Here is a 230,686-nt window from a genome sequence, read left to right as displayed (position 1 = left end):
CGGGCTTGTGGGCGTGGTCCTCGCCCCTCTCGGGCAGGGGTTGTTCTGGTCGACCGTTCTCGGTCTCGGCATGGGAGCGGGGCAGGGACTGCCCGGCGTGCTCTACGCCAAGCGGACCGCCGATCATGCCCAGATGACCCAGCTCTCCGGCATGGTGCAGACGGTCGGCTATCTGGTCGCGGGCGTTGGTCCGATTATTGCCACGGTGCTGTATCGCTGGAGCGGTGGATGGACGTGGCCGCTGGCTGTCTTCGTCATGCTGCTGGTGTTCAATGCCTTTGCCAGCTTGCATTGTGGTCGCGACCATGTGATCGCGATGCCTGAACGAGCGTGACGGTTGCTCCCCCTGCGCCCTGAGGACTGCAAGGGCGCGCAGGGGCCGGAGCGTGATCTGATCGGGGAAGGGCGCCGGCGGACCTGCCGCCGGCGCCTGCGGAAGGGACGGACATGACCACCACGACGACGAAGAGATCCCGGACCAAGCCGGCCGAGGTGCGCCGCGACGAACTGATGGATGCGGCACAGGCACTGTTCATGGAAAAGGGATTCGCGGCGACCAGCGTCGCCGAGATCGTCGAGGGGGCCGGAGTCGCGAAAGGGACCTTCTACACATATTTTCAGAGCAAGGACGAGGTGCTCGCCGCCTTGCGGGAGCGCTTCATCGAAGGGTTCCGCGACAGGGTCGCCGGGGCGGTCGATGCCTGTCACGGGTCCTGGATGGACAAGCTGGACGCCTGCGCGGAGGCCTGCGTCAACGCCTATCTCGACGAGGTCGTCCTGCACGATCTCGTCTTCCACCAGTACCAGCCCGGCAATCGTGCGCTGAAGTCGGAAAATCCCGTCGTCACCTGTCTTGTCGGAATGCTGCGGGAAGGGGAGGGCGCCGGGGCGTGGCGCCTGGTGACGCCACGCCTGACGGCCGTGATGCTGTTCGGCGCCTTTCACGGTGCCGTCGACGAGGCCCTCTCCAGGGACGAGGCCGCCGACAGGGTCTCCCTGGTCGGCGCGGTCGTGCGGTTCTGGCGCAATGCGCTGACGGTTGCCGCCTGAGCGGGTTTCGTTGCGCGCCCCCGTCTCATCCGCCTGCGGAGGCCTTGCCGACCACATTGTGTTCCGGTCCGAAGGGGAAGCCCGTGATGTTTTCCGCGCCGTCCCCGGTCACGATCAGGATGTCGTGCTCGCGGTAACCGCCGGCGCCTGGAAGTCCCTCCGGGATCATGATCATCGGCTCCATGGACACCACCATGCCCGGTTCCAGCACCGTGTCGACGTCCTCGCGCAGTTCCACCGACGCCTCGCGGCCGTAGTAGTGGCTGAGCACGCCGAAGGAGTGCCCGTAGCCGAAGGAGCGGTAGCGCAGCAGGTCGTGGGCGCGGTAGATCTCGTTGAGTTCGGCGGCGATGTCGCGGCAGCGCGCGCCCGGCCGGATCAGCTCCAGCCCGCGCCGGTGGACCTCGCAGTTGATCTCCCAGGGCTTCAGGTTCGCGTCCGGCACGTGATCGCAAAAGAGCGTGCGCTCGAGCGCGGTGTAGTAGCCGAAGATCATCGGAAAACAGTTGAGCGACAGGATGTCTCCGCTCTCCACCTTGCGGTTGGTGACCGGGTTGTGCGCTCCGTCCGTGTTGATGCCCGACTGGAACCACGTCCAGGTGTCCATGAGTTCCGCGAAGGGGAAGCTGGCCGCGATCTCGCGCACCATGGCCCGCGTTCCCGCGAGCGCCACCTCGTGCTCGGGGACCCCGGCCTCGACCGCGCCCGCCACGGCCGCGCCGCCGATGTCGCAGATCCGCGTGCCTTCGCGAATGAGGGCCTGTTCCTCCGCCGACTTGATCGTGCGCAGCCGCATGGCGTCGCCCGCGATGTCGACGAACTCGACCTTCGGGAAGGCGGACTTCAGCCGCGCCATCGTGTCCAGGGTGACATGGTCGAACTCGATGCCGATGCGCCGCGCGGTCCCTGCAAGCTCGCCGACGGCCGTGAACCAGTTGTCCCGGTTCCAGTCGGTATAGGTCAGCACGTCGCCGTGGCTGCGCCGCCACGGCTGCCCGCCGTCGATGCCGGCGGCGATGATCGTCGCACGCTCGTGGTCTATGACGAGGCCGTAGCGACGTCCGAAGGAGCAGTAGAGGAACCCGCTCAGGTAGCAGATGTTGTGATAGGAGGTGAAAAGCGCCGCGTCGATGGTCCGCGACGCCAGCAGCGCGCGTATCCCCGCCTGCCGGCGGTCCATTTCCGCGTCCGAGAAGGGTTTCCAGCCCTTTTCGCCGTTGTGCCAGCGCATGGTGGCCTGAAGGTCGAGATCCATGTCCGTTTTCTCCCGCCGTTTTCCGTTTCGGATCCGTGAAACAAAAAAGGCGGGCCGGTTCGCAGATGGAACCGGCCCGCCAGGCCTTGCGTGCGATGTTCGCCCCGTCGGGTTCTCCCGGACCCTGGGGTCGGGGAGAACTTCCCGGTGACTGGCGTTCCGCCACCGGTCCGGAAAAAGGGAGGCGGGGCGAACCGCCATGAATTTCGGTGACCGCCGTTCGCCCGCGTCAGGCACGCGCTCGCGGCAATCTCGAACAATTCTGACTCAATTTTTGCAAAAAAGAAGCCCGGAATTGCAGCTGACAGGCAATTCCGGGCTTCGGTGTTTGTCGGCGAAGGGCCGCCGGAGCGTCAGGAGGGCGAGAGCCCACGCAGCCGCTCGGACCGCCGGCGCAGCAGTTCCAGCACCGTCAGCAGCGCGATGGAGATCGCCACCATCAGCGAGGCGACGGCCAGGATCGTCGGCGAGATCTGTTCGCGCAGGCCGGTGAACATCTGCCAGGGCAGGGTCTTCTGTCCGGCCGAGCCGAGGAACAGCACCACCACCACCTCGTCGAACGAGGTGATGAAGGCGAACAGCGCACCCGATACCACGCCGGGAACGATGAGCGGCATCTGCACCTTGAAGAAGGTCGTGACCGGATTGGCGCCAAGACTTGCCGCCGCGCGGGTCAGGGAGCGGTCGAAGCCGACCAGCGTCGCCGTCACCGTGATGATGACGAAGGGTGTGCCGAGTGCGGCGTGCGCGAGAACCACGCCGATGTAGGTGCCCTGAAGACCGACGCGCGAGTAGAAGAAATACATGCCGGCGGCGGAGATGATCAGCGGAACGATCATCGGCGAGATGAGCACCGCCATGATCGCGGAGCGGTAGGGCACATGGCTCTGCGACAGGCCGATGGCCGCGAGCGTGCCAAGCGAGGTGGCAAGGATCGTGGCCGCCGGGGCAATGGCGAAGGAGTTCCACATCGCCTGCTGCCAGTTCGGATTCGTGAAGAAGTCCGCATAGTGCTTGAGCGAGTAGCCGGCCGGGTCCAGCGCGAGCATCTCCTTCGTGAAGGTGAAGAAGTTCTCGGCGTTGAACGACAGCGGAACGATCACCATGATCGGAAAGATCAGGAAGAAGAAGATCAATCCGCAGATGGTCCGGAACGAATAGTGCCAGACATGCTGACCGGTCGTTGCATAGGGCGGAAGAGCTGACATTTTTCTTGGTCTCCTCAGCCGAGCTTCACGTTATCGATGCCGACGATCTTGTCGTAGACATAGAAGAGCAGCAGGACGGCCGCGAGCAGGATGACGCCGAGCGCCGCCGCCAGACCCCAGTTCAGCGAACTGGAGATGTGGTAGGCGATGCGGTTCGAGATGAAGATGCCGCTGGTGCCGCCGACCAGTTCCGGCGTGATGTAGTAGCCGATGGCCAGGATGAACACGAGCACCGCGCCCGCGCCGATGCCGGGAACCGTCTGCGGAAAATACACCCGCCAGAAGGCCGTCCAGTCGGTTGCGCCGAGGCTTTTCGCGGCACGCACGTAGGAGGGCGAGATGGTCTTCATCACCGAGTAGAGCGGCAGGATCATGAAGGGCAGCAGGATGTGCGTCATGGCGATGATCGTGCCGGTCTGGTTGTTGATCATCACCAGACGGCCGGCATCGCTGAGGATCCCGGTCCAGACCAGGAAGTCGTTGATGACGCCCTGTTGCTGCAGCAGCACCTTCCATGCGGATGTTCGAACCAGAAGCGATGTCCAGAAGGGCAGCAGCACCAGGATCATCAGCAGGTTGGCCGAGCGCGCGGGCAGGGCCGCCAGCAGGAAGGCCACCGGATAGCCGAGCAGGATGCAGGAGAAAGTGATCGACAGCGACAGGAACAGCGTCCGGGCGAACAGGAACAGGTAGATCCGCTCGTCCTCGGGCTTGAACTCGATGCCGTCGGCCGTGAGCTCCATGTCGGCGGCGTTCAGGAAGTAGCCGGAGGTGTAGGCCGGCGAATAGCGCTTGAGAACCGACCAGACGCCAACGTCGCCCCAGTCGTCATCGATGTCGATGAACTGGGCCTTGTAGGGCTCCGCGTCGTCCATGCGGTCGACCCGCCGGCCGGTCTTGCGGAACAGGCTCGACATGCCCGACGCCTCGTAATTGAGGCGCGAGCCGAGCCGCGTGTGGGTCTTTTCCTCGGCCGCGATGACGAGATCGTCGTGCAGGGCCTTGTAGACCGGCTCGCCGGGCAGCTCGCCCGAGGCCGGATCCCAGTTCGCGAGTGCCTCCACCGTGCGCGGCAGGGTCTCCTCGACGATCCGGTTGTCGACGGATCGGAACAGCATGTCGGCGATGGGCAGCGCGAAGCTGAACAGGATGAAGAGCAGGAGGGGCGCGATCAGCATCAGCGAGCGCATCTTCTCCCGCCTGAGTGCCCGCGCCAGGCTCACCTTGAGCGGTGTGCCGTCGCGTGTGGTCAGGACTGTCTGACCTGTCGTGTCCCCGTTGGAGGCCGTTGTGTCGCTTGCCATTCCGCTGTCTCTGCCCCGGAAGTGTTCTTGGCGCCGAGGGCCCCTTGCGGGCCCGGGAAGCCTGGATGGCCCGTGTCCGGACCGGGAGTTTGACTGCCCGCGGCTGCAGGATCATCGCGCGTTTCGCCCTCTTGCCGGGGCCTGTCGCGGTGCGCGTTGGACAGCTTCATCATCATGCCCCGGGTCGAAGCTCCGGGGAGAGGCGGCGCGGGCGAGGGGCCGAAACGGCTTTCGTCCGCGCGCCGGTGTCGCGGCCGGACGGGATTATCCCGTCCGGCGCTGTGTCCGTTTCCGGATCAGCTGGCGAGCCAGGCCTGGAACTTGGCGTCCAGATCGTCGCGATAGTCCGCCCACCACTCGTAATTGTAGAGGAAGGTGTTCTTGGAGTTCGCGGGATCGGTCGGCATGTGCGGAGCCATCTCGATGCCGAGCTCGGCGTGCTTGCCGACGAGCGGGGCCGAGGACTTGCGGGCCGGGCCGTAGGAGATGTACTTCGCCTGGTCGGCGAGACGCTGCGTGTCGGTCGCGAACTTCAGGAAGTCCATGACCATCTTCTTGCGGTCATCCGGCAGGCCGGCGGGAACGATCCAGCCGTCCAGGTCGAACACCTGCGCGTCCCAGAGCATCTTGACCGGCTGGTCCTGCTCCTCGATCACCGAGAACAGGCGACCGTTGTAGGTCGAGCCGATCACGACCTCGCCGTCGGCGAGAAGCTGCGGCGTCTCGGCACCGGCCGACCACCACACGACCTGGTCCTTGATCGTGCCGAGCTTGGCAAGCGCGCGATCGACGCCTTCCTCGGTCTCAAGGACGTCATAGACCTGGTCCTTCGGCACGCCGTCGCACAGAAGGGCCCACTCCATGTTGTTGATCGGACGCTTCTCGAGCGAACGCTTGCCCGGGAAGTTCTCCAGATCGAACACGGCGCAGATGTCTTCCGGCTCCTTGCCGTTCCACTCCGCGACATCGGTGCGGTAGCCGAAGGTGGTCGAGTAGACGATCTGCGGGATGAAGCAGTCGGAAACCAGAAGGTCGCCGAAGTCTTCGCTCGCCGGCGAGCCGTCCGGAGCCTTGGCGAGAACCTCGTCCGCGTCGATCTCCATGGCGAGGCCTTCGTCGCACAGGCGGATCGCGTCGGACGCGACCACGTCGACGAGATCCCACGTCACGTTGCCGGCCTCGTTCATGGCGCGCAGCTTGGCGACCGCCTCGTTGGACGACTCGTCCCAGATGAAGTTGATGTCCGGATGCTCCGCAGCATAGGGCTCGACGTAGGCCTTGTTCTGCGAGTTCTGGTAGGCGCCGCCCCAGGACACGATGGTAAAGTCTTTGGCGCTGGCGCCGGCGGTCATCAGAAGCGACGCCGCGCCTGCGAGCAGGACAGTCTTGAAGGTCATGGAGTTCGTCTCCTTGCTTTGCTTGATCGCCCGGGCTGGCCCGGGTGCGAAGGCAACGCGGCGAAACCGCGTCGCCGAAGGGCGGGGCGCAAGACCCTTGCGCCGGGCCGCCCGTGTCGATCGCCGGTCTCAGTCGACCGGGTCGAGAGCCTTGCAGTCGGCGGCCGCCCACCCGATCTCGACCATCTGGCCGACGCTCAGGTCGCGCTTCTCGCCGCGATTGCGGACCTTGACGACAAACTCGTCGTTGCCGGCAACCGCCATGCGTACGCGGATGTGGTCGCCGAGATAGATCATCTCCTCGATGCGGCCCTTGACGAGGTTGTCCATGGACTCGTTCGTGTCGAACTCGACACGCTCGGGACGCAGCGAAATGGTCGTCCGCGATCCCACGCCGCCGATGTTCACGGCTTCCGCCTTGAGCATCGTGCCGTCATCGAGCTTCACGTCGCACGAGCTGCCCGAGACCTCGGTGACCGTTCCGGAGAGCTTGTTGTTCTCGCCGATGAACTGGGCCACGAACGAGTTCTGCGGTGTCTCGTAAAGCTCGTCCGGACGGGAGAGCTGCTGGATCACGCCGTCGTTGAACACCGCGACCCGGTCCGACATGGTCAGGGCCTCGGTCTGGTCGTGGGTCACATAGACGATCGAGACGCCGATGTTCTCGTGGATGTGCTTGATCTCGTACTGCATCTGCTCGCGCAGCTGCTTGTCGAGGGCACCAAGCGGCTCGTCCATGAGAACCAGCTCGGGCTCGAACACCAGCGCACGGGCAACCGCCACGCGCTGCTGCTGGCCACCCGAAAGCTGGGCCGGGCGGCGCGAACCGAACGCGCCGAGCTCGACCATCTCCAGGGCCCGCTTCACCTTCTCTTCCTGTTCCGCCTTGCCCATGCCGCGAACCTGCAGCGGGAAGGCCAGGTTTTCCGCCACGCTCATGTGCGGAAAGAGGGCGTAGTTCTGGAACACCATGCCGATGCCGCGCTTGTGCGGGGGCACGTTGTTGATCGGGCTTTCGTTGAGGAAGATCTCGCCGTGCGTCGCCGGCTCGAAACCCGCCAGCATCATCAGGCAGGTGGTCTTGCCCGATCCGGACGGCCCCAGCATGGTGAGGAATTCGCCCGGCGGCATGTCGAGGTTTAGATTTTTGACGACGAGGGTTTCCCCGTCATAGCTTTTCTGAACATTTTCGTAGCGGACGGAGGCGCCCCTGGCTTCTGACATCTGTACCCCTAAGAAAAAAACAAAAAGGGGCAGTCAGCCGCGCCAATAAATGGCCGGTTTATCATGCTGTCCCCTCTGTGCCGCTCTTCCGAACTCTTGTCGATCCGGTTCAAGCCCTGTCATTGCGTTAAGCTAAGCAAAATATGAGGCACATTGGAAGGGGGGCTGTGAAAAAAATGTGGCGGCCTGTAATGCCAAGGTCTCTGAGACTGCTTGGAAATTGGGCTTTCCGCGTGTTTTTTGGTCATGCAACGACGTCGGGTCGGCGCAAATTGAATGCGCCGACCTCAGTGTTTTTCATCTTTCGTTTTGCAAGATCGTTTCTAAACTTGCGAGAACTATACGTTGCTGTCCGGGAATTCTTCTTTTCTTCGGGACATGAACGAAATGAGAGCTTCATCGATGGCGGGGTCGAGCGAAGGAGGCTCGTAGGCTGCAAGCGTTTGCTTCCACTTGCGATTCGCTCTCCAGGCCGCATCGAGGCCGCCGTCGGCGGTCCATTGCTCGAAGGAATTGTTGTCGGCGATCTCCGAGCGGAAGAACGCGCTCTCGAAATTGCGCTGCGTGTGGGCCGCGCCCAAGAAGTGTCCGCCCGGACCGACCTCGGCGAGGGCGTCCATCGCCTGGGCTTCCTCGCTCAGGTCGATGCCCTTCGCCAGGACATGCATCATGCCAAGCTGGTCACAGTCCATGACGAATTTCTCGTAGGAGGAACACAGCCCACCCTCCAGCCAGCCGGCGGCATGGAGGCAGAAGTTGACGCCTGCGAGCAGGGTCGCGGTGATGGTCTGTGTCGATTCCTGCGCCGCCTGGGCGTCGGGCACCTTGGAGGAGGTGAACGAGCCGCCGGAACGGAACGGCAGACCGGCCCGGCGTGCGAGCTTGGCCGCGCCGTTGAGCAGCAGCGTGCCCTCGGGCGATCCGAACGTCGGCGCGCCGGACTGCATGGAGATGGAGGACACGAAGGCGCCGAACACCACGGGCGCTCCCGGGCGCACCAACTGGGTCAGCGCGCAGCCGGCCAGCGCTTCCGCCAGCACCTGCGCGAGCGTTCCCGCCACCGTGACCGGGCTCATCGCGCCGGCAAGGATGAAGGGTGAGACGATGCACGCCTGGTTGGCCGCCGCATAGACCTTGAGCGCGCCGAGCATGGTCGCGTCGAACACGAGCGGCGAGTTGGCGTTGATGAGCTGGATCATCACGCAGTTCTGGTCGACGAAGTCCTCTCCGAAGACCAGTTTCGCCATCTCCACGCTGTCCTGCGCGCGCTCGGGCGCCGTCACGGACCCCATGAATGGCTTGTCCGAGTATTTCAGGTGCGCGTAGACCATGTCGAAGTGCCGCTTGTTCACCGGCAGGTCGACGGGCTCGCACACGGTGCCGCCCGAGTGGTGCAGCCAGGGCGAGGCGTAGGCGAGCTTCACGAAATTGCGGAAGTCCTCGATGGTGCCGTAGCGCCGGCCGCGATCGAGATCGGTGACGAAGGGCGGGCCGTAGACCGGCGCGAAGATCGTGTTGTCACCGCCGATCTCGACGGAGCGCGCCGGATTGCGGGCATGCTGCGTGAAGGTCAGGGGCGCGGTCTTGACCAGTTCGCGCAGCATTCCCTTGGGAAAGCGCACGCGCTCGCCGTCGACCTCGGCGCCAGCCTTGCGCCAGATCTCGAGCGTCTCGGGATCATCCCGGAACTCGATGCCGATCTCGGCCAGAAGCCGGTCGGCGTTGGCCTCGATGATCTCCGCGCCTTCATCGCTCAGGAAGTCGAGAAGCGGAATGTTGCGCGTGATGTAGGGCGCCGAGGCCCCGCCGGAGGAGCGCCGGCGTTCCGTTCTGGCGGCGCGCCCCCTGCGGCCCGCACGTGTTTCTGTATCGCTCATGCCTGGCCAGCCTTTTCCCTGGTTCCTCCCTCCGCGCCTGGCGGACCGGGAGCCGGTGACAGTCCGCGTCACTGTGCGCCTGTGCCTGCGAACCCTGTCGCGCGAAAGCGTCGTCGGGTTCTCTAAAAGCGTCATGCGCCGTGGGAGGTTGCGGCCGGTGCGCTGCCGGACGTGGCAGCCGGGGCGGGATGTGTCGCACGAGGGAAGGCCGGTGGGCGGTGGAAGGTGGGTGACGCGCCGCCACTTCGTTCTTCGCGAAAGGCGTTTTTGGATGAAGCGTGTCGTGGCGGTGATGCCGCGATGACGCAATCAGGCTACCGGCCCCCGCGCCGGGTGGCGATACTGCGCGGCGAGGGGACGCGTCGGGCGGCCGCCCGCGGCAGCGGACGGGCACGTTGGGCGTCCCGCCAAGATCCGTCGCGGACGGTCATGACGGGCGGTGGCCGGCGGGATCGCGGTCGCCGTTTCCAGGCAAGAGGGATGAAGTATGTCAGCGTTTCCTGACAAGGCACAGATCGTCATCGTCGGCCTCGGCGGCATCGTCGGCGCCTCGGTCGCGCACCACCTGATCGAGCGCGGCTGGACCGACATCGTCGGCATCGACAAGTCCGGCATCCCCACCGACATCGGTTCGACGGCGCATGCCTCCGACTTCTGCTACACGACCAGCCACGACTTCTTGTCGACCTGGACGTCGCTCTACTCGGTCGATTTCTTCGACCGCATGGGCCACTACCGGCGCATCGGCGGCATCGAGGTCGCGCGCACGGGCGATGACGCCTGGATGGAGGAGATCAAGCGCAAGGTTACCTCCGGCCGTGCTTTCGGCACGCGCGCGCATCTCGTCACCCCGGCGGAAATCAAGGAGATGTTCCCCCTCATCGAGGAGGACCAGATCCAGGGCGGCCTGTTCGATCCCGATGCCGGACTGGTGGTGCCGCGCTCGCAGACCGTCGCCGGCAAGCTGGTCGACGAGGGCGAGAAGACCGGGAAGCTCAAGGCCTTCGCCAACACGCCGGCGCAGTCCCTGCTTGTCGGTGAGGGGCGCATCAAGGGCGTCGTCACCCATCGCGGCACCATCATGGCCGACCACGTGATCGTCTGCGCGGGCCTGTGGGGCCGCCTGATCGCGGAGATGGTCGGCGAGGACCTGCCCGTGATGCCTGTCGATCATCCGCTGACGTTCTTCGGGCCGTTCAACGAGTTCGAGGGAACGGGGAAGGACATCGGCTATCCGCTGCTGCGCGACCAGGGCAATTCCGCCTACATGCGCGACACCGGCGATCCGAAGACCACCGAGGGTGGCCAGATCGAGTGGGGCTACTACGAGACGACGCATCCGCGCATGTGCCACCCCCGCGACCTGCAGGAAAAGCACGAGGCGCGCCTCTCGCCCTCGCAGCGCGATCTCGAGATGGAGCAGGTCATCGAGCCGCTCGAGCGCGCCATGGAACTGACGCCGATCCTGGCGGAACTCGGCTACAACGAGGGCCATTCCTTCAACGGCCTGCTGCAGGTTTCCGCCGCCGGCGGCCCGTCCTGCGGCGAGAGCCAGAAGGTGCGCGGGCTTTGGTACTGCGTTGCCATCTGGGTCAAGGACGGACCCGGTTTCGGCAAGCTGATCGCTGACTGGATCACGGACGGACGCACGGAGATCGACCACGCGGCCATCGATTATTCGCGCTTCTACGGCCACCAGCTCGAGGAGTCGTTCATCGAGGGGCGCTGCTACGAGGCGGCGCAGAAGATCTATTTCCCCGCGATCCACCCGCGTGAGCCCTATGCAAGCGCGCGCGGCGTCAAGCGTTCGCCCTTTTACGAGCGCGAGGTGGAGCTTGGCGGCCATTTCATGGAGCTGGGCGGCTGGGAGCGCGCCCATGGCTACGCGGCCAACGAACACCTGCTCGAGACCTATGGCGACCGGGTGCCGCTGCGCGAGAACGAGTGGGACAGCCGCCATTTCTGGCGCGTGTCCAACGCCGAGCACCTCGCCATGAGCGACGATTGCGGGCTCATCAACCTCTCGCACTTCTACATGTTCGACGTCGAGGGGCCCGATCATGTGGAACTGCTCGAATGGCTGTGCGCGGCGAAGATCGGCGGTGACGGCAACATCGGCAAGGGCATCTACACCCATTTCCTCGACGACGAGGGCATGGTGCGCGCCGACCTGACCGTCTTCCGCATGGCGGACCGCTGCCGCATCGTCGACGGCGCCGACGCCGGACCGCGCGACTTCCACTACGTGAAGCGTGTGGCGCAGGACAAGGGCTTCGACGTCACGGTCACCGATGTCAGCGAGAAGTTCACCACCATCGGCATCTGGGGGCCGAACGCCCGCGAGAACCTGAAGAAGGTGGTCGCGGATCCCTCGGCGCTCGATCCGGAGAACTTCCCCTTCGCGGCGATCCGGCAGATCGATATCGCGGGCCGCAAGGTCACGGCCCTGCGGCTGTCCTACGTGGGCGAGCAGGGCTGGGAGCTGCACATGGCATATGACGACGGCCTTGCGGTCTGGGATGCGCTGCGCGCGCTCGGCGTCATCGCCGTTGGCGTGGAAACCTACGCGAACTCGCGCCGCCTGGAGAAGTCGCTGCGCCTGCAGAACGCCGACCTTCTGACCCAGTACAACCTCTACGAGGCGGACCTGGCGCGCCCGAAGGTCAAGGAGGCCGACTTCCGCGGCAAGGCGAAGCATCTGGAGTATCGCGCCCGCTCGCATCAGCCCGCCATGCTGTGCACGCTCGTCATGACCGACAATGTGGATGCGGCCGGCGTCGCCCGCTATCCCGTCGGAACCTTGCCGGTCGTCGACCCGGAGACGGGGAAGACGCTCGTCGACGAGCTTGGCCGCCTGTCCTACACCACGTCCGTGGCCTATGGTCCGACGGTCGGCAGGAACATCATTCTGGCCTATCTGCCGCATGAGTATGCCCAGGTCGGCCGCAAGCTCTGCGTCGAGTATTTCGCCGAGAGCTTCCCGGTGGAGGTCGCGGGCGTCGGCTATGCGCCGCTCTACGACCCGCAGAACCTGAAGCCGCGCAGCTGAGGTCAGGAAAGGATTTCCGATGAACGCGCTTGAAGCGCTTCTGGCCGAAAAGGGCACGCTGCTCGCCGACGGGGCGACCGGCACCAACCTGTTCGACATGGGGCTCACCTCCGGCGATCCGCCGGAGGAATGGACGCTCACGCATCCCGACCGGATCCGCACGCTGCATCAGCGGTTCGTGGAGGCCGGTTCGGACATCATCCTCACCAACACCTTCGGCGCCAACAGGCACCGCCTCAAGCTTCACGGCATGGAAAATCGCGTGCGTGAACTGAACGCCGCCGCCGCGCGCCTCGCGCGCGAGGTGGCGGACGCGGCCCCGCGCAAGGTGGTCGTGGGCGGTTCCGTCGGCCCGACGGGCGAACTCTTCGCCCCGCTCGGCGCCCTGACCTTCGACGAGGCGGTGGACGCCTTCGCCGAGCAGGTGGAGGGGCTGAAGGAGGGCGGCGCGGATGTCGCCTGGATCGAGACCATGTCCGCGCCCGAGGAGATGAAGGCGGCGGCCGAGGCCGCGCATCGCGCGGGCCTGCCCTTCGTGGTGACGGCGAGTTTCGACACCGCCGGGCGCACCATGATGGGGCTGGCGCCCGAGGGGCTTGGCCGGCTCTCGTCGGATTTCGCCTGCGAACCGGTGGCCTATGGCTCGAACTGCGGCGTCGGCGCCTCGGACCTTCTCGCCGCCATCCTGGAGATCACCGAGGCCTATCCGCAGGCCGTGGTGGTGGCCAAGGCCAATTGCGGCATCCCGGTGATCCGGGGCGACGAGGTGGTCTACACGGGCACGCCGGAGCTGATGGGCGACTATGCCCGCCTTGCCGTCGATGTCGGCGCACGCATCATCGGCGGGTGTTGCGGAACCTCCTTCACGCATCTCGCCGCCATGCGCCAGGCGCTCGATACGCATGAAAAGGGCGAACGCCCCACGGTGGACCAGATCGTGGCACGGCTCGGCCCGCTTGTCTCTCCGCCCGCGGCCCCCCAGCCGTCCGGGGAGGACGGCGAAAGCGGCGGCCGCCGAAGACGGCGGCGGGGGTGAGGTTAGGGGGCCACACCCTTGGGAGCCGCCGCGCGGACTGTTTCCACCAGTTCCTCCACCGGCCGGCTGCCATCAACGCGCAGGACCGGTGCGCTCTGGTCCGCGAGCCAGGTCTCGTGGCGGGCGCGGTTGCGGCCTGAAAAGCCCGGGTCGTCGTAGCGCGAGGCCCAGTCGGCAAAGGCTGTGTGGATCTCGTGCATGTCGCCGCCCGGATCGATGCGCGTTCCATGGCGCTCGCGTTCACGCCGTTTCAGGCGCTCCATGCGCAACAGGGTCGGCGTTGCCACGAAGACGATGAGGTCGACGCCGTCGATCAGCGGATCTCCCCAGCCATCAAAGGACCCGGTCAGCACCCAGCCGTCCCCTCCCAGCGCATCGTCGATCAAAGGGAGGCGGTCCAGGGGCGGACGCTTTCTGGAAAACGGCGGGTCACTCGGCAGCCAGTAGTAGTCATCGACGTCGACGTGAACGGTATCCAGAGCTCCGGCAAGGGCCGAGCCGAGCGTGGTGACGCCGGCGCAGGAGGCTCCGGTGATGTAGATGCGGGGCGCGCGCATGTGGGCTCCTTTTGGCAGGGGCGGCATCATGCACGGGCGCAAGGTGGTTTCAAACCCGGGTATCCGGGTGACGCATCGCGCACACGCTTGCGTGATCCGCGCTGTTTCAGGTGGCGCTGGCAGGGACTTTCGTTACCCTTGCGTCATGCTGAAGATCGCGCTTTCCCGGTTGATACGAGCGGGGGCGCCCGTGTCGCGGCGGGCGAGGCATTCCGCACGGGCCGGGATCCTTCCGCTTCTTGTGCTGTGCAGCCTTGTGTTCGCGTCCGCGCAGGAGGGCGATGCAGGCGGCGCCCGGGTCGATGTCGCGCTGGTTCTGGCCGTCGATGTGTCCCGGTCCATGTCGTTCGAGGAGCTTGCCATCCAGCGCCGGGGCTATGCCGAGGCGATCACCAGCCCCGAGGTGCTGCGGGCGATCTCTCGCGGAGCATACGGGCGGATCGCGGTCACCATCTTCGAATGGGCCGCGGACACCAGCACCCGCCAACTGGTGCCCTGGACCCTGATCGAGGACGGCGCGGATGCGGCCACGGTCGCCGCCCGCCTGAGGAGGCAGGATAGCCGGGGCGCGCGGCGAACCTCCATTTCCGGCGCGATCCTGACCGGAATGGCGCTTCTCGAGACCGTGCCCTATCGCGCCGACCGGCTCGTGATCGATGTGTCCGGTGACGGGCCGAACAACCAGGGCGCGCCGGTCACCGGCGCCCGCGATGCGGCCGTCGCACGCGGCATCGCCATCAACGGCCTGCCGATGATGACCTCCGACGGCTTCGGAACCATGTTCTCGATCCCCGACCTCGACGAATACTACCGCCGCTGCGTGGTCGGCGGACCCGCGAGCTTCGTCCTGCCGGTCGATGGCTGGGACCAGTTCGCCGAGGCCGTCCGGCGCAAGCTCGTTCTTGAGATCGGCGGGCTTGTTCCCCGGCAACCGGGCGACCGTAGAGTCGCATCCGCAATGGCGGAGGAGGGCGATATCGTGCCGGTCCAGTTCGCGGCGCCCGAGCCCTATGACTGTCTCGTGGGCGAAAAACTCTGGGACCAGCGCCGCTGGCAGTTCGACGGCGATCGCTGAGCCGGCCGTGGCTGGCGTCAGCCGCGCCGCCGGCGCCGGCGGCGGTTGCCCGCGTCCTCCGACTGTTCGTCGTCGGGTGTTTCGGGCGCGGGAAGCGGCAGCGTCACGACGCTTGAAAGCTTCGGAAAGCGGTCGACCTTGTTGGGCAGGGCCATCGCGTTGACGAAATGCTCCTGGAAGCGTGGTTCCAGCGCCGTCTCGATCTTCTCGATCTCGCGCACGACGCGCTCGATCGCGCGCCGCTCGGCACGGCTGATCAGCGCCATGCGCGCGCCGGTGCCGGCGGCGTTGCCCACACTCGACACCTCGGCAAGGTCGCAGTCGGGAATGAGGCCGAGGATCATGGCGTATTTCGTGTCGATATAGCTGCCGAAGGCGCCCGCGAGGCGGATGCGGCCGAGCTCCGGGTTGCCGAGCTTGTCGAGCAGCAGCTTCACGCCCGCGTAGAGCGCGGCCTTGGCAAGCTGGATGGAGCGGATGTCGCGCTGGCCGATGGCGATCTCGATCCCGTCCTGCGCCACCACATAGGCATGGGTACGCCCGCGCTGCACGACGCGCGGGCTCTTCGCCGCGAGGCGACCGTCGATGAGACCGTCCTCGGTGATGACGCCGGCGAGGAACAGCTCGGCCACCGCCTCGATGATGCCGGAGCCGCAGATGCCGGTCACGCCGACCTGGTCCTTCTTCTCCGCGAACTCCGGATCGTCGGACCATTCCTCCAGGCCGATCACCTTGAAGCGCGGCTCCAGCGTCACCGGATCGATGCGGATGCGCTCGATGGCGCCCGGGGCCGCGCGCTGGCCGCAGGAAATCTCCGCGCCCTCGAAGGCGGGGCCGGTCGGGGAGCTCGCAGCCAGAAGCCGCTCGCGATTGCCGAGGACGATCTCCGCATTGGTGCCGATGTCGACAAGCAGCGTAAGCGGGTCCGCCTCGAAGGGGCGCGTGGCGAGCGTGGCCGCCGCCGCATCCGCCCCCACATGGCCGGCGATGCAGGGCAGCAGGTAGACCCTGGCGCCCGGATTCAGCTCAAGTCCCACGGAGTCCGCGTGCTGATGCACCGCGCCGGAGACGGCGAGCGCGAAGGGAGCGCCGCCAAGCTCGCTCGGGTCGATGCCGAGGAACAGGTGGTGCATGATCGGATTGCCGACGATCACCGCGTCGAGCACGTCGGCGCGCGTCGCCCCGACATCGGCCACCAGCTTGGCGACCAGCGCGTCCACGGCCGCGCGGACGGTGGAGACGAGATCGGGCAGGCGCTCCGGGTTCATCTGGACGTAGGAGACCCGCGACATGAGATCCTCGCCGAAGCGGATCTGCGGGTTGGAGGTGCCGGCCGAAGTGACTGTGCGACCGGTGACCAGGTCGCTCAGATGCGCGGCGATGGTGGTCGAGCCGATATCGACGGCAAGACCGTAGACGGTCTCCTTCACGCCCGGCCAGAGCGCCACGACCTCGGCCGCATGGGGGCCGTCCTGCCAGATCGCGGCACTCACCTGCCACTGACCCTTGCGCAGGACCTGCTGCACGCGCGGCAGAAGAACGGGAGCAAGCGTGAGCCCCTCGATGCCGGTTTCGGCTGCAAGGGTCGCAAGCAGCCGGTCGCCGTCGCCAAGCGGCTGGTCCATGTCCGGCTCGCTGACCCGCACGGTCACGAGACGGATGGCGCTGTCGGGCGCGATATTGACCATCTCGGCGCGTTTGCGCACGAGCTGGCGGTTGGTCTGTGCGTCGACCGGCACATCGATGACGAGATCGCCCTCGATGGTCGCCTGGCAGGAGAGGCGGCGGTCGGCGGGCAGGTTGCGAAGCTCCGCATAGCGGGCCTCGGCGCGGGTGACCTCGCCAAGGTTTTCCGCCGCGCTCGTCAGCTTCTCCTTGGCGAAGCGGCCTTCCGATACGGACACCTGGCAGCGTCCGCAGATGCCGCGGCCGCCACACACGGATTCCACATAGACGCCGAGCGAGCGCGCCGCGTCGAGCAGCGGCGTTCCGACCGGGAACTCGCCACGCCGTCCGCTTGGCTGGAAAACGACGCGAGCCGTCGCTCCGGTCCTCTCGGGCCGGGGCGCGGCTGCATCGGGGGCATCTGTCGGGCCCGTCATGGCTGTGCTGTCATCCGTTGCCAGGGTGGCGTGTCCGGCGGGCGGTCACGCGTGGATCACGACGCCTGCGACCGGCGCCGCCCCTCGCGTCCGCCGCGCCGTCCGCCGGAGGCGGGTGTCGCGGCAACGGCCCCGTCGGCGCCCGGCTTGTGGTCGCGATAGGTCATGATCCACTCGCCGCAGTTGGGGTCCGCGCCGGTGAGCACGTTGGCGCCGCGCACGGCCTCCATTTCCTGCGGGCGACAGGGGTTCATGATCGCGCTGGTCATGCCGGCCGCGATGACCATGGGAATGAAGGCGGCGTTGATGCCATGGCGATGAGGCAGGCCGAACGAGATGTTCGACAGGCCGCAGGTCGTGTTGACCTCGAGCTCCTCGCGCAGCCGCCGCAGCAGGCGGAAGACCTGCTGGCCGGCGCTTCCCATCGCGCCGATGGGCATGACGAGGGGGTCCACGACGATGTCATGGGCGGGAATGCCGTAGTCGGCCGCGTGACGGACGATCTTGCGGGCCACCTCGAAGCGCACGTCCGGATCCTCGGAGATGCCGGTCTCGTCGTTGGAGATCGCCACGACGGGCACGTTGTACTTCTTTACCAGCGGCAGGATTGCCTCGAGTTTCTCTTCCTCGCCGGTGACGGAGTTGATCAGCGGACGCCCCTTGGCGACCTGAAGCCCCGCCTCGATGGCGGCCGTCACGGAACTGTCGATGGAAAGCGGCAGGTCCGTCAGTCCCTGGACGATTTCCAGCGTCCTGACCAGAAGCGGCGGCTCGGTCTCGTTCGGGTTCACCGCCGTCACGCCGGCGTTGACGTCGAGCATGGTCGCGCCGGCCGCCACCTGGGCGAGAACGTCCTTTTCCACGGTGGAGAAGTCGCCGGCGATCATCTCGGCGGCGAGCTTCTTGCGGCCCGTCGGGTTGATGCGCTCGCCGATGACACAGAAGGGCTGATCGAAACCGATCACGATCTCACGTGTCGCGGAGGCGACGACGGTACGGGTCATTGGGCTACCTCCACGGGAAAGGGCGACGCATCGCAGGAGCGGAAGGGCCAGCTCCCGCGTGCGCTCAGCCATTCGGCGGTCTTGGTCAGGCCGCCGAAGGGGAAGACATGGATCTGCTCGAGCTGGCAGTCGGGACGATGCTGGAGCCGGGCCTCGAGCGGACGAACCATCGTCTCGGGGTCGTAGCCGGACAGCATGGAGACGACGGCGCCGCCACGCTTCTTGAGGAACGACAGCGAGTTCTCGACACCGGCGAAGGCGGCGTACTTGAGCAGCGTCGTCATCTTGGCCGGCCCCGCGATGCCGATGTGCACCGGGAAGCGGTTGCCCCAGGAGGCGATCTCGTCGAGCCACAGGTTCACGCGCTGCGGGTCGAAGCCGAACTGGGTGACGATGCGAAACTGCGCGTCGGACTGCGCGGCGAGTTCGTGCTTGCGCATGAGGAAGGCGCGGATCGTGTCGGGGGAAATCTCCGGAGCGCCCTCGGGATGGCCGGCGACGGCGACGGCCCGAATGCCGCAGGCGTCGAAAAGCCCGGTCTCGAGCAGGGCGACGGAAGAGGTCAGCGGACCCGGCTCGTTCGCCTCGCCGGCGATTGCCAGAACCTCGCTCACGCCCGCCTCGCCCGTCAGCCGGGTGATGCGGCGCTCGAAGGCGGCGAGCGAGGGATAGCGGCGCGCGGCCATGTGAGGCACGGCGACAAGCCCGCGATCCCGGACACGGCGGCAGGCAGTGACGATGTCGTCCTCGCCCACATTGCCGAGGTCGGTGACATAGACGCGGGTTCCCGCCGGCATGAGTTCAAGCAGCTCGGGCTTGTCCATGACCTGGCGCGGCGACATCTCGGTGGAGGCGGCGAAGTGCCCCTCCTGGGTCAGGCGGGAGTTCGGCATGTCAGGCCTCGGCACTGCTGGGGGAGGCGGAAGAGGGAGCGGTCTCGCATCCCTCGGCGGCGACGAGACCGGCAAGCCGCTCGTTCGGGTAGTCATCGAGAAGAGCCGTCAGCGCGGCATCCGCTTCCGCCTCGAGGTCATCTCCGACCTCGACCGGATCGGCGCGCCGCCACTCGGCCAGATAGGCGTCGCTGTCCTTCGCGCCGACGCGCATTGCACAGCGGTCGATTGCCTGGATGAAGCGTTCGGGAAGCTCGCGACGCGCGGTCTTGCGTCCGGCCCGGACGAGCACCTGCGCGGGGATATCCCTCCAGAAGACAAGCACTTTCTGCGCCATCGCATTGCTCCGCAAAGCGCGTTCCCGCGTCGCTGATGGCAATCATGATGCCTGTCGCCGCATGGATCATCGGTGCACAGACGACATGCCTAGTCGCGAAAACGACAGGGTGACACAGGCGCTAGTCTTTGAAGGCAAGTAACAAGGGCGGGAAGACTTGGCGGAAGGGTGTAAAGGGCGGCGCGTGTGCCGCGCCGCCCGCGGGTGGGCCCGGCTCAGTTCAGCGCCGCGCCCGCCACCTCGCATGAAGCCCCGCGATGTCGGAGGAGCACAGCGCCTGCATTTCCGCGCGGATCTCCTCCAGCGGCCAGTCCCACCAGGCCATCTCGAGCAGCATGTCGATCTCGCCGGCGGAAAACCGTTTCCGGATCTCTCGGGCCGGATTGCCGCCCACGACCGAATAGGGGGCGACATCCTTCGTCACGAGCGCGCGGGCGCCGATCATGGCACCGTCCCCGATCGTCACGCCGGGCATGATCATCGCTTCGGCGCCGATCCACACATCATTGCCGACCACGGTGTCGCCGGCCGGTTCGTAGCCCGTGTCAGCGTCCGCGAAGGCGGGTTCCTCCGACATGAAGAAGAAGGGGAAGGTGGATACCCAGTCGCTGCGATGGCCCTGGTTTCCGGCCATGACGAAACACGCGCCGGTGCCGATGGAACAGAAACTGCCGATGACGAGCCGGTCCACGTCGTCGCGGTCGGGCATCAGGTAGCGGGCGCAGTCGTCGAAGGAATGGCCGTGGTAGTAGCCCGAGTAGTAGCTGTAGCGGCCGACCGAAATGTTCGGGTTGGTGACCTGCTCGCTCAGAAGCTTTCCCTTGAAGGGGCTTTCGAAAAAATTGCTCACGGGAGATTGTCCTCTGTCGTGAGGCTGGGCCCTTTCCGGCCCGTTGGATGTGATGAGGGGACCGGTCCTGCGGCTCATGCCACGCAGACCCGTCCGTGCCGCTGGGGAACCGCTTCTAACAGGCGGGAGAAACCGCGCTAGGGCGTGAAGGCAACATCGGCGAGCAAATCGGACGCTTGCGCGCAGGCTCACCTGCCAAGCGTGGTGAGCCTCGTCTCCAGAAGGCCATAGCCCGTGACACGCTTCTCGTAGGTGAGGCCGAGCCGTTCCGCCGCCGCGCGGGCGCGCGCCTCGATCTCCGGGTCACGGGCCTGCTCGAGGTAGAGCAGCCGGGTGTAGTGGCCGAAGTAGGCGTCACGCAGGTCCGGCCAGGTGTCGAGACCGAGCGGACGGATCACCAGTGTCTCGAAGTGGCGGGCGAGAAAGTCCGTCAGGTAGAAGGTGCCCGGCTCCGCCTCGGCTTCCGCGTCGAAGACGTCGAGGCCGGCGAAGAAGGCATAGCAGTGGGCCCCCTCGATGCGTTCGACGCCTTCCTCGGCGAGCACCTGGTCGAGCAGGCCGCCGGTGCCGCAGTCGCCGTAGCCTATCAGGATGTGGCGATAGTCGGAGCGTGCCTTGCCGATGGCCTCGCGCACCGCCTCGGGGATCCTGTCCGGGTGGTTGTGCAGCTTGGCCGGAAGGCAGGTGAGGTCTACATGATCGAGCCCGTTGGCGCGGACGATCGCCAGCACCTCGTTGGCAAGCGCCCCGCAGGCGATGACGAGCACCCGCTCGCGCGCGAACATGTCGGCGCTTGCGGGTGCGTTCGCTGCATCAGGCCGCTCGGCCCGGGTCATGAGAGGTCCCTCCGGCCGTGACGTGGCGCGCGGGGACGGTTCTATCCCGCGCGGGAGGCGAGCTGGTTGTGCCGGCGCGCGATCAGCTCTGTGGCCATCTCGACCGTCACGGCGGCATCGCGGCCATAGGCGTCGGCGCCGATGGCCTGGGCGAATTCCTCGTTGAGCGGCGCGCCGCCCACCATGACGATGTAGTCGTCGCGGATGCCCTTCTCGACCATCGTGTCGATCACGACCTTCATGTAGGGCATGGTCGTCGTCAGCAGGGCCGACATGCCGAGAATGTCCGGCTTGTGCTCTTCAAGAGCGGCCAGATAGTTCTCGACCGGGTTGTTGATGCCGATGTCGATGACCTCGAAGCCGGCGCCTTCCATCATCATCGAGACGAGGTTCTTGCCGATGTCGTGGATGTCGCCCTTGACGGTGCCGATCACCATCTTGCCGACCTTCGGCGCGCCGGTCTCGGCCAGGAGCGGGCGCAGGATGCCCATGCCCGCCTTCATGGCGTTGGCCGACATCAGCACCTCGGGCACGAACAGGATGCCGTCACGAAAATCGACGCCGACGATGCGCATGCCCTCGACGAGGGCCTCCGTCAGGATGCGGTACGGCGTCCACTCGCGCTCGAGCAGGATGTTCACGCCCTCGACGATCTCGTCCTTGAGTCCGTCGTAGAGGTCGTCGTGCATCTGCTCGACGAGTTCTTCGTCGGTCAGGGACCTGAGGTCGAGATCGTCTTCACCGGACATGAGCAAACTCCCTTCGCCATGCGGAAGGCCATGGACTTTGAAACAGTAAAGTGGGATGCGTTGCCTCAGGTCGATATCTCCAAAGCGACATGCGCGGTCGCCTGTGCGACAGGAGGTCGCGCTCCGGCATCATCGCGAGGACCGGCCCACGGGAGACGGGAGCGCAATGGCCTTCGATTTCATCTTCATGCTGACCGAGGACGACCGCACCATCGCCGACGCACGCGCGCGTCTGGATGACGTTCTGGCCGGCGGCGCCCGGCATATCGGCTTCAAGGATGTCGGTCTGCCCTTCGAGGAACTGAAGGGCCTTGCCCGTGATATCCGGACGGCCGGCGGGCGTGCCTATCTGGAAGTGGTCAGCCTCGACGCCGAAAGCGAATTGCGCTCGGCACGCGCCGCCATCGGGCTGGAGGTGGACTGCCTGCTGGGCGGAACCCGGCCGGGCGAGGTCGCGCCGCTGCTGAAGGCGCATCCCATCCGCTACTACCCGTTTCCCGGCGAGATCGTCGGCCATCCGAGCGTCCTGGCGGGAACCGTCCCGTCGATCACGGAAAGCGCCAAGCGGCTGAGCGACCTGGAGAGCGTCCACGGGCTCGACCTGCTGGCCTATCGTCACGAGGGTGACGTTCCCGGCCTCATGCAAAGCGTGTGCGCGGCCACCGACAAGCCGGTGATCGTTGCCGGTTCCATCGACCGGGCGGAGCGTATCGAGGCGGTGGCCGCGGCGGGTGCGGCCAGCTTCACGGTCGGCACGGCCGCCTTCAAGGGGCAGTTCGCCGGAGGCGGACGGGGGCTGAGCGACGAGGTGCGCGCGATCCTGTCGCTGACGATGGCCGCGCGTGCCCGCTCCACCGCGCCGCGCCGCATTGCGCTCGTTGCCCACAACGCCCGCAAGTCGCATCTGAAGGCCTGGGCCTCGCGCCACGCCAGGGTGCTTGCGCGTCAGCGGCTGGTCGCCACCGGCGGCACGGGAGCGATGCTGATGGAAAGCGTGCCGGAGCTGAGCATCCGGCGCCTGCAGCGCGGCTCGCACGGCGGTGACCAGCAGCTCGGGGCGCTGATCGCGACCGGCGAACTGGACGCGGTGATCTTCTTTGCCGACCCGCACGGCCATCACGCCAGCGACGTGGACCTCATGGCGCTCACCCGGCTCGCGATCCTGCACGACACGCCGATCGCCTGTTCGCCGGCGGCCGCCGATCTCGTCGTGGCCGCCAGCCTCGGCGGGTGAGGACCGTGCTTCGGAATTCCTAGAACAGACCCTCGATGTTGCCAGCCTCGTCGAGGCGGATGGCATTGGCGGCGGGAACCTTCGGCAGGCCCGGCATGGTCATGATCTCACCGCAGATCGCGACCACGAACCCGGCCCCGGCGGACAGGCGCACCTCGCGCACCGGCACCACATGCCCCTCGGGAGCGCCCCGAAGGGTCGGATCCGTCGAGAAGGAATACTGCGTCTTGGCCATGCAGACGGGCAGATGGCCGAAGCCGTCGGCCTCCCAGCGGGCAAGCTGGTCGAGCACCGACTTGTCGGCGGTAACCTCGCCGGCGCGATAGATGCGCTTCGCCACGGTCTCGATCTTCGCAAGAAGCGGCAGTTCGTCGGGGTAGAGCGGCTGGAAGGACGCGGTTCCCCCGTCAACCACCTCGACCACCTTGCGGGCGAGGTCCTCGGTTCCGCGCGAACCGTCCGCCCAGTGGCGGCAAGTGATGGCGGTAACGCCGAGCCCCTCGGCATAGGTCTTCACGGCGTCCACCTCGGCGTCCGTATCGGTCACGAAGTGGTTGATCGCGACAAGAACGGGCACCCCGAACTGGCGCAGGTTCTCGATGTGGCGTCCGAGGTTCACCGCGCCGCGCGCAAGCGCCTCGACGTTCTCGCGTCCCAGATCCTCGCGCGCCACGCCACCGTTCATCTTCAGCGCCCGGATCGTCGCCACGATCACGACCGCGTCCGGCGAGAGGCCGGCCTTGCGGCACTTGATGTCGAAGAACTTCTCCGCACCCAGGTCGGCACCGAAACCGGCCTCGGTCACCACGTAGTCGGCGAGTTTCATCGCGGTCTTCGTGGCAATGACCGAGTTGCAGCCATGCGCGATGTTGGCGAATGGGCCGCCATGAACGAAGGCGGGATTGTTCTCCAGCGTCTGCACGAGGTTTGGCTGCATGGCCTCCTTGAGCAGGACGGTCATGGCCCCGTCGGCCTCGAGGTCGCGCGCGGTCACGGGCGTACGGTCGCGGCGGTAGCCGACGATGATGTTGCCAAGTCGGGTCTGCAGGTCCGCCAGATCGCTCGCCAGACAGAGGATCGCCATGATCTCCGACGCGACGGTGATGTCGAAGCCGGTCTCGCGCGGAAAGCCGTTGGAGACGCCACCGAGCGAGGTGACCACCTGGCGCAGGGCCCGGTCGTTCATGTCCATCACGCGGCGCCAGGTGACACGGCGCGTGTCGATGCCCTGCGCGTTGCCCCAGTAGATGTGGTTGTCGATCAGCGCCGCGAGCAGGTTGTGCGCCGAGGTGATGGCGTGGAAGTCGCCGGTGAAGTGGAGGTTGATATCCTCCATCGGCACGACCTGCGCATGGCCGCCGCCCGCCGCGCCGCCCTTCATGCCGAAGCAGGGGCCGAGCGAGGGCTCGCGCAGGCAGATCGCCGCCTTCTTGCCGATGCGGTTCAGCCCGTCGCCGAGACCGACGGTCGTCGTGGTCTTTCCCTCGCCCGCGGGTGTCGGATTGATCGCCGTGACGAGGATCAGCTTCCCGTCGGGGCGCCCGGCGAGCGTCTCGATGAAGTCCGCGCGCACCTTGGCCTTGGTCCGGCCGTAGGCGTCCAGCGCCTCGGCGGGAATGTCGAGCCTCGCGCCGATCTCCGTGATCGGCTTCATGGTCGCCGCGCGGGCGATCTCGATGTCGCTGGCCATGGTGTCGTGTCCTCTCGCGTGACGAGGCTGTCGATTGCCGTCGTCTATCGTTTGATCCGAAATGCCGATCCTGAAGGGGTGGAGACGGATGGGCTGTTCGCGAACCGACGCCGTCGCATCGCGCATCCGTCGTCCTGTCGGGCCGGGAAGGGGAGGTCAGTCTTCTCCGGTGACCACCGGCGTGTCGTCGCGACCGCCCCATTCGGTCCAGGAGCCGTCGTAGACCGGCGACTGGTACTGGCCGGCAACCGCAAGCGCGAGGGAGAGGACGGCGGCGCTGACGCCGGATCCGCAGGTGGTGATCACGGGTTTCGTCCGGTCCACCCGGGCCTCGTCAAACGCGGCAATGAGTTCCTCGAGCGGCCTCAGGCGGCCGTCGTTCATGAGTTCGGCGAACGGCAGGTTCAGCGCGCCGGGCATGTGCCCCGAACGGAGGCCGGCACGCGGCTCGGGCGCCGAACCGGCGAACCGTGCGCGGGGGCGGGCATCGAGAACCTGATGACTGCTCTCCAGAGCCCGGAGCATCTTCTCCACGTCGGCGACAAGCGAGTTGTCGAGACGGGCCGTGAAATGACGCTCGCCGCGCGGCTGGCCGGGACCGTCCTCGACGGGGCGTCCTTCCGCGACCCATTTCGGCAGCCCGCCGTCGAGCACGTGGACGTCGTTCACGCCCATGGCGCGGAAGGTCCACCACACGCGCGGGGCGGACCACAGGCCGCTGCCGTCATAGACGACGATGGTCTGGCCGTCGCCGATGCCGAGCCGCCGCATCATCGAGGAGAACACATGCGCCGGCGGCAGCATGTGCGGCAGCGTGCTCGACGTGTCGCTGAGCGCGTCGACGTCGAAGAACACGGCGCCGGGAATGTGGCCATCCTCATATTCCGGCGGCACATCCGGCTGCCCGAGCGGCGGAAGCCAGGCGTTGACGACGACCACGTCGGGCGAAGCGAGGTTATCGGCAAGCCACTGGGTGGAGACAAGCGGGGACTGGGGCATGAACGCTCCTGAAAACGGAGAGGCGAAAGAGAGCGGGCGGGAATTCAGTCGGCGAGGCTGATGCGGACGCGGCGGTTCTGACGCCCCTTCTTCTCGACCTTGGTGACGGCGACCTGGCCGATCTCGGAGGTCCGGCTCACATGGGTGCCGCCGCAGGGCTGCAGGTCCACGTCACCGATGCGCACGAGACGGACATGCCCCGAGCCCATGGGCGGCTTGACGCTCATGGTCTTCACCATCTCGGGCTTGGCGAGAAGCTCCTCGTCGGTGATCCACTCGGTCGAGACGCCGTGGTCGGCGGCCGCGATCTCGTTGAGGCGGCTGGCGATCTCTTCCTTTTCCATCGGCATCTCGGGCAGGTCGAAGTCGAGACGACCGTCGCCTTCACCGATCTGGCCGCCAGTGACCGGATAGGGCAGGACGACGGACAGCAGGTGCAGCGCGGTGTGCACGCGCATCAGCTTGTAACGACGCTCCCAGTCCAGATGCAGCACGACCTTGTCGCCGGCGGCGGGAAGCTCCTGCCCCTCGGCGGGAACGTGAACGATCTCGGACTTGGTCTCGCCGTAGACGGTGGTGGCGATGTCGATGCGGCGGCCGTCGGACAGTTCGAAGTGACCGGTGTCGCCCGGCTGTCCACCGCCCGTGGCGTAGAAGATCGTCCGGTCGAGCAGTACGCCTCCGCGATCGTTCACGCCGGTCACCGTGGCCTCGCATGTGCGCAGGTAGGCATCGTCGCGGAAGAGCAGGTCAGTCATCGGGCGGTCCTTGTTGATTCCTCGAAGGGCGCCCAGCCTATCCGATCGCGTCCGGCAATCAACACGCCGCAAGCGGTCCCGCGATCACAGGATCGGGGAGAACAGCCGGGCCGCCTGCGCGACGAAACGGAAGGCGAAGGCCCGGTTGTCGAGATCTTCCGTCGAGGTGGGAACGGCATTGGCGAAATCCTCCTCCAGCATGGAGGAGACGCGCTCGATCATCCGCTCGTGCGTGAACCACAGCGTGACCTCGAAGTTGATGCGGAAGGAGCGCGCGTCGAAGTTCACCGTGCCCACGCTGGCAAGCGTGTCGTCGACCAGAACCACCTTCTGGTGCAGGAAGCCGGCCCGGTAGCGGTAGATCTTGATCCCGTGCGCGACCATGTCGTCGGCGTGGGCGTAGCTGGCGAGCCAGACGAGCCGGTGGTCGGCCTTCTCGGGAAGCAGGATGCGCACGTCCACGCCGCGCATGGCGGCGGCCAGAAGCGCGGTCTGCATCGCCTGCTCGGGGACGAAGTAGGGACTGACGATCCAGAGCCGCTTGCGCGCCCGCGCGATCACCTCGGAAAAGGCGACGGAGCAGTCCTCCAGCGTGTCGGCGGGACCCGTCGGCATGACCAGGACGGGTTCGTCGCCGGGCTTTTCGACCTTGCGCGGGAAGTAGAGGTGCAGCGGCGTGCCGGTGGCCCAGTGCCAGTCCTCGGAGAAGGACAGCGCGCAGGCGACCGCCGCCGGGCCGTTGATGCGCACATGTGTGTCGCGCCAGTGGCCGAATTCCTTCGAAAGGCCGAGATATTCGTCGCCCACGTTGTGACCGCCGACCCATGCTTCCCTGGCGTCGACGACCACGATCTTGCGGTGGTTGCGATAGTTGAGCCGCATCGGCCCCGTGACGCGCAGCCACTTGTGCCGCTCGTTGAAGCCCGCGACCCTGACGCCCGCCTCGCGCAGCCGGGCCACATAGCGATGCGAGAGGCTCTTGCTGCCGACGTCGTCGTAGAGCACATGCACGCCGACGCCCGCCTTCGCCCGTTCGATCAGCGCGTCGGCCAGCCGCGTGCCGATGCCGTCGTCGCGCAGGATGAAGAACTGGACGAGGACTTCCTTTTCGGCTCTGGCGATGCCGGCGAGGATGGAGTCGAAGGTCTCCGTGCCGTCCACCAGAAGGTCGACCTCGTTGCCCGACAGGAACGGGATCTGCGCGATATGGGTCAGCACCGGCCAGCTCGTGCTGGTGCGCGCGTCGGAGACATGCATTTCCTCGGCGCGCGCGGCACGGGTCGCCCGGCCCGCGTAGGAGCGGACCTCGGCGTAGTCCTCGAACCGCTTCCAGCCGAAGACCAGATACAGGAAGGCGGTGGGGAAGGGCAGGAAGAGAAGCGACAGCAGCCAGGCGATGGAGCCCTGCGCCGTGCGCGAGTACATCACCTCGCGTACGGCACAGACGGCCGCCAGCGTGTAGAACGCCAGCGTGAAGGCCGCGATGATCGGCAGGTTCGCGACGAGGGCCTCGGCAAGGCCGACGTCGTGGGCGACGGTTGTCTCCAAAGGGTCAGGCGTCCTCGAACGGAGCCTGGATCTTGCTTTCGCGTTCGATCCAGGCGGGAACCGGGAGTCCCTTTTCGCGCAGGAAGGACGGATTGAAAAGCTTTGATTGATAACGGGTGCCGTAGTCGCACAGGACGGTCACGATGGTGTGTCCGGGACCAAGCTCCTTCGCCATGCGGATCGCGCCGGCGACATTGATGCCCGACGAACCGCCCAGGCACAGGCCCTCGTGTTCCAGCAGGTCGAAGACGATGCCGACGGCTTCCGCGTCCGGAACCTGGAAGGGCATGTCCACGGGCGCGCCTTCCAGATTGGCCGTGATCCGGCCCTGGCCGATCCCTTCGGTGATCGAGGAGCCCTCGGACTTCAGCTCGCCATGGGCGTAGTAGTTGTAGAGCGCGGCGCCCATGGGGTCGGCCAGGCCGATCTTGATTTCCGGGTTGCGCTCCTTGAGCGCCATGCCGACGCCGGCGAGCGTGCCACCCGAACCGACCGCGCAGATGAAGCCGTCCACCTTGCCGCCGGTCTGCTCGAAAATCTCCGGCCCGGTCGTCTCGATGTGGGCGCGCCGGTTGGCCACATTGTCGAACTGGTTGGCCCAGATCGCGCCGTTGGGCTCGCTTTCCGCGAGCTGCCGGGCCAGGCGGCCGGACAGTTTCACGTAGTTGTTGGGATTCTTGTAGGGAGCCGCGGGAACCTCGACGAGCTCGGCGCCGGCAAGCCGCAGCATGTCCTTCTTTTCCTGGCTCTGGGTCTCGGGAATGACGATCACGGAGCGATAGCCGAGCGCGCTGCCGACGAGCGCCAGGCCGATTCCGGTGTTTCCGGCGGTGCCTTCCACGATCACGCCACCGGGTTTCAGCGTGCCGCGCTCGACTGCGTCCTTGATGATGTAGAGCGCGGCACGGTCCTTGACGGACTGTCCCGGGTTCATGAACTCGGCCTTGCCGAGGATCTCGCAGCCGGTCATCTCGGAGGCGCGGTTGAGGCGGATGAGCGGCGTCGAGCCGATTGCCTCGATAACGGAATTCCTGATGGTCATGGGTCTTTCGGTTCCGGCGAGAAGGGGCATTTCGAAACGGGAGGCCGTTTTCGCCCAGTGTCAGTTGCGCAAAGCGTATGTCCCGAGGACCGTCATCGGCAAGGAGCGGGTCACCAAATCCGGTGCGCCCGGCGAAAATCGTTCTCTCGCGTCGCGGTTCGGCGAAAAAAGACCGACAGGCCCCGGTGGCGCGACATTGTTCGAAATTGCCATGTCAGGGCTGATCCAGACGCGGATGCGCCGCGTAGCAGCCTGTAGAAAGCTTCCGATGCGCGAGCAGGTGAAGCGGACAGGGTGCGGGACAAAAGGCTGTCCCCGGCGTGGCCGGCTCGACCTGCCACACATTTTGTCGTAAGCGGAGAGCGCCGTATGCGGTTTCCGCGATGGCATGCCGTGGCCGCCAAGCCGGGGAGCGCGCACAGCGCAAGGTGACGATGGGAATGGACGAAAGAAAGCAGCACTTCGACTCGCTGCTGGCGGCTTATGTCGCCGGTACGCTGGCCGAACCGGCGCGACTGCTGGTGCGCTCGCATCTGGACCTGTCTCCCGACAACCGGGAATTCGTTCGCGACCTTGAAAGCGCGGGCGGGCGGATGCTGGAGGAAATCGACCCGCTTCCGGTTGCCGACCGCGATGCGATGCTCGCGGCCATCATGGCGCTGCCGGCCGACCCCGTCGATGCGGATGCGCCGCGCGCGCCGCGCAAGACCCGTCTGCCGGTGCCGCTTTACGACTACCTTGGCAAGGATTTCAACGAGCTTCCCTGGAAGACGCGCCTGCCCGGGCTGCGTGAATGCCGGATCGGCGAGGAAGACGGCTGCGTTGCCAGCCTGTTGTGGATCCGCGCCGGCATGGCCATGCCGACCCACACCCACCATGGCACCGAGCTGACTCTGGTGCTGGAGGGGGGCTTCAGCGACATGGACGGCCATTTCGTGCGCGGTGACGTGACCTATGCGGACGACGACGTCGACCACCGTCCCGTCGCGGACGAGGGCGAGGACTGCATCTGTTTCGTCGTCACCGAGGGAAGCCTTCGCCTGACCGGCCCGGTCGGGCGCTTCTTCGCTCCCTTCCTGCGCGGCTGAGACGCGTCGCGCGGGCACGGAATACCGGAGCCGGTCCGCAGGCTTCCGGTTTTTCAGCCACGACCTGGAGGATGCCCATGAGCGCAGGTGGAAACGCGCGCGAGGCGGTGCGCCCCGAGGAAGGGATTGCCTGGATCACCGGAGCGAGTTCGGGTATCGGCGCAGCCCTTGCCGAAACGCTCGCACGTGACGGCTGGCGGGTTGCCGCCACGGCGCGATCCGCCGAAGCGCTTGCCGATCTGGAAGCCCGCTCCGCCGCATGGGCGGGAGACATTCGCGCGTTTTCCGGCGATGTCACCGATCCTGTCGAGATGACCCGCATCGTCCGCTGCATCGAGATGGATTATGGGCCGCTGGTCATGGCTGTCCTCAATGCCGGCGTCTATCTGCCGGTTGACGGAACGGCGCCGCGCCACGAGGACTTCCATGCCTCGATCGACGTGAACCTGAAAGGGACGGTGAACACGATGTTGCCGGCAATGGAGGCGATGCGCCTGCGCCGGCGCGGACAGATCGCCATTGTCGCCTCGGTCGCCGGTTATCGGGGCCTGCCGACCTCCGCGGCCTACGGCGCGACGAAGGCCGGCCTCATCAACCTTGCCGAGGCGATGAAGTTCGATCTCGACCGGCTGGGGATTGCCATTCAGGTGATCTCGCCCGGCTTCGTCGACACCCCGGCGACCAGGGACAATCCCTTTCCCATGCCGGATCTGATGCCGGTCGAGGACGCAGCCGCCGCGCTTGCCGCCGGTCTGAAGCGTCCCGAGCGTTTCGAGATCAGCTTTCCCAGGAGTTTCACACGCAAATTGAAGCTTCTGCGCCTTTTTCCCTACAGGCTCTATTTTCCGCTGGTGGCACGCGCGACCGGCTGGTCCGGCAAGGGCTCCGGCTGACCGGGGCGGCCCCGTGAGCGAGACGGGCCCAAATCCCTGGTATCACGCCTGCCGATCCGCGATATCTGCGACCAGCCTGTCATGCGCCGCCTTGTCGAGAGGGAAGCGCCACATCAGGGCGATCGCGACGAGCTTCAGTGCAACGGGCAGCAGGGAATAAAGAACGACCAGCACTCCGAGGCCGTCCTCTCCGGTTCCCTCCGCCTCGAAGCCCGCGAGATCGAGCAGCGGAAACGCAAGCCCGACCGCGAGCGCCAGTGCCAGCTTTGTCGCGAGCCCCCAAAGCGCGAAATAGAGTCCCGAGCGGCGGGTTCCGGTCTCGAGCCGGTCGACGTCTATGACATCCGCCTGAATGGCGGCGGGAAGGGTGAGGTCGGCGCCAAGTGCGAGCCCGGTGAGGACGCAGATCGCGGCAAAGGCCGCAAGGTCGCCGGGGCCGATCAGCGGCACCAGGACGAAGACCATGCAGGCGCCGAGCATCGCGATCGACCAGGCGCGGTGCTTGCCTGTCTTCCTGGCAACGGCGAGCCAAAGCGGAACACCGGCAATGCCGCACAGGAAGTAGAGGAAAAGCAGCGGACCCTGAAGGTCGGGTCGCTCGAGCACTCTTGCGACGAAGAACAGGAAAAGCGTCGCCGGGAGCCCGTTCGCGAAACCGTTGATGATGAAGGCGGCGAGCAGACGCAGGAAGGGCCGGTTGCGCAGGAGTGGCCCCAGTCCCTCGCGCAGGCCCAGCATCACTTCCGCGCCGGGAGACGGTTCGGGAAGGCGAAGCACCGCCAGAAGCGCGAGCAGAGGCAGGGAAATGCCGATGCCGGCCGCGAGAAACGCGAGCGCGCCGCGCTGGTCGACCGCTCCAAGGGCGTCCGCCACGGCCGGAACGCTGACCGCCACGAGGGTTCCAAGAAGAACCATTCCCTCGCGGACGCCGGCCACGCGACTGCGTTCGTGATAATCGTCGGCGAGTTCCGCGCCCCAGGCCGAATAGGGGATGATCGTGGCCGTGTAGCCGAGCGAGAGCGCCAGTCCCCATCCCAGCAGGTAGAGCGGTCCGGCGTCGGCGGGCGGCGTCAGGATCATCCAGGCCGCAAGGGCCGCGGGCACGGCACCCAGCAGGAACCATCCCCGGCGCCGACCGGGAGGAAGCGCGATCCTGTCGCACAGGATGCCGGCGAGCGGGTCGGACAGCGCATCGGCAAGGCGCACGGCGAGCAGGATTGTGCCCACCTGGGCAAGCGGCAGGCCGATCACACCGGCATAGAAGCTCGGCAGGATCACGTAGAGCGGCAGGGTAAGCGCGGCGAGCGGCAGCGCTGGCGCGCCGTAGACCAGCAGCGCCAGGCGGGGCAGCTTCGTGGCGGTGCACACGCCGCCTGCCCCTGGTGCGGACGGTCTCATGCGCGAGGAAAGGCCGGTTGCGCCCGAGGCATCAGGCCCGCGCACCCTTCACATAGACCATCTGCCGCACGTCGATGTTGCCGGAGCGGAATCCCGCCTCGCAATAGTGGAAGTAAAACTCCCAAAGACGCTTGAAGCGCTCATCGAACCCAAGAGGACGGATGCGTGGCCACGCGGACCAGAACCGGTGCCGCCATGCCTCGAGGGTGCGCGCGTAGTCGAGGCCGAAGATCTTCTGCCCGCCGAGTTGAAGACCCATGCGTTCGCCGAGTTCGGCAAGGGCACTGGGTGGTGGCAGCATGCCGCCGGGGAACACGTGACGCTGGATGAAGTCCGGTGTGCGCCGGTAATCGTCGAACAGGTCATCCTGAATGGTGATGATCTGCAGGCCCGCGCGGCCACCCGCCTTGAGGCAGTCCGCGACCTTGCGGAAGTAGGTCTGCCAGTATTTCTCGCCCACCGCCTCGAACATCTCGATGGAGGCGATGCGATCGTACTGGTTCGCCTCGTCGCGGTAGTCCTGCAGACGCACCTCGACGCGCTCGGACAGGCCGTTCTCCTGCATCCGCCGCGAGGTGAAGTCGAACTGTTCCCGCGAGATGGTCAGCGCCGTCACCCTCGCGCCGATCTCGCCGGCGACATATTCGGCGAAACCGCCCCAGCCGCACCCGATCTCCAGCACGTGGTGATCTGGATTGATGCCGGTTTCCTCGGCAAGGGACGCGTATTTCCGGCGCTGGGCCTGCTCAAGGTCGTTGATGCCGCCCTCGAACAGCGCGGAGGAATAGGTCATCGAGGGATCGAGCCACTCGCTGTAGAAGGCGTTGCCCAGATCGTAGTGCGCCGAGATGTTGCGCCGCGAGCCCTTGCGCGTGTTGCGGTTCAGCCAGTGGCGCAGGCGCGTCATCATGCGGAAGACGGGGCTGCCGCGCAGCAGGTCGAAGGTCGCGTCGCGGTTGCGGCAGAACAGCTCCAGGAAGGTGGTGACATCCGGGCTGGACCACTCGTTCGCCATGTAGGATTCCGCGACGCCGACATCCGCTCCGTTCAAAAGGCGCTTGATGAAGCTCCAGGTGTGGATCTTCACCTCGGCATTCGGGCCGGGCTCGGCGCCGGTGACGACGAAGCGGCGGCCCTCGGGGGTCTCGATGACCAGGGAGCCGATGCGAAGCTGCAGCGCCACGCGCAGGCCCAGGCGGGCGAGGCGGGGCAGTCCGGCAAGTTCGTGGCGGACATTCTCAGGAGTAAGCGCAACGGCGGTCGACATGGGCAATCCTCGTCTTCACGCAAGAAATATGGCGGCATGTTGGGAAGGCAACGGGCGTTCGGCGCGCGGATCCGCGCGTGGCGTTCACCCCTTCTGGGCCGCGTGACCGGCCTGCGCCGGCGCGGACGAGGAGGGGCGGTCGTGCCGCCTCGAGGGAGAATGGAAAGGTGCGCCCTTCAACCACAGCTTGAGTGCCTCCCAGTGGATGCCGACGATAACTTTGAGTGTCATGAACGGAATTTTCAAGCTGAGACCAAGCAACTGGGCCGTTCGGACCTCTCGCCGGGTGCCTGCGAAGGTTGCGGAAAGCAACGGCCCCTCGGAATCCGTTTCCAGAATGCGCACCCGCACCGCTTCGCCCGGTGGCAACACCCGGAAGCGGTAGGTCTGGTCCATGTCGATGAAGGGCGAGACGTAAAACGCCTTGGCGCGCTCCTGCCGCACCCCCTCGGGTCCGATGTCCTTCACGCCGACCGGAGCGACATAGGTGTGGAGGTCGCCGAAGGTGTTGCGAACCTCGTAGACCAGCGCCACCAGGCGGTCCGCCGCGTCATAGGCGAAATAGACCGAAAGCGGATTGAAGACGTAGCCGAGCACGCGCGGATAGCAGAGCAGCAGCACCCGTGCGGGAGGTTCGCTCAGGCCCGCCTCGCAAAGCAGCCTGTCTACGTGATCGCGAAGGCTGGAGCCGTCGCGCGGCCCGTGGTCACGCTGCCAAAACGACACCAGATTGGCGCGTTCGACCGAGAACAGCGGCGATTGGCGTCCGGCCTCTTGCAGCCGGTCCAGATCGATCAGCAGCGAAAACACGCGGTAGGTGAACCGATGGCCGAACGGCTTCAGGCGCTGGTGCATGACCAGACCGGGGTAGAGGCACGCCGCGGACACGGGAGCCCTGCCGTTCGCCTCCATGGTCGTCGGGGCATGTCTGGCCGTCACGCTGTCCCTCCCGGTCGCCGGAGCGGAGCAATGGTTCGGGTCATTCGGCGGCTTCCGCCGGACGGGCCCGGCCCGAGGCGTCCACCCGCCAGGGGATGTCCGCGCCAAGCGCCTCGGCCACATCGAGACCGGCCTTGAGCCCGTCCTCGTGGAAGCCGTAGCCACACCAAGCGCCACAGTACCAAATATGGTTCTGCCCCTGGATCTGGTCCAGTGCGCGCTGCGCGGCGAGGGCGGCGCGGTCGAACTGCGGATGGTCGTAGCGGAAGGTCGCGAAGGTCTTGTCCTCGCTTGGGCGCTCGGCCGGATTGAGGCTCACGAACACGGGCTTGTCCTTCGGAAGGTTCTGCAGCCGGTTCATCCAGTAGGTGACCGCGACATCACGGGATGCGGCTTCGGGCGCGCTGGACGCCATGTAGTTCCACGAGGCCCACACCCGCTCGCGCCTGGGCATCAGCGCCCTGTCGCAATGGAGGTACACATCGTTCGGGCGGTAGCGGATCGCGCCCAGGATGTTGCGCTCCTCGGGCGATGCGTCCTCCAGCATGGCCAGCGTCTGGTCGGTATGGGCCGCGATGACCACCTTGTCGAACACGTCCTCGTGTCCGCTTGCATCCACCACATGGACCTGTCCGGCCGAGCGCCAGACACGCTTCACGCCGGCGGCGAGGCGAAGACCGGCCCCCAGGGGTTGCACCAGACGCTCCACATAGCGCCGCGAGCCACCCGACACCGTGCGCCAGACGGGACGGTCGGTGTGGACGAGCCGGTGGTTTTCGAAGAAGGCGATCAGCGTTTCGGCCGGGAACCGAAGCATTTCCTCCGGCGGGGTCGACCAGATCGCCGCGCCCATGGGCAGGAGATAGTTGCGCGCGAAGGTTTGCGAGAACCGGCGGTGCTCAAGATAGTCGCCGAGCGACAGGCCGGCGAGACGTCCCGCATGGCGGTCGGCCAAGCACTCGCGGTTGAACCTCAGGATCTCGCGCAGCATCCACAAAAAGCGTGGCGAGAGGAGGTTTCGCCGCTGGCCGAAGATCGTCGCCAGGTTGTCGCCGGACCACTCGCAGCGCCCCTGGTCGAGCGAGAAGGCAAAGCTCATGTCGCTTGCCTCGGTCGCGACGCCGAGATGCTCCAGGAGGGCCGTGAAGTTGGGGTAATTCAGCTCGTTGTAGACGATGAAGCCCGTGTCGACGGACAACGGCGTGCCGCCGTGGTCGATGTCGACCGTCGCGCTATGGCCGCCCGCACGCCCGCGCTTTTCATAGAGGGTGACGTCGAAGCGCTCGCTCAGGGCCCACGCGGCGCTGTTTCCGGCGATGCCGGAGCCGATCACGGCAATCCGCATTTCTTCTTCCTTCTTTTCAGGCGCCGGACTTGGTGTGCTCGAAAGCCTCGAGCGCACGTTCGCGAGCCGACCGGTGGTCGATAATTGGACGGGGATAGGTGTGGCCGAGGCGCACGCCCGCATCGTTCAGAACGTCTGACGGGGCCTCATGCGGCTTGAAAAGCCACTTGTCGGGAAGGTTGGCCAGTTCGGGGACCCAGCGGCGCGTGTAGTCGCCGTCCGGGTCGAACTTCTCGCCCTGGCTCTGCGGATTGAAGATGCGGAAATAGGGGGCCGCATCGGCGCCCGATCCCGCGACCCACTGCCAGCTTGCCGGGTTGTTGGCCGGATCGGCATCCACCAGCGTGTCCCAGAACCAGGCCTCGCCCTCGCGCCAGTCCACGAGCAGGTGCTTGACCAGGAACGAAGCGACGACCATGCGAACCCGGTTGTGGATGTACCCCGTGTGCCAGAGCTCGCGCATTCCCGCATCCACCAGGGGGTAACCCGTCCGCCCCCTGGTCCAGGCGCGGAAACCCTGCGGATTGTCGGCCCATGGAAATTCGTCGAAGCGGGACTGGAAGTTCTCCGTCACGATCTCGGGAAAGTGAAACAGCAGGTGGTAGGAGAACTCGCGCCAGCCGAGTTCGGCGTGAAACTTCGACAGGGCCTTCTCGTCGATCCCGGATCCGTCCTGCCCGGCGCGCGCCTTTGCCTCATGCCAGATGCGTCTGGGGGAGATTTCCCCGAACCGCAGATGCGGGGACAGGCGCGATGTCACTTCCGCCGCGGGCTCGTCGCGATGGGCGGCATACCCTGCAAGCCCGTCCTCGAGAAAGCCGGAAAGCCTGGACAGCGCTCCTTCCTCGCCGGGCGTCCATGTGTCGCGCAGCCCGCCCGCCCAGTCCGGTTTCACGGGCAGGAGCTGCCAGTCGGCGAGGTCGTCGCTATCTGGCGTTTCGCAATCGGGCAGCGCGTCGCTCGGCATCTTCAGGTCGCGCGGGCGGGCCGGCTCGCCCCGTGACTGCATGGCGCGATGGAAAGGCGAAAAAACGCGGAAAGGGTCGCCGGCCTTGGTCTGCACTTCCCAGGGTTCCACGAGCAGCGAACCGTTGAAGCTCTCGACCCTGAGGCTCGCGTCCCTCAGGGTCTTCTTCAGAGCCTTGTCGGTCGCAATGCCCGAAGGGTCGTAGCGCCGGTTCCAGACGATCGCACCCGCGCTTGCTTCCGCCGCCAGGCGGGGAATCTCGTCGAGCGCCTTTCCCCGGCGCAGGATCAGGGGAATACCAAGAGCCGAAAGCTTTTCCGCAAGGGCCTCGAGGGAGTGGTGCAGCCACCAGCGCGCGGCGCCACCGGGTGCCCTTGCACGGTCGGTGTCTTCATCCAGCAGGAAAAGGCCGATGACCGGCATCCCGTCGGAAAGCGCCGCGGCAAGAGCCGGATTGTCATCGGTGCGCAGGTCGTCGCGAAACCAGACGAGAACGGGAGCAGGGGATGCGTTGGAATCCATGAGGGCGATTATCCGGCGTTCGGGACGTTGCTTTCCCGTTCTTACGGACTTTGGCCGTTGATGGATTGGCGCTTTTCACGATTTTCCCGGCTTGCCCGGGATTGACGTGCTTTCGGGGAAGCGACCCCGCCGTCGCATGGGGGTTGGGGGGCTGCGACGGCGGGCGCATGACCCGGGCTGGGCTGAGGGTGGAACACCCGGGTCTGACGGTACGGACGGTCCGCGACGGACGCGGCACATGTGCAAGCCTGTGCGTGGTCAGGTGAACCTTGCGCGCTGTCAGGCGCGGAAGGGTTCGGTGATCCAGTTCCAGGCGACCATCACGCTGTCCGCCGCTGCGGTCATGCTGGCGACGATCTTCATCCAGATCATCTGACCGAAGGCGGCGACCTTCATCATTGCCGAAGGTTCCTCGATCGGCTTCTGTTCGATGAACTCGATCTCGGTCTGCTGTGCGGGATCGTTGACCACACGGCGCGTGACGACGAGACGGGCATCCGGCGCGACGCGGGACTGGTCGGTCTTTGCAACCGTCGTTGCGGGGTTCTCCGGGTCCTCCAGCGCACGCACGGCAATCGCACGTCCGTCGGGCAGGAGGTGGGTCTCGTTGCGCGAAACCTCGCTGTCGTAGATCACCTCGCCATAGTCGTCGATCAACTCGACCCACACGGTCTTGCGACCGTCGCGTTCGACCTCGCCGACCCAAATGGCATAGGATCCGGCCTCGTCGCTGTCGCCGAACCGGGGCGTGCCGAGCGTCACGGCCAGCCTGTCTTCGGGCAGGACGAAGGTTTCGCGGTCGCCCTTGCCCGCCAGCATGTCACCGGCGGCGGCAATCTGCGTTTCCCCGGACTGCATGGCGCCGGCGGCATGGGTCGCCGAGGCGAGCGGGCCGAGGATCATTCCCGATGCAAGGCTCACCGCGAGAGCGATGCGCGGTGCGGTCAAAGCGATGTCAAACATTCGTGCCTCCCGGGCTTGGCATCGCGGATGTCTGCGCGTCCGTCGCTGCCGGAATGTCACTGGTTAAGATTTGGTGTCCATCTCCCAAATAGTCCACCAGTCTTGAGAAGGATGCTCCCTCAATCGTCCTGATGAAACTGTAACCGGGATCACAAATGGACACGCTTCCTTGAAACGTTTCGTTAGGAAAAGGGTTCCCGGGTGACGTAACGTCGTGAAATGCCGGGGATTTCAAACGGGGCGAGAATGCGGCGAAGAGGGGGCAAAAAAGCGAGTCGGGGCCGTTCACGTTTGCGTGATCAAGTCGTGAGATTTGTTGCTTGTTGCCGGAATGTCGCGGTTTCGTGGTGTCGGGGTCACAATCGCGACCGGCGATTGGAATTCGCAGCCCCCTTGGGATCCCCTAAGGCACGCCGTGGCCGGCTGTTCCGGTATCAGTTCGTCACGCCGGGCGCGTCGAAGCCGTATTTCGCCAGAATGGCCTGGCCTTCGGGCGACAGGATGTACATTGCCAGCGTCCAGGCGTTCCGGGAGGCGCCCTGCATCACCGTCAGTCCATAGTCGGCGCCGACCGACAGGCCGTCCGGAAGCTGTACGATGGCGAGACCGGGGACCTCGTTGCGTGCGAGAAGCGCGTTGGTGCAATAGGTCAGGAACACGTCGGCCTTGCCGCTTTCCATCACCCAGCCGTAGGTGTTGCGCCCCTCGGGGGCCTTCTCGCTGTCCTGCCCGCCGGTGAGTTGCAGGGCCTTGGCCTTGAGCTTCGCCGTTGCGCCGGGGACGAGGGCCTCCGACTTGTCGAAGACCTGAAACGCGTAGTCGCCGGAGGGGTCGGCTTTCGGCGTGGATGTGCCCACGCGGATGTTCTCGTCGAGCATCACCCGAAGCAGCGTGTCGGTGTCGACGTCGATATCCGGCTGTGCCAGCGCACAAAGGCGATTTCGGGCAAAGAGCACGACGGGGGCGGCCTTGCCGGCCTTCGCAAGTGTCTTGGGGTGCTTCATGTTGGCCGAGGCATAGACCTCCGCCGCCTCGCCCTGTTCGATCCGCTCGCGCAGCAGGCCCGAGGGGCCGAAGGTGCGCTCGACCTGGAGATCTTGCGCGGCCTCGAACGTGTCGGCGACTTCGCCCATCGCCGCCTTGAGGCTGCCGGCCGCGTGAAGCTTGACGCCCGGTTCGGCCATGGCTTCGGAAACCCCGATGGTTGTCGCGACGAGCAGGGCCGCGGTCGCAAGGTGCTTGAACATTCGACGGTCTCCCGTAGCAGGCATCTTCCGGACGCGCAAAGTGGAGCCGGCGTGCCGGGCACGCCGGCTCCGTGACGTTGAGGGGATCAGCTCCCGCCCTTCTCGGCGTTGGGGAAGAAGAGCTGCTGGCCGTCGACCTTGTAGTCGGCGATCACGCCCTGGCCTTCGTCGGAGATGACCCAGTCGACGAACTTCTGGCCGAGCTCGGCCTTCACGTTCGGGTGCTTCTCCTTGTTCACCAGGATGATGCCGTACTGGTTGAACATCTTGGGGTCGCCCTCGACGGCGATCTTGTAGTCGCCCTTGTTGCCGAAGGAGATCCAGGTCGCGCGGTCGGTCATGATGTAGGCGCCCATGCCGGTGCCGGTGTTGAGCGTCGCGCCCATGCCCGAACCGGTCTCGCGGTACCAGTCGCCGGAGGCGGCCGACACGTCCACGCCGGCATCCTTCCACAGGCGCAGTTCGGCCTTGTGCGTGCCGCTGTCGTCACCTCGCGAGGCGAAGGGGGCCTTTGCCTCTGCGATCGTCTTGAGCGCCGCCGCGACGTCGCTGGACCCGGCGACACCGGCGGGATCGTTGGCGGGACCCACGATGACGAAGTCGTTGTACATCACGTCGTGACGCTTCACGCCGTCACCTGCGGCCACGAACTTTTCCTCCGCGGGCTTGGCGTGCACGAAGAGCACGTCACCGTCGCCGTTGGCGGCGTTCTTGATGGCCTGGCCCGTGCCCACGGCCACGACGCGAACCTCGATGCCGGTCTTGTCGGTGAACTTCGGCAGCATGAAGTCGAACAGGCCGGAGTTCTGTGTCGAAGTGGTGGACTGGACGATGATGAAGTCATCCGCGGCCTGAGCCGGGCCGGCAAGGCCGAGCGCGACGAGACCGGTGGCGGCAAGCGAAAGGAAATGGCGTCTCAGCATCAGCTTTCTCCCTCGTGTCGAATTGGTTCTGTTGTTTCGGTGCCGAGGAACAGGCGTCCCTCGAGCCATGCCCGCGCGGCTTCGCTGCGCGGGGTTTCAAGCACGCGGGATGCCGGTCCGGTTTCGGTGACACGGCCCGCGTGCAGGAAAACGATGTCGTCGGCCAGGCGTTTCGCCTGACCCAGGTCATGGGTGACCATGACGATGGTGACGCCGCGCGCGTGGGCGGCGAGAACGAGGTCCTCGATGGCGTGGGTGGAGGCGGGGTCGAGGCTTGCGGTGGGCTCGTCCAGAAACAGAAGATCGGGATCGCAGGAAAGCGCGCGCACCAGTGCAAGGCGCTGTTGTTCTCCACCGGAGAGGAGGCGGGCGGGTTGCCGCGCCTGCGTTTCAAGGCGCGCCTGGGCCAGGGCCTCGCGAACGCGGGCCGCCTTTGCCGTGCCCTTCAGTCCGCGCACGGCCAGAGCGAAATCGAGATTGGCGGCCACCGACCGGCGCAGCAGGACCGCACGCTGGAAGACCATCGCCTGCGCCTTGCGGGCCGACCGGTCGAGCGGTCCGCCTTTCCAGAGGATTTCGCCATCGGCCGGTCTCAGAAGACCGTGCAGCAGGCGCAGAAGAAGGCTCTTTCCGGCGCCGTTGGCTCCCATGATCAGCGTGCGTCGCCCGGGCCGGATGGCCAGGTCGACGTTGTCCACGAGACGGCGTCCGTTTGCTGTCCAGCACAGGTTGCGCGCCTCGAGGATCGGGGCGACGGGATCGCCTTCGGTGACGGTCGGAGCTGTCTCGAGCCGGCGCAGTGTTGCCTCAGGCATAGGCGGACCTCGCTGCCGAGGCGCGCAGGCCCATGACGGCGGCATTGACCACCAGCGCGATTGCCAGCAGCACGACGCCGAGCGCCAGCGCGAGCTCGAGATTTCCCTTGGAGGTTTCGAGCGCGATGGTGGTCGTCATGACGCGGGTGACGTGGTTGATGTTGCCGCCGACGATGATGACCGCGCCAACCTCGGCGACCGCGCGGCCGAACCCGGCCAGCGCGACGGTCAGAAGGGCGTATCGCCCGTCCCACAACAGGGCGGCGATGCGAGATGCGGGGCCGACGCCGAGCGAGGCGAACTGCTCCCGGTACTCCCGGTCGAGGTCTTCGACCACCTGACGGGTCAGGGCGGCGACGATCGGTGTGACGAGGATGGTCTGCGCGATGACCATCGCGGTGGGGGTGTAGAGAAGCCGCAAGGGCCCCAGCGGGCCGGCGGCGGACAGCGTGAGATAGACGACCAGACCGACCACGACCGGCGGCAGTCCCATGAGCGCATTGAGCACGACGGTTGCCGTTGTTCGTCCGGGAAACGCGAAGGCCCCCACGCAGGCGCCGAGAGGCAGGCCGATCACGCAGGAAATGACGACCGCGCTCAGCGTCACGCGCAGCGACAGGCCGATGATCTCCAGGAGATCGGCGTCACCGGACAGGATAAGCCCGACTGCTTCCGCAAGGACGGACGAGAAGCTTTCCATATGCGCGTTTTCTCCCTCTCATGGGAAGAGATACATTATTTCGCACATATATCCATGTCACGTGACGTCTTTGCATCGCGTTTTTTACGCGGCGCGGCATTGAAAACCCGTTTTTCGCCAATGAACGACAGGTCATCCACGGATTTTCGAAATGCTCAGAATAAAAAAGCATAAAATGACACAAAAAGCAGGAGGGCCAATCCTTGGCAGGCCTTGATGTGTTCATGCGGTCACATGAAGCGATTGCGGCAGGTTTATCGTTCATGAAATGGAGACAATAAGCTCACGATTTACGCGATTGTCTTTGCGTCGGGGCGCTACCAGATTGAGGGCACATTCAGCGGCATCCGGTGTTGCGTGATCGCAATGACCGTCCGGCCGCGCGTGCACAGGAGCAGGAAATGTCAGTATCCAGCGAGCCGAAAAACGCTGCCGCCTTCAACATGGATGCGGTGCCCATGCGCGTCGGGCGCGTCGGCCTGAGGGTGCGGGACCTGTCCGCGACGGCGCGTTTCTATCGCGACGTGATCGGCCTGCAGGAACTGGAGCGTGTGGCGGGGCGTGTCGTTCTCGGTGCCGGTGCGGTGCCTCTGGTGGAGCTGGACGAGCGACCGGATCTCGCGCCAGTCAGCGCCCGCGAGGCCGGGCTCTTCCATACGGCGTTCCTGCTGCCGACGCGCGGCGATCTGGGGCGCTGGCTTTCTCACGCGGCCGGTCTCGGTGCGCGCATCGAAGGGGCGTCGGATCACATCGTGAGCGAGGCGGTCTATCTCAGCGACCCGGAAGGGAACGGCATCGAGGTCTATGCGGATCGTCCGGAGGCCGACTGGCGCACGCCGGACGGCACGGTGACCATGTCCACCGATCCGATGGACGTGGAGGGCGTGCTTGCCGCGGGCGAGGGGGCGGTCTGGCAGGGAATGCCGGAGGGCGGGCGTGTCGGGCACGTTCATCTCCGCGTCGGCGAGACCGGGGTGTCCGAGGGGTTCTACCGCGACGTGCTCGGCTTCGACATCAGTGCCCACTATCCGGGCGCAAGCTTCTTCGGATCCGGAGGATACCATCACCAGCTTGCCGGGAACGTGTGGGGCAGTCGTGGCGCGGGTGCGCGCGATCCGAACCGCGCCGGCCTGGACTTCGTGGAAATTCTTGCCAGGGATCCCGGGCATGTGTCGAGCGTGCGGGAGCGGGCCGGGGACGCCGGAGTGGCGTTGAACGAGGCCGGACAAGGCGGCGTCTCGCTTGCCGATCCGTGGGGAACACGGATTCATCTTCGTGCCGCCTAGGGGGCTGCCCCATAGAAGAGGCGTGTCCGGCGTGAAAGCGTCGAGGCCATCGGTCATCGTTCGCCTGCGGGAGTGCTCGCGGGCGGCGTGACTCGTCGTTCCGCGCTGATTGGCGGCTGTACGTTTGCGATGTGGGGGAGAAAGAGGGCAGTGGCTCCCCGGGCCGGATTCGAACCAGCGACCAAGCGGTTAACAGCCGCTTGCTCTACCACTGAGCTACCGGGGATCACTGTCGCGGCGCTCTTGAGCACCGCGTCGGTGGGAGGCGTATAGCAAACGCCGTGCGGATTTGCCAAGCCTTTTGTCGTCATGTTTTCCACAGAAGCGAAAAAATCGCGCCGGGCGGCGGCGGCGATTTGGTGCTGGTCAGGGGCTTCCAGGTCCCGGATCCGCTTGTTGTGTGGCGTTTGCCGGGCTAAGAATGAGGTCCGGTCCTTTCCGACGGACGAAGTCCGAGGGAGAGGGGAAAGTCGGAATACGGTGGGGGACGACCCAATTCGGGGTCCCGAATCCGTAGCTGCCCCCGCAACTGTGAGCGGCGAGCCTTCCTGCAGAGACCACTGGACGCTCCAACGCGGTTGGGCGCCCGGGAAGGGCAGGGCAAGGCGGCGACCCGCGAGCCAGGAGACGAGCCGGATGACACGCGGCGGAAATGAGCGCCGCGTCCCGAAACGTCACAGCCGTCGGGTGGACGGCAGGAGGCTCACATGACGCGTTTCCACGCGCTTCCTCATCATACCTTTTCCGTGATTCCACGGTCCGCCGAACAGGCTTCGTGTCATCCCGCGCACTGCCGCCGGGCCTGATACCGTGCGCTGCCGAAGCGTTCTGGTGACCGGAGGAGCCCGTTCGGGCAAGAGCTCCCACGCGGAGGCGTTGGTCTCCGCCAGCGGACTTGCACGCGTCTATCTCGCGACCTCCGTCGCCGAGGACGGCGAGATGCGCGCGCGTGTCGCCCGTCATGTGGAGGCCCGTGGGCTGGGGTGGGAGACGATCGAGGAACCCCTCGATATCGCCGGCGCGATCACGACCCGAAGCGCGCCCGGAACGGCCGTTCTCGTCGATTGCCTGACGCTTTGGCTCTCGAACCTGATGTTCCGCGATGCCGATCTTCCGGCCGAGACGGACCGCCTGGCGGCGGCGCTTCAAGCCGCTGGCGGGCCCGTGGTTCTGGTGACCAACGAGGTCGGCTCCGGCATCGTGCCCGACAATGCGCTTGCCCGCCGTTTCCGCGACGAGCAGGGGCGCCTCAATCGCAAGATCGCGGCGAGTGTGGAGGCGGTGGTTCTCGTCGCCTGCGGCTTGCCGCTCGTTCTCAAGCCGAATTCCCTCCAACCGGAGATTACCCTATGAGCACGCCTGCAAGCGGCAAGATCCCGGCCACGATCATCACCGGCTTCCTGGGGGCCGGAAAGACGACTCTTCTCTCCAACCTCCTGCGGGACGCGAAGGGCAAGCGCATCGCGCTCATCGTCAACGAGTTCGGCGACATGGGCTTCGACGGCTCGCTGGTGGACGGTTGCGCCGATCCCGATTGCGCGGCGGACGACGTGGTGGAACTGACCAACGGCTGCATCTGCTGCACGGTCGCCGACGACTTCCTGCCGACGATGGAAATGCTCGTCTCGCGCGACGAGGCGCCCGATCACATCGTGATCGAGACGTCCGGTCTTGCGCTGCCGCAGCCCCTGGTCAGGGCCTTTTCCTGGCCCAGCGTCAAGACACGCGTCACCGTCGATGCCGTTGTGACGGTGGTCGATGCGGCGGCCGTCGCCGAAGGGCGGGTGGTCGCGGACGAGGCCGCCCTTGCCGCTCAGCGCGCGGCCGACGAGGCGCTCGATCACGAAAGCCCGGTGGAAGAGCTTTTCGAGGACCAGCTCGTCTGCGCCGATCTCGTCGTGCTCAACAAAGCCGATCTCGTGGATGCGGACGCGCTCGCCCGCGTCCGCGAAACCGTCTCGGCGCGGGTGCGGCCGGCGGTCGAGATCGTCGCGGCGGAAAAGGGGTATCTTGCCGGCGATGTGCTGCTCGGGCGTTTCAGTGCCTCGGAGGAGGACATGACGGGCCGGGAAAGCCACCACGAAAGCCATCATCATCACGATGATCACGACCATGACGATCACGATCATGACCACCATCACCACGACCACGATCATGACGAGTTCGAGAGCCATGTGGTGACCTTGCCGGCCTTTGCCTCCCTGAAGGAACTCGAACAGCGCGTTGCCGCTGCGATGGCCATGCCCGGGGTGCTGCGCATCAAGGGAGCGGTGGAGATTGCGGGCAAGGCCGCTCCGGCAATGGTGCAGGCGGTCGGGCCACGCGTGGAGGCATGGTTTGCAAAGGATGCCCGCGCGCCGGGCCGGGTGGTTGTGATCGGTCTCGCCGGCTTCGACCCCATCCGCATCGAGGGGCTTCTGGCCCGCTCCGAAGCAGCCTGAGACCGGTCCTTCTCGGACGGAAACACCCGGGACCGTGCCACGTTCCCGGGGAACGGGAGACGACATGCACATTCTCGCCGGCAGAAGCGGACGCATCGACCAGGGGGAGGAGGCCGTCGATCTCGGCCAGTCGCCGGCGGATGTCATCGTGCTCTCGGCCGCCGATACGGAACTGGCGTCTCTGAACGCCGTTGCCGGCGCGTTGGGCGAGGAAGGGCCGCAACTGCGGCTCGCCAATCTCATGGCGTTGTCCCATCCCTATTCCGTCGATCTTTACGCCGACAACACCGCCTCGGGCGCGCGGCTCGTCATCCTGCGGCTGCTGGGTGGCGCCGAATACTGGCCGTATGGGGTGGAGCGGCTGACGGAACTTGCGCGTGGCGAAGGCATCGGGCTTGCGGTCATGCCCGGAGATGACCGCTGGGACGAGACGCTTGCCAGCCGCTCGACCCTGCCGCTCGAAACGGTCGAACGGCTCTGGCGGTACATGGCCGAGGGCGGCGCGGAGAACCTGGCGAACCTGCTGCGTCAGTGCCGGCATCTGCTCGATGGGACGCCGGAGGCCGACCCGCCCCGGCCGCTTCCACGCGCCGGGCTCCACCTGCCCGGTTCGATGCACGCGAGTCTCGCCGATCTCAAGAAAACCTGGGACGATCCGCAGGCGCCGGTGGCCGCGCTCGTGTTCTATCGTGCGCTGGTCCAGTCGGCGGCCACCGAGCCGGTCGAGGCGCTGACGGAGGCGCTTCGGGAGCGGGGTATCAACCCACTTCCGGTTTTCGTGGCCTCTCTGAAGGACGCGGAGTCGGCGTCCGTCCTTGCCTCGCTCTTCGGGGAGGCGCGCCCGTCGGTTGTTCTCAACGCGACCGCCTTCGCCGTCGGCAGCGCGGGCCGGCTGCATGAAACCACGCCGCTGGACGCCCCCGGAGCGCCGGTGCTGCAGGTGGTCTTCTCGTCGTCTTCACAAGAAGGGTGGAGCGAGTCGGACCAGGGACTTTCGATCCGCGACCTCGCCATGCATGTGGTCATGCCGGAGGTGGATGGCCGTATCCTGACGCGGGCGGTCTCGTTCAAGGAGCAGGCTCCGCGTGACCCGCGCACCCAGTCCGCGACCATGCGCTTTGTGCCGAAGCCGGATCGGATCGCCTTCGTCGCGGAACAGGCGGCACGGCTGGCGCGACTGGCCCGCACGCCGGCGGGGGACCGGAAGCTGGCTCTGATCCTTGCCAACTATCCCAACAAGGACGGGCGCCTTGCCAATGGTGTCGGCCTGGATACGCCCGCCTCCTGCGCGGCGCTCATGCAGGCACTGGCCGGGGAAGGATATGCCGTCGAGGGCGCGCCGGTCGGGGCGGACGAGCTCATGGCGCGTATCAGCGAAGGGCCGACCAACGACCTTTCCGACCGGCGGGTGCGCCATGGCGGGGCAGTGCTCAAGCTGGACGCCTATCGGGCGGCCTTCGGGGCGTTGCCCGAGGCGGTCCGGATCGCCGTCACGGATCGCTGGGGCGCGCCGGAAGACGATCCGCATGTGGAGGAGGGCGGCTTTCGCTTGGCGGTCACAACCTATGGGAATGTGGTCGTCGGCATTCAGCCCGCGCGCGGATACAACATCGACCCGAAGGCCACCTATCACGATCCGGACCTTGTTCCCCCGCATCACTATTTCGCCTTCTACATCTGGCTGCGGGAACACTTTGGCGTTCACGCCGCGGTGCATCTGGGCAAGCATGGCAATCTGGAATGGCTTCCGGGCAAGGCGCTGGCGCTCTCGCAGGACTGCTTTCCCGAAGCCGTGCTCGGCGCGGTTCCGAACGTCTATCCCTTCATCGTGAACGATCCCGGCGAGGGGGCGCAGGCCAAGCGGCGAACCTCCGCCGTCATCGTCGACCATCTCACGCCGCCTCTGGCGCGTGCCGAGAGCCATGGCGTCGCCGCCGAGCTCGAGGTGCTGCTTGACGAGTTCTATCTGGCGCAGGGCGTCGATCCTCGCAGGCTGAAGACGCTGACTCGCGACATTCTCGAGACCGCGACCCGTCACGGACTGGACCGCGATATCGGGCTCGACGAGACGATGGACGAGGAGACCCGCCTTGCCCGGCTCGACGCGCATCTGTGCGACCTCAAGGAACTTCAGATCCGCGATGGCCTGCACATCCTCGGCGCGGCGCCCGAAGGAAGCCTCCTGACCGCGCTGCTGGTCGCGCTCGTGCGGGTGCCGCGTGGCGAGGGGGCTGGAAACGAGGGACTCACCCGCGCATTGTCCGCCGATCTGGGACTTGGCGATTTCGACCCGCTTGATTGCGACTTCGCATCCGAATGGACCGGTGCGCGACCGGAGCGGCTGTCGCGTGTCTCGGACATGCCCTGGCGCAGTGCGGGTGACACGGTGGAGCGGCTGGAGCTTCTGGCTCAAGAGATCGTCGCGGCGCGGCGTGTTCCCGTCGGGTTTGAGCGAACCAGGGCGGTGATCGACGAGATCGAGGCCCGGATCCGGCCGTCGGTGACCGGCTCGGGGGAGGCCGAGACACAAGCTGTTCTCTCCGCTCTTGCGGGGCGTTTTGTCCCGCCGGGCCCCAGTGGCGCGCCCACGCGCGGTCGCCCCGACGTATTGCCGACCGGGCGGAACTTCTATGCCGTGGATGTGCGGGCCGTGCCGACCGAAACCTCGTGGCGGATCGGAGCCGCCAGCGCGGCGCGGCTCGTCGAGCGTCATTTCCAGGAGGAGGGCGAGTATCCCGCCGCCCTTGTGCTCACCTGCTGGGGCACGGCGAACATGCGCACCGGTGGCGACGATGTGGCCCAGGCACTGGCGTTGATCGGTGCCCGGCCCAAATGGGAGCCGGGATCCGGGCGCGTCACCGGCTTCGATATTCTTTCCCTCTCCGATCTTGGCCGTCCCCGCATCGACGTGACCCTTCGGATTTCCGGGTTCTTCCGCGATGCGTTTCCGCATCAGATCGACCTGTTTCAGTCGGCGGTGGCTGCAATCGCGGCGCTTGATGAACCCGATGACGCCAACCCCCTTGCGGCGCGGGCACGAGAGGAAGCCAGCAGACTCGTCGGTGAGGGGCTTGCCGAGGAGGAAGCGGTACGGCGTGCGCGCTTCCGTGTGTTCGGCGCGCGGCCGGGGGCTTATGGCGCCGGGCTTCAGGCTCTGATCGACGAGGGGATCTGGGATCGGCGCTCCGACTTCGCCGATGCCTTTCTGGCCTGGGGCAGCTACGCCTATGGGGGCGGGGCTGCGGGCGAGGGTGCACGCGCGGCGCTGGAGACCAGGCTTTCGAATGTCGACGCGGTGCTTCACAATCAGGACAATCGCGAGCACGACCTGCTCGACAGCGACGACTATTACCAGTTCGAGGGAGGACTTGCCGCCACGGTCGAGACGCTCAAGGGAACGGCGCCAAGGGTCTGGCACAACGACCATTCCCGACCCGAGCGCCCGGTGATCCGAAGCCTCGGGGAGGAGATCGGCCGTGTGGTGCGCGGTCGCGCGGCAAATCCGAAGTGGATCGCGGGCGTCATGCGCCACGGCTACAAGGGAGCTTTCGAGATTGCGGCGACGGTGGACTACCTCTTTGCCTTCGCCGCGACGACAAACGCGGTCGGGGACCACCACTTCGACCAGCTTTACGATGCCTATCTGGACGATGCCGAGGTGAGGGACTTCCTCGCCAGGGCAAATCCGAAGGCGCTAGACGAGATCACGGCCCGCTTCCGCGAGGCCATCGAGCGGGGGCTGTGGCGCCCGCGCCGGAACGCGGTTCGCGCCGACCTCGAGATCCTGCAGGGAGAAACGACTTCATGAGCGACAAGAAGACGGAGATGAGCGAAGAGGAGCTCAACGCCCGCCACGCCGACAAGATGCGCAAGAAGAAGGCCGCCCGCGACAAGATCATGGCCACCAAGACGATCGAGAAGGGCCTTCTCATCGTTCACACCGGCAAGGGCAAGGGCAAGTCGACCGCCGGATTCGGCATGGTGTTCCGCTCGCTGGGGCATGGCCACAAGGTGGGCGTCGTGCAGTTTGTGAAGGGACGCATCGAAACCGGCGAACGCATGGCGCTCGACCGCTTCTCCGATCTCGTCACCATCAAGCGCATGGGTGAGGGCTTCACCTGGGAGACTCAGGACCGCCAGCGCGATATCGATGCGGCCCGCCAGGCCTGGGAAGCCGCCAAGGAGATGATCGTCTCGGGAGACTACCGGCTGATCCTGTGCGACGAACTCAACATCGTGCTGCGCTACGAGTACCTGCCCATCGAGGAAGTGGTGGAGTTCCTGAAGACCGAAAAGCCCGACGACGTGCATGTCGTCATCACCGGGCGCAACGCCAAGGACGAACTGATCGAGATTGCCGATCTCGTCACCGAGATGACCCAGATCAAGCATCCGTTCCGTTCCGGCGTGAAGCCGCAGGAAGGCATCGAGTTTTGATCGAGGTTCGGTGTATTCGGAGAGATGGACTGAGAGCATTGGCATGAAACCGTTCGATGCGCGGCTGCGGCGGGTTACCCCCTCGCATGAGGAACTGGTCCGCCGCTACGAGCTGTTTCGAACTGTGGTGGAGTTTCTGGCCGCGCTCACATTCATCATCGGGAGCGTCCTCTTTTTCTATGACAGCCTTCAGTATGCGGGAACGTGGCTGTTCGTGATCGGATCGATCCTTTTCGCCGTGCGTCCGAGCATTCGTCTGGCGCTTGAGCTGCATCTGGCCTCTCTTCCCGTGCCGGACGAGTTCCGTCCCTATGGCGCGCCGCGCGAGGAGGACGAGCTGTGACCGTGGCAGGACGCCCGCCGGCGCTGATGATCCAGGGGACCGGGTCCAACGTCGGCAAGAGCCTGATCGTTGCGGGCCTTTGCCGGCTATTTGCCAACCGCGAGATGGTCGTCAGGCCGTTCAAGCCCCAGAACATGTCGAACAACGCGGCCGTCACCGCCGACGGGGGCGAGATCGGCCGCGCTCAGGCGTTGCAGGCGATGGGCGCGCGCGTTCCGCTTTCGGTGCACATGAACCCGGTTCTGCTGAAGCCGGAGACGGACGTCGGTGCGCAGGTGATCGTTCAGGGCCGCCGCGCGGGGACCATGCGGGCGCGCGAGTACGGAAGCCGCAAGGCGGAACTCCTGCCGAAGGTCCTGGAGAGTTTCGCGATCACCGGGCGGGACGCCGATCTCGTTCTCGTGGAGGGAGCGGGCAGTCCCGCCGAGATCAACCTGCGTGCGGGTGACATTGCCAACATGGGCTTCGCCGAGGCGGCAGACATTCCGGTGGCCCTGTGCGGGGACATCGACCGGGGTGGCGTGATCGCGTCGCTGGTCGGCACGCACACGATTCTTCCCGAGAACGAGCGACGGCGAATACGGGCGTTTCTGGTCAACCGGTTTCGTGGGGATGTTTCCCTCTTCGACGAGGGGCTGCGGGAGATTTCGGCGCGCACCGGATGGCGGTCGCTTGGCGTCGTCCCGTGGTTCGACGCCGCGCGCCACCTTCCTGCCGAGGATGCGCTGGGCCTGGAGGATGGAAGGAGCGGCGGGGCGGTCAAGGTGGCGGTGCCGGTCATCAGCCGTATCGCGAATTTCGATGATCTCGATCCGCTGCGGATGGAAGCGGATGTGACGCTCGAACTCGTGCGTCCCGGCGAGCCGCTGCCGGGGGATGCGGATCTGGTCCTGCTGCCGGGAAGCAAATCGACGATCGGCGATCTGGCATTTTTCAGGGCGCAGGGTTGGGACATCGACCTTGCCGCACATGTCCGGCGTGGCGGCCGGGTGCTCGGCGTTTGCGGCGGCTACCAGATGCTTGGTCGCGTCATCGCCGACCCGGATGGTATCGAGGGACCGGCCGGCTCGGTGGAAGGGCTTGGGCTGCTGGACGTTGAGACCGTGCTGACGATGGACAAGAGGGTGGTCGAGGTTTCAGGCGCCCATGTCCGCAGCGGTGTGCCCCTCTCCGGCTACGAGATCCACGTGGGGCGCACGGTCGGCCCCGATTGCAAAAGCGCCTTTTCCGAAATCGCCGAGGGAACGGCCGCACGCCATCCGGACGGTGCGGTGTCCGCGAACGGCCGGATCATGGGCACCTATGTTCACGGGCTCTTCGCGCATGACGGTTTCCGGGCGGCCTTCCTGAAGGATCTCGGCGGGGCCAGCGGGCTTGCCTATGAAGCGGAGGTCGATGCAACGCTCGACCGGCTCGCGGCGCACCTTGAAGCGTCCCTGGACATCGACGCGATCCTGGCTGTTGCAGGCTGAGGCCGACGACCGCTCAGGTCGTCCGCTCCCAGATCAGCAGCCTGTTGTTCGCGGGCATGTCGAGGTCGTCGCGGAGCTCAAGGCCCTGCGCGAGCGCGAGACCGTCGAGCGCCTCGAAATCGCGGATCCCGCTGAGCGGATCGCGTGCGCGAAGCTGAGCGTCGAAATCGGCGTTGCTGGGCGTGGTGAATGCGCCGCCGTATTTCATCGGCCCGTAGACGCACAGAAATCCGCCCTTCTTCAGAAGTTCGCCAACGCGGATGAAGAAGTGCTGCACATGATCGAACGACATGATGTGCAGTGTGTTGGATGTGAAGGCGACGTCAAAGGCATCGGGCGAAGCGTGCGCGGGAACCGGCCAGGGCGAACGGGCGACGTCCAGCGCAAGCGGGGGCGGCGTCCGGTCTGAGCCTTCCTGGGCGATGCGTGCCGCCAGTCCTTCAACCGCTTCCGGGAGTTCGCTGCACTGCCAGACGAGATGGGGCAGGGCGGCGGTGAAATGCACCGCGTGCTGGCCCGTGCCGCTGCCGATCTCGATAACGCGGGCACGGGTCTCCAGCCACGGGCGAAGAGCATGCAGGATCGGATCCTTGTTCCGCTCGGCGGAGGGGGCGAAGGGAAGCATGGGGCCTCTCAGGTCAGGGCAGAGACGAGGGCGATTGCCAGGACTGCGGCGGCTTGAACGCCGCACGCCGCGACAAGCACCTTGAGCGCGCGGTCTATGTCCGTCGCGGTCGCTTCGCGGCGTCCGCTTTCGTTCATGAAGGGGTCGTCGACCGTGTAGCCGGGATATTGGCGCGGGCCGGCGAGTGCCAGGCCAAGCACCGCCGCCATGGCCGCTTCCGGCCAGCCGGCGTTCGGCGAACGATGACGTCCGGCATCCCTCAGCATGACGTCGAAGACGGCGGAGGGGTTCTTTCCCAGAAACGGTGCCGCGAGGACGATGGTCAGGCCGGCAAGGCGTGAGGCGGGAAGGTTCACGAGATCGTCGAAGCGTGCCGCCGCCCATCCGAAATGTCGATGACGTTCGCTCTTGTGCCCGATCATGGAGTCCGCCGTGTTGACCGCCTTGTAGGCGATGAGCCCGGGCAGGCCGAGCAGCAGGAACCAGAATGCCGGCGCCACGACACCATCGGCGTAGTTCTCCGCGCAGGACTCGATGGCCGCGCGGGAGACGCCGGCTTCGTCCAGGCTCTGGGGATCCCGGCCCACGATCATTGAAACCGCCTTTCGCCCTCCGGCCAGCCCTTCATTGACCAGCCCGTCCCGCACCGCAGCAACGTGATCGTGGAGGCTGCGTTGGGCGATGAAGACCGCCGCGATCACCACCACGCCGGCCTGTCCGTAGGGAATGCCGCTCAGGATGACCTCGAGCAGCGCCCCGGCGATCAGGGCACAGGCCACGAGCGAGACCAGGAACACGGCGCCATAGACCTTGCGCTGGCGGTCGGAAAGGTCCGGCGTGTTGAAGTCCTGATCGGCGATCTCGATGATCTTGCCGAAGATCATCACGGGGTGCGGAACCCGCCGCCACAGGGCGGGGGGATCTCCGACAAGGGCGTCAAGCAGAAGCGCAAGGACGAGCAGCAGGGCGACGTCGGAGAAGAGCAGCATCTCAGGTCTCCGTCATGGCATGGTCCAGCGCGTGTTCGAGCCGGGCACGCCCGTCGGCGCCGCCGGGCAGCCCGAGGCGGATCCACGACGGAGCGTAGTCGAAGATGCGTGTCCATATCCGCTGCCGGGCGAGAGCCTCCTGGACTCGTGCGGCGTCGCGGGTTCCGGCAAGCAGGAACAGTGGTGTTCCGCCAAAGATGCCGAGACCGCGCATCTGCAGCGAAACGGTCATCTCCGCCGCCTCGTCCGCAAGCCTGGCCTGCATGGCACGCTGCCATTCGGTGTCTTCCAGGGCACGCGCGCCAATGGCGAGTGCCGGTCCCGAAACGGCCCAGCTTTCCAGCGCCAGCGTCAAGGTATTCGCAAGCCGTGGCGGGGCGGCGGCAAAGCCCAGCCGGAGACCGGCCAGGCCATAGAACTTGCCGAAGGAGCGCAGCACCAGCGCCGGTGTTCCCTGGAGGTGCGGCAGGACGCTCGCACCTGGAATGCAGTCGGCGAAGGCCTCGTCCACGATCAGCAGGCCGCCACGGGCGGCCAGTGTCGAGGCGAGGTGGCGGACGGTCTTGGGGTCCGCGAGCCGGCCGTCGGGATTGTTCGGGTTGACGAGGACGGCAACGCGGATCGTCGGATCGATGTCGATGTTCGGCGATGTGACCTCGCGCAGGACACGGCCCGCCCGCCGCCAGACATCGGCATGGCTTCCGTAGGTCGGGCCGATGATTGCGACCTCGCCGTCGGGCAGGAAGCGCGGGAGCAGGGAGATCAGCGACTGGGTGCCCGGAGCCGCAACCAGATCCAGCTCGGCGGGAACCTGATAGGCGCCGCGCGCGGCGCTCAGAAGCCGTTCAAGGGCCGAGGCCGAGGGCAGTGCCGTCCACACATGAGCGCCGAGATCGTCGGGAACCGGGTAGGCATGAGGGTTGATGCCGGTCGACAGGTCGAGCCAGTCGGTCAGAATTCCGCCATGACGTGCCATCGCCGCACCAAGGTCGCCGCCATGCTTCATTCCCGATCTCTCCCCTGATTTCCGTGCCGACCGTAGCCTTGCGATCCGCCGTCGCCAAGACACAGGAGTGGCACAGGGTGTTGATACCGCCACGAGATGGCCGTGTGATCGTGTGAGGGTGACTTGATCGGGATCACTGCGCCTTGCCGAAAAGTGTGCTTCGATGACGAAGTGGGGCGAGACCACTGAAGAAACGGAGGCCGTAATGCCGGACCAGAAGTCGATCAGAAGGAAGGCCGCCGAAGGCAGGCAGCCGGAGCGCGACGGCGAAACGGCAGGTGTCGCGGCCAGGGAGCGTGCTCCCGGACAGGCCGGGACGCGCTCCCGGGAGAGGGCGTTGTCCGGCGTTGAGGTGACGCCTACCGGGGATGGGGATCTCGACGTCTACGAGCTTCTCGACAAGAGCGCCCACGCGGCATTGTCGCATCTGACGCTGGGGATTGCGCCTTCCGCCCTGGCGGCGGCCTATACCGACTGGATGACACATCTGGCGACATCGCCCGGAAAGCAGGCGGAGCTTCTGCACAAGTCCTGGCGCAAGGCGATGCGGCTTGGCGCCTTTGCGCAGTGCCAACTCGCGGAAGGCGCCAAGGATCCCTGCATCGAGCCCCTGCCGCAGGATCACAGGTTCCGGGACGTGAGCTGGCAGACGTGGCCCTTCAACTTCATGTACCAGCAATTCCTGCTTCAGCAGCAATGGTGGCACAATGCGACCACCGGGATCCGGGGTGTTTCACCGAAGCACGAGCAGATAGTGACCTTCGTGGCGCGCCAGATCCTCGATACGTTCTCGCCCTCGAACTCGCCTTTCACCAATCCGGAAGTCCAGCAGGCCACGATGGCCGAAGGCGGGGCGAACCTGCTGCGGGGGGCACGCAACCTCGCCGAGGACGTCGTGCGTTTCGCGACGAAGACACCGGCTCCCGAACTCGCGGAGTTCAGGCCGGGAGAGAAGCTGGCCACCGCGCCTGGAAAGGTTGTCTTCCGGAACCGCCTGATCGAACTGATCCAGTACGCGCCGCAGACGGAGGAGGTTCATGCAAGACCGATCCTCATCGTTCCGGCCTGGATCATGAAGTACTACATCCTCGACCTGTCGCCGCATAACTCCATGGTCCGTCATCTCACGGAACAGGGGTTCACGGTCTTCATGATCTCATGGCTCAATCCGGACGAGGCCGACCGCGATCTGTCCATGGAGGACTATCGCAAGCTCGGAGTGATGGCGGCCATAGATGCTGCCTGTGCCATCAGCGGGGCGCCGGATATCAACGCCATCGGCTATTGCCTGGGCGGCACGATGTTGTCGATCGCCGCCGCCGCTATGGCGCGCGACGGCGATGACCGGCTGGCATCCCTCACGTTCCTGGCCGCGCAGACGGACTTTCGCGAGGCGGGCGAACTGACGCTGTTCATCAGCGAAAGTCAGGTCTCGTTCCTCGAGGACATGATGTGGGAGCAGGGTTTTCTGGCCACCGAACAGATGGGCGGGGCTTTCCGGCTCCTGCGTTCGGTGGATCTCATCTGGTCACGCAACGTGCATGACTATCTCATGGGCAAGCGCATGCCCATGTTCGATCTCCTCGCCTGGAATGCGGACGGAACCCGGCTTCCCTACCGGATGCACTCGGAGTATCTGAGAAAACTCTTCCTGAGCAATGACCTGGCCGAGGGGCGCTATATCGTCGAAGGGCGGCCGATCTCTGTGTCCGACATCCGTGTGCCGATCCTTGCAGTCGGCACGGAAGAGGATCACGTCGCACCGTGGCGGTCCGTCTACAAGTTCCACCATGTCGCCGACACCCAGGTCACCTTTATCCTCACGAATGGCGGCCACAACGCCGGAATAGTGTCTGAGCCCGGTCACAAGGGGCGGCGGTACCGCATGGCGGTCACTCCGGCGGAAGCCCTGTACACGGACGCCGACAACTGGGTGGAGAAGGCGCCTCTCTTTGAGGGCTCCTGGTGGACGGCACTCGTCGACTGGCTTGACGGCAAGTCCGGAGAAATGGTGTCGCCGCCGCCGCTCGGACGGGATGGCACGCCCTATGAGGCGATCTGCGATGCGCCGGGAACCTTCGTTTTGAAGCCCTGACGGGGTGTTCCCGCAGGCACTACAAGCCTCGTGCCACCAGCACGAAGGGGGCGAGTGTTCCGGATTGTCGGTGTCAGGAGGGATTTTGGAGGCCTCGCCCGGAATCGAACCGGGGTACACGGATTTGCAATCCGCTGCGTCACCACTCCGCCACGAGGCCACGGCGTTTCGTATCAATCACTTGGTGATTGGTGTCAAGCGAAGTTAGACACTTCGCCCGCTGGGTTGGACAGTTTTCGTTCACCGCGCGTTCTCGAACGCCTTGTGCCACGACGTTTTTCCACAGGGCGCGCTCGCCGGGTCCGCGTGCGCAGTGTCCGCCCATGGCCTCCGTCCTGCCGAGCCGTGTGCGTGCGGTCTGTCCATTGGACAGATCCAGATCGCGCGGGCCGCTCGCAAGGGTCACGCTGGTGGAAGGTCCTCACCTCCGCATCCTGTGTGTCATCGATGACTTCATCCAGGAATGCCTGGTAACGACGGTCGATACCTTGCTATCGGGCGAGTGCAGTCCCTTGCCGGTATCACTCAGGCAGCTTGAACAAGTCTTCTACCGTCACGCCCAGACACTTTGCCAGGCGCAGCGCCAATACCGTGGATGGTACGAAGACTCCGTTCTCGACCGTGTTTATGGTTTTCCGGCTAACCCCGACCAGCGACGCCAGTTCCGATTGTGTCAGCTCGGCCTGCAGGCGATGCTCCTTCAAGCGGACTTCGAGTTGGGTAGTCACGCCCGTTCACGCAACGTCGCGATTGCCATCCAGATTGAGGGCGCACAAATAAGCAGGACGCCAAGCGAAAACAGCGCCGCCTCCAGGCTCATCTCGAAATACTGCGTCAAAAAGAAAAGCATCCAGAACGCGAGCACGGCGCACCAATATCCGAACTGATAGGCGCCACGGTGCGATGCGACCGCCATCTCGTCCCATGCGGGTTGAATGCTGTGCGGAAAGAGGATGGAAGCGGCAAACTGCGTAACACCGCCGAGAATGGCAAAGCCACCAAGCCACAAAACGAGGTCAGCACTGATTCCACCTCGCGTCACATAGATGACGAGGAGACCGATTCCGAATGCAGCAACCATCAGGTTCGCCGCAAAGCGAGTAGCTGCGAGAGGGTTCATTTCCACCTCCTAGTGTCACCTGTGGGTGACATATAGACAGGCGAAAATGTAACGTCAAGGTTACATATGCGGACTCACGAATGGTGGCTTCGCCCCCAGTAACGACTTGGAAGAGGCGGGGGAAAGTTCGTGGGGAGCCTTGCGTGACCCTGCAAGCTCTCACTGTTCTTCGGGCGAGCAGGGCGAGGCAGCCTCGAGTTTTGCGCCCGGGAGGGTCAGACAATGCATGCCTTGTCGCTGCGGTCAGGTATCCGCTTCGACATCGCTGTCGCGTGCCAGGGCTTCGTAGTCGCGCTTGGCCTGTTCGAGCGCAAGTTCGGCGATTTTCTTCGTCTCTGCCAGAGAGGGATGACGCTCGGCGATGACGATTGCATGGGTGAGTTCGATGATAACGCGCCGCAAGGCGACGATCTGGCTCTGCGTCACCATCAACCTCGCACGCAGTCTCAAGGGAGGCTGATGTATTGCACAGATCTCCTTCCTCGACAATCATGCGCTGGTGGAGAATAAATTACAAAGAGTTGCATAATTGTGGGGTGGGTTGTGCTTGTTTTTGGCATCTTACGTAAAGGGTAGTTGCACCTTGCTTCGCCAGGTCCCGATCAGGCCGTCGTCTGCCCGAGCCTGATCTCGCCTGGAGCAGGAAGCGGAAACCTCCTGCAGGACCTCCTGTCCGGTAAACTGCCATGCGGAGGAACGCTCACTGTCGGATCTGACAATTTTCCTGCAACCGGCCTAGCGGCATTCTTATGCCGTTAGGTAAGGTCGGAGGGGTCATGTCTTCTGGAGCCGGCGGAGTCCCATTGCAGGAGTGTGATGCCGAGCGCATCGCGCAGCACCTTCACCTGGCCAAGGATACCGCATCCGGCTGCGGAACACGGGAGCTGTTCCTCATGCTCGAACTGGCCTGCCGGCAACTCGAGGAGGACGTGGGTCCTGCGCTGACGAGGGCGCGGTAGGGGCGCCCGGGTCGCTTCCGACCGAAGTGGGGCGGGCGTTCCGCCTACCGGATGCCTGTAGCATCTTTTGTCCGGTGTGAGACGGGGCCTGCGATGGTCGTCAGAGGCCGAGGCCTCCCACGCAGGCGTACTTGATATTCAGATAGTCATCCACGCCGTACTTCGATCCCTCGTTCCCAACACCGGAATCCTTGACGCCGCCGAAGGGGGCGACTTCCGTCGTGATGATGCCTTCGTTGACGCCGACCAGGCCATATTCCAGCGATTCCATGACACGGAAGGCCCGTCCCAGGTCCTGGGTATAGAAGTAGCAGGCGAGGCCGTACTCGGTGTCATTGGCCCGCGCGACGGCTTCGTCCTCGCTGTCGAACCGAAAGAGCGGGGCGAGCGGGCCGAAGGTCTCCTCCCGCGCCACCTGCATCTCCGAGGTGACGCCCGTCAAAAGGGTCGGTTCGAAGAAGGTGCCGCCGTTGGCGTGTCGCCGTCCGCCGCTGACGATTTTTGCGCCCTTGGACACGGCGTCCTGGATATGCTCCTCGACCTTCTCGACCGCATTCTGGTCAATCAGCGGTCCCTGGCTCGTGCCCTCGTCGAGGCCGTTTCCGACTTTCAGTTTGCCGATTGCCTCGGCAAGTTTCTCCGCGAAGGCATCATGGACGCCGGCCTGGACGTAGATGCGGTTGGCGCAGACGCACGTCTGGCCGGAGTTGCGGAACTTCGAGGCGATCGCGCCCTCAACGGCGGCATCCAGATCCGCGTCGTCGAACACGATAAAGGGCGCGTTTCCGCCGAGTTCCATCGAGATCTTCTTCATGTGGGCGGTCGCCCGGGAGGCGAGTTGCTTGCCGACCTCGGTGGAGCCAGTGAAGGTGATCTTGCGCAGGTGCGGGTTCTCACACATTTCCGCCGCGATTTCCGAGGCCTTGCCGGTCAGGACGCTGACGACACCGCGCGGGAAGCCGACCTGCTCGGCGAGCGCGCCGAAGGCGAGCGCGGAATAGGGCGTCTGGCTGGCCGGCTTGATCACCATCGTGCAACCGGCGGCAAGGGCGGCACCCAACTTGCGTGAGATCATCGAGTGGGGGAAGTTCCAGGGGGTGATGGCCCCCGTCACGCCGACGGGCTCCTTGGTCACGAGGATCTTCTTGCCACGCCAGGGGGAGGGGATGATGTCGCCGTCGATGCGCTTGGCCTGTTCGGCGAAGAAACGGATGTACTTCACGCCGAGCGCGATTTCGCCCTTGGCCTCCGCCAGCGGTTTTCCCATCTCCGTGGTCAGGATCCTGGCGAGGTCGTCGTGATTGTCCATGATTGCATCGCACAGGTCTTGCATCAGGCCCGCACGTTCCTCGGCCGTGGTCAGTTTCCACTCCTGGAAAGCGAGATAGGCGGCCTCGATGGCACGCGCGGTTTCCGTTCGGCCACACCGGGGCACCGTTCCGATCCGTTCGCCCGTCGCGGGGTTCGTCACCTCGATGGTCGCGCCGTCGTCGGCATGGGCCCAAAGCCCCCCGATGAAACAGGCCTGCTTGAGGAGAGGATGGTCGGTAATCATTTCGCTTCTCCTGAAGTGGATGGGACCATGAACGGGCACCAGCCTGAACCTGATCATGAAATTAGGCGGAGGACACGGCTTGCCAAGATGGTCTTCCGGACAAGAAGTTTGCGTGGATCGATTCTGCAGGCCTGCTGTCCCGCAGGTCCCGTCGGCAATGATTGATCTTAGGCGCGTGGGCGGGGCCGTCGCAACGGTGTCTCCGACAGGAGCATCGGGCCACGGGTCACGTCTGGGGCCTCCCGTCGCGAATGAACTTGATCTGCGGCTTGCGTGCGGCTATCGCCGATGGACACCCTCCCACGGCCGCACTCCGCCGTTTCGCTCCGGAAAAGACCGCCATGTCAAATGACCTCGTTCTGTCTCTTGAGGAGGCCCATGCGCTTGTTGTTGCCGCACTGCGTGCCAGCAACACCGATGCATACGTTGCCGAAAGCGTCGCGCGGGCGCTGGTCGCGGCGGAGGCTGACGGTCAGGCGGGGCACGGGCTGGTTCGGGTCCCGTCCTATTCCAGCCACGCTAGGAACGGAAAGGTCGATGGTCATGCCCGTCCTTCGGCGGAGGTCGTCACACCGTCCGTTCTGCGGGTCGATGCAAATTTCGGATTTGCCTATCCGGCTTTCGATCTCGCTCTTGCACAGCTTCCCGAAATGGCGGCCCGCACGGGTATTGCCATCGCGGCGGTGCGGCATTCCCATCACTTCGGTCAGGCGGGCGCGCATTGCGAGCGGCTGACGGAGAAGGGGCTGATCGCTTTCGTCTACGGAAATGCACCCAAGGCCATTGCCCCTTGGGGAGGAAAGCGTCCGTTGTTCGGGACCAACCCCATCGCCTTTGCCGCGCCGGTCGGTGAGGGCAGGCCGCCGCTCGTGATTGACCTTGCCGTTTCGACCGTGGCCAAGGGAAAGATCGTGGCGGCGCAGAAGGCTGGCCGCTCGACGATTCCCGAAGGCTGGGCGCTTGACCCGGACGGCAATCCGACCACCGACGTGGAGATGGCCATGGACGGGACCATGATTCCGATTGGCGGTGCCAAGGGGTCGGCACTGGCCCTGATGGTCGAGGTGATGTCCGCGGCACTCGTGGGCTCCAGCCTGTCCACCGAGACGTCGAGCCTGTTTACGCCGGACGGACCTGCTCCGAACCTTGGCCAGACGATCCTGGCGATCGACCCGGGGCCGATTTCCGGTGGCGCCTTTGCCGGACGCATGGATGCGCTGCTTGAAGGCCTGGCGGGCGAGAAAGGGGCACGCCTGCCCGGCTCACGCAGACTTTCGGCGCGCGAGCATGCGAGTGCGAACGGCATTTCCGTGAATGCGCCGCTTCATGCCGAGATCCTCGAGATCGTCGCCGGGCGCGGCTGAATTCACGCGCCTGCTGCTACTTCCCGAATTCACGCTCGAAGAAGATGCCGGCCTTCGACTCGCCATCGGCGCCGACCTCGCCACGCAGCTTGAGCGACTTGGTGACATCGATGTCGACGGTGACCCGGCTCGAATCGCCGCTGGTACCCTGGTTCACTCCGAGATAGATCCGGTCGTTGATATACTTGCCGACCGAGAGTGACGGATCGCCCTGGCCGCTCGTATCGATATCGATTGCATCGAGCCCGAGCGAGGACCGCAAGGCTCCAAGAGGCCCACTGCCACTTCCTCCGGTCAGGGTGAGCACGGAAGCCCCGAGCTGGGCGATCTGTGTTGGCGAAAGCTCGCTCATGGAGCGGCCGAACAGGAACTGCGCCAGCACCTCGTCCTGGGGAAGCTCGGGACTGGATGTGAACGCGATATCGGGTCTCTGCGCAGGGCCGGTGATCGAGATGTTGATCGTCGCCGCAGAGGCCTGCGTCGAGGCAAGGAAGTTTAGCCGCGGATCGAGCGACCCCGAGAAGGAGACCTCACCCCTGTTGAAAACCACCCGCCGGGACAGGACATTAAGCAGGCCGCGCCGCATCGAGAACCCGCCGATGGCCTGTGGCGACGCCGTGGTTCCGGCAATCCGGAGCGATCCGCCCATCTCGGCGTCGAGGCCACGTCCGCGCACGAAGATCTGTCCCGGAGCATTGACCTGAATATCAAGCGCGATCGGGCTGCTGCCGCCTCCACCGGAGCTAGATCCGCTCTCGAGTTGGAGGGCCTGGTCCTGCCTACGCACGGCTTCGGGCGCGTTCACGTGGACCACGCTCACCGGGTCGATGGCGGCGGGGAGGCTGCTTGGAATGGTGATCTCGGCGCGTGCGATGTTGACCGTCCCGCTCATCCGCGCACCGCGTGCCGCATCGGACAAGGGGCCGTTCAACGCGAGGTTCGCGCTGACCGTTGCCTGAACAATCCTGCCGTCCGAGTAACGGACCTGATCCAGGGCGACGTTGATGTCGGCGGGCATTCCCGCATCCAGACCGACGCGTCCGCCAACCGTGACCGTACCGCCGGCTGCGACGCGTGCCCTGATGCCGTCAAGCGCAACCCCATCCGTCCGGACCTGAATTGCACCGGCAAAGTCCTGCAGCGTGAGACCGGACGAGAGCTGTGTCAGAGACATGCCCTGGGGGCGGAGGGTGATGGCGTAGGTCGGCGCGGAGAAGGATCCGCCGACCCTGCCCAAAACCGCGAGGGCGCCGTTTCCGGAGAAGCCCGAGAGAATGAGCTTCTGGCGTGCCGCCGCAAGGGGGACATTTCCGTCGAGGTTGATATCAAGGCGGCCGCGACCCTCGAGCGAGACCGGGCCGGATGCGGTCAGCGCCAGTCCCTCGCCACCGCTTATCCTTGTTGTCTGGGTGATCCGTTGTCCCGAAAAATCGCCACGGGTGTCGATGGCAAGCGCACTGATGCCATTCTGGGCCAGTGGCCCTGCGGAGACATCCGTCAACTGGAACGACCAGGATGCCCTGGGAGCGGAGGACTGGCCCGAGACGGTTGCCGTTCCCCCCGCACGGCCGGCGATGCCGAAGCCGGGGGCGAAAGCATTCGCAAGTGAAAGGGGAATCGATGTCGCGCGGGCGGAAATGTCGAGGCTTTCACCGGCACTGCCCGTGATCTCGAGCCGGCCGTCCCCCAGTTTCAGGGCAAGCCCCTCGATCCGTGTCGTGCCGCCTGCCGAGGCAATGGTCGCGGGGCCGGCAAGAGACGTTGTCAGCCCCTGGTAGCGCCCGTCTGCCTGGGTCAGATTGACCGTGACGCCATCCGGCATCTGCGACACCCTGGCCGCAAGTGCAATGCCGTCCGCCCTCTCGCCCTTTGCCAGGCGGGCGTCCGCGGTGATGTCCGTGTCATTGCCGTTTGTCCGTGCGGTCGCGACAAGGCGCACGATGTCCTGCCCGCCGACGGCAAGGTTCTCGAGCGTGGCGTTTGCGTTTATCGCGGGGGCTGAAAGGAGCCTTTCGGCCCGTGCATCGGCTGAAAGCCTCGCGATCCGCGCCCCGGCTGCCGCGATGTTCTCACCCGACAGCGTTGCATTGGCCGTCAGGCCATCGGGAGCCGGCCTGATCGTCGCCTTGCCGTTCAGGCTGCCGGCAAGCTCGGTCAGCGCCAATGCGGACAACTGGGAAAGATCCGGAGCGCTTATGGTCAGGTCGGCACTGAGGGTTTCCGCCGCGCGTGCCAGGTCGGCGATGCCGAGGTCACCCGAAATGCGATTGTCGCCGACGGAGATCCTCAGCGTCCGTCCGGCGAGGCCCGGACCATCCGGCGCGAGTGTAATCGTTCCCGCGAGAGGATTGCCATCGACGGAAGCGGAGAGTTCAAGGTCTGCCGACAGGTCTCCCGGCGTTGTCGTCGCGTCGATGTCGAGCGCGACGTCCGTGACCGGCTTACCGTCCATCTCCAGCCGCTCCGCCGTGACGCTGGCCTGAATGGCCGGGGAGGCGGGAGCGCCGCTGGCGGTCGCGTCAATCTTCAGGCCACCAGTGACACGTGGATCGAAGGCGGACAGATCGGCGATCTCCACGCCGATCCGTGTATCCAGCGCGTCCGCTCCGACGTCGCCCGACAGTGTTGCCGTCAATGGAGCCAGTGAAATCGCGAGGGACTCGATCCGGGCTTCGGCGGCTGCGGGGTCGAGCCGGGCATCGGCGGTCAACGACAAGGGGCCGTCGAACATCTGCGCGCCCTCGATGAGCGGCGTGATACGTCGCGCCGCGAGCTTGAGCCGCACCGGCAGACGCGCCTTGCCGACGGTGGCAAGGTCAAGGCCGGAACCCGACGCAAGCACGTCGAGATCTGCCAGACGTACCTCGGTTGTGTCGGTCGATCCGGACGTCAGGGCGAGCGACCAGTCAAGCGAGTCCCGCGGGCCGGAAACATTCGCCTCGAGTGAGCTGTCTCCGATCGTGACACGACGATCGGGAAGCTCCAGCGCGATGAGGGCGCCGTTTCCGGCGGACAGGTCGACACGCGCCTTTGCCGTGAGGGTTTCGTCTCCTAGCTCGGCATTGCCTGTCGCATGAAGAGTGTCCGTGCGGACTTCGGCCTTGACCGTACGCGGTGCGAAGTCACGGGAGAACGACACGGTCGTCTCGACCGCGGTGCGTCCCATGAGGAACGCGTGCGCGACAGGTGGTGCAAGTGCGGTGAGGTCGCCACCGAGCGTCGCGTCCAGGCGCCGCCCGTCTCCGGTTTCCGCCATGCGGGCCGAGCCGCTGATCTCGGTCTGACCATCAAGCGCGAGCCTCAGGTCGGCGGCCCAGTCGTTGAGCGGACCGTCGCCCTTGATCGTCAGGTCGAGAGCGGGAAGCCCTTCGATCTCAAGAAGCCTCGCCGCAAGGCCACCGCGAGGTTCCGTGGCGGTGATGTCGATCATCAGGGTGTCGGCAGCCGGAGCGAAGCGGACGTGAGCGCCGATTTCGCTGGCGGCCTCGTCGAGCCGCGAAATGTCGAGGTTGGCTTCCAGGAGCTGAGGCTCGGCCTGGATGCGCGCGTCCGCGCGCGCGGAAAGCCGCATCGCTTCTCCGGCGACAGCTTCGCCGAGCACGATTTCCGGGATTTCCGCCTGATCGAGCGTGAGTGGCGGCAGGAACGGCAGGCCGCCACCGCCGCTGTCTTCCGAGGGGGCGCCGGGGACTGGAAGGCGGGCAAGGTAAACCTGCTCGATTCTCGCGCGTTCGATCGCGATTGTGCGCGAGAACAGCGCCGAGGGCGACCAGTCCAGCGCGAGACCGGATAGGGTGAGATAGAGCCCCTGTGCATCGCCAACCTCGATACGCGCGATGCGGGCGTCCAGGCCCCAGCCAATCTCAAGTCCGCTGATCTTCAGGGAGCTGTCCGGTCCCGAGGCGAGCGTGTTGATCAACCGTGCCGCCCCGGCCTGGCCGGGAGCCGTTTGCAGTGCGGCCAGCGCACCCAGCGCGACAAGAGCCAGAACCACGATCAGACCCAGCGTCAGACGCACGAAGACGCCGAGCATGGCGAGCGAGAGACGGAAGATCTTTTTCAACGGTGACGGGATCCTGATTGTCCGGTTGCCATTCGCGGTGTGGCCGGGGTGATTTTGAATCGGCGATCAGTCACTTGTCGAACACAGTTGAAGCCAAATCATGACGCGCGCCCGCGAGACTGAATCGATACCTGAAGTCGTTGAATTTGAATCGGAATTTCAACGTTGCGACGCAAGCCCCTGTCGTGACTCCGCAAATCCGCGTAACCGACCGAGAGGCCGAAACCATCGAATCATTTTCTTAAGAAATATGAAAAGGCATTACAGAACAACAAATTGAGAAGGCTTTCGGACTCTTTTTCAAAAGGCCTGACTCAGTCCTACATAGACCGCGAACTTTGGGTCGTCCTTCTCAGGCGACAGCGGCACCGCCACATCGAGGCGCAACGGGCCGACGGGCGTGAAGTAGCGAACGCCGGCGCCCACGCCCACCTTCACGCCTTCCGAGAAGTCGGGATACATCGCGTCGAAGCTGTTGCCGGCGTCAACGAAGCCGACCAGCCCGATTTCCTCGGTGACCTTCATCCTGAGTTCGGCCGACGCCTGCACGAAGCTGCGTCCACCGGTCACCTCGCCATTCAGGCGCGGCCCGACATTGCGATAGGCATAGCCGCGAATGGAGCCGCCGCCACCCGAGAAAAAGCGTCGTGCGGCCGGGACGGACCGTACGGAGGGAGCGATGATGCTGCCCGCGCCCAGTCGTCCGGCGAGCACGAAGCGTCGGGCGTCGTCGAGCGCCTGGTAGGTTGACACCTCGCCCTTGGTGAAGAGCATGAAGGTGTTGCCCTTGGCGTCGTAGGCGGGCTCGGTCGAGAAGAGCGCGTTGATGCCCTTTGTCGGGTTGAGTTTGTCGTCGCGTGTGTCATAGGCGATTTCGCCGATGACGCCGGTCAGCAGGTAGGAACGAGCGCCGAACACGTCCACCTCGTCCGCGAACTGCACTTCGCCGCCAACGCGAACGGAAAGCGCGTCGCTGAACTCGCGGCGCACGAAGGCGTCGGCCGTTATGTTGCGGCTGCGGTAGGCATCCGGAATCTCCTGGCGCGCGGACAGGCTCGTCGTGAAGGTGGTGCGCGGGCCGAAGGCGCCAGGCTTTTCGAAGGCGATGCGTGCCGCATACTCGAGATCGTCGAGGCTGTTATCGCCGAGGCGCCCGACGGAGCCTTCCACCGTCAGCAGTTCACCGCGTCCGAACAGATTGCGCCGACGCCAGTAGGCTTCAAGGCCAAAGCCTTCCGAACTCGACCAGTTCGCCCCCGCGCCTATGACGTTGCGCTTGCGCTCCGCCACTTCGATTTTCATCGGAAGGGCCCCGTCAGGTCCGGCCTTTTCGCCTTCCACGATCAGAACCGAGGAGAAAATGCCCAGTTCGTTGAGCCGCTTGCGCGCCTCCTCGACACGCTGAGGATTATAGGGTTCGCCGACGGGAAGGCGGGCCTGGGAGATGATGAAGTCCGGGTCCGTGACGTCCGCGCCCGACACCGTGACGGGACCGAATACCGCACGCGGTCCGGTCGAGGCCACGAGGAGCACATCGAGTGTGTTGGTCTTGTGGTCGGCGACGATCTCGCGCCGTTCGATGGCTGCGAACGCGTAGGACTCGGACTTGAGCTGCGAGATGATCTGCGATTCGGCCCGAAGCACCTTTTCGGAGTTCGCGATGTCACCGGATACCAGACCGTAGCTGGAGGGGGAGCCAAGGGCGTCGCCGGCAGTGCCCGAAGTGCCCTGGACGGCAACATCCGCGAAGGTGAACTGGGGGCCTGGATCGACCGTGATCGTGACCGGAACCGGGCGGGGGCCGGGAAGGGACGGCATCCGCAGCGCGGCCTCGAGTGACACGCCGGCGACGCGAATGTCCACGGTGCCCGCGTAGTACCCCGACATGTAGAGGCGTCCCACGAGACGCTCCAGATCGTTGTTGGCGCGCGCGATCAGGCCTGCCTCGCCCGAGGGCGGCGTCGACTTGTCCGAGACAAGCGCGGATGCGCTTTCAAGCGCGGAACGCAACTCGTCATCGCCCGAGACCTGCAGTGTCACCGTGTAGGGAAAGGGATTGGGGACCTGGCTTGTCGTATCTTCCTCCGTCTCGGAGGAAAACGGAGACCAGCCGAAGAGATCGAAGGCCTGCGCCGAAGACGGGGTGATGCTCAAGGCGCCAAGCGAAACCGCGCAAAGCAAAGCGCCCGCAAGCGCGGGCCGTACGATGCGGGCCGCAGCGGGGAGACGGCGGATTTCGTCCGCCCGGCATTCCTGCCTGATGTCCTCGCATATACGCACGAGTTCCGACACCTGTCTGCTACACGGCACTTCGCGGAAAACGAGTGCCGTCAACGGTTCTAGCTTCGATTGGTTGACCACGTGTGAACTGTCTGGTCCGCCCCTCGCGTCGATATGGCACGAAACGCGAAAAATGACGAATCCACATGTTTCCTTCTTCTCGAGAATCGCCCCGCTCTTGTGAAGCGCTCCGGCCTGACCGGGTCAGTCGCGCGGTGGCGGAGAGATCCCGGTGTCAGCATTACGTCGCGTCTTTCTGAAAAATTACGCGCCTCTGCGCAAATTGACAGGGTTCCTTTCCAATTGATTAACCAATGGAGCCAAGAATGTTGCGCAATCACAACAGGCTCGTGTGATGAGGGGGGCAGGGATCATCCTTCTTGGACAGGGTGTCGGGTGGATGATAACTGAACAGGGCAAAACGGTTTGCGGGGCTTTGCAAGAAGGCTCGTGAGCGCACGATAGGGTTCTTGATGCGCCTAATTCTTCCAGTGATCCTGTCCGCCTTTCTTGCGGGCTGCGGCGGCTTGCCGGGGCAGGGGCCTTCGGCCATCTCGATCTCTTCGGAAGACATCGAGGGCGACTCGGTGCGCTCGGACTACGTTTTGCTTCCCCTCGACAGGACGGCTGTCGCCGCCGTGTCAGGGTATCGACCTTCTCTCTTTTCACGTCAGTTCGCGTCCGTTCCGGGGCGTGGCCACTCGAGTCGCCTGGGCATCGGTGATCGCCTGGTGGTCAACATCTGGGAAGCGGCCGCCGACGGCCTTTTCTCCACCTCCGAGGGCAAGCAGGTATCGATTCCCGCGGTCGTCGATGAGGCGGGATATATCTTCATGCCCTATGCGGGCCGCGTGCGTGCCGATGGGCTGAGCGTCGAGGGCTTGCGTGTCGCCATCCAGGAGCGGCTGAAGGGCAAGGCCATTGAGCCGCAGGTGCTCGTGACCGTCGAGGGCAACGAGAGCAGCGGTGTCGTCGTCGTCGGCGATGTCATGAAGCCCGGCCAGTACACCATGTCCGTGCGCGGGATGCGTCTGCTGGAAGCGGTGGCCAAGGCGGGCGGTTCGCGTGAAGCGACCTATGAAACCGTCGTGACCGTGAAACGCGGCAGCGCCTCTGGCGAGGCGCGCATGGTCGATCTGATCGAATTCCCGAAGAACAACATCTGGCTTGCGCCCGGCGACAACGTACTTGTCACCCACAAGCCGCGCACCTTCTCCGCGTTCGGCGCTGTCCAGTCGACCCAGCTTGTGCCCTTCAAGACCGAAGCCGTTACCCTCGCGGAGGGGCTTGCCCAGGTAGGCGGGCTGAAGGACTTCTTCGCCGACGCGAGCGGGATCTATCTTTTCCGCTTTGAGGACCGCGAGCTCGTTCGCAAGCTGCGCGGCGATGTGGTGGACCGGATTCACAGCCCCCGGGTGCCTGTCGTCTATAAGCTCAACCTCCGCGAGGCCGAGGCGTTCTTCCTTGCCCGCTCGTTCGAGATGCGCGACAAGGATATCATCTATGTCGCCAACCATCCGACCGCGGAGCTGGGCAAGTTCCTGCAGATCATTGGTCCGCTCCTGAGCAATGTGAACACCGTCAACGCGCTTTCGGACTGATGTCCCCTGGTTGACGGGCGGACCGGAAACGGCCCGGTTGGCCGGGCAATGTGGGACGCGGATGAAATCGTCAGCCGAGCGCAGGACCATACTGTTCCTTCAGGGGCCTCCCTCGGATTTTCCGCGCGTCATCGCCGATGAACTGGAAGCGCGGGGCCACCGGACGCTCAGGGTCAATCTCAGTCTTTCCGACTGGCTGCTCTGGCATGACAGGCGTTGCACGGCGTTTCGCGGTCGCCTGAAGGCATGGCCCGCTTTTGTCCGGGAGTTCCTCCAGAAAAACGACGTAACCGATCTCGTCTACTATCAGGACCGCTTCCCCTACCACTCTGCGGCACTGGAGATCGCCCGCGACCTTGGTGTGACAACGATCTCATACGAGAACGGTTATCTCAGGCCGGACTGGATCACGGTCGAGCGCGAGGGGATGTCGGTGCGCTCACTGTTTCCCGAGGATCCGGTGGCGATCCGCGAGGCGGCGAAGGCCCTCCCCGAAGTGCCCATGCAGGTACGTTACCCGCATCCCTTCTGGCTTGAGGCTGTCCACGAGGTCCTGTTTCATATCGTCAATGCCTTCGACTTTGTCTTCTTCCCGCGCTTCAAACAGGACAAGTATTATCATCCGGTCTTCGAGTACCTGTCGATGATACCTCGCCTGGTTCTGGCGAAGCGGCGCAACAGGCACGCGAACATCCTTATCGCGGATCTCATCGAGTCGGGCGCGCCCTATTTCGTCTTTCCGCTCCAGCTTCAGAGCGATTATCAGTTGCGCTACAATGCCCAGTATTCGCATCTTGCGGATGCGCTGGAGAAGGTTATCGCCTCTTTCGTGAAGAACGCGCATGCGTCCGCAAGACTTGTGGTCAAGGTGCACCCGATGGACCAGGGCATCGAGCCGTGGCGGAGGATCTTGCGAAAACTCGCAAGAAAGTACGATGTAAAGCGCCGCGTTTACCTGGTCGATGGTGGCCGGTTGGTCACGTTGCTTCAGCACACGGCGGGCGCTCTCATGGTGAACTCCACGACAGGCCTGCATGCGGTTCGTCTGGGCTGTCCCGTGAAGATCCTCGGCATTGCGGTATACGACCTGCCCGGCATCACCTGCCAACTCCCTCTCGATCTCTTCTGGAGGGAGCCGCAGGCACCGGATACCGAGACGCAGAACGCTGTTCAGAGGCTCATGGCCCACGCGATCCAGGTGCAGGGAAATTTCTACACCCGGGAAGGAAAGCAGGCGGCCGCACGCGAGATCGCAAGTCGGATCGAAGAGCGCCGCGTCAACGAGCCGGGAGCCTGCGTCCAGCCAGCGCCCCGTCAGGAGCGGGCGCGCGCCCTCGGCATTCCGGTGAGCTTTTCCGAGGAAATGGAAAAGCGCACGCCCGTCTCGAGGTGGCGACGTGTCTGGCACGGATGAGAGCAAGGATGCACGGCGCCACTTTCTTTTTCTGCAGGGGCCATTGTCGCCGCTTTACCGCAGGGTGGGCAAGACGCTACGGAGCGCCGGTCACGGGGTAACGCGGGTCAATTTTTGCGGTGGCGACTGGCTTCATTGGCACGGTGAGGGGACCACCGCCTACCGGGGACGGAGAAGCGACTGGCGCGCTCACGTCGCGAACCTCATGGAACGCTTCGACGTAAGTGACCTCGTCGTGCATGGTGATACGCGTCCCTACCACCGCGAAGCGGTTCTGGAGGCCGAGGGACGAGGCATATCGGTTCATGTCACCGAACTCGGGCTTCTCAGGCCCGGTTTCATGACCCATGAGCGGGGCGGGCTGGTGACGCTCAGCCGGTTCCCCGACGATCCCGCAGCGATCCGCGAGATTGCGAGCCGGGCAGACGTCCCGGATCTCTCGCCGCGCTATCCGGGCTCCTTCGCCCTGGAGGCGTGGCAGGATGTGACCTACCATCTCACCAATCTTGCCACGTGGCCGCTTTTTCCCCGTCATGAGCGCCATACGCCCCAGCATCCGCTCGCCGACTATGCCAGATGGTGCCTGCGCCTTGCCGGCGCGTCCGCGAGGCACCGCCGCGCCTTGCGGGAGCAGGCAACGATTCTGCGGGAGCAGGACCCTTTCTTCGTGTTTCCTCTCCAGGTCGAGGGGGACTACCAGATCCGGTCTCACTCGCCTTTTGCGACAATGGCCGAAGCTGTTCGGCACGTGATCGCGTCCTTTGCTCGCACCGCCCCCGAAAGAGCCCGACTGGTAGTCAAGACCCACCCGCTCGACAATGGCGTGCGGAACTGGCGCGTGGACGTCGGGAAAGCGGCCCGGGACCTTGGCGTTGGAGAGCGGGTGTCCGTGCTCGACGGCGGAGAGCTTGGGGAGCTCCTTGCGAGGGCGGCGGGCTGCGTAACGGTGAATTCCACCGCAGGCTTCGAGGCGCTTCTCGCGGGTACGCCGGTAAATCTTCTGGCGCCAGCCGTTTTCGATGTGGAAGGTGTCGTTGACAGGCAACCGCTCGAAACATTCTGGCACGAGCCGTGTCCTCCGGATGCCGAACTGGTGGCGGCGCTCTTGCGCGCTCTTGCGACCACGACCCAGTTTCGTGGAACGATCCACAATCCCGCCGGACTCGAGATCGCGGTTGAAAATCTGACGAAGCGCCTGCTCCGACCTGCGACACCCGCACCGTCCTGGCTGTGCGAGCCGCCGCCCCGCCTTGCCCGGGCCAGGGTATTGGGGGTGCCTCTGTGACTGGCTGGAAAAACACGAAGCGAACCGTTCGCATCGAGGTCTGCGATCCGAACCTGCGAATCTCCCGTCAGCGCCTGACGCGCGCCATACAGGCATTACACCCCGGTGATGACCGGCAGGACCGCGTCATGGTCGCGGGTCTCCGCGTGAAGCCCGATGTTCTGCGAGCGGCCAGTGCGAGGGCACATGAGGCCGGCGCTGCGCTTCTTCTGGTATTCGAGTTTCAGGTGCACCGCTTGCCTGACCCGCTGATGCCGGTGATCAATGGGGTTGGCTTGCTTCCCGTTCCGTCGGCGGGTCTCAGGGCGTGCGCTTCGAACGATCCCGTCGAACTGGCACTCTCAGCGTTGGCTGACGCGGAGTTGGAGGTGGCGCCTGGGGCAGGTGCCCTGCCTCTTGTCGAGGCGCTGGGGGAAGCTGTTTCGGCCACCGGCGGGCTCGACATATTTGAGCGCCTGATCGGCATGGTTCATTTCGAGCCGGATCCATACGGTCGCAAGGGCGGACTGACGGGGTCCGAACTTCTGGCTGTTCTGGACACGCTCGACCGACGGGTCGCGATGTTCGGCGAGTGTCCGGCATTCGCCTATGGCGTTCGGGGCTGGAACCGGAGGTCGGTTGCCGCAGCGCTTGGCGCGCCGGGCTCAGGTGTCACCTTCTGCAAGGAGGCGGACGAGGCGATCACGGCCGCCCGTCGCGAGAACGGTCGCGTGCTTGCCTGGGCGGGCCAGGCGACCCTTAGGCACGAAGCCTCCGCGCAACGCGCGGGCGTTGAATTCTGGCGCATCGAGGACGGGTTTCTCAGGTCGGTCGGGCTGGGTGCCGGGCTGGTTGGCGGAGCGTCCTATGCGGTGGACCCGCTCGGGATCTATTTCGATGCAACGCGTGCGAGCCGCTTCGAGGAGCTTGTTCGTGGGCGCGATCTGTCGCCCTCCGAGCGCCGGCGGGCACGTTCTCTGCGGAGCCGACTGTGCGACAGCGGTCTCACGAAGTACAACCTCGCCGCCGGGGAACAGGTCACGATACCTGAAGGATCCGGAGAACTCATCCTCGTGCCTGGTCAGGTCTCCGATGATGCTGGCGTGCGGCGGACGATTTCCGATGAGATCGATTGCACCGGCGAGGAGAACGTCAATCTTGCGCTGCTGCGCAACGTGCGGGCGCGCAACCCGTCTGCAAGGATCCTCTACAAGCCGCACCCCGACGTGGAGGCGGGATTGCGCAAGGGGGCGATTCCGGATGCGGAGATGGCCGGGCTCGTGGACGGTATCGTGCGTGGCGCGGGCATTCTGGAGACGCTCCACGCCGTTGACCGGGTGGAGACCTTCTCCTCGCTGGCGGGGTTCGAGGCCTTGCTGCGTGACATGCCCGTGACCGTCCACGGGATGCCGTTCTATGCCGGTTGGGGTGTGAGCGAGGACCTGACGCGTTCACCCGCGCGCAGGAGCGGTGGAGCCGATCTCGATACCCTCGTTCACGCCGCCTATGTGGACTACCCCTTCTGTATCGACCCGCTCACGCTACGGCCCTGTCCACCGGAGATCCTGCTTTCCCGACTGTCGGAATTGCGCGGAAGCAGAGGCCACAGGGTCGCCATGGGTGTACGCCAGAGGCTGTCCTGGCTCGGGCGCAGGATCGGGATCTGAGCTTTTGGAGTGACCTGTCGCTCACGCTCAGCCTTGCTTCTTGGGCGGGGCCTGACTGACGCTGTCCAGCAGGGCTCGGAAACCTCCGCTTCCTGATTTCAGTGCCGCAAACTCTTCCGCTGTCGCGGTTACCGCTCGTTCAATCTGTTCCGGCGAGTGCTCGCTGGTCAGGAAGAACCGGAGCCTTGCCGACTTTTCCCCGACAGCGGGATAGATGATCGGCAGTGCGAGGATGCCACGATCATGCAGCCTGTTCGACAGGGTCACGGCGCCGACCGAATCCCCGACGATGACGGGAACGACACTCAGCCCGGCACTGGCGCCGGTATCGAGGCCGATCGCCTGGGCGGAATCGCGAAACGTCCTGCCGTTCTCCTGGAGGCGCGCGACACGATCACAGTCACCGGCAAGCAGAATCCTGCAGCTTTCAAGCGCCGAGGCGGCAAGGACGGGCGAGAGGCCGACGGAAAACACGAAGCCCGGCGCCGTGGCGCGAAGATAGTCGCACAGCGTCTTTGACCCGGCGATATAACCGCCGCAGGATGCCATGGTCTTCGAAAGGGTCCCCATCCACATCTCGACGCCCTTGGCATCGATGCCGAAGTGCTCGCCGATGCCGCGCCCGGTTTGGCCCATGACGCCGATGGAGTGGGCTTCGTCCACCATCAACCAGCAATCATGCGCGGCTTTCAACGCGAGAAGCCTCGGCAGGTCGGGATAGTCCCCGTCCATGCTGTAGATGCCCTCCACCACGATGAGGACATGCCTGTGCGCATGGCGATGCGTGGAAAGCAGGTCTTCCAGGGCGTCGAGATCACCGTGGGGGAAGGTAAGCTTGCGCGCCCCGGAAAGCCGCGCGCCTTCACTGATGGAGTTGTGGATCAGGGTGTCCGTGAGGATCAGGTCATCCTCGCCGAGGAGGTGACCGATGACAGTCACGTTCGTTGCATGACCGCTGACCATCACGACCGAATCCTCGGTTCCGTGCAACTCCGCGAGGGCCCGTTCGAGGTCCCGGTGTATCGCGCGCTCCCCGGCAACGACCCGGCTTGCGGTGGCGCTCGTCCCGTAGTGCTCCAGTGCCGCCGATGCGGCGGCACGCACCCTCGGATGCATGTTGAGCCCGAGGTAGTTGTAGGAGGAGAAGTTGTCGTAGACCTTCCCGTCGATCTCGCTTGTCGGCCCTCCCGCGCCGTCATGAACGCGAAAAAACGGGTTTTCCAGCCCGATCATGTCCGCCGCCGCACGATGCATCTGCAACTGGCGGAATTCGGCAAGTTGCGAGAAGTCGTATGCCTTGATGCGGGCGGGAGCGCGCGGTGCCGATGACGGAGGGGAGGTCTCCGAACCGGCTTTGCGGGAGGCAGCACGGTGATCCGCCCGAAGGCTCTCGATCAGTGCCTTGCGATTGCGGCCCGAGGGTTTCCCCGTGCCGGGAGGGGTATCTTGCATCTTTGCTTTCGTGTCGTTCCGGCGCGTGGCAGGAACCTGTTCTCGGCGCCAGGACACACCCTAGATAAGTGATTTCATGTCCCTTGCGCGGTTCTTCACATGCTGTTCAAGGTCGCCCAGATCAGCTTCCTCGGCAAGGTCCTCGGTTCTCACATGCTGCAGGAGGCTCGTACGCGATTCCGCCGACAGCGCGGAATCTGTGCCGCCAGCCGCAGCCGCATGTATGCGGGTTGCCATGTCGAGAAGCGTTGCTCCGTTGGCAAGGGACATGAGCGGAATATCGATGCCGAACTGGCGTTCCGCCGCCATGCGGAGTTCCAGCGCCATCAGCGAATCCATGCCGATTTCTATGAGCGGGCGCGCCGGGTCGATCTCGCTGCCGGCGATCCGGAGGATGCCGGAGATCTCCACTTTCAGAAGGTCAACGATCCGCGCTACCGCCTCCTGCGGCGTGAGGCCCTCGATCAGGGCCGCAAGGTCGATCTGGTCGGCCTCCCCGTCACGCGGGTCGGCGCTGAGGCCCAGCCATTCGGCATAGGGTGTCGCCAGAAGGGCGAGGTCCCTGCGGGCTGCGGTCCAGTCGATACGCGCGTAGCCGACAAGCGCGGGCAGGGCAGTCCCGGCCGGACATGAGAGCATGGCGATCAGCCCGTCGAGAGCCTCTTCCGCACGAAGGGCATGGCGTCCGAGCTTGCGGGACAGAAGGTCGCCGACATCGGCGTTGCGCGCAAGGAACCCCGCATCCGAGATCGCCCCCCATGCCACGGCAAGGCCGGGCAGGCCCGCGTGCCGCCGCGCGGCGGCGAGACCTTCGAGGAAACCGTTCGCGGCCACGTAGTTGGCCTGCCCCGGGTTTCCGACAAGCGTCGTTGCGGAAGAGAAGAGCACGAACCGCTCGACGGGATCGCTCCGCGTCAGCCGGTCGAGCAGGGAGGCGCCTGTAACCTTGGGCGCGAGGACCTTGGAAAGTGCCTCGCGTGACAGATTGGCGATCAGCGCATCCTCGAGCACCATCGCGGTATGATAGACGCCAGTGATGGGAGAGCCTGCGTCGGCGCGGATGCTTTCAAGCGTTCTCGCGACGGCTGTCTTGTCGGTCAGGTCACAGGCATGAGCCGAGACACGGACACCGCGCTCGCCCATCTCCGTGATGAGGGCCGTCGCCTCCGGTGTCTCGGCTCCTCTGCGGGAAAGGACGGCGATGTTCCGCGCGCCGCGCCCTGCGAGACGGCGAACGAGCTCCGCGCCGAACCCGCCGAACCCGCCAGCCACAATCTCGATTCCTGCTGTCTCCAGAGAGAGGGGCGCTGCTGCTTCCCGTGTCTCCCGAGATTGCGGCGGACGCAGGATGATCTTGCCCACGTGACCGGCTTGCTGCATCAGCCTGAACGCATCCACGGCTCGGTCCGCCGGGAAGGCTCGATGAGGAAGGGGGAAGAGGGTCTCTTCCTCGAAAAGCGCCATGACGCGTGCCAGAAGCCGCTCGGCAAGACGTGGCTGGTAGGTCAGAAGCTGGTCGGCATCGATCCCGAAATAGCTGAGATTGCGCCGGAAAGGCCTCAGTCCCAGATGGCTGTTCTCGTAGTAGTCGCGCTTGCCGAGTTCCAGGAAACGCCCGAAGGGCTTCAGAAGCTCGATGCTGCGTTCCATCGCCTCGCCGAACAGCGAATTGAGGACGATGTCCACGCCTTCACCGTTCGTAAGGGCCATGACTTCGTCGGCAAAGTCCAGCGAACGTGAGTTCAGCACGTGATCGGCGCCGAGAGACGCCAGTAGCGCGCGCTTCTCAGGAGCCCCGGCCGTGGCGATGACACGGGCGCCCGCGTTGCGTGCGATCTGAAGCGCGGCAAGGCCGACGCCTCCAGCTCCTCCGTGCACAAGCACCGTATCGCCTTCGCCGATCCGGGCGAGCTCGACAAGTGCATAGTAGGCCGTGAGGAAGGCGACGGGGATCGTTGCCGCCGCTTCGGCCGAAAGGGTCTCGGGAGCGCGGACACATCCGCTGCGCGCGACCTTCACATGGCTTGCGAATGCGGAGGACGCAAAGGCGATCACCCTGTCCCCGGCGGCGAGATCGCGCACGTTCGCCCCCACGCGCTCGATGCGTCCGCAGCACTCCATGCCAAGAGTGGGGCCAGCAAAGCCGTCCTCCAGGGCCTCCTCAGGCAACAGGCCGAGCGCCCACATGACATCCCGGAAATTGAGGCCGCTCGCCTCGACGGCGATCTCGACCTCGTCGTCACCGAGAGCTTCACGTGGCGCACGGAGCCAGGTGAGACGATCGAGTGACCCTTGCGCCGGAATTTCGAGCTTCAGCAGGGTGTTGTCCGCTCCGTCACGCGTATCGGGCAACACGGGGCCGCGTGCCAACCGAAGTGCATGGCGCTTGCCGTTTCTAAGGACGATCTCGCGCTCGCCCTCTGGGTCCGCAAACAGGCGACGGATCTCGTCGAGCATCAAGGGTAGGGAGGCTTCCGACAGCTCGCCCGGATCGACAAGGTGCAGGTGCGCGTCCGGGAACTCGTTCATTGCGACACGGGCCAAGGTCCAGAGGCCGGACAGCTCCGCATCCGGCGCATTGGTGTCGCCCGAGTAGACGGCACCACCCGGTGCGATGAGCGCAAGAGGTCCAGATTTGCATAGCCCCGACCGCAGCACGTTCATCAAGCGCCAGGCCAGTGTTTCAAGCGAGGCCGCGGCGTTAGAGGTGTCGTCGGAACGCGCAAGAAGGATGATCCCGCCGGAGGCCGCATCCTGCAGAGGCTCCGGAAGGTCGGTGGCCGTATCGGCATCCAGCGCGATCTGCCAGGACCCATCCGTCAGCGGTGCGGTCTCGGCGCCAGGGACGGCGAGCGTTACGTCGAGGCCGGATCCTGAAAGTGTTTTTCGGAGTTCTGAATGCACTTGCGGATCGACTGTGTTTGCCAGATCCACAAGCAGGACTCGCCTGTGCGGCGCTCTGTCGGTCGACCGGGCGTTCGCGTCGTCCTGCAAGACGGGCTCTTTGTCCTCCGGGGTTGCAGCCGTGGCTGCCCGACGTGCGAGATGCAGTCGGATCGAGCCGTCGCTCCCCTCGACGGGGCCATCGAGCCATGTAACGCAGCCGGGAATATCCCCTCCAGCCGATGGTGCGCCATCACCGGAAAGCGTGTCGATCATGTGCTGGCGAAGGGTTCCGTTCTCCCCGAGCGAGAGGACCCAGCCGCCCGGTGCGATGCATCCTGCAAGAGTGCGAAGGGCAGGTCGATCGCTCATGAAGCGTGATCCAAGCAGGATCACCAGGTCGAAGCCCGCAACACCCTCTCCCGTAAGCTCGGCAAAGGGAAGAAAGCGTGTCGCGGGACGCGCGGCCCAGTTGCGCTCAAGCCGGGCCAGACGTGCATCACTCGTGTCGGTAATCGTGAGCGATACCGTTGAAAGTGGCAGTGCGTGGCTGATCGCCTCATCCGCGGCACCGTTTCCTGCTCCGACCAGAAGCACACGCAAGCTGCGCTCCGCAGTCACGCGAGATGCAAGCAAGCGGGCAATCGCACGGGCTGCAGCCTCAAGCGAGCGGGCACCGGCACCGTCCGTGCGCCAGGCCTCCAGCATTGCGGGAGCGAAGGCGGAGGCATGTTCGCCAATCGAGCCATTCTTGAGCAGGTCGGGCATGACTTCACCCGCCCGCAGAAGCAGGGACGTCTCGATCGCATGGGTTCCGAAGTCGGCTGTCAGCGCCTCGACAAGGTCTGCGGCAGCGGCGGTCTCCGCCGGCGAGGCAAGCTTCCAGCCATCATCCGCTTTTTCCGCAAGACCATGACGCTCCAGCTCTTCAAGGCCCTCGCGGACAAGCGTTGCAAGAGGCTCCTCAAGCGCATCGATATCTTTCGACAGGTCTGCGGACCTGCTCAGTCCCGCAAGGAAGACACTGCGTGCGATTGCATCAAGCAGCAGGGTGTCGTCGGCGGGTTCGATCGCCTCCGCGCTGTCGGACACGACACCGGCATCCGCGATCCATGTCGCAAGGTCGGGCAGAGCGGGGTCGGAGGCGGATTTCCGGTGGTCGAGAGGCGGAAGAAGGCGGGCTTCGACATGATAGGCAAGGTCGTCCGGCCCGCCCACAGGGGCGTGAAGCTGGACCGCCTTGAAGCGCACTCCTGAAAGTCGAGCGACGAGCTCTCCGTCCGCATCGAGAAAGTCGAACCGCGCGAGCAGTGAACGTGGGCTCGCACGTTCCACCTCGATCATGACGTCTGTCGGCGTTGCGCCAGGCTGCACAAGCTGCACCCGGTCGAAACGCACGGGCAGGAAGGACATGTCGCCATCGCTTGTCACGGCTCGTGCCACGAGGGCGAACAGGCCGTGAAAGCCGGCATCGGCAAGCGTCGGATCAAGCGAGAAGTGGGTGTCCAGGTGGACTGCGGTTGGAAACAGGCGGCTTTGGGCGCTTCTGTCACCCATGACCAACGTCTGCTCGACACGGCGAAACGCCTCGCCGTACTCGAGCCCGTTGGCGCGAGTGAGCCGGTAGAGGGCATCAGCCCCGACCGTGGCCGCCTTGGCCGTCTCGGCTCTTGCCTCCGGCTCCGGCGGCTGCGCAAGCGTGCGATAGGTGCAGCGCGCATGCAGGGCCCAGTCGCTGTCCGACAGGCGCGGGCGGGAAAAGAGCTCGATCACCCGGTCATCGGGGGAAAGGCGAACGAGGGTTTCGATGGTCTTGCCCGGGTCCAGAACCAGCGGGCGGAAAATGTCGAGGTTGCGGATCTCGATGCCGTCTTCGCCGCTCCAGTCGCGCGCGGTTGAAAGCAGCATCTCGACATATCCGGTTGCCGGAAAGACGACTGCCTCCTCGACCTTGTGGTCGGCGAGGAAGGGAAGCAGCTCCGTGTCGAGCACATTGAACCAGGTCGGAGTTTCCGCGCGCGGGCGAACACCCGCCAGCGGGGATGTACGCCTTCGTCCACCAAATTTGTCGGGTGTCGCGTCGACAACGCAGGGAACGAGCTGCCAGGGGTAGTGGGGGAGGTCGGGCAGAAAGCGTCCCTCGGGCCCAACATAGAGATCCATGTCGACATGCGCCCCATGCGCGACGAGGCGTGCGGCGACGGTGTCGAGGGTCTCGCCATTGGCAACACGTGGCCCCGGCTGCTCAAAGGACGGCAGAACGGTTGCCTGCACGCCGGTATCGGCGAGTGTGTCGCGCAGGTATGCGGTAAGGATCGGTCTTGGACCGATCTCCATGATGATGTCGATGCCGTCCTGTGCGAGCTTCTCGACGGCGGCGGAGAATCGCACCGGCCGACGGACATTCTCCCACCAGTAGGTGGCATCCGGCGTGGTTGCATCGCTGTCTGGATGAACGGACGAGTGAAACGGGATCCTGGTAGTGTCGCAGGTGATCTCGCCAAGCGTTTCGCGAAGCGGCGCCTCGATCGGGTCGACGAGTGCACTGTGAAAGGGATAGGCGATATCGAGCTTCTTCAGGGCCCAGCGGTTCTGTCGTGCGAAATGTGCGAGACCGTCGATGCTTTCGAGCGGACCCGAGACCGTTACGCTGCGCGGCGAGTTGATGGCCGAAATCTCGAGGCCGGGCAGGCCGGCGGTTTCCAGGGCAGCGCGTGCTTCCGTCTCCCCCAGAAGCAGCGCGGCCATGCCGCCGAGGTCGCGAACAACCTCCTGCTGCGTCGAGCGTGCATGGATGATGCGCACCGCCGTTGGAAGATCCAGCATTCCGCTGCACCAGGCGGCGGCAACTTCACCGACGCTGTGGCCAATCACGGCATCCGGAGAGATGCCTCGTGTCTTGAGCGACTGGACAAGTGAGACCTGCACCGCAAAGAGCAGGGGCTGGGCAACTTCCGTGCGTCCGATCTCCATGTCGAGATCGCGCGAAAACAGCATTGTGACGAGCGACCATCCAGCAACCGACATGAAGGACTTGTCGAGTTCCTCGAACGCCTGCCTGAAGGCGGTATCTCGCTGGTAGGCTTCCTGCCCCATCCCGGCCCATTGGGATCCGTTTCCGGAAAAGGCAAAGGCAAGGCGCTGACCGCGTTGCCTGGCACGGCCGCTGACGGTGTGGGCATGAGACGTGGAGGCCGCGTAGGCCTTGAGAGCATCTTGCTTGTTTGCCGCGCTGCCATGCACGACAAGCCTGTGTTCGTGCATTTCGCGAAGACGTACGGCCGCATCGCTCAGGGCACCGGCTGCGGTGTCATCTGTCTCGAGCCTTTTGGCATACTCCAGCGCGAGCGCGCGAAGAGCTTCCTCCGAACGCGCGGAGATGATCAGCGGCGCGCTGTCGGAGACGGCGCTTTGAGGAGGCGACCGTTTCTGCGCTGGCGAGAACCCCGGGTCCGCAACGACAGCGTGGGCATTCGTTCCACCGAAACCGAAGGAGTTCACTCCCGCAAGCCGCGCTTCTCCCTCACGTGCCGGCAGCGAGAGAGGGGTCGCGGCAACCGAAAGATTAAGCGTTTCGAAATCGATGTTCGGATTCGGTGTTTCGAAGTGAAGGGAGCGGGGCAGGTGGTCATGCGAGAGGGCGAGTATCGCCTTCACCAGCCCGACAAGGCCGGAGACGGGTTCGAGGTGTCCGACATTGGTCTTCGCGGAGCCGATGGGCAGGGGGGCCGTGCGGGCCTGTCCGATGATCGTGCCAAGCGCGTACGCTTCGGCGGGGTCTCCGACCTGGGTTCCCGTTCCGTGCGCCTCGATGAAGGCAAGGCTGTCCGGTGAAAAGTCGTGGTCGTTATAGATCGATGCGAGCAGATCGGACTGCGCCTGGGACGAAGGAAGCGACAGGCCGGCGGTGCGACCGTCGGAATTGGTGCCAGTGGCAATGATCTCGGCCCGCACCCGGTTGGGAGAGACGAGGTCCTTGCGCTGAAGAACAAGCGCGACGGCGCCTTCGGAGCGTACATAGCCGTCGCCATTGGCGTCAAAGGCGCGGCAGAGACCTTCTCGCGACAGCATCGAAGCCCGGGAAAAGCCGATGAAGCTGAAAGGGCTGAGGAGAAGGTTCACACCCGCCACGATCGCGGTGTCGATCTCGCCCGCTTCAAGGGCGCTCACGGCTTCATGAAGTGCCACCAGGGATGACGAGCAGGCCGTATCCACCGTGAAACTCGGACCGCGCAAGTCGAACGCATACGACAGACGGTTCGAAACGATGGAGAGCGTGTTGCCGGTCATCGTGTGGGAATCGACCGAGGAAAGGTCGAACAGCATCTGCTGGTGATAGTCGAGCGCGGATGCGCCGACGTAGACACCGGTCTTGCTGCCGGCCAGATCCGTGGAGGCCAGGCCTGCCGATTCCATGGCCTCCCATGTAACCTGCAGCAATAGCCGCTGCTGCGGGTCGATCTGGGCTGCCTCGCGCGGGGAGATGCCGAAGAAGGCCGCGTCGAACCCGAGGACATTCTCGATGGTACCGGCAGCAAACGTATAGCTGCGCCCCGGTGTGCCCGGGCGCGGATGCAGATACTGGCGTGTATCGAAGCGCTCGCTGTCAATTTCCGAGATTGCGCAACGGCCTTCGTTCAGAAGGGTCCAGAACGCCTCGGTCGATGGTGCCCCGGGGAGGCGAACCGCGATACCGGTGACGACGGAGTTGCGGGCACGTTGTGACATACGATTGATCTTTTTTTGAGAGCTTCGACTTCAAGTGCAGCTTGACCGGATGAGCCGATCAGGTCTCAAGAAGCTCCAGGTGCCATGTCTTTCACTCGACATCGCCAATTTTATCATGGTCCTAGCTGCGTTGTACGTCAGAAAATCTAGTCTCCCCCAAGTTGCGGCATTGCGCACACCTCTAGTACCTCACCGACTAGCCTTCTCAAAGAGGTGATAATGTGACAGTTGGGGAAATCAGGCGCCTGTATACTCAGTATTTTTATTGAGGCGCATTGCGCAGCGTCAGGCGCCGTTCCCACTCCAGAGCATCGCGAACGATACCGGAAAGCTCATCGTGACGGGGCGCCCAGTTCAGAGTCTCGCGGATTGCCGTGTTGTCCGCGACCACCTGTGCCAGGTCGCCAGCGCGCCTTTCCTGGTAGCGCACGGGGAAGTCCGTTCCGGAGACATCCTTGACCGCGCGGATCAGGTCGAGCACCGAAACGCCGTGGCCATAGCCGCAGTTGAGGGCGAAGTTCTCGGGGAACTCGCGAAGGCGCTTCAGCGAGAGGTAGTGGGCGTCGACGAGATCCGTGACATGGATGAAGTCGCGTTCCGCCGTGCCGTCTCGCGTGGGGTAGTCGGTTCCGAAAACCGCCATGCCCTCACGTTTCCCTGTAGCCGCCTCGCAAGCCACCTTCAACAGGTGGCTCGCACCTTCGGTGGACTGTCCGGTGCGCTGCTGCGGGTCGGCGCCGACCACATTGAAGTATCGCAGCGACGCGTACCGGAGAGCCGAGGCGCGAGCGACGTCATCGAGCATCGTCTCGATCATGAGCTTTGAGCGCCCGTATGGCGTCTCGGGTGCCTTCTCGTCGCTTTCGCGAACCGGACGCTCGCCCGTGTCACCGTATATGGCGGCTGTGGAGGAGAAGATAAAGCGCTCTATGCCGCTGGCTACACAGTGTTCCAGCAGGGCAAGCGTGGCGAAGGTGTTGTTGCGATAGTAGCGCAAGGGCTCGCGGATCGAGTCGGGGACAACGACCGAGCCCGCGAAATGAACCACGGCGTCCAGCGGCGCGGCCGCCGAGGCCCTTGCCAGCACAAGCGGATCGTCGATGTCGCCTTCGATGAAGTGAGCGTTGCCGGGAACGGACCAGGCGTGACCGGTACTCAGATTGTCGATGACGACAACCTCTTCCCCGGCATCCAGCAAGCGCCAGACCATGTGGCTGCCGATATATCCGGCGCCGCCCGTGACGAGCACTGCCAAATCCGTCCTCTGCCCCTCTTTAGCTGTGGCCGGAACAACTCGTTACGCGGCGAATTTGCAACTCCCGAAGGTATTAGCGGGTTGACAAACAGGTGGCAAGCGAACAGGAACGCTGCCATCTGATCCTGCCCGCTCGGCAAGCTTCAGGATGTGACGGAAACGTGACAAACTGCCGGTTTTCAGCCGCTTTCCGCGTCGTCGGCGCTCCTGGCGCAGACTGCCAAGGCGTGGCGGTGAGCATGACGACGGCATCGGGTGCCAGCCGGCCGGCGTGGTCGGCAAGGCCGCAGGAGGTCGAATGCGTATCGCGATGATTGGCACCGGCTATGTCGGACTGGTGTCGGGAGTGTGTTTCTCGGAATTCGGCTTCGACGTTACCTGCGTTGATATCGATACCGACAAGATCGCCCGCCTGAACCAGGGCGAGGTGCCGATCTACGAGCCGGGTCTGGACACCCTGATCGAGCGCAATCTCGAAGCCGGCCGGCTTGCCTTCACGACGGATTTCGATACGGCTGTCAAAAAGGCCGACGTGGTCTTCATCGCTGTCGGCACGCCGTCGCGGCGCGGCGACGGTGAAGCCGATCTCACCTACGTCTATGCGGCTGCGCGTCAGATCGCGGCTGCGATGACCCCGGAGACCGTGGTCGTCATCAAGTCCACGGTGGTTGTCGGCACCTGCCGGAAGGTCGCCGAGATCATCCGTGAGGAGCGACCGGGCGTGCCGTTTTCCATCGCCTCCAACCCGGAGTTCCTGCGCGAGGGGTCGGCCATCGAGGACTTCATGCGTCCCGACCGGGTCGTCGTGGGAGCTGAGGACGAGCTTGGCGAGGCGGCCATGCGCAAGCTCTATCGTCCGCTCTACCTTCGCGAGACGCCGATTCTCGTGTCGACGCTCGAGAACGCTGAACTTACCAAGTATGCGGCGAATGCCTTCCTGGCACTGAAGATCACCTTCATCAACGAGGTCGCCGATCTGTGCGAGAAGGTCGGTGCAGATGTGCAGAAGGTCGCCAGCGGTATCGGTCTCGACAAGCGCATCGGCGGCAAGTTTCTTCACGCGGGGCCGGGATTCGGCGGGTCGTGCTTTCCCAAGGACACGACCGCGCTTGCTGCGACCGGACAGCGCCACGGAGCGCCGCTGCGTCTCGTAGAGACGACAATCGCGGTCAACGAGGCGCGCAAGCGTGACATGGCCGACAGGGTTCTGGCCGCTCTCGGGCCCGATCCGAAGGGAAAGCGCGTCGGCATTCTCGGCATCGCGTTCAAGCCCAACACCGACGACGTGCGCGATGCGCCGTCGCTCGTCATCGTTCCCGCCCTTCAGGAGGCCGGTGTCGAAGTGGTCGCGCACGACCCCGAAGCGCGAGAGCAGGCAGAGCCGTTGCTCCCCGGCCTTGTCTGGTGCGACAATCCCTACGATGTCGCGGACGGGGTCGACGCTCTCGCGATCATTACCGAATGGAACGTCTATCGCGGCCTGTCGCTTGCCGATATCGCCGGGCGGATGCGCGGTCGCGATGTGATCGACATGCGAAATGTCTGGCAAGCCGCGGATGTGCATGAGGCGGGCCTTACCTACCGGGGAATAGGGAAGCGCGCCGGTCTTTGAACGACTTGTGCGTGCTCCCGGCACAATAGGTCGAGGGAGATGAGGCCATGGCGCCGACACGGGACATGGAATGCCTGCGCGGGATGTGCGAGGCCGCCGGTCGCGTGATCCTCGACCTCTACGAGGTCGGTGTCGAGGTTGAGCGCAAGTCCGACGAGAGCCCGGTAACGGAAGCTGACCGAAGAGCCGAGGCCGTTCTTCTGGAAGCCTTGGCGACTGCGTATCCGGGGGTGCCGGTGGTGGCCGAGGAGGCCGCCGCTGCAGGCCGGATCCCTGAAATCGGTGACCGCTTCTTTCTCGTCGATCCGCTCGACGGAACACGCGAGTTCGTGTCCGGGCGGGGTGAATTCACCGTCAATGTCGCGCTTGTCGAACATGGCGTGCCCGTCCTTGGGGCTGTGTATGCTCCCGCTACGGGTGGGATGTTCGTTGGAGCCTCCGACACCGGGGCCTTCGAGCTTGCCGGTGGGGGCTGGAAGCGATGCCAGGTCCGGATGCCGGCACATGAGCCTCCCGTTGCTCTTGCAAGTCGGTCCCATGCCGATGCCCAGACCGAAGAGCTGCTAGGCGCTCTGGGGGTGCGTGAGCGCGTCAGCGTCGGATCGTCTCTCAAGTTCTGCCTTCTCGCTCGCGGAGAGGCGGACTTCTATCCGCGTTTCGGACGTACGATGGAGTGGGACACCGCTGCCGGGCATGCCGTGCTCACTGCCGCGGGCGGTGTGGTGACGGGCATTGAGGGTGCACCGTTCCGCTACGGCAAGAGAAACCAGGCTCACGACACGGATTTTGCCAATCCCGGGTTCCTGGCTGCCGGGGACCCGACACTGATACGTGGCGCGAGCATATTGGTCGAGGGAGCGAAGGCTCTCTGATCTTCTTCGCAGCGATTTTTTAAGGACGGACGTTTCCCCGGAAAGCTGTTCCTCGCTTGCGTCTAATTGTCCGCCTATCTCCTTGGGTGATTGTCGCAGGCGGTTTTTCGGTCCGTCGTCGACTCGGGAAGATAGGATATGGTCATGTCCAACAGAAAGAGCCAGCTCCACCGTCTGGAGGCGGAGTCCATCGAGATCATCCGTGAGGTTGTCGCCGAAATGGCGAACCCGGTGATGCTCTACTCCATCGGCAAGGACTCCAGCGTCATGCTGCACCTTGCCCGCAAGGCTTTTTATCCCGCTCCGCCTCCGTTTCCGCTGCTTCATGTCGACACGACATGGAAGTTCCGTGAGATGATTGCCTTCCGGGACCGGATGGCGGCCGAGGCGGGGATGCAGCTCATTACGCACACAAATCCGCAAGGGCTTTCCGAGGGCATAAATCCCTTCGACCATGGTTCTTCCTATTATACGCAGGTCATGAAAACCGAAGCCCTGAAGCAGGCGCTGGATGCGCACGGCTTCGATGCGGCCTTTGGTGGTGCGCGGCGGGATGAGGAAAAGTCGCGCTCCAAGGAACGGGTCTTTTCCTTCCGCACGGCCTCCCACGGGTGGGACCCCAAAAGCCAGCGTCCCGAGCTCTGGTCGCTCTTCAACACGCGCGTGCGCTCGGGCGAGTCGCTTCGCGTGTTCCCGCTGTCGAACTGGACCGAGCTGGACATCTGGCAGTACATCCGCGCGGAAAACATCCCGATCGTGCCGCTCTATTTTTCCGCGGAGCGCCCGGTCGTTGAGCGTGACGGTCAGCTCATCATGGTCGACGACGACCGGATGCCGCTGCGCGACGGCGAGACCCCGCAAATGCGCCGGGTGCGGTTCCGCACACTTGGGTGTTACCCGCTGACATCGGCGATCGAGTCCGGAGCGGACACGCTCGATGGCATCGTTACGGAAATGCTCGTGGCACGGACCTCCGAGCGCTCGGGACGCATGATCGACCACGACGACGCGGCGTCGATGGAAAAGAAGAAACGCGAAGGCTATTTCTGAGGACCGAGGCGATGACCCAGGCACTGACTTCGGCGGTTCCTTCCGCCGACGCGCTCGACACGCCTCTTGCTGTCGACATTCTCGCGGATCACGAACAAAAGGGACTGCTGCGCTTTCTGACCTGCGGCAGCGTGGATGACGGCAAATCGACGCTGATCGGCCGGCTGCTGCACGACACGAAGAAGGTTTTTGAGGATCAGGTCGCGGCGCTTAGGAAGGACTCCGTCCGTTTCGGGACCCAGGGGGAGGAGCTGGACTTCGCGCTTCTGGTCGACGGTCTGGAGGCCGAACGCGAGCAGGGCATTACCATCGACGTTGCCTACCGCTTTTTCGCGACCGAGGAGCGCAAGTTCATTGTGGCCGACACGCCCGGCCATGAGCAATACACGCGAAACATGGCGACAGGGGCCTCGACGGCGGATCTGGCCGTCATCCTGATCGATGCGCGCAAGGGAGTGTTGCCGCAGACCCGCCGCCATTCCTTCATCGTGTCGCTGCTCGGCATTCGCCACGTCGTCGTGGCGGTCAACAAGATGGATATTGTCGGATACGCGCAGGAGACCTTCGCTGCGATCGAGGCGGACTATCGTGCGTTTGCCGAGGGGTTCGGCTTCGAGAGCATCGAGGTGATCCCCATGGCGGCGATCACTGGCGAGAACCTCACGCGTCGCGCGCCGTCCATGTCCTGGTATGAAGGTCCGACCCTGCTGGAGCATCTGGAAACCGTCCGTATCGATGCCGATGCGGTCAACGGCCCGTTCCGTATGCCTGTTCAGTGGGTCAACCGTCCAAATCTGGACTTTCGCGGATATGCCGGAACCATTGTCAGCGGCTCGGTTCGCCCCGGCGACAGCATTGCGGTCGCCGCGTCCGGTCGTCTTGCCACCGTTGCACGGATTGCCACGATGGGAGGTGACCTTGAGGAGGCCACGGCAGGTGATGCGGTGACGCTGACCCTTGCCGAAGAGGTCGACATCTCGCGTGGCGATGTGCTTTGCCCGCCGGACCAGCGTCCGGAGGTGGCGGACAGGCTCAGTGCACATGTGATCTGGATGGGGGACGAGCCTCTCGTTCCCGGTCGCCGGTACGCCGTAAAGGTCGGCAAACGCCTGACTTCGGCGCTCGTGACAAGGATCGTGCACGGCATCGACGTGAACACGCTTCAGGAAGATGCGGCCGAAACCCTGTCTCTCAACGAGATCGGCTTTTGCGAACTCGCGCTTGCGACCCCGGTCGCCTTTGATCCCTATGAGGTCAATCGGGATACTGGCGCCTTCGTCCTGATCGATCCGCTGTCCAATCAGACGGTCGGTGCCGGCATGATCTGGCGTTCGCTGCGCAAGGCGGACAACATCCACCGTCAGGCCTTCGACATCGATCGTGGCGCCCGCTCGGAACTGACCGGCCATAAGCCGCGTGTGCTCTGGTTCACGGGGCTTTCGGGGGCCGGGAAATCGACGATCGCAAATCTCGTTGAGCAAAAGCTGCATGAGAAGGGAAGGCTTACCTTTCTTCTCGATGGAGACAATGTGCGGCATGGTCTGAACCGGGATCTCGGTTTCTCCGAGGAAGACAGGGTCGAGAACATTCGCCGTGTCGGAGAGGTGGCGAAGCTGTTCACCGACGCCGGTCTGATCGTGCTCGTGTCCTTTATCTCCCCGTTCCGTTCGGACCGGAAGTTGGCACGTGACCTCTTCAGGGGCGACGAATTCGTAGAGATCCATGTGGACACGCCGCTCTCGGTTGCGGAGGACCGCGATCCGAAGGGGCTGTATCGCAAGGCGCGAGCTGGTGAGATCCGCAACTTCACCGGCATCGACAGCCCCTATGAACCGCCGGAATCTCCTGAATTGCACCTCGATACGGTGCACCGTTCGGCCGAGGAACTGGCCGAAGACGTGATCCGGTATCTGAAGCTGTGACCCGTTTTTGGGCGTCGCTGCTCAAAGAGTGTGCGGCGTCCAAATCTGCTTGATTTGTGTGCATGGTCGCGGCAGTCTCACTGGCGAAACAAAAAAGCCAGTGGGGTACTCATGCGTCGACTTATTGGACTTGCGCTTGCCGCCAGCCTTGCCGCGCCGGCGGCGCTGGCCGACACGGATGTTAAATTCACGCTCGACTGGAAGTTCGAAGGACCGGCGGCGCCGTTCTTCATCGCGCTCGACAAGGGGTATTTCGCTGACGAGGGGGTGAACGTCACCATCGACAGCGGAGCCGGGTCTCGTGAATCCATTCCTCGCGTCGCGACCGGTGCCTACCAGATGGGTTTCGGCGACATAAACGCGCTCATCAAGCTGATTGACGAACAGCCTGACCTCAAGGTGAAGGCCGTCATGATGGCCTATGAACGCCCGCCCATCGCCATCATCGGTCGGGTCAGCCAGGGCGTGACGGACGACCCGAAATCCCTTGAGGGCAAGACGCTCGGCGCGCCCCCGCCCGATGCCGCCTTCGGCCAGTGGCCGGCTTTTGCCGAGGTTGCCGGTCTCGATACGTCCAAGATTACCATCGAGAACGTTGGTTTCCCGGTTCGCGAGCCCATGCTCGCCCAGGGGCAGGTCGACGCGATCTTCGGCTATTCCTTCTCCTCGGTCCTGAACCTCAAGGCGCAGGGCATTCCCGCCGATGACATCTCCACGATCCTCATGGCGGAGAAGGGCCTCGACCTGTACGGCAATGTCGTCATGGTCAATACGGACTTCGCGGAGGAGAATCCCGACGCCGTCAAGGGTGTGGTTCGCGCACTCGTGCGTGGATACCTTGACGCGATCGCCGATCCAGCGGCTGCCATTCCCCATGTGCTCGAGCGCAATGGCGTTCTCGACAAGGATACCGAGATCGAGCGTCTTCAGATGGCGGTTGATGGGTCCATTGCGACGCCGGCTGCCCGTGCAAACGGCTTTGGCGGCGTGGATATGGAGAAGCTCTCCAAGTCCATGGACTATCTCAAGATTTCGATGGACGTGAGTGACACGCCGCCTGCGGCCGAACGCGTCTTCGACGCATCGTTCCTGCCGCCGCTCGAAGAGCGCATGATCAAGTAACCCGACCTGTCGCGGTACCGCGCCCCGTGTCGGGCGCGGTGCCGCGCCATGATCTGCATGAGAGTGGGGGGCGACGTGACCGGATTTGTCGATCTTCGTGATGTGCGTCTGTCCTACGGGGCAGGCGGTGGAGAGGGAATGCTTGCGCTCGACGGACTCAACATGTCCGTGCGCAAGGGTGAGTTTTCCGCTGTTGTCGGTCCGTCGGGTTGCGGAAAATCCACCTTGATGAAGCTGGCCACGGGTCTGATCCGACCTCAGGAGGGTACGGTCGAGGTGGCCGGGAAGGAGGTGGATGGCCCGGTCTCGGTTGCGGGAATGGCCTTCCAGAACCCGTCGATGCTTCCGTGGCGCACGACGCTCAAGAACGTGATGTTGCCGCTGGAGATCGTCCAGCCGCATCGACGCAAGCTTTCTCGTGAATATTCAGCCTATGTCGAACACGCGGAAGGACTTCTGGCGATGGTCGGTCTGGCCGGGTTCGGTGAGAAGTTTCCGTGGCAGTTGTCGGGCGGAATGCAGCAGCGCGCCAACCTGTGCCGTGCTCTTGTTCATGACCCCCAACTCCTGATGCTGGACGAGCCTTTCGGCGCGCTCGATGCCTTTACCCGCGAGGAACTCTGGCAGGTCATCCGGGATCTTCATGCCGAAAAGGGCTTCACCGTCGTGCTGGTGACCCATGACCTGCGTGAGGCGGTGTTTCTGGCCGATCGGGTTTTCGTGATGAGCGCGCGCCCCGGCAAGATCATCGTCGAACGTGAGATCGGGTTCGAGCGCCCGAGACCGATCGACCTTACCTATGAAGCTGAATTCAACGACATCGTTCACGAGTTGCGTGGGCATATCGCGGAAGCGAGGGCTGCGGCATGATCGATGAACGTACCTGGCTCAAGGCTGCGCCCTGGATCTGGACCATTGCGCTGTTTCTGGTGTGGGAAGGTGCTGTGCGGGCCTTCGGGATCGCCGTGTTCATCCTGCCCGCTCCGAGCGACATCTGGGTTGCCATCGTAAAATACTGGACGGTGATCTGGACGAACTCCCTGCAGACCCTTTTCACCACCACGGTCGGGTTCCTGCTGGCCGTCGTCGGCGGCCTTGCCCTTGGGCTGGCGATAGGCTGGAGCCGCGCCATCTATGCCGGTCTCTATCCGCTGATGATCGGCTTCAATTCCGTTCCCAAGGTCGCGGTCGTGCCGATTCTGGTGATCTGGTTCGGCATCGGAACGGTTCCCGCTGTCTTGACGGCCTTCCTCATCGCCTTCTTCCCCATCGTGGTGAATGTGGCGACCGGTCTCGCGACCATTGAACCGGAAATGGAGGATGTTCTTAGAGCGCTGGGCGCGAAGAAGATGGACATCATGCTCAAGGTCGGCATTCCGCGTTCGATGCCCTATTTCTTCGGATCGCTGAAGGTCGCGATCACGCTCGCATTCGTGGGGTCGGTGATTTCGGAGACGGTGGCCGCCAATTCCGGACTTGGTCACATGATGCTGGCGGCGCAGTCCCAGTTCAACGTGCCGCTGGTCTGGGCCGGGCTGGTGGCACTCGCCGTGCTGGGCATCGTCATGTACGCGATCATGGCGTGGCTCGAGATGCGTCTCACAGGATGGGCGCACCGCGGCAACCGATGAAAGGCTGACGCTATCCGGCTGTCGGATATCGGCGGGCAATGATGCCCGCCGCGTTGCGATCACGGTCGTGCTAGGGTATGGGCGGAAGGCAATCTCGCAAGCTGCCGCAGGTCCCTGTCCCGGATGTCCTTTCTCTTCACGCTGAAACGCCACTTCCAGAGACGTCTCCCGAGGCCTCTGCAGCGCAAGCTTCAGCAGACAATCTATGTCGTGCTCTATCGCCTCTCGCCCGCGCGGCATCAGAACTTCTTCAACAGCGGATACGCGCCGGTGTCCGAATGGCTGAAGACCTGCCCTCCCTTCGACAGGGAACCGCTGCAAGCCACCCTGTATGACCGCGTGCTCGACGGTTGGACGGACGCCTCGGGGGCTTCGCCGCGTTCCATACTCGACATCGGCTGCGGTCTTGGAGGCGGAATGCGGGTGGCCGCTCACCGGTTTCCAGGAAACAGCATCGTGGGACTGGACGTCAACGCGACCGCCGCGAAGGTGGCGCGACGCCGCCTGCGGGAGTTGGACGGTGCCCGTGTCGAGATCGGGAATGCCCTGTCCCAGCCGTTCGAGGACGGGCGGTTCGATATGGTCTTCAGCGTTGGTGCGGCTGGCTACGTCGGGCTCAAACCGTTTATGAAGGAGGCGACACGGGTGCTTGCGCCGGGCGGTGTCCTGTCGTTTTCGACCGGTTACACCGATGCCGGTTTCGAAGAGCATCGCCTCATGGTCCAGGCGGAAGCCGGACGGCTTGGTCTCGAGCTTGTCGAGGTCACGGATATCACCGCGAATGTCTTTGCCGCGATCGATGCCGATGTTCCGCGCCGCAAGGCGCTGATCGACCGGGTGCCCTGGCCGTTCCGGGGTTATGCGCTTGCCTGGGCGGACATGCCCGGCAGCATGCGCTATCAGGAGTATGTGGACGGCAGGCGGCTGGACTATCTCGTCGTTTGCCGGAAACCGGAAGCCTGAGAACGTCACCCGTGACGGGAGGCGCGACTTTGGTGTGTCGCAAAGTTCTGCTTCCTCGACGTCCGCCAGCCGGTCGGGATGGTGCGGGGCGATGTTGACGGGACCAATCGAAGGTGATTTCCAGAATACAAGCATCATCTTGCGGCGATTCCCGAGTGGCGCCGTCTCCGACGGGGGACCCCAATGACCATCATTCCCTGCATACTGTCGGGCGGATCGGGATCGCGGCTGTGGCCCATGTCGCGCTCCATGCGGCCGAAACAGTTCCTGCCGATGTTTGACGGTGAGAGCCTGTTCCAGAAAACCCTGAAGCGGTTTGCTTCCGACCATTTCGCGAGCCCGCTCGTCATCTGCAATGCCGACCATCGCTTCCTTGTCGGTGAGCAGATGGCCGGTGCCGGCCGGTCCGGGGGCTCGATCGTTCTCGAGCCCATCGGGCGAAACACCGCCGCGCCGGCCGCGCTCGCTGCCCTGCTTGCATTCGAACAGGACGACGACGCGCTCGTGCTGCTGGCGCCGTCCGACCACCTTGTTGCGAGGCCCGACCTGTTCGTCCGGGCGGTCGAGGCGGCGGAGCCGGCGGCACGCGCGGGCAATATCGTCACTTTCGGGATTTCGCCGAGCGAGCCCAATACGGGTTATGGCTACATCCGGCTCAAGCCGGAAGAAGGCGACGTGCGGCCTGTCGAGGCTTTTGTCGAAAAACCCGACCGCCAGCGTGCGGAAACCTTCCTCGCGGACGGCAACTATGTCTGGAACGCCGGGATCTTCCTGTTCTCCGCCCGTGCGATGATCGAGGAATTCGAGCGTCAGGCGCCGGAGGTTCTCAGCGGCACGCGGGCAGCGTTGGCAGGCGCGCGCAGGGATCTCGACTTCCTTCGTCTCGACGCCGAGGCTTTTGCCGCTGTTCCCGATATTTCCATCGATTATGCGATCATGGAGCATTGTGAGCGCATCATGTGCGTTCCTGTCGACCCCGGCTGGAACGATCTGGGATCCTGGTCAGCCGTCTGGGAGACGCTTGAAAAGGGTGAGGAGGGAAACAGCGCTCTTGGGGAGGCGATGTTCCTCAAGGCGCGCGACAATCTCGTCATCAGCGATGAAGCGCTCGTGTCCGTGATCGGCCTGGAGAAGGTGATGGTGATTGCGACGAAGGATGCGGTTCTCGTCGCAAACCAGGACAACGCACAGGACGTGAAGACGATCGTCGACCGGCTAAAAGTCGATGGGCGTCGGGAAATCCGCGAGCACCGCAGGGCCTGGCGGCCATGGGGATCGCGTGAGGAGATTGCTTCCGGCGAGAGGTTCCAGGTTCAGGAGATCGAGATCAAGCCGGGAGCCTCGCTGACTGAACAAAGCCATGTCAATCGCGCGGAACACTGGGTTGTCGTTTCCGGGACACTGGAGATCACGATTGAGGGCGAGCGCCATCTTATAACCGAAAACCAGTCTGCTTATGCCCCGGTCGGCGCGCGTCACAGGCTTGCCAATCCGGGGCGCGTCGCGACACGTGTCATCGAAATCCAGTCGGGCGCCTATATCGGTGACGACGACATTGTCCGCTATGCGGACGAGGGAAGCGAACCATCCGGGACTTGAGGCGTTTGATCGGGGACCGCCTGTCAATCACGCCCGCCCATTTGCAGGACAACCTGAGGAACCATCCATGCTGCCAGTTCCAGTTGCCGACCTGAAGCCGAATACCTATGCCTACGAGTCGTCGCCGCTGGTCAAGCCGACGGGGTTTCGCGAATACGACGCCCGGTGGCTGTTCGAGAAGGAAATCAACCTGATGGGCATCCAGGCCCTCGGGCTTGGTATCGCCACCTTGATGCACGAACGCCAGGTGCGGCCGGAGATCGTGGTCGGCCATGATTTTCGCGGCTATTCCTCCTCGATTAAGATGGCTCTCGTCGCCGGACTGATGGCCGGTGGCGTGAAAGTGCATGACATTGGTCTGGCGCTCTCGCCGATGGCCTATTTCGCGCAGTTCGCGCTTGATGTTCCGGCGGTGGCGATGGTCACCGCGTCGCACAACGACAATGGCTGGACCGGCGTCAAGATGGGCATCGACCGTCCGCTGACCTTCGGACCGGACGAGATGGGCCGGCTCAAGGAAATCGTCCTGAACGGTCTCTATCAGGAAGGGAAGGGCGGGACTTACCGCTTTGTCGAGAACTTCCCGGACCGCTATTTCGAGGATCTCACGAACCGGGAAAAACTGTCGCGCCCGATCCGCGTTGTCGCGGCCTGCGGCAATGGCACCGCCGGCGCCTTCGCGCCGCGCATCCTCGAGGCACTCGGGGCCGAGGTCATCCCGCTTGATTGCGAACTCGATCACACGTTCCCGCGCTACAATCCGAATCCCGAGGACATGAAGATGCTTCATGCCTTGCGGGACAAGGTTCTGGAGACGGGTGCTGAGGTCGGACTGGGGTTCGACGGCGACGGCGACCGTTGCGGCGTGGTCGACAACGAGGGCGAGGAGATCTTCGCCGACAAGGTCGGTGTCATGCTCGCGCGTGACCTGTCCGCGCTGCACAAGGGCGCGCGCTTCGTCGTCGATGTGAAGTCGACCGGGCTCTTCGCGACCGATCCCGAGCTGTTGGCCAATGGAGCCGAGACGGACTACTGGAAGACCGGTCACTCCTACATCAAGCGCCGGGTCAACGAACTCGATGCGCTGGTCGGCTTCGAAAAGTCCGGACACTATTTCTTCAATGCACCGATCGGTCGCGGCTACGACGACGGTCTCGTCTCGGCGATCGCGATCCTCGACATGCTGGATCGCAATCCGGGGAAGACAATGGCGGATCTGCGCCGCGCGCTGCCCAAGACGTGGGGATCTCCCACCATGTCCCCGCACTGTCCGGACGAAATCAAGTACGAGGTTGTCGATCGCGTTGTCGCCCGGGCCCGTGACATGAGCGACAAGGGCGAGAGCTTCTCGGGTCAGAGAATTACGGATCTCGTGACTGTGAACGGTGTGCGCATCGTCACGGAGGACGGGACCTGGGGGCTTGTGCGGGCCTCGTCGAACAAGCCCGAGCTTGTCGTTGTCGTCGAGAGCCCGGTGTCCGAGGCGCGCATGCGCGAGATGTTCAAGGCCGTCGATAAGCTCCTGCGGGAGAACGATGAGGTCGGCGACTACAACCAGACCATCTGATCCTCTGCGCGCGGCTCAGTCGAGCTCGAGTCGCGCGCAGACCGCGTCCATGTGCGACGACCAATCCGGTGGCCTGTAGTCGGTCAGGCGTTCGACCTGTGCGGCCCGTCGTGCGGAGCCCGGTTCCGAGTAGTCCTGAATGGCCTCGCGCCACGCCGGTCCGTCCAGGGGGGAGAGGAGTTCCGGAGCACCGCCCCCGATCTCGCGGAAAGCACCGATGTCGGAGGCGATTGCGGGAACGCCCCGCGCCATGGCCTCCGCGAGCGGAAGCCCGAAACCCTCCGTGAACGAAGGAAAGAGCAGGGCGCGCGCGCCGTCGATCAGGGTCGTCAAATCCGTGTCCGGCATGTCCGAGAGCTCCCGGACGTGCCCCTTGAGAGACGGACAGCGATCCAGCATGTCGAAGACGGCTTCCGCTTCCCAGCCCCGGCGTCCGACGATGACGAGCTTGGGCACGCTTGCGAATGCCTCTTTGCCGGCTGAATGCACCATGTCCCGCCAGAGGTTCAGCAGCAGGAGATGATTCTTGCGTGCCTCGATCGTCCCGAGCACGACGAAGTAGGGCCTTTTGCCATCTGGGCTTGAATCCGATGTGGACCGGCTTGAAGGCGCATGTGTCTCGATGCCGAGATGCGAGACGAGAATTTCCGGTGCCTCGAGATCCAGCGCTTGCAACTGTTGGTGAAAGTGATCCGCGGTGTCTTGTGAATTTGCGATCACAAGCTTCGCATGACGGGACATGGTTGTGATGCGGGCCGCGTGTCGGCCGACCTGGGCAGGCACCACATATTCCGGATGCGTGAGTGGAATGAGGTCGTGCAGCAGGCAGACGCATTCCGCCTCACCGCTTCGCGACAGGCGCTGGACCGTGCCGCCTGGCATCAGTCCGCGATGATCCAGACAAAGGAAGAACGGCGGATGTGTCTGCTTCTCACGCGATGCAGGTGAGAAAAGTGCACCGGCGATACCTTCGGCGATTGCCCGCTGGCGGGATGGCGCCGGCCCATGCCCCCCGTTCCGCCATCGCGATGCGGTCGCATCCAGGACGCTCCTCGCAAAGGCGGGGCGATACCGGATCGTCCTTCCGGCGAATGTGTCCACGCAGACCACGCGCTCGCCGAACCGCGCTCTCAGTTCGCGCTCGTAGGCGAGAACCACGCGGTCGACCCCGGTTGGTGTGGAACGGTTCAGGCGCCGGACGAGACGGCCGATGTCGATCAGAATCTCGCGCATTGATGTCCTTTTGCACGAAATCCGGTTCTGGCCTATCCCTCGACCGTGAGAAATCGTGTTAGAGGCAGGTGCAATCCCGCCTGTTCAGGCGCGCCTGTCCGCCAGGAACACCTTCAAAGAGCGTATCATGCAGCCTTCCCATGCACTTGCCGCGTTTTCAGAAGCGATGAGAGACGGCAGCGCCGTTATCGGGGTTATTGGCCTTGGTTACGTCGGACTGCCACTGGCACACCGTTTTTCCGAACTGGGCCACAGGATCGTCGGCTTTGACGTGGATGGCGGAAAGGTCGCCGCGCTGAACGCGGACAACGGCTGGCGGCGTCACGTTGGTGCCCGGGTCGAGGACATGCGTTTTCCGGCTCCTTTCGAGGCGACCACGGATTTTTCGCGTGCGGGGGAATGTGATGCGCTCATCATTTGCGTGCCGACGCCGCTTGGAAAATACCACGACCCGGACATCAGTTTCATTCTCGATGCCGCCAGGGAGATCTGTCCGTATCTGAGGAGTGGTCAGGTGGTGGCACTGGAATCGACCACCTATCCCGGAACCACCGAGGAGGACATGCTTCCCGAGCTCGCGAAAAGCGGACTGGCGCTCGGCGAGGATTACTTCGTGGTCTATTCGCCGGAACGCGAGGACCCGGGAAACGAGAAATTCGGCATTCGCCAGATCCCGAAGGTCGTGAGCGGCGTGACGCAAGCCTGTCTGAAGGCGGCAGAGGCGCTTTATGGCCCAGCGGTCGATACGCTGGTGCCGGTTGCCTCCACCCGCGTCGCGGAAATGACCAAGCTGCTGGAAAACATCCACCGGGCCGTCAATATCGGTCTCGTGAACGAGATGAAGACGCTGGCCGACCGCATGGGCATCGATATTTTCGATGTGATCCGAGCTGCCGCGACCAAGCCGTTCGGCTTCACCCCCTTCTACCCGGGGCCGGGCGTTGGAGGTCACTGCATCCCGGTGGACCCCTTCTATCTCACGTGGAAGGCGCGCGAGTACGGGCTTCATACCCGGTTCATCGAGCTTGCGGGCGAGATCAACCGGTACATGCCCGACTACATCGTCGAAAAGACGATGGCCGCGCTCAATGCCGACCGGAAGGCGCTCAACGGAGCCCGGGTTCTGGTCCTCGGCGCCGCCTTCAAGAAGAACATCGACGACATGCGGGAGTCGCCAAGTCTCACCGTCATGTCGGGCCTGCTCCGTCATGGTGCCGATCTGGCATATTCGGATCCGTTCGTGCCGTCGCTGACGCTGGAGGACGGAACGCGGTTGGCCAGTGTCGTCGCGGATGAGGCCAGGATCGCCGCACAGGATGTCGTGGTGGTGGCCACCGATCACGATGCTTTCGACTACGCGATGATCGCGCGTGTCGCGCGGCGGATCGTCGATACGCGCGGACGCTTCGCGGCCGCCGACGACCGGGTGACGCGCGCGTGAAGCGAAACTGCGGCCGTATGCGGGCGTGGACGGTGTCCGACATTGTCTTTTGCGCGCCGGTCGGCTAACCCACGCATTCTTGGAAATGCCCGTCCCTTTCGCGGACAAACACACAAGCGGGACAGTCGCGATGTATGAAGCCATCGATCCGAACCCAAATTTTCCCAAGCTGGAGGAAGACATCCTCAAGTTCTGGGAAGAGAACAGGATTTTCGAGGCTTCCGTCGAAAACCGCCGCGACCAGCCGGGAGCCGGCGAATATGTCTTCTATGACGGGCCTCCGTTCGCGAACGGCCTGCCGCACTACGGCCATCTGGCGACCGGTTTCGTCAAGGATCTGATCCCGCGTTACCGGACGATGCGCGGCGACTGTGTCGTGCGCCGTTTCGGTTGGGATTGCCACGGCCTTCCGGCCGAACTCACGGCGGAAAAGGAACTCGGCATCTCGGGGCGCAACGAGATCCTCGAGTACGGCATCGGCAAATTCAACGAGCACTGCTCGGTGTCCGTCATGCGCTTCACGAACGAGTGGCGCTACTACGTCAATCGCCAGGGGCGCTGGGTCGATTTCGAGAACGACTACAAGACCATGAACCTCTCCTTCATGGAGAGCGTGATCTGGGGCTTCAAGCAGCTCTGGGACAAGGGGCTGGTCTATCGCGGCTATCGCGTCGTGCCGTACTCCTGGGCCGTGCAGACGCCGCTCTCGAATTTCGAGACCCGCCTCGACAACTCCTACCGTGAGCGGCAGGATCCGGCGCTCACCGTCGGCTTCCTGCTGAAGGGCGAGCGCTTTTCGTCCGTTCCCACCAGGCTCCTCGCCTGGACGACGACGCCCTGGACCCTGCCGTCCAATCTGGCGCTCGCGGTCTCGCCGGATCTCGACTATCAGGTGCTCGAGAAGGACGGCCAGCGTGTCGTTCTCGCCGATGCCGCGCTGGAGCGCTACGAGCGCGAATTCGGCGAATGGACCAGGGTCGAGACCGTGAAGGGGCGGGACCTCGCCGGCCTGTCCTACGAGCCGCTGTTCCCCTACTTCGCCAGGACCGAGAATGCTTTCGTGGTGCTCGACGCGGACTGGGTCGAGGCGGGCGACGGCACGGGCTGCGTGCACATCGCTCCGGGATTCGGTGAGGAAGATTTCGAACTCGCCCGCGACCGGAACATTCCGCTTGTCGTGCCGGTCGACGAGGCGGGCAAATACACGGCTGAGGTCACGGACTACGCCGGCCAGAACGTCATCGAGGCCAACAAGGACATCATTCGCGACCTCAAGGCCCAGGGTGTCGTGTTCCGTCACGAGACGTATCTCCACGACTATCCGCACTGCTGGCGCACCGACACGCCGCTGATCTACAAGGCCATCGACGCCTGGTATGTGGCGGTGTCGCAGTTCAAGGACCGCATGGTCGAGCTGAACAAGGAGATCGACTGGGTGCCGTCCCATGTGCGGGACGGCCAGTTCGGCAAGTGGCTCGAAAATGCCCGCGACTGGAACATCTCGCGCAACCGCTTCTGGGGCTGCCCGATCCCGGTGTGGGTCAGCGACGACCCCGAGTACCCGCGTACGGATGTCTACGGATCCATCGAGGAGATCGAGCGCGACTTCGGCGTGACGGTGGACAATCTTCACCGTCCGATGATCGACGAACTGGTGCGCCCGAACCCGGACGATCCGACCGGGAAGTCGATGATGCGGCGCGTGCCCGAAGTTCTCGACGTGTGGTTCGACTCCGGCTCGATGCCTTTCGCGCAGGAGCACTACCCGTTCGAGAACAAAGAGCGGTTCGACCGCAACTTCCCGGCTGACTTCATCGTCGAGTATGTGGCCCAGACACGTGGCTGGTTCTACACGCTGATGGTGCTGTCGACTGCGATCTTCGACCGTGCTCCGTTCCGCAATGCCGTCTGTCACGGTGTCGTGCTGGACGAGAACAAGCAGAAGCTCTCCAAGCGGCTGCAGAACTATCCGGATCCGGTCGGCGTGTTCAACACCTACGGCGCGGACGCCCTGCGCTGGTATATGCTGTCCTCGCCGCTGCTGGTCGGTGGCGATCTGGCCGTCGCCAAGGATGGACGCGGCATCGCTCAGGCGCTGCGCCAGGCGATCATTCCGATCTGGAGCGCCTATTACTTCTTCACGCTCTATGCCAACGCGGACAAGTACAAGGCCGAGGTGCGCTTCGATCAGAAGGGGCTTCTCGACCGTTATATCCTGGCCAAGACCCGTGAGCTGATCGAGAAGATCCAGGGCTCGCTCGATGCCTACGACATCCCGGGCGCCTATGCCCATGTGCCGGGCTACATCGATGCGCTCAACAACTGGTACATCCGCCGCTCGCGTTCGCGCTTCTGGGGCGACGGACTGGACCAGGACAAGAAGGATGCGCTCGACACGCTCTACACGGTGCTGACCCATCTGACGCGTGTTCTCGCGCCAATGATACCCTTCGTCAGCGAGCGAATCTACAAGGGCCTGACGGGCGAACTGTCGGTTCACCTCGCGGATTGGCCCGAAGCTGCGAAGCTGCCGCACGATCCCGACCTAGTGCGTCGCATGGACCTGATCCGCGACGTTTGCGCGTCGGTGATGTCATTGCGTGAAGCCAAGCGCCTGCGTGCGCGTCTGCCGCTAAAGACGCTGACGATTGCGCACAAGGACATCGAGGACCTGCGCGACTACGCAAGGCTCATTGCGGAAGAGGTGAACGTCAAGGAACTGGTGCTCGAGGCCGATCCGCTCGCGGTGGGCGAGCACAGCCTCGTCGTCAAGCCGCAGATCGGCAAGCGCCTGGGCAAGAAGATGAAGGAGGTGATGACCGCCTCCAAGTCCGGTGACTGGACGCTTCGCCCTGACGGTATCGTCGAACTGGCAGGGGTCGAACTGCCGCCCGAGGACTACACGATGCGCGTGAATGCTCCGGAAGGATCAGACACGGGTCTCTTCGACGGGGGCAGCGGTGTCGTCGTCGTCGATACGCGCCTTTATCCCGAGCTCGAGCGCGAGGGTCACGCTCGTGATGTGGTGCGTCTCATCCAGCAGACACGCAAGGAGGCTGGCTTCGATGTGAGCGATCGCATCAGCCTGTCGCTCGTTCTGCCCGCGACACTGGTTCCGGCCATCGAGGAACATCGCGAGCGTATCATGCAGGACACGCTGGCGGTCGAGTTTGCAGTTGCCGAAACGGCAAATGCTTCCGGTGACCGGCATTCCGCCACTCATGAGGTTGGTGGCGAGAACGTCACCATTGAGGTCGCGAAGGCCGGCTGACCCCGGCCCTCGGATACCTGCTAAGCAAAAGGCCGCCGCCCGATCCGGGCGGCGGCCTTTCCGTTTGGGTGCAAAGAACGGGATTGCCGTTTTCAGGCAAGCCGCTCCGCGATGGAGTCGCGAAGCTCGACGACGGCCAGTGCGGCGCGCGCCGCCTCGCGGCCCTTTTCCACGAAGTGGGTGCCATAGATCGCATTGTGATGCGCATCGTCGCGATACTGGTGCGGCGTCAGCGAGACGGAGAGAACCGGCACACTGGAATCGAGGCTTGCACGCATCAGGCCGTCCACGACGGCGCTTGCGACGAAGTCATGCCTGTAGATGCCGCCATCCACGACGAGGGCCGCGGCGGCGACCGCGCCATAGATGCCGGTTTCGGCAAGGTCGCGTGCGAGAAGTGGCATTTCGAAGGCGCCGGGAACGTCGAACACGTCGACCTGCTCGGCCGGGATGAGCTCGAGAAAGCCCTCAAGGGCCCGGTCGACGATGTCGGAATGCCAGTTGGCCTTGATGAAGGCAAAGCGGGGCGCAGTCATTGGATCACCTTGGTCGTTGCCCGAACGGGCGATTTCGGTCAGGTCACCCAAGGCGATCACCCACGATCCGGATCGGGGCTTGCGCCTCCGCACACCGGTTCGCCGGTTCTCTTCCATCCGGACTTTCACCGTCGGCCCAGGCATCTCACCTGATCTGCTGACCCCTCAAGGATCGTCCCGGGAAATTCCGAACAATCCTCGAGGGCGCTCGCGGGCTTGCCGCTGGAGCGGCATACCGCCGGTGGGGAATTGCACCCCGCCCTGAGAACGTGGCGAACATAGTTGTGCCGGGCATTTGCTTCAATGCCCTTGCTCGCGACAGTTCACCGACTGTCGGGTGTCAGGCGGGAACCGGGGCGGGCTGGTTCGCGGCTGCGTGGCGACCGACGATGTAGCCGAAGGTGAGAGCCGGTCCGAGCGTGATGCCGGCCCCCGGATATGCGCCCGCCATGATCGAGTTCATGTCATTGCCGCAGGCATAGAGGCCGCCGATCGGCATGCCTTTGTCGTCCAGAACGCATCCGCTTGCATTTGTTTCGAGGCCAATGCTCGTGCCGATATCTCCCGGGAAGATCTCGATGGCATGGAAGGGAGACGTCGCAAGTGGCGCCAGACAGGGATTGGGCTTGTTTTCCGCATCCCCCAGATAGGTCTGGTAGGCGGTAGATCCCTTGCCGAAGGCCCTGTCGTGTCCTTCCTCGGCATCGAGCCCGAAGCGCTCGATCGTATCGCGCAACTCCGTGACCGGTACATCGATTGCGCGGGCCAGCTCTTCAACCGTGCGGCCTTGCTTGAGGTACCCTGAGCGAAGGTGATGGCCAAAGGGGGCGGGGAAGGGCCGAACCGCGCCCAGTCCGTAGCGGCGTAGCGCCCGGTGGTCGCAGATGAGCCATGCCGAGTGGTGTCCGGCACCGAGCATTCCCTGAACGAAGTCGTGATAGGAGGCCGCCTCGTTCGTGAAACGCCGCCCGTCGCGGCCAACGGCAATGACACCGGGTTTGGCGCGGTCGAGAAACAGATGGGGAAAGGGACGCGGCCCTTCCTTTCTCGGCAGGAGTGAAACGGGGGTCCAGAAGGCGGCGTTGCTGTTGCTTTCCACCAGATGACCTCCGGCATCGAGAGCCACGGAGATGGCGTCCCCGGCACTTGCCGAGGGAGACATCGAAAAATGTCGCGCGCCCGCCCTGACGTGAGGCATGTGTTCCGCGCGCCGGGCCGCGTCCTGCGGGAACCCTCCGGTTGCCAGGACGACACCACGGTTTGCGACGATGTCCATCGGCACGCCCTTGTGGTCGACACGGACGCCTGTGACCTTGCCGTCGTCCTTGGAAATCCCGGTCAGGCCGGTCTCCAGGAACACTGGAATTCCGAGTTCGAACACGCTTTCGGCAAGGCGTCCCGCAACGGCCTGCCCGAGCACGAGGCGGGTTCCGCGCTTGTGCGTCAGGCGGTCGCCCAAGTGTCGCAAGAGCAGCCCGGCCGCGTGAAGGGCAGAGCGCGGTGAGCGGGTCATCTTCATGAAATGGCCGATGTCGAACCGGTTCAGCATCATTCCGCCGAAGACCGTGAAATCGGCAATCGGCGGCCTGAGTGCGTCGAAGTTCTTTCCAAGCCGCCGCCCGTTGTAGTCGACGGCATCCAGAACGCGGCCGCCCATCGCGGCGCCCTCCCGATCGGGATGATAGTCCGGCGAGAAAGCGCGGTGCTCGAACTGAAGTGCCGTGTTCTTCTCGAAGAACGAGACCATCTCCGGGCCGTTTTCCAGAAAGGCGTCCACGAGTGGCGCGTTCATCCGGTTGCCGGTTTCACCGGCAAGGTAGGTGCGCGCGGCGTCACGATCGTCGCTCATGCCGCCTTCGCGCATCTTCGGATTGTCGGGAATCCAGATTGCACCGCCGGAGACCGCCGTGGAGCCGCCATAGTGCGATGCCTTTTCAAGGATGGCGACCGAGAGCCCGCCAAGCGCCGCGGTGATCGCTGCCGCCATCCCGGCGGCACCCGAGCCTACAACCACAAGGTCGTAGGCCGGTGCCGGTGTACTCGCGGGCACGCTCATGGCTGGATCTCCGACGGATCGAGGGCGGAGGAGGGGAACTGCCTCGGATAGCGTCCGACGGCCCAACCGCCATCCACGCGCAATGTGCTGCCTGTGATGAAGGAGGCTTCGTCGCTTGCAAGGAAAGCGACCGCGTCCGCCACGTCTTCAGGCTGGCCGACCCGGCGCAGCGGCGCCTGCTCGACGAAGATATGGTGTCGCCACTTCTCGGTGCGGATGCGCTCCGCGGTGAGGGGCGTTTCGATCAGGCCGGGAGCTACCGCGTTGACACGTATTCCTTCCGGTCCGAAATCGGTAGCCATCTGCCGGGTCATTCCGGCGACGGCGGCCTTCGTCATGCTGTAGGCGGAACTGGCGGTCGCTCCCACCAGGGCATAGATCGACGCGATGTTCACAATGGCTCCGCCCCCGGTCGCGCGCATTCGCGTCACGGCATAGGTGCTAAGGCGAAAGACGGAGCGTACGTTGGTGTCGAAGTACCTTTGAAGGTCGTCGTCGCTGGTTTCGTCGGCGCGTCCTCCGCCTCCGATGCCGGCGTTGTTGACGAGGATCGAGAGGGCTCGCCTGCCGAGTTGCTGGTCGAGACGCTCGCCAAGTTCGGGATCGGCAACGTTGCCCTTCACTTTCTCGATTGCGTTCGGAAGCATGGTGAGGCCGGTGGCGTTGCGGTCGACGGCGATAACCGTCGCGCCCTGATCGTGGAGCCTTGTCGCGATGGCCAGGCCGATGCCCGATCCGGCACCGGTAACGATCGCGGTACGACCGGAGAAACGGGAGCTATCCATGGCGAGTTCGTCTCCTCCTCAAAAGCTTGCGGTGCCGCCGAGCGAGCGCCCGCCGTCCACAAGCAGAACCTGTCCGGTGATGAAGGTCGCGGCTTTTGATCCGAGGAAGGCCACTGCCTCGGCAATATCCTCCGGTTGACCGAGACGGCCGGACGGCTGGGCTGCCTTCAGGGCGTCGAGATCGGTGTCCTTGCGCGCCTTGAGCATGTCGGAAAGGATGACGCCGGGCGCGACCGCATTGACCCTGATCTGACGGTCGGCCAGCTCCAGCGCCATGGCGCGGGTGAGGCCCGCAACCGCAGCCTTCGACGCGACATAGTGGGCGTAGTTCCGTGCTCCGAGCATGGCGCGCGAGGCGATGTTGACGATTGCGGTCCCTTCGCGCATCTCCCCGGCGGAAAGACGTGAAAGCTCCGCAAGGGCGACGAGATTGACTTCGTACATGCGCCGGTAGTCGTCGGGACCTACGTCGAACATGCCTTTCACCTCGAAGATGCCGGCATTGTTCACCAGCAGATCGAGAGGTCCGGCATCGGCCGAGAGTTTCCGCAGCGCGTCCATGTCGGTGATGTCGATGCCGACGGCACGGGCCTTGCCACCGTCTGCGATAATGGACCGCGCGGTGTCATCCGCGCGCCGGTCGTCCCGGTCGACCACGATGACCTCGTGGCGCGGTCCGCCTGTGGCAAGTGCGAGACGCCGGCAGATGGCCGCGCCGATACCGGCGCCTCCGCCGGTCACAAGGGCGAGGGGCGTTTCAGTCATTGTTCGGATCCGTTGTGGAGCGATGAAAAGGGCGGCGGATGCGAGGAGACACCCGCCGCAGGAGGGGCCTGCCTCAGTCGAGGCCGAAGGTGTTCTCGTCGATCTTCGCGTAGAGGTTCTCGTTCAGCACCTTTGCGAGAGCGTCTGCGTCCGTCCGGTCGACGCCTTCGAGAAGGCCTTTCCACTTTGCCTGAAGGTCCTGAAACTCCGCGACGAGGTCGCTGGGATCATCAACGCCACGGCTTTCGACGGACTTCTGGGGAAGGCTTTCGACGAAACCTGTCTGGAAGGAAGAGAGCTTGTCGGTGAGATCCTGCGAGGGCTCGATGATTTCCAGACCGCGCTCGCGTGATCCTTCGAGGGCCGCGTTCACGCCGACATGATAGGAAACCTGTGCACGGGCCTCGCCCTTTGCGATGTTGTCGAGCATCGTCCGGCGCTGCTCCGGGGAAAGACCGGCCCAGAAGTCGCGGTTGATGACGTAGTTCGCGCCCATGACCACGCCCATCGGAAGACGCGTGACGGACTTGGCCACTTCCCAGAACTTGTTGCCCTTGTCCAGGTTTGTCGGGTCGGACATCGTGCAGTCGAGCGAACCGCGGGCAAGGCCCGAATAGACGTCGCCGATGGGCACGGAAACCGGCACGCCGCCGATTGCCTCGACCCATGCAGTCTGGGCACCGCCAGCGGTGCGGATCTTCAGGCCGGACGCGTCGGCCAGCGTGCGGATCGGCTTCACGCAGACGAAGTTGTAGACCGGTGTCGAATAGCCTCCGGCGAAGATGCCGCCGTTCTCCTTCCACTCGGCCTTGAGGCGGGCGTTCGTCATGCCCATCTCGGTGTAGGCGAACGCCGAGGCGATGTCGTCATCGGAAACGAAGACGAGATCGTTCAGGACGTTGTTGAGCGGCAGTTCCGACGGCGTATAACCCGGATAAACGATCCCGAGTTGGGCCACGCCGTCGCGGATCGCCTGCATGGTGGATTTTGCCGGGACCAGGGAGCCGCCGGAATACACCTCGAAGGTGACGTCGCCGCCGGTGTCCTCCGCCAGCTCTTTGGCGAACTTCTGATAGGTTTCCTCGTTGAGGATATGAACCGGCGTCATCCAGTTCGTCGCCTGGTAGGTCTCCGCCGATGCCGTCGAGGCGGCCAGACCGGCCGCCAGCGCGGCAAGAACCATCAGCTTCTTCATGTCTCTCTCCCACTCCCTTTTTTAGACGTCCCTCCCGGACGTCTCTGGTATGCGAACTGCTTGTGGCGATGGGGCCTCAGTTCGCCATGAAGGCAGGCAGCCACAGGCTGATGGCCGGGAAGGCGATCAGCAGGGCAAGCGTGATGACGTCGGCCATGATGAACCACGAGACGCCGGCGAAGATCCGTCCAAGCGGGATCGTGTCCCCAAGGCTGGATCTGATGACATAGACGTTCATTCCGACCGGTGGCGTGACCAGACCGATTTCGAGGAGTTTCACGGTCAGGATGCCGAACCAGATCAGGTCGATGCCAAGATGTGACAGCAACGGGGCCAGCACCGGCAGCGTCAGCAGCATGATCGAGATGCTCTCGAGAAAGCAGCCAAGTACGAGGTAGAGGGCGCCGATCAGAAGGATCACCGTGAGTGCGCTGTAGCCCTCGAAATGACCTGTCACCCAGACGGGAACCGTCGACAGCGCGACGAACCGGGCGAAAAGTGCCGCACCCACGACGATGATGAAGATCGCGGAGGTCGAGAGCGCTGTATCGATCAGCGCCGTGCCGAGAACCTTGCCCGAGAGCTTGCGCCGGGTGGCGGCAATGACGGCGGCAAGGAAGGCGCCTATGGCACCGGCCTCCGTTGCGGTGAAGATGCCGGTGAAGATCCCTCCCAGAACACCGGCGATCAGCACCGGCAGCGGCCATACGTCACGTATCAGAGCGAGCTTCTCCGACAGTGAATAATGTTCCTCGTGTTTTGGAGCGAGCGAGGGGTTCAGGATCGCGCGGATCGTGATTAGGGCGATGAACATCGCTCCTGAAAGAAGCCCCGGCAGCAGGCCTGCGACGAACAGCGTGCTGATGGACACGTCCATCATCAGGCCGAAGACGATGAGCAGGACGCTTGGTGGAATGAGCGAACCGAGCGTGCCGGCGGCGGCAACCGAGCCAGCCGCGAGCGAGGGGGCGTAGCCGGCCTTCAGCATCTCCGGGATGGCGATGCGCGAGAAGGCAGCCGCCGTTGCGACACTCGAGCCGCTTGCCGAGGCAAAGAGCGCGCTCGAGGCGACGGAGGCGGAGGCAAGCCCGCCCGGAACCCGGTTCAGAAAGACGCGGGCTGCGGCGAAAAGACCGCTGGTCAGGCCGGCGCCGGACGCAATGTATCCCATGAGCAGGAACATCGGAACGGCGGACAGGTTCCAGTCTCCGATCATCTCGTAGGGAATGGCCTTGGCGATGCCGATTGCCGGCATCAGGCCGAGCATGGAGTAGATGCCGGCAATCGCGACCGCGCCCATGGCGACGCCGATCGGAACTCTCAGTCCGATGAGTACGAGCGTGATGACGATGCCGACAAAGCCGATTTCAAGACGGTCCATGGGGCTGCCTCAGACTGGATCTGCGTGGTCGGCTGCGACCGAGCCGGGCAACGGGCGGCCGCAGAGAAGAGTGTAGAGGCGAAGGGCAAGCGCGAGACACGCGAGCGCAAGGCCGATCGGGAGCACGAATTTCGCGGGCCAGATCGTGACCTTCCATGCGCCCTCGACGATTTCGCCGATCTCCCAGGCCCGTACGGCCGGTTCCCAGGAAAGCCAGGCGAGAACGCCGTAGAGAAGGATGGAAAGCAGTGTTCCAAGGACATGCATCCCGCGCTTCATCCAGTCGGGCGCCATCTCGTAGAAAAGGTCGACCGTGATGGGCCCGTTCGTGACCTCGAGCCAGGCAAGCGGCAGAAACACGACCGAGATCATGTAGTAGCTGGCCACGACCTCCGCGGTTCCCGGAATGGGCTTGTTCAGCAGATACTTGCCGGCGACGTCGCCCGTTACATGGAGCATCATGAGCAGCAGCGAGATGGCTGCCAGACCGGCAAGTGCATAGGACAGTCTGGAAAGGGCTTTCTCAACCATGGTCACTGCATCCTGTAGCCACCGTTCACGTCGAGCGTCGCGCCCGTGACATATGCGCCATCCGGCCCCGCAAGGTAGGAAACGGCACCCGCGACATCTTCCGGTGTTCCGATGCGGTTGAGCGGAATGGAGCGTGCGATCTCCGCGTCGTTTGCTGGGTCGAGCGACAGCCGGAGCATTGGCGCGTCGATAAGCCCCGGAGCGACCGCGTTCACGGTCACGCCAAGCGACGCCGCCTCCCGGGCCGCCGCCTTGACCAGGCCCGAGATGGCGCTCTTGCTGGCGATGTAGGCCGAACTCGAACGGTAGCCGCCGAGCTGCGCGGCCACCGAGGAGAAGGCGATAAACCGGGCGTAAGGAGCCGGTGTCGCCGTGCGCCGGCGGAGATACTCACGTACGAGCAGGAACGTTCCGGTGCTGTTCACGCGCTGGGTGAGGTCCCATTCCTGTGTTGAGGTCTGGGTGATCGGGCGCCGCTGTCCGGTCTCGTCGAGGATGAGAATGCCGGCGGCGGCGACAACCACGTTGACGGGTGTGCCCTGGGCCTCTGCCGCGTCGAAGCAGGCGCCGATGGCCGCTTCGTCCGTCACGTCGAGGGCATGGCCCGTGTGTCCTTCGCCCGGAATGCCTTCCGCGACGGTTCGGGCCCGTTCCTCGTCCATGTCCGTGGCAATGATGCGAAAACCGTCTGCGGCAAGCCGCATGGCGACCGCGCGGCCGATTCCGCCCGCGGCGCCGGTGACGAGCGCGGATAGCGTCATCACGTCCCTCCCTGTGTTGCTCATGAGGATTGGATACATTCTGACAGCATGTCAAGGCGTTCTGGCGCCGTGAAAGTCAATAATGGATAAATTAATGAGCCAAGTCTCTTGTCAGAAAGGCGAAAACCGGACATTCTCGCCATATGTCGAGCAAGGAAATGTATCCAATCGCACCTTCTGATGTGACCAGCGCGGATTCCGCCGCGACTGCGATCCGTGAAATGATCCTCTCAGGGCAGTTCATGCCTGGAGAACGGCTGCACCAGGACCATCTCGCGGAAACCCTCGGGGTTTCCCGCACGCCCCTTCGCACTGCCCTTGCACGTCTCGCGCAGGACGGTCTCATCGATTATGAGCCCAATCGCGGCTACCGGATCCGTCGGTTCCTTGTGTCCGACATCCGTGAGGCGTTTGCCGTGCGCGCCAATCTCGAGGGGCTTGCCTGCCGTCTCGCCGCCGAGGCGGGACTGTCGCGAGGCGATCTGGCTCGCCTCGAGGAGCTTGTCGCGGAAGGGAATCAGATCCTTTCTGCCGGCAAACTCCAACCGGACATGTTGCCCGACTACAGGGCGATGAATGTCGAATTTCATGAGACGATCATTGCCGCGGCCGGAAACCGGTGGATCGCGCGCTTTGTCCAGCAGTCCCACAACGTGCCCCTGGTGTCGGACCGGGTGATCCTCTGGGATGATTTCGCGATTATCCATCGATCGCATGACGATCATCACCGCATCGCGCGTGCCATTGCCGATCGCGATGGCGTGAGGGCCCAGAACCTGATGAGCGAGCACGTGATCTACGCGGGGCAGATTCTGGCCGAGCAACTTGAGAACGATCCGGGCGCCGCGTTGCGGAACGCCTTTCAGGGGCGCCCGGGCGACCCGTGAAAACATCCGGAAACCCGAGGAGGACCTGACTGATGAAACTCTATTTCTCGCCGGCTTCGCCCTATGTCCGCAAGGTCATGGTGGCGGCGCACGAGAAAGGGCTGGCGGACCGGATCGAGCTTCTGCCGTCCGCGGCGAGCCCGATCAACCGTGACAAGACCATTGTGCGAAGCAATCCGTCGGGCAAGGTCCCAACGATGCTTCTGGAGACCGGGCAGTCGCTCTATGACAGCCGGGTGATCTGCGCATATGTGGACTCGCTGTCCAACGATCCGCTGCTCATTCCGGCTGCGGGGGAAAAGCGGTTCGCCGCAATGACTCTCGAAGCTCTTGGCGATGCCATTCTGGATGCGGCACTTCTCGCCCGCTACGAGACGGTCATGCGTCCGCAGGAGTTGCGCTGGAGCGACTGGACTCGGGGGCAGATGGAGAAAATCGAAAGCGGCCTGGATTCGCTTTCCGGAGAGTGGATGGATCACCTGACGGGACCGGTAACGCTCGGAAGCCTGACCGCGGCCTGCGCGCTGGGCTACCTCGATTTCCGCTTCGCCGATCACGACTGGCGGTCGTCGCGCCCGAAACTGGCCGCCTGGTTCGAGGATTTTTCTGCCCGGCCTTCGATGAAGGCAACTCTTCCCACGGCCTGACCGGTTTCGCGGGCCGCCGTTCGATCGCGGCGGCCCGTCTTGCCTTTCCGCTTTCCCGCCCGTGGTCTCGAGGGCCGACTTTGCGGGGCCAAGCAGTAATACGCATCGGTCTGGTTCGTCAGACCCTTGTCACATCCTGGCGCTTTGCTGACCATTGCGGGAGATGATGTTCCCGGCAGGCAACAGGAGGTGGCGGATGTTCTCCCTTTCCGGCAAGAAGGCTCTCGTGGTCGGGATTGCGAACAGCAATTCCATTGCCTACGGATGTGCCAAGGCGTTTCGCGACCAGGGCGCGGATCTCGCCATAACCTGGCTGAACGACAAGGCCCGGCCTCATGTCGAACCGCTTGCCGAGGAACTCGGCGCGGAAATCATCGCACCGCTGGACGTGCGGTCTCCTGGCGCCATGGAGTCGGTCTTCGAGACGATCGAAGGCAGGTGGGGCCGCCTGGACATTCTGCTTCATTCCATCGCCTTTGCACCGAAAGAGGACCTGCACGGCCGCGTGATCGACTGCTCGGCCGAGGGCTTCGCGACCGCGATGGACGTGTCGGTTCACTCGTTCCTGCGCATGATCCGGCTGGCCGAGCCGCTGATGAAGACGGGCGGGACCTGCCTGTCGGTATCCTTCTTCGGTTCGGCGCGGGTGGTCCCGAACTACAATCTCATGGGGCCGGTCAAGGCGGCTCTCGAAAGTGCGGTTCGCTATGCGGCGTTCGAGCTCGGACAGCAGCGAATTCGCGTTCATGCGCTGTCGCCAGGGCCGCTCGCCACCCGTGCCGCCTCCGGAATCGATCACTTCGACGTTTTGCTTGAGCAGGCTGCCGCGCGCGCACCGACGCATCAGCTTGCAACCATTGCCGATGTTGGAGCCATGGCCGCCTTCCTTGCCAGCGATGAGGCGGCGAACCTGACGGGCGGAGTTCACGACATAGATGGCGGCTATTCCGTCACGGCCTGAAGGAGATCCGCATGCCGAGCCTGTTCGACCTTGCCGATCCCGCGCGTGCAGGGACGCTTTCCTCGCCCGCCCTGGGTCTTCTTGAAGCCTTTGAGACGGCACGCACGAGTGCGATGGCCGAAACCGGCGCGCAGACCGATGCGGCCTCGCTGCAGTCCAGGGCACTTGCCAGGCATATGGAGCGCATCCGGGATACCGGTCTCGCGAACGCGCGTGATACGGGCGAGGCAATTGCCTCTCTCGCGAGCCGCCTCGCGGCAATGCCGGGCCCGGACCGGTTCGCCTCCGATCTCATCGCCTATGTTCGCGATGCATCCGAGCGGGCTGTCCTGACCGCCGATGTGCTGAGGCGGCGCGGAGACATTTTCCTGGAGCATGAAGCGGCGGGCTGTCCGCCGGTTCTTGTCTATGACCATGAAGTGGTCATGGACGGCCGCGATCTTCCCTTCCCCTGCAACTACATGCTCCTGCGCATCGTCCCACCGCAGGGCATTTCGGTCGATGACAGCCGGCGCCCCTATGTCGTGATCGATCCGAGGGCAGGGCATGGCCCGGGCATTGGCGGTTTCAAGACCGACAGCCAGGTGGGCGTTGCCCTTGCCGCCGGTCATCCGGTCTATTTCGTGGCCTTTCGGCGCGAACCGGAGCCGGGCCAGTTTCTCTCCCACGTCACCCGTGCGGAGGCGACCTTCGTTCGCGAGGTTTCACGTCGCCATCCCGAGGCGCCGAAGCCCGTTGTCGTTGGAAACTGTCAGGGTGGATGGGCGACGCTTCTTCTCGCCGCAACCAATCCCGATCTTGACGGGCCGATCGTGGTCAACGGCGCGCCGGTCGCTCCCTGGTCCGGGATCGTTGGCGAAAATCCGATGCGCTACAACGCGGGTGTGCTGGGCGGCGCCATCGTGCCGATGATGCTGTCGGATGTCGGCGGCGGACTTTTCGACGGGGCCCACCTTGTTTCGAATTTCGAACTGCTCAACCCGTCGCGCACGCTCTGGCGCAAGTACACGGACCTGTTTCGCGATGTGGACACCGCGGCGGAGGCGTTTCTGGAGTTCGAAACCTGGTGGGGCGGCTATTTCCTGCTCACCGAGGCGGAGATCCGCTGGATCGTCGAACAGCTTTTCGTCGGCAACAGGCTGGTGAAGAACGAAGCCCGGATCGAGCCTGGCCGGCCGGTGGACCTGAAGGCGATCCGCGCGCCGATTATCGTCTTCGCCAGCCATGGCGATACGATTACCCCGCCGCAGCAGGCCCTGAACTGGATCGTGCAAACCTACGCGGATGTTGCGGAGATCCGCATTCGGGGCCAGCGCATCATTTACATGGTGCATGAACAGGTCGGGCATCTCGGGATCTTCGTGAGTTCGCGGATCGCGCGGCGCGAGCACTCGGAGGTCGCCTCGACGCTCAAGACCATCGAGGCCCTGGCGCCCGGCCTCTACGAGATGCGCATCCAGAATGTGGAGGTGCACGACGGACGCAAGCACTTCACGGTCGACTTCGTTGAGCGCACGTTTGACGACTTGCGGGCACTCGATGACGGGGATGCGGATGAGCGGCCCTTCGCAGCCGTTGCGCGAATGTCAGAGGTCCAGGCCCAGGTCTACGATGCCGCGATACGCCCGCTGGTGCGCGCGAGTGTGAGTTCTCCCGTTGCGGAAGCTGGACGGGCACTGCATCCCCAGCGTGTCGGCAGGGCCCTCCTGTCGACGAGAAATCCGGTGCTTGGCTCCGTGGCAGGGGAAGCCGAGCGCGTGAGGCAGACCCGAGACAGGGTGGATCCGGACAACCCGTTCCTCGTGGCGGAGGCGCTTTTCGTGCGCATGGGAGAGCAGGCCATCGATGCGTGGCGGGACGTTCGGGATATGGCGTTCGAACTCTCCTTCTTCGGCATGTGGGCCAATCCCTGGGCGCGAGCGTTCGGCCGTTCGCATGAGACACGGCGCACGCTCAAGAGCGTGGAGGAACTGAGGGCGTTGCCCGAGGTCGCGGCGGCCTTGTGGAACATCGACCGTGGCGGCTTTGTCGAGGCGGTGATCCGCATGCTCATCCTGCTCGCGGAAGATCGCGGCACTGTGCGTCGGGACCGTCTGGAGCGCTCGACGGCTGTTTTGACGCAGGACGAACCGTTTCGTTCCCTGGGGGGCGAGCACCGCGCGCGCATCATCCACGAGCAGACGCTTATCGCGACCTTCGAACCCGAGAGGGCGATTGAAACGCTGCCGTTTCTGCTTCCGGAAATCGGCGAACGGGCGCTCGCCGCGAAGGTCGTGCAATTCGTTCCGGGACTGGTGAGCGAGATGAATCCGGGCACGGTGGCGATGCTTCACCGGTTCCGCGAGGTGCTCGAACTGCCGCCGCTCGATCAGGATATCTCGGTCGACCCCCTTGCCGATACTGAGTTCGTCGGGAAAGCTGCGGACGCGGAACACTCCGGAATCGGTCAAGAAGGGGAATAGACGCGGTCCACGAACCCCGGACCCTGTTGGGCAATCGCCCGCAAGCCTCATGACACATGCCTGGCGGACTGGCGGCAATCCCTGCTGCCGGCACGCCTTCGGGAGAGTTGAAATGCGACTAGTGAACCGGACGTTCGACGAGATCGAGGTGGGCCAGTCGGCCGAGTTGAGTCGCCTCATCAAGCCGGACGATCTCTATGGTTTCGCCTCCGTATCCGGCAATTTCAATCCCATGCACTTGCCGAACGAGGACGGAAACGGGGACGGCAAGGCGGAAAGCATTGCGCCCGGCATGTTCGTCGCCTCTCTCGTCTCCGCCGTGCTGGGCACCATCCTGCCCGGGCCGGGCACCCTCTACCGGAAGCAGACGCTGGAGTTTCACGAACGCGCCTATGCGGGCGAGACGCTGCGTTGCACGGTCACCGTGATGACCAAGGAGCCGGACGGTGCCGTGACTCTCAGGACGGAGATCCGCCGGGAAGGCGATGACGCTCTCGTCGTCTCGGGAGAAGCCCGGGTGATCGCGCCGCGCAAGAAGTTCGATCGAGACAACATCGAGGTTCCGGGACTTGTGGTTCAGCGCCACAGGCATTTCGAAGCTCTTCTCGAGAGGGCGAAGCCGCTGCCCGCGCTGCCCACGGCCGTTGTATGTCCGTCCGATCCGAATTCGCTGGGCGGCGCTATCCTTGCGGCTCGTGAGGGACTGATCGTTCCGATTCTGATTGGCGATCCCGAGCGCATCAACGCCACCGCCGCAAACATGGATGCCGATATCTCGGGCTTCGGGATTCTTCCCGCCGAGAACGATTTGGCGGCGGCGACGACCGCTTGCGATCTCGTGCACGAAGGTCGCGCGGCGGCCGTGATGAAAGGGCATCTTCACACGGACGACCTCCTGAAGCCCATGCTGGACAAGACTCGCGGGCTTCGGGACGGCAGGCGTTTCACCCATGTCTTCGTGATGGATGTTCCCGGGCAGCCGGAGCCTGTGATGGTGACGGATGCCGCGATCAACATCGCGCCCGACCTGGCAACGAAGATGGACATTGTCCAGAACGCGATCGATCTCGCCCTGTCGCTGGGCATGGAGCCGCGTGTCGGTGTGCTGTCGGCCGTGGAGACGGTGAACCCGGCGATCCAGTCGTCCATCGATGCGGCACTCCTGTCGAAGATGGCGGATCGCGGCCAGATCCGGGGCGGCCTGGTCGAGGGGCCGCTTGCCATGGACAACGCGGTCGATCTCGGCGCCGCCCGCACGAAGGGATTGAAGGGCGGCGTCGCGGGCCGGGCCAATGTGCTCGTCGTGCCCGGGCTGGATGCGGGCAACATGCTGGCGAAGCAGCTTGCTTTCATCAGCCACGCCGAAGGAGCGGGGCTGGTGCTTGGCGCCCGCGTTCCGGTGATCCTGAATTCACGCTCCGACAGTGCCATGTCGCGGCTGGCGTCCTGCGCGGTGGCGGCGCTGCATCACGCGGCGAGGTCGCACGGATGACAAAGGCCGTTCTCACGCTTAACGCCGGATCGTCCTCGCTCAAGGTGGCTCTTTTCCCCGTGAGCGGCGACAAGCCGATGGCGACGGCCCTGGCCGACCGTATCGGACCGGACGGGCATCTCGTGCTGAAGGGGCCCTCGGGATTGCCGCTCGAGGCGGCCCCCGGCGATCTTTCCAGCCACGCGAGCGCGCTCGCCCGGGTCATCGAGGGGTTTCGCGTCGACTTTCCGGACCTGGAACTTCTCGCCGTGGGGCATCGTATCGTCCACGGAGGGGACAAATACGAGGCGCCGGTGATTGTCACGCCGGAGGTTGTCGCGGAGCTCGAACGCCTGTCTCCCTTCGCACCTCTTCACCAGCCGCACAATCTGGCCGGGATCGAGGCTGCATCCGGGGCCTTTCCCGGTGTGCCGCAGGTCGCCTGTTTCGACACGGCATTCCATCGCAGCCACCCCTGGGTGAATGATGCTTTCGCGCTCCCTCGCGATCTCTATGACAAGGGCGTGCGGCGCTACGGTTTTCACGGCCTGAGCTACGACTACGTCGCCGGTGAGCTGAAAAATCGTGCTCCGCATCTGTTCGAGGGACGCGTCGTCATTGCCCATCTTGGCAATGGCGCGTCCATGTGTGCCGTGGAGAATGGCCGCTCCGTCGCCTCGACCATGGGGTTCTCCGCTCTCGATGGTCTGCCCATGGGCACGCGCTGCGGTCAGTTGGACCCCGGCGTGGTGCTGTATCTGATTCAGCAGGAGGGCATGAGCGCGGACGAGATTTCCGACATGCTGTACCGCCGGTCTGGGCTTCTCGGGTTGTCGGGTCTGTCCAACGACATGCGCACGCTCGAGGGATCGGATACGCCCGAGGCCCGGCAGGCGATCGACTATTTCGTCTTCCGTGCGCAGCGTGAGGTGGGCGCGATGGCGGCGGCAATGGGCGGGATCGATGCGCTCGTCTTCTGTGGCGGGATCGGTGAACACTCGCGGCTGGTGCGCTCGCGCATCTGCGAGCGTCTCGGCTGGATGGGCATCGAGATCGATCACGGCCTCAATACGGAAAACGCTCCGGTGATTTCCTCCAGGTTCGCGCGCACCTCCGTTCTGGTCATCCCGACGAACGAGGAACTGGTGATCGCCCGGGCCGCCCGGCGGTGCGTCGCGCGGAAGGCGGACGCCGGCGCATGATCCCGCGTGGCCTCGTGAGGGGTGGCATGTGACCGGCTGCGCGATAAGCTGAGAACGGTACGTTCGCAAAAGCGACGGCCTGAAGTGATCGCCGGACATCAAACCGGCGGCCGGGAGGTGGCGCCTTGACGCTCTTGTATTTCTCCGCCTCCGATGGCGCGCGTCTCGCCTATCGGGACGAAGGGGAGGGGCTCCCTCTCCTCGCGCTCGCGGGGCTCACGCGCGACGGGACGGATTTCGACTATCTGGCGAACGACTTGCGTGATGCCCGCCTGATCCGCCTCGACAGCCGAGGTCGCGGCGGGTCCGAGTGGACCGGTGCCGACACCTATACCGTCGCGCAGGAGGCGCAGGATGCCCTGGCGCTTCTTGACCATCTCGGCATTCAACGTGCCGCGGTGATCGGGTCGTCGCGCGGTGGTCTGCTGGCCATGGTGATGGTGGCGATGCAGCCGGCACGCGTTGCCGGGATCTGCTTCAACGATGTGGGGCCCGAGCTTGAGCGGTCGGGTCTCGAGCGCATCGGGGCCTATGTCGGCGTGCCGCCGGCGGTGCAGACGCTTGAGGAAATTGCCGACAGGATGCCGGCTGCAATGAAGGGCTTTGCCGACGTGCCGGCAATGCGCTGGGCCGAGGAGGCCGTGAGGCACTACATCGAACGTCCCGATGGGCTGAAACTGCCCTACGATCCGGAACTGAGGCGCTCTTTCGAGGAGGCGATGGCGGCGCCGGCGGTGGACCTCTGGCCGCTATACGAGGCTTGCGTCGGGATGCCGCTCGCTCTCGTGCGCGGGGCCAACTCGGATGTCTTGAGCGTTGCGACCGCCCGGCGGATGGCGGACCTCTGTCCGCATCTTCGGGTCGCGAACGTGCCCGGGCGCGGGCATATCCCGTTTCTGGACGAGCCGGAGGCCCGGACGACAATCGAGGCCTGGCTGGCAGACGTGAAAAGGCGCGAGGCCTTCGGCTGACGTGAAAGGCGAGGTCGCGAAATCCGGTTGCCGGAAGATGGCGTTTTCCTGATTTTTCATGCTTTTTGCATCGAAACAGGCCGGTGTTTCAGGCATACTTTCGGCACGATGAGCATGGCCGATTTTCCTCAGCGGACTGATCCGTCCGAAGCACCGGATCCCGGGCACGAACCGCCGGAGCGGGTCGCTCGGGTGCCGGTTAAAACGCATGGCGGCAGGTCGGTTCCCGCAGGGGGGAGGGCTGTTCCGGAAGAAACGCCGGTCGCACTCTCCTACAATGGAACCACCCAGGCCGTGATGATGGCGAGCCCGGGGGACCTTGAGGATTTCGCGGTCGGTTTCACCCTCACCGAGGGGCTCGCGGAACGGCCCGACGAGATCCGGTCAATCGACATTGCGGTCTTTGACGAAGGCATCGACCTGAGGATCTGGCTCGATACCCGCGCGGCCGCGCGGTTTTCCGAGCGTCGTCGCGGATTGGTCGGACCGACGGGGTGTGGCCTCTGTGGTATCGAGAGCCTGGGCGAAGCCGTACGCGTGCCGGCGCATGTCCGCGACGAAACCCGTATCCATGCCGGCGCGATCCGCGAATCACAGGCTCTGATGGTTGCCGGACAGGCGCTTCGTGCCGAGACGAGTGCGGTGCATGCCGCGGCATTCTGGAAGGATGGTGAGGGGCTGGTTGGACTGCGCGAGGATGTCGGTCGCCACAATGCACTCGACAAGCTTGTTGGCGCGTTGTCCGCGCGTATGGACCGTGTCGCCGACTGGTCGCAGCGTCGCCCGGGAGCCGGCGGCCTTCTGCTCCTGACGAGCCGCGTGTCCGTTGAAATGGTGATGAAGGCGGCGGTGCTTGGAGCGCCCGTGCTTGCAGCGGTGTCGGCTCCGACGGCGCTTGCGGTCAGAACCGCCGATGCCGCCGGTATCACGCTTGTCGCCTCAGCCCGCGAGGACGGTTTTGAGGTCTTCACGCACCCGGACCGGATCGCCGGCCTCTAGACCCATAAACGAGGAGTGCAAGCGATCAGGCCGCGAGTGCGTGATGGTCAGCCGACCGCGCCTTCTGCCGGCGTTGCGAACCGTGCGGGATCCGGGCGGTTGATCGAGCCAAGGGCTTCGCGCACCAGTTCGTGCAGTCCCGCGTCGCTCTCACCTTCCGCGACCTCGAAGAGCTGGGCGCGCATGCGCGGCTCCCAGAACTTGTTGATGTGACCCGCCACCCCTTCGACGCCCTCGTCGTGTGGTTTGGAGGTGAAGAACGTGGCGATCTGGTTCGCCATGTAGACGAGTTTTTCCGGCTTCATGCCGCAAGTCTCCGAATGTCTGGTTTCTGGACGGAGGCACGGAGGACGGGGAGGGTGCCTGCCATCGGCACGACAGCACTCTCCCCGTGAACCGCCGGTTACTCCGCCGCATCCATGGCAGGCAGGATACGCCGTGCCTGACGGGCCTGTTCCTCGTATTCGACCTGCCAGTCCGTCGGCCCGTTCGAAGGCGAGATCTGCACTGCGGTCACCTTGTATTCCGGGCAATTGGTCGCCCAGTCGGAGAAGTCCGTGGTGATGACGTTCGCCTGCGTCGCCGGATGGTGGAAGGTGGTGTAGACCACGCCCGGCGCAACCCTGTCGGTGATGAGCGCACGCAAGGTGGTTTCACCCGCACGGCTGGCGATCCGCACCCAGTCTCCATCCTTCAGGCCGCGATTTTCCGCGTCGAAGGGGTGGATCTCCAGTCGGTCCTCGCCGTGCCAGACCACATTCTCCGTACGCCTTGTCTGGGCGCCGACGTTGTACTGGCTGAGGATGCGCCCCGTGGTGAGCAGGAGCGGGAAGCGCGGCCCTGTCCGCTCGTCGGTCGCAACGTACTCGGTGCGGATGAACTTGCCCTTGCCGCGAACGAAACCGTCGACATGCATGACCGGCGTGCCGTCGGGAGCCGCCTCGTTGCAGGGCCACTGCACCGAGCCGCGCTCCTCAAGAAGGTCGTAGGAGACATTCGCGAAGCTCGGCGTGGTGGCCGCGATTTCCGCCATCACCTCGCCCGGATGCGTGTAGCTCCATCCGGCGCCAAGCGCGTTGGCGAGCATCTGCGTGACTTCCCAGTCGGCGTAGCCGTTCTTCGGGCTCATCACCTTGCGCACGCGGTTGATGCGGCGCTCGGCGTTCGTGAACGTGCCGTCCTTCTCTAGGAAGGTGGAGCCGGGCAGGAAGACGTGGGCGTGATTGGCGGTCTCGTTCAGGAAGAGATCGTGCACCACGACGCATTCCATCGCCGCCAGCCCGGCCGCCACATGGTGGGTGTCCGGGTCGGACTGCAGGATGTCCTCGCCCTGGATGTAGATGCCCCTGAATGTCCCCTCGACGGCCGCGTCCAGCATGTTGGGAATGCGCAGCCCGGGTTCGTTGTCGAGCGTGACGTTCCACAGCTTCTCGAAGATTTCCCGCGTCGCATCGCCGGAAACATGCCGGTAGCCGGGAAGCTCGTGCGGGAACGAGCCCATGTCGCAGGACCCCTGCACGTTGTTCTGTCCGCGCAACGGGTTCACTCCAACACCCGGACGACCGAGGTTTCCGGTTGCCATCGCCAGGTTGGCGATGGCCATGACGGTGGTCGATCCCTGGCTGTGCTCCGTGACGCCGAGGCCGTAGTAGATCGCGCCGTTCCCGCCGGTGGCAAAGAGGCGCGCAGCGCCGCGAATCTCTTCCGGATCGATCCCGGACATCTCGCCGACGGTCTCGGGCGCGTGCTCGGGCTGGGAGACGAACTCCGCCCAGTCCTGGAATTCGTCCCAGTCGCAGCGCTCGCGAATGAAGGCTTCATCGAAGAGACCTTCGGTGACGATCACATGGGCGAGCGAGGTCAGCACGGCGACGTTGGTGCCCGGCTTGAGCGGCAGGTGATGGCTCGCCTCCACGTGCGGCGAGCGCACGAGGTCGATGCGGCGCGGATCGATGACGATGAGCTTCGCGCCCTCGCGCAGCCGCTTCTTCAGGCGCGAGCCGAACACCGGGTGCCCGTCGGTCGGATTGGCGCCGATGACGATCACGACGTCGGTATGCTCGACGCTGTCGAAATCCTGCGTTCCCGCCGAAGTGCCGAAAGCCTGGCCAAGGCCGTAGCCCGTCGGCGAGTGACAGACACGCGCGCAGGTGTCGACGTTGTTGTTGCCGAAGACCTGGCGGATGAGCTTCTGCACGAGGAACGTTTCCTCGTTGGTGCAGCGCGAGGAGGTGATGCCGCCGATGGCGCCCTTGCCGTACTGGTACTGGATGCGGCGGAACTCGCTCGCCACATGCGACAGCGCTTCCTCCCAGGACACCTCGCGCCAGGGATCCGACGTCTTCTCGCGGATCATCGGGTTGAGGATCCGGTCCTTGTGGTTGGCATAGCCCCAGGCGAAGCGCCCCTTGACGCAGGAGTGGCCCCGGTTTGCCTTGCCGTCCTTCCACGGCACCATGCGCACCAGTTCCTCGCCCCGCATCTCGGCCTTGAAGGAGCAGCCGACGCCGCAATAGGCGCAGGTCGTGACCTTGGAATGCTCAGGCTGTCCGATCTCGATGACGGACTTTTCCTGCAGCGTCGCCGTGGGGCAGGCCTGCACGCAGGCGCCGCAGGAGACGCATTCCGAGGCCAGGAAGCTTTCGTGCATTCCAGGAGAAACGCGACTGTCGAACCCGCGCCCCTCGATGGTGAGCGCGAACGTGCCCTGGACCTCCTCGCAGGCCCGTACGCAGCGCGAGCAGACGATGCACTTGGAGGGATCGTAGGTGAAATAGGGGTTCGACTCGTCCTTGGCCATGAAGCGGAAATTGTCGCCGCCATCGCCGGCCCGGGCCTTGACGTGATTGTCTCCGTCATAGCCGTAGCGAACGTCGCGCAGGCCGACCGCGCCGGCCATGTCCTGCAGTTCGCAGTCGCCGTTGGCCGCGCATGTCAGGCAGTCGAGCGGATGGTCGGAGATATAAAGCTCCATCACGCCCCGGCGCAGCTTCTTGAGCTTGTCGGTCTGCGTGTGCACGACCATTCCCTCGGCGGCCGGGGTGGTGCAGGACGACGGCGTGCCGTTGCGTCCCTCGACCTCCACGAGGCAGAGACGGCAGGATCCGAAGGCGTCCACCATGTCGGTGGCGCAAAGCTTCGGGATCTGTGTGCCGGCTTCCATGGCGGCGCGCATCAGCGACGTGCCCTCGGGGACGGTCACCTGGTTTCCGTCGATGGTCAGGGTGACGGTCTTCTCTGACTTGACCGCCGGTGTGCCGTAGTCGGTTTCCTGGATCAGTCGCATTGGTCTACTCCGCGGCTTCGGCATGGGTGTGCGGACGGAAGTCCTCGGGGAAGTGCGTGAGGGCGCTCATGACCGGATAGGGCGTGAACCCGCCCAGGGCACAGAGCGACCCGAACTTCATGGTGTTGCAGAGGTCCTCGACCAGCTCGCGCTGGTCTTGCGCGTTTTCTCCGTTCGCCAGCCGGTCCATGACCTCGACACCGCGCACGGCGCCGATGCGGCAGGGCGTGCATTTGCCGCAGGATTCGACAGCGCAGAACTCGAATGCAAAGCGCGCCTGCTTCAGCATGTCCGTTGTGTCGTCGAAAACGGTGATACCGGCGTGGCCGATCAGGCCGTCCCGCTTTGCGAATTCCTCGTAGTCGAAGGGCGTGTCGAACATCGAGGGCGGGAAATAGGCGCCCAGGGGACCGCCCACCTGCACCGCCTTGACCGGACGGCCGGACGCGGTGCCGCCGCCGATGGTCTCCACGATCTCGCCCAGCGAGAGACCGAAGGCGGTCTCGTAGAGGCCACCGTATTTCACGTTTCCGGCGATCTGGATCGGGATCGTGCCGCGTGAGCGGCCCATTCCATAGTCGCGATAGAACGCGGCGCCCCGGTCGAGGATGACGGGGACCGACGCGAGTGACATCACGTTGTTGACCACGGTCGGCCTGCCCAGGAAGCCCTCGAGCGCCGGCAGCGGCGGCTTGGCCCGCACGACCCCCCGCTTGCCCTCGAGCGAATTCAGCAGCGAGGTTTCCTCGCCACAGACATAGGCGCCGGCACCGACGCGCACCTCCATATCGAAGGCGCGACCCGATCCGAGGATGTTCTTGCCCAGGATGCGCTCGTCACGGGCGATCCTGATCGCCTCGCGCATGATCTCGATGGCGTGAGGATATTCCGAGCGCGTGTAGATGTAGCCGCGCGTCGCTCCGGTCGCGAGGCCGGCGATTGCCATGCCCTCGATGAGCACGAACGGATCGCCTTCCATGATCATGCGGTCGGCGAAGGTGCCGCTGTCGCCTTCGTCGGCGTTGCAGACGATGTACTTCTGGTCGGCCTCGGCGTTGAGAACCGTGTTCCACTTGATGCCGGTCGGGAAGCCGGCGCCTCCCCGTCCGCGCAGGCCGCTGTCGGTCACTTCCTTGACGATCTCCGCCGGAGACATGGCAACGGCGCGCTCGAGGCCCTTCAGCCCCTTGTAGTGGCGATAGTCGTCGAGCGAGAGCGGGTCTGTGACCCCGCAACGCGAGAAGGTGAGACGTGTCTGTCCCTTGAGGAAGGGGATGTCATGGGTCGGGCCGTGACACAGCGGATGGCCGCCTCCGGTGAGGAAGTCCGCGTCGAACAGCGAGGACACGTCGGCGGGCGTCACCGGGCCGTAGGCGATGCGGCCGTGGTCGGTGCGCACCTCGACCAGCGGCTCGAGCCAGTGCATCCCGCGCGAGCCGTTGCGCACGATGCGCGCGTCGATGTTGCGCGATCGGATCTCTCGCGAGATCGTTTCGGCGACTTTGTCTGCGCCAAGCGCGAGCGCCGCCGCATCACGGGGAACGAAGATCGTGACGGTCATGGGCGCGCCTCCCCGATCAGCGTGGCAAGCCGTTCAGCGTCGAGACGTGCATGAACGTCCTCGTCCATCATCGCTGCCGGCGCGCAGGAACACAGGCCGAGGCAGTAGACCGGCTCGAGTGTCACGGCGCCGTCCGCGGTCGTCTCGTGGAAGTCGATGCCGAGAAGCCTGCGCGCCGCATCGATGAGGCCGTCCGCGCCCATCGACTGGCAGGCCTCGGACCGGCACAGCTTCAGCACATGGCGCCCGGCGGGTTCCTTGCGGAAGTCGTGATAGAAGCTCATGACACCATGCACCTCGGCACGACTCAGATTGAGCTTGTCGGCGATGATCACCAGTGCCTCGTCGGGAATGAACCCGAGATCTTCCTGCACCTCGTGCAGGATTGGCAGCAGCGGTCCCTCCTCGGGGATCCATCGGTCAATCGTCGCTAGGACGCGCTCCTTGTCGGGAGCAGCGAATTCCCTGGCTTGCATCGTTTCCTCCGAAGGGTTTGTCGTTGAATCCTGCCGTCTTGCGCGGCGTTCGTTCAATAAAGCTGTCCCGTTGTGCGATCGCAAAAACCTATCAACCGCCCTCCTTGCGGGCGTGCCTGCGCGCCTCGTCCAGAAATGCAGTGATCACAGGCGTGTAAGGCTCGCGGTATGCCGCCACCAGACCGACGGAGTGGCTCGCTTCGGGGGCCGTGATCGGCACGGAGCGGACCTCGCTCCATCCCGAAAAGATCTCGACCGCCTTGTGCGGCATGATGCTTGCCCACCGGCCCGTCCGGACGTGGGAAAACAGCGCGATCATCGAATCCGATTCCAGTGTCGGCGCGACGTTCGTTCCCGCCGCCGCGAGATGGTGGTTGATGATGCGCCGGTTCTGCATCTCCGGCGTCAGCAGGCACAGCGGAAGTGTCGCCACCTCTTTCCAGGTGACGCTCTCCCGGTCCGCGAAGGGCGCGCCCTCGATCGTGACGAGCCGGTAGTGTTCGGTGAAGAGAGGCACGGTCGCGACACGTCCGAGCGGCTCGTTGTCGAGATAGGTGATGCCGGCATCCACCTCCAGATTCTCGAGAAGCGAGAGAATCTCCACCGACGAGCGCGACAGGATCGAGAACGTCAGGTTGGGGTGCTTGTCGAAGAAGGGGCCGGTGAGTTCGTTGACCATGGCCATTGCCGTCGGGATGACGGCGATGCGCATGTGTCCGGACAGGCCGTGCTTGGCCGCGCGCATCTCCTGATGCATCGAGCGGGCGTCGCCGACGATCCGGCGGGCCCATTCCAGGACGCGCTTCCCCTCCGGCGTCAGCCCCTGGAACCGCGAGCCGCGCCGCACCAGCATCACGCCGAGCTGGTCCTCGAGCTGCTTCACGGCGGCTGAAAGCGTCGGCTGGGTCACGCCGCAATCCTCGGCCGCGCGGCCGAAGTGGCGTTCCCGTGCCAGGGCGATGAACATTTCGAGCTTGTCGATCATCCCGTTCTTTCACGCAATACACGCGTCCTCCTGCTCCATGTCGCGCCCCGCCGCACAAGCGATGCAACAACCGGAAAGCTCGCACACTCTGGGCGTTTGCGCACGGCATGAGCAGATCCGAAAACGACGTGTCGGGAAGCGGGTGCGACCCGCCGGCTTTCCGGCGGGTCGCGGTCGCGTCAGTCGCCGGCCGGTGCAGGCTTGGCGGCCGTGTTCTCCATGTGATGCTTGTCCGCGACGGGGCGAACCATCGCGTTGGCGACAAGGGCGATGACCAGCAGCGAGGCCATTGCGTACATGGTGGTGTTGTAGACGCTGGACGTCGGGTCCACCGTTCCGGCGGGCGCGATTTCCATCAGCCGTGCGATCGTCACCGTCTTCGCCGCGACGAGCTGGTCAAGCTGGCCGATGCCGGCACCGAACTTCTCGGTGAAGGCGGCCGGGTCGACCTTCGAGGCGAGATCCTTGATGGAACTCGTCACGGACATCTCGCGAAGATGCGTGATCGCGAGGGGCCCCAGCACGCCGGCCGTGCTCCAGGCGGTCAGCAGGCGACCGTGGATGCCGCCCACGTACTTCGTGCCGAAGATGTCGGCCAGATACGCGGGGATGGTGGCGAAACCGCCGCCGTACATGGTGAAGATCACCATGGTTGCCGCGTAGAACATCACCAGCCAGGTCACCGCCGGGTTCACGCTCACCTGAGCCGCCGCGAAGGGGATCGACAGGTAGAGGATCGTGCCGAGGATGAAGAAGCAGTGGTAGGTGTTCTTGCGTCCGATGTAGTCCGACATGGACGCCCAGAAGAAGCGACCGACCATGTTGAACACCGAGATCATGAACACATAGGTGGCCGCGAAGGCCGAATTCACGATCAGCGGCAGCGTGGTGCCGAAGATTTCCGTCATCATCGTCTTGGCGACGCCGATCACGCCGATGCCGGCGGTCACGTTGAAGCAGAGCACGATCCACAGCAGGTAGAACTGCGGCGTCTTGAGGGCCTGGTCGATGTGAACGTTGTTGGCGGTGATCATCTTGCGTGATGCCGCATCGGCGCTCGGCGGCGTCCAGCCGGCCGGCTTCCAGCCCTCCCGCGGGACGCGGTAGGAGAAGGCGGCGATCACCATGACGACGAAGTAGACGATGCCGAGCGTGAAGAACGTGCCTGCGGCACCCGTGTTGCCCGTGCCGACGACATAGACGCCCTCCTGCAGCGGCACCGGCGCGGAAGCAAGCTGCTTGGCGCTGGCGACGACGACCTCGACCATCTGGCCGTTGGCCTCGGCAAGACGCTTTCCGCCTTCGGTCACGAGCTGGATGGCGCTTTCCGGGCCAAGGTAGGTCGGGGCCTTGTAGAACAGGCCGAGCAGATACTCCTTGATCGGAGTCGCGATCATCGCACCGCCGCCGAAGCCCATGATGGCCATGCCGGTTGCCATGCCGCGCCGGTCCGGGAACCAGCGAATGAGGGTCGACACCGGTGAGACATAGCCAAGGCCGAGGCCGCAGCCGCCGATGACGCCATAGCCCAGGTAAACCAGCCAGAGCTGGTGGGTCATGATGCCGAAGCCGCCGATGATGAAGCCTCCGCCCCAGCACATGGCGGCAACGACGCCGACCATGCGCGGGCCGACTTCCTCAAGCCACTTGCCGGCAAAGGCTGCTGCGAGGCCGAGGAAGACGATCGCGACGGAGAAGATCCACACCACCGACGACAGGCTCCAGTCGCCGGACGAGGCCGCGACGACGCCGAACTGCTTGGTCAGCGGCGGGTTGAAGATGCTCCAGGCGTAGACCGAGCCGATACACAGGTGAATAGCGATCGAGGCGGGGGGAACCTTCCACCGGTTGAAACCGTCCCCCGCGACGATGTGTTCCTTTTTCAGGCTGTCGAACATTTTCCAGAATCTCCTCCCTCGCCGCATCTCACGGGTGCGGCTGACCGGTCTGTCGGGCGGAGGGAAAACGGTCATGAGGGACCAGCACGCGATGATCTCGCCCGGGCGAATTGCCGCCAGTGCGCGCCCCGGACGGGAGCCGCGCGTGATGCCCCTCCGTCGTGCGTTCGGACCTCCCTCCGACCGCATGTCTCCTCCCGACGGCGGAAACTGCTTAGCAAGGGGTGGGCCAAGTGCCCCGAGGTCCTGTGAACAGTACGGTTAAGCCGCATTGGGCGCCCGCACCGGGAAGCTCGGCAGCGGGACATTCTCCTTCGGCGCCGGACGGGAAGTGGACAGATTGTCCCGGCTGCGTCCGTGATGTGTGGCCGGTCGGGTCAAAATGTCCCGTTCGGAGCTGGTGTCGTGGGCTCCTTCGGTCCGGTGCGACTGCGTTCTCATGTGCTTTTTTGTGTTCACTCCGGATTTGGGTAATGCTTTGTAGAAAATTCCGAAGGAGCGTCCGTGTGCGAGAGGCCTCTTTTTCGGATGGGGGAGGGACATGATGGCTGGCGTCAGCGAAAGCGCGTGCCGCGACCAGGAACGCAAGGGGACGGAGGATCCGGCCGGGCACCGGATGGGGGAGCGCTCGCCCGAGTTCGGCCCCTGGCTCGCCCAGGCTTCGATTCTGGTCGTCGACGACGAGCCGGGAATGCGAAACTTTCTGGTGCGCACGCTCGGGCCTCGTGCCAAGCGTATCGAGGAGGCAGCCGACACCCAGGAGGCTTCGGCGAAACTGGACGAACACCACTTCGATGTCGTCATCCTCGACAATATTCTTCCCGGCAAGACGGGAGTGGAATGGCTGGCCGAGCAACGCAAGATCGGCTTTTTCGCCGATGCGATCCTGATGACGGCCTATGCCGACCTGGACACCGCTATCGAGGCGTTGCGGGCCGGCGCGGTCGATTTCGTTCTCAAGCCCTTCCGTTCCAACCAGATCCTCAATGCGGTGGCGCGCTGCCTGGACCGAATGCGGCTCGAGCGGGAGAACTACGTTCTTCGCCATGAACTGCGTGCCACCTCCGACCACATGCTGTTGCGCGACAAGCTGATCGGGCACTCGCGGGAGATCGACGAGGTGCGCGAGACGATCGCGCGCGTCGCGCCGTTGCCGACCTCGGTGCTCATCACCGGCGAATCCGGGACCGGGAAGGAGGTGACGGCACGCTCCATCCATGCGCTTTCGGAGCGCTCCGAGAAGCAGTTCGTCCCGGTCAACTGTGCGGCCATTCCCACGGAGATGATCGAGGCGGAGCTCTTCGGGCATCTCAAGGGCGCGTTCACCGGCGCCCATTCGGCGCGGGACGGGCTTTTCATTCATGCGCAGGGCGGGACGCTTTTTCTCGACGAGATCGGCGAGTTGCCGCTTCCCATGCAGAGCAAGCTGTTGCGCGCCATCGAGGACAGGCGCATCCGTCCGGTCGGGTCGGAACGCGAGGTGTCCGTCGATCTGCGTTTCGTCTTCGCCACCAATTCGGACCTTGAACGGGCGGTCGAGGAGGGGCGTTTTCGCGCCGATCTCTACTACCGCATCAATGTTCTGCAGATCGCCATGCCGCCCTTGCGCGACCGGGGGGCGGATGTGGTCGAACTGGCGACGCTCTTCATGCAGAAGCTCTCCCGTCAGCTCGGGATGCCGCCGGTTCCGATCACTGCGGACGTGGAGGCGGGCTTTTTTGCCTACGACTGGCCGGGGAACGTCCGGGAACTGCGCAATCTGATCGAGCGCACGCTTATTCTCGGTCGCTTTCCGCCCGAGGTGCGCGCGGTGCCTGATGCTACGGGGGAGGCCGCTGCGGCTTTTGAACCGGAAGACGAGACGCTGGAGGCGCTCGAGCGTCGACATATCCTGGCAACGCTTGCCGAATGCGGCGGCAACCGGTCGGAGACCGCGCGTCGCCTCGGCGTTTCGCGGAAGACCATCGAACGCAAGCTTCAGGCGTGGAATGGCTGAGCGGCCGGCCGGCCGGGCGCCGTTTCTCGTGTCTCCGATCCGCTCGGTGCGCTTCCGGCTGCTCGCCATCGCGTTGTTGCCGACACTCGTGCTTCTGCCGCTTTTCCTGGGCGTTACCATCGCGCGCTGGAGCGCCAAGTTCGACGATGTGCTCAAGGCCAAGGTGAATGGCGATCTCACCATCGCCCACCAGTACATGGCGCGCATTCTGGAAAACACCGGCGAGAAGATCGACGCGCTTGGCCGCTCCGCGATTTACCGTGATGTGATCGCAACGGGCAATTCGGGCGCGCTGGCGGTTCTTCTGGAGGAAAAGCGTGCCGGGCTCGGACTGGATTTTCTCCATGTGGTCGACCGCAATGGGAGAGTCGTCGCGGCGGCGCCATCCGGGGCAAGCCCGATCGCCGACCCGCGCGAACCGGTTTTGTCCGCCGCGCTTGGCGGGGAAGCGCTGACGGCCATCGACATCTTCCAAGAGGACCAGCTTGGCGCGATCTCGCCCGCGCTCGCCGAGCGGGCGCGCCTGCCGCTGATAGCAACGCCGAACGCGGTGCCGACGGATCGCGAAACGGAAACACGGGGAATGGTTGTCTATTCGGCAGCGCCTGCGCCGAGCCTTGCGGGGAATGGCGCGCTTGTCGGAGGCATCCTGCTCAACCAGAACCTCGTCTTCATCGATACGATCAATGATCTCGTCTATCGCTCGGCGAGCTTGCCCGAGGGTAGCCAGGGAACGGCGACGCTTTTTCTCGACGACGTGCGCATCAGCACCAACGTGCGCCTGTTCGAGAACCGTCGCGCTCTTGGAACCCGGGTTTCGGCGGCGGTGCGTGAGGCCGTTCTGGGCGAAGGGCAGGTGTGGCTGGACAGCGCCTTCGTCGTCAACGACTGGTACATTTCGGCTTATGAGCCGATCGTCGACAGCCACGGCAAGCGCGTCGGGATGCTCTACGTCGGTTTTCTCGAACGCCCCTTCTTCGAGGCGAAATACGTCACGCTGGTCACGATCCTGGGGGCATTCCTTCTGGTTGCCCTGGCAAGCGTGCCGCTGTTCCTGCGCTGGGCGGGAAGCATCTTCCGGCCGCTTGAGCATATGACCGACACCATCGCCCGGGTGGAGGCGGGAGAGCTCGGTGCGCGCACTGCCATTCCGGCCTCGGGCGACGAAATCAGCCGTGTGGCGCTGCACCTCGACCACCTGCTTGACCTGGTCCAGCAGCGGGACCGGCAGTTGCGATCCTGGAATGATGAGCTCAACGCGCGTGTTGCGGCCCGCACCGAGGACCTGGAGGACGCCAACAGGCAACTCGAGGCGACGACCCGGCAGCTCATCATGTCGGAGAAGCTGGCTGCCATCGGCGAGATCACCGCCGGCGTGGCCCATGAGATCAACAATCCCATCGCCGTGATGCAGGGGAACCTCGAGGTCCTTCGTAGCCTTCTCGGGGAGCACGCCAACATTGCGACGACCGAGATTCGCCTGATCGACGAGCAGATCAGCCGGATCCACCTGATCGTCACCAAGCTGCTTCAGTTCGCGAAGCCCGAGGAATATGCCGGCTATGCGGATCGGCAGGATGTCTCTGTGGTGGTGTCGGACTGCCTGCCGCTGGTCAAGCATCTGCTCAAGCGCGGGGAAATCGAGGTGTCGCGCTCCGATACCGCCACGATGTCCGTCCTGATGAACCGTACGGAACTGCAGCAGGTCATCATCAACCTGATGGTGAACGCCCTTCATGCCATGCCCGATGGCGGAGAGCTTCGCATCTCGACCTTGGACCAGGTTCGCGACAATGTCCGTGGCGTCTGCATCAGGGTGTCGGATACCGGACGCGGCATGACACCAGAGGTCGCGGCCCGCATCTTCGATCCGTTCTTCACCACCAAACGGCAGCAGGGAACGGGGCTTGGCCTGTCGATCAGTCAGACCCTGGTCACGCGGCAGGGCGGCTCCATCGAGGTGGAAAGCGCGCCGGACGCCGGCACCACATTCACCATATGGCTGCCCGCCGCGTGAGCCTGTCGGCTACTCCGTGGTTTCGACATCTTCCGCTTTCGGGCCGCGCACGACGAAACCCGTGTCGTCGCTCGTTGCCGCGCGCAGGCGCTCCTCGGCCTCGCTGGCCTCCTGCTGGCGCGCCCACATGGAGGCGTAAAGCCCCTCGTGTGCGAGAAGGTCCTGATGCCGTCCGCGCTCGACCACCTTGCCTTTCTCGAGCACCAGGATCTCGTCGGCATCGACGACCGTCGACAGGCGATGGGCGATCACCAGCGTCGTGCGGTTCTGCGAGACCTCGTCGAGGGCCGCCTGGATCTCACGTTCCGTGTGGGTGTCGAGCGCCGATGTCGCCTCATCCAGAATGAGGATGGGGGGAGCCTTCAGGATCGTGCGGGCGATGGCGACGCGCTGTTTCTCGCCACCGGAAAGCTTCAGGCCGCGCTCGCCGACTTCCGTGTCGTACCCATCCGGAAGAGCCTCGATGAACGAGGAAATCTGGGCCATTCGCGCCGCCGCGCGCAGCTCCTCGTCGGTCGCCTGCGGACGCCCGTAGCGGATGTTGTAGGCGATCGTGTCGTTGAACAGAACCGTGTCCTGGGGAACCATGCCGATGGCCGCGCGCAGGGAGGACTGCGTGACGTCGCGCACGTCCTGTCCGTCGATGGAAACGCCTCCCGCGGTCGCGTCGTAAAAGCGGAAGAGGAGCCGCGAGATCGTCGACTTTCCCGCGCCCGACGGGCCGACGATGGCGACGGTGCGTCCGGCGGGGACTTCGAAGCTGATGCCCTTGAGGATCGGCCGGTTCGCGTCGTAGTGGAAGTGGACATCCTCGAAGCGGACCGTGCCGCCTTCGACCGCGAGATCCTGTGCGCCGGGGCGGTCCGTGATCTCGGCCGGCTGGCCGAGAAGCGCGAACATGGCTTCCAGGTCGGCAAGCCCCTGCCGGATTTCACGGTACAGAAAGCCGATGAAGTTCATGGGGATGGAGAGCTGGATCAGCAGCGCGTTGATCATGACGAAGTCGCCGATGGTCTGCTCGCCGGCCTGGATCGCGCGTGCCGACAGGATCATGCAGATCGCGGTGCCGATGCCCAGGATCACCGCCTGGCCGAAATTGAGCCAGGACAGTGACGTCCACGTTCTCGTCGCCGCGCTTTCGTAGAGCGCCATCGATTTGTCGAAGCGCTCGGCCTCGAGTCGCTCGTTTCCGAAGTATTTCACCGTTTCGAAGTTGAGAAGGCTATCGATGGCCTTGGAGTTTGCTTCCGTGTCACTGTCGTTCATCTCTCGCCTGATCGAGATGCGCCAGTTTGATGTCTGGATCGTGAACCACGTGTAGGCGACGATCATGACAGCGACGACGATGACGTAAGTAAAGCCGAACTGATACCATATAACGCCAGCCATAACGGCGAATTCAAAAATTGTTGGAATTCCGTTCAATATTGTAAAGCGCACGATGTTCTCGATGCCCTTCACGCCACGCTCGATCACACGTGACAATCCCCCCGTCCGGCGGGCGAGATGGAAACGGAGCGACAGGGCGTGAAGGTGGCGAAACGTCAGGAAGGCGAGCTGGCGCACCGCGTGCTGGCCGACCCTCGCAAACAGGGCATCGCGAAGCTGGTTGAAGCCGACGAACAGGACGCGTGCGACGTTGTAGGCTAGCACCAGCATCACCGGCACGACGAGCCACGCCGGCAACCATGCCGGCAGGGTGTTGCTGGTGGCCTGGGCGCCGGTTTCCACGGCGGTCAGCGCATCCGTCGCCCACTTGAAGAAATAGGGCGAGAACACCGTCACGACCTTCGCGACGAGAAGGGCGAGCACGGCCAGAACCACGCGCCCCTTGAGGTCGGGGCGGTCCGAAGGCCAGATGTAGGGCCAGAGTTGGCCGAGCGTCGTCAGGATGGCCGCGTCATCGGCCGAAATCCTGCTTTCGTTGGGAGCGCTCGCCGGGGAAGCGGGGCGGGTGCGGCGGGTCATGCCGTTGCCTTTCGGGGGAAGCCGGTTGATCCGGTCTGGTCTGATGGGGAGGGCACGTCGGCCTCGGAGGCCATTGGCAAAAGGAAAGCTCCCGCCTGTGTCAGGCGGGATGCGGTCAGGGGGGACAGTTGATAGCGGCAGGAGCGCCCTTCGTCACTGGCCGTGAGAAGGCCGGCTTCCTTGAGAACGGCAAGGTGCTGGGAAACGGTCGACTGCGCGAGGGGAAGGCCGCTCACGATTTCGCCGCAGCAGGCGCCGGGGCAACGGGCAAGCGCCGCCACGATGGACACGCGGACGGGATGGGCGAGCGCCTTGAAGAGCGCGGCGACGTCCGCGCATTCGCTCCGGGAAAGGGGCGCAGGCGCTTTGCAGCAGACCTGGGCGTGCGCGCAATCGTCGGAAGCGGCGGGCATGGCCGGTGAGAACCTTTCATCGTAAAATTACGATGGGTTCTAGGCGACGGGGCTTCGGCTTGCAAGGAACTTGAAGGAGACCCCGTCTTGTTTATGCGGCCATACCTTGGAAAAGACGAACAAAAAAGGGCGTCCGCCTGTTGGCGAACGCCCTTCTCGCGGGGAGTGCGAGGTCGCGGTCAGAACGTCATGGACGCTCCGAGCATGAAGGTTCGCCCGCGTCCGGTGTTGACGCCGTTGTAGTTGTCGGCAAAGCCGGAATTGGCCGCCATGTAGGAGACATCGCCGACGTTCTCGATATTCACGAACAGCTTTGAATCCTCACGGAATTCCCAGGAACCGTAGAGGTCGACGAGCACGTAGCTGTCGATGGGGATGGAGTTCGCCTCGTCCATGAAGACCTGAACGCTGTCGCCGACGTAGTTCACCCGTCCGCCGACCGTTACCTTCCGGTCGAAGAAGCGTGCACCGACGTCCAGCGTGGCGTAGTCGTCGGGCAGGCGGCCGACGTCGGTTCCAACGCCCGCCAGGTAGGGAAGGGGCTGTTTCGTGTCGGCCAGCGTCAGCGCGACATTGGCGTAGGCAAAGCCGGCATCATAACCGCCCTCGAGCTCGAAGCCCTGCATCCGGGTGGTGCCGGCGACATTCACCCACCGCGGGATCGGACGCGGGTCGGTCGGCTTCTGGTCCATGCCGTAGGTGATGTAGTTGTCGATCCGGTTGTCGAAGTAACCGATCTTCAGCCGAGCCTTGTCGCCCTCGACGAAAAGACTGTCGCCGGTGAAATTGGCGCCGATGTTGAAGCCCCACATGGTCTCGGGCTCGAGATCGATATTGCCGGCGATCGGGTCACCGACGCCATCGAAGCTGTGACCGCCGGGATAGAACATTTCCGAGGCGGTCGGCGGACGGTACGTCCGGGCGTAGCTGGCATAGAGCTGCATCCAGTCGGTCGGACGGGCGGACAACTCGATGCTCGGGTTCCATTCGCCACCCGAGCGCGTTGCCGTGCCGACCACACAGTTTCCGCCGGTGGGGGGACAACCGCCGCTGCCGGGGGCGACATACTCTGTCACGCCATTGAGGTTCCACGTGTCGTAGGTGAGACCCGCCGTGAGGTCGAACATGCCCCAGGACGCCGTCGTGCGCAGGAAGGTGTTCGTCTTCTCCAGCGTGCCGTCCGGATTGGCGCCGCGATGGTCGTTGCCGGTGTACTCGCTGCGTGCGTAGGCGAAGCCGTAGTTGAAGTTCAGGCCGACGTCACCGAACTGGAGGCGGGAGGTGTTGGAGATGTCGCCGCCCAGGCCGGCTTCCTCGCCACGCCGCCCGGTGAACACGCCGCCGATGCCGTCGAAGGCGAGATCGGTCAGGTTGTAGTAGGCGTTGAGCTTGAGGTCGACGAGATCGCTGTCGGGCGTAAAGCGGTAGTTTGCGGTGTAGGTCTGATTGTTGATCGACCAGTCATAGCCGCCGCTCTGCACATAGAATGCGTTCTTGTACCAGATGCCGCCGAGCTTGAGACTGTGGGCCTCGTTGGGCTGCAGCTTGACCTTGAACAGGCCGGACTTGGGCATGTTGGAAGGATCAAAGGGGACAGGCACGCCGTCGCCGTTTTCATAGTGGCCCATGTCGCTGAGCGAGAACGCCCCGATCATGCTGACTTCGCCTGTCGTGCCGAGATCGGCGCGTGCCGCGCCCGCCAGCATTCCCGACCAGCCGTAGTCATTCGTGCCAACGCGCCATGTCGTGCGCGCGCCGACGTTCCGGCCTGGCTTGAGGATGTCTTCCGGGTCGATGGTGCGGAAGTCCACCGCACCGCCGAGAGCGCCCATGCCCTCGGCGCCCGCAACAGCGCCGCGCGTTACGTTGACACCCGCAAGAAGGTTTGGATCCACATAGACGAAGTTGTCGAATGTGCCGCCGTGTCCGGACAGGTTGGTGAAGGTCTGCGGCACGCCGTCGATCGTGGAGTTCACGCGACCGCTGCCCTGGAGACCGCGAATGTTCGGCGTGATGCCGGGCTGATCGCTGGTCTGGCGGGTGAAGGTGCCGGCGGTCGAGCGCAGGGCCTCGTTGATATCGCCCGCGTTGCGTTCCTCAAGGGCTTCGCCATCAATGTAGCTGGCGGCTTCCGGACGCTCGTAGACATTCTCGGTCGCATCGGACCAGGACAGCGTGATGCGGTCGAGAGTGGTCACGCCACGCGGCGAACCGGCTTCCGGGCTTGCCTGCGCGTTGCGTTGCGCCTCCTGGGCCTGAAGGGACGTACTGCTCGCCAACACTGCGGCAAGACATGCCGCCACGGTCACGGCCTGCCGGCCGCGAGACGCGTTCTCGCTCATCATTGAGCCTCCTGGATGTCGTTGATTTTCTTGCTGGCAGCCGGGAGCGGCTAGGCCGCTGAATGCGTGCTGGCGTGGGCGCACCGATCACGTTCGTGTGGTCGCCGTTCGGGAGGCACAATATTAATATGAATTAATGAGTCAAGTTTGTTCTAGGGATTTTTTCCAAGTGGAAATATGCCGTAGCGGCAGTTATTGCTGGTGTTTCCAGCCGCTGCTTCGTGCTTCCGCCGCAGACGGACATTGAACCGCCAGAGGCCTCCCGCGAACGCATCGCGGGAGGCCTCTGGCATTGGCACCAAGTGCGGGCCGTTCAGCAGGAGGGCAGGGTCAGTCCCCGGACGACCAGTTCCGGTCGCTCTCGGGCAGCATGAAGATCTGGCCGGGATAGATCAGGTCGGGATTGCGGATCTGGTCCTTGTTGGCCTGATAGATGGTCGTGTAGCGCACGCCCTGGCCGTATCGGCGCTGGGAAATGGTCCAGAGATTGTCGCCGGTCCGAATGATCACGCTCGGGACCTGTCGTGTTTCGCCGCTTCCCTGTGCACCGCTGCCGGCATCCGACGAGCCGGAGGCGTCGAGCGGCCGCAGGACGACCGCTTCCGGGGCCGCTTTCTCGAAAGTCACCTGCGCGCGGGCCTCGACGCTGCCATCGTTCGGGCGCACCTGGTCGGCGCGCACGTCGACCTGCCCGGGTTCAACCTTGCTTTCACCTTCCAGAAGCCAGCGTCCCTTCTCATCGGTCTTTGCCTCGCCGACGAGCTTGTTGTCGAGATAGACACGCACGTCCGAGCCGGGCTCGCCGGCTCCCGCGACGAAGACCTTGTCGTTTTCGGTCTCGACGGCATCAACCGTCACGCGCGCGTCGCCGGACGGTTCGCCATCTGTCTGGTCGCCAGCGTCGGCCGTGGCCTGCCCCACAGGCGCTCCGGTGTCTCCGGAGGTGGTTTTGCTCTCATCCTGTGGCGTTGAGGCTGAAGCCACCGCGCCATTGTCCTCGACGTTCGTCCGGTCGGACCCGTCTGTCGTCGGATCGGAGGCCTGCTGCCGGTTGTCGGCGGCGGGGATGTTGGAAGCGGTATCGCCAGAAGATGCGCCCGTCTCGCCTGTCTCGGGAGAGCGGGACGTCGATGGGGCCGCGTCCGCGCCTGTGTCCGCAGCCGCCATCTGCGTGTCGCCGGTCCCGGCCTCCTCGGCGGGGGCATCGTCCTGACCTTCGAGCGCGTCGGGCTTCTGCAGTACACGAGAAGGCGCGCCGGGCTCGTTGAGCATGACAAGCACTTCGCCGGTGTCGGGGTCCTCAGGCACAGAGACGGCGAGCGACTGCTCGGATTCGCCAAGCGCCTTGCCGTCCTTGTTCTGGGTTTCCAGCGTCACCGCATGGGCCCCCGCCTCCAGGGGCGTGTCGAGCACGATCGCGAACTCGCCGTTCGCGTTCGCGATGCCCTTGCCGACGACCTTGCCGTTGGAGAGAAGGGCGACGATGGAGCCGGCTTCCGCACGACCGGCCACGACGGCCGAGCCGTCGGGCTCCACGCGCATCAGGTCGAAGCTTGGGCCGGCAGAGACCTGGGCACTGTCTTTCGTATCGCCGGAAGACGGCTGGGTTGATTCGTCAGAGGAGGAAGCCGTCTCGCTGGCGGATGTGTCCGGCCGATCGGCGGGCGCGCTGGCGTCCGGCGTGCTCTCCGGCTGCTTGTCATCCGCTTGGGCGGTCTCCCGGGGGGCGCCTGCATCACCGCTTTCCTGCGTGGGGGACGAGGCCGCCTGCCGCGCGTTCTGCCGTTCCTGCCAGATCCCGATACCGAGCGCGCCGAGGCCGACGACAATGGCAAGCACAAGCAGTTGGATGACGAGTTTGCGCGACATCAGCAGTCCTTCTCCCCGCGATCGGGCCTTGCGCCGCGCCATGCGGTCGTGTCCCGGAACCCTCCGCATGGTTATACGGGATTCCGCAAGCCGGCAAGAAACCCCGCAAGCGGAAAGCGGCGGAAAGCCTCATTTCCGGAGCTGTTTCACGGTCCGGTGTGCTTGACGCTTTTCGGCGCCGGTGCGACACAGGTTTCATGAACGACATGAGCAATGTGATCGCGCCCGCTCGCGACAGCCGCCCGACCTCCGTCTGCGTCTATTGCGGGACGGGTGTCGGAGCCACCCCGGAGTACATGGAGGCGGCACGCGAGCTCGGACGCCGTCTTGCCGAGGGAGGGATCGAGGTCGTCTACGGCGGTGGCTCGCTTGGCCTGATGGGAGCGGTGGCTCAATCCGCTCTCGAGGCCGGCGGTCGGGTCGTGGGCATCATTCCCGGATTTCTCGAGGAGCGCGAGGGCAAGATGCCCACGCTCTCCGAGACGATCGTCACCGACGACATGCACGAGCGCAAGCGGACCATGTTCGAGCGCGCGGACGCTTTCGTGGCGCTTCCCGGCGGCATCGGAACGCTTGAGGAAGTCGTCGAAATCCTGACCTGGGGACAGCTCGGGCAGCATGTCAAACCGGTTGTCCTTGCAGACATCGGCGGTTTCTGGCGTCCGCTCGTGGAACTCTTCTCGCACATGCGCGAGGAAGGCTTCCTGCGTCCGGGGTTCGAGGTCGACTATTGCGTGGCCACGACCGTGGACCAGATCCTGAGCGCGATCGAGGGCGCCTGCGTCGATGAGGCCGCAAGGCCCGGTGTCGCGGACATCGACCAGCTCTAGGGACGTCTTCCTTTCGGCTCGTCTCTTGCCGCCATGTTAAAGGGCCGCCCGAAGGCGGCCCTTTTCGTTTTCCAGGTCACTCCGCGGCGTGCGGCAGACCGTCCGGCTTGTCGGGGCGTGGCTTGGCCTCGACCGCGTGGCGCGGGCCGAATGGCGTCACCGTCGTGGTGACGACGGTCTGGGCCGGGGCGGGCATTCCCGTGTCTCCGCCTGAATCGCCTTCCGTCCGTTTGCCGAAAAGAACCTTCGACCAGACGCTCGGCAGGGCCAGCATGGTCGGGATCACGATCAGCGTCAGCAGCGTGGCGAAGCCAAGTCCGAAGATGATCGCGGTCGAGAGCTGCACCCACCACACGGCGGTGATCGAGCCCTGCGTCACCACCCGGTTGACGAAGTCGAGGTTGAGCTGGGTCGCCATGGGGATCAGGCCGGCGATGGTCGTGGTCGTCGTCAGCATGACCGGCCGGATACGTTGGGCCGAGGTCTTGAGCGCCGCCTCGACGGGGGCGAGGCCATCCTCCCGGAACCGGTTGAACGTGTCGATGAGCACGATGGCGTTGTTCACCACGATGCCGGCCAGCGCGACGATGCCGGTGCCGGTCATGATGATGGAGAAGGTTTGTTCTCTCAGTGCCATGCCGAGCAGCACGCCGAACACCGACATCACCACGGTCGAGAGGGTGAGGATCGCCTGGTAGAAGCTGTTGAACTGGGTCACCAGGATGATGAACATCAGAAACAGCGAGCCGAGCATTGCCTTAACCAGGAAGTCTCTCGACTCCTTCTGGTCCTCATCCGCTCCACGGAAGCGGAACGACACCGCCTCCGGCCAGGTCTGCGAACCCAGCCAGGTCTCCAGTTCGCCCACCTTGTCGTCCGCCGTCAGCGGGCGGGTCACCCCGCCCTCCGTGGTGATCATCTGGTCCTTGATGATGTTCGCCTTCACGTCCATGGCGTAGAGCCCGTCGCGGCGGGTGATTTCGGTCACCTTCTGCTGCGGCTTGCGGTCGATGAAGTTTGACAGGGGCACCTGGCCGAGCGGCGTTTGCAGCCGCAGGCTGTCGAACCGGTCGAGAGTGCGTTCTTCCTCCGGAAGGCGGACCCTGATATCGACCTCGTCCTCGGAATCGTCGGGGCGATAGTTGCCGATCAGGACACCGTTGGTAACGAGCTGCACCATGGAGCCGACCGAGCCGATGCCGGCCTGGAAGCGGCCGGCCTGTTCCCGGTCGATGGTGATCTGCCATTCGATGCCCGGCAGCGGACGGCTGTCCTCGCGGTCGCGAAGTCCGTCCATGGCGTCCACGTGGTTTCGGACCTTCTCCACCGTCTCGACCAGCGTGCCGTAGTCGGTGGAGGTGATCTGAAGGCGTACGTCCTTACCGGTCGGCGGACCGCCCTCGATCTTGCGGGTTTCCACGCGGATGGCCGGAATGTCGGCGGTGCGCGTGCGGATCTCGGCCGCGATGTCGTCCCACTTGCGCCGGCAGCAATAGTCGGCAAGCTCCAGGTTCAGCGTGCCGATCACGTCGGGCGGCGTGTCCTGGCTGGCGCCGATCATCGCGCCGCCGGAACTCGACCCCGTCGAGACGGACATGACGACGTTCTCGATGCCGGGCACCTGAAGCACCTCCGCCTCGACTTTCCCGGCAAGTTTCAGTGCGTCGCGGACCGACATGTTGCCGCGTGCCGAGACGGTCACCACGGCGGCGTCCGGTTCGTCGTTGACGAAAAACTCGACGCCCTGCGCGTTCGCCATGAAGTAGAAGAGGATGCCGCCCGAGATCACCACCATGGCGTTCAGCGTGACGATGTTGCCAATCGGTGTGCCGGCGCAGAACGCCAGCATCCGGACGTACAGGCCGGTGACGCCCCGGACCTTGTTGACGTCGAAGGTCTCGCCGGCGGAGATCTTTCGTGCCTCCGCGCTGTCTTCCTCTGCGACACGCGCGGCCCTGTCACGCAGGAGCGCGACCAGCGGGAAGACAAGGCGGAAGACCGCATAGCCGATGACGATACCGGCGATGACGGCAAGCGGATAGGCGATGTTCATGCCGCCGGGCGAGGGAAGCGCACCGGCCAGCGGGCTGAACGCGATGGCGACGGCAACGCCCGACCCGGCGAGCAGGCCAAGGATGACCTCCGCCTTGCGTCCGACGAAGCTGAACAGGCTCGACAGCGCCGCACCCGTCACCGGCACGAAGACGAGCGCCGTCAGCAGCGAGGCCGACAGCACGATCACCACCATGATCGGCAGATAGCTCATGAACTCGCCCGCCACGCCCGGCCACAGCAGCATGGGCAGGAAGGCGGCCAGCGTCGTCGCCGTGGAGGACACGATCGGCCAGAACATGAGCTTGGAGGCGCGGATGTAGGCCTCTTGCGACGGCATCCCTTCCGCGATCTTCCGGTCGGCATATTCGACCATGACGATGGCGCCGTCGACAAGCATGCCGACCGTCAGCACGAGGCCGAACATGACCATCGTGTTCACGGTCATGCCGAGCGCGGAGAGGATCAGGAAGCCGATCATGAACGACGTCGGGATGGAGATGCCGACGAGCAGGGCGGATTTCGGGCCCAGCGCCCAGATCACCAGGATCATCACCAGGAAGATGGCGGTGAGGATCGAGGATTGCAGCGACCCCAGGATCTCGAAGATGTTCTCCGACTTGTCGAGCAGGAAGTCGACGCGGATCGCCTTCGGCCAGTCTTTCGTCGCCTGTTCCACGACCTCGCGAACGGCCGCGTTGTTCTCGATGATGTTGGTGCCCTTGCGCTTGACCACATTGATCGAGATCGCCGGATGACCGTTGACGCGGGTGAAGCTCGACGGATCCTTGAAGGTCCGGTGCACCTCGGCGATGTCGGCAAGCGTCACGACGCCTTCACCGTTCTGCTTGATGGGCAGGGAATAGACGTCTTCCGCCGTCTCGACGAGGCCGGGCACCTTGACGTTGAAGCGACCGTGACCGGTGTCGAGGGAACCTGCCGCCACGAGCCGGTTGTTCTGCGAGAGCGAGGTCAGAAGCTCCTGCTGGGTGACCTGGTAGGATTCCAGCTTCATGGAGTCGATGACGACCTCGAGCAGCTCTTCCCGGTGGCCGGAAAGCTCCGCTTCGAGCACGGTCGAGACCGCCTCGATCTGGTCCTTCAGCCGCCTTGCATGCTGGTAGAGCGTGCGTTCGGGTACTTCGCCCGACAGCGTGACGTAGATCGTCGGCTGCAGCGCGAAATTCGTTTCGGTGATGGTCGGTTCGTCGGCTTCGGCCGGCAGTTTGGCCTTCGCCTGGTCGACCTTGTCGCGCACGTCCGCAAGCGCGCGGTCCTTGTCGAAGTTGATGTCGAACTCCAGCACCACGCCGAGGTGCCCCTCGGCGGAGATGGAGGTGATTTCCTTCAGGCCGTCGAGGCCGCGCAGGGCCGTTTCCATCGGGCGCGCCAGAAGGCGTTCGGCGTCTTCCGGCGAAATGCCCTGCTGGGTGACGGACACGTAGAAGACCGGGATGTCGATGTCCGGATCGGCTTCCTTGGGCACGGCGATATAGGCGAGCACGCCCGCGATCGTCATGACCAGCATGAGGGTGAGGACCGTGCGCGGCCTGCGCAGGACGGCTTCGAGTGCGTCGATCATCCCTCGGCCTCCGGCTGTTCCACAATGGCCTCGACCGTCTGGCCTTCAACAACGTAGTCCTGTCCGGCGACAATCACGCGAACCTTGTCGGGAAGGCCGGCAAGCCAGACACCGGTGTCGTCGCCTCCCAGAAGCGCGACCGGCATGAACCGCACCTTGCCGTCCGCGTCCACGGTTCGCACACCGATCTCGCCCTTGTCGTTGAGCGTCAGGATGCCGGAACTGACATGGTGGGCCGGCTGGGCGGTGAGCGGAACGCGCGCGGTCGCGGTCAGCCCCTCGCGCAGGGAGCGGTCCGGATTGGGGATCTCGATCTCGATGCGGAAGGTCCTTGTCGCGGAATCGGCGGCCGGAGCGACGTAGCGCAGGGTGCCTTGCACCGTGTCGCCGCTGACGAGCGTGATGGTCGCTTCATCCCCGATGGAGAGCTTCGCCACCTCGCGTTCCGAGACCTGCCCGATCATGAGCATCGGCTGCACATCGATCACCGTGGCGCAGGTCTGGCCCGGTGACAGCATGGTGCCCACCTCGACCAGCGGGCTTATGACGACGCCGCCGATCGGCGCCTTGATGCTGGTGCGGGAAAGCTCGAACTCGGCTTCCTCCAGCCGTGCCTGTGCCGCATCCATGGAAGCCTTGAGCGCGGCCACCCGGGTCTGGGCCGTGAAGCCCTTGCCCTGAAGCTGGGTCGCTGCGGAATGGTCGAGTTCTGCCTGGGCGAGCAGGGCGCGCGCCTCCAGCACCTTTGCCTCACGTGCACCGGATTCGATACGGCAGAGGAGGTCGCCCTTCTCGACCCGCTGCCCCTCCTGCACCGGGCGCTCCGTCACGCGGCCGTTGGTTTCGGCGCGCACGTCCACGGTGGCTTCCGCCTCGGTCCGCCCGCGGATGGCGAGAACGGAAACGCGCGGTTCCGCCTCGAGATCGCGAACCGCGACCCGAAAGGGCTTTTCCGCCGCTTCAGCCGCGCGTTTCGCCGGGGGAGGAGTCGCGTCCGCCGCATCGGCGCGGCCACCCTCGACATAGGTTCCGGACCACATCCATGCGGCGACGCCGACACTGATGCCGACAGCGAGCAGATGGGAAAAACGGATGTTCATTCGGTCTGTCTCCGGGTCCCTTATTCCGCGGCTTCACGCGCGGATTCGGCCGAGCGGGCGATGTTCTCGATCCGCGACCTGTTGTCCTCAAGGAAGCGGATGTCCTGGGTCATGCAGTGGCGGCCGTAGTCGAGAATGAACTGGGCGGCAGGCTGGCATTCGCTCTCTTGCGATATGCCATCCAGTGTTTCGATTTCGCTGCGAACCTGGGAGATACGGTGGTCGATCGCTGCGGAGATCACATCCGGCCCGACGAGTTCGGCGCACATGGCGACGAGAAGGAAAGGCGAGCGATAGGTGTCCGGCGCGGGCGGCGCCGCCAGAAGCTTCACGAACTCCGCGCGACCGCTCTCCGTCAGGGAGTAGATCTTGCGTGCCGGCTTGCCCGGCAGAGCTTCCTCGCGCACCGTGACAAGGCCCTCCGCCTCGAGGCGGGCAAGCGTCGGATAGATCGAACCGAAGCTGGCCTCGATGAAGTAGCGGAACTTTCCTTCCGTCGAAAGCTTGCGGATCTCATAGCCCGTGGCATCCCCGAAGTTGAGGATCGCAAGGCACAATGTCCTGACGCTCAAGTCCACCTCCCACAGCACCCGGCCGCACGCTTCCGTATCGTCAATCGAGGTCTTATATCACATCGATATATATCGTGCCAATATAGATGCTGCGTTGCAGAAATGGGGTGACACGTCCGAATTTCAAGATCGGTTGGATGCGACTTTCATATCGCGGACATATTGCCGGAGCCGGGTGCTGCGCCATTTCACCGCGTGGACTTGGGCGTGCGATGCACACTAGTATGTATTCGCAAATGTGAAACTGGAGGCGTCATGAGCGACAGGGGCACCGTCACGCAGGCTGTATCCGCCACCTCGGGGCCGGAAGCGCCGGAGGCAAAGCAGGCTCGCGGCCTGTTGTCCTCTCCCTTCTTCCGATTGCTGGCGATCAATTGGCTCATCGGCGCGTTCGCCGCGGTTCTGGTTCTGTCCGGGTTGCTGTGGCTCGACACGGGCGGGCTTCGCAGCCTGATCCTGAATTCGCCCGAACCCTGGCTTCCGATTCTCGTTCTTCTCTTCGGGTTGATGGTGACCCTGTGCTCCGCCGCCATGGGCGCGGCGGTGATGGCGCTGCCTTCCGATGAAGACAACGGACGGGGCAAGGGACTGCGCCTTCGCTCGAGCACCGACGAGGTGTCGGGTCTGGGGCTCGTGCCGGTGCCCGTTCCCGCGCGAGCGCGGCCCGCCGGAACTGGCGATCGCTAGGGCATAGCAGGTGTTTTGGGCAAGGGGCGTGCATCCGCCCCTTGCATCGGCGCTGCGATTTGGCTTTCCTCGCTGCAACGGCGCGCCACCGCTTCGCACGGCGCGGCCGCCACGCACTCAGCCGGGAACAGCGCCATGAGCGAGACTTATCCGAGAGACCTGATCGGCTACGGGCGCCTTGCGCCGGATCCGAAGTGGCCGAACGAGGCCAATGTCGCCGTTCAGTTCGTCATCAACTACGAGGAAGGCGGCGAGAACTGCATCCTCCATGGCGACAGTCATTCCGAGGCGTTCCTCTCGGAGGTCGTCGGCGCCCAGCCCTGGCCGCACCAGCGGCACATGAGCATGGAATCGATCTACGAATATGGCGCGCGTGCCGGTTTCTGGCGCCTGTGGCGCCTGTTCACCGCGCGCGGGATTCCGGTCACGGTCTACGGCGTCGCCATGGCATTGCAGCGCAATCCGGAAGCGGTCGCGGCCATGAACGAGGCCGGATGGGAGATCGCCTCCCACGGCCTGCGCTGGATCGACTACAAGGATTTCTCGAAGGATGCCGAGCGCCACCACCTGCAGGAGGCGATCCGCATTCACGAGGAGGTGACGGGGGCAAGGCCGCTCGGCTGGTACACGGGGCGTGATTCCGTGAACACCCGCTCTCTGGTGATGGAGGACGGCGGGTTCCTCTATGATTCCGACAGCTATGCGGACGATCTGCCCTATTGGGTCGAGGGGCCTTCCGGGCCGCATCTGGTGATCCCCTACACTCTGGATGCCAACGACATGCGCTTCGCCACGGCGCAGGGGTTCAACTCCGGAGATCAGTTCTTCACCTACCTCAAGGACACCTTCGACATGCTCTATGCGGAGGGCGAGGCTGGGTCTCCGAAGATGATGTCGGTCGGCCTTCACTGCCGCCTGGCCGGACGTCCCGGTCGTGCGGCGGCCTTGGCGCGCTTCCTCGACTATGTCGCTTCGCACGACAAGGCCTGGCTTACCCGCCGCATCGATATCGCCTGGCACTGGCATGCCCACCACGCCGCCGGCTGAGGTGGAGCCCGCGGTCGTGGACGACGGCGATGCGCGTGTTCTCGTCGCCGGGCTCGTGGACAGGCTTCACGCCCATACGCCGCTCAGGGTCTGGTCCCTGATCGTTACCATCTTCGGCGATACGGTCGCTCCGCGTGGCGGCGAGATCTGGGCCGGGACACTCCAGGAACTTCTGGGTGCCATGCGCATCGATGCGGCTGCCGTACGCGCTGCCCTGTCACGCCTGGCGCGCGACGGCTGGCTCGATCGCATCAAGGTCGGACGGCTCAGCTACTATGCGCTTTCCGCCGACGGGCGCGCCGCCTTCGGTCCCGCACTTGCGCGCGTCTACCGGCGCAACCGGCCTGGCGTTTCTCCCCGTCTGCACCTGTTCGTGCTGCCGGAGGGAGAGGGACGCAACGGAGTGCGCGATCAGGCTCTGAAATCCGGTTACGGCTCACTCGGCGCATCGGTTCTGGTCGGCACCTCGGAAAGCGTGCCGCTGTTCCGGAGCGAGGGCGGTTTGCTGCGTCTCGACGCGGAGCTTGCGCAGGGGTGGCCGGAGGAACTCGTCGCGCGCGCGTTCGATCTGGAGCCACTGGCTGCGCGTTACCGGGCCTTCGTCTCCGACTTCACGCCGCTGGCCGAGGCCCTTGAGCGCGGCGTCTCGCTCGCCGACCACGAGGCGATGGTGGCGCGCACATTGCTGATCCACGCCTACCGCCGCCTTATCCTGCGCGATCCGGTGCTCCCGGATGAATGGCTTCCCGAGGACTGGCCGGGAGAGGCCGCACGTGCGCTGACGGCGCGCCTCTACGCTCTGCTTGCACCGCCTTGCGCCGGCTGGATTGCCCGTTCCGCCCGCTGCAGGGATGGAGAATTGCCGCCCCCCGATCCGGAGGACGGGTTCCGCTTCTCGAATTAGGTATTGAAAACAGATGTTTGGCCGGGCGGTTGTGTCTCGCTCCTTATGTGACAAAAAAACTTGAAACATATAATATTTGTCACATATATTGAGTGCGTCCGGCGTTTGCGGAGGAGGCGAACGTGCGGGGAAGGCAGGGCGACGCGGTGTCGCGCCTGCGTGAGGCGAGGGCGTCGATCCTGTCCCGCATGTCCCCGGAAGCCCCCTCCATGACGATTGCGGATGGCAAGGTCGGAACGAGGAGGCCCAGCGACATGTACACCCAGGCTCTCAACGCAAGTGACACGGCGACGCCCCAGGTCGAGGACGCCGAGCGTCTGGCCGCATTCCAGGCCCGCATCGACGCCGAGGAGAAGATCGAGCCCAACGACTGGATGCCCGAGTCGTACCGCAAGACGCTTGTGCGCCAGATCTCCCAGCATGCCCATTCCGAGATCGTCGGCATGCTGCCGGAAGGCAACTGGATCACCCGCGCGCCGACGCTGAAGCGCAAGGCGGCGCTGCTGGCCAAGGTTCAGGACGAGGGTGGTCACGGCCTCTATCTCTACTCCGCCGCCGAGACGCTGGGCGTTTCGCGCGAGGAACTGACCGACCAGCTTCTGTCGGGCAAGGCCAAGTACTCGTCGATCTTCAATTATCCGACCCTGACGTGGGCCGACATCGGAGCCATCGGCTGGCTGGTCGACGGGGCGGCGATCATGAACCAGATCCCGCTTTGCCGCTGTTCCTTCGGTCCCTATTCCCGCGCGATGATCCGCGTCTGCAAGGAAGAGAGCTTCCATCAGCGCCAGGGCTACGAACTGCTGCTGGAGATGTGCCGCTCCTCGCAGGAGCAGAAGGAGATGGTGCAGGACGCGCTGAACCGCTGGTGGTGGCCGTCGCTGATGATGTTCGGCCCCTCCGACACGGATTCGAAGCACTCCGCGCAGTCCATGGCGTGGAAGATCAAGCGGTTCACCAACGACGAGCTGCGCCAGAAGTTCGTCGACGCGACCGTTCCCCAGGCGCACTACCTGGGCCTGACCCTTCCCGACGACGATCTCCGCTTCAACGAGGAGACCGGTCACTGGGAGTTCGGGGAGATCGACTGGGACGAGTTCACCCGCGTCATTGCCGGCAATGGTCCCTGCAACCGTGAGCGCCTCGAGGCGCGGCGCAAGGCGCATGACGATGGCGCCTGGGTGCGCGAGGCGGCACTTGCCCATGCCGAGAAGCGCCGGATGCGCCGCGAAGCCGCGCGCGAGGCCGCCGAATAACACCCGTGCGCCGCGTCCGGGCACGGCGCGGTTCGCACATGTGGACCAAGAACGAGATGAAGAGCCCCGCTGGCCATGGACAGGGCCTTGCGCAGGGCTTGAGGGAGAAACGCAAGATGACCGAGAAAACCACGCCGCTTTGGGAAGTCTTCATCCGCTCGCGTACGGGCATGGCGCACCGCCATTGCGGATCGGTCCACGCGGCCGATGCCGAGATGGCCCTGCAGGCGGCCCGTGATGTTTACACGCGGCGCGGCGAGGGTCTTTCGATCTGGGTCGTTCCCTCGTCGGAAATCATCGCCTCAGATCCGACGCAGAAGGATGAGCTCTTCGAGCCGACCGCCTCGAAGATCTACCGTCACCCGACCTTCTACGAGATCCCCGAAGAAGTCGGAAACATGTGACCAGGGGAGGAGACAGCAACATGACCAGCGATCTCTTCACCTACACGCTGAGGCTTGCCGATGACGCGGCGATCCTCGGTCAGCGCCTCGGCGAATGGTGCGGCCACGCTCCGACGCTCGAGGAGGATATCGGTCTCGCCAACGTCGGTCTCGACCATATCGGTCAGGCCCGCGCGCTCTACTCCCATGCCGGTGCCGTCGAGGGCGCGGGGCGGGACGAGGACCAGCTCTGCTTCCTGCGCAAGGAGCGTGAGTTCGGCAACTGCCTGCTGGTGGAGCAGCCGAACACGGACTTCGCCCATACCATTGCCCGGCAACTGTTCTTCTCCGCCTTCATGCTGCCCTTCTGGCGCAAGCTGACCGGGTCGAGGGACGAGACGCTTGCCGCCATCGCGGCCAAGGCCGAGAAGGAAGCGGCCTATCACCTGCGTCATTCGGGCGAGTGGACCATTCGTCTGGGCGACGGGACGGACGAGAGCCGGATGCGGATGCAGGCGGCGATCGATACGCTGTGGTCCTACACGGGCGAACTGTTCGAGGCGGACGAGGTGGTGTCACGCCTTGTCGCCGACGGCATCGCGGTCGATCCCGAGAGCCTTCGCGACGAGTGGCACGCCAGCGTGCGCGACGTGCTCGACGAGGCGCTTCTGCGGATGCCGCCGGTGGGCTGGATGCAGACGGGCGGACGCTCCGGCAGGCATTCCGAGAGCTTCGGGCACCTGCTCACCGAGATGCAGTACATGCAGCGCACCTACCCGGGAATGAGGTGGTGAGCCATGGCCTCCGCCACACCTCCTTTCGAGCAGAGCGCCGATCTGCTCAGCCTTGACGACGCGGCCCGGCGCAAACGCGCCTGGGATGCGGCGGCCGAGGTGCCCGATCCGGAAGTCCCGGTGCTCACCATCGCGGATCTCGGTGTCCTGCGTGAGGTGCGTGTCACGGGTGACACGGCGGTCGAGGTGGACATCACGCCGACCTACACGGGGTGCCCCGCCATGGCCGTCTTCACCTTCGACATCGAGGCCGCGCTGAGAAACGCCGGATTTCGCACGGTGACGATCAACACGGTGCTGTCCCCGGCCTGGACGACCGACTGGCTGAGCGACGAGGCCCGCGAGAAACTTCGTGCCTACGGCATCGCGCCGCCAGCGGGAAAGGCATCACGCCGGGCGCTCTTCGGCGACGATGAGGTCGCGTGTCCGCGCTGCGGGTCGTTCGACACCGAGAAGGTTTCCGAGTTCGGCTCGACCGCCTGCAAGGCGCTGTGGCGCTGCCGGTCCTGCGCCGAGCCATTCGATTACTTCAAGTGCCACTGACGGCACCCCGAAAGCACATTCCGGCGTGGCTCGTGCGCCCGCCGATCGAGGGAGGATCCCCCATGTCGCCGCGTTTTTATGCGCTCAAGGTCAAGGACGTGAAGCGGGAGACGGCTGAGGCCGTTTCCATTTCCTTCGAGGTGCCGGAGAACCTGCGCGATGCCTATCGTTTCGCCGCCGGGCAGTATCTCACGCTGCGCACCATGATCGACGGGCAGGACGTGCGCCGCTCCTACTCGATCTGCGCGGGCGAGGACGATGGCGAGCTGCGGGTCGCGGTGAAGAAGATCGATGGCGGCGCCTTTTCCTCCTTCGCCAACGAGAACGTGACGCCGGGCGACGAGATCGACGTGATGACGCCCTCGGGCCGGTTTGTCCTGCCGTCTCACGACGGCGGGCCGCGCACACTGGTCGCGGTTGCGGCCGGATCGGGCATCACGCCAGTGCTTGCGATGATCCGTACCGTTCTCACGCGCGAGACGGAGAGCGAATTCTACCTTTTCTACGGCAACCGCACCTCGCAGAGCATCATCTTCAAGGAGGAGATCGAGAACCTGAAGGATCTCTTCCCCGCGCGCTTCGGCGTGTTCCACGTGCTTTCGCGCGAGGCGCAGGATGTCGACATGCTGTCGGGGCGGCTCGATGCGGAGAAACTCCAGGTGCTGCTGACCCATGTGGTTCCGGCGGCCGAGGCCGACGCGATCTTCCTGTGCGGTCCGGGTGAAATGATCGAGACCGCAACCGACGCGCTTCAGGCCATCGGCGTTGGAGAAGGCAAGGTTCACCGCGAGTTCTTCACGCCCGCCGACGGCTCCGCGCCGCACCAGCCCAAGCCCGCGCGCGACGCGGCCGCAACGGATCATGCGGCCGTGGCGGAACTGATCATCGACGGAATGCGCACCAGCGTGCCGGTCGGGCGCGGCGAAACCATCATCGACGCGGCCCTGCGCGCCGGCATCGAGGCGCCTTATTCCTGCAAGGGCGGCATGTGTTGCACCTGCCGCGCCAAGGTCGAGGACGGAGAGGTCGACATGGCGGTGAACTATTCGCTGGAGCCCTGGGAAGTGGAGGCCGGCTTCGTTCTCACCTGCCAGTCACGTCCCGTCAGCGAGAAGGTCGTGCTCGACTTCGACGCCATGTAGGCACGCCGCCTGAAATCACCTCGGATCGGACCCGTCCGCGCCGCGCGGGCGGGTCTTTGTGTTTTGAGGCTCAGAAGTCGGGAAAAAGCGGCAGGGTTTCCGGCTCGTCGTCGTCCGCGTGGTCACCGCGCCGCTCCTTGCGGCGCGCGCTTTCATCCTCGGGTCCCGTGTCGGAGGGACGCGGTCCGGCCGGTGCCACCTCGAAGGATGCTGTCCCGTCGTCATACGCCGTGTCCGCCGCCGTGTCGTGCGGGAGATCGTCGGAAGCGGCCAGCGTCGCGGCGGTTGTTTCCGCCTGGGCCTGACGACGTTTGTCTTCTTCCCGCTCCAGATGGTCGAGCAGGGCGTCGAGCTCGCCCCACAATCCCACGGGGACGCGGTCCGTCCTGCCACCTGCCATGAGAACCTGGCGGGCCTGGATGCCGGCCCCGGCCGCCGCGAGGGCGGCTCCCAGCGCATTCGCGGCCGCGCGGCTCTCGCCATCGATCTGCCAGGCGTCGCGGGCGTGGCGGACCGCCCCGGACACATCGCCGCCCCGCCGGCAGGCAAGACTCATGTTGACTGCGTGATCGGCCGTGTCGGGATCATTCCGGCGTGCCTGGGCAAAGGCATCCAGCGCGCCTTGCCAGTCGTCGGAGGCAAGCAGGATCGCGCCGAGAAGGGCCAGGAACTCCGGGTCGTCGGGCACATGGGCCAGTGCATGACGCACATGCGCCTGCGCATCGGCATAGCGGCTTTGATGAAAGAGCAGGTTGGCGAGGCCGCGCAGGGCCGGCACGTAGTCCGGGTCGAGCCGCAGAGCCTGCCGGTACTGGGCGAGCGCCGAGGCGCCGCCGGAGGCGCCGCGTGCATCCGCATCCAGAGTGAGGGCGGCCGCGCTGTCGGGCAGGGCGGCGAGAAGGCGCGAGGAGAACCGCTGCGCCTCGCTGTGCCGGCCGAGCCGGATCAGGATCGTCGCCAGTCCGTAGAGGGCGTTACGGTTGTCGGGCGAGCGCTCGAGCACCGCGACGAAGGCTTCGCGGGCCGGTTCGTCGCGTCCCAGAAGCAGCAGCGCGCTGCCGAGATTGGCGCGTGCTGGCCCATGGTCCGGCTGGTTGAAGACAACCCGGCGCAGCATCGTGACGGCATCGTCCAACTCGCCCCGGCGCATGAGCGCGGTTCCCGCACGATAGGCGGCATCGACGTCCTGGGGATCGCGCGCGGCCAGTGCCAGATAGATGCGGAGAGCCGCATCGGCATCGCCGGCGGATTCCAGCGCCATGGCTTCGGCGAGGGCTTCGGCGTTCGCGCTGTCGGGGGGAGGGGCCATGCCTCGTCTTGCGTCCTTTTAGAAAACGGTGCGACCTGCGCACCGGGTCCGACTCGTCTCTCGGGCGGACCTTTCACGACCCTAGGGGCGTGCCCGGCGCGGGTCAAAGCCCGAGACGCGCTTGCCAATGACTATCCGCAAGCTTTGCCGTCATTGCGGCGACCGTTCGGCGGCGCTTCCGTTTTCGGTGCAAAACCCGACTGCGGAGGACGATTCTTTTGTGGCGAAAAGGCGTCGAGAGAGGTTTCCGTTTCGGCGAAAAATGCTCTAGAAGCGAGCCATGACACAGCACGACCGCCTCCTCATCATCGACTTCGGCTCCCAGGTGACACAGCTCATCGCCCGCCGCCTGCGCGAGCTGAATGTCTACTGCGAGATCCACCCGTTCCAGAAGGTCACCGATGCATTCCTGGCCGAGTTCCGGCCACGGGCGGTGATCTTCTCCGGCGGGCCCGACAGCGTGACGCGCGAGGGCTCTCCGCGCCCGCCCGCGTCCGTCTATGAACTCGGTGTGCCGATCCTCGGCATCTGCTACGGCCAGCAGGTCATGATGCAGGATCTCGGCGGCAAGGTGGACGGCGGCAAGATTTCCGGCGGTGGGGGAACGGCCGAGTTCGGACGTGCCTTCGTGACGCCGGCCGACGAGCGCCTGCCGCTTCTCGATGGCTGGTTCTCGGGTGGGCGAGAACAGGTCTGGATGAGCCATGGCGACCACGTGAGCCGCATCGCGCCGGGCTTCAAGGTCTATGGCACCTCGCCCAACGCGCCCTTTGCGATCACGGCGGATCCGGAACGCAACTTCTTTGCGGTGCAGTTCCACCCGGAAGTTCACCACACGCCGAACGGCAAGGCGCTCTACGCCAATTTCGTGCGCCTGGCCGGGTTCAGGGGCGACTGGACGATGGGGGCCTATCGCGCCGAGGCGGTGGCCCGGATCCGAGAGCAGGTCGGGGACCGCAAGGTCATCTGCGGTCTTTCGGGCGGTGTCGACAGCTCGGTGGCGGCGGTCCTGATCCACGAGGCCATCGGCGACCAGCTCACTTGTGTCTTCGTCGATCACGGCCTTCTGCGCCTTGGAGAGGCGGACGAGGTCGTGGGCATGTTCCGCGATCACTACAACATTCCCCTCATCCACGCGGACGAGCAGGACCTTTTCCTGGGCGAGCTGGAGGGCGTGAGCGATCCCGAGGTCAAGCGAAAGACCATCGGCAAGCTCTTCATCGACGTGTTCCAGAAACATGCGAATGCCATCGAGGGGGCGGAGTTCCTGGCCCAGGGCACGCTGTATCCGGATGTGATCGAAAGCGTGAGCTTTTCCGGCGGTCCGTCGGTCACGATCAAGAGCCACCACAACGTCGGCGGCCTTCCCGAGAAGATGGGTCTGAAGCTAGTGGAGCCGCTGCGTGAGCTGTTCAAGGACGAGGTGCGCGCGCTTGGCCGCGAACTCGGCCTGCCGGACAAGTTCATCGGTCGGCACCCGTTCCCCGGGCCGGGGCTCGCGATCCGCTGTCCGGGCGAGATCACCCGCGACAAGCTGGAGATCCTGCGCAAGGCGGATGCGGTCTACATCGACCAGATCCGCAAGCACGGTCTCTACGACGAGATCTGGCAGGCATTCGTGGCGATCCTGCCGGTGCGCACCGTCGGTGTGATGGGCGATGGACGCACCTACGACTATGCCTGTGCCCTGCGCGCGGTGACCTCTGTCGATGGCATGACGGCGGACTACTACCCCTTCACCCACGACTTCCTCGGCGAGACGGCGACCCGGATCATCAACGAGGTCGAGGGCATCAACCGCGTGACCTACGACATCACCTCCAAGCCTCCGGGAACCATCGAGTGGGAATGATTCAGGTCCCTCCCAAGGTGCGCGCAGGCGTATTTTTTTAACTGCGCCATCTCTGGACTTGCTTCTTCTGCTCCGCATCTGGTCCCCTGTGCATGCTTTGCGGCAAGGGGTGGTCGCCGAAGTTCACTTTCGAGCGCCGTAGCAGGGCGCCGGTTTCGTCAACCACGAGTGTCAGCCGCTGATTGGCGTGGAAAAAGACGCAGGCATAGGTTTCCGCGTCCTCGTCCTGTCCTGCATAGAGGCGTCCGGCGATCTTGCCCGAGCGTATCAGCGCGAGCACCTCGTCCGGGTGTAGCCCGAAACCCTCGGCAAGATCCGACACATCGATCGTCATTTCTTGCGTGGTCATGGCCCGTGTGTCCCTTTCGTGTTTCGTTTCCCGGAGCGTTCGGAGGTGAACGGCGCGGCCCCCATGCGAAAGCATGCCGGTACCGGCCAACCGTCCGTTGGTGCGTCTGAATCTAACGCGTGTCGGCGTACTGAACATTGCGGCGGCACAACGTCCGCTCGCCTGCGTCCCGGCATGGTGTGCCCGATGCCTGGACGGGATATCGAGCGCCGGTTTTCCGCATAAAACAACGTCTCCGCGACCACTCGCGTCTCTCGTGGGCTACAGGCGAAGCCGCGATCCGCCTCGGAAGCCGAGGGGAAAAGCCGGGTGTGGCTTGTCCCCCGAACCGGGTGTGCATGATATCGGACCCGGCGCGGGAGATCTGGTCATGAATCCAGCCGATCGTTCGACACGCGATGCCGGGACGTGCAGGACGTCGGCGGGGCGTCGTGAGCCGACGGGTGTCTCGCGGTTGTTTGCGGTCTCCCATCGGCCCTTCTTTCTTGGGGCATCCCTGCTGGCGGCCTTGTCCGTTCCGCTCTGGCTTGCTGCTCATCTCGGGGGCATGGAGGAGATCATGGGCATGCCGGCGCGCGACTGGCACGTGCGCGAAATGCTGTTCGGTTTTCTGCAAGCGGTGATCGGAGGTTACCTTTTGTCGGCCACGCCAAACTGGTCCGGGCGCCTGCCCGCCTCCGGCTGGCGTCTTGCGGGCCTTTTCGGTCTCTGGGCTATCTGCCGCCTGCCATTTGATCTTGCGGCTTCGGACAATGTGGCCATTTCGGTCTGCCTGTTCAGCCTGGATCTCTGCTTCCCCCTGACATGCACGAGCCTGCTGTTGCGCGAGGCACGCAGGCGGGCTCCCCGCCAGACCTGGCTTGCGATCTTCGTATTTGCGGGGTTTGGCCTATTCGGAGCCGCATACGCTCTGAATGCGCGACTTGAGGGTGCCTTGCTTGCGCCGCTGGCCGTCTCTCCACCATGGGTGGGGATCGGTTTCGCTCTTTTTCTTATCGCGCTGGTAGGCGGCCGACTTGTGCCCAGCCTGACCCGCAGCGCGCTGCAGCCGGGACTGAAGGACAGGGTTGCTCCGGTCGACGGTTCCCTGGACCGTCTGGCGATCGTCGGCTTGCCCGGAGCCGCACTGGTGTTGGCAGTCGGCGGGCAGGGTCTTGCGGCGGCCACCGCGGTGCTGGCCGTCGGGTTCCTGCACATGTGGCGGCTGGTGCGCTGGCGCGGGTGGTTGCTGCGTTCTCCCGAAGTGCTGGCCCTGCATCTGGCCTACGGTTGGCTCGGAGTCTCGTTGCTGTTGGCCGGCTGGTCCCTGATGCCAGGCGCGTCCATCGTCCCTGACGCCGGCCTTCATGCTGCCACGGTTGGAGCCATCGGCGGCATGACCATGGCCGTGATGGGGCGGCTGGCCATGTCTCGGTCGCTCGCTCGGGGCCTGCCTCATGTGCATCAGCATCGCCTGTTCCTGCTGGCGCTGGTTCTGCTGCACCTGTCGGCGCTCTTGAGGATTGCTGCTGCGGCGGGCATGGGGCTTTCCGCTTTCGACCGGGGGCCAAGCCTGGTCGCGGCGGCCGCCGCCTGGAGTCTCGCCTGGACATGTCTTGCGGTTGTCCTGTGTCTCGGCGCTTTGCGCGGCAAGGGGAAACAGGCAGGCGACCGGAGAGGATAAGCCCCTCCGGTCCGATCTCTGGGGGCGGGGCAGCACGTTCGGGAGGTTTCAGTCCGGGGTCGGGTGTCTCCATGAAACGCCGGCCGGCCCGTCCAGGAAGCCGTTGCAAAACGCTCCACCCGGAGCGAGTGGCAGGGCTTTCCTGCTGAGGTCCTCGGCATCGATCCGGCCGGAGAGCAGATCGCGAAACAGACCGATAACGTCAAAGAAGCCGGTCGTTTGCGGCGAAAGCCTCAAGCCCGAAACACCAAGCCCGACAAGCTGGTCAATGGAATGAGCCATGTTCGCGCATTGGGATGACAGGGTCTGGACGCCGTTGATGGCCAGAAATTTCTGGTCATCAAGCGTGTCCACGGCCAGTCCGTCCGGGTCCTCGGCGCAAACGAACTGGCACTGGTCCTTGGTCCGGTCATGGTATCGGGCGTGATAGCAGCGACCCGATATCGCCAGTGGCAGCCGTCCCCATCCCCACACATCGACCGGGATCGCTCCGGCCGCCTCGCTCAGGCGGGCGACGGAATGTGAGGGGAGTTCCGGCGGAAGGCAGAAACGGACGGCGCCACGCCTGGCCAGGAAGCCCAGCGTGCTCTCATTGTAGACATTGACAAGCGGTCCGACGGAGAAGGTTGCTCCCGCCGGGAGATGAGCCAGGGCGGTGAGATCGTTGACCTCTATTTCTAGCCCCAGGTCGGCGAGATCCGCGGTCATCTTGCGCTCGCGTTTCAAGGTCACGAGGGCTAGGCTTGTGACAGCCACCTCCTTGCCCGCGGCAAGCAGGCGTTCGATCGCTTCCGGCAGGCGATCCTGGTAGAAGGGCAGTCGCTTCGAGCAGACCAGTTCGCCGATGACGACCCGCTTGACGTCGGGTTCATCCGCGAGACGGGCGTAGAAACTGTCCCAGAGATCGGCGTCCCAGAACCCTTGGACAGGGCCGACGGTCAGGTCCATGGCGGTTATCTCCAGATCTTCTTGTAGGCGCCCGAGGTGGTGGTCTGACCTTCGGTCAGTCCCGCCAGCATGCCGACCGGCATTGGCCGTCCGTCGGCCAGTGCCTCGACCGCATTTCGGAAGTTGCGGACCACCTGGGTGACATAGGCGCGTGAACGCTGGCGGCCCTCGATCTTGAGGGCTGAAACACCGGCCCGCGCCAGCGCCGGCAGCAGTTCCGAGGCATCGAGGCTGGCTGGATCTTCAAACACGTAGCCTGTGCGCGGCCCGACCTTGAAGCACCCCTTGCACAGGGTGGGGTAGGGTGCCGCCTCGTGTTTGGCGGATCGATGAATCGTATAGCCGCCAAGGCGCGCCGCCAACGTGTTGTCTTCCTCGGTGTAGGTGACGTGGCTTGCCGGCGAGCACACCCCGTTCATGTTTGGGGAGAGCCCGGTGATATAGGACGACATCGAACAGCGACCCTCGGTCATGACGCAAAGACCCCCGAATATGAACACCTCGCTTTCGATGTCGATCTCCCGGTTGATGGCGGCGATCTCCTCGACGCTGAGCACGCGCGGAAAAACGACGCGCTTCACGCCGAACGTCTCGGCATAAAAGTTGACCATGTCGGCATTCGCGACGGCAGCCTGTACCGAGACGTGGCGGCGTAGGCCCGGATGACGCTCCGCCGCATGGGCGATAAGCCCGAGGTCGGCGAGGATCACAGCGTCGGCACCAGCCGTCTCCGCGTCCGCTACCGCCCGGTGCCAGATGTCTTCGTCGCCAGCGCGCGGGAAGGTGTTGATCGCCACCAGTACCTTGGCGCCGCGTCGATGGGCATAGGCGACGCCGTCAGCCAGTTCGGACCGTGAGAAGTTGAGGCCGGGAAAGTTGCGCGCGTTGGTGTCGTCGGCAAAGCCGCAATACACCGTGTGCGCGCCGGCATCGACCGCCGCGCGCAGCGACGCCGGTGTGCCGGCAGGACAGACGAGTTCCATCATTGTATCGCCTCCGTTCGCGTCAGAGGTACGCCGGTCAAACCCTCCGTAAAGGAGATCAGGCGGGAGACGAGGCCGGACAGCGGTCCGCTCAGGCTGGAAATTTCCTGTCCCAGATCCAGCTCGGCGTCATCGATTGCGTTGCGCAAGGCCAGGGCGGCAGAGGTATCGCCCTCTACGACCAGGTCACGAGAGAAGAACAGGGCGTCGCCGTCCCAGGCGCCGTGGACAAGGCCGATCAGGGCGGCCAGCTTGCCGGAAATGCGTGCGTCTGCATCGGGCGGCGTTGCTTGCAGTCTGACGCGAACGGGATCGGCTCCAAGGTCGATGAGGAAGTTGATCGGAACGTCGGTGGCGGTGAGGGAAAAGCGGCAGGTCCGATAGGCCCCCAACCGGTCGATCAGCCTGGGGTGGTCGGCCAGGATGCGGCGAGCGACCTCGCTAAGGACGCGTCCCGCGGGGCCAGGGGGAGCAAGGCGCAAGCCAAGTGCCAGAAAGGGCGGTACTTCCGGGATGTGACGTGCCGGCCTCGTGTCGGCGGACGGGAAGGTCATGCTGGGCTCCGGTGTCGTTGTGCCGCGACACCATAGGAGTGTGAGTTGCGACCTTTGTTGATGCGCATCAACCTTGCGGGCGATGACGCCTGCTATTCCGGTCAAGCCTCTTGACCGGAAATCCCATGCGCCAGCTTCCTGCCTTCACCGATTTGCGTTCCTTCCTCGCGTGGTGCGACGGGGAAGGGGAGCTGCATCATGTCGCAACGCCTGTGCGCCTCGTCGAGGAAATGACAGCCGTGCATCGCCGTATGCTGCTGGCTGAGGGCCCCGTGCTGCAATTCGATGCGCCTGTCTCGGCCGATGGGGCGGTGCATTCGGTGCCGGTCGTGACAAATCTGTTCGGCACCCGGCGACGGGTTGCTGCCGGTCTCGGTCTTGCCCCTGAGGGGGTTGCCGACTTCGGGGCGTTTCTTGCAGCTCTGCGCAATCCCGTGCCTCCGAACGGCCTTCGGGATGCCCTGTCACGATGGCCGCATCTGTCCGCAGCCTTGAAAAGCCGTCCGCGGCTCGTTTCCCGCGCGCCGGCGCAGGACGAAAACATGACGCCTCCCGACCTCACCTGCCTGCCGGTGCAGACATGTTGGCCGGGAGATGCAGGCCCCTTGATGACCTGGCCGGTGGTGCTGACGCGCCCGCACGGATCTGCTGCCGAGAACACGGGGAGCTATAACGCGGGCATCTACCGCGCTCAGGTGCTGGCGAGCGACCGGCTTGTCATGCGTTGGCTGGCCCACCGGGGCGGAGCGGACCATCATCGCGGCTACCGGCATGCGGGAAAGCCGATGCCGGTTGCCGTTGTGCTTGGCGCAGACCCCGCGCTGTTGCTTGGCGCAGCATTGCCTTTGCCCGAGACAGTCTCGGAGCTCGCCTTTTCCGGCGTGCTGCGGGGTGGGCGAACCCGTCTTGTCCCGGCCCGGACTGTTCCAATGCTGGTTCCCGCCGATGCCGAGATCATTGTCGAGGGGTGGATTCAGCCGGACGACGTCGCGCCGGAAGGCCCGTTCGGCGACCACACGGGCTACTACAACGCGGTCGAACCTTTCCCGGTGCTGACCGTCACCGCCATCACCCATCGGCGCGACCCGCTTTATCTCTCTACCTGGACGGGCCGTCCGCCGGATGAACCCGCCGTCATCGGGGAGGTTTTCAACGACCTGGCACTGCCTGTGATCCGTCAGCAGATTCCAGAGGTTTGCGACCTGTGGCTCCCCCCGGCCGCCTGTTCCTATCGCATGGCAGTGGTGAGCATTGACAAGCGTTATCCCGGTCAGGCCCGGCGGGTGATGCTTGCCCTGTGGGGCATGCTTCCGCAATTCAGCTACACCAAGATGATCGTGGTGGTGGATGACGATATCGATCCGCGCAACTGGGACGATATAGCCTGGGCTCTCGCCACCCGCTTCGATCCCGCTCGGGATAGCCTGGTGCTTGAGCGAACGCCGATGGATTATCTCGACTTCGCCTCACCTCTTGACGGCCTCGCCGGCAAGATCGGCCTGGACGCGACAACCAAGATCGGATCGGAAACCGAGCGTCCCTTCGGGACGGTCATGACGCTAAGCTCAGAGGCGGAAGCTGCGGCCGAGCGTATCCTCAGGCGGGAGGGATTGGCATGACCCCGGTCGTTCTGGGGGTGTCGGGAGCGGCCGGCGCGATGTTGGCGCTGGCGGCGGCGCGCGACATGGCTCGGCGCGGTATCGCTTTCGATCTCGTGACCAGCCATGCCGCCGAGCGCACTCTGGACATTGAATGCGGCGCTGATGCCCTGGAGGAGCTTTGCCGGCTGGCATCGGCCAGGCACCCGGCCTTGGACGTGGGCGCGCGTATCGCTTCAGGGTCGTTTCCCTCGGCCGGCATGATCGTGGCGCCATGTTCGATGCGAAGCCTGGCTGCCATTGCCCATGGGCTTGACGACAATCTTCTCGTTCGCGCGGCCTCGGTACATCTCAAGGAGCGGCGCCCGCTGGTGCTCCTCGCGCGGGAGGCGCCGCTCACGCTCGCGCACCTGCGCAACATGACCCTGGCAACGGAGATGGGAGCCATCGTCATGCCCCCGGTTCCGGCCTTCTACCACCGCCCGGCGACGTTGGAGGAGGCTGCGCAGCAGATCGCGGCACGGGCCGTTGATCTTCTTCGTCTGGGGCCTCCTCGGGCCCGACCCTGGATGGGCGAAGTGCCAGGACAGCAATGCTGAGATCGTGTGGTTCCCGACCTTGCCGTGACCGGCCAGGGCGTGGGGCCTAGCGCTGGCTGGTCGCCGGCCCGACCTCTTCGGTTCGAGGTGGCCGGACTGCTGCGATGGTGGGGCCTGTCACCGCAGGCCAGTATGCAGCAGTCCAGATCAGAAATGCGCCACTCCAGGTCAGGGCAGCCGTCGAATGCAGGGGGCCGGGGAGTGAGACCCCGAGATCCGGAAGAATCCGAAGCGCGACCGATGCAGTCAGGGCCAGCGCGCCCATACGTACCGGGAGCGAAAGGCCCAGAGGCCTGCCGGTGTGTAGCTGGCCGGCGATGCAAAAGACGGCAAAGACGCCGAGGCCCAGCCCGCCCATCAGAGCAACGTGCAGTCCCGTAACCTCCGCCCAGGGAGCCCCGAGTGCGGAGGCGCCAGCCATCATCAGGCCGGTGCCGGCCAGAGCGGACGAGCCGGCCAGCATCAGAATCTCGGCACGCGCCACCTCCCGTCCAATGAAGGCCTCTGCGACACGGTCCATGAAGGCAGCCCCCGCCGCTATGAGGAGATATCCCGTCACCGAGGGAGACAGGCCCGCGAATTGTCCCGCGATTGCGACGGCAACCAGCCCCGGGGCCAGGTTCAGCCGCCCGGGATGTGGCCGAAACGGTGAACTTGTCTCTGTAGGGGCGAGCACGAGGTTGGTGACTGGTACCGTAATTCTCGCCAGGGCAATGCCCAGAAGTCCCAGGAAAGCATACCCGATGAGATGAACGGCCATCGCCGCGCGGTCGATGTCCGCTGTCAGGAACGCGCCTTGCGCCATTACGAGGCAGGCAATAAGCACGCCGAGCCAGAACAGAAATGCCAGCAGTTTGTCAGTCCGCCGCCGGATCGAGAGATGCAGGAGATAGCCGAAAAGGACCAGCATCCATGCAAGATCGGCCAACGCTCCTATCGCGCTCAGCCCGTCCCAGCCAAGCGCACCGACAACGCGTCCCGCGCTCCAAAGACCGGCAAGCCCCCAAAGCGGCCAGCCGCGAAGGGGAGGAGTGTCGGTCCATTCCGGCACGGCGGTGGTGAGAAAGCCGATCAGCGCCGCACCGAACGCCCCGACAAGCATCTCATGGGCGTGCCAGATCATCGGGGGAACCGTATGTGCAAGCGGCAGGTCGAAGCCGAGTGCCAGCACCCACAGCAGCGGAAAGATCGCGGCATAAACGGCTGCGAGCGGAAAGAACAGACGAAAGCCCTCATCAGACAAGGTCGCGGAAAGGGATGCCGGCACGCTGCGTCGCACCGGAGCCGCTGGGGCACACGTCATGCGATTTGCCTTTCGTCCACATCGTGGATGTGACGGAACAGCGGATCGCGCGTTAGCGCGGCCGCGACCCAGTCGCGTTCCTCGGCTTCATCGCGCTCGCCGGGTGCGCCCGGCAATGGACGATACCCCAGGATACCTGCGCCATGGGTATCGAGCACGGCGATCCGGTGCGAGACCCGGGCCGCTTCATGCAGGTCGTGGGTGATGAACAGCCCGGCAAGCCCGGCATGGGCACAGGTCGCGATGACCAGGTCCTGCATTCTGCGGCGCAGGGCGACATCGAGCGCAGTGAAGGGCTCGTCGAAATAGATGAAGTCCGGTCGAACGGCCAAGGCCCGGGCAATGGCAACCCGCTGGCGCATGCCGCCGGACAGTTCAACAGGATATTTCTCCAGGTCATTCGGTTCGAGTGCGACCTTTCGGGCTGCTTCCCTCAATCGTTCCGTCCTGTCGAGCCGTGGCACCCGCGCGAGGCGCAAGCTGAAACCGATATTTCGCGCTGCCGTTGCCCAGGGCAGGAGCGCGGGGTCCTGGAAGATCATTGCGTGTCTTTGGTATCGACGCTCGACGCGACCCGATTTCGGTTCCAGAAGCCCGGCGGCAATATGGGCGAGTGTCGACTTCCCGCAGCCAGATGGCCCGACCAGGGCGACTATTTCTCCCGTTTTCACGGCGAGGTCGATGTCCTTGAGGACCGAGCGCCCGAGATAGGCATGTTCAAGAGAGGAGATATCGAGAACTGTCATCGCTTCACGCCCCAGGGTTGGGCCGCGCGGCGCCAGCGGTCGACCTCGCCCTTGACCGGCTGAACCAGGACATATTCGACCGCGACCAGCAGCGACACGGCAATCAGGACCCAGGCTAGCGCGTTCGCGATGTCGAGGTTGATTCGCGCATCCGCCAGCGCTCCCCCGATACCGCCCGCATTGGCGAGCAACTCGGCCATCACCGCGACCTTGAACGCCGTGCCAAGCGCCAGCGTAAGAGCCGGAAACAGCGTGGTTGTCGTTTGACGAAGTCCCACGGTCAGGAACCGGCGTACGGGTCCGGCGCCGAAAGCGCTCGCCATCCGGTCGAGGTTGCGGTCGCGCGTGGCAATGCCTTGTGCCGCACCCAGAAACACCACGGGCAGTGCCGTCACGACGATCACGGTTCGCACGGTCGCGTCCGAACCGCCGAACCAGATCATTGCCAGGACGATCCAGGCAATGGGGGGCACGCCAATCAGCACCGTGATAAGTGGTGCGGCGATCCTCATCGTTGCGGGCGAGTATCCAGCCGCAAGACCGAGCACCAGCCCCAGGCCGGCAACGAGTGCAAAACCGGTGACGGACCGTTGCAATGTCAGTGTGGCCACGGACCAGGCTTCCGGCATGCCGGCAAGTTGCCAGACGGCGGCGATCGTCTCCTGCGGGGAACTGAGGATGAAGGGGCCATACGCTTCGTGACCTGCCTGCCAAACGGCGGCGAGCAGACACAGGGCTGCAAGCCCGGCCCAGGCTGACCATGCGAGTTCCAGCAAGCGCCCGGCCCGGTCGGCGAGACGGCGCGCAATGGACGATGTGGTTCGTGAGGGCTTCATCGGACCTTCAGTGGCTGCCTGGTGGAGTTCGTCCATTTTTGCGATCACAAATAGAAGCCGCTGTCGGGCAGCTTGCCGTTGATCGCGTTCATGTCCGGTCCGCTCATTGCGGACAGCATCCGCTCGACATCGGCCCGGGCTTCCTTGGCGGGGCGCGCGACGAGATTGGAATAAGGGACCGAGGCCGCGAGCAGGGGAGCTGGCATTCCGAGCGCTTCCGTCGCATGGGCGGCGGCAGTGGCCGGGTGCGCGAGAACCTCCGGTGTCGCGGATTCGATCGTCGAGAGAAGTGCCGGTACTGCATTGCCGTGGGCATCCAGGAAGGGCGCCGTGATCGCCAGTCCGGCTTGCGGCAGGACCGGCGCGGCCCCCGTTATTGCGCCCCACGCCGCCTGCAGGTCTATGGAACGGCGGATGTCTTTTCCGGCCTGGGCGCCGGCGATCACCGCGGCCGATGTCGAGGGTTCGGCCGTCAAGGCGGCTTCCACCCGGCCGGCCAGAAGAAGTTGCATCGCCTCGATCGGAGAGCCGGCATAGGTGATGTCGAGATCCGCCGATGGGGCGAGCCCGCGATGGGCGAGCAGTCTGTTGAAAAGGATTTCAGGCGTGTCGCCCCGAAACGGGACCGCGACCGTGCGTCCGCGCAGGTCCGAGATGTCGGCGATGCTTGCGTCGGCTGAGGTGACGTAGAGCAACCCGTTTGTCATCACGTTGGCCAGCCGGATCGGATAGCCGCGATTGTAGAGGTTTGCCGCTGCTTGCACGGGAACGATCGAAAGCTGGATTGCGCCGGAGGTCAGGCCTGCCCGCAATTCATCCGGGTTGCGCCAGGTTGTCAGGCTGGTTGTCGCGGCGATCCCGGCGAACCGGTTTGTCGCGACCGCATGCGCGAGGGTGACGGAAGGGCCGGCTGGCGGACCGTACAGTGCCAGTTCAGGAACCAGGGGGGCGGCATGCAATGACGCGGGCATGGCGAGCAGGGTGGCTCCACCGAGCGCGGTGCGGAGCACTGTGCGGCGCGAGAGGGACGTAGAGATCATTGCGTGTCTCCAGGTTCTTGGGTGCCAGTAATTTTGGACGGACGCTTGCGTAACCCTTCCCGAACGGCCGATCCCAGCACGAGGACAAGGGCCGTCGGCACGGCATAGAGGTGAAGTGCTCCGGCGGGCCCGAGGTGCTCCAGGGACATGAAGCCGAGATCCGTGCCGAAAACGACATGCAGTCCAATCAGCGCCGCGGTGGCGATTGGCCAAAGCGTGAGCCGCCCGCGGACGCTATTCAGGCTTGCCGAGGCGATCAGAAGCCCCAGCCAGACAGGTCCCCAGGCGATGACCAGAACACCGAGTCCGGCAAGGGTCACGAGGATTGAAAAGCCAAGATCCAGAGGCCAAAGGCCACCGCGCCAGGTGGCGAGGGCCACGGCAGTGGCGAGCAGTCCGGCCAGGAGCAACACGTGCGCCCAAAGGCGATACCAGCGAGCAGGGCGGCGTTTTTTGCGGTGCTCCGGTTGCAAGGAGCGCGATGTCCCCAGAGGGGCGGAGACACCGGGCCGGGTGAGAATGAAGAGGGAGGCGCCACACATGCAGACCGCCTGAATGGCCAGGACCCACCAGACCGCCCCCAGGGCGATGCTGGCGCCTAGTACGGTGGCCATCGTCGCAACGGCCCCCACCTTGTGACGAGTGGCGATTGCACCTTTCGACCTCCAGGCGGCAAGGGTGGGGCCGAATGTCGCACTGTCTTCCAGCCATCGCTTCAGGCGCGGAGAGCCCTTGCCGAAAGCCGCCGCGGCAAGGAGCGCGAAGGGAGTCGTGGGAACGATTGGCAGCACGATTCCTGCGGTCCCCGCCGCCAAAGCGGTCCAGCCCAGCGCCAGCCAGACATGCCGTTGGGCGATACCCGCTTTTCTTGATCCGCTCGGTGCATTCGGCGACATGGAAGCCTCAATAGGTATTTCAAATACCGATTTTCATGCTATCCATACGCCGCCTTGATCCTGAATGAAAGAGTCAACTTTCGAGTGGGTGCGGGTGAGGCGCTCCGGTCGATGCCGCCGCGAAACAGGTGGGCACGCTCGCAGTGTCGATGACAACCGGGTCCAGCCACCGCCTCAGGGAATCTGCAGTCTCCCGCAAGGCGCCAGCCAAACCAGACGAGCAAGCAATGCAAGACAGGTTTGGAAAGCGATATGTTCACTCCCCCTCGCCCCATGGATCGGCAGGAAGGCAGGCTTGCGCGGCGACAGTCGGGTCGTGGTCTTTCACGATTGTCGCTGCTCGCCTCGACGGCGATATTGGTGCTGGCCGGGAGCGAGCAGGGCGTCGCGCAATCCGCGACACCCGGAGCGGTCGTTCTCGACAAGATCTTCCTTGATGTGTTGCGCAGCGACCTTGAAGAGCGGCTGGACGCGATCGCCGGCGGTGGCGCCGTTGTGGCTGCGGACGACTATCCCGATTCCGGAAACCTGACGATCGCCCGTGCGCTTGCGACCGTACCTGGTGTGGTCGTGCAGGACTTTTTCGGAGGCCACGATCAGCCCCGAGTCCAGATTCGAGGCTCGGGACTGCAGCAGAATCCCGTTGAGCGCGGCGTGCTCATGCTACAGGACGGCCTGCCGCTCAACCGGGCGGACGGGTCGTATATCGTGGGTTTTGCAAATCCGCGTCAGGCGGATGCGATCGAGGTTTTCCGCGGATACACCTCGAACCGGCTCGGCGCGACCTCTCTCGGCGGTGCGCTGAACTTCATCTCGCCGACCGGGTGGGCGGATCCGGGAGGCAAGCTGGTGGCCCGGGGAGGAAGCTTTGGCCAGGCGGGTGTCGCCGGCCAGTTCGGCTTCGGGACCGACAGCTACGACGGCCTGTTTCACTTTGACGCCAGCCGCCGCGACGGCTTCCGGGACTACAACGAGTCGAGCCGTATCAGCGCCGGTGCGAATGTCGGAGTGGAGGTGTCGGATATGGTGACGACCCGCATCTTCGCCGGATATACGGATCTAGGTTTCGATGTCGCCGGCCCGCTGCCGAAAAGCTACATGAAGTCGGACCCGCGTCAGGTCTTTTCGGGGCCTGTCGTTTCCGCGGGAGGGGTAAGTTTTCCGGGACCGAATGTGGTTCGTGACCGACCGAGACGCGATGCGAGCCAGTTCCTCGTCGGATCGAGAACGACGGTCGAACTCGATGAGCACACCGTTGATGTGGCGCTCGGCTACACCTACACGAAAGACAGCTTCCGCTTTCCGATTCCCTCGGGCATTCGCGAGACCGAAGGTGGCGACTTTATCGGTGTGCTGCGTTATGCCTTCAAGCCCGATGCGGCGGCCACATTGCCTCTGTTCGAGGCGACCGCGCGATATGCCCTGGGTTCCGCTTCGCGCGACTACTTCCTGAATCGCGCCGGGACGCAGGGCGCCCGGTTCGGCCAGAATGAGCTCGACGCTTCCACCCTGTCGGTTCATGCAGGCTTCAATGTCCCGCTCCTGTCCGAGCTTACGGTTTCGCCCGCCATCTCGTTTTCCCATTCCGTCCGCGACAATCGCGATGTCTATGACAGGGCGACCAGACCGACCATCGCCTACAATCCGGGCAACCCCACTGTGGCGCTGCCGGATGGGGCGGTGCCAACGGAAAGCACGAGCTATTCCCGCTCCTATAGCGGATGGACACCGAGCCTCGGCCTCACTTATCGCGTCGGCGAGACCCAGACGCTCTTTGCTGCCGTGAGCCGGAGTTTCGAGCCGCCGACCCACGACGATCTTCTTGCCACGATCAACGGCACGCCGAACAGCAGCCCGGGGCGGCCCAATCCCGGAAATCCCGGGCTGCCGGCGTCGGCCTTCCGTACTCCCGATCTCGACGCCCAGACAGCCTCCACCGTGGAAGCGGGGTGGCGTGGGCGTTCAGGAAAGCTGTCCTGGGATGTCGTCGCCTACTATTCCTGGGTGAACAATGAGCTGTTGAGCCTGCGCGATGTCACGGGCGCCTCCCTTGGTGCGGTCAACGCAGGCGACACGCGCCATTTCGGCGTCGAACTCGGCTTGGGTGCGACGCTCACCGACTGGCTGAGCGGGCGCATTGCCTACACATTCCAGGATTTCCGGTTCCGCAATGATCCCGTGCGCGGCGACAACTTTCTGGCCGGGGCTCCCAGGCATCTTCTCCAGGTCGCGCTGCAGGTGCAGGCAAGCGAGAAGTGGAGTCTGGGGGCGTCGCTCAAATGGGTTCCTGACCGCACCCCGGTCGACAACATGAACACCCTGTTTGCGGATCCCTACGCTCTGGTCGACCTGCGCAGTGAATACAGGATCAGCGACACGGTGTCGGTCTTTGGAGAGGTGACCAATCTCTTTGATGTCACCTATGCCTCCTCGACCCTGATTGTCGACCAGGCCCGGGTGGACCAGGCAGCCTTCCTGCCGGGGGACGGGCGTGCCCTTTATGCCGGGCTCAAGGCGCGGTTCTGATGCAGGGGCGGAGGGCGGTGGCGGTTTGCAACTGGACCGGTGCACCGCCCGCCGCTCAGGCCGGCGACAGCGGAGCGAGCGCAACATCCGCGAGGGTCGCCTTGTCCAGATCGGCAAGGAAAGCCGCCTCGGCCGATCGCAAGCGTGCCTTCAGGCGGCACCTTCCGTTCAACGTGCAGGTGCCACCCTCGGGTGTGAAGCATTCGACAAGCGAGTGGCCGTCCTCCAGCAGGCGCACGACGTTGCCGAGTACGATGCGTTCCGCCGGTTGGGCGAGAACGGCACCTCCGCGACCACCGCGACGGGTCTCGACCAGGCCACCCCGGGAGAGTCGTTGCATGATCTTCGCCAGATGATTGCGCGACAATACGAACTCCGCCGCGAATTCCGCTGTTGTAAAAGCGCGCTCAGGTTCGCTGGCCATCCGCATCAGCATGCGCAAACCGTAGTCTGTGAAAGATGTGAGACGCATTGCCTGTTCGGCCCTTTGAAGAGGTAACTGCAATACTCATTATCGTGCCTGCGTTCCGTTTCAAACTCAACGTGCGGTGAAACAGTCACGCTCCACCAGACCGAGATCCTTTCAACCCGGGGTCTTGCCCGCCAAGCTCTTGCCGTCCGGGATTGGACATGGCGCCTTAAGCCGGTAAGTTTCCGGTGTCTTCGGCGCTGTCGAGCGCTATTGTCCGGTGATCGCAGGATCACTGCAGGGAGGGGCGGAATGACCTGGGAAACATGGCTCGCCTATACAATCGCCTGTGTTGTCCTGACCGCTATACCGGGGCCGAGTGTCCTGCTCGTGATCGGGCAATCGCTCACGCGCGGAAAGACCGCCGCGATGATGTGCATTCTGGGTGATGTCATCGGGAGCATCGTTCTGGTCGGGCTGTCTTTCGCCGGTGTGGGAGCCATTCTGGCGGCCTCCGCCGTCCTGTTCCAGATCGTCAAATGGGCGGGCGTGTTCTATCTCGCGTGGCTCGGCTACATGCAGATCGTGGATGCCCGACGCATCCGCGAAGACCTGTTGGTCACGCCGGCAAAAGGGTCCTCCTGGGGGAGCTTCTGGGCCGGAACGGTGACGGCGATCCTGAATCCCAAGGCGATCGTCTTCTATATGGCGTTTCTCGCCCAGTTCATCGATCCCGCAGGTGACCTGCCGCTCCAGCTCGTACTGCTGACGCTGACCTCCAGCCTCGTGATCGTTGTGCTCCTGACAGGCTACGCGCTGATTGCTTCCGGCGCGCGGACGCTGTTCCAGAGCCGGCGGGCGCGCCGGAACATGGGATATGCCGGCGGAGGCTTCATGATCGGCGGAAGCGTTCTGATGGCGACGACCCGTTAGACGCCTCTACCTGGACATCGCCGTTGGAGCGTCGCGTTCCCGGAAAGCCTCGTGGTCCGGCTCAGGTCAGCCGATAGGAAAAGAGCCTGATCGCGGCGGCGCCAAAGAGCGTGCCGATAACGGCATCGATCGGTCGACGGGCCGCGAGATACATGCGCGACGCTCTCCGGGTGGAAAACAGAAGCGCATAGCCGACGAACACCGTGATTCCGATCAGCGCGCACAGCAGGATCGCCGTGGCCAGAAAAGGCAGCGGAGCGGTGTTCAGCCCGCCCACGGAAAGCGTGGCCATCCAGACGAGCGGCGCCTTCGGATTCGTCAGATGCAGGAGAAGTCCCTGCACGAAGCAGGAAAGCGGCCTGTTGCTTCCGGAGGTGCGGAGCCTGGCTTCGACGCCGGGTGTCAGGGCGGAACGCCAGGCTTTGATCGCAAGAAAAAGCAGGTACAGGCCGCCGGCGACCTTCAGCAGGGTAAAGAGGGTCGCCGAGGTCTTGAGCGCCGCGACGAAGCCGAGCGCCGCCACGGTTGCCCAGGCCATGGAGCCGAGGACGACGCCAAGGGACAAGGCAACCGCCGGTGCCCGACCGCGTGCCATGGCCGTCCCGAGGATCATCAGTGTCGCCGGGCCGGGGCTGGCGACGCCGACCGTAAAGATCGTGAGAATGACAAGCAGGCCCGAAAGATTTTCGGACAGGGCGGAGGTGATCATGCGCGGCGGTGCCTTCAGCGGGAACCGGTCTCCGTACGCATGTCGATGGCGCGAATGACCGATATCATGTCGTCTTCTTCAAGCTCCATTGTGTCTGTCTCGCCATAGAGATCAAGACAGACGTCCATCAGGGGGGAGGCAATCTCCGCGGACCGGGCGGCTTCCACGACGAGGCGACTGTTCTTCAGCACATCGGCGATACCCGCCTGACGGGAGAAATCGCCCGCCAGGAGCTTTTCCGCCTTGATCCTGGAGACGTCGCTGGCCATCGGACCGGCGTTCAGGATCTCCGTGAAGCGGGTCATGTCGAGACCGTGCCGCGCGGCGAAATGCGAGGCCTCCGCCAGTCCCGTGACCAGGGTGATCAGGAATGTGTTGACCGCAAGCTTCATGTGAAGCGCGCCGGGCACCGCCCCGCAGTCGACGATTTCCTTGCAAAGCGGAGCCAGAAGCGGTCGCAGGCGGGCGCAAACCTCGGGGTCGCCGGCAAGCATGCCGACCAGTTGACCGGCCTCGGCCGGCTTTCGCGAACCCGAGACGGGCGCTTCGACGTAACACCCGCCGGCGGCGCCGATGTCATCGGCCAGCAACCTCGAATACTCCGCCGAAAGCGTGCTCATGGAAACGATGGTCCGTCCTGCGACACGCGCGGCGAAGCCCGGGCCATGCCTGTCCAGAACCGCATCCGTCGCCGCGTCGTTCTCCAGCATCAGGATGATCGTTCCACATCGCGCAAAGAGGTCCGCGGCATCGGAAGCAACCTGAGCGCCGGCTCGTTCCAGCGGGGCGCAGCGCTCGCGCGTCCGGTTCCACACCACGAGCGGTGTGCCGGCCCCGACCAGGTTCAGCGCCATTGGTTCGCCCATCGTACCGAGGCCGATGAAGCCGACTGCCGTTTCAACCGTCATGAAAACGCCTCCAGAGATCCGTTTGGACCAAGAGTAGGCGTCGTTCGATCTTCATAAAAACGAATGTTTGTGGACTTTGACTTCAGGGATGTGGATCTGTTCGACGTGTGTCGAGACCCGGAAGCCGTGGTGCCCGGGAGATGACCAGTGCGAGGCCGGCGGAGGTCGCGCCGAAAATGCACGTCCCGGTCCAGCCCGAAATGGCATAGGCGGCCCCGCCAAGGCCGGCGCCGACGGCACCGCCAGCGAGCATGCAGGCCATGAACACGGTGTTGAGCCGGCTGCGGGCGTTCGGGTCCAGCGCATAGACGCGCGCCTGATTGGCGACCTGGGAGGACTGCACGGCGAGATCCAGCACGAGAATGCCCACCACCAGTCCGGCAAGGGAGCCTTGCCAGAACCCGAAGATCATGAAGGCGAACACGACCAGTCCCGCGCCCGCCGAGACCACGAGGCCTTCCCCGCGGCGGTCGGCGAAGCCGCCGGCAATCGGCGCGGCGAGGGCCCCGGCGACACCCACGAGGGCGAGCAGGCCGACCTCCGTGCCGCCGAGCTGAAAGCGCGGTTCGGCGAGCAGCAGCGCGAGATTCGACCAGAAGCCCATGAAGGCAGCGAAAATCAGGAATTGCACCGTGACTGCACGCCTGAGAACGGGGTGCGTGCGCACCAGCGTCCAGAGCGAGCCGATCAGGCGCGGATAGCTCATGTCCGTCGTTGGCGGGACGCGGGGGAGCCAGACTGCGAGCGCCACTCCGATTGCGATCATCAAGACGGCCGCGAACCAGAAGACGAACGACCAGCCCCAAAGGTCCGAAATCGTTCCGCTGACCGTGCGGGCAAGCAGGATGCCGATCAGGATGCCTCCCGTGACAGTGCCCAGAACGCGGCCGCGTCCGGTCGGCGGGGCCAGATGCACCGCCAGGGGAACGATCTGCTGCGCCACCGTGGCAAAGAGACTCACCGCGAGACTGGCAAGCGCGAGCCAGGCGAAACCCGGCGATACGGCGGCCCCAACCAGGGCGATCACCAGCGCGGCAATGGTCATGAGAATGAGGGAGCGGCGCTCCATCCGGTCGCCGAGGGGGGCGAGCAGCAGCACGCCGAACGCGTTGCCGGCCTGGGTCAGAACCGGCACGATGGAGACCGCCCCGGCCACCAGTGCGAAATCCGCGGTCAGATAACCGAGGAATGCCTGATTGTAGTAGCTGTTGGCGACTGCGGCTCCCGCGCCGACCGCGAGCAGGCGGACAAGGGCTGGCGAGATGTATTCGGAAGGCGAGGGAGGTGTCTGCATGGGGGCAGAGATACATTCCGGCCCAGGCGATACAAACCAGATCTCTTGTCGAATGATTTAGTTTATCTAAACTGTCTCGGATGACGTCATTCATATCCCTCGGCGCCCTGCGCACCTTCGTGGAAGTTGGCCGCCAGGGCAGCATCAAGCGTGCGGCACAAGAGCTGAATGTGACGCCGGGCGCCGTCAGCCAGCAGGTCAAGGCGCTGGAAGCCCGTTTCGGCGTTCGGCTCCTTGAGCGTGGAAACCGGACGGTGAAGCTGTCGCCGCAGGGCCTGCAACTGTTTCGCCGGGTCGCGCCGGGCTTCGCCCAGATCGATGCCGCCGTGGACCTGTTCGAGGGCCGTCGGCCGGGACCGCGCTCGCTGGTTGTCAGCACCACGCCGTCTTTTGCCACATGCTGGCTTGCGCCGCGTCTCGGTCGCTTCGCGGCATTGCATCCGGAGATCGAGATCAGGATCGAAACCTCGGTGCAGCTCGCGGACGTATCCGGTGGCATGGCGGATGTGGCGCTTCGTCATGGGTCCGGGGAATACCCCGGTCTGAAATCGACTCTTCTCCTCACCCCGCGCCTTGTCGCGGTTGCAAGCCCCTCCCTTTTGTCGGGCATGTCCCTGGCCGAGCCGGCTGACTGCCTGCGCTATCCGCTGTTGCAGGATCGGGATCGCGCGGATTGGCTGACATGGCTCGAGGCAAATGGCGTCGGACCGTCCCGCGATGCGGCAAAGGGTCCGAGCTATGCCGATGACGCCCTGTTGATCGAAGGGGCGATTGCCGGACAGGGGCTTGCCGTCGTGCGCGACGTTTACGCAAGCCGTTTTCTGGCCGCCGGAAGCATCATGCTCGCGATAGATGCGCCGGTGCGGACCTTTGACAGGTATTTCGTCGTCGTCGAGCCGGACAAGATGGCTGTGCCGAAAGTCGCGGCGTTCAGGCAATGGATCATGCGGGAAGCGGGGCTCGGCTGACTTTCGCGCCGGGGCGAACGGTTTCACTGGAAAGGCAACCGCCGACCGGAGGCAGACGAGGTCTATTCCGGCTTCCTGTCGATGCGCGAGCCCGCCGGCAGGACTTCCAGGCTGCCCCGGTCCATCTGCGCCAGCACCTCGGAAAAGCCGAAGCGGGGTCGCCACCCGAGTGCATGTCGCGCAGAGCCGGAATCATATATGCGGTCGACGGAGAGCGGGAGCGTCCAGCCTCTTTGTTCAAACGCGGCGGCAAGCCGTGGTGCGCGCAGCCGGATGACGGATGCAGCGTCCCTCGCCAGAGCCTCGCGATCCTGCCTCGCAAAGACCGGCGTTGCCGAAATGATGTGGCGCTGGAAGTGTGGCCCGCTGTTCGTCAGTGCTGCGAGATGGGCCTCGGCCACGTCGCGGACGTCGATCCCGCGATGCAGCCTGTAGGCGGCCATGACGTCCCCCGGTTCGGGGAAACTCCGCGACATCCGCAGCACCCGGACCTCGAAATCCGGACGGGCCATGCCTTCAAGGATGTGTTCGGCGTCCAGTTTCGTCCGGTGATAGATGCTCTTCGGAACGGGAACCGTCGCCTCGTCGACCCACGTGCAGGCGCCGGGCACGATTGCGTTTCCGTACAAGGCGGTCGTGCTGGTCAGAACCATCCGCTTTACGTCCGATGACATCGCCTCTTTGGCAAGGGCTCGGGTCCCCTCGATATTGACCCGTTGAAACTCCGAGTCGGGGATACCGCCGACGTGCGGGGCATGCAGTGCGGCGGTGTGGATCACCGCGTCGGCGCCTTTCAGAAGTGGGCGCAGCACGGCCTTGTCGGCGATATCGCCGACAACATGCGTGGTCGAGAACGGAGAGCGGTCCAGGCCGATGACCTCGTGATGCCCGGCCAGGGCGTTGAAGATCGCACGACCGACCCGCCCGGAACTCCCCGTGAGAACTACGCGCATGTCGACCTCGACGTTTCTGAAAGAAGGTTGGCGGCCATGAAATCGACGAAGGCACGCAGCTTCGGTGCCTGGTGCCTGCTCGAGGGCCAGAGGATCCGGAAGGTTCCCGAGTGACCGACCTTGTCGTCCAGCACACTTGTGAGTGTGCCCCTGGTCAGCCTGTCCGATACGGCGAACTCCGGCAGACAGGCCAGCCCGTGGCCACGCTCGGCAAGGTCGATAAGAGGTTCGATTGCGCTTGAGACGCCGGCACTTGTCGGGGCCGGGACCGGCTTCCCGTCGTCGTCGACGAGATGCCATTCCTCCAGCTTGCCCGTCTGCGGATAGCGATGAAACAGGCCCCTGTGCGCGGCAAGGTCGCCAGGTGTCTCGGGCGTTCCGTTTTTCTCGAAATAGGCCGGAGCACCTACCAGCCTGTAGCCGAACGTCCCCAGCACGCGGGTCATGAGCCTGGAATCGCTTGCCTCGCCCGTACGGATGACGGCGTCGAAGCCTTCCTCGATCACGTCGACAAGACGGTCGGAGAAGTCGAGATCGAGCTCGATGTCCGGCCAGGCCTGCATGAATGCCGAGAGGGTGGGCATCATCAGCATACCGACCACGGGCAGGCTTACGCGCAACACGCCGCGTGGATGCGCGCGCGTTCGCGAGAGTTCCAGCTCGGCCGCCTCCACTTCGCAGAAGATTCGTCTGCACCGTTCCAGAAAGAGACTGCCTTCCGGTGTCAGCGTGATCGCGCGCGTCGAGCGATGGAACAGCCTCACTCCAAGGCGTTCCTCCAGCCGGGCGACCGCCTTTCCGACGGCCGACGATGAGACGCCGAGCTGTCGTCCGGCTGCCGTGAAGCTGCGGGTTTCCGCCGCCTGCATGAAAACGTTGAGTGCGCCGAGACTATCCGTGGGAAGGGTCATGATTGCGGACATGATAGTCCGAAGTGAGAAGAATTGAAGCCTGTTTTTCCGGAAGGCGCGCCATGCCACCTCTGGCGATATCGCAATGTCCAAACGAGGTTTTGCATGACCGTTCCCCACCGGGCCCGCTTTTCGGCCACAGCGCATCCCACCGTGTTCATCGTCAACGTCGAGGCGGTCCCCGGGGAGGGCGGCGAATGAGCGGGCGCGAATGCCGTGAAGGCACATTTCCGGGAGCTTCGTCCACGTCACACGCGGGCGAAGGCCTGCCCTGGGGTGGATTGCTGGCGCTTTCCATGGCGGCCTTCATCACCATTTTGACCGAAGCGTTGCCGGCGGGGCTGCTGCCTGCCATCGGTGCCGGCCTTGGCGTTTCGGAGGCTGCCGCTGGCCAACTCGTCACCGTTTATGCGGTGGGATCACTTGCCGCCGCCATTCCCCTGACCGCGTACACCCAGGGATACCGCCGTCGTCCGCTTCTGCTTGCCGCGATCGTCGGTTTTCTGCTTGCCAACACGGTCACCGCGCTGTCCGGGAGCTATGCGCTGACGCTTGTGGCACGCCTTGTTGCCGGCGTCGCCGCAGGTCTGCTCTGGGCGCTGGCGGCTGGATACGCCGCCCGCATGGCACCCGAACATCTCAAGGGGAGGGCGATTGCGGTCGCGATGGCGGGAACGCCGCTGGCCCTTTCGCTCGGCGTGCCGGCGGGAACCTTTCTTGGGGCGTTAATCGGGTGGCGGGCCTGCTTCGGACTGATGAGTGTCCTGACGGTGGTTCTCGTCTTCTGGGTGCTGGCCCGGGTGCCGGATTTTCCCGGTGCGGCGGAAGGTGCGCGCCGGTCACTGAAGGGGGTGTTCTTGTTGCCCGGGATCCGTCAGGTCCTGCTTGTCGTGCTGACCTTCGTGCTCGCCCACAACATCCTCTACACCTATATCGCGCCATTCCTTGCCGGTGCCGGCATGATGAAGCGCACCGACACCGTCCTGCTCGTCTTCGGCATTGCGTCGCTGATCGGCATCTGGGTGGTGGGTATTCTGATCGACCGGCGCTTGCGGGAGCTGACGCTCCTCAGCACCGCGCTCTTCGCGTGCTCGGCGGTGGCGCTCTGGTTGAGGGGAGACAATCCGGCGGTCATCTATGGTGCCGTTGCCGTGTGGGGCCTGGCCTTTGGCGGCTGCGCGACGCTGTTTCAGACGGCGAGCGCCAAGACCGCAGGCCCGGCGGCCGATCTCGCCCAGTCCATGCTGGTTACGACATGGAACACGGCAATCGCGGGCGGAGGCATCGTCGGAGGGCTCTTGCTCGACCGTCTGGGTGTCGGGGCTTTCGCGCCGAGCGTACTGGTGCTGCTTGCGATGGCGTTTTGCGTGACGCTCACTGCCGGCGGACACGGGTTTGCGCGCCATCGCCAGGCATGAAGCGTCTGGCGAACAAAGATCCGGGAGTGCGCTTGCGACGAAAGGCTTTTCTTTGAAATCAAAGCCGTTAGGTTCGCGCGGGATATCTTTAGGGAACGCTTGCGGACAATGTTTCGCAAGCCAGAGCCAGGGAAGAGCCTCATGCACGCCACACACACGCTTGACGCCCCGGCCGCGCCGGAGATCGCTTTCAACGATTTTCTGGCCGTGGACATCCGCATCGGCACCATCGTTTCAGCCGAGCCTTACCCCGAGGCCCGCAAGCCCGCCTTCAAGCTGGTGATCGATTTCGGGCCAACCATCGGTCAGAAGAAGACCAGCGCCCAGATCACCGAGCACTACACGCCGGAGACGCTGCTTGGCCGGCAGGTCGCTGCGGTGGTGAACTTCCCGCCCCGCCAGATCGGCAAGTTCATGTCCGAGGTCCTGACGCTCGGCTTCGCCGACGAGAACGGTGCGGTGGTGCTGTTCAAGCCTGACCAGAAGGTGCCGGACGGAAGCCGCCTCTTCTGAGACGGTCCGTCCTCGCGGACTTGAGACAACCTTGAGCGCCACGCCGGGAGCCCCTGCGTGGCGCCATCCATGTCGGGAGCCGGGTGTTATCGGCTCTCCACCTGCTCCGGCCCGACCGTGTCGAAGAGGCGGACAACCGCCTTTTGCGCCGTTGCAATGTGGAACACGAGCGCCTCGCGCAATGTGTCGCGCTCCCGCCGCGCAAGCGCCTCGACGATGGGGACATGGGTTTCGGCAATGCGGTGCGGATCGTCGTAGAGCTTGCCGATGAGCGTGATGCCGGCGCGCATTTCGTTTGCCAGTTCATCGTAGACCTTGAGCAGCCGGGCGTTGCCGCTGGCAGTGCAGAGCATTCGGTGAAAGGCGAAGTCCTCGAAGATCTGTCGTTCCACCGATCCGTCGTCGGCGAGCTCGTAGAGCGTGTCGATCTGTCGTCGCAGGTCCACGATCGCTGCGTCGCTCGCCCGCTCGATGGCCAGTTCTCCCGCGTGAAGCTCCAGCCCGATGCGCAACTCGTAGAGGTCGCGCAGGTCGAACGCCGTCAGGGTGCGCACGAAGAAGCCGCGCCGTGGGCTCGACACCACAAGTCCCTGGCTTTCCAGCAGGCGCGCGGCCTCTCGCACGGGCGCACGGCTTGTGCCGAATTCCTTTGAAAGCTGAAGCTCGGTGAGCCTCTGGCCCGGTTTCAGCCGTCCCGCGACGATCGCTTCCGTGATCTGGCGCGCGATCTGGGTCACGAGATCGGTCGCGGACACCATCGAGAAAAGTTTGCCGTCGTCCATCTCGCCCATCGTTTCTTCCGGCGAAACCTGCCGCCGGGATCTCGGTTCGTCCTTGCATCCGCGTTCGTGAGGGATGCCGGGATCGCGCTCGCGTCGCCCGGGACGTCGATACGCCGGCTGCCGGTCCGGCGCCACGAGCGGTTCGTGGTGCGGAGCGGAAACCACCCCCCCGCGCCTAGCGAGGGCCGTCTTGTGATCCGAACGGCGGTGGTTCGCAACCGCGCACTCTGCCCAACAATGGAGCAGGAATTGAAGATTGTCGACAATTGACATTGAGCCGCGCCACGTGCCAGCTTTCCCGTATGACGGAATGTCGCAGGTAGGCGTCCGGCCCTGTGCGGCGTTTCCACACAGACACGTTTCCCGCGCCGCTGCCGGCGCCCAGACCCGGAAGGTTCCGATGTCAGTTCCGAGTTCCGCCGCGACCGCGCTTTCCGCCGACGCCGGTCAGCCGATCGAGCGCATCCAGCTCGCCGCCGCGTATCGCCTGGTCGCCCATTTCGGAATGGATGACAGCATCTTCACCCACATCTCCTGCAAGGCTCCGGCGGAGGAGGGGGAGCATGCGTTCCTGATCAATCCCTATGGGCTGCGTTTCGATGAGGTGACCGCCTCGAGCCTCGTGACCGTCGACATCGATGGCAACGTGCTGCGGGACACACATGGTTCCGGGATGAACAAGGCCGGCTTCACGATCCATTCGGCCGTTCACGCGGCGCGCCCCGAGGTGCATTGCGTGCTGCACACGCATACGGTGGCGGGCGTTGCGATCTCCTCCATGGACGAGGGAATCCTGCCGTTGAACCAGTGGTCGCTGCAGTTCCACAACCGCATTGCCTTCCACGACTATGAGGGCATTGCGCTGGACCTCGCCGAGCGTGAGCGCCTCGTCGCTGACCTTGGCGAACGCAACGTGATGATCCTGCGCAATCACGGGCTTCTGACGTGCGGCCGCTCCGTCGGCGAAGCCTTCTCGCTGATGTTCAACATGGAGCGCACCTGCAAGGCGCAACTGGCGATCATGTCATCGGGTGGCGTGCAGCGGCGCATCGATCCCGAGCTCGCGGAAAAGACCGCCCGCCAGTACGAGGGGTGGGGCGAGAAACACTCCGCCAACAGGCTCGACCCGCAGTGGGAGGCCTTCCAGCGCCTGGCGCTGAAGCACTACCCGGATCTCGTGAACTGATCCGGACCCGGGTTTTCCAGAGCCCGGCCAGAGGAGGCGGAAAGACGAGGCAAAAGCCCGGCCGCCGATTACCGAGGGGAACAGACCGCAATGTTCAAGAGACTGACGACGCTTGCCGCCGCCATGCTGATGTCGACGGCGCTTCACGCCGAACCCGTCGACGGAGGGCGCGCCAACGTGGTGATCCAGCCCGAACCGCCGGGGCTGATGCTCGGCATCATCCAGAACGGCCCGAGCCAGATGGTGGCCGGCAATATCTACGAGGGCCTGCTGCGCTACACGACCGGGCTCGAGGCGATGCCGCAGCTTGCCAAGTCCTGGGAGATTTCCGAGGACGGGCTCACCTACACCTTCCACCTGCAGGAAAATGCCAAGTGGCACGACGGGGAGCCGTTCACCGCCGATGACGTCGTGTTTTCGGCCGACGTGTTTCTGCGGGAGACGCACGCGCGCCTTCGCGCCTCGCTTAAGCATGTCGAGTCGATCACCGCCACGGATGAGCACACCGTCGTCTTCAAGCTGAAGCAGCCTTTCGGGCCGTTCATCGGTATCTTCGAGGTCGGCACCATGCCGATGATCCCGAAGCACATCTATGAAGGCACCGACTTCAAGACGAACCCGGCCAACAACAAGCCCATCGGTACCGGGCCGTTCAAGTTCCAGGAGTGGGTGAAGGGATCCCACATCCTGCTGGTCAAGAACGAGGACTACTACGAGGAGGGCAAGCCTCACCTCGACGAGATCTACTGGCACGTGATCCCGGACGCGGCATCGCGTGCCGTTGCCTATGAGACGGGGATCGTGGACATCCTGCCGGGCGGCTCGGTCGAGAACTTCGATGTCGGCCGCCTGACGGAACTCGAGAATTCCTGCGTCACCGACAAGGGCTGGGAGTATTTCGGACCGCTGTCGTGGATGTGGCTGAACAATCGGGAAGGCCCGACCGCCGACGTGCGTTTCCGCCAGGCCGTCATGTACGCCATGGACCGCAACTTCGCCCGCGACGCGCTGTGGAACGGTCTGGGCAAGGTCGCGACCGGTCCGGTTTCGTCGTCCACGCGCTTCTACTCGGATGACGTCACGAAATACGATTACGATCCGGACAAGGCGCGCGCGCTGCTGAAGGAGATGGGCTACGACGGCACGCCGGTGCGCCTGTTGCCGCTGCCTTACGGAGAGACCTGGCAGCGCTGGGCCGAGGCCATCAAGCAGAACCTGGAGGAGGTCGGCATCAAGGTCGACATGGTCGCCACCGACGTTGCCGGCTGGAACCAGAAGATCAGCGAGTGGGACTACGATCTCGCCTTCACGTACCTCTATCAGTACGGCGATCCCGCGCTTGGCGTCTCGCGCACCTACGTTTCGACGAACATTGCCAAGGGGTCGCCCTGGAACAATGTCGAGGGCTACTCGAACAAGAACATCGACGAGATGTTCGCCAAGGCGGCCGTCGCGGTGACGAAGGAGGAGCGTCAGGAACTCTATGACGAGATCCAGAAGAAGCTGGTGGACGATGTGCCGGTGGCGTGGCTTCTGGAACTCGGTTTCCCGACAATCTATCGCTGCAACGTCAAGAACCTCGTGACGACCGCCATCGGCGTCAACGACGGGTTCAAGGACGCCTATATCGAGAAATAGGCAAGACGAAAGCCACGGCCGCGCGGGCGGGAGACCTCCCGGTTCCGCGCGGTCCAGCCACGTTCCGCCACTCCGTGCCGAACCGGTGCGGGCGGGCCGGACCGGCATGGCCGGTTCACGGCGCGTGTGCGGTGCGGTGTCCGTTCTCCTTCAAGGCGCGTCCGGTCCCGATGTTGAGATTTATCCTCATGCGTCTGGTCAAGGCGGCGATCATCCTGGTTGCCATCCTTGTCCTGAACTTCTTCCTGATCCATGCGGCTCCGGGTGATCCGGCTGCGGTGATGGCGGGCGAGGCCGGTGCGGCCGACGAGATCTTCATCGAGCAATTGCGCGAGCGTTTCGGTCTCGACAAGCCTCTGCTCACCCAGCTCGGTCTTTATCTCGGCGGCGTGCTGCAGTTCGATCTCGGCTTCTCCTATCGCCAGCAGATGCCGGTCGCCGACCTGATCTTCCAGCGCCTGCCGGCGACGCTCCTTCTCACGCTGAGCGCCTTCGTCATGTCGTTGCTGCTCGGCACCCTGCTCGGCGTCATCGCCTCCGCCCGGGTGGGAAAGTGGTCCGACACCGTGATCTCGGTTCTGGCGCTGCTTTTCTACGCGACGCCGCTCTACTGGGCCGCCCTGATGGCGGTTCTGGTCTTCTCGGTCGAACTGAACTGGCTGCCGGGCTTTGGCTACGAGACCGTGGGCGCGAACTACACGGGCTTCGCCCGCGCGCTCGATATCGGCCGGCACCTGATCCTGCCGGCGACGACGCTCGGGCTGTTCTTCATGGCGGTCTACATGCGCATGACCCGCGCCTCGATGCTGGAGGTCAGCCGCCTCGACTTCGTGAAGACCGCGCGCGCAAAGGGGCTTCCCAACAGCGTCATCCAGCGCCGCCATATCTTCCGCAACGCGATGCTTCCCGTCGTGACCCTGGCGGGACTTCAGGCCGGCCAGCTTGTCGGCGGCGCGGTGCTCACCGAAACCGTGTTCGCCTGGCCCGGCATCGGCCGGCTGATGTTCGAGGCACTCGCGCAGCGTGACTACAACCTGCTCCTCGGCATCTTCTTCATCTCCGCGGCCATGGTGCTTCTCTTCAACCTGATCACCGACATTCTCTATCGTGTCGTCGATCCTCGCATTCGGGTGTCGTGATGCGTGCGTTCTGGAACCGATTCCGCCGTCATCGCGGTGCCGTCATGGGCGTCGTGATCCTGGCCCTGGTCGTTGCCGTCGCCATCCTCGCGCCGGTGCTCTTTCCCCAGTCTCCCTGGAAGATGGTGCAGCGGCCCTTCCTGCCGCCGCTGTCGAATGAGGCGCTGCCCCTTGGCACCGACGCGCTGGGCCGCAACGTGCTCTCCGGGCTCGCCCACGGTGCTCAGGTGTCGCTGATGGTCGGGCTCGTCTCCACGCTGGCGGCCCTGCTGATCGGCATTCCGATCGGAGCCGCCGCCGGCTACTTCGGCGGCTTCGTCGACGATGCGCTGATGCGCATCACCGAGTTCTTCCAGACGGTCCCGAGCTTTGCCCTCGCCATTGTGCTCGTGGCGATCTTCGAGCCGAGCATCGTGTCGATCATCGGGGCCATCGCGATCGTCAGCTGGCCACCGGTCGCGCGCCTCGTGCGTGGCGAGGTGCTTTCGCTCAGGGCCCGCGAATATGTCGAGGCGGCGATCCTGTCCGGTCAGACCCATCTGACCATCATCGTGCGACAGGTCCTGCCCAATGCGATCTCGCCGATCATCGTGCTGGCCTCCCTGATGGTCGCGACGGCGATCCTGCTGGAATCCTCGCTATCCTTCATGGGGCTCGGGGATCCGAACCTGATGTCCTGGGGCTACATGATCGGCGCCGCGCGCACGGTCATCCGTCAGGCCTGGTGGCTTTCGTTCTTCCCCGGTGTCGCCATCCTGCTGACGGTCCTGGCGCTGAACCTGATCGGCGAGGGCCTGAACGATGCCCTGAACCCGCGTCTGGCGCGGCGTGGCGAGTGAGGAGGCGATCATGAGCGAGACAAACCAGCCGACCGGCGGCGAGACGGTGCTCTCGATCGAGGATCTGCGCATAGTACTGCCCGCGGGTGCCGACAGGCAGTACGCGGTCGAGGATGTCAGTCTCGATCTCAAGGCAGGCGAAATCCTTTGCATCGTGGGTGAATCCGGGTCGGGCAAGTCCATGTCCGCCAACGCCATGATGGGTCTTCTGCCGGATCTGGTGCGCCCGGTCGGGGGGCGGATCCTCTTCGAGGAGCGTGACCTTCTCACCCTGTCGGAAGCTGAGCGTCTGGACCTGCGCGGGCGCAAGATGGCAATGATCTTCCAGGAACCCATGTCGGCACTGAACCCGCTGATGCATGTGGAGGACCAGATCGCCGAGGTGTTCGAGGCGCATGGCCTGCTGACGCCGCGCGAACGCCGGACGCGGGCGGTTGAACTCCTTGACGAGGTCGGAATTCCCGAGCCGGCGAAAGCCGCGAAGGCCTATCCGTTCCAACTTTCCGGTGGTCAGCGCCAGCGGGTGATGATCGCGATGGCGCTTGCGCTCGAACCGTCGATCCTCATCGCGGACGAGCCGACGACCGCACTCGACGTGACCACCCAGGCCCAGATCCTCGACCTGATCCGCACGCTGCAGAAGAGCCATGGCATGGCGGTGATGTTCATCACCCACGATTTCGGCGTGGTGGCGGAAATCGCCGACCGGGTCGCGGTCATGCAGCTCGGACGCATCGTGGAACAGGGAACGGCCGGGGAGGTTCTGGACAATCCGCGCCATCCCTACACGCGTGAACTCATTGCCGCGATCCCGCGTCTTGCCACGGATGCGGAGGAAAACCAGCGCAAGGGCACGCCGCTTCTGGAAGTCACGGGCATGTCCAAGACCTACCGCTCCGGCGGCGGCCTCTTCGGGGGCGAGGCGCGGGTGGTGCACGCGGTGAAGGACGTGAGCTTCCGCCTTTATCAGGGGGAGACGCTGGGGGTCGTCGGAGAGAGCGGGTCCGGCAAGTCGAGTGTCGGGCGCTGCCTCGTGCGTCTGCAGGAAACCGACACCGGCGCGGTCCTGATGGATGGCGAGGACATGGCGCTGCTCTCGGGAGAGCGGCTACGCAAGGCGCGCAAGTCGATCCAGATGATCTTTCAGGACCCCTATGCCTCGCTCAATCCGCGTGCGCGTGTCGGGCGCATCATCGCGGAAGGGCCGATCGCCCACGGCGAGCCGCGCGGGCGGGCCTACGAGCGGGCGGCGGAACTGCTGGAACTTGTCGGCCTGGGGGCGGCGGCGATCGATCGCTTTCCGCACGAGTTTTCCGGAGGCCAGCGCCAGCGGATCGGCATCGCCCGGGCGCTTGCGCTCGAACCCAAGGTGATCGTGGCGGATGAGGCGGTGTCCGCTCTCGACGTGTCGATCCAGGCCCAGGTGCTTGATCTTCTCGCCGACCTCAAGGAGCGGCTTGACCTGTCTCTGGTCTTCATCACCCATGATCTGCGCGTGGCCGCCCAGATCTGTGATCGCATCGCGGTCATGCAGCGTGGCGAGATCGTGGAGATCGGGCCCGCACACCGTATCTTCAACGCGCCGCAGAGCGCCTATACCAAAAGCCTCATCGAGGCGATCCCGGGCCGCGAGAAGGAACTCGCCGCCGCTGTCTGATCTGCCGGCGCCGGTCCCGGCGGCGGTTCTCCAGGAACACGAGGACAAAATGCTGGACGCTTCCCTGGCTCGCGACATTCTGCGGGCGGTCGATGACGGCTTCGAGGACCAGATCGCCTTCACCGAGGCGCTTGTCCGCTATCCTTCGCTGCGCGGGGCGGAGAAGCCGGCGCAGGATTTCATCGCCGGCGTTCTGGCGGAACGCGGCTATGACGTGTCGACCTTCGCCATCGACATCGACAAGATCCACGACCATCCGGGCTTTTCGCCGGTGGCGGTCGATTATTCCGACGCCGTCAATGTGGTCGCCACGCACCGTCCGCGTGAGGAGAAAGGAAGATCGCTCATCCTCAACGGCCACATGGACGTGGTGCCCGAAGGCCCGCATGACATGTGGGAGGTCTCGCCCCCGTATGAGCCGAAGCGGGAGGGGGACTGGCTCTACGGACGCGGCGCCGGCGACATGAAGGCGGGCATCGCCGCCAATCTCTACGCACTCGATGCGTTGCGCCGGCTCGGCTATCAGCCGGCCGCCCGCGTGCACTTTCAAAGCGTGGTGGAAGAGGAATGTACCGGAAACGGTGCTCTCGCCTGTCTGGTGGAGGGCTACACCGCGGATGCGGCGATCATTCCCGAGCCGGTCGAGGAGCAGCTGGTGCGTGCCAATGTCGGCGTGCTCTGGTTCGAGGTCGAGGTCGCGGGACATCCGGTGCACGTGCGCACCGCCGGAACCGGGTTCAATGCCATCGAGGCCGGATATCGGGTCATCGAGGCGCTGAAGGATCTTTGCGAGAACTGGAATGCGGAGAAGGCGAACTATCCGCATTTCGCCGAGCTGGACCACCCGATCAACTTCAACGTCGGCAAGATCGAGGGAGGTGACTGGGCGTCCTCCGTGCCGGCCTGGTGCCGGCTCTCGTGCCGCATCGCCATCTATCCGGGCGACGATCCGGCCGCACGTGCCCGCCAGATTGAGGAACATCTGGCCGCGCGTGTTGCCGACGACCCGTTCCTTGGCAACCGCCTGCCCAAGGTGACCTGGAACGGCTTCTTCGCACGCGGCTACGTGCTCGAGGAAGGAAGCGATGCGGAAGAGGTGCTTGCCAGGTCTCATCGGGTCGCAAGCGAGAGGGATCTCACCAGTTTCGTGACGCCGGCCTATCTCGATGCCCGTGTCTTCGTCATCTATGCGGGAATGCCATGTCTCGTCTACGGCCCCAGGTCGGAGAGCGTTCACGGCTTCGATGAGCGCGTCAGCCTTGAGTCCATCAGGCGGGTCACGGGCACTATCGCGCTCTTCATCGCGCAGTGGTGCGGGCTCGAGAAGATCGATGACGGCGGGGAGGGCGCGCGCGATGCGGGCTGACTCCGGACCGGTGGAAGGTGTTTGCCTGTCGGAGAACCTCGATCTGAAGGCGCTTTTCGGTGATGTGTTCGAGCGCTTCGCTCCGGGCGTGCGTCTGCTGTCGCCGGAGGAGGTCGAGGATCCCTCCCGGATCCGCTTCGCGCTTGCGTGGAAGCCGGAGGATGACGCTTTCACGCCCTACGGCAATCTCGCTCTCGTCTCGTCGATCGCGGCCGGCGTCGACAGTCTTCTCGCCTGCCCGAGCCTGCCGCCGGATGTCGCGGTCACACGATTGCGGGACCCGGACCAGGGCGCGCTGATGGCGGGCTTCGCCGCCTGGCACGTGATCTGGCACCATCGCAACATGGGAGCCTTTCTCGAGGCCCAGGCCGCAAGCGAATGGCTTGGCATCGGGCGTTACGCCGGGTTCTCCGCTCCAAGGACATGCACAGTCGGTGTGCTCGGCTACGGGTTGATGGGCAAGGCCGTGGCGCGGGGTGTGGCGGCACTGGGCTTTCCCGTCGTCGCCGCCCTGCGCAAGCCGCGCGATGAAGCGCCGCCGCCGGGAGTCCGCTTCGAGGTGGGAGCGAACGCCATCCGCGACACCGCCGCTGAAAGCCGGATCCTGATCAACGTCCTGCCGCTGACGGAGGAAACCCGCGACGTGCTCGACGGGAAACTCTTTTCGATCATGCCGGAGGGATCTGTCCTGATCCAGCTCGGGCGTGGCGATCATCTCGTGGATGCGGATCTCGATGCGGCGCTCGACAGCGGGCGGCTTTCGGCGGCATCGCTCGATGTCTTTCGCCGGGAGCCCCTGCCGCCGGAGCACCACTGGTGGCGGGATCAGCGCATCCTGATCACGCCGCACAAGGCGAGCGACAGTTCCCCGCGTCTGGTGGCCGAACAGGTCGCGGCTGCGGTCAAGGACGTCCTGGCGGGACGAATGCCGGAAACGGCCGTCTGCCGCGAGGACGGATATTGAGGGAGAGACCCTGGACATGAAAGCGATCTTCGACGAGCGACAGCTCCTGCACGATCCCGAACGCTACTTCCGTCGGGGCGCCTATATTCCGCATCCCGAGCAGCCCCAGCGCGCGATCCTCATCCGCGACATGCTGGCGAGGAACGGTTTTCCGATCGAGCAGCCGCGCGATTTCGGCCTCGATGTGGTCAAGCGGGTGCATGATCCCGACTATGTCGACTTCTGGAAGGATGCCCACGAGCGGTTCCGCGCCGAGGCGGGGGATGCGGAGGCCATCCCGACCTATCACCCGGGCCATCGTCCCGGCCGCCGGTCTTCGTCGATCTACGGTCAGCTCGGCTGGTACACGACCGACACGTCTACGCCGCTGACCGCCGGCACCTGGGAGGCGGTTTACTGGTCTGCCCAGACGGCCATCGAGGCTGCGGAGCGCGTCTGCGGCGGGGAGAGGATGGTCTACGGCCTGTCGCGCCCGCCGGGGCATCACGCCATGCGCGAGGCCGCGAACGGCTTCTGTTTCTTCAACAACGCAGCCATCGCCGCCGAGGCGCTTCGTCGCAAGTATTCCAGGGTCGCGGTTCTGGACATCGACACGCATACGGGCAACGGTACGCTGGACATCTTCTACGAGCGCGCGGACGTGTTCGTCTGCTCGCTTCATGTCGATCCGGACGTCTATCCGACCTACTATCTGGGCTATCCGGACGAAACAGGAGAAGGCGAGGGCGAGGGCGCGACGCTGAACCTCATTCTCGATCCGGGTGCCGGGGAGGACGTCATTCTCGGGCGGTTCCGGGAGGGGCTGGCCGCGATCCGTGCGTTCGGGGCGGAGGCACTCGTCGTGTCGCTCGGCTTCGACATGGCGATGGACGACCCGCTCTCGGTCGTGAAGATGACGGGCAAGGGGTTTGATACGATGGCGCGCGAGATCGTGCGCATGAACCTTCCCACGGCCCTGATCCAGGAGGGCGGCTATCTCGGGCCGTCGCTTTCGGACAACGCGGAAATCTACCTGACGGCCAGCCGCGACGAACTGGCCGCCACAACCACGCGCAAGGTGTGACATGACCCAACTTCCGAATTCCATCGAAGCCCGTGACGTGGCCTTTCAGCTTCACTCCTATACCGATGCCCGCAAGCACGAGGAGGCCGGCCCGCTCGTCATCGACAGCGGCGAGGGCATCTATGTGCAAGACAACAACGGCAAGCGCTACATCGAGGCCATGGCGGGTCTGTGGAGCGTTGCGGTGGGCTTCGGCGAAAAGCGCCTGATCGACGCGGCCGTGCGGCAGATGGAGAAGCTGCCCTACTACCACACGTTCACCCACAAGTCGCACGGACCGTCGGTGGAACTGGCCGAGAAGCTTGTCGGCATGGCGCCGGTTCCCATGTCGAAGGCGTATTTCACCAACTCCGGATCGGAAGCCAACGACACCGCGATCAAGCTGATCTGGTACCGCTCCAATGCCATGGGCAAGCCGGAGCGCAAGAAGATCATCTCCCGCGTGAAGGGCTATCATGGCGTGACCATCGCGGCGGCGAGCCTCACGGGTCTTCCCAACAATCACCGCTCCTTCGACCTTCCCATCGAGCAGGTGCGCCACACCACCTGTCCGCATTACCGCACGGTGGCGAAGCCGGGCGAGAGCGAGGCTGACTTCGCGAAACGCTGCGCCTCGGATCTTGAGGAACTGATCCTGGCGGAGGGACCGGAGACGGTTGCCGCCTTCTTCGCCGAGCCGGTGATGGGCGCCGGCGGCGTCATCGTTCCGCCGGAAGGGTACTGGGCGGCGATCCAGCCGGTTCTGAAGAAATACGACATCCTCTTCGTGGCCGACGAGGTGATCTGCGGTTTCGGGCGTACGGGCAACATGTTCGGCACCCAGACCTTCGGCCTGCAGCCGGACATCATGACGCTGTCGAAGCAGCTTTCCTCTTCCTACCTTCCGATCTCCGCGCTGCTGGTGAACGAGAAGGTCTACGGGCCCGTCGCCGACGAGAGCCACAAGATCGGCACCTGGGGCCATGGATACACGGCGAGCGGCCATCCGGTTGCCGCCGCCGTGGCCCTGGAGAACCTCAGCATCATCGAGGAGCGTGATCTCGTCGGGCACGTCAAGGATGTAAGCCCCCGATTCCTCGAGCGCCTCAATGCGTTCGCCGATCACCCCCTGGTGGTGGAAACGCGCGGTCTCGGCCTGATCGGCGCCATCGAGGTGGCGCACGAGAAGCACGCCGATGCACCGGGCGCGCTTGGCGGCAGGCTCAACCGCGAACTTCAGGAGCGCGGCCTCATCTCGCGCAACATGGGCGACGCGCTTGCGTTCTGCCCGCCGCTCGTGATCACCGAACCGCAGATCGACGAGATGTTCGACGTCTTCGCCGGTGCTCTCGATGCGGTGGCGAAGGACCTCGGCGCCGGGGCCTGAAGCCTTTTCCGAAACATGCGAAGCGGGATGGGGCGTGGCCCCGTTCCGCTTTGCATCCCCTGCTTGCCTTGCGGCATCCGCAATCCTGCGTGGTTGCAATGAGGCGCCATCATGCCTTCATCTGGTCAGCGCATATTGCGCTGCACAAGGAAGGTGACCGCCATGACCGCTCAACCGGATCGAGGGCTCTTTCATGCACGTTCCGCCGGAGCGTGCCTAGAGGATCTTGGATCATCCGCGCACGGTCTGGATGACGCGGAGGCGGGCCGGCGCCTTGCCGCTCACGGTGCCAACCGTCTGCCCGCACCCGCCGGCCGCAGCCTGCTGGCCCGCATCGGCACCCAGTTCAACAATGTCCTCATCTATGCGCTGATCGCGTCGGCCTGCGTGACGGCGCTGCTCGACCATTGGGTCGACACGGCCGTGATCGTCGCGGTGGTCATCGTCAATGCCGTGATCGGTTTCATCCAGGAAGGCCGTGCTGAAGAGGCCATGGCGGCGATCCGGAACATGCTCGCGCCTCATGCGACGGTCATGCGCGACGGGGAGCGGCGAAGCATCGATGCGGCGGACCTTGTTCCGGGTGACATCGTGCTTGTCGAGGCGGGTGACCGTGTTTCCGCGGACCTGCGGATTCTCACCGCCCACGGTCTGAAGGCGGAGGAAGCCGTCCTGACGGGCGAGTCCGTGCCGGTGGACAAGGCGGTCGCTCCGGTTTCCCCGGATGCGCCGCTCGGCGACCGGTCTTCCATGCTGTTCAGCGGCACCCTGGTGGCCGCCGGCGCGGGGCGCGGGCTTGTCGTTGCCACCGGCGCCGATACGGAGGTTGGCCATATCTCCGGGCTTCTCGCCTCTGTCGAGACCCTGACCACGCCGCTGCTGCGCCAGATGGATCTTTTCGCGCGCTGGCTGACGGTGTTCATCCTGCTGATCGCGGCAAGCCTGCTCGTCTGGGGCTATTTCCTGGACCATGCGGATTTCGGCGAGCTCTTCATGTCCGTGGTCGGGCTTTCGGTCGCCGCGATTCCGGAGGGGCTTCCCGCCGTTCTCACCATCACGCTGTCGGTCGGCGTGCGCGCCATGGCAAGGCGCAATGCCATCGTGCGACGACTTCCGGCCATCGAGACGCTTGGTGCCGTCTCCGTCATCTGTTCCGACAAGACCGGCACGCTGACCCGCAACGAAATGACGGTCGCGGCCCTTGCCGCCTGCGGGCATGACTATGTCATCGAGGGAGAGGGCTATGCGCCGAAGGGAGCGGTCCTCTGGCAGGACGCGGAAGCTGATCCGTGCGAGCATTCAGTGCTCGTTGAATGCGCCCGCGCGGCGGCCCTCTGCAACGACGCGGAGCTTCAGAACGAGGGCGAAGACTGGCGGGTCGAGGGTGACCCGATGGAGGGCGCGCTGCTCGCCTTCGCCGGGAAGATACAGGCGGATGTATCCGGCTGGGAGCGTGTGGATGCCATCCCCTTCGATGCCGCGCATCGCTACATGGCCGTTCATCATCGCCAGGCCGACGGGACGGCGCGCGTCGACGTAAAGGGCGCGCCGGAGGCCGTGATCGCACTGTGCGGCGATGAACGCACGGCGGATGGCGGCGTGAAACCGCTCGCCGCCGATTTCTGGCACGAGCAGGTGGAGCGTCTAGCCGCGAGGGGACAGCGGGTTCTGGCCCTTGCCGTCGCTCCGGCTCCGGATGCCGGGGAGGCACTCGTTCACGATGCCTTGTCCGGTCGCCTCACGCTGGTCGGACTGGTCGGGCTGATCGATCCGCCGCGCCCCGAGGCGATTGCGGCGGTCGCCGAGTGTCACGCGGCCGGCATCGGCGTGAAGATGATCACCGGGGACCATGCCGCCACCGCCCGCGCCATCGGCTCGATGATCGGCCTGACCAATTGCGAAGGGGTTCTGACCGGCGCGGACATCGATACGATGGATGATGCCGAACTGGCCGTGAGCGCCGTCGCCACCGACATTTTCGCCCGCACCTCCCCGGCGCACAAGCTTCGGCTCGTCAGCGCTCTCCAGGCGCAAGGGCTGACGGTCGCCATGACGGGCGACGGCGTGAACGATGCTCCGGCGCTGAAGCGCGCCGATGCGGGCATAGCCATGGGACTGAAGGGCAGTGAAGCGGCCAAGGAGGCGGCGGAGTTCGTGCTGGCCGACGACAATTTCGCCTCGATCGTCGCGGCGGTACGCGAAGGACGTACGGTCTATGACAACATCCGCAAGGTCATCAACTGGACCCTGCCCACCAACGCCGGTGAAGCCCTGACGGTGATCGTCGCCCTGCTGGCGGGGGCGGCGCTGCCCATCTCTCCGGTGCAGATCCTCTGGGTCAATCTGGTGACCGCGGTCACGCTCGGGCTCGCACTTGCCTTCGAGCCCAGTGAGCCGGGCACCATGTCCCGCCCACCACGGTCGCGCAGCGAAGGGCTCCTGACAGGCGCGATCGTCTGGAACATCGCTCTGGTTTCAGGCCTGTTTCTCGCGGCCGTCTACGGCGTCTACACCTATGCCGTCGACCGGGGCTATCCGCCCGAGCTCGCACGCACGCTCGCCATGAACATGCTCGTGGTCCTGGAGATCTTCCACCTGTTCTACATTCGCAATGCCCGCAGTGCCTCGCTCACGTTCGAGGCGGCGCGCGGCACCCCCGTCGTCTGGGGCTGCATTGTCACGGTCACGCTGGCGCAGTTTGCCATCACCTATATCCCGGCGATGCAGGGCGTTTTCGGAACGGCGAGCGTTCCGCTTGCCGATGGCGTGCTGGTCGTCGCCATCGGCATGGCATTCTTCCTCATCGTGGAGGCGGAAAAGCAGATGCGGCTGGCGTTCAACCGGCTTTCACGCGGGCGATGAGGGAAGGCGCGCGTCAGCGCGCTTTCCGCAGCCAGTCGAGCGTCGCGTCCGTATCTCCGCCAGGCTTGTATTCGGCCCCGAGAGGCCGGTCCCAGCCGAGCCCGTCGATGGTCGCGAAGACATGGGCGTAGTTCAGCTCTCCATGGTCCGGCGCCGCGCGGTCCGGCACCGACGCGAACTGGATGTGACCGATGCCGGGCAGCAGGCGCGTCAGCCGGTTGGTGATGTCGCCCTCCATGAGCTGCACGTGGTAGCAGTCGAACATCAGCTTCAGGTTGGCCGCTCCCACGCTCTCGATGATCGCCACGGCCTGGTCCGTGGTCGACAGGAAATAGCCCGGGGCATCATAGCGGTTGAGGGGTTCGATCAGGATGGTGATGCCGTGTGGAGCCGACTGCTCGCAGGCATAGGCAAGGTTCGCGCAGAAGGTGGCGCGTGCGTCGTCTCCTTCCGCGAAGCCAGCCATCACATGGATCGCGCCGGTCCCCGTCGCACGGGCATAGGCGATGGCCTCGTCGATCGCTGCGCGCGCCTCGGCTTCGCGACCGGGAAGGGCGGAAAGCCCGTTCTCGCCGCCGGCGACATCGCCGCGCTGCGTGTTGAGCCCCAGCATCGACAGCCCTGTTTCGGACAGCGCGGCCGCGACCTCCCCGGCCGGGAACTCGTATGGCCAGTGGCATTCGACCGCATCGAAGCCGGCTGCTCTCGCGGCGCGGATCGCGTCCGGAAGCGGCCGGTCGTTCCAGAGGAAGCCGAGATTGGCGGAAAATGTCGTCACGTATCCCACTCCACGTCGAATTTCGTTACAAGCGCGCGCACCTGCTCATCGCTGAGCCGGCGTGCCTGATGGCCACGCATGAGGATCGCGAGCCTTGCGGTGTCTTCCAGTTCCTCGATGGCGTTGCAGGCGGCCTCGACATCCTTGCCGGCGACGACCGGGCCGTGATTGGCCAGCATCACGGCACTGCGTTTTCCCGCAAGGCCGCGCACGGCATCGCCCATGGCCGGGTCTCCGGGCATGAAGAAGGGCAGGAGCTTCACCTTGCCGAGCTTCATGATGGCGTAGGGCGTGAGCGGTGGCAGGAAGTTGTCCTCGTCCACCTCCGGCATAAGCGACCATGCCACCGAATGACAGGAGTGCAGATGCACCACCGCACCGGCGGTCGAGCGTGTGTCGTAGAAGGCCGTGTGAAGCGGCATTTCCTTTGTCGGCTTGTCGCCGCCGATCTGCCGGCCGTCCGCGTCGAAGCGGCTGAGGCGCGAGGGATCGAGGCGACCGAAGGACGTTCCCGTCGGCGAGACCAGCAGACCACCGTCCGGTGTCCGGGCGGAGATGTTGCCCGTGGACCCGCCGGTCAGCCCCCGGTCGAACATCGATTTGGCGAGCAGGCAGATTTCCTCGCGAAGCCGGGCTTCCTCGCTCATGACGTTTCCTCCAGGCGGGAGAGGGCATCGGCGAAGAAGCTCTCCTTGCCGAAGTTGCCGGACTTCAGCGTGATCGCCACATCCGCGCCGCCGCTCCTTGCAAAACACCAGGGCACGCCGGGGGCGACTTCCGCGCCGATCACAAGCCGGTCGATCCCGAGTGCCTTCGTGACCGCTCCGGAGGTCTCGCCCCCGGCGACGACGAAACGCCTGGCGCCTTTTTCCCTCGCGGCGATTGCGATCCCGGCAAGGGCCGCCTCGACGACTTCACCGGCGTGGGAGACACCAAGCTCCGCCTGGGCGGCGCGCACCTGGTCCGGCTCCGCCGTCGCATAGACGAGGGGCGCGGCGTCGAGCGATTGCCTGGAGATCCAGTCCAGGGCCTCCGCCGGCCCTTCACTGGCGAGCGTAAGCGGATCGAGGCGAAACGTCGGCGCGCCGGTCGCGGAATAGGCCGCGACCTGTGCCCGCGTCATGGCCGAGCAGCTTCCCGAAAGCACGATTGCGTCGCGGGCGAGGTCCGGTTTTGTCGCCCCCCCGGTGTCGGCGGCCATGAGGCCGTCCTCGGCGTAGAGGTGGGGCAGAGGCATGGCCAGCGCGCTGCCGCCGGTCATGAGCAGGTCATTGCGGCAAGCCTTGGCGATGACGCCCAGGTCCTCGTCGGCAATCGCATCCACCACCACGTGGGCAACGCCATCGGCCCGCAACGCATCGAGGGCTTCGCGCACCGCCTGCGACCCGCGCGCCACTGTCAGCCGGTCGACGAGGCCGGCAGGGCGCGTCACCTGCGGCTCGATGAGCCTCACCAGATTGCTGTCGCGCATCGGCGTCAGCGGATGGTCCTTCATCGGGCTCTCGGCGAGAAGCTGGCGCCCGACGAAGAGGTTGCCCATGTAGATCGAGCGGCCGTTCTCCGGGAAGGCAGGGCAGTAGATGGTCTGCGCCGCGCCGAGATCCGCCATCAGCGCCTCCGCAACCGGGCCGATGTTGCCTTCCGCCGTGGAATCGAAGGTCGAGCAGTACTTCCAGAAAAAGCGTTGGGCTCCGGCCCTTTGCAGCCAGTCGAGGGCTGCCCGGCACTCCGCGACCGCCTCGGCGACGGGGGAGGTCCGGCATTTGAGGGCGATCACCTCGAAGGCGGCCGTGTCGGAAGGGGCTTCCTCGGGGACGCCCATGCGCAGGCTCACCTTCATGCCGCTTCGTGCCAGAAGTCCGGCAAGATCGGTCGCGCCGGTGAAATCGTCGGCTATACAGCCAAGAACCGTCGTCATGCGGTCGAAGTCCTCAGTTCATGTCGTTGTCGGCAGGCGGCCGCGCGAGCGTGGCACGCGTCCGTACGGGGGAGCAAGGCGCGGGCCTCATGCATCTCCGGGAAGGGTGAGACCGGCGGCGCGGGCATAGACCTTGATCACGGCGGCGTCGTCCTCGCCACCCAGGCCCATCTCCGCGGCGGCCTTGAAACGCTCGAGTGCCGCCGACGTCACAGGAGCCTCGAAGCCTGCCGAGCGCGCGATGTCCAGAACGATGCCGAGATCCTTGGGCCAGATGTTGACCGAGCTTTTCGGCGTGTAGTCCGCATCCACGACATGCGGTGCACGGTTCTCCAGCATCCAGCTCGTGCCGGCGCATTTCGGAATCACCTCCAGAAACGCGGAAGGCTCGATTCCCTGGGTGATGCCGAAGGCCATGGCTTCCGCCATCGTGGCGATATGCACGCCCGCGAGAAGCTGGTTGACCGCCTTCATGGCGGACCCGGCTCCGGCCTCGCGGCCGAGTTCGAAGACTGTTTCGGCGGTTGCGTCCAGCACGGGGCGCGCCGCCGCGAAGGCGTCCGGCGTTCCCGCCGCCATGATGGAGAGCGTTCCGGCATCCGCGCGCGCTGCGCCGCCCGAGATCGGTGCGTCGAGATAGAGCACGCCGTGACCGGCACAGCGGTCAGCCATGGCGCGCGCGAACTCCGGCGCGACCGTGGGGCAGGCGATGACGACGCTTCCAGGCTTCATGGCCGGCACGACTCCGGCCGCGCCGAAGAGCACGTCCTCGCATTGGGCCGCGTTCAAAACCACGACCACAAGCGCGTCGGCACGTCCCGCCACGTCCTCAAGTGTCCCGGTCGCGCCACCTTCCGCCTGGAACTGCGCGACACGCTCCGCGGTCACGTCGAAGCCGTGGGTCGTTATCCCCGCCCGCACCAGCGACCGGGCCATGCCAAGTCCCATCGAACCCAGTCCGACTAGGGCGACGCGAAATTCACTCATGCTTCTCCTCCCTCTCGCCGGATCCGGCCTGCATGGGCAGGCCCGCACACGACGTGGTGTTTGTATGATGATTGCCGACTGGATCCATATATCGCAAGCCGTGAGTGCGCAAAGAGAGCGGAGCTGTTTTGCGCCCCGCCTGACGGATTTTGCGCTCCGGCCGCATCCTGCGGGGCAGAGTTTGGCTAAGCGTTCGGGAAGCGGCCAGGCGTTTCATCTTGCCGCTTTGGTCATAATCCGGCACCGTAAGCGGATCAGTCCGGTTGATGACCTCTCCGATTCCCGGCCAGTCAGGCCGTGGCTTTCCAGTGTCCGGGATCAGATGCAGATGTTGCCGGGAGGCGAGACGCGCCCGGCCGGACGCATGTTGCCGAGTGACCGGGATCGGACCGGTCCGGCTTTGGAAAATCGTTCGATCGGGGTCGCCCAGAGTGCCGAACAATGTCCGCAATCTCGATCTGAACCTTCTCGTGGTTTTCGAGGCCATCTATTCCGCAGGCAATATCTCCTCGGCGGCCCGCACGCTCGGCGTCAGCCAGCCGACAATTTCCAATTCGCTTGCGCGTCTGCGAGAGTCCCTGGGAGATCCGCTTTTCGTGCGTGCCGGCAGGGGCGTCCAGCCGACGCCCAAGTCCGTGCAGCTCATCGAGCCGGTACGCAAGGCGATGGCGCTCATCAACGATGGTATCGCCGACAGCCGCAGCTTCGACCAGGACACGGACACCCGTCATTTCCGTATCGCGCTTGCCGACATGCTGGAACCGGTGGTGATGCCGGCACTGGTGCGCAAGCTCCAGCACAACCGCACGGTTACCATCGAGGCGCTGCCGATCTATGACAAGCGCACCCCGGCCCAGCGGCTCAACGATGGCTCCCTCGACATCGTGATCGGCCCGTATCTCGCCGATACCTCCGATGCCGCCTGTCAGGCCCTTGGCGTCCCGCAAACCGTTGTCGCGGTGCGCAAGGGGCACCCGGAAATTCAGGGAAGGCTGACGCTCGAGGACTACGAGCGCGCGGGGCATGTCGCGGTTTCACCGGAAATGCGCGCCAATCTTCTTGTCGACGAGGTGATCCGCCGGCATCAGATCAAGCGTCATATCGCCTATGCGGTGACGAAGTTCTGGTCGTTTCCGCACATCATCGCAACCACGGACCTGATCGGGCTGATGCCGATCGAGTTCGCGGTCGAGATCGCCCGCATCTATCCGATCGACCTGTACCGCCTGCCTTTCGACATGCCGAGCGCCCAGGCGTACTACATGACCTGGAAGAACAGCCTGTCCGCGGACCCGAGCCACGTGTGGCTGCGTGCCGGTATCGAGGATGCCTTCCAGGAAATTCGCGAGGGGATCGACCGCAGGCTCATTCTGTAGGAGCGGCCATGCTGCGGCGGACGTTCCAGTAGAACCAGGCGCTGAGAAGACCGGCGATCTGCACCGTGACGAGCCCGTACCGAAGGCCCGCACCGGTTTGCGTGCCCCCGGCGAGGTCGCTGATAGCCCCGACGATGACAGGCCCGACGGCGATACCCAGGACATTGTAGCAGAACAGCACCATGGTCGTGGCCATGGGCCGCATCACCGCGTCGACACCGCCGTGCAGATGCGCAAGCGTCGGCCCCCAGTAGGCGCTGGAGAAAAGCACCGAGATCGAAAGGGCCAGAACGCCCAGCGGAAGCCAGTCGGTCAGCAGAAAGGCGATGGCGAAGGGTTTCGCCGCGAAGGTCGCGACCACCAGCAGCGTCATGCGGTGGCGCGGGTCGCGTCGGGCGAGGTAATCGGCCAGGCGCCCGGAAAAGAACGTGCCGAGCCCCCCGACGACCCCCGCGACGAACGCCAGGATGACACCGGCCGCAAGTGGCGTGGCCCCGTGCTCGCGGATGAGGAACGTCGCGGTCCAGGTCAGCATCGCAAAGGTCACGATGCCGTTGACGCCTATGGCGAGCGTGAGGTTCCGCAAGCCGGGGTCGAGCGCGATGCGCGCCAGCGTGCGCCGGATCAGGGCACGCCTGTCGTCGCTCTCTCCGGGAAGGCTCCGGCGTTCCGGATCCTTCGTCGTGGTCAGCAGGATTGCGGCGAGCACCAGGCCGGGCAGCCCGGCGAAGACGAAGGCGTAGCGCCAGCCAAGCGTCTGGGTGATGAGACCGCCAAGCACGAACGCGAGCAGAAGGCCGATGTTGGCGCCGGTCATGAAGGTCGAGATGGCGCTGGCGCGCCGTTCCGGCGGATAGAGGTCGGAAATCATCGCGTGGGAGGTGGCCACGGCGCCGGACTCGCCGATGCCCACGCCGATTCGCAGCAACACGAGCTGGGCGAAGCTCTGTGCCATGCCGATCATCAGCGTGAGCGTGCTCCATGCGATCATCGAGACGCCGATGATGTTGCGGCGGTCGAAGCTCACGGCAAGACGCGCGATCGGAAATCCGAAAATCACATAGGCGACCATGAAGGCGGGGCCGGCGAGCAGACCCAGTTCGGTATCCGAGAGGGAAAACTCGGCGCCGATCGCAGCCAGGCAGATGTTGACGATATGACGGTCGAGCTGGTTGACCGCCAGGATAGAGGTCAGGAGAAAAAGCAAGCGGCGCTGCTGTCGCGCGCTTTCAACCGTCATGCGGGTCACCCGGACTGGAGAAGCGACTGACCCGCTCGGGTCAGTGTAAGAGGTGGCCGACAGTTCCGTCCATCGAAGCGCGCTTGTCAAATGCTATGGTGCCAATCGCGAAGACGTCCCGCCAAGCCTTGCATCTTATCCGAATGCCTGGGCGGCAAGCGCAAAGGTCGAGAAGTCCCGGCTCGTGACAAGCGGGCGCCGGCTCAGGACCATTCGCGTTCCTCCGCCGACCGGATTGAGGCCATGCTCTTCAAGCATGTCGCCGAGCCCTGATCCGGCATCCGTGTCAACGCGAAGGAACCGACCCGCGGACGTGTCCAGAACAACGGCCAGCAGGCTACGGGCGCTTGCAAGGTCGCGCGCGACGAGCGGTCCCGCAACCTCGCCAAGACCAAACGGGCGAGTGATGACGAACCCCGAAAGGGCACTGCCCCTGACAAGCTTCAGCGCGCGGCCCTGGCGAAGACACGCAGCGAGAAGGTCCTTGCGGTCGTGCGAGCGTGCCATGCGGTCGGCGGCGGCGAAGTCTTCAAGGTCGGCGAGCCCGGCGGCAACCGGACGGGCGTCATCTGGCTTCCCGTCCCGGCGCGGCGTTGCCGGCGGACGCACGATGCCCTGATGCTGGACAATTCGCCCCGCGTCGCGAAAACCGAGTTTTTCATATAGGGGAGCGCCCTCGGGCGTCGCGACGAGCCTCCATTCGTCGGGGGCCGCGAGCGTCATCGCCTTTTCGAGGATGTGCCGGCCGAATCCCCTGCCACGCCGGGCACGTGCGACGAGCACCATGTTCACGGCCGCCACCGGGCCAAAGGGCGTGACAAGAGTGGTCGCCACCACCTCGTCACCATCGAGCATGGCCAGGCCCCGGGACAGGGCGAGAAAGAACGACCAGTCGTCGCGCGTGTGCGGCCAGCCGGCTTCCCGGCTGAGGGCGAGTGCGCCCTCAATGTGCGACCGACACGCGGAAACGGGCTCGGGACGTGAATTGGGCATGCGTTCGGGCACGGCGATAGCGAACGCTTGTCAGCCGTGGAGGATGTCGAGAGGCTCGTCGAACTGGACGCCAAGCTCGGTGGCGGTACGCCAGCGAACATGCGCCTTCATCGAAATATCCTCGTTGACGATCTGCAGCAGGAAAGTGTCCGGCACGCCGACTGTGCTGGGCAGCTTGAGCAGCGCGCCTTGCTCGGAAAGATTGCGGATGCGGCAGTCGTAGACACTGATATTGTTGTCGAGCACGATCTTTCCGCTTTTCAGCGTGCGGTGGCGCGGACTTGCGCGCCGCTCAAGATTGGACATGGCTCTGCCGCTCCCGAAGCGAGATTCTGACGTTAAATAAGACTGCTTTGCCTTAACAATCCACCCCATATGCGGCGGTTTCTGGCAAGCTTTGGGGTGATTTCTGGTGATGGCCTTTCGGGCGCGACGGAAGCTTTGCCTGCCTGAGCCCCTGCCTGAGCCATCGTGTCGCGGTGCCGATACGCCGCCCTGCAGTCTTGACCCTGTCACGCTGTGCGGGCAATCCAGTGCCAAGACACCCAGCCATGCGCGAGGTTACCGCAATATGACACTTCTGCTGATCGGCCTCATTCTTTTTCTCGGAGCACACATGCTGCCGGTTCTCGCGTCCCGGCGCGAGGCCCTTGTCTCCCGTTTCGGAGGGGCGGGGTACAGGATCGCCTTCAGCATTCTGGCCGGAATCGGTTTCGTCGCGATCGTCTACGGCTACGGCATGGCACGCGCCGCCGGTCCGGTGGCCTTGTGGTATCCGCCCGTGTGGACACGTCACCTGACCCTTCTGCTCATGGTTCCGGTTTTCGTTCTTCTGGTCGCGGCCTATCTGCCGACTGGGCACATTCGCAAGCGGACACGTCACCCCATGATCCTGGCGGTGAAGATCTGGGCTTTCGCGCATCTTCTGGCGAACGGGGATCTCGCATCGGTGCTTCTCTTCGGGACATTTCTCGCCTGGGGCGTGATCGACCGGATTTCGCTCAAGCGACGCGGCGTGGCCGGAGGCGCGGGCGCGGCGACGGTCTCGGCCGGTTCCGATGCCATCGCCCTGGTCGTGGGGCTTGGGATCTATGTCGCCTTCGTGCTCTGGCTGCACCCGCTGCTCATCGGCGTTCCGGTCATGTAGATCCGTCCGATCCGGGCGCCCTGCCTCACTTGCGCCACGATGGCGCGAGAGGGAGGCGGGGAGCTTGGGAGATGGGCGCGGGACGGTCCTTTTTCACAGGTGCCGGCCGGGCAAAGGCCGTTTGCCAGGTCCCGGGCAAATGGATATGGTGGCGCCGCTTCGGCCCGGGGCCGTTCCGTCACAGTCATCGTCAGGAATTTTCAGCGCATGTCGGACATTTTTCGCGAGGTCGACGAGGAAATCAGGCACGAGCGCTACAAGCGCCTCTGGGATCGCTTCGGCATCTACCTGATTGCCCTTGCCGTGCTCGTCGTGGTGGGCACCGCGGCCTATCGCGGCTGGCTCTACTGGCAGGAGCAGGCCGCGCGCCAGGCCGGTGACGTCTTTGTCACCGCGAGCCAGCTTGCCGAGGACGGCAAGTATGACGAGGCCGCCGCGAAGCTTGAGGAACTGTCCGACGCGACGGGCGGCTATCCCGCGCTGGCGCGCCTGCGGGCCGCGTCGCTGGAGGCCGAGGCGGGGCGTGTGGACGAGGCGCGTGCCGCGTTCGATGCGATCGCCGCCGACGGATCGCTGCCCGGTGCCTTCCGCGATGTGGCGCGTCTGCGTGGCGGATACCTCGCACTTGATGCCCAGGACTTCGACGCGGCGACGCAGCGCCTGAAGGAACTGGTGGACGAGGGTAATGCCTGGCGCTTCCTCGCCCAGGAGGGACTTGCGCTCGCCGCCTGGAAATCCGGCAACCTCGAGCAGGCCCGGGAATGGGCGAACGGCATCATCGAGGGCGAAGGTGCTGCCAGCGATATCGTGTCGAGGGCCGGTACGCTTGTTGAGCTGCTGAACGCGGTCGAGGGAACGCCGAACAAAGAGGCCGATTCGTAATGGGTGCTTTCACGATCAGGACGGCTCTGGTCGTCGCCGGTGCTCTGGCGCTGGCAGGTTGCGAGACCGTGTCGGACCTCAATCCCTTCTCCAAGGAGACGGTGCTGCCGGGTGAGCGCGAGGCGCTGTTCGACAACACGGATCCGGTCAACGCCGCCGCTGGCGGAAAGGCAAGCATCGGTTCCGCCTCCGGCGTGACCTGGACGCAGGGCGCCGGAAACGCTGCCAACAATCCGGGCAACGTCGCGGCTTCGATCTCCGGTGGCCGCGCCTGGCGCTCGTCCGTGAGCGCGGGCGGTGGCGGGCTGTTTTCGGGCTCGGTGCGCATTGCCGCGCGTCCCGTCACCGACGGAAGCCGGATCTTCGTTTACAATCAGAATGGTGTCGTGACGGCGCTGTCGACCAACGGCGGCCGCCTTTGGACCCGCAACCTGCGTCCCGAGGGCGAGAACGACGTGGCATCCGGCGGCGGCGTGGCCTTCGACAACGGGCGCGTGTTCGCCGCCACCGGCTACGGCCAGCTTGCCGCCCTTGATGCCGGTTCCGGTGCCGTGCTGTGGAGCGTCGATATTTCCGCCCCGGCCCGCCAGGCTCCGGCCGCGGCCGGTGACACGGTCGTCGCCGTGACCCAGACGGGCGAGGTTCACGCCGTTGCCCAGGGCGACGGCACCGAGCGCTGGCTGTACACCGGCATCGCCGAATCCGCGGGCCTTCTTGCCTACGCCAATCCGGCCATTGCCGCGGGCAGCGTTGTCGTTCCCTTCACCTCCGGCGAGGTGATGGCGCTTGACCTGAAGAAGGGCGAGCCGCGCTGGATCGAGGGCGTCACGCGCTCCTACCGTACCAGCGCCGTGGCCGGCCTGACGGACGTTGCCGCGAGCCCGGTGATCGACGGCGACCTCGTGATCGCCTCCGGCGTCTCCGGCCGCGTCGTCGCCTCGCGTCTCAAGACGGGCGAGCGCATCTGGGAGCAGGACGTCGGGTCCCAGCACACGCCGATCGTCTCGGGCGGCACCGTTTTCCTCATCGACATCGATGGCCGCATGGTGGCGCTCAGCCGCAAGACGGGCGAGCCTGTGTGGCGCACGGTTCTGCCCAATGTGGAGAACCGCAAGAAGGGCCGTATCAACTGGGCCGGACCGGTTCTCGCGAACGGGGTTCTGGTCGCGGTCTCCAGCGACGGTCGTCTGGCACGGCTGGATGCGACCTCCGGCCAGATCCTCGGCACGTCGCAGACGGGCGAGGATATCTATGTGACACCGATCATCGCCGGCGGGCGCATGGTCACCATCACGGCCAAGGGCGAGGTCGTCGCCTTCAACTGATCGCCCGTTCGGGGCGTTCGACAATCGACAAGACCGCATCCGGCCCGGAACGGGGACCCGGATGCGGTCTTTCTTGCTGATGGCGGGCGTTGACGCTATTCCTGCCGGGCTTTCGTGAATTCGGGTTCAACATCGTGTCTGCGACCATCGCCATCGTCGGGCGGCCGAATGTCGGCAAGTCCACGCTCTTCAACCGCCTCGTGGGCAAGCGTCTCGCGCTTGTCGACGATACGCCGGGTGTCACCCGTGACCGGCGCGCGGGAGACGCGCGCCTGGGTGACTTGCGCTTCACCATTCTCGACACCGCCGGTCTCGAGGAGGCGGACGCCCGCTCGCTCGAGGGGCGTATGCGCGCCCAGACGGACGAGGCCATCCGCGATGCGGATGCCGTCCTTTTCGTCATCGACGCGCGTGCCGGCCTGACGCCTTCGGACACCCATTTCGCGAACATCCTTCGCCGCACCGACACGCCGGTGATCCTCATCGCCAACAAGGCGGAGGGGCGCGCCGGGGAGGGGGGGCTCTACGAGTCCTTCGGGCTCGGCTTCGGGGATCCCATCGCAATGTCCGCCGAGCACGGTGAGGGGCTGTCCGACCTTTACGATGCGTTGCTTCCCATCGTCGAGCAGGCGGAGGATGCCTCCCATGCCGGCGAGGAGGCGCTCGCCCATGTCGATGTCAGCGTCGAGACCGAGGAAGACGAGGACGAGGAAGCCAAGGGGCCGGAAGCCGGAACGGCGGCGCGGCCCTTGCGCGTGGCCATCGTCGGGCGGCCGAATGCCGGCAAGTCGACCCTCATCAACCGGATGCTTGGCGAGGAGCGCCTTCTCACGGGTCCCGAGGCCGGCATCACACGCGACAGCATTTCCGTCGACTGGATGTGGCACGACAAGCACGTCAAGCTCTTCGATACCGCCGGCATTCGCCGCAAGGCGCGCGTTCAGGAGAAGCTTGAGAAGCTTTCCGTCGCCGATGCTCTGCGTGCCATCAAGTTCGCCGAGGTGGTGATCGTCACGCTGGACGCGACGATCTCCTTCGAGAAGCAGGACCTGCAGATCATCGAGCTCGTGGCGCGCGAGGGGCGTGCCGTGGTGATCGCCGTCAACAAGTGGGACCTGATCGAGGACCGCGAGGAAGCCATGCAGGCCATCGCGGATGCCAATGAGCGCTACTTCAACCAGATCCGCGGCGTCCCGATCGTCACCATGTCGGGCCTACACGGACGCGGTCTCGACAAGCTCATGAAGGCGGCCTTCCAGGCTCATGAGATGTGGAACCGCCGGGTGTCCACCGCTCGCCTCAACCGGTGGCTCGACGGCGTGCTGGTGCATCATCCGCCCCCCGCCGTTGCCGGCCGCCGGATCAAGCTGCGCTATCTCACGCAGGTCAAGGCGCGGCCGCCGCATTTCATCGCCTTCTGCTCGCGTCCCGAGGCGCTGCCCGACAGCTACACCCGCTATCTGGTCAATGGCCTGCGCGAGGCGTTCAACATGCCGGGAACGCCGATCAGGCTGAGCTATCGCAAGGGCGAGAACCCCTATGCGGCCAAGGCGAAGAAGCGCAAGATCCAGTAGGCAACGAAGCCGAAGCCGGTAGGGCCGCGCGATTGCGCCGTCCCTGTGTTGCGGGCAGCGGATTTCATTGCAGGGACCAACGAAAAAGGGCCGGCATTGCTGCCGGCCCTTTTTCCATTCGTGGAGCTGTGCGATGCCTCAGAACGGCATGCTCAGGCGGCCGGACGCCGACCAAATCTGCGTGTCCTGGCCAAGGCCGCCCACCTCACCACCGAGCGTGACGGCCAGACCGCGTGAGCTCGACAAGGAGAAACCGGCGCCCGTGCGGCCCGACAGGCCGTCCTCGGCGCCCGTGTCAGGCGTGCCGACGGCGGCGTTGTCGTCGGAGAAGCGCCAGTCGCCGTAGAGCTCGAGATAGGGGGTCAGCGTCAGTCCGTCGCCTGCGTTGAAGGCCTTGCTGACGCGTCCGCCGAGCGAGGCGCGACCGACATAGGAGTCGAGGCTCGCGTGTGCCGCGCCGAGGCTGTCGGTGTAGGCGTCTTGGTTTTCCCAAAGGACATAGAGCTTGGCGGCGGGGGCGAGAAGGATATCGCCGATCTGGTGATTGCCCGTCAGGCCGCCCGAGACGATCCAGCGCGAGGCGTCGAACGAGCCCGTCGCGGTGCCTGCGGTCGCATCGTAGTTCAGCCCGCTCCAGCCGACCATGCCGTCGAGCCTCAGCGCCGGCAGCATTCGCCAGCCCGCATAGGCACCCACCGTGCCGCCGGTGCCCTTGAGCTTGCCGGCCATGGTGTCGAAGTCATAATCGAAGGTTTCGGCGCCGGCGAAGGCACCCAGCACAAGGTCCGGCGTGACCTTGTAGCCAAGGCCGATCGTGGCGTTGACGTGGCTGCCGTCGATGCTGTTGGTCAGCCAGCTTCCGCGAATGTTGGCCCAGATGTTGAAGCGCTGCTGTTCTTCCGGCAGCCGCGTTCCATCGTCCGCGAAGCCGAGCGCCTTGAAGGCGCCGCGCGTGCGGTGGTTCGGGTTCGCAGCAAAATTGAGCGTGATGCCGTTCGGCCCGACGGAAACAGGCGTGGCACCGCCGAAGGCGGCACTCGTGCCGGCGGAGGCCGCCTCGGTGATCGCCGCGCCCGAGGTGCTGGCCGCCATCCGCGAGCCGGTCGTCTGAACGTTCGTCAGCGCGGCGCTGTCATCGGTGGTCGGCGCCGGCGCCGGTCCGGGCGAACAGCTCGCGGTGACGGTGATGTTTCTCGTCACCGGTGCATTGGACTGCACTCGGACGACCTCGGTCAGCGTGGTGTCATCCGTGCCGGTTACCGTGTAGACGCGCGTGCCGCTGGTATTGCTCGTGTCGGCGAGGAGCGTGTTCTTCTCATTGGTGATCCACCACTGATCCGCCCCCGAGTCGGTGACGGAGATGTTGAACGTCAGCTGGTCACCTGGGATAAATCCGCCCTGCACATGGGAACGATACTGCTGCGCGGGGGTGGCAACGAGATTGAAAACACCGCCGTTGACCGCGGTGCAACCTGGCGAGGAATAGCCTGTGCCGGAGGAGGCCTGTACGGGCTCCGAAAGAGCCGTGAGGCCACACAACAGAAGGGCCGGGAGACACGCTCCGGCCACAAGACGCAAGGCATTCATGCGTAATATCCTGAATTCAGAATGAAAACCACCCGCACGCAACGCCTGGACGGCAAGCGCACCCCACGTGCAAAGCTTATTTTGGAAGGAGGGCGAGGCGCCACATATATGGCGGTTACGCCTCGTCAAAACTGTCGGGTGTGTATTTTGCGACACAATAATACGTTACGTAACTTTCGTATTTAAAGAACAAGAGCCTTCAATCGGAGCTTGTCGTTGTGCCGGTCTCGATGAAAGGGAGGTGGCAGCTCTGTCGGAAGGACGAATCGCCGGGCACGCAAAAGCGCGCGCACCCGGCTGATGCGTCAGGAGGCGACCTGAACGAAGTCGCGGATCTCTTTCGAGGGATAGTCGAAGAGCTGACCATTGGCGGTGTTGGCCGGCGAGACCAGATCGAGCATGAACGGTGCGATCTCGGACGGATGCGCAAGCGTCTCCGGATCCTCGCCCGGCATGGCCTCCGCGCGCATGGCCGTACGCATCGGTCCCGGGTTCACGAGCATCGAGGTCACGGGCGTCTGCCGCGTCTCCGCCGAATAGGTGCGCACCAGCGCCTCGACCGCCGCCTTCGAGACGGAGTAGGGGCCCCAATAGGCCTTGCACTTGTGGGCCGCGCCCGAGGACATGAACAGCACGCGCCCGGCGTCCGACTGGCGCAGCAGCGGATCGAGCGAGCGGATCAGGCGCCAGTTGGCGGTCACATTGATCGCCATGACCTTGTCCCAGGTCTTGGGGTCGACATGTCCGAGCGGCGAGAGGCCGCCCAGGATGCCGGCGTTGCCGATCAGGATGTCGAGCTTCTTCCAGCGTTCGTAGAGGGCCGCGCCCAACCGGTCGATCGCCTCGTAGTCGGTAAGGTCCACCGGCACGAGCGTCGCCTGCCCGCCAGCCGCGCGGATCTCGTCGTCGAGCTCCTCGAGACCGCCGACGGTGCGCGCGACCGCGACCACATGCGCGCCCTCCGCCGCGAGCGCGCGGGCGGTGAAATAGCCGATGCCGCGCGAGGCGCCGGTAACGACGGCGATACGACCTTCGAAACGCTTGCTCATACTCTCCTCATCCAACTTCGACGAGACGCGGCATCCGGGGGATGTCGCCATCCTCGGCCATGTCCGTCAGCGGCGTCGGGTAGTCGCCGGTGAAGCAATGGTCGGTGAACTGCGGCTGCTCCGCGTCGCGTCCCTCGTATCCGATGGCCTTGTAGATGCCGTCCACCGAAAGGAAGGCGAGGCTGTCGGCGCCGATATAGCTGCGCATCTCCTCGAGGCTGTATTTGGCCGCAAGCAGCTTCTCGCGCACCGGCGTGTCGATGCCGTAGTAGTCGGAGAACCGGATCGGAGGCGAGGCGAGGCGGAAATGAACCTCGCGCGCGCCCGCATCGCGGATCATCTGCACGATCTTCACCGAGGTCGTGCCGCGCACGAGGCTGTCGTCGATCAGGACGACGCGCTTGCCCTCGATCTGGGCGCGGTTGGCCGAGTGCTTGAGCTTGACGCCGAGCGTGCGGATCTGCTGCGTCGGCTCGATGAAGGTGCGGCCCACATAGTGATTGCGGATGATGCCGAGCTCGAAGGGAATGCCCGACTGGTCGGCATAGCCGAGCGCCGCCGGAACGCCGGAATCGGGAACGGGCACCACCACATCGGCCTCGACATGCGTCTCGCGGGCGAGCTGGCGACCGAATTCCTTGCGCACGTTGTAGACGGAGCGCCCGCCGAGGATCGAGTCGGGGCGCGAGAAGTAGACGTATTCGAAGATGCAGGGCCGCGCGGGGCGCCGACCGAAGGGGAAGTGGCTCTCGATGCCGCCGGGGGTGCACACCACGACTTCGCCGTTCTCGACCTCGCGGATGAACTTGGCGCCGATGATGTCGAGCGCGCAGGTCTCGGAGGCGAAGATCGGCGCGCCGTTCAGGTCGCCGAGCACCAGCGGACGGATGCCGAAGGGATCGCGCGCGCCGATGAGCTTCTTGCTGGTCAGCGCGACCAGCGAATAGGCGCCTTCCATCTGGGTGATCGCCTCGATGAAGCGGTCGACGATCTTCTCCTTGCGCGAGCGTGCGACGAGCTGGAGCACCACCTCGGAGTCCGAGGTGGACTGGCAGATCGCGCCGTCCTTGATGAGCTTCTTGCGAAGCGTCATCGCGTTGGTGAAATGACCGTTGTGACAGATCGAGAAGCCGCCGCCGTCGAGCTCCGCGAAGAGCGGCTGGACGTTGCGCAGGATCGTCTCGCCGGACGTCGAGTAGCGCACGTGCCCGATCGCATAGGGCCCCTCGAGCTTGTTGATCGTATCGGCGTCGGAGAAATGATCGCCGACGAGGCCCAGATGACGCTCGGACCGGAACTGGGTGCCGTCGAAGGTGACGATGCCGGCCGCTTCCTGGCCGCGATGCTGGAGCGCGTGAAGGCCGAGCGCGGTGATCGCGGCGGCATCCTCGTGGCCCAGGATGCCGAACACGCCGCACTCTTCGTGCAGGCGGTCACCCTCGAGCTCTTCTCGCGTGAAGTCGGTGGAAACGGAATTGTGGGTCATGGCATTCATTGTCACGGCGTCGGCCATTGCCTTGCTCCTGACGGCCGGGTGCGGGTAAGGCCCCCGGCGTTCCGGTGTCCGGCACGCGTCACGAACGGCGCGTGCCCATTGGCTTTCGCCGACGCGCGGATGCCCGCGGGCCGGCTTTTCGTCCCCCCGATGCGCGGATCAGTTCGCGCTCGACCCCGAGGTCGTAAGCTGTTCCAGCCCCTGGCGCTCGCGGTCGGTGTAGCCCGCGTTCTCGCCGGTGTCGGGCGTGGCGGACGCATTGGCCGGCGCGCCACCGCCGTTCTTCTCGCGCAGGGTGCGGATGCGGTCCATGAGGGTGCCTTCCGGGTTCTCCGGCAGCGCGGCGACGAGCTTGTCGCCGATCGCATCGAGCATGGGCTTCGACTTGGCGGAGGCGATCCACTGGGGCTGCTCGGGCGTCGGCACGAACCAGTTGAAGAAGAGCATGGCCACGACGACGAGGAGCATTCCGCGCAGGGCGCCGAAGACGAAGCCGAGCGTGCGGTCGAGCGCGCCGATGCGGCTGTCGAGCACGAAGTCGGAGATGCGCATGGTGATGTAGCTCACCACGATCAGCGTGACCAGGAACACGGCCGCAACAGAAACGCCGAGCGCCACGCTGTCGTCGTTGATGTGTGGCGTGACGAAGGGAAGGACCTGACCGTACAGGAAGAAGGCGGCCACCGCGGCGATCACCCATGAGGCGATCGACAGGACCTCGCGCACGAAGCCGCGGATCATGGCCAGAACCGCGGACAGCAGCATGATGACGATGAGGATTCCGTCGAGAAGCGTTATCGGCATTGCCCGGCCTGGTCCCTGAGCGAGATGGTCGACCCACTTGTCACACCGCGTGGGTCGTGTGCGGTTCGCCGCGCGGCGATCATATCCTGTTTCGCGCCGCCCGTCCGGCCGGTCGCGTCAGTCGTCCCGTCCACCGGAGCCGGCTGCGATGCGGCCGACGAGATCCGCCAGATCCGCGAGGCCGGTAACCGTCCCGCCATCGCCTTTTCCACCGCCCTTGCCGTCGCTCGCGTTGGCCTCCGGCACGAAGGCATCGGGAAAGCCCAGCTTGACGGCTTCCTTGAGCCGGCTCTGCGCCTGGGACACCGCCCGCACGGCGCCGGACAGGCCGACCTCGCCGAAATAGACGCAATCGGGCGGAAGGGCAACCCCGCTGAGCGAGGAGACGAGGGCGGCCGCGACGGCAAGGTCGGCGCCGGTCTCGGTCACGCGCATTCCCCCGGCGATGTTCAGGTAGACGTCGTTCTGGGAAAAGCGCACGCCGCAGCGCGCTTCCAGCACCGCCAGGATCATGGAAAGGCGCGCGCTGTCCCAGCCGATCACCGCCCGTCGGGGGGTGCCGAGCGGCGAGGGGGCGACCAGCGCCTGGATCTCGATCAGGAACGGACGCGTGCCCTCGATGCCGGCGAAGACCGCCGATCCCGGCGTTCGGCTGTTGCGGTCGCCAAGGAACAGCGCCGAGGGATTTGCCACCTCCGCCAGCCCCTTGTCGGTCATTTCGAAGACGCCGATCTCGTCCGTGGCCCCGAAGCGGTTCTTGACCGAACGCAGGATGCGGTACTGGTGCGCGCCGTCACCCTCGAAGTAGAGCACCGCGTCGACCATGTGCTCGACCACGCGTGGTCCCGCGATCTGACCGTCCTTCGTCACGTGGCCGACGATGATCACCGTCGCGCCGCTGGACTTGGCATAGCGCACGAGCGCCTGAGCGGCGGCCCGGACCTGTGTCACCGTTCCCGGAGTCGATTCGACGGTCTCGGTCCAAAGCGTCTGTATCGAATCGATGATCACGAAGTCGGGCGCGGGGCCGGCGGAGAGCGTCGCCAGAATGTCCTCGACGCTGGTTTCCGCCGCAAGGCCCACCGGTGCGTCTGTAAGGCCGAGCCGGTGCGCGCGCAGGCGCACCTGGTCGATGGCCTCCTCGCCGGAGATGTAGACCGCCCGGTGGCCGAGCCGGGCGATGCGCGCGGCGGCCTGGATAAGAAGCGTCGACTTGCCGATGCCCGGATCGCCGCCCACGAGCAGGGCGGACCCGCGCACGAAGCCGCCGCCCGTGACCCGGTCGAGTTCCCCGACCCGGGTCACCATGCGTGGCGGTGCCTCGCTTTCGCCGTCAAGGCCGACGAGGGGCACCACGCGGCCCCGTCGTCTGGAGATCGCGTTGGGCGATCCGCCCACGCCCGCGCCCTCGCGTTCCTCGACGATGGTGTTCCACTCGCCGCAGCTTTCGCAGCGCCCGGCCCATTTGCCGGTGACCGCGCCGCAGTTCTGGCAGACGAAGCTGGTCCCCTTGCGCGCCATCAGCCGCCGGCCTCGCCGGAGGCGGGGCGGTAGACGCGGCGGAAGCGGGGCCCGAGGCTCGTCAGAAGCTCGTAGGGAATTGTTCCGGCGCGTTCCGCCACGTCGTCCACCGGCATGTTCGGTCCGAAGAGCTCGACCATGTCGCCGCGTGCGATGCCGTCCGCTCCAAGCGCGCTCGCGTCGATGCCCAGCATGTCCATGGAGACCCGGCCGATCACCGGCAGGCGCTTTCCGCCGGCATGCACCTCGGCGCCGGCCTTGCTGTCGCTGCCGCTGGTGGCCCGAAGGTAGCCGTCCGCGTAGCCGGCGGCGATCATCGCCACCAGCGTGTCCTGTTTCGCCGTGTAGCTGGCGCCGTAGCCGATGGTCTCGCCGGCGCGCAGGACATGTGTCTGCAGCACCCGGGCCTGAAGGGACACCACGGTCTCGAGCCGGCTGTGCGGTGTTTCCGCTGCCCTTGCACCGTAAAGCGCGATGCCCGGCCGGGACAGATCGAAGTGGAACGCGGGATCGAGGAAGACGCCGGCGGAATTGGCGAGTGAACGCCGCGCGCCGGGGAAAAGGCCCGCAAGTTCGGTGAAGCGAGCGTGCTGGCGCGCGTTGAGCGCATGGGCCGGCGTGTCCGCGCAGGCGAGATGCGAGATCACCAGTTCGGGGGCGAAGGGCGCCTTCGTGTCGCCGGCGAGCGTACGCGCCTCGTCGGCCGAAAGCCCCAGGCGGCTGATGCCGGTGTCCACATGCAGGGCGGCGGGCGGCTGCGTGCCGGCCGCCTCACCGAACGCCTGCCATTCGCGTAGCTCGTCGAGCGAGCCGAGGACCGGGCGCAGGCGATTGGCGGCCAGAAATCCGGCGGCTCCGGGATAAAGCCCGTTGAGCACATAGATGACCGCGTCGGGAGCAAGCGCGCGCGCGGCCTCTCCCTCGTGCGGTGTTGCCACGAAGAATGTGCGGCAGCCGGCGTCCAGCAGCGTCGGCAGCACCTTGTCGAGGCCGAGGCCATACCCGTCGGCCTTCACGGCCGCGCCGCATTCGCCGTTCGGACCGGTGCGCGCGGCCAGCGCACGCCAGTTGCGCGCCAGCGCGGCCAGGTCGATGGTGATGGTGCCGTTGTCGCCAGGCGCCGGGGTCGCGGCCGTGCCCTTGCTCATTCGTGCGGTTCCGGGAAACGGTCGGGGTCGGCGAGGTCGGAGAAGCGCGTGAACTCGCCCTGGAAGTGCAGGTTCGCCGTGCCGGTGGGGCCGTGACGCTGCTTGGCGATGATGACCTCGGCACGGTTGCGCACCCGGTCCAGCTTGTCCATCCACTTCACGTAGTCGTCCGTGCCTTCCTCGGGCATGGTCTTGGCGAGATAGTATTCCTCGCGGAACACGAACATCACCACGTCGGCGTCCTGCTCGATGGAGCCGGATTCACGGAGGTCCGAAAGGATCGGGCGCTTGTCGTCGCGTGCTTCCACCTGACGCGAAAGCTGGGACAGTGCGATGATGGGAACGTTCAGCTCCTTGGCCAGCGCCTTGAGGCCGGTGGTGATCTCGGTGATCTCCTGCACGCGGTTGCCTTGGTTCTTGGACGACCCCGACAGGAGCTGGATGTAGTCGACGATCAGCAGGTCGAGGCCGCGCTGGCGCTTGAGGCGGCGGGCGCGCGCCGAAAGCTGCGCGATGGAGATGCCGCCGGTCTGGTCGACATGCAGCGGAACGGTCTGCATCGTCTGGGACGCGGCCACGAGCTTCTCGAAGTCATGCTCGGAGATGTCGCCGCGGCGGATCTTCGACGAGGAGATCTCCGTCTGCTCCGAGATGATACGTGTGGCGAGCTGTTCGGCCGACATCTCGAGGGAGAAGAAGCCGACGACGCCACCATTGACCGCCTTGATCGTTCCATCGGGCTGTTCCTCGGCCATATAGGCCTCGGCGACGTTGTAGGCGATGTTGGTGGCAAGCGAGGTCTTGCCCATGGCCGGGCGTCCGGCGAGTACGATGAGATCCGAGGGCTGCAGTCCGCCCATCAGTCCGTCGAGGTCGCGTAGGCCCGAGGACAGGCCCGAAAGCGCGCCTTCGCGCTGGTAGGCGGCCGCCGCCATCTCGATCGTCGAGGTCAGCGCGTCGCCGAAGGACACGAAGCCCGCGTCCGAGCGCCCGGTCTCGGCCAGCTCGAACAGGCGCCGTTCCGCATCGTCGATCTGCGCGTTCGGCGGCATGTCGATCGGCGCGTCATAGGCAATGTTGACCATGTCCTCGCCGATGCGGATCAGGTTGCGCCTGATCGCGAGGTCATAGATCGCGCGGCCGTAGTCCTCGGCGTTGATGATGGACGTGGCATCGGCGGCAAGGCGCACGAGATACTGGGCCGCCGGCAGGTCGGCGATCTTGGCGTCCTGGGGAAAGAACGTCTTCAGCGTGACCGGGGAGGCGACCTTGCCCGCCTTGATGAGCGTGCCGGCCTTCTCGTAGATCTCGCGGTGGGGCGCGATGAAGAAATGCCCGGGCTCGAGGAAGTCCGATACCCGGTAGTAGGTCTCGTTGTTGACGATGATCGCGCCAAGAAGCTGGCGCTCCGCCTCCGCGTTGTGCGGCGAGACGCGCATGGAGGCGGCGTTCTGGTCGTTCGCCGGTGCCGGTACCGTCATCTGCTTTCCCCGTTGATGGGGGAGTCGTACCGGAGCCGGCGCAAGGATGAAAGCCTCTTGGCCTTCGCGCCCGCGCCAGCCGTCCGGGGCATGTGAATTGCCGGCGGCTCCTGTCGAAAACACACCTGAATCGCCTCCACCCCCTTGACTCTTCGCTCTCCCGGGAAGCGGAAACGCCGCACTCTCCCCGCGCGCGTCCGCATCGCGAACACACGTCACGGAAGTGTTGCCGAACGTTCATGTGAACGACATTGGCCTTTCATACGAAAACCCTACGAGAGCGGCAGCGCGTTCCCTTCGGGCGTTCGCGCCGAAATCGTGTGCGTCCTGCCCGGACACGACAAGCGGGCGGGGCCGATAGGGTCAAACGGGGAGTTCGAACCCATGGTCATTCGCAAGAGCGCTGTCAGCGCAGTCGCCATCGCGACGCTTCTTTCCTCCACCTCGGCCTCGTTTGCCGCCACCGAGATTTCCTGGTGGCACGGCATGGGCGGGCGCAACGGCGAGGTGATCAACGAGATCGCCGAGAAGTTCAATGCCGCCCAGGACGTTTGCCACCTGACGCCGGTCAGCAAGGGCACCTACGAGGAGGCCCTGACCTCCGGCATCGCCGCCTTCCGCGCCGGCGAGCAGCCCAACATCCTTCAGGTGTTCGACGCCGGCGCGGCGACGATCATCAACGCCGGCGATGCCGTCATTCCGGCCGAGGACCTCATCAAGGCCGCCGGTCACGACTTCGACCGTGAGGCCTTCATCGAGGGCGTGCGCTATTTCTACGCGGACAAGGACGGCAAGTTCATCGGCATGCCGTTCAACTCCTCGGCGCCGATCATGTACATCAACACCGAAGCCCTCGAGAAGGCCGGTGTCGAGGCGCCCAAGACCTGGGAAGAGTTCGAGGCCATCGCCCCGAAGCTGAAGGACGCGGGCTATGTGCCGCTCGTCCAGACCCAGCTCACCTGGGAGTTCGTCGAGAACTTCCATTCGCGTCACAACCTGCAGTTCGCCACGAACAACAACGGCTACGACGGCATCAAGGGCACCGAGATCCTGGTCGACTCGCCCGAGCAGAAGATGATGTTCGAGAAGCTGAAGGCCTGGTACGACGACGGCCTGTTCGGCTACTACGGCGCCGGCTGGTCGGACAACCAGAAGCCCTTCGAGGAGAACAAGGTCGCGCTGTGGATCGGGTCCTCGGGCTCCTTCGGCGGCCTGCTCAAGACCGCCCAGATGCCGTTCTCGGCGACCTTCCTGCCGTATTGGGACTCCGTCGAGGGTGCCGGCACCAACACCTTCATCGGTGGCGCCGCGTTGTTCGCCTTCAACGGCAAGTCCAAGGAAGAGAACGACTGCACCGCTTCGTTCTTCCAGTTCCTGACCTCGCCCGAGATCCAGTACTTCTACCACAAGTCCACCGGCTACGTCGCGATCACCAAGGCGGCCTATGAGCTGGCCAAGGAAGACGGTCACTACGACCGCCTGCCGCAGGCCGAGGTCGGCATCCAGCAGCTCATGCTGAAGGGCGGCGAGTGGTCGAAGGGCTACCGCATGGGCTTCTACCCGCAGATCCGCGAAGTGATGGAGCGCGAGTTCGGCAAGGTCTTCTCCGGCGAGACGTCGGTGGACGATGCCTTCGCCACCATCCAGGAAGAGGGCAACAAGCTGCTCGCCCGCTTCGCCAAGACCGCCGGCTGAGCAGCCGGCCTCACGGACCCGACGGCTGGCCGGGGAGGAAACTCCCCGGCCTTCGCCCGTGACGGCCAGAAGCCGCGCCGGCGCTTTTTCCGCGTGCCGCCCGCCTCCACGAGAGCCCCCGCATCGCCATGAAACGTGTCCAGTTCGACAGCAAGACGCTGCCCTATCTCTTTCTGCTGCCGCAGCTCGCGGTCATCGTGATCTTCTTCTACTGGCCCTCGGTGCAGGCGATTTCCTCGTCCTTCTATCTCGAGGATCCGTTCGGTTTCGGCTCCACCTTCGTCGGCCTGGACAATTACGCCGATGTTCTGGGGTCGAGCGAATATCTGCGCATCGCGCGTTTCACGGTCTTCTTCACGGTGATCGTGACGCTTCTGTCGCTGTCGATCTCGCTGCTGCTGGCGGTCAAGGCCGACAACGTGTTGCGCGGCACCACCACCTACAAGACGCTTCTGATGTGGGTCTACGCCATCGCGCCGCCGGTGGCGGGCCTGATCGGCGTCATGTTCTTCGACCAGCACATCGGCCCCTTCGCGCGCTTCGCCCAGTCGCTCGGCTGGGACTACAAGCTCGGCCTCGACTACTACGACACCGGCCTGGCGCTCGTGACGATCTCCGTGTGGAAGCAGATACCCTACAACTTCATCTTCTTCCTGGCCGGGCTGCAGGCCATTCCGGCCGCCATTCGCGAGGCCGCCGCCATCGACTGCCGCTCCGGCTTCCGCCGCTTCTGGACGGTGATGCTGCCGCTGCTCGCGCCCACCGCGTTCTTCCTGCTCATCATCAACATGACCTACGCGCTGTTCGATACCTTCGGCATCGTCGACGTGGTGGTGAAGGACAAGCCGGCCAACAATCCGATCACGCTTGTCTACAAGGTCTACATGGACGGGTTCCGCGGCAACGACATCGGCGGGTCCTCCGCCCAGTCGGTGATCCTGATGGTCATCGTCTTCGTTCTCACCATCTTCCAGTTCCGCTTCATCGAGCGGCGCGTGCACTACGGCTGAGGAGACGTGTCATGCACCGTGTGAAGCTGTCCGATCATATCGTTCTTCTCCTTGGCTCGCTTTTCATGATCGGGCCGGTGGCGATCGCCTTCCTCACCTCGACCCATGACGCGGTGGAAATCCACCGCGAGGGGCTCCAGGCCACCTGGGGCGGGCATTTCCTCGACACCTACACCGATGTTCTGGTCAAGAAAGGCGGGTTCACCGGCCAGGTCACCGGCCTGCGCATGGTGATGAACTCGATGATCCTGGGCGTGGGCTTCGCCGTCGGCAAGATCGTGCTGTCCATGCTCGCCGCCTATGCGATCGTCTACTTCCGCTTCCGGATGGGCACGTTCTTCTTCTGGGTGATCTTCACCACCCTGCTGCTGCCCCTGGAGGTGCGCATCGTTCCCTCCTATGAGGTGGTCCAGAAGCTGGGCCTTCTGAATTCCTACACGGGCCTGATCGTGCCGCTGCTCGCCTCCGCGACCGGCACCTTCTACTTCCGCCAGTTCTACAAGTCGGTGCCGGACGAGTTGCTCGAGGCGGCGCGCATCGACGGGGCGGGGCCGTTCAAGTTCTTCGTCGACATCCTGCTTCCGGTCTCGCGCACGATGATTGCCGCCATGTTCATCATCATGTTCGTCTACGGCTGGAACCAGTACCTGTGGCCGATGATGATGACCACGGAGGAGGGGTATTTCACCCTCGTGCGCGGCATCAAGCAGATCCTCCTCGTCTGGGTTGGGTCCCAGATTCCCGATTACAATCAGGCCTTTGCCCTGGCGATCCTGGCCATGCTGCCGCCCGTTGTCGTGGTGGTGGTGTTCCAGCGCTGGTTCATCAAGGGCCTTACCGAGAGCGACAAGTGAGCGACATCTCATGGCAATGATTTCTCTCAATGACGTGCGCAAGGTCTACGGTGGCGCGTTCGAGGCGGTGAAGGGCGTGTCGCTCGACATCGACGACGGCGAGTTCCTGGTGCTGGTGGGACCGTCGGGATGCGGAAAGTCGACCTTGCTGCGCATGGTTGCCGGCCTGGAAACGATCACCGCCGGCGACGTGCGTATTGGCGAACGGGTCGTCAACGAGGTCGAGCCGGCCGAGCGCGACATCGCCATGGTGTTCCAGAACTATGCGCTCTATCCGCACATGAGCGTCTACGACAACATGGCCTACGGGCTGCGCAACCGGAAAACCCCGCGCGAGGAGATCGACGCCCGGGTCCGCGAGGCCGCGCGCGTGCTCGAACTGGAACCCTATCTGGAGCGTCGCCCGCGCGCGCTTTCGGGCGGCCAGCGCCAACGCGTCGCCATGGGCCGCGCCATCGTGCGCAAGCCCGAGGTGTTCCTCTTCGACGAGCCGCTGTCGAACCTCGATGCCAAGCTGCGCGTGCAGATGCGCGTCGAGATCAAGACGCTCCAGCGCCGGCTTGGTGTGACCTCGATCTACGTCACCCATGACCAGGTTGAGGCCATGACCATGGCCGACCGGATCATCGTCATGAACGGTGGCGCGGCGGAGCAGGTCGGAACCCCGCTTCAGGTCTACCAGAAGCCTGCGAGCATCTTCGTGGGCGGGTTCATCGGCTCGCCGCCCATGAACTTCCTGTCCGTCACGCGGCTGCGCGAGGCCGGGCTTCTGGGGCCGGTGGCGGAGACCGCTGACTCGGCCCGGGGGGCGGAGACCGTTGGCGTGCGGCCGGAGCATCTCGTGCCTTGCGAGGCGGATGTGGCGGTGCTTTCCGGTGAGCTTCTGGTCGCTGAGGCGCTCGGGGCCGAGACCTTGCTGCATGTGTCGCTTACCGATGGCGAACGCGTCATCGCCCGCGTTCCCGCCCATGAGGCGATCCCCGGGCAGGGGACTCGGATCCACCTGCGCTGCGGCCTCGACAGCCTGCACTATTTCGGCTCCGACGGGCGTCGGCTCGCCGACGCCTGACGAGGCGGTGCGACTGGTCATTACTCACGAAAAAGGGCGGGCGCCGGAAGCGCCCGCCCTTTGTGTGTCGCACCGCGTGCGAGCGGTCAGGACAGCGTTTCCATCAGCCGCTTGAGAAGCAGCATGCGCGGCTTCAGGGACGAAACGAAGATGTGCTCGTTGAGCGTATGCACATCGTCTCCGTCCGGGCCCAGTCCGTCGAGGGTCGGGATCCGGTCCGCGATGAAATTGCCGTCGGACCCGCCGCCGGTCTTTTCGCCGACCAGTTCGAAGCCGATTTCGGCGGCAAGCGTCGAGGCGTGATCGAAGAGGGCCTTCGACGCGTCACTCTGCTCGAACGGTGGCCGGTTCATGCCGCCGGTGATGGTGAGCTTCGTGTCCGGGGTCTTCGGGGTCAGCCCGGTGATGCGCGCGACCATCTCGTCCGCGGCCTCCGCGGTGGGAACGCGCAGATCGATCTCGGCCTGTGCGAACTGCGGCACCACGTTGGTGCCGGTGCCGCCGGTGATCTCGCCCACGTTCACGGTGATCTCGCGGTCGTAGTCGGTCATTGCCTCGAGAGCGATGATCTGGTGGGCGAGTTCCGTCACCGCGCTTCGGCCCTGCCAGTGGCGCGCGCCGGCGTGGGAGGGACGTCCCTCGACCTTGAGCGTGAAGCGGCCGACGCCCTTGCGCGCGGTGACCACATGACCGCCGTTGCGTGCCGGCTCGGTCACCAGCGCATATTTTGCGTGCTTGCCCTGATCCTCGATCAGTGCGCGCGAGGTCGGGCTGCCGACTTCCTCGTCGGAGGTGAAGAGGATGCGGGCCGGCAACGGCGGTGTGACGCCGCTTTCGGCGATGGCACGCATGGCCGCGAGGCCGTTGAAGGCGCCTCCCTTCATGTCGCAGATGCCCGGGCCAAAGCAGCGGTCTTCCTCGACGCGGATCGGAAGGTCGTTCTCGATCGTTCCCCTGGGGTGCACCGTATCGAGATGGCTCAGCAGCAGAACGCCCTTCTGCGCGTGGTCGCCCCAGGGCGAGAGCACCAGCAGGTGATCGCCCTTGCCGTCCCGGCCCGGAAAACGCTGGCAGGTGGCGCCGAAGCCCTCCGCCTGGCTCTGGACGAGGTCCATGATCGAGTTGAGTCCGGCCGTGTCGGGCGTGTGCGTCTCGATACGCACCCAGTCCAGAAGGCCGTCGAGAAGCGCGTCTGTCGACGGAAGCATGTCTATCCTCTTGAAGTGAAAGCTGCGCGGGGAACGTCGGGTGGGACACCAGTGATACCCCGGCCTGCGGGGACGGGCGAGGGGAAATCGTTGTGCGGCGCAAAGGAGCCGTGGCCCTGCCGGTCGGCTGCGGCACGCAAGGTGTCCGGGATCGCCACGTCACGTCAGGCCGATACAGCTCTCCTTTCTCCTTCAAGAAAAAAGCCGCCGCCGGTGTTTCCGGCGACGGCCCTTTTTTGTTGTTGCGGCTTTGCGCCTGTATCAGGCGGCTCGCACGCTCTTGAGGAAGGTCTCGACCTCGGCCTTGAGGGCGGAGGCGTCGCGGCTGACGGCGGAGGCGGCACCGGTCACATGGCCGGCGGCTTCCTTGGTCTCGCCGGCGGCATGGGAGACGCCGAGGATGTTGTCGGTGACGTCCTGCGTGCCGCGCGAGGCTTCCTCGACGTTGCGGGCGATCTCGCCGGTTGCCGCGCCCTGCTGCTCGACGGCTGCTGCGATGGCGGCTGCGATGGCGTTCATCTCCTCGACGGTCTTGCCGATGGACTGGACGGCGCCGACGGCGACCTGGGTCTCGCTCTGGATCGCGGAGATCTGCGAGGTGATCTCCTCGGTCGCCTTCGAGGTCTGGGAGGCAAGCTCCTTGACCTCGGCGGCGACGACGGCGAAGCCCTTGCCGGCCTCACCGGCGCGCGCGGCCTCGATGGTCGCGTTGAGGGCGAGCAGGTTGGTCTGCTCGGCGATGGCGGCGATCATGCTGACGACCTGGCCGATCTTCTCCGCCGCGTTTGCAAGTCCCTGGATCTGGTTGTCGGTCCGCTTGGCCTCGGTGACCGCCTGGGAGGCGATATGCGAGGACTTGGAGACCTGGGAGCCGATCTCGGAGATGGAGGAGGAGAGTTCCTCGGTTGCGGATGCGACGGTCTGGACGTTCGCGGCCGCCTGCTGCGCGGCGGATGCGACGGTCGCGGAGCGCGAGTTGGTGTCGTCGGCGATGCCGGCCATGCCGCGCGCGCTCTGCTCCATCTCGGTGGCGGAGGCGGTGACGGCTTCCAGCAGGTTCGCGGCGCTCTCGTCGAAGCGGCGTGTGAGGTCCTCGATGCGCCTTGCGCGTTCTTCGCGGACCTGCTGCTCCTTCGCCTGTTCGGCGGAGAGGTTGCGGCTGCTGATCATGCTCTCGCGGAAGACCTCGGTCGCATCGGCCATGTGTCCGATCTCGTCCTTGCCGCCGACGCCGGGGATCTGGACGGAGAGGTCACCGCCGGACAGACGCCGCATGGCCTCGGTGATCGCCGCGATCGGACGCGTGATGCTGTTGGACAGAAGGAGCGAAGCGCCCGCGATAAGCAGGATGAGAGGCAGGGTCCAGAGCACGGAGCGGATCGCCATGGACTGGAATTCCGCATAGATGTCGTCAACATAGAGAGCCGAGGTGATCGACCATTTCCACGGGGTGAAGGCTTTCGAGTAACCGATCTTCGGCGAAGGCTCCGTCTCGCCCAGGCGCGGGTAGTCATAGTCGGTGAAGCCGCCGCCCTTGATGGCATTGTCGAGGAACGTCTTGATATAGGCGCTCTTGACCGGGTCCTTCTTGTAGCTGTTCTTCCCTTCGACCTTGGCATTCGGATGGACGACCGTCATCGCATAGTTGTCCGCATCATAGTCGTGAGCGAAGACGTAGTCGGTGTCGTTGAAGCGGATCGAACGCAGTGTCAGTCGCGCGCGCTCCTTTGCCTCGTCGACCGTCAGCTTGCCGGCCTCGGCCTCTTTCGACAGTCCCTCCACGATCGCATATGCGGACTCAACCTGACTGCGGATGAGGGCGCGACGGTCTTTCATCAGCGTGTCGAACACGGCATAGGTCTGGATGCCGAGAACGACGAGCAGGGCGACGACGGCCCCTGCGACAAGGACCAGAAGTTTCTGTTTGATGGTCATGGGAGGAACGGCCCCGAAGCGTTGAAGAGGCCTCCATTGGCGCAGAAAATCTTCAAGGATACGTAAAAGTCGCATGTTTCCCCGGAGGGAATTTCACTTTTTTCTTCTGAAAATTAGGGAGGGATTTTCCGGGTCAAAAAGGTGGCGGGGCTTCCAAAAAAAGGCCGTCGCCGGTGTTCCCGGCGACGGCCTCTTGTTGCTGCGGTTTTGCGCCTTTGTCAGGCGGCGCGCACGCTCTTGAGGAAGGTCTCGACCTCGGCCTTGAGGGCGGAGGCGTCGCGGCTGACGGCGGAGGCGGCACCGGTCACATGGCCGGCGGCTTCCTTGGTCTCGCCGGCGGCATGGGAGACGCCGAGGATGTTGTCGGTGACGTCCTGCGTGCCGCGCGAGGCTTCCTCGACGTTGCGGGCGATCTCGCCGGTTGCGGCACCCTGCTGCTCGACGGCTGCTGCGATGGCGGCTGCGATGGCGTTCATCTCCTCGACGGTCTTGCCGATGGACTGGACGGCGCCGACGGCGACCTGGGTCTCGCTCTGGATCGCGGAGATCTGCGAGGTGATCTCCTCGGTCGCCTTCGAGGTCTGGGAGGCAAGCTCCTTGACCTCGGCGGCGACGACGGCGAAGCCCTTGCCGGCCTCACCGGCGCGCGCGGCCTCGATGGTCGCGTTGAGGGCGAGCAGGTTGGTCTGCTCGGCGATGGCGGCGATCATGCTGACGACCTGGCCGATCTTCTCCGCCGCGTTTGCAAGTCCCTGGATCTGGTTGTCGGTCCGCTTGGCCTCGGTGACCGCCTGGGAGGCGATGTGCGAGGACTTGGAGACCTGGGAGCCGATCTCGGAGATGGAGGAGGAGAGTTCCTCGGTTGCGGATGCGACGGTCTGGACGTTCGCGGCCGCCTGCTGTGCGGCGGATGCGACGGTCGCGGAGCGCGAGTTGGTGTCGTCGGCGATGCCGGCCATGCCGCGCGCGCTCTGCTCCATCTCGGTGGCGGAGGCGGTGACGGCTTCCAGCAGGTTTGAGGCGCTCTCATCGAAGCGGCGGGTGAGGTCCTCGATGCGCCTTGCGCGTTCTTCGCGGACCTGCTGCTCCTTCGCCTGTTCGGCGGAGAGGTTGCGGCTGCTGATCATGCTCTCGCGGAAGACCTCGGTCGCATCGGCCATGTGTCCGATCTCGTCCTTGCCGCCGACGCCGGGGATCTGGACGGAGAGGTCACCGCCGGACAGACGCCGCATGGCCTCGGTGATCGCCGCGATCGGACGCGTGATGCTGTTGGACAGAAGGAAGGCGGCCGCGCCGATCAGGGCGATGAGCGGGATGATCCACATCGCGCTTTCCAGCAACTCGCCATAGAAGGCGGTGGTCACGTCGTCGACGTAGAGCGACGCCGAGATCGCCCAGTGCCAGGGAGCGTAACCGTCGGTATAGGCAACCTTCGGGGACGGCTCGGTCTCGCCAAGGCGCGGGTAGTCATAGTCGGTGAAACCGCCGCCGGCTCGGGCCGCCTCGACCTGGCCGATCACATACTCGGACCCGTTGGCATCCTTGGCGGACCAGAGGTTCTTGCCCACGATTTTCGCGTTGGGATGAGAGACGACCACACCCTGGTTCGCCGGATCGGAGTCGATCACCACGAAGTAGTCGGTCTCGTTGAAGCGCATGGAGGTCAGAAGGCTCTTCGCGACGCGCTGAGCCTCGTCCATCGACATCTTGCCAGCCCTGGCCTCCTCCGCGATGGCCTTCACCATCGTGGTTGCGGTTTCGACCTGGGTGCGGACCATTTCACGGCGATCATGCATCATCGAGCCGTAAAGCGAGTAAACCTGCACACCGGCGACAAGAAGCAGGGCCGCCAGCGTTCCGCCGACGAGCGCGAGCATTTTCTGTTTGATGGACATGGGACCTGTAAGCCTCAAGATGAGAGAGTATTCTGTATTGATGCGCCTTAATTCTTGAAAACCGGTTAAATGCACGCGCTCATGGCCGGCATTTTCTCTGTGCGGTGCGTTTTGGCGGATTTTATTGAAGGGAAGTTTCGTTCTATATGTGTAATAAATGAAAAGTATACATGGGTTTTTGCGTGAATATTGTGCGTCATACGAAATTTTATGTCCGACCATTTCGGCGATCTCATCATAAAATTGACTGATTGTGGACGAAGTAGCTTTTCCTCCCTTTGCGGAATGGCTTTGCGCGGGGTTGTGGACAACTAGGCGTAACGTCTTGCGTGTTTGCGTGAGCTTTTCTTCATGCTTGTGAAAACAAGCGGGTTTGCAATCTGGACGGGCCGGCGTCAGTGTGCGGGGCCGATCTGGTCCGGCCACATGGGAGGGACGTGGTGAGTCTTGTTTTGTACGAATTGTGCGGTGCCGACAGCGCCCGCTGTTTCAGCCCCTATGCCTGGCGTGTTCGAATGGCCCTCCTGCACAAGGGGCTTGCCTTCGAACGGCGTCCGACGCCCTTCACGAAGATCGCGCGGATCGCGCCCGAGGTAAGCCGCACGGTGCCCGTCCTGGTCGATGGCGACAAGGTGCTCTCCGAAAGCTGGGACATCGCCTGCTATCTGGAAGACACCTACCCCGACCGGCCGAGCCTGTTCGGTGGTGAGGGCGGCCGCGCGGCCGCGAGACTGATCGAATCCTGGGCCAATGCGTCGATCAGCGGCCGTATCGTGCGAATGGTCGTGCGTGACATCCACGACATTCTCGCTCCCGAGGACCAGGCCTACTTCCGCACCACCCGCGAGGAGCGGTTCGGGGCGACCCTGGAAGAGGTGCAGGCGGACCGGGACGAGCGGCTCGCGGATCTTGCGACCGCGCTGCTTCCCATGCACCTGATGCTGAAAAACCAGCCGTTCATCGGCGGGGACGCACCGCTGCACACCGATTATCTGTTGTTCGGAACGCTGCAGTGGGCGCGGGTGTCGAGCCCGTTCCAGATGGTCGATCCGTCGTCCCCGATCGGGCAGTGGTTCGAGCGTTGCCTGGATCTTTACGACGGGCACGCAAGGGCTACGCCTGCCGCTGCGGCTTAAGCCGGCAAAACTCTGGCGTCTCGAAGCGGGGAAACCCGGCGTCGACCCGCGTGCTGCGGCCTTGCGGGGCGGGCGGCGCCCGGCTATACGCAGGGCGCGCCGGCTCGTCCGGCCAGGGATCACGACAGCGCGGCCGGCGACCGGGTTCAGGTTGCAGCCGCCAGGCGGCGGTGGAGCTTGTCTCCGCCATCCCCGACAGACACGCCCGAATGACACGCGCCCGACGACAGGGCCGAGCGATACAGGATTGAACGATATGGCGATCGAACGCACCTTCTCGATGATCAAGCCGGATGCGACCAAGCGCAACCTGACCGGCGCAATCACCGCAATGCTCGAAGAGGCCGGCCTGCGCGTCGTCGCTTCCAAGCGCGTGTGGATGTCCCGCCGCGAGGCGGAAGGCTTCTACGCCGTCCATGCCGAGCGTCCGTTCTTCGGTGAGCTGGTCGAGTTCATGTGCTCCGGCCCGACCGTCGTGCAGGTTCTCGAGGGTGAGAACGCGGTTGCGCGCAACCGTGAAGTGATGGGCGCCACCAACCCGGCCGACGCGGCCGAGGGCACCATCCGCGCCACCCACGCCCTGTCCATCGGCGAGAACTCGGTGCATGGCTCCGACGCCCCCGAGACGGCTGCCGAGGAGATCGCCTTCTGGTTCTCCGGCACCGAGATCGTCGGCTGATCCGGTAAGCCGCCTTCAAAGGTTTCGATATGCGAAAGCCGGCCACATGGCCGGCTTTCGTCGTTTGTGGGTCCACGCGCCGCGCTGGTTCTTGCCAGTCTGGTTCTTGACAGGACTTGGGGCGATCGCGGACCTTGGCCGGCCAATTTCACATCCGCGAGCCCGGAACTCCCAATGAACGCACCTGTCCTCAGGGCCTCGGCCTGTCCGCATGACTGTCCCTCCACCTGCGCGCTGGAGGTGGAGGTTGGCGCCGACGGTCGTATCGGTCGCCTGCGCGGGGCGAAGGGTAACGCCTATACCGCCGGTGTCATCTGCGCCAAGGTCGCACGCTACGCCGACAGGCTCTATCACCCCGACCGTCTGACGAAGCCGCTCCGGCGCGTTGGCCCCAAGGGGGAAGGGCGTTTCGAGGAGATTTCCTGGGACGAGGCGCTCGACGCGGTCGCTGAAGCGTTCCTCAAGGCCGAGGCGGCACACGGGGCGCAAAGCGTGTGGCCCTACCACTATGCCGGCACCATGGGACTCGTGCAGCGCGATTCCATCCACCGGCTACGCCATGCCAAGGGCTATTCGCGCCAGTTCGACACGATCTGCACCAACCCGGCCTGGACCGGCTACATCGCGGGCACGGGACGGCTTGCCGGACCCGACCCGCGCGAGATCGCGCGTGCCGATGCGGTGGTGATCTGGGGCACCAATGCCGTTTCCACGCAGGTCAACGTGATGACCCATGCGATCACGGCACGAAAGAGCCGCGGCGCGAAGATCGTGGCGATCGACGTCTATCCGACACAGACCGTGAAACAGGCGGACATGGGGCTGGTTCTCAAGCCCAGCACAGATGCGGCGCTGGCCGTGGCGGTGATGCACGTGCTTTTCCGCGATGGCTATGCCGACCGCGCCTATCTCGAGCGCTATACGGATTGTCCCGCCGATCTCGAGGCCCATGTCGCAACGCGTCCGCCGGAGTGGGCGGCGGCGATCACCGGCCTTTCGGTCGAGGAGATCGAGGCGTTCGCGCGGCTCGTGGGCGAGACGAAGCGCACCTTCTTCCGCCTTGGCTACGGCTTCACCCGTTCGCGCAACGGCACCGTGTCCATGCACGCGGCCTCCTGCATCGCGGCGGTGACGGGTGCATGGGCCCATGAGGGCGGTGGTGCCTTCCACAACAACGGCGCGATCTACACGCTCGACAAGTCGATGGTCGAGGGCAAGAGCCTCGTCGACCCGTCTGTGCGCCAGCTCGACCAGAGCCAGATCGGCCGGGTTCTGACGGGCGACGCGGAAGCACTGAGGGGCGGTCCTCCGGTGACCGCCATGCTCATCCAGAACACAAATCCCGTTTCCGTCGCTCCCGAGCAGGACCTGGTGAAGCAGGGCTTCGCGCGCGAGGATCTCTTCGTCTGCGTGCACGAGCAGTTCATGACCGAGACGGCGAAGATGGCCGATATCGTCCTTCCCGCGACCCAGTTCCTGGAGCATGACGACGTCTACAAGGGGGGCGGACACCAGTACATCCTGCTGGGGCCGAAGCTGACCGAGGGGCCGGGCGAGACACGCGAGAACCTTTTCGTGCTCAACGAGATCGCCCGGCGGGTCGGGGCGGCCGAGCATCCCGGCTTTGCCATGAGCGCACGCGAGCACATCGACTGGATGCTCAAGGCGTCGGACTTCGGCTCGCTGGAGGAGCTCGAGCGCGACGGCTGGATCGACTGTCAGCCGGCCTTCGAGCAGGCGCACTACCTTGACGGCTTTGCCTGGCCGGACGGGAAATTCCGCTTCCGTCCCGACTGGACGAACGTGCCGGCGCCCAACGACGGCGCCATGGGACCGTTCGCCGCCATGCCGGCTCTGCCCGATTACTGGGCGGTGATCGACGAGGCGGACGAGGAACATCCCTTCCGTCTCGTCACGGCGCCCGCGCGCTCCTTCCTCAACTCCACCTTCAACAAGACGCCGGAGTCGCGGAAGAAGGAGGGCCGGCCGGACCTCATGATGGGGCGCGAGGACGCGGACCGTCTCGGGCTGGATGACGGTGCGCTCGTTCGTATCGGCAACCGGCGCGGCGCGGTGACGCTGCACCTCAGGCTGACGGAGGGCCTCAGGCCCGGCGTGGTCATCGCCGAAGGCATCTGGCCCAATGACGCCTACCCGGACGGATGCGGCATCAATACCCTGACGACGGCGGAGACCATCGCTCCCTACGGCGGCGCCGCCTTCCACGACACCGCCATCTGGGTGCGCCCGGCCTGAGGCCGGCCGGTTCGCGCGACAGGCTCAGGCCGTCGTTTCGGCCAGGGTCGCGAGGTGCGCCGGGATCTGCGTCGCGCCTGGAAAGACCGTCTGCTCGAAACGCACCACATAGGCCGCGAAGGTCGGGATGGCCCGCGTATGGCGGATGAGCGGCGTGTCCACCTCGAGGCAGAGCAGGGCATAAAGCAGCCCGGCGACCGTCGCGTCCACGCTCGTCGGGCGGTCGCCCATGAAGAAGGGCTTGTCGTCCAGCCACACGGCGATGGAATCGAGATCGTCGCAGCCGAAGCGGTAGAGGTCGTCCGGTGTGTGGCGGCCCAGTCCCTGTGCGTGAAGCGTGTGCTTCACCTCGCCGCGTACGGCCAGGAACGTCTCGCGCCGGGCCGGCTCGTCCAGATGGCCGAAGGCGAGGCTGCTCATCACCGCCTCGCAGGCGGGCTCCATCCAGCGCGTGTAGGCCAGAACCCAGCGCAGGTGCTCTTCCGCCATGCGGCGAAAGGCTTCCGCTATGGCGCGTTCCTGCAGTGTGAGGCTGCTGTCGCAGGTAAGCCTGCCGCTGTCCTCTAGATGGTGTTGGATGAGGGAACTGTCGGGGATAAGACGACCGTCTTCGCGCAGCACCGGTATCTTGTCATGGGGCATGAGATCTGGGGCGGGCGGGATTTTGGTGTACTCCGTGCCGCTCAGGGCAAGCAGCGCCTCCGCCTTGTAACCGAAGGGCGAAAGGCTGCGCAGCCCGGCAGGTGTGGGGAAGTCGACAAGTTCAGGCATGGCGGGGGTCTCCGTTGTATCGGCGACCTTGTAGGGCAGGCGTGCTGACAGCATAGTGTCAGCATGTTTTCCCAACCGGAGCGTGGTTCCCATGCGTCGTGCCGACCGCCTGCTGCAGATCCTGCAAATCCTGCGCCGCGCCCGCGCCCCGGTCAGCGGGGCGGCCATCGCCGAGGAACTGGAGGTCTCGCTGAGGACCATCTATCGCGATATCGCCGCGCTGGAGGGAACCGGGGTCCCCGTTCGCGGGGAAGCGGGCATCGGCTATGTGCTGGAGGAGGGCTACGATCTTCCCCCGCTGATGTTCACGGCGGAGGAACTGGAGGTGGTCATGCTGGGTCTGCGCATGGCGGAGGGGCGGGGCGACGCAGCCCTTGCCCGCACGGCGCGGGACGCGGTGGCCAAGATCGCGACCGTGCTGCCCGCGCATCTGCGGGAGGGATTTCTCGATGCCCCGCTTTACGCGCCATCGGCGGCACTGCCGCCGGAGGACCGGATCTGCCTTGCGAGACTGCGCGAGGGTCTGCGGTCGGGGCGCAAGCTGGAGATCGTCTACCAGGTGCCGGGCCGCGTGCCGGAACGGCGTGTCGTTTGGCCCATCGTGCTGGCGTTCTTTGAGCGCGCGCGGGTTCTGGCGGCCTGGTGCGAACTGCGCGGCGCCTATCGCAATTTCCGCTCAGACCGGATCCTGTCGATGGAGGTTCTGGACGCGCGTCCGCCACGTGCCCGCTCCTGGCTCTACCGCGACTGGTGGGCGGTGGAGATGAAGCCGCTCGAAGAGGAGCGCCGGGCCTGCATGGTGGCCGCGAGAAGCGCCTGAACGCCCGTCTCAGGCCGAAGGCACGATGAGCGCGGGGATCTCGGCATTGCCACGGTCCGTGCGCGTCACCCGCATTCCCTCGATGGAAAACGCGCCCGCGGCGACGAGCGCGAGCGCGCGGGGGTAGATCTCGTGCTCGACGGCGAGCACGCGTGCCGCGAGGCTGGCTTCCGTGTCGTCGTCGGCGACCGCCACCGCGCCTTGCGCGATGATCGGACCGGCGTCCATTTCCGCGCGCACGAAATGCACCGTCGCCCCGTGGATCTTGCAGCCCTCGGCAAGCGCGCGCGCATGCGTGTCCAGCCCCTTGAACGACGGCAGCAGGGCAGGGTGGATGTTGATCAGCCGGTCGGTCCACTGTTCCACGAACCAGGGCGTGAGAAGACGCATGAAGCCGGCAAGGCAGACGAGTTCGATGCCATGGGCCTCGAGTTCGCCCTGGAGCAGTTCCTCGAACGCCTGACGTCCGCCCTTGCCACGATGATCGATGGTCGCCGTGGCGATGCCGGCCGCTTTCGCCTTGTCCAGAGCCGGAGCGCCGGGACGGTTGGAAAGCACCAGCGCGATCTCCGCCGGGTAGTCCGGATCGGACGCGGCGTCCAGAAGCGCTGTCATGTTCGAGCCGCGGCCCGAAACGAGGATCGCGGTGCGGCGACGGGCTGGGGTGGAACTCACAGGCCCAGCGCCCCGTCGAAGACGACGGCGTCACCGTCTCGCGTCTCGAGCCTGCCGAGCGTGACGACGTTCTCGCCCTCCTTGCGCAGAACCTCTGCGACCGCTTCCGCCTGATCCTGGGCGACCGCGACCACCATGCCGATGCCGCAGTTGAAGGTGCGAAGCATCTCGCTCTGCACGACGCCGCCGGCCCCGGCGAGCCAGCCGAAGACCGGAGGCACGGGGATGGCGGACAGGTCGATGCGCGCGGCCAGCCCCTTGG

Annotated in this window: 186 protein-coding genes, 2 tRNA genes and 2 riboswitches (2 of these 190 only partly in view); of the genes, 85 read left to right on the top strand and 103 right to left on the bottom strand. The window is 64.9% G+C overall.

What is annotated here, in order from left to right; all coding sequences use genetic code 11:
* Both ACYX4S_RS11005 and ACYX4S_RS11000 read left to right on the top strand, forming a co-directional pair.
* Positions 1–334, top strand: partial view of an MFS transporter gene (locus tag ACYX4S_RS11005; RefSeq protein WP_476360195.1) — the 3' end only. The gene continues 866 nt to the left of window position 1, outside the view; only the last 334 of its 1,200 coding nucleotides appear in the window; the start codon falls outside the window, past its left edge; its stop codon occupies positions 332–334.
* A gap of 113 nt (positions 335–447) precedes the next feature.
* Positions 448–1,050 (top strand): TetR/AcrR family transcriptional regulator, encoded by a 603-nt coding sequence (locus tag ACYX4S_RS11000; RefSeq protein ID WP_476360194.1) that lies wholly within the window; start codon positions 448–450, stop codon positions 1,048–1,050.
* A 25-nt stretch (positions 1,051–1,075) separates the two neighbouring features.
* Here ACYX4S_RS11000 and ACYX4S_RS10995 read toward each other — a convergent pair whose 3' ends face one another.
* From ACYX4S_RS10995 to ACYX4S_RS10970, 6 genes are all read right to left on the bottom strand, one after another.
* Positions 1,076–2,305 carry a M24 family metallopeptidase gene (locus ACYX4S_RS10995; RefSeq protein WP_476360193.1) on the bottom strand — a complete coding sequence of 410 codons (1,230 nt, stop codon included), beginning with the start codon at positions 2,303–2,305 and terminating at the stop codon, positions 1,076–1,078.
* Between the two features lie 353 nt (positions 2,306–2,658).
* Positions 2,659–3,513 carry an ABC transporter permease gene (locus ACYX4S_RS10990; RefSeq protein ID WP_293721003.1) on the bottom strand — a complete coding sequence of 285 codons (855 nt, stop codon included), beginning with the start codon at positions 3,511–3,513 and terminating at the stop codon, positions 2,659–2,661.
* Positions 3,514–3,527: 14 nt separating this feature from the next.
* Positions 3,528–4,817: an ABC transporter permease gene (locus ACYX4S_RS10985; protein WP_476360192.1), complete on the bottom strand. Its 1,290-nt coding sequence runs from the start codon at positions 4,815–4,817 to the stop codon at positions 3,528–3,530.
* Between the two features lie 296 nt (positions 4,818–5,113).
* On the bottom strand, positions 5,114–6,214 hold the full coding sequence (locus ACYX4S_RS10980) for an extracellular solute-binding protein (protein ID WP_293721006.1): 1,101 nt from the start codon (positions 6,212–6,214) through the stop codon (positions 5,114–5,116).
* Between the two features lie 129 nt (positions 6,215–6,343).
* On the bottom strand, positions 6,344–7,438 hold the full coding sequence (locus ACYX4S_RS10975) for an ABC transporter ATP-binding protein (RefSeq protein WP_476360191.1): 1,095 nt from the start codon (positions 7,436–7,438) through the stop codon (positions 6,344–6,346).
* A gap of 338 nt (positions 7,439–7,776) precedes the next feature.
* A complete protein-coding gene (locus tag ACYX4S_RS10970) occupies positions 7,777–9,315 on the bottom strand; it encodes a trimethylamine methyltransferase family protein (RefSeq protein ID WP_476360190.1) in 1,539 nt (512 codons plus the stop codon).
* Positions 9,316–9,802: 487 nt separating this feature from the next.
* Between ACYX4S_RS10970 and ACYX4S_RS10965 the strand changes: the two genes are divergently transcribed.
* Positions 9,803–12,364: a GcvT family protein gene (locus ACYX4S_RS10965; protein ID WP_476360189.1), complete on the top strand. Its 2,562-nt coding sequence runs from the start codon at positions 9,803–9,805 to the stop codon at positions 12,362–12,364.
* A 19-nt stretch (positions 12,365–12,383) separates the two neighbouring features.
* On the top strand, positions 12,384–13,400 hold the full coding sequence (bmt, locus tag ACYX4S_RS10960; protein WP_476360188.1) for a betaine--homocysteine S-methyltransferase: 1,017 nt from the start codon (positions 12,384–12,386) through the stop codon (positions 13,398–13,400).
* Positions 13,401–13,402: 2 nt separating this feature from the next.
* On the opposite strand, the gene ACYX4S_RS10955 is transcribed toward bmt, so the two are convergent.
* On the bottom strand, positions 13,403–13,957 hold the full coding sequence (locus ACYX4S_RS10955) for a P-loop NTPase family protein (RefSeq protein WP_476360187.1): 555 nt from the start codon (positions 13,955–13,957) through the stop codon (positions 13,403–13,405).
* A gap of 190 nt (positions 13,958–14,147) precedes the next feature.
* On the opposite strand from ACYX4S_RS10955, the gene ACYX4S_RS10950 reads away from it, so the two are divergent.
* Entirely contained in the window at positions 14,148–15,032 is an 885-nt protein-coding gene (locus ACYX4S_RS10950; protein ID WP_476360186.1) for a DUF1194 domain-containing protein, read from the top strand.
* 17 nt (positions 15,033–15,049) lie between these two features.
* Here ACYX4S_RS10950 and ACYX4S_RS10945 read toward each other — a convergent pair whose 3' ends face one another.
* The 7 genes from ACYX4S_RS10945 to ACYX4S_RS10915 form a co-directional block, all read right to left on the bottom strand.
* Positions 15,050–17,134, bottom strand: coding sequence for an ASKHA domain-containing protein (locus ACYX4S_RS10945; protein ID WP_476360185.1), 2,085 nt, complete (start codon positions 17,132–17,134; stop codon positions 15,050–15,052).
* A gap of 56 nt (positions 17,135–17,190) precedes the next feature.
* Positions 17,191–18,138: a methyltetrahydrofolate cobalamin methyltransferase gene (locus ACYX4S_RS10940; RefSeq protein WP_422068443.1), complete on the bottom strand. Its 948-nt coding sequence runs from the start codon at positions 18,136–18,138 to the stop codon at positions 17,191–17,193.
* A complete protein-coding gene (locus ACYX4S_RS10935) occupies positions 18,135–19,031 on the bottom strand; it encodes a methylenetetrahydrofolate reductase (RefSeq protein WP_476360184.1) in 897 nt (298 codons plus the stop codon). Before ACYX4S_RS10935 ends, ACYX4S_RS10940 begins: the two co-directional genes overlap by 4 nt.
* A gap of 1 nt (position 19,032) precedes the next feature.
* Positions 19,033–19,368 (bottom strand): virulence factor, encoded by a 336-nt coding sequence (locus ACYX4S_RS10930; RefSeq protein ID WP_422068444.1) that lies wholly within the window; start codon positions 19,366–19,368, stop codon positions 19,033–19,035.
* A gap of 220 nt (positions 19,369–19,588) precedes the next feature.
* Complete coding sequence (gene catB / locus ACYX4S_RS10925; protein ID WP_476360183.1) at positions 19,589–20,218, bottom strand: type B chloramphenicol O-acetyltransferase; 630 nt, start codon at positions 20,216–20,218, stop codon at positions 19,589–19,591.
* Between the two features lie 188 nt (positions 20,219–20,406).
* Positions 20,407–21,054: a DUF1638 domain-containing protein gene (locus ACYX4S_RS10920; RefSeq protein WP_476360182.1), complete on the bottom strand. Its 648-nt coding sequence runs from the start codon at positions 21,052–21,054 to the stop codon at positions 20,407–20,409.
* A gap of 41 nt (positions 21,055–21,095) precedes the next feature.
* A complete protein-coding gene (locus tag ACYX4S_RS10915) occupies positions 21,096–21,803 on the bottom strand; it encodes a corrinoid protein (protein ID WP_293721024.1) in 708 nt (235 codons plus the stop codon).
* 166 nt (positions 21,804–21,969) lie between these two features.
* On the opposite strand from ACYX4S_RS10915, the gene ACYX4S_RS10910 reads away from it, so the two are divergent.
* A complete protein-coding gene (locus ACYX4S_RS10910) occupies positions 21,970–23,037 on the top strand; it encodes a methylglyoxal synthase (RefSeq protein ID WP_476360181.1) in 1,068 nt (355 codons plus the stop codon).
* Positions 23,038–23,056: 19 nt separating this feature from the next.
* On the opposite strand, the gene ACYX4S_RS10905 is transcribed toward ACYX4S_RS10910, so the two are convergent.
* From ACYX4S_RS10905 to ACYX4S_RS10885, 5 genes are all read right to left on the bottom strand, one after another.
* Positions 23,057–24,727, bottom strand: coding sequence for a formate--tetrahydrofolate ligase (locus ACYX4S_RS10905; protein ID WP_476360180.1), 1,671 nt, complete (start codon positions 24,725–24,727; stop codon positions 23,057–23,059).
* Between the two features lie 156 nt (positions 24,728–24,883).
* Positions 24,884–25,726 carry a 3-mercaptopyruvate sulfurtransferase gene (gene sseA / locus ACYX4S_RS10900; RefSeq protein ID WP_476360179.1) on the bottom strand — a complete coding sequence of 281 codons (843 nt, stop codon included), beginning with the start codon at positions 25,724–25,726 and terminating at the stop codon, positions 24,884–24,886.
* Positions 25,727–25,770: 44 nt separating this feature from the next.
* Positions 25,771–26,484, bottom strand: a complete 714-nt coding sequence (locus ACYX4S_RS10895; protein WP_476360178.1) for an alanyl-tRNA editing protein — start codon at positions 26,482–26,484, stop codon at positions 25,771–25,773.
* Positions 26,485–26,568: 84 nt separating this feature from the next.
* Complete coding sequence (gene cls, locus ACYX4S_RS10890; RefSeq protein ID WP_476360177.1) at positions 26,569–28,032, bottom strand: cardiolipin synthase; 1,464 nt, start codon at positions 28,030–28,032, stop codon at positions 26,569–26,571.
* A gap of 4 nt (positions 28,033–28,036) precedes the next feature.
* Positions 28,037–29,074 carry a cysteine synthase A gene (locus tag ACYX4S_RS10885; protein ID WP_476360176.1) on the bottom strand — a complete coding sequence of 346 codons (1,038 nt, stop codon included), beginning with the start codon at positions 29,072–29,074 and terminating at the stop codon, positions 28,037–28,039.
* A 440-nt stretch (positions 29,075–29,514) separates the two neighbouring features.
* On the opposite strand from ACYX4S_RS10885, the gene ACYX4S_RS10880 reads away from it, so the two are divergent.
* Together ACYX4S_RS10880 and ACYX4S_RS10875 are read left to right on the top strand one after the other, a co-directional pair.
* Positions 29,515–30,162, top strand: coding sequence for a ChrR family anti-sigma-E factor (locus tag ACYX4S_RS10880; RefSeq protein ID WP_422068450.1), 648 nt, complete (start codon positions 29,515–29,517; stop codon positions 30,160–30,162).
* Positions 30,163–30,239: 77 nt separating this feature from the next.
* The gene (locus tag ACYX4S_RS10875; RefSeq protein WP_476360175.1) at positions 30,240–31,055 is read left to right on the top strand and encodes an SDR family NAD(P)-dependent oxidoreductase; all 816 of its coding nucleotides are present in this window, start codon (positions 30,240–30,242) and stop codon (positions 31,053–31,055) included.
* Positions 31,056–31,097: 42 nt separating this feature from the next.
* On the opposite strand, the gene ACYX4S_RS10870 is transcribed toward ACYX4S_RS10875, so the two are convergent.
* The 10 genes from ACYX4S_RS10870 to ACYX4S_RS10825 form a co-directional block, all read right to left on the bottom strand.
* Positions 31,098–32,423, bottom strand: a complete 1,326-nt coding sequence (locus ACYX4S_RS10870; protein ID WP_476360174.1) for an MFS transporter — start codon at positions 32,421–32,423, stop codon at positions 31,098–31,100.
* A 61-nt stretch (positions 32,424–32,484) separates the two neighbouring features.
* A complete protein-coding gene (locus ACYX4S_RS10865; protein WP_476360173.1) occupies positions 32,485–33,720 on the bottom strand; it encodes a class I SAM-dependent methyltransferase in 1,236 nt (411 codons plus the stop codon).
* Between the two features lie 84 nt (positions 33,721–33,804).
* Positions 33,805–34,632, bottom strand: coding sequence for a DUF1365 domain-containing protein (locus ACYX4S_RS10860; protein WP_476362856.1), 828 nt, complete (start codon positions 34,630–34,632; stop codon positions 33,805–33,807).
* Between the two features lie 67 nt (positions 34,633–34,699).
* Positions 34,700–36,004, bottom strand: a complete 1,305-nt coding sequence (locus ACYX4S_RS10855) for an NAD(P)/FAD-dependent oxidoreductase (RefSeq protein WP_422068454.1) — start codon at positions 36,002–36,004, stop codon at positions 34,700–34,702.
* 16 nt (positions 36,005–36,020) lie between these two features.
* Positions 36,021–37,493 (bottom strand): cryptochrome/photolyase family protein, encoded by a 1,473-nt coding sequence (locus ACYX4S_RS10850; protein ID WP_476360172.1) that lies wholly within the window; start codon positions 37,491–37,493, stop codon positions 36,021–36,023.
* Between the two features lie 279 nt (positions 37,494–37,772).
* Positions 37,773–38,456: a hypothetical protein gene (locus tag ACYX4S_RS10845; protein ID WP_476360171.1), complete on the bottom strand. Its 684-nt coding sequence runs from the start codon at positions 38,454–38,456 to the stop codon at positions 37,773–37,775.
* A gap of 434 nt (positions 38,457–38,890) precedes the next feature.
* Positions 38,891–39,703: a molybdate ABC transporter substrate-binding protein gene (locus ACYX4S_RS10840; RefSeq protein WP_476360170.1), complete on the bottom strand. Its 813-nt coding sequence runs from the start codon at positions 39,701–39,703 to the stop codon at positions 38,891–38,893.
* Between the two features lie 86 nt (positions 39,704–39,789).
* Positions 39,790–40,626: an ABC transporter substrate-binding protein gene (locus ACYX4S_RS10835; protein ID WP_476360169.1), complete on the bottom strand. Its 837-nt coding sequence runs from the start codon at positions 40,624–40,626 to the stop codon at positions 39,790–39,792.
* On the bottom strand, positions 40,626–41,441 hold the full coding sequence (locus ACYX4S_RS10830; RefSeq protein ID WP_476360168.1) for an ATP-binding cassette domain-containing protein: 816 nt from the start codon (positions 41,439–41,441) through the stop codon (positions 40,626–40,628). Before ACYX4S_RS10830 ends, ACYX4S_RS10835 begins: the two co-directional genes overlap by 1 nt.
* Entirely contained in the window at positions 41,434–42,141 is a 708-nt protein-coding gene (locus tag ACYX4S_RS10825; RefSeq protein ID WP_476360167.1) for an ABC transporter permease, read from the bottom strand. Before ACYX4S_RS10825 ends, ACYX4S_RS10830 begins: the two co-directional genes overlap by 8 nt.
* A gap of 401 nt (positions 42,142–42,542) precedes the next feature.
* On the opposite strand from ACYX4S_RS10825, the gene ACYX4S_RS10820 reads away from it, so the two are divergent.
* On the top strand, positions 42,543–43,427 hold the full coding sequence (locus tag ACYX4S_RS10820; protein ID WP_476360166.1) for a VOC family protein: 885 nt from the start codon (positions 42,543–42,545) through the stop codon (positions 43,425–43,427).
* A gap of 151 nt (positions 43,428–43,578) precedes the next feature.
* Here ACYX4S_RS10820 and ACYX4S_RS10815 read toward each other — a convergent pair.
* Positions 43,579–43,653: transfer RNA gene (locus ACYX4S_RS10815), tRNA-Asn, on the bottom strand.
* Between the two features lie 188 nt (positions 43,654–43,841).
* Positions 43,842–44,078: riboswitch (cobalamin riboswitch) on the top strand.
* Between the two features lie 159 nt (positions 44,079–44,237).
* On the opposite strand from ACYX4S_RS10815, the gene cobU reads away from it, so the two are divergent.
* The 6 genes from cobU (at position 44,238) to ACYX4S_RS10785 (ending at position 52,120) form a co-directional block, all read left to right on the top strand.
* A complete protein-coding gene (gene cobU, locus ACYX4S_RS10810; protein WP_476360165.1) occupies positions 44,238–44,780 on the top strand; it encodes a bifunctional adenosylcobinamide kinase/adenosylcobinamide-phosphate guanylyltransferase in 543 nt (180 codons plus the stop codon).
* Positions 44,777–45,868 (top strand): cobalamin biosynthesis protein CobW, encoded by a 1,092-nt coding sequence (gene cobW / locus ACYX4S_RS10805; RefSeq protein WP_476360164.1) that lies wholly within the window; start codon positions 44,777–44,779, stop codon positions 45,866–45,868. Before cobU ends, cobW begins: the two co-directional genes overlap by 4 nt.
* A gap of 64 nt (positions 45,869–45,932) precedes the next feature.
* Positions 45,933–49,676, top strand: coding sequence for a cobaltochelatase subunit CobN (gene cobN, locus ACYX4S_RS10800; protein ID WP_476360163.1), 3,744 nt, complete (start codon positions 45,933–45,935; stop codon positions 49,674–49,676).
* Positions 49,673–50,305 (top strand): cob(I)yrinic acid a,c-diamide adenosyltransferase, encoded by a 633-nt coding sequence (cobO, locus tag ACYX4S_RS10795; protein WP_293721047.1) that lies wholly within the window; start codon positions 49,673–49,675, stop codon positions 50,303–50,305. The genes cobN and cobO overlap by 4 nt, the downstream gene beginning before the upstream one ends.
* Positions 50,306–50,348: 43 nt before the next feature.
* Positions 50,349–50,648 carry a YrhK family protein gene (locus ACYX4S_RS10790; RefSeq protein ID WP_293721048.1) on the top strand — a complete coding sequence of 100 codons (300 nt, stop codon included), beginning with the start codon at positions 50,349–50,351 and terminating at the stop codon, positions 50,646–50,648.
* A gap of 26 nt (positions 50,649–50,674) precedes the next feature.
* Positions 50,675–52,120 carry a cobyric acid synthase gene (locus ACYX4S_RS10785; RefSeq protein ID WP_476362855.1) on the top strand — a complete coding sequence of 482 codons (1,446 nt, stop codon included), beginning with the start codon at positions 50,675–50,677 and terminating at the stop codon, positions 52,118–52,120.
* A gap of 13 nt (positions 52,121–52,133) precedes the next feature.
* Here the strand turns inward: ACYX4S_RS10785 and ACYX4S_RS10780 are convergent, their stop codons facing one another.
* The 3 genes from ACYX4S_RS10780 to cobD are packed head-to-tail and all read right to left on the bottom strand — an operon-like array spanning position 52,134 to position 54,740.
* Entirely contained in the window at positions 52,134–52,745 is a 612-nt protein-coding gene (locus ACYX4S_RS10780) for a DUF938 domain-containing protein (protein WP_476360162.1), read from the bottom strand.
* A gap of 8 nt (positions 52,746–52,753) precedes the next feature.
* Positions 52,754–53,734, bottom strand: coding sequence for an adenosylcobinamide-phosphate synthase CbiB (gene cbiB / locus ACYX4S_RS10775; protein WP_476360161.1), 981 nt, complete (start codon positions 53,732–53,734; stop codon positions 52,754–52,756).
* A gap of 1 nt (position 53,735) precedes the next feature.
* The gene (cobD, locus tag ACYX4S_RS10770; protein WP_476360160.1) at positions 53,736–54,740 is read right to left on the bottom strand and encodes a threonine-phosphate decarboxylase CobD; all 1,005 of its coding nucleotides are present in this window, start codon (positions 54,738–54,740) and stop codon (positions 53,736–53,738) included.
* 205 nt (positions 54,741–54,945) lie between these two features.
* Between cobD and ACYX4S_RS10765 the strand changes: the two genes are divergently transcribed.
* On the top strand, positions 54,946–56,835 hold the full coding sequence (locus tag ACYX4S_RS10765) for a PHA/PHB synthase family protein (RefSeq protein ID WP_476360159.1): 1,890 nt from the start codon (positions 54,946–54,948) through the stop codon (positions 56,833–56,835).
* An 86-nt stretch (positions 56,836–56,921) separates the two neighbouring features.
* On the opposite strand, the gene ACYX4S_RS10760 is transcribed toward ACYX4S_RS10765, so the two are convergent.
* The 4 genes from ACYX4S_RS10760 to ACYX4S_RS10745 all read right to left on the bottom strand — a co-directional run bounded on the left by ACYX4S_RS10760 (position 56,922) and on the right by ACYX4S_RS10745 (position 58,384).
* Positions 56,922–56,995, bottom strand: a tRNA-Cys gene (locus ACYX4S_RS10760).
* Positions 56,996–57,356: 361 nt separating this feature from the next.
* Complete coding sequence (locus ACYX4S_RS10755; RefSeq protein WP_476360158.1) at positions 57,357–57,563, bottom strand: helix-turn-helix transcriptional regulator; 207 nt, start codon at positions 57,561–57,563, stop codon at positions 57,357–57,359.
* Positions 57,560–57,955, bottom strand: a complete 396-nt coding sequence (locus ACYX4S_RS10750; protein ID WP_293721054.1) for a hypothetical protein — start codon at positions 57,953–57,955, stop codon at positions 57,560–57,562. Before ACYX4S_RS10750 ends, ACYX4S_RS10755 begins: the two co-directional genes overlap by 4 nt.
* A 243-nt stretch (positions 57,956–58,198) precedes the next feature.
* On the bottom strand, positions 58,199–58,384 hold the full coding sequence (locus ACYX4S_RS10745) for a hypothetical protein (protein ID WP_476360157.1): 186 nt from the start codon (positions 58,382–58,384) through the stop codon (positions 58,199–58,201).
* Between the two features lie 347 nt (positions 58,385–58,731).
* Here ACYX4S_RS10745 and ACYX4S_RS10740 point away from each other — a divergent pair, with 347 nt between their 5' ends.
* Positions 58,732–58,914 (top strand): hypothetical protein, encoded by a 183-nt coding sequence (locus ACYX4S_RS10740; protein ID WP_422068472.1) that lies wholly within the window; start codon positions 58,732–58,734, stop codon positions 58,912–58,914.
* 100 nt (positions 58,915–59,014) lie between these two features.
* Here the strand turns inward: ACYX4S_RS10740 and ACYX4S_RS10735 are convergent, their stop codons facing one another.
* Entirely contained in the window at positions 59,015–60,469 is a 1,455-nt protein-coding gene (locus ACYX4S_RS10735) for an NAD-dependent succinate-semialdehyde dehydrogenase (protein ID WP_476360156.1), read from the bottom strand.
* 341 nt (positions 60,470–60,810) lie between these two features.
* On the opposite strand from ACYX4S_RS10735, the gene ACYX4S_RS10730 reads away from it, so the two are divergent.
* Complete coding sequence (locus ACYX4S_RS10730) at positions 60,811–61,833, top strand: Ldh family oxidoreductase (RefSeq protein ID WP_476360155.1); 1,023 nt, start codon at positions 60,811–60,813, stop codon at positions 61,831–61,833.
* A gap of 16 nt (positions 61,834–61,849) precedes the next feature.
* Here ACYX4S_RS10730 and ACYX4S_RS10725 read toward each other — a convergent pair whose 3' ends face one another.
* Both ACYX4S_RS10725 and ACYX4S_RS10720 read right to left on the bottom strand, forming a co-directional pair.
* Positions 61,850–65,896 (bottom strand): translocation/assembly module TamB domain-containing protein, encoded by a 4,047-nt coding sequence (locus ACYX4S_RS10725; RefSeq protein WP_476360154.1) that lies wholly within the window; start codon positions 65,894–65,896, stop codon positions 61,850–61,852.
* A 300-nt stretch (positions 65,897–66,196) separates the two neighbouring features.
* On the bottom strand, positions 66,197–68,050 hold the full coding sequence (locus ACYX4S_RS10720; RefSeq protein ID WP_476360153.1) for an autotransporter assembly complex protein TamA: 1,854 nt from the start codon (positions 68,048–68,050) through the stop codon (positions 66,197–66,199).
* A gap of 599 nt (positions 68,051–68,649) precedes the next feature.
* On the opposite strand from ACYX4S_RS10720, the gene ACYX4S_RS10715 reads away from it, so the two are divergent.
* The 3 genes from ACYX4S_RS10715 (at position 68,650) to ACYX4S_RS10705 (ending at position 72,476) form a co-directional block, all read left to right on the top strand.
* On the top strand, positions 68,650–69,777 hold the full coding sequence (locus ACYX4S_RS10715; protein WP_476360152.1) for a polysaccharide biosynthesis/export family protein: 1,128 nt from the start codon (positions 68,650–68,652) through the stop codon (positions 69,775–69,777).
* A gap of 61 nt (positions 69,778–69,838) precedes the next feature.
* Positions 69,839–71,191: a capsule biosynthesis protein gene (locus ACYX4S_RS10710; protein WP_476360151.1), complete on the top strand. Its 1,353-nt coding sequence runs from the start codon at positions 69,839–69,841 to the stop codon at positions 71,189–71,191.
* Positions 71,192–71,396: 205 nt separating this feature from the next.
* Positions 71,397–72,476, top strand: coding sequence for a capsular polysaccharide export protein, LipB/KpsS family (locus tag ACYX4S_RS10705; RefSeq protein WP_476360150.1), 1,080 nt, complete (start codon positions 71,397–71,399; stop codon positions 72,474–72,476).
* Positions 72,477–72,571: 95 nt separating this feature from the next.
* Here the strand turns inward: ACYX4S_RS10705 and ACYX4S_RS10700 are convergent, their stop codons facing one another.
* Positions 72,572–72,709, bottom strand: a complete 138-nt coding sequence (locus tag ACYX4S_RS10700; protein ID WP_476360149.1) for a hypothetical protein — start codon at positions 72,707–72,709, stop codon at positions 72,572–72,574.
* Positions 72,710–72,844: 135 nt separating this feature from the next.
* Here ACYX4S_RS10700 and ACYX4S_RS10695 point away from each other — a divergent pair, with 135 nt between their 5' ends.
* Positions 72,845–74,122: a capsular polysaccharide export protein, LipB/KpsS family gene (locus tag ACYX4S_RS10695; protein WP_476360148.1), complete on the top strand. Its 1,278-nt coding sequence runs from the start codon at positions 72,845–72,847 to the stop codon at positions 74,120–74,122.
* A gap of 27 nt (positions 74,123–74,149) precedes the next feature.
* Here ACYX4S_RS10695 and ACYX4S_RS10690 read toward each other — a convergent pair whose 3' ends face one another.
* The 3 genes from ACYX4S_RS10690 to galE all read right to left on the bottom strand — a co-directional run bounded on the left by ACYX4S_RS10690 (position 74,150) and on the right by galE (position 84,440).
* Positions 74,150–75,574 carry an aminotransferase class I/II-fold pyridoxal phosphate-dependent enzyme gene (locus ACYX4S_RS10690; protein ID WP_476360147.1) on the bottom strand — a complete coding sequence of 475 codons (1,425 nt, stop codon included), beginning with the start codon at positions 75,572–75,574 and terminating at the stop codon, positions 74,150–74,152.
* 60 nt (positions 75,575–75,634) lie between these two features.
* The gene (locus ACYX4S_RS10685; protein WP_476360146.1) at positions 75,635–83,185 is read right to left on the bottom strand and encodes a type I polyketide synthase; all 7,551 of its coding nucleotides are present in this window, start codon (positions 83,183–83,185) and stop codon (positions 75,635–75,637) included.
* A 262-nt stretch (positions 83,186–83,447) separates the two neighbouring features.
* Positions 83,448–84,440: a UDP-glucose 4-epimerase GalE gene (galE, locus tag ACYX4S_RS10680; protein ID WP_476360145.1), complete on the bottom strand. Its 993-nt coding sequence runs from the start codon at positions 84,438–84,440 to the stop codon at positions 83,448–83,450.
* A gap of 298 nt (positions 84,441–84,738) precedes the next feature.
* Between galE and ACYX4S_RS10675 the strand changes: the two genes are divergently transcribed.
* The 10 genes from ACYX4S_RS10675 to ACYX4S_RS10630 all read left to right on the top strand — a co-directional run bounded on the left by ACYX4S_RS10675 (position 84,739) and on the right by ACYX4S_RS10630 (position 96,778).
* The gene (locus ACYX4S_RS10675) at positions 84,739–86,052 is read left to right on the top strand and encodes a UDP-glucose dehydrogenase family protein (RefSeq protein WP_476360144.1); all 1,314 of its coding nucleotides are present in this window, start codon (positions 84,739–84,741) and stop codon (positions 86,050–86,052) included.
* Between the two features lie 47 nt (positions 86,053–86,099).
* Positions 86,100–86,924, top strand: coding sequence for a 3'(2'),5'-bisphosphate nucleotidase CysQ (gene cysQ / locus ACYX4S_RS10670; RefSeq protein ID WP_476360143.1), 825 nt, complete (start codon positions 86,100–86,102; stop codon positions 86,922–86,924).
* A 144-nt stretch (positions 86,925–87,068) separates the two neighbouring features.
* Positions 87,069–87,974 (top strand): sulfate adenylyltransferase subunit CysD, encoded by a 906-nt coding sequence (cysD, locus tag ACYX4S_RS10665; RefSeq protein ID WP_293721069.1) that lies wholly within the window; start codon positions 87,069–87,071, stop codon positions 87,972–87,974.
* Between the two features lie 11 nt (positions 87,975–87,985).
* On the top strand, positions 87,986–89,896 hold the full coding sequence (cysN, locus tag ACYX4S_RS10660) for a sulfate adenylyltransferase subunit CysN (RefSeq protein WP_476360142.1): 1,911 nt from the start codon (positions 87,986–87,988) through the stop codon (positions 89,894–89,896).
* 111 nt (positions 89,897–90,007) lie between these two features.
* The gene (locus ACYX4S_RS10655; protein ID WP_476360141.1) at positions 90,008–91,018 is read left to right on the top strand and encodes an ABC transporter substrate-binding protein; all 1,011 of its coding nucleotides are present in this window, start codon (positions 90,008–90,010) and stop codon (positions 91,016–91,018) included.
* 138 nt (positions 91,019–91,156) lie between these two features.
* Positions 91,157–91,888, top strand: a complete 732-nt coding sequence (locus ACYX4S_RS10650) for an ABC transporter ATP-binding protein (protein ID WP_422070316.1) — start codon at positions 91,157–91,159, stop codon at positions 91,886–91,888.
* Positions 91,885–92,649 (top strand): ABC transporter permease, encoded by a 765-nt coding sequence (locus ACYX4S_RS10645; protein ID WP_293721073.1) that lies wholly within the window; start codon positions 91,885–91,887, stop codon positions 92,647–92,649. The genes ACYX4S_RS10650 and ACYX4S_RS10645 overlap by 4 nt, the downstream gene beginning before the upstream one ends.
* A gap of 123 nt (positions 92,650–92,772) precedes the next feature.
* On the top strand, positions 92,773–93,612 hold the full coding sequence (locus ACYX4S_RS10640; protein ID WP_476360140.1) for a class I SAM-dependent methyltransferase: 840 nt from the start codon (positions 92,773–92,775) through the stop codon (positions 93,610–93,612).
* A 183-nt stretch (positions 93,613–93,795) separates the two neighbouring features.
* Positions 93,796–95,211: a mannose-1-phosphate guanylyltransferase/mannose-6-phosphate isomerase gene (locus ACYX4S_RS10635; RefSeq protein WP_476360139.1), complete on the top strand. Its 1,416-nt coding sequence runs from the start codon at positions 93,796–93,798 to the stop codon at positions 95,209–95,211.
* A gap of 67 nt (positions 95,212–95,278) precedes the next feature.
* Positions 95,279–96,778 (top strand): phosphomannomutase/phosphoglucomutase, encoded by a 1,500-nt coding sequence (locus ACYX4S_RS10630; RefSeq protein ID WP_476360138.1) that lies wholly within the window; start codon positions 95,279–95,281, stop codon positions 96,776–96,778.
* Between the two features lie 15 nt (positions 96,779–96,793).
* On the opposite strand, the gene ACYX4S_RS10625 is transcribed toward ACYX4S_RS10630, so the two are convergent.
* Positions 96,794–98,011: a glycosyltransferase family 4 protein gene (locus tag ACYX4S_RS10625; protein ID WP_476360137.1), complete on the bottom strand. Its 1,218-nt coding sequence runs from the start codon at positions 98,009–98,011 to the stop codon at positions 96,794–96,796.
* 127 nt (positions 98,012–98,138) lie between these two features.
* On the opposite strand from ACYX4S_RS10625, the gene ACYX4S_RS10620 reads away from it, so the two are divergent.
* Together ACYX4S_RS10620 and ileS are read left to right on the top strand one after the other, a co-directional pair.
* Positions 98,139–99,452: a nucleotide sugar dehydrogenase gene (locus ACYX4S_RS10620; RefSeq protein ID WP_476360136.1), complete on the top strand. Its 1,314-nt coding sequence runs from the start codon at positions 98,139–98,141 to the stop codon at positions 99,450–99,452.
* Positions 99,453–99,582: 130 nt separating this feature from the next.
* Positions 99,583–102,723: an isoleucine--tRNA ligase gene (gene ileS / locus ACYX4S_RS10615; protein ID WP_476360135.1), complete on the top strand. Its 3,141-nt coding sequence runs from the start codon at positions 99,583–99,585 to the stop codon at positions 102,721–102,723.
* A 92-nt stretch (positions 102,724–102,815) separates the two neighbouring features.
* On the opposite strand, the gene ACYX4S_RS10610 is transcribed toward ileS, so the two are convergent.
* The 8 genes from ACYX4S_RS10610 to ACYX4S_RS10575 all read right to left on the bottom strand — a co-directional run bounded on the left by ACYX4S_RS10610 (position 102,816) and on the right by ACYX4S_RS10575 (position 110,733).
* Entirely contained in the window at positions 102,816–103,259 is a 444-nt protein-coding gene (locus tag ACYX4S_RS10610; protein ID WP_293721080.1) for a 6,7-dimethyl-8-ribityllumazine synthase, read from the bottom strand.
* A gap of 101 nt (positions 103,260–103,360) precedes the next feature.
* A riboswitch (FMN riboswitch) is annotated at positions 103,361–103,532 on the bottom strand.
* Between the two features lie 67 nt (positions 103,533–103,599).
* Positions 103,600–105,315: an FAD-dependent oxidoreductase gene (locus ACYX4S_RS10605; protein WP_476360134.1), complete on the bottom strand. Its 1,716-nt coding sequence runs from the start codon at positions 105,313–105,315 to the stop codon at positions 103,600–103,602.
* A complete protein-coding gene (locus ACYX4S_RS10600; protein WP_476360133.1) occupies positions 105,312–106,100 on the bottom strand; it encodes an SDR family NAD(P)-dependent oxidoreductase in 789 nt (262 codons plus the stop codon). Before ACYX4S_RS10600 ends, ACYX4S_RS10605 begins: the two co-directional genes overlap by 4 nt.
* An 18-nt stretch (positions 106,101–106,118) precedes the next feature.
* On the bottom strand, positions 106,119–106,865 hold the full coding sequence (locus ACYX4S_RS10595; protein ID WP_476360132.1) for an SDR family NAD(P)-dependent oxidoreductase: 747 nt from the start codon (positions 106,863–106,865) through the stop codon (positions 106,119–106,121).
* Positions 106,866–106,938: 73 nt separating this feature from the next.
* Positions 106,939–108,060 (bottom strand): C4-dicarboxylate TRAP transporter substrate-binding protein, encoded by a 1,122-nt coding sequence (locus tag ACYX4S_RS10590; protein WP_476360131.1) that lies wholly within the window; start codon positions 108,058–108,060, stop codon positions 106,939–106,941.
* Positions 108,061–108,136: 76 nt separating this feature from the next.
* The gene (locus ACYX4S_RS10585; RefSeq protein WP_293721086.1) at positions 108,137–109,441 is read right to left on the bottom strand and encodes a TRAP transporter large permease; all 1,305 of its coding nucleotides are present in this window, start codon (positions 109,439–109,441) and stop codon (positions 108,137–108,139) included.
* Positions 109,442–109,450: 9 nt separating this feature from the next.
* Complete coding sequence (locus ACYX4S_RS10580; RefSeq protein WP_422068496.1) at positions 109,451–109,972, bottom strand: TRAP transporter small permease subunit; 522 nt, start codon at positions 109,970–109,972, stop codon at positions 109,451–109,453.
* A gap of 2 nt (positions 109,973–109,974) precedes the next feature.
* The gene (locus tag ACYX4S_RS10575) at positions 109,975–110,733 is read right to left on the bottom strand and encodes an SDR family NAD(P)-dependent oxidoreductase (protein ID WP_476360130.1); all 759 of its coding nucleotides are present in this window, start codon (positions 110,731–110,733) and stop codon (positions 109,975–109,977) included.
* 143 nt (positions 110,734–110,876) lie between these two features.
* On the opposite strand from ACYX4S_RS10575, the gene ACYX4S_RS10570 reads away from it, so the two are divergent.
* From ACYX4S_RS10570 to fdhD, 8 genes are all read left to right on the top strand, one after another.
* On the top strand, positions 110,877–111,620 hold the full coding sequence (locus ACYX4S_RS10570) for a GntR family transcriptional regulator (protein ID WP_476360129.1): 744 nt from the start codon (positions 110,877–110,879) through the stop codon (positions 111,618–111,620).
* Positions 111,621–111,652: 32 nt separating this feature from the next.
* The gene (locus ACYX4S_RS10565) at positions 111,653–112,267 is read left to right on the top strand and encodes a glutathione S-transferase (RefSeq protein WP_293721090.1); all 615 of its coding nucleotides are present in this window, start codon (positions 111,653–111,655) and stop codon (positions 112,265–112,267) included.
* Positions 112,268–112,463: 196 nt separating this feature from the next.
* A complete protein-coding gene (gene fabI / locus ACYX4S_RS10560; RefSeq protein WP_476360128.1) occupies positions 112,464–113,228 on the top strand; it encodes an enoyl-ACP reductase FabI in 765 nt (254 codons plus the stop codon).
* Between the two features lie 11 nt (positions 113,229–113,239).
* A complete protein-coding gene (locus tag ACYX4S_RS10555; protein ID WP_476360127.1) occupies positions 113,240–115,690 on the top strand; it encodes a DUF3141 domain-containing protein in 2,451 nt (816 codons plus the stop codon).
* Between the two features lie 112 nt (positions 115,691–115,802).
* The gene (locus tag ACYX4S_RS10550) at positions 115,803–117,182 is read left to right on the top strand and encodes a bifunctional enoyl-CoA hydratase/phosphate acetyltransferase (protein WP_476360126.1); all 1,380 of its coding nucleotides are present in this window, start codon (positions 115,803–115,805) and stop codon (positions 117,180–117,182) included.
* The gene (locus ACYX4S_RS10545) at positions 117,179–118,363 is read left to right on the top strand and encodes an acetate/propionate family kinase (RefSeq protein ID WP_476360125.1); all 1,185 of its coding nucleotides are present in this window, start codon (positions 117,179–117,181) and stop codon (positions 118,361–118,363) included. The genes ACYX4S_RS10550 and ACYX4S_RS10545 overlap by 4 nt, the downstream gene beginning before the upstream one ends.
* A gap of 125 nt (positions 118,364–118,488) precedes the next feature.
* Positions 118,489–119,334: an alpha/beta fold hydrolase gene (locus tag ACYX4S_RS10540; protein WP_476360124.1), complete on the top strand. Its 846-nt coding sequence runs from the start codon at positions 118,489–118,491 to the stop codon at positions 119,332–119,334.
* Between the two features lie 114 nt (positions 119,335–119,448).
* On the top strand, positions 119,449–120,333 hold the full coding sequence (gene fdhD, locus ACYX4S_RS10535; protein ID WP_476360123.1) for a formate dehydrogenase accessory sulfurtransferase FdhD: 885 nt from the start codon (positions 119,449–119,451) through the stop codon (positions 120,331–120,333).
* Positions 120,334–120,380: 47 nt separating this feature from the next.
* Here fdhD and ACYX4S_RS10530 read toward each other — a convergent pair whose 3' ends face one another.
* From ACYX4S_RS10530 to ACYX4S_RS10505, 6 genes are all read right to left on the bottom strand, one after another.
* Positions 120,381–120,638: a formate dehydrogenase subunit delta gene (locus ACYX4S_RS10530; RefSeq protein WP_476360122.1), complete on the bottom strand. Its 258-nt coding sequence runs from the start codon at positions 120,636–120,638 to the stop codon at positions 120,381–120,383.
* 98 nt (positions 120,639–120,736) lie between these two features.
* A complete protein-coding gene (gene fdhF, locus ACYX4S_RS10525) occupies positions 120,737–123,619 on the bottom strand; it encodes a formate dehydrogenase subunit alpha (protein WP_476360121.1) in 2,883 nt (960 codons plus the stop codon).
* A gap of 4 nt (positions 123,620–123,623) precedes the next feature.
* A complete protein-coding gene (locus tag ACYX4S_RS10520) occupies positions 123,624–125,180 on the bottom strand; it encodes a formate dehydrogenase beta subunit (protein ID WP_476360120.1) in 1,557 nt (518 codons plus the stop codon).
* Positions 125,177–125,656, bottom strand: a complete 480-nt coding sequence (locus tag ACYX4S_RS10515) for a formate dehydrogenase subunit gamma (protein WP_476360119.1) — start codon at positions 125,654–125,656, stop codon at positions 125,177–125,179. The genes ACYX4S_RS10520 and ACYX4S_RS10515 overlap by 4 nt, the downstream gene beginning before the upstream one ends.
* 91 nt (positions 125,657–125,747) lie before the next feature.
* Positions 125,748–126,641, bottom strand: a complete 894-nt coding sequence (locus ACYX4S_RS10510) for a LysR family transcriptional regulator (RefSeq protein WP_476360118.1) — start codon at positions 126,639–126,641, stop codon at positions 125,748–125,750.
* A 179-nt stretch (positions 126,642–126,820) separates the two neighbouring features.
* Positions 126,821–128,539 carry an OFA family MFS transporter gene (locus tag ACYX4S_RS10505; protein WP_293721104.1) on the bottom strand — a complete coding sequence of 573 codons (1,719 nt, stop codon included), beginning with the start codon at positions 128,537–128,539 and terminating at the stop codon, positions 126,821–126,823.
* A 616-nt stretch (positions 128,540–129,155) separates the two neighbouring features.
* Here ACYX4S_RS10505 and ACYX4S_RS10500 point away from each other — a divergent pair.
* Both ACYX4S_RS10500 and ACYX4S_RS10495 read left to right on the top strand, forming a co-directional pair.
* Positions 129,156–130,535, top strand: coding sequence for a sigma-54-dependent transcriptional regulator (locus ACYX4S_RS10500; protein WP_476362854.1), 1,380 nt, complete (start codon positions 129,156–129,158; stop codon positions 130,533–130,535).
* Entirely contained in the window at positions 130,528–132,552 is a 2,025-nt protein-coding gene (locus tag ACYX4S_RS10495; protein ID WP_476360117.1) for a sensor histidine kinase, read from the top strand. Before ACYX4S_RS10500 ends, ACYX4S_RS10495 begins: the two co-directional genes overlap by 8 nt.
* A 9-nt stretch (positions 132,553–132,561) precedes the next feature.
* On the opposite strand, the gene ACYX4S_RS10490 is transcribed toward ACYX4S_RS10495, so the two are convergent.
* The 4 genes from ACYX4S_RS10490 to ACYX4S_RS10475 all read right to left on the bottom strand — a co-directional run bounded on the left by ACYX4S_RS10490 (position 132,562) and on the right by ACYX4S_RS10475 (position 139,144).
* A complete protein-coding gene (locus ACYX4S_RS10490; RefSeq protein ID WP_476360116.1) occupies positions 132,562–134,520 on the bottom strand; it encodes an ABCB family ABC transporter ATP-binding protein/permease in 1,959 nt (652 codons plus the stop codon).
* Entirely contained in the window at positions 134,517–134,933 is a 417-nt protein-coding gene (locus tag ACYX4S_RS10485; protein WP_476360115.1) for an ArsR/SmtB family transcription factor, read from the bottom strand. Before ACYX4S_RS10485 ends, ACYX4S_RS10490 begins: the two co-directional genes overlap by 4 nt.
* A 179-nt stretch (positions 134,934–135,112) precedes the next feature.
* A complete protein-coding gene (locus ACYX4S_RS10480) occupies positions 135,113–137,275 on the bottom strand; it encodes a TonB-dependent receptor domain-containing protein (protein ID WP_476360114.1) in 2,163 nt (720 codons plus the stop codon).
* Between the two features lie 330 nt (positions 137,276–137,605).
* Positions 137,606–139,144 (bottom strand): Ig-like domain-containing protein, encoded by a 1,539-nt coding sequence (locus ACYX4S_RS10475; RefSeq protein ID WP_476360113.1) that lies wholly within the window; start codon positions 139,142–139,144, stop codon positions 137,606–137,608.
* 197 nt (positions 139,145–139,341) lie between these two features.
* On the opposite strand from ACYX4S_RS10475, the gene ACYX4S_RS10470 reads away from it, so the two are divergent.
* Positions 139,342–139,974 (top strand): LOG family protein, encoded by a 633-nt coding sequence (locus tag ACYX4S_RS10470; RefSeq protein ID WP_476360112.1) that lies wholly within the window; start codon positions 139,342–139,344, stop codon positions 139,972–139,974.
* A 76-nt stretch (positions 139,975–140,050) separates the two neighbouring features.
* Here ACYX4S_RS10470 and ACYX4S_RS10465 read toward each other — a convergent pair whose 3' ends face one another.
* The 3 genes from ACYX4S_RS10465 to ACYX4S_RS10455 are packed head-to-tail and all read right to left on the bottom strand — an operon-like array spanning position 140,051 to position 145,286.
* Positions 140,051–143,608, bottom strand: coding sequence for an efflux RND transporter permease subunit (locus ACYX4S_RS10465; protein WP_476360111.1), 3,558 nt, complete (start codon positions 143,606–143,608; stop codon positions 140,051–140,053).
* Positions 143,605–144,708: an efflux RND transporter periplasmic adaptor subunit gene (locus ACYX4S_RS10460; RefSeq protein ID WP_476360110.1), complete on the bottom strand. Its 1,104-nt coding sequence runs from the start codon at positions 144,706–144,708 to the stop codon at positions 143,605–143,607. Before ACYX4S_RS10460 ends, ACYX4S_RS10465 begins: the two co-directional genes overlap by 4 nt.
* Before the next feature lie 20 nt (positions 144,709–144,728).
* Positions 144,729–145,286: a PadR family transcriptional regulator gene (locus ACYX4S_RS10455; protein WP_293721114.1), complete on the bottom strand. Its 558-nt coding sequence runs from the start codon at positions 145,284–145,286 to the stop codon at positions 144,729–144,731.
* A 249-nt stretch (positions 145,287–145,535) separates the two neighbouring features.
* On the opposite strand from ACYX4S_RS10455, the gene ACYX4S_RS10450 reads away from it, so the two are divergent.
* From ACYX4S_RS10450 to paaE, 8 genes are all read left to right on the top strand, one after another.
* Complete coding sequence (locus ACYX4S_RS10450; RefSeq protein ID WP_476360109.1) at positions 145,536–145,967, top strand: hypothetical protein; 432 nt, start codon at positions 145,536–145,538, stop codon at positions 145,965–145,967.
* 135 nt (positions 145,968–146,102) lie between these two features.
* A complete protein-coding gene (puuE, locus tag ACYX4S_RS10445) occupies positions 146,103–147,014 on the top strand; it encodes an allantoinase PuuE (protein ID WP_293721116.1) in 912 nt (303 codons plus the stop codon).
* Entirely contained in the window at positions 146,992–147,918 is a 927-nt protein-coding gene (locus ACYX4S_RS10440) for a PaaX family transcriptional regulator (protein WP_476360108.1), read from the top strand. The genes puuE and ACYX4S_RS10440 overlap by 23 nt, the downstream gene beginning before the upstream one ends.
* Positions 147,919–148,172: 254 nt before the next feature.
* Positions 148,173–149,174, top strand: a complete 1,002-nt coding sequence (paaA, locus tag ACYX4S_RS10435) for a 1,2-phenylacetyl-CoA epoxidase subunit PaaA (RefSeq protein WP_476362853.1) — start codon at positions 148,173–148,175, stop codon at positions 149,172–149,174.
* Positions 149,175–149,290: 116 nt separating this feature from the next.
* Positions 149,291–149,578 (top strand): 1,2-phenylacetyl-CoA epoxidase subunit PaaB, encoded by a 288-nt coding sequence (gene paaB / locus ACYX4S_RS10430; RefSeq protein ID WP_422068519.1) that lies wholly within the window; start codon positions 149,291–149,293, stop codon positions 149,576–149,578.
* 20 nt (positions 149,579–149,598) lie between these two features.
* Entirely contained in the window at positions 149,599–150,351 is a 753-nt protein-coding gene (gene paaC / locus ACYX4S_RS10425) for a 1,2-phenylacetyl-CoA epoxidase subunit PaaC (RefSeq protein WP_476360107.1), read from the top strand.
* Between the two features lie 3 nt (positions 150,352–150,354).
* On the top strand, positions 150,355–150,894 hold the full coding sequence (gene paaD / locus ACYX4S_RS10420) for a 1,2-phenylacetyl-CoA epoxidase subunit PaaD (RefSeq protein ID WP_476360106.1): 540 nt from the start codon (positions 150,355–150,357) through the stop codon (positions 150,892–150,894).
* 62 nt (positions 150,895–150,956) lie between these two features.
* Entirely contained in the window at positions 150,957–152,036 is a 1,080-nt protein-coding gene (gene paaE, locus ACYX4S_RS10415; RefSeq protein ID WP_476360105.1) for a 1,2-phenylacetyl-CoA epoxidase subunit PaaE, read from the top strand.
* A gap of 70 nt (positions 152,037–152,106) precedes the next feature.
* Here paaE and ACYX4S_RS10410 read toward each other — a convergent pair whose 3' ends face one another.
* Entirely contained in the window at positions 152,107–153,345 is a 1,239-nt protein-coding gene (locus ACYX4S_RS10410) for a tetratricopeptide repeat protein (protein ID WP_476360104.1), read from the bottom strand.
* 280 nt (positions 153,346–153,625) lie between these two features.
* Between ACYX4S_RS10410 and guaA the strand changes: the two genes are divergently transcribed.
* A complete protein-coding gene (gene guaA / locus ACYX4S_RS10405; RefSeq protein WP_476360103.1) occupies positions 153,626–155,197 on the top strand; it encodes a glutamine-hydrolyzing GMP synthase in 1,572 nt (523 codons plus the stop codon).
* A 37-nt stretch (positions 155,198–155,234) separates the two neighbouring features.
* Here the strand turns inward: guaA and ACYX4S_RS10400 are convergent, their stop codons facing one another.
* Positions 155,235–155,546, bottom strand: coding sequence for a DUF6522 family protein (locus ACYX4S_RS10400; RefSeq protein WP_476360102.1), 312 nt, complete (start codon positions 155,544–155,546; stop codon positions 155,235–155,237).
* Positions 155,547–155,916: 370 nt separating this feature from the next.
* On the opposite strand from ACYX4S_RS10400, the gene ACYX4S_RS10395 reads away from it, so the two are divergent.
* Positions 155,917–157,209: an NnrS family protein gene (locus ACYX4S_RS10395; protein ID WP_476360101.1), complete on the top strand. Its 1,293-nt coding sequence runs from the start codon at positions 155,917–155,919 to the stop codon at positions 157,207–157,209.
* Positions 157,210–157,257: 48 nt separating this feature from the next.
* Here ACYX4S_RS10395 and ubiV read toward each other — a convergent pair whose 3' ends face one another.
* Genes ubiV through ubiT form a run of 3 tightly spaced genes read right to left on the bottom strand, consistent with a single transcriptional unit; the run spans position 157,258 to position 159,694 of the window.
* The gene (gene ubiV / locus ACYX4S_RS10390; RefSeq protein WP_476360100.1) at positions 157,258–158,157 is read right to left on the bottom strand and encodes a ubiquinone anaerobic biosynthesis protein UbiV; all 900 of its coding nucleotides are present in this window, start codon (positions 158,155–158,157) and stop codon (positions 157,258–157,260) included.
* Between the two features lie 5 nt (positions 158,158–158,162).
* Complete coding sequence (gene ubiU / locus ACYX4S_RS10385; protein ID WP_476362852.1) at positions 158,163–159,140, bottom strand: ubiquinone anaerobic biosynthesis protein UbiU; 978 nt, start codon at positions 159,138–159,140, stop codon at positions 158,163–158,165.
* Complete coding sequence (gene ubiT / locus ACYX4S_RS10380; protein ID WP_293721134.1) at positions 159,140–159,694, bottom strand: ubiquinone anaerobic biosynthesis accessory factor UbiT; 555 nt, start codon at positions 159,692–159,694, stop codon at positions 159,140–159,142. The genes ubiU and ubiT overlap by 1 nt, the downstream gene beginning before the upstream one ends.
* Before the next feature lie 125 nt (positions 159,695–159,819).
* On the opposite strand from ubiT, the gene ACYX4S_RS10375 reads away from it, so the two are divergent.
* Both ACYX4S_RS10375 and ACYX4S_RS10370 read left to right on the top strand, forming a co-directional pair.
* Positions 159,820–161,313, top strand: coding sequence for a UbiD family decarboxylase (locus tag ACYX4S_RS10375; protein WP_476360099.1), 1,494 nt, complete (start codon positions 159,820–159,822; stop codon positions 161,311–161,313).
* Positions 161,310–161,891: a UbiX family flavin prenyltransferase gene (locus ACYX4S_RS10370; protein WP_476360098.1), complete on the top strand. Its 582-nt coding sequence runs from the start codon at positions 161,310–161,312 to the stop codon at positions 161,889–161,891. The genes ACYX4S_RS10375 and ACYX4S_RS10370 overlap by 4 nt, the downstream gene beginning before the upstream one ends.
* A 46-nt stretch (positions 161,892–161,937) precedes the next feature.
* Here ACYX4S_RS10370 and ACYX4S_RS10365 read toward each other — a convergent pair whose 3' ends face one another.
* From ACYX4S_RS10365 to ACYX4S_RS10345, 5 genes are read right to left on the bottom strand one after another with little or no spacing between them, the layout of a single operon-like run.
* Entirely contained in the window at positions 161,938–163,158 is a 1,221-nt protein-coding gene (locus ACYX4S_RS10365) for an NnrS family protein (RefSeq protein WP_476360097.1), read from the bottom strand.
* Between the two features lie 32 nt (positions 163,159–163,190).
* Complete coding sequence (locus ACYX4S_RS10360) at positions 163,191–163,940, bottom strand: ABC transporter ATP-binding protein (protein ID WP_476360096.1); 750 nt, start codon at positions 163,938–163,940, stop codon at positions 163,191–163,193.
* Positions 163,937–164,776: an ABC transporter permease gene (locus ACYX4S_RS10355; protein WP_476360095.1), complete on the bottom strand. Its 840-nt coding sequence runs from the start codon at positions 164,774–164,776 to the stop codon at positions 163,937–163,939. The genes ACYX4S_RS10360 and ACYX4S_RS10355 overlap by 4 nt, the downstream gene beginning before the upstream one ends.
* A gap of 44 nt (positions 164,777–164,820) precedes the next feature.
* The gene (locus ACYX4S_RS10350) at positions 164,821–165,816 is read right to left on the bottom strand and encodes an ABC transporter substrate-binding protein (protein ID WP_476360094.1); all 996 of its coding nucleotides are present in this window, start codon (positions 165,814–165,816) and stop codon (positions 164,821–164,823) included.
* The gene (locus ACYX4S_RS10345) at positions 165,813–166,712 is read right to left on the bottom strand and encodes a YbaN family protein (RefSeq protein WP_476360093.1); all 900 of its coding nucleotides are present in this window, start codon (positions 166,710–166,712) and stop codon (positions 165,813–165,815) included. The genes ACYX4S_RS10350 and ACYX4S_RS10345 overlap by 4 nt, the downstream gene beginning before the upstream one ends.
* A 252-nt stretch (positions 166,713–166,964) precedes the next feature.
* Between ACYX4S_RS10345 and ACYX4S_RS10340 the strand changes: the two genes are divergently transcribed.
* Positions 166,965–169,238, top strand: a complete 2,274-nt coding sequence (locus tag ACYX4S_RS10340; RefSeq protein WP_476360092.1) for a TonB-dependent receptor family protein — start codon at positions 166,965–166,967, stop codon at positions 169,236–169,238.
* 55 nt (positions 169,239–169,293) lie between these two features.
* On the opposite strand, the gene ACYX4S_RS10335 is transcribed toward ACYX4S_RS10340, so the two are convergent.
* Positions 169,294–169,710: an Rrf2 family transcriptional regulator gene (locus ACYX4S_RS10335; RefSeq protein WP_422068534.1), complete on the bottom strand. Its 417-nt coding sequence runs from the start codon at positions 169,708–169,710 to the stop codon at positions 169,294–169,296.
* Positions 169,711–169,959: 249 nt separating this feature from the next.
* Between ACYX4S_RS10335 and ACYX4S_RS10330 the strand changes: the two genes are divergently transcribed.
* Positions 169,960–170,580, top strand: coding sequence for a LysE family translocator (locus tag ACYX4S_RS10330; protein WP_476360091.1), 621 nt, complete (start codon positions 169,960–169,962; stop codon positions 170,578–170,580).
* 61 nt (positions 170,581–170,641) lie between these two features.
* Here ACYX4S_RS10330 and ACYX4S_RS10325 read toward each other — a convergent pair whose 3' ends face one another.
* The 3 genes from ACYX4S_RS10325 to ACYX4S_RS10315 form a co-directional block, all read right to left on the bottom strand.
* Positions 170,642–171,289 carry a LysE family translocator gene (locus tag ACYX4S_RS10325; protein ID WP_476360090.1) on the bottom strand — a complete coding sequence of 216 codons (648 nt, stop codon included), beginning with the start codon at positions 171,287–171,289 and terminating at the stop codon, positions 170,642–170,644.
* Positions 171,290–171,303: 14 nt separating this feature from the next.
* Positions 171,304–172,197 carry an NAD(P)-dependent oxidoreductase gene (locus ACYX4S_RS10320; RefSeq protein WP_476360089.1) on the bottom strand — a complete coding sequence of 298 codons (894 nt, stop codon included), beginning with the start codon at positions 172,195–172,197 and terminating at the stop codon, positions 171,304–171,306.
* An 82-nt stretch (positions 172,198–172,279) separates the two neighbouring features.
* A complete protein-coding gene (locus ACYX4S_RS10315; RefSeq protein WP_476360088.1) occupies positions 172,280–173,491 on the bottom strand; it encodes an MFS transporter in 1,212 nt (403 codons plus the stop codon).
* An 80-nt stretch (positions 173,492–173,571) separates the two neighbouring features.
* Here ACYX4S_RS10315 and ACYX4S_RS10310 point away from each other — a divergent pair, with 80 nt between their 5' ends.
* Entirely contained in the window at positions 173,572–174,459 is an 888-nt protein-coding gene (locus tag ACYX4S_RS10310) for a LysR substrate-binding domain-containing protein (protein ID WP_476360087.1), read from the top strand.
* 62 nt (positions 174,460–174,521) lie between these two features.
* Here ACYX4S_RS10310 and ACYX4S_RS10305 read toward each other — a convergent pair whose 3' ends face one another.
* Positions 174,522–175,412, bottom strand: a complete 891-nt coding sequence (locus ACYX4S_RS10305; protein WP_476360086.1) for an NAD-dependent epimerase/dehydratase family protein — start codon at positions 175,410–175,412, stop codon at positions 174,522–174,524.
* Positions 175,403–176,323 (bottom strand): LysR family transcriptional regulator, encoded by a 921-nt coding sequence (locus ACYX4S_RS10300; protein WP_476360085.1) that lies wholly within the window; start codon positions 176,321–176,323, stop codon positions 175,403–175,405. The genes ACYX4S_RS10305 and ACYX4S_RS10300 overlap by 10 nt, the downstream gene beginning before the upstream one ends.
* 197 nt (positions 176,324–176,520) lie before the next feature.
* Here ACYX4S_RS10300 and ACYX4S_RS10295 point away from each other — a divergent pair, with 197 nt between their 5' ends.
* Together ACYX4S_RS10295 and ACYX4S_RS10290 are read left to right on the top strand one after the other, a co-directional pair.
* Positions 176,521–177,741: an MFS transporter gene (locus tag ACYX4S_RS10295; RefSeq protein WP_476360084.1), complete on the top strand. Its 1,221-nt coding sequence runs from the start codon at positions 176,521–176,523 to the stop codon at positions 177,739–177,741.
* Positions 177,742–177,882: 141 nt separating this feature from the next.
* Complete coding sequence (locus tag ACYX4S_RS10290; protein ID WP_293720412.1) at positions 177,883–178,254, top strand: tRNA-binding protein; 372 nt, start codon at positions 177,883–177,885, stop codon at positions 178,252–178,254.
* 86 nt (positions 178,255–178,340) lie between these two features.
* Here the strand turns inward: ACYX4S_RS10290 and ACYX4S_RS10285 are convergent, their stop codons facing one another.
* Complete coding sequence (locus ACYX4S_RS10285; RefSeq protein WP_476360083.1) at positions 178,341–179,045, bottom strand: GntR family transcriptional regulator; 705 nt, start codon at positions 179,043–179,045, stop codon at positions 178,341–178,343.
* Between the two features lie 391 nt (positions 179,046–179,436).
* On the opposite strand from ACYX4S_RS10285, the gene ACYX4S_RS10280 reads away from it, so the two are divergent.
* The 10 genes from ACYX4S_RS10280 to ACYX4S_RS10235 all read left to right on the top strand — a co-directional run bounded on the left by ACYX4S_RS10280 (position 179,437) and on the right by ACYX4S_RS10235 (position 193,116).
* Positions 179,437–180,222: a class II aldolase/adducin family protein gene (locus tag ACYX4S_RS10280; protein WP_476360082.1), complete on the top strand. Its 786-nt coding sequence runs from the start codon at positions 179,437–179,439 to the stop codon at positions 180,220–180,222.
* A 90-nt stretch (positions 180,223–180,312) separates the two neighbouring features.
* Positions 180,313–181,860 carry an ABC transporter substrate-binding protein gene (locus ACYX4S_RS10275; protein ID WP_476360081.1) on the top strand — a complete coding sequence of 516 codons (1,548 nt, stop codon included), beginning with the start codon at positions 180,313–180,315 and terminating at the stop codon, positions 181,858–181,860.
* A 170-nt stretch (positions 181,861–182,030) separates the two neighbouring features.
* Positions 182,031–182,999, top strand: a complete 969-nt coding sequence (locus tag ACYX4S_RS10270) for an ABC transporter permease (protein WP_476360080.1) — start codon at positions 182,031–182,033, stop codon at positions 182,997–182,999.
* Positions 182,999–183,838 (top strand): ABC transporter permease, encoded by an 840-nt coding sequence (locus ACYX4S_RS10265; protein ID WP_476360079.1) that lies wholly within the window; start codon positions 182,999–183,001, stop codon positions 183,836–183,838. The genes ACYX4S_RS10270 and ACYX4S_RS10265 overlap by 1 nt, the downstream gene beginning before the upstream one ends.
* A 10-nt stretch (positions 183,839–183,848) precedes the next feature.
* The gene (locus ACYX4S_RS10260; RefSeq protein ID WP_476360078.1) at positions 183,849–185,495 is read left to right on the top strand and encodes an ABC transporter ATP-binding protein; all 1,647 of its coding nucleotides are present in this window, start codon (positions 183,849–183,851) and stop codon (positions 185,493–185,495) included.
* A gap of 49 nt (positions 185,496–185,544) precedes the next feature.
* The gene (locus ACYX4S_RS10255; protein WP_476360077.1) at positions 185,545–186,861 is read left to right on the top strand and encodes an ArgE/DapE family deacylase; all 1,317 of its coding nucleotides are present in this window, start codon (positions 185,545–185,547) and stop codon (positions 186,859–186,861) included.
* Positions 186,851–187,825, top strand: a complete 975-nt coding sequence (locus ACYX4S_RS10250; RefSeq protein WP_476360076.1) for an NAD(P)-dependent oxidoreductase — start codon at positions 186,851–186,853, stop codon at positions 187,823–187,825. Before ACYX4S_RS10255 ends, ACYX4S_RS10250 begins: the two co-directional genes overlap by 11 nt.
* A 16-nt stretch (positions 187,826–187,841) precedes the next feature.
* A complete protein-coding gene (locus ACYX4S_RS10245) occupies positions 187,842–188,888 on the top strand; it encodes a histone deacetylase family protein (RefSeq protein WP_476360075.1) in 1,047 nt (348 codons plus the stop codon).
* A 1-nt stretch (position 188,889) separates the two neighbouring features.
* Positions 188,890–190,254 carry an aspartate aminotransferase family protein gene (locus ACYX4S_RS10240; protein ID WP_476360074.1) on the top strand — a complete coding sequence of 455 codons (1,365 nt, stop codon included), beginning with the start codon at positions 188,890–188,892 and terminating at the stop codon, positions 190,252–190,254.
* A 162-nt stretch (positions 190,255–190,416) separates the two neighbouring features.
* Complete coding sequence (locus ACYX4S_RS10235) at positions 190,417–193,116, top strand: HAD-IC family P-type ATPase (RefSeq protein WP_476360073.1); 2,700 nt, start codon at positions 190,417–190,419, stop codon at positions 193,114–193,116.
* A gap of 13 nt (positions 193,117–193,129) precedes the next feature.
* On the opposite strand, the gene ACYX4S_RS10230 is transcribed toward ACYX4S_RS10235, so the two are convergent.
* The 4 genes from ACYX4S_RS10230 to ltnD form a co-directional block, all read right to left on the bottom strand.
* Positions 193,130–193,894, bottom strand: coding sequence for a hydroxypyruvate isomerase family protein (locus ACYX4S_RS10230; protein WP_476360072.1), 765 nt, complete (start codon positions 193,892–193,894; stop codon positions 193,130–193,132).
* Entirely contained in the window at positions 193,891–194,541 is a 651-nt protein-coding gene (otnC, locus tag ACYX4S_RS10225) for a 3-oxo-tetronate 4-phosphate decarboxylase (RefSeq protein WP_422068550.1), read from the bottom strand. Before otnC ends, ACYX4S_RS10230 begins: the two co-directional genes overlap by 4 nt.
* Positions 194,538–195,812, bottom strand: coding sequence for a 3-oxo-tetronate kinase (otnK, locus tag ACYX4S_RS10220; protein WP_476360071.1), 1,275 nt, complete (start codon positions 195,810–195,812; stop codon positions 194,538–194,540). The genes otnC and otnK overlap by 4 nt, the downstream gene beginning before the upstream one ends.
* A gap of 87 nt (positions 195,813–195,899) precedes the next feature.
* Complete coding sequence (ltnD, locus tag ACYX4S_RS10215; protein ID WP_476360070.1) at positions 195,900–196,847, bottom strand: L-threonate dehydrogenase; 948 nt, start codon at positions 196,845–196,847, stop codon at positions 195,900–195,902.
* 383 nt (positions 196,848–197,230) lie between these two features.
* On the opposite strand from ltnD, the gene ACYX4S_RS10210 reads away from it, so the two are divergent.
* Positions 197,231–198,175, top strand: a complete 945-nt coding sequence (locus ACYX4S_RS10210; RefSeq protein WP_476360069.1) for a LysR family transcriptional regulator — start codon at positions 197,231–197,233, stop codon at positions 198,173–198,175.
* Here the strand turns inward: ACYX4S_RS10210 and ACYX4S_RS10205 are convergent.
* The 3 genes from ACYX4S_RS10205 to ACYX4S_RS10195 form a co-directional block, all read right to left on the bottom strand.
* The gene (locus ACYX4S_RS10205; RefSeq protein ID WP_476360068.1) at positions 198,165–199,415 is read right to left on the bottom strand and encodes a spinster family MFS transporter; all 1,251 of its coding nucleotides are present in this window, start codon (positions 199,413–199,415) and stop codon (positions 198,165–198,167) included. The genes ACYX4S_RS10210 and ACYX4S_RS10205 overlap by 11 nt on opposite strands.
* A gap of 135 nt (positions 199,416–199,550) precedes the next feature.
* Positions 199,551–200,408, bottom strand: coding sequence for a GNAT family N-acetyltransferase (locus ACYX4S_RS10200; protein WP_476360067.1), 858 nt, complete (start codon positions 200,406–200,408; stop codon positions 199,551–199,553).
* A 30-nt stretch (positions 200,409–200,438) separates the two neighbouring features.
* Positions 200,439–200,714: a PilZ domain-containing protein gene (locus ACYX4S_RS10195; protein ID WP_293720451.1), complete on the bottom strand. Its 276-nt coding sequence runs from the start codon at positions 200,712–200,714 to the stop codon at positions 200,439–200,441.
* 265 nt (positions 200,715–200,979) lie between these two features.
* On the opposite strand from ACYX4S_RS10195, the gene ACYX4S_RS10190 reads away from it, so the two are divergent.
* The 4 genes from ACYX4S_RS10190 to der all read left to right on the top strand — a co-directional run bounded on the left by ACYX4S_RS10190 (position 200,980) and on the right by der (position 205,336).
* Positions 200,980–201,555 (top strand): NnrU family protein, encoded by a 576-nt coding sequence (locus tag ACYX4S_RS10190; RefSeq protein WP_293720453.1) that lies wholly within the window; start codon positions 200,980–200,982, stop codon positions 201,553–201,555.
* 207 nt (positions 201,556–201,762) lie between these two features.
* Entirely contained in the window at positions 201,763–202,437 is a 675-nt protein-coding gene (locus tag ACYX4S_RS10185; RefSeq protein WP_422068555.1) for a tetratricopeptide repeat protein, read from the top strand.
* On the top strand, positions 202,437–203,762 hold the full coding sequence (locus tag ACYX4S_RS10180) for an outer membrane protein assembly factor BamB family protein (RefSeq protein ID WP_422068556.1): 1,326 nt from the start codon (positions 202,437–202,439) through the stop codon (positions 203,760–203,762). Before ACYX4S_RS10185 ends, ACYX4S_RS10180 begins: the two co-directional genes overlap by 1 nt.
* Before the next feature lie 134 nt (positions 203,763–203,896).
* Positions 203,897–205,336 (top strand): ribosome biogenesis GTPase Der, encoded by a 1,440-nt coding sequence (der, locus tag ACYX4S_RS10175; RefSeq protein WP_422070319.1) that lies wholly within the window; start codon positions 203,897–203,899, stop codon positions 205,334–205,336.
* A 138-nt stretch (positions 205,337–205,474) separates the two neighbouring features.
* Here der and ACYX4S_RS10170 read toward each other — a convergent pair whose 3' ends face one another.
* From ACYX4S_RS10170 to ACYX4S_RS10140, 7 genes are all read right to left on the bottom strand, one after another.
* Positions 205,475–206,923, bottom strand: a complete 1,449-nt coding sequence (locus ACYX4S_RS10170; protein ID WP_476360066.1) for an autotransporter domain-containing protein — start codon at positions 206,921–206,923, stop codon at positions 205,475–205,477.
* A gap of 305 nt (positions 206,924–207,228) precedes the next feature.
* On the bottom strand, positions 207,229–207,972 hold the full coding sequence (locus ACYX4S_RS10165; protein WP_422068558.1) for an SDR family NAD(P)-dependent oxidoreductase: 744 nt from the start codon (positions 207,970–207,972) through the stop codon (positions 207,229–207,231).
* 7 nt (positions 207,973–207,979) lie between these two features.
* Entirely contained in the window at positions 207,980–209,458 is a 1,479-nt protein-coding gene (gene purF, locus ACYX4S_RS10160) for an amidophosphoribosyltransferase (protein WP_476362851.1), read from the bottom strand.
* A 168-nt stretch (positions 209,459–209,626) separates the two neighbouring features.
* Complete coding sequence (locus ACYX4S_RS10155) at positions 209,627–210,271, bottom strand: CvpA family protein (protein ID WP_293720466.1); 645 nt, start codon at positions 210,269–210,271, stop codon at positions 209,627–209,629.
* A 117-nt stretch (positions 210,272–210,388) separates the two neighbouring features.
* The gene (gene radA / locus ACYX4S_RS10150; protein WP_476360065.1) at positions 210,389–211,792 is read right to left on the bottom strand and encodes a DNA repair protein RadA; all 1,404 of its coding nucleotides are present in this window, start codon (positions 211,790–211,792) and stop codon (positions 210,389–210,391) included.
* A complete protein-coding gene (gene alr, locus ACYX4S_RS10145; protein ID WP_476360064.1) occupies positions 211,792–212,940 on the bottom strand; it encodes an alanine racemase in 1,149 nt (382 codons plus the stop codon). Before alr ends, radA begins: the two co-directional genes overlap by 1 nt.
* Complete coding sequence (locus tag ACYX4S_RS10140; RefSeq protein WP_293720472.1) at positions 212,937–214,421, bottom strand: replicative DNA helicase; 1,485 nt, start codon at positions 214,419–214,421, stop codon at positions 212,937–212,939. The genes alr and ACYX4S_RS10140 overlap by 4 nt, the downstream gene beginning before the upstream one ends.
* A 384-nt stretch (positions 214,422–214,805) precedes the next feature.
* Between ACYX4S_RS10140 and ACYX4S_RS10135 the strand changes: the two genes are divergently transcribed.
* The 4 genes from ACYX4S_RS10135 to ugpC all read left to right on the top strand — a co-directional run bounded on the left by ACYX4S_RS10135 (position 214,806) and on the right by ugpC (position 219,049).
* Positions 214,806–216,116 carry an extracellular solute-binding protein gene (locus tag ACYX4S_RS10135; RefSeq protein WP_293720474.1) on the top strand — a complete coding sequence of 437 codons (1,311 nt, stop codon included), beginning with the start codon at positions 214,806–214,808 and terminating at the stop codon, positions 216,114–216,116.
* A 128-nt stretch (positions 216,117–216,244) separates the two neighbouring features.
* Positions 216,245–217,126, top strand: a complete 882-nt coding sequence (locus tag ACYX4S_RS10130; protein ID WP_293720476.1) for an ABC transporter permease subunit — start codon at positions 216,245–216,247, stop codon at positions 217,124–217,126.
* 11 nt (positions 217,127–217,137) lie between these two features.
* On the top strand, positions 217,138–217,980 hold the full coding sequence (ugpE, locus tag ACYX4S_RS10125) for a sn-glycerol-3-phosphate ABC transporter permease UgpE (protein ID WP_422068562.1): 843 nt from the start codon (positions 217,138–217,140) through the stop codon (positions 217,978–217,980).
* A 10-nt stretch (positions 217,981–217,990) separates the two neighbouring features.
* Complete coding sequence (gene ugpC / locus ACYX4S_RS10120) at positions 217,991–219,049, top strand: sn-glycerol-3-phosphate ABC transporter ATP-binding protein UgpC (protein WP_476360063.1); 1,059 nt, start codon at positions 217,991–217,993, stop codon at positions 219,047–219,049.
* 86 nt (positions 219,050–219,135) lie between these two features.
* On the opposite strand, the gene ACYX4S_RS10115 is transcribed toward ugpC, so the two are convergent.
* From ACYX4S_RS10115 to ACYX4S_RS10105, 3 genes are all read right to left on the bottom strand, one after another.
* On the bottom strand, positions 219,136–220,257 hold the full coding sequence (locus ACYX4S_RS10115) for a M20 family metallopeptidase (RefSeq protein ID WP_476360062.1): 1,122 nt from the start codon (positions 220,255–220,257) through the stop codon (positions 219,136–219,138).
* Between the two features lie 261 nt (positions 220,258–220,518).
* A complete protein-coding gene (locus ACYX4S_RS10110; RefSeq protein ID WP_476360061.1) occupies positions 220,519–222,192 on the bottom strand; it encodes a methyl-accepting chemotaxis protein in 1,674 nt (557 codons plus the stop codon).
* A 218-nt stretch (positions 222,193–222,410) separates the two neighbouring features.
* Positions 222,411–224,087 (bottom strand): methyl-accepting chemotaxis protein, encoded by a 1,677-nt coding sequence (locus ACYX4S_RS10105; RefSeq protein WP_476360060.1) that lies wholly within the window; start codon positions 224,085–224,087, stop codon positions 222,411–222,413.
* A 440-nt stretch (positions 224,088–224,527) separates the two neighbouring features.
* Here ACYX4S_RS10105 and ACYX4S_RS10100 point away from each other — a divergent pair, with 440 nt between their 5' ends.
* From ACYX4S_RS10100 to ACYX4S_RS10090, 3 genes are all read left to right on the top strand, one after another.
* Entirely contained in the window at positions 224,528–225,223 is a 696-nt protein-coding gene (locus tag ACYX4S_RS10100; RefSeq protein WP_476360059.1) for a glutathione S-transferase family protein, read from the top strand.
* 256 nt (positions 225,224–225,479) lie between these two features.
* Complete coding sequence (ndk, locus tag ACYX4S_RS10095; protein ID WP_476360058.1) at positions 225,480–225,902, top strand: nucleoside-diphosphate kinase; 423 nt, start codon at positions 225,480–225,482, stop codon at positions 225,900–225,902.
* Positions 225,903–226,076: 174 nt separating this feature from the next.
* Positions 226,077–228,158, top strand: coding sequence for a molybdopterin-containing oxidoreductase family protein (locus ACYX4S_RS10090; RefSeq protein ID WP_476360057.1), 2,082 nt, complete (start codon positions 226,077–226,079; stop codon positions 228,156–228,158).
* Between the two features lie 24 nt (positions 228,159–228,182).
* Here ACYX4S_RS10090 and ACYX4S_RS10085 read toward each other — a convergent pair whose 3' ends face one another.
* Positions 228,183–228,983 carry a glutathione S-transferase family protein gene (locus ACYX4S_RS10085; protein WP_476360056.1) on the bottom strand — a complete coding sequence of 267 codons (801 nt, stop codon included), beginning with the start codon at positions 228,981–228,983 and terminating at the stop codon, positions 228,183–228,185.
* A 37-nt stretch (positions 228,984–229,020) separates the two neighbouring features.
* On the opposite strand from ACYX4S_RS10085, the gene ACYX4S_RS10080 reads away from it, so the two are divergent.
* Positions 229,021–229,749: a helix-turn-helix transcriptional regulator gene (locus tag ACYX4S_RS10080; protein ID WP_476360055.1), complete on the top strand. Its 729-nt coding sequence runs from the start codon at positions 229,021–229,023 to the stop codon at positions 229,747–229,749.
* Between the two features lie 9 nt (positions 229,750–229,758).
* On the opposite strand, the gene purN is transcribed toward ACYX4S_RS10080, so the two are convergent.
* Together purN and purM are read right to left on the bottom strand one after the other, a co-directional pair.
* The gene (purN, locus tag ACYX4S_RS10075) at positions 229,759–230,364 is read right to left on the bottom strand and encodes a phosphoribosylglycinamide formyltransferase (RefSeq protein WP_476362850.1); all 606 of its coding nucleotides are present in this window, start codon (positions 230,362–230,364) and stop codon (positions 229,759–229,761) included.
* A gap of 56 nt (positions 230,365–230,420) precedes the next feature.
* Positions 230,421–230,686 carry the final stretch of a phosphoribosylformylglycinamidine cyclo-ligase gene (gene purM, locus ACYX4S_RS10070; RefSeq protein ID WP_476360054.1) on the bottom strand. The gene runs 811 nt beyond the window's last position, so 266 of the gene's 1,077 nt are visible here — the last part of the coding sequence; its start codon lies off the right edge, out of view; the stop codon is at positions 230,421–230,423.

The organism is Stappia sp. ABD4_338 (genome assembly GCF_056312175.1).
This window is presented reverse-complemented; position numbering and strand designations above follow the sequence as displayed.

Coding starts and splice junctions, on each gene's coding strand:
- ACYX4S_RS11000 (WP_476360194.1), top strand. CDS start 448: ATGACCACCACGACGACGAAGAGATCCCGGACCAAGCCGGCCGAGGTG.
- ACYX4S_RS10995 (WP_476360193.1), bottom strand. CDS start 2,305: ATGGATCTCGACCTTCAGGCCACCATGCGCTGGCACAACGGCGAAAAG.
- ACYX4S_RS10990 (WP_293721003.1), bottom strand. CDS start 3,513: ATGTCAGCTCTTCCGCCCTATGCAACGACCGGTCAGCATGTCTGGCAC.
- ACYX4S_RS10985 (WP_476360192.1), bottom strand. CDS start 4,817: ATGGCAAGCGACACAACGGCCTCCAACGGGGACACGACAGGTCAGACA.
- ACYX4S_RS10980 (WP_293721006.1), bottom strand. CDS start 6,214: ATGACCTTCAAGACTGTCCTGCTCGCAGGCGCGGCGTCGCTTCTGATG.
- ACYX4S_RS10975 (WP_476360191.1), bottom strand. CDS start 7,438: ATGTCAGAAGCCAGGGGCGCCTCCGTCCGCTACGAAAATGTTCAGAAA.
- ACYX4S_RS10970 (WP_476360190.1), bottom strand. CDS start 9,315: ATGAGCGATACAGAAACACGTGCGGGCCGCAGGGGGCGCGCCGCCAGA.
- ACYX4S_RS10965 (WP_476360189.1), top strand. CDS start 9,803: ATGTCAGCGTTTCCTGACAAGGCACAGATCGTCATCGTCGGCCTCGGC.
- bmt (WP_476360188.1), top strand. CDS start 12,384: ATGAACGCGCTTGAAGCGCTTCTGGCCGAAAAGGGCACGCTGCTCGCC.
- ACYX4S_RS10955 (WP_476360187.1), bottom strand. CDS start 13,957: ATGCGCGCGCCCCGCATCTACATCACCGGAGCCTCCTGCGCCGGCGTC.
- ACYX4S_RS10945 (WP_476360185.1), bottom strand. CDS start 17,134: ATGACGGGCCCGACAGATGCCCCCGATGCAGCCGCGCCCCGGCCCGAG.
- ACYX4S_RS10940 (WP_422068443.1), bottom strand. CDS start 18,138: ATGACCCGTACCGTCGTCGCCTCCGCGACACGTGAGATCGTGATCGGT.
- ACYX4S_RS10935 (WP_476360184.1), bottom strand. CDS start 19,031: ATGCCGAACTCCCGCCTGACCCAGGAGGGGCACTTCGCCGCCTCCACC.
- ACYX4S_RS10930 (WP_422068444.1), bottom strand. CDS start 19,368: ATGGCGCAGAAAGTGCTTGTCTTCTGGAGGGATATCCCCGCGCAGGTG.
- ACYX4S_RS10920 (WP_476360182.1), bottom strand. CDS start 21,054: ATGACCCGGGCCGAGCGGCCTGATGCAGCGAACGCACCCGCAAGCGCC.
- ACYX4S_RS10915 (WP_293721024.1), bottom strand. CDS start 21,803: ATGTCCGGTGAAGACGATCTCGACCTCAGGTCCCTGACCGACGAAGAA.
- ACYX4S_RS10910 (WP_476360181.1), top strand. CDS start 21,970: ATGGCCTTCGATTTCATCTTCATGCTGACCGAGGACGACCGCACCATC.
- ACYX4S_RS10905 (WP_476360180.1), bottom strand. CDS start 24,727: ATGGCCAGCGACATCGAGATCGCCCGCGCGGCGACCATGAAGCCGATC.
- sseA (WP_476360179.1), bottom strand. CDS start 25,726: ATGCCCCAGTCCCCGCTTGTCTCCACCCAGTGGCTTGCCGATAACCTC.
- ACYX4S_RS10895 (WP_476360178.1), bottom strand. CDS start 26,484: ATGACTGACCTGCTCTTCCGCGACGATGCCTACCTGCGCACATGCGAG.
- ACYX4S_RS10885 (WP_476360176.1), bottom strand. CDS start 29,074: ATGACCATCAGGAATTCCGTTATCGAGGCAATCGGCTCGACGCCGCTC.
- ACYX4S_RS10880 (WP_422068450.1), top strand. CDS start 29,515: ATGGACGAAAGAAAGCAGCACTTCGACTCGCTGCTGGCGGCTTATGTC.
- ACYX4S_RS10875 (WP_476360175.1), top strand. CDS start 30,240: ATGAGCGCAGGTGGAAACGCGCGCGAGGCGGTGCGCCCCGAGGAAGGG.
- ACYX4S_RS10865 (WP_476360173.1), bottom strand. CDS start 33,720: ATGTCGACCGCCGTTGCGCTTACTCCTGAGAATGTCCGCCACGAACTT.
- ACYX4S_RS10860 (WP_476362856.1), bottom strand. CDS start 34,632: ATGGAGGCGAACGGCAGGGCTCCCGTGTCCGCGGCGTGCCTCTACCCC.
- ACYX4S_RS10855 (WP_422068454.1), bottom strand. CDS start 36,004: ATGCGGATTGCCGTGATCGGCTCCGGCATCGCCGGAAACAGCGCCGCG.
- ACYX4S_RS10850 (WP_476360172.1), bottom strand. CDS start 37,493: ATGGATTCCAACGCATCCCCTGCTCCCGTTCTCGTCTGGTTTCGCGAC.
- ACYX4S_RS10845 (WP_476360171.1), bottom strand. CDS start 38,456: ATGTTTGACATCGCTTTGACCGCACCGCGCATCGCTCTCGCGGTGAGC.
- ACYX4S_RS10840 (WP_476360170.1), bottom strand. CDS start 39,703: ATGTTCAAGCACCTTGCGACCGCGGCCCTGCTCGTCGCGACAACCATC.
- ACYX4S_RS10835 (WP_476360169.1), bottom strand. CDS start 40,626: ATGCTGAGACGCCATTTCCTTTCGCTTGCCGCCACCGGTCTCGTCGCG.
- ACYX4S_RS10830 (WP_476360168.1), bottom strand. CDS start 41,441: ATGCCTGAGGCAACACTGCGCCGGCTCGAGACAGCTCCGACCGTCACC.
- ACYX4S_RS10825 (WP_476360167.1), bottom strand. CDS start 42,141: ATGGAAAGCTTCTCGTCCGTCCTTGCGGAAGCAGTCGGGCTTATCCTG.
- ACYX4S_RS10820 (WP_476360166.1), top strand. CDS start 42,543: ATGTCAGTATCCAGCGAGCCGAAAAACGCTGCCGCCTTCAACATGGAT.
- cobW (WP_476360164.1), top strand. CDS start 44,777: ATGAGCACGCCTGCAAGCGGCAAGATCCCGGCCACGATCATCACCGGC.
- cobN (WP_476360163.1), top strand. CDS start 45,933: ATGCACATTCTCGCCGGCAGAAGCGGACGCATCGACCAGGGGGAGGAG.
- cobO (WP_293721047.1), top strand. CDS start 49,673: ATGAGCGACAAGAAGACGGAGATGAGCGAAGAGGAGCTCAACGCCCGC.
- ACYX4S_RS10790 (WP_293721048.1), top strand. CDS start 50,349: ATGAAACCGTTCGATGCGCGGCTGCGGCGGGTTACCCCCTCGCATGAG.
- ACYX4S_RS10785 (WP_476362855.1), top strand. CDS start 50,675: ATGATCCAGGGGACCGGGTCCAACGTCGGCAAGAGCCTGATCGTTGCG.
- ACYX4S_RS10780 (WP_476360162.1), bottom strand. CDS start 52,745: ATGCTTCCCTTCGCCCCCTCCGCCGAGCGGAACAAGGATCCGATCCTG.
- cbiB (WP_476360161.1), bottom strand. CDS start 53,734: ATGCTGCTCTTCTCCGACGTCGCCCTGCTGCTCGTCCTTGCGCTTCTG.
- cobD (WP_476360160.1), bottom strand. CDS start 54,740: ATGAAGCATGGCGGCGACCTTGGTGCGGCGATGGCACGTCATGGCGGA.
- ACYX4S_RS10765 (WP_476360159.1), top strand. CDS start 54,946: ATGCCGGACCAGAAGTCGATCAGAAGGAAGGCCGCCGAAGGCAGGCAG.
- ACYX4S_RS10750 (WP_293721054.1), bottom strand. CDS start 57,955: ATGAACCCTCTCGCAGCTACTCGCTTTGCGGCGAACCTGATGGTTGCT.
- ACYX4S_RS10745 (WP_476360157.1), bottom strand. CDS start 58,384: ATGGTGACGCAGAGCCAGATCGTCGCCTTGCGGCGCGTTATCATCGAA.
- ACYX4S_RS10740 (WP_422068472.1), top strand. CDS start 58,732: ATGTCTTCTGGAGCCGGCGGAGTCCCATTGCAGGAGTGTGATGCCGAG.
- ACYX4S_RS10735 (WP_476360156.1), bottom strand. CDS start 60,469: ATGATTACCGACCATCCTCTCCTCAAGCAGGCCTGTTTCATCGGGGGG.
- ACYX4S_RS10730 (WP_476360155.1), top strand. CDS start 60,811: ATGTCAAATGACCTCGTTCTGTCTCTTGAGGAGGCCCATGCGCTTGTT.
- ACYX4S_RS10715 (WP_476360152.1), top strand. CDS start 68,650: ATGCGCCTAATTCTTCCAGTGATCCTGTCCGCCTTTCTTGCGGGCTGC.
- ACYX4S_RS10710 (WP_476360151.1), top strand. CDS start 69,839: ATGAAATCGTCAGCCGAGCGCAGGACCATACTGTTCCTTCAGGGGCCT.
- ACYX4S_RS10705 (WP_476360150.1), top strand. CDS start 71,397: ATGGAACGCTTCGACGTAAGTGACCTCGTCGTGCATGGTGATACGCGT.
- ACYX4S_RS10690 (WP_476360147.1), bottom strand. CDS start 75,574: ATGCAAGATACCCCTCCCGGCACGGGGAAACCCTCGGGCCGCAATCGC.
- ACYX4S_RS10685 (WP_476360146.1), bottom strand. CDS start 83,185: ATGTCACAACGTGCCCGCAACTCCGTCGTCACCGGTATCGCGGTTCGC.
- ACYX4S_RS10675 (WP_476360144.1), top strand. CDS start 84,739: ATGCGTATCGCGATGATTGGCACCGGCTATGTCGGACTGGTGTCGGGA.
- cysQ (WP_476360143.1), top strand. CDS start 86,100: ATGGCGCCGACACGGGACATGGAATGCCTGCGCGGGATGTGCGAGGCC.
- cysD (WP_293721069.1), top strand. CDS start 87,069: ATGTCCAACAGAAAGAGCCAGCTCCACCGTCTGGAGGCGGAGTCCATC.
- cysN (WP_476360142.1), top strand. CDS start 87,986: ATGACCCAGGCACTGACTTCGGCGGTTCCTTCCGCCGACGCGCTCGAC.
- ACYX4S_RS10655 (WP_476360141.1), top strand. CDS start 90,008: ATGCGTCGACTTATTGGACTTGCGCTTGCCGCCAGCCTTGCCGCGCCG.
- ACYX4S_RS10650 (WP_422070316.1), top strand. CDS start 91,157: ATGCTTGCGCTCGACGGACTCAACATGTCCGTGCGCAAGGGTGAGTTT.
- ACYX4S_RS10645 (WP_293721073.1), top strand. CDS start 91,885: ATGATCGATGAACGTACCTGGCTCAAGGCTGCGCCCTGGATCTGGACC.
- ACYX4S_RS10640 (WP_476360140.1), top strand. CDS start 92,773: ATGTCCTTTCTCTTCACGCTGAAACGCCACTTCCAGAGACGTCTCCCG.
- ACYX4S_RS10635 (WP_476360139.1), top strand. CDS start 93,796: ATGACCATCATTCCCTGCATACTGTCGGGCGGATCGGGATCGCGGCTG.
- ACYX4S_RS10630 (WP_476360138.1), top strand. CDS start 95,279: ATGCTGCCAGTTCCAGTTGCCGACCTGAAGCCGAATACCTATGCCTAC.
- ACYX4S_RS10625 (WP_476360137.1), bottom strand. CDS start 98,011: ATGCGCGAGATTCTGATCGACATCGGCCGTCTCGTCCGGCGCCTGAAC.
- ACYX4S_RS10620 (WP_476360136.1), top strand. CDS start 98,139: ATGCAGCCTTCCCATGCACTTGCCGCGTTTTCAGAAGCGATGAGAGAC.
- ileS (WP_476360135.1), top strand. CDS start 99,583: ATGTATGAAGCCATCGATCCGAACCCAAATTTTCCCAAGCTGGAGGAA.
- ACYX4S_RS10610 (WP_293721080.1), bottom strand. CDS start 103,259: ATGACTGCGCCCCGCTTTGCCTTCATCAAGGCCAACTGGCATTCCGAC.
- ACYX4S_RS10605 (WP_476360134.1), bottom strand. CDS start 105,315: ATGAGCGTGCCCGCGAGTACACCGGCACCGGCCTACGACCTTGTGGTT.
- ACYX4S_RS10600 (WP_476360133.1), bottom strand. CDS start 106,100: ATGGATAGCTCCCGTTTCTCCGGTCGTACCGCGATCGTTACCGGTGCC.
- ACYX4S_RS10595 (WP_476360132.1), bottom strand. CDS start 106,865: ATGACTGAAACGCCCCTCGCCCTTGTGACCGGCGGAGGCGCCGGTATC.
- ACYX4S_RS10590 (WP_476360131.1), bottom strand. CDS start 108,060: ATGAAGAAGCTGATGGTTCTTGCCGCGCTGGCGGCCGGTCTGGCCGCC.
- ACYX4S_RS10585 (WP_293721086.1), bottom strand. CDS start 109,441: ATGGACCGTCTTGAAATCGGCTTTGTCGGCATCGTCATCACGCTCGTA.
- ACYX4S_RS10580 (WP_422068496.1), bottom strand. CDS start 109,972: ATGGTTGAGAAAGCCCTTTCCAGACTGTCCTATGCACTTGCCGGTCTG.
- ACYX4S_RS10575 (WP_476360130.1), bottom strand. CDS start 110,733: ATGACGCTATCCGCGCTCGTCACCGGCGCCGCGGGCGGAATCGGCCGC.
- ACYX4S_RS10570 (WP_476360129.1), top strand. CDS start 110,877: ATGTCGAGCAAGGAAATGTATCCAATCGCACCTTCTGATGTGACCAGC.
- ACYX4S_RS10565 (WP_293721090.1), top strand. CDS start 111,653: ATGAAACTCTATTTCTCGCCGGCTTCGCCCTATGTCCGCAAGGTCATG.
- fabI (WP_476360128.1), top strand. CDS start 112,464: ATGTTCTCCCTTTCCGGCAAGAAGGCTCTCGTGGTCGGGATTGCGAAC.
- ACYX4S_RS10555 (WP_476360127.1), top strand. CDS start 113,240: ATGCCGAGCCTGTTCGACCTTGCCGATCCCGCGCGTGCAGGGACGCTT.
- ACYX4S_RS10550 (WP_476360126.1), top strand. CDS start 115,803: ATGCGACTAGTGAACCGGACGTTCGACGAGATCGAGGTGGGCCAGTCG.
- ACYX4S_RS10545 (WP_476360125.1), top strand. CDS start 117,179: ATGACAAAGGCCGTTCTCACGCTTAACGCCGGATCGTCCTCGCTCAAG.
- fdhD (WP_476360123.1), top strand. CDS start 119,449: ATGGCCGATTTTCCTCAGCGGACTGATCCGTCCGAAGCACCGGATCCC.
- ACYX4S_RS10530 (WP_476360122.1), bottom strand. CDS start 120,638: ATGAAGCCGGAAAAACTCGTCTACATGGCGAACCAGATCGCCACGTTC.
- fdhF (WP_476360121.1), bottom strand. CDS start 123,619: ATGCGACTGATCCAGGAAACCGACTACGGCACACCGGCGGTCAAGTCA.
- ACYX4S_RS10520 (WP_476360120.1), bottom strand. CDS start 125,180: ATGACCGTCACGATCTTCGTTCCCCGTGATGCGGCGGCGCTCGCGCTT.
- ACYX4S_RS10515 (WP_476360119.1), bottom strand. CDS start 125,656: ATGCAAGCCAGGGAATTCGCTGCTCCCGACAAGGAGCGCGTCCTAGCG.
- ACYX4S_RS10510 (WP_476360118.1), bottom strand. CDS start 126,641: ATGATCGACAAGCTCGAAATGTTCATCGCCCTGGCACGGGAACGCCAC.
- ACYX4S_RS10505 (WP_293721104.1), bottom strand. CDS start 128,539: ATGTTCGACAGCCTGAAAAAGGAACACATCGTCGCGGGGGACGGTTTC.
- ACYX4S_RS10500 (WP_476362854.1), top strand. CDS start 129,156: ATGGGGGAGCGCTCGCCCGAGTTCGGCCCCTGGCTCGCCCAGGCTTCG.
- ACYX4S_RS10495 (WP_476360117.1), top strand. CDS start 130,528: ATGGCTGAGCGGCCGGCCGGCCGGGCGCCGTTTCTCGTGTCTCCGATC.
- ACYX4S_RS10490 (WP_476360116.1), bottom strand. CDS start 134,520: ATGACCCGCCGCACCCGCCCCGCTTCCCCGGCGAGCGCTCCCAACGAA.
- ACYX4S_RS10485 (WP_476360115.1), bottom strand. CDS start 134,933: ATGCCCGCCGCTTCCGACGATTGCGCGCACGCCCAGGTCTGCTGCAAA.
- ACYX4S_RS10480 (WP_476360114.1), bottom strand. CDS start 137,275: ATGAGCGAGAACGCGTCTCGCGGCCGGCAGGCCGTGACCGTGGCGGCA.
- ACYX4S_RS10475 (WP_476360113.1), bottom strand. CDS start 139,144: ATGTCGCGCAAACTCGTCATCCAACTGCTTGTGCTTGCCATTGTCGTC.
- ACYX4S_RS10470 (WP_476360112.1), top strand. CDS start 139,342: ATGAACGACATGAGCAATGTGATCGCGCCCGCTCGCGACAGCCGCCCG.
- ACYX4S_RS10465 (WP_476360111.1), bottom strand. CDS start 143,608: ATGATCGACGCACTCGAAGCCGTCCTGCGCAGGCCGCGCACGGTCCTC.
- ACYX4S_RS10460 (WP_476360110.1), bottom strand. CDS start 144,708: ATGAACATCCGTTTTTCCCATCTGCTCGCTGTCGGCATCAGTGTCGGC.
- ACYX4S_RS10450 (WP_476360109.1), top strand. CDS start 145,536: ATGAGCGACAGGGGCACCGTCACGCAGGCTGTATCCGCCACCTCGGGG.
- puuE (WP_293721116.1), top strand. CDS start 146,103: ATGAGCGAGACTTATCCGAGAGACCTGATCGGCTACGGGCGCCTTGCG.
- ACYX4S_RS10440 (WP_476360108.1), top strand. CDS start 146,992: ATGCCCACCACGCCGCCGGCTGAGGTGGAGCCCGCGGTCGTGGACGAC.
- paaA (WP_476362853.1), top strand. CDS start 148,173: ATGTACACCCAGGCTCTCAACGCAAGTGACACGGCGACGCCCCAGGTC.
- paaB (WP_422068519.1), top strand. CDS start 149,291: ATGACCGAGAAAACCACGCCGCTTTGGGAAGTCTTCATCCGCTCGCGT.
- paaC (WP_476360107.1), top strand. CDS start 149,599: ATGACCAGCGATCTCTTCACCTACACGCTGAGGCTTGCCGATGACGCG.
- paaD (WP_476360106.1), top strand. CDS start 150,355: ATGGCCTCCGCCACACCTCCTTTCGAGCAGAGCGCCGATCTGCTCAGC.
- paaE (WP_476360105.1), top strand. CDS start 150,957: ATGTCGCCGCGTTTTTATGCGCTCAAGGTCAAGGACGTGAAGCGGGAG.
- ACYX4S_RS10410 (WP_476360104.1), bottom strand. CDS start 153,345: ATGGCCCCTCCCCCCGACAGCGCGAACGCCGAAGCCCTCGCCGAAGCC.
- guaA (WP_476360103.1), top strand. CDS start 153,626: ATGACACAGCACGACCGCCTCCTCATCATCGACTTCGGCTCCCAGGTG.
- ACYX4S_RS10400 (WP_476360102.1), bottom strand. CDS start 155,546: ATGACCACGCAAGAAATGACGATCGATGTGTCGGATCTTGCCGAGGGT.
- ACYX4S_RS10395 (WP_476360101.1), top strand. CDS start 155,917: ATGAATCCAGCCGATCGTTCGACACGCGATGCCGGGACGTGCAGGACG.
- ubiV (WP_476360100.1), bottom strand. CDS start 158,157: ATGGACCTGACCGTCGGCCCTGTCCAAGGGTTCTGGGACGCCGATCTC.
- ubiU (WP_476362852.1), bottom strand. CDS start 159,140: ATGGAACTCGTCTGTCCTGCCGGCACACCGGCGTCGCTGCGCGCGGCG.
- ubiT (WP_293721134.1), bottom strand. CDS start 159,694: ATGACCTTCCCGTCCGCCGACACGAGGCCGGCACGTCACATCCCGGAA.
- ACYX4S_RS10375 (WP_476360099.1), top strand. CDS start 159,820: ATGCGCCAGCTTCCTGCCTTCACCGATTTGCGTTCCTTCCTCGCGTGG.
- ACYX4S_RS10370 (WP_476360098.1), top strand. CDS start 161,310: ATGACCCCGGTCGTTCTGGGGGTGTCGGGAGCGGCCGGCGCGATGTTG.
- ACYX4S_RS10360 (WP_476360096.1), bottom strand. CDS start 163,940: ATGACAGTTCTCGATATCTCCTCTCTTGAACATGCCTATCTCGGGCGC.
- ACYX4S_RS10355 (WP_476360095.1), bottom strand. CDS start 164,776: ATGAAGCCCTCACGAACCACATCGTCCATTGCGCGCCGTCTCGCCGAC.
- ACYX4S_RS10350 (WP_476360094.1), bottom strand. CDS start 165,816: ATGATCTCTACGTCCCTCTCGCGCCGCACAGTGCTCCGCACCGCGCTC.
- ACYX4S_RS10345 (WP_476360093.1), bottom strand. CDS start 166,712: ATGTCGCCGAATGCACCGAGCGGATCAAGAAAAGCGGGTATCGCCCAA.
- ACYX4S_RS10340 (WP_476360092.1), top strand. CDS start 166,965: ATGTTCACTCCCCCTCGCCCCATGGATCGGCAGGAAGGCAGGCTTGCG.
- ACYX4S_RS10335 (WP_422068534.1), bottom strand. CDS start 169,710: ATGCGTCTCACATCTTTCACAGACTACGGTTTGCGCATGCTGATGCGG.
- ACYX4S_RS10330 (WP_476360091.1), top strand. CDS start 169,960: ATGACCTGGGAAACATGGCTCGCCTATACAATCGCCTGTGTTGTCCTG.
- ACYX4S_RS10325 (WP_476360090.1), bottom strand. CDS start 171,289: ATGATCACCTCCGCCCTGTCCGAAAATCTTTCGGGCCTGCTTGTCATT.
- ACYX4S_RS10320 (WP_476360089.1), bottom strand. CDS start 172,197: ATGACGGTTGAAACGGCAGTCGGCTTCATCGGCCTCGGTACGATGGGC.
- ACYX4S_RS10315 (WP_476360088.1), bottom strand. CDS start 173,491: ATGCAGACACCTCCCTCGCCTTCCGAATACATCTCGCCAGCCCTTGTC.
- ACYX4S_RS10310 (WP_476360087.1), top strand. CDS start 173,572: ATGACGTCATTCATATCCCTCGGCGCCCTGCGCACCTTCGTGGAAGTT.
- ACYX4S_RS10305 (WP_476360086.1), bottom strand. CDS start 175,412: ATGCGCGTAGTTCTCACGGGGAGTTCCGGGCGGGTCGGTCGTGCGATC.
- ACYX4S_RS10300 (WP_476360085.1), bottom strand. CDS start 176,323: ATGACCCTTCCCACGGATAGTCTCGGCGCACTCAACGTTTTCATGCAG.
- ACYX4S_RS10295 (WP_476360084.1), top strand. CDS start 176,521: ATGAGCGGGCGCGAATGCCGTGAAGGCACATTTCCGGGAGCTTCGTCC.
- ACYX4S_RS10290 (WP_293720412.1), top strand. CDS start 177,883: ATGCACGCCACACACACGCTTGACGCCCCGGCCGCGCCGGAGATCGCT.
- ACYX4S_RS10285 (WP_476360083.1), bottom strand. CDS start 179,045: ATGGGCGAGATGGACGACGGCAAACTTTTCTCGATGGTGTCCGCGACC.
- ACYX4S_RS10280 (WP_476360082.1), top strand. CDS start 179,437: ATGTCAGTTCCGAGTTCCGCCGCGACCGCGCTTTCCGCCGACGCCGGT.
- ACYX4S_RS10275 (WP_476360081.1), top strand. CDS start 180,313: ATGTTCAAGAGACTGACGACGCTTGCCGCCGCCATGCTGATGTCGACG.
- ACYX4S_RS10270 (WP_476360080.1), top strand. CDS start 182,031: ATGTTGAGATTTATCCTCATGCGTCTGGTCAAGGCGGCGATCATCCTG.
- ACYX4S_RS10265 (WP_476360079.1), top strand. CDS start 182,999: ATGCGTGCGTTCTGGAACCGATTCCGCCGTCATCGCGGTGCCGTCATG.
- ACYX4S_RS10260 (WP_476360078.1), top strand. CDS start 183,849: ATGAGCGAGACAAACCAGCCGACCGGCGGCGAGACGGTGCTCTCGATC.
- ACYX4S_RS10255 (WP_476360077.1), top strand. CDS start 185,545: ATGCTGGACGCTTCCCTGGCTCGCGACATTCTGCGGGCGGTCGATGAC.
- ACYX4S_RS10250 (WP_476360076.1), top strand. CDS start 186,851: ATGCGGGCTGACTCCGGACCGGTGGAAGGTGTTTGCCTGTCGGAGAAC.
- ACYX4S_RS10245 (WP_476360075.1), top strand. CDS start 187,842: ATGAAAGCGATCTTCGACGAGCGACAGCTCCTGCACGATCCCGAACGC.
- ACYX4S_RS10240 (WP_476360074.1), top strand. CDS start 188,890: ATGACCCAACTTCCGAATTCCATCGAAGCCCGTGACGTGGCCTTTCAG.
- ACYX4S_RS10235 (WP_476360073.1), top strand. CDS start 190,417: ATGACCGCTCAACCGGATCGAGGGCTCTTTCATGCACGTTCCGCCGGA.
- otnC (WP_422068550.1), bottom strand. CDS start 194,541: ATGAGCGAGGAAGCCCGGCTTCGCGAGGAAATCTGCCTGCTCGCCAAA.
- otnK (WP_476360071.1), bottom strand. CDS start 195,812: ATGACGACGGTTCTTGGCTGTATAGCCGACGATTTCACCGGCGCGACC.
- ACYX4S_RS10205 (WP_476360068.1), bottom strand. CDS start 199,415: ATGACGGTTGAAAGCGCGCGACAGCAGCGCCGCTTGCTTTTTCTCCTG.
- ACYX4S_RS10200 (WP_476360067.1), bottom strand. CDS start 200,408: ATGCCCAATTCACGTCCCGAGCCCGTTTCCGCGTGTCGGTCGCACATT.
- ACYX4S_RS10195 (WP_293720451.1), bottom strand. CDS start 200,714: ATGTCCAATCTTGAGCGGCGCGCAAGTCCGCGCCACCGCACGCTGAAA.
- ACYX4S_RS10190 (WP_293720453.1), top strand. CDS start 200,980: ATGACACTTCTGCTGATCGGCCTCATTCTTTTTCTCGGAGCACACATG.
- ACYX4S_RS10185 (WP_422068555.1), top strand. CDS start 201,763: ATGTCGGACATTTTTCGCGAGGTCGACGAGGAAATCAGGCACGAGCGC.
- ACYX4S_RS10180 (WP_422068556.1), top strand. CDS start 202,437: ATGGGTGCTTTCACGATCAGGACGGCTCTGGTCGTCGCCGGTGCTCTG.
- ACYX4S_RS10170 (WP_476360066.1), bottom strand. CDS start 206,923: ATGAATGCCTTGCGTCTTGTGGCCGGAGCGTGTCTCCCGGCCCTTCTG.
- ACYX4S_RS10165 (WP_422068558.1), bottom strand. CDS start 207,972: ATGAGCAAGCGTTTCGAAGGTCGTATCGCCGTCGTTACCGGCGCCTCG.
- purF (WP_476362851.1), bottom strand. CDS start 209,458: ATGACCCACAATTCCGTTTCCACCGACTTCACGCGAGAAGAGCTCGAG.
- ACYX4S_RS10155 (WP_293720466.1), bottom strand. CDS start 210,271: ATGCCGATAACGCTTCTCGACGGAATCCTCATCGTCATCATGCTGCTG.
- radA (WP_476360065.1), bottom strand. CDS start 211,792: ATGGCGCGCAAGGGGACCAGCTTCGTCTGCCAGAACTGCGGCGCGGTC.
- alr (WP_476360064.1), bottom strand. CDS start 212,940: ATGAGCAAGGGCACGGCCGCGACCCCGGCGCCTGGCGACAACGGCACC.
- ACYX4S_RS10140 (WP_293720472.1), bottom strand. CDS start 214,421: ATGACGGTACCGGCACCGGCGAACGACCAGAACGCCGCCTCCATGCGC.
- ACYX4S_RS10135 (WP_293720474.1), top strand. CDS start 214,806: ATGGTCATTCGCAAGAGCGCTGTCAGCGCAGTCGCCATCGCGACGCTT.
- ACYX4S_RS10130 (WP_293720476.1), top strand. CDS start 216,245: ATGAAACGTGTCCAGTTCGACAGCAAGACGCTGCCCTATCTCTTTCTG.
- ugpE (WP_422068562.1), top strand. CDS start 217,138: ATGCACCGTGTGAAGCTGTCCGATCATATCGTTCTTCTCCTTGGCTCG.
- ugpC (WP_476360063.1), top strand. CDS start 217,991: ATGGCAATGATTTCTCTCAATGACGTGCGCAAGGTCTACGGTGGCGCG.
- ACYX4S_RS10115 (WP_476360062.1), bottom strand. CDS start 220,257: ATGCTTCCGTCGACAGACGCGCTTCTCGACGGCCTTCTGGACTGGGTG.
- ACYX4S_RS10110 (WP_476360061.1), bottom strand. CDS start 222,192: ATGACCATCAAACAGAAACTTCTGGTCCTTGTCGCAGGGGCCGTCGTC.
- ACYX4S_RS10105 (WP_476360060.1), bottom strand. CDS start 224,087: ATGTCCATCAAACAGAAAATGCTCGCGCTCGTCGGCGGAACGCTGGCG.
- ndk (WP_476360058.1), top strand. CDS start 225,480: ATGGCGATCGAACGCACCTTCTCGATGATCAAGCCGGATGCGACCAAG.
- ACYX4S_RS10090 (WP_476360057.1), top strand. CDS start 226,077: ATGAACGCACCTGTCCTCAGGGCCTCGGCCTGTCCGCATGACTGTCCC.
- ACYX4S_RS10085 (WP_476360056.1), bottom strand. CDS start 228,983: ATGCTGTCAGCACGCCTGCCCTACAAGGTCGCCGATACAACGGAGACC.
- ACYX4S_RS10080 (WP_476360055.1), top strand. CDS start 229,021: ATGCGTCGTGCCGACCGCCTGCTGCAGATCCTGCAAATCCTGCGCCGC.
- purN (WP_476362850.1), bottom strand. CDS start 230,364: ATGACAGCGCTTCTGGACGCCGCGTCCGATCCGGACTACCCGGCGGAG.